Origin of the sequence: Bacteroides sp. 41_26, assembly GCF_949740115.1 — a bacterium.
Taxonomy (GTDB): Bacteria; Bacteroidota; Bacteroidia; order Bacteroidales; family Bacteroidaceae; genus Bacteroides; species Bacteroides nordii.
The window spans coordinates 1-170,125 of record NZ_CATJGZ010000060.1; the positions used below are offsets into that span (position 1 = coordinate 1).

The window sequence follows — 170,125 nt, forward strand, 5'->3', positions numbered from 1 at the left end:
TTCCATAGACAAGGAAACGGCAGCTTTGGTAGAGAAGATATGCAAACGCTATTCACTGAAAAAGAGTGAAGTTGTAAAGTTAGCGTTCGGGTATATAGATAAGGCGCATATCAATCCATCCGAAGCACCGGAATCTGTAAAATCAGAATTAGCGAAAATAAATAAGAGACAGGATGATATTATACGTTTTATCCGTCACTATGAGGAAGAACAACTGAATCCCATGATACGGGCTACAAATTCTATCGCTTTGCGTTTTGATGCTATCGGAAAAACTTTGGAAACCCTTATTATCTCTCAACTGGAAGCCAGTCAAGAAAAACACACAGTCGTACTCAAAAAGTTAAGCGAACAATTCTGTAATCATGTCGATGTGATAAACAACCAATCGAAACAGATTAACGCACTCTATCAAATACACCAACGGGATTATAAAAAGTTACTTCACCTGATACAACTCTATTCGGAACTTTCTACTTGTGGTGTGATGGATAGCAAAAGGAAAGAGAATCTTAAGGCTGAAATCTGCAATCTGATAAACATATAGGATTATGCACATAGACCTTGCCCCACCATCCAACGGTACATATAGTAATGCTGGTAGTAGCCGACAACTAGCTAATTACATGGAACACGAAGATTTAGAACGGATGGAAAGGTGTGTATATACCGAAGGCTTTTTCAATCTGACAGATGATAACATCTATAAATCAAAGGTCATAAAAGATATAGATAGCAATATCGGGCAACTCCTAAAAACGGATGCAAAGTTTTATGCTATTCATGTCAGCCCATCCGAAAAGGAACTACAAGCGGTGGGAAACACGGAGCAGGAACAAGCCGAAGCCATGAAGCGCTATATCCGTGAAGTGTTCATTCCCGAATACGCCAAGAATTTCAACAAAGGACTATCGGCAGAGGATATTAAGTTTTACGGCAAAATCCATTTTTCCCGTGACCGTTCCGACAATCGTCTGAACATGCATTGCCATTTACTTGTAAGTCGTAAAGACCAATCGAACAAGGTCAAAATAAGCCCGCTTACCAACCATCGCAATACTAAGAAAGGCGTTATTGCAGGCGGGTTTGACCGTGCAGCCCTGTTTGAGAACGTAGAAAAGGGATTTGATAAATTGTTTGGCTACCATCGACAGCTATCCGAAAAGTTCGAGTATTGTAACACCATGAAGAACCGCCCTGTCATGGATAAACTACGGACGCAAGAGCGTGAACTGAACACCCATGAAATATTTTTTGTTGGCGAAAAGAAAAAGATTGTCGATGTAAAAACAGATAAAAATATAAAAATGATTTTAGATACTTCAATACAACAGCAAACCAGTTTAACAGTAAACCAATCAATACACCAACAAACAGATAAAAGCAACTTATCTTCTTTATTATCCATACTTCCATCGGTTACGGAGATCAAGCCAACGGATAAACAACAACTACTGAAACACAAGAAAAAGAAGAAACGAAGACTAAGATTAAGCTGATAAAATTAGACTTTTTTTGTGCTAAAAGTATTTCCCGTACAACTTCGTTTATTTCCCGCTCATGGCTTCCCTGCCCGTTTTGAAGGGCGGAAGGATTGTCTGAGAATAACTTTTAGCAGTTGAACGGCGCCGTAAAAGTGGTACATTGTGTTGTTACAATAACTTATCTTCAAAATTTGCAAGTGATCTTTTCTCTATTTCTGAATTAATTAGTATCTTTGGAAATATATAAAAGAAATGAATATGGATGCTATTGATTTCGAAAATCACGATGAGGTTATGAAGATATTTGACTGGTGCAAAAATAATAAACCCTTGGCCCCTGCAAGATTAGCAGAGCTGGTCCCAAATTTCGAAGAAAATGGTACTTGGCATCCGATTGTATTCAGGCTCATTAATGAATTTGGGAATATTCAAGACGTTTTAAATAACCTCGATGCTAATATGGGAACTTTTTCTTGGGTAGGTTCTATAGTGCCTTTATTAGAATCTCAGAAAGAAATATTCGTCCAGATTCAGAGTCATCCAATTGGAAATGTTTCACAGTGGGCGAATCTTCATTTGGAATATATTAACAAGCGTATTAAAGATGAGAAGAACAGAGATGAAGAAATATTTCTGTAATAAATACTGGGGGTGGAAATATAATCGAATAATGTAATGAGTCTTGATTTCAATGAATTATTTTCTGACTATGACTTCCTTATTCCTAACAGGATTGAGGGATATATTATCATTCGGTTGTGGCAGAAAATTAAATCCGGTGAAATTCAAGAAGAATTCTCTTATAACGACATAAAAAATATAGTCAATGAAGTAACTGCATTGACAAATGGAGCTACACCTCAAATAGAGAAAATATTAAAGGATTTACTTCATTACTTTATTAAGAAACCTCCTGAAACTGTTTCAAAATACTATCTTTCTGATTATGCTGAAAGGTTTATTCAACTTTTAGAAACTAAAATAGATAGCCCTTACAGAAATTTTCCTTTAAAAAAGAATTTTGAAAAATATTTCGCTATTGAATTTGAGGAAATTGAAGATTTTGAAGAATTAAACCGTTGGTTTAAACAAGGTTTTCACGATACTTCGAAGAGAGTTATTCTTGACCATATCGAAAGTTTGCAAGATGAAGTTGAAAGCTCTATCAAGAAGCTGAATGAGATTCTATACTCTGATGAATTACAGGCTATTGAAATGGTGCGGTTGTTCGTGAATGAGTTTAAAAATTTCGGACTTAAAGCAGAGCAAATAAGGGAAGCCCTTTTTCTCAAAGATGAAACTCTGAAAAACCTGAAAAAAGCTGCCGATTATTTTTATATAAAAATTCAGGAGACAAAGCATTATCAGTCTATAGAAGAAGAAAAAAGCTATCAAGAATTAGAGCATAAATGGAAAACAGCTAATCAGATAAAAGGTGAAGTTGCTGTTTTCTTCGATAATATTGATAAAAAGCTATCAAGAATCAACGATCAGATAGTTTTTGCCAGTTCAAAGTTAAAAGAATTGGAGGAAAATTTTCAATATCAATCGCTTTTCAAAATCAATCTGAAAAAATTACTTCAGATTGTGCTTCAAACTAGTAGTTATGACAGGAAGGACGGTATTGTGTTACACCAAAGATTTCCGATCAAGAGCCTCCCATTCCAGAAAATGCAATTCTTTTTCGTGCCCAGATATGAATTCAATGTAGAACCGGAAAGCATAGGCATTGTTCCCGAAAGTAACACGGATTATGAACAGGCAGAAAGAGCTAAGATTGAGAAAGAGTTGCAAATACAAGAGAAAATAGCTTTATGGATAGACACCTGTAATTCTAGGATTGAAAAAGAAAAGCAGCTAGACTATTCATCTGTATTTTATGAAATTCTGGATAATGAGCAAAACATTGAAATTCCACTTCAAGTTGGCTTCTCGCTTTTTCAGCAATATGCCAATAATAAAGATTTTGATGTTACTATTGATAAAATAATAGCAAACCCCAATAGAAATGATATTCTGACATGGAACATGAAAATACAACGCAAAAAAGTCCATACGCATTCTTAAGTAATCCTTCTGTTCAAAGGTACTTTGCAGACCTGAATTTAGATTTACTTCAGGGCAAGCATATCACGGCTGATGACTATTATAGTTACCAACTGCTAAGAGAGTATTACGAACCTGAATTGAAACAATATTACAAAGAATTGTACGAACTCATTTTAGAAAAAGCTACGTTTGACAACAGTACTTATTTTTACCTTGATTTCCCAGTAGACAGTAAAGGGAGGTTGAGCAATAGATATCGAGAACTTAGCGAACAGCAGGTAATTATAGGAATTATTTTGCTTAAGATGTATTACGATATGTATTTTAAATATCCCAAAGAATTGTTCTGGGAGGATATTAAAGAAGAAATAGAGCAAAGCGAACTTAAGGACTTATATAAAAAGTTATTTTTCGAAGAGGTAAGAGATTTCTATACAGATAAAGAATGGGAAAAGGTACAGGAGTTATTCCGTAGAACAATAAATAGTTTTACCCAATTAGGATGGATTAAAAAACTTTCAAAAGGTAAAGAAGATATACATTTCCAATTAAAAGAAAGTATCCACCGCTTTGCTGAATTATACAAATATGAGATTGAAGAGTTTCCTCAGTTTGTCTCAAAAATTAAACTCTTTTGAAAATCATGAACGAACCAAAAATATATTCAATATCTACAGTCGGTGTTTTGAAGCACTTCAACCAAGACTATCTTCTTCATCCTTTACGGACTGATTTTACAGGAGGAAATGGTGTTGGGAAATCAATCATTGCAGATTTAATCCAGATAATATTTATCTGTTACGAAAAATATATCAAATTTGGCACAGATGGTTTCACGAAAGAAAAGAGGGAAATCCGGAAACTTCCGTATAAAAACAACGAAGGCTATGCATTTCTGAATATCAAAATAAAGGAAGAGCAGTTTATCACATTAGGAGTAAATATACAATCACGGTCAGGTAAGAGAATTCGTCCTTTTTTGATTCTTTCAAAACCTGATATGAACTTATCACTTACAGACCTTGTATATGGAAGTAGTAAAATCCTCACATATAGAGATTTTTTGAATGAACAACATAAAATCCTGCCATTAGACGAATTGTCAAAGCGTTTAAAAGAAAAGCATCAGTTATTTCTGACCTACTTTCCCTTCAATGAAGATATTGAGAGATACCACTCTTTTCTGTTTGAAAAAGAAATCTTACCTATAAATCTTACCATTCCAGAGCAACTAAAAGCATTTGCCAAAGTAATACAATCTTTTTCCAGAGTGAGAGATTTAGGGCTTGATAAGGCGAACAGTCTGAAAGAGTTCTTGTTTGAAGATGATGATCAAGAGTATTTAGAAGAATATCTAAAGCACAAACAACAACTGGATAAACTACTGACTGACTTTAAAGATCTAAATTCCCATATAGATGATATTGAGCATAAACAAAAAGTGCTTAAACAACTTAATGGATTTGAAAAACAGATGAACGAGTCCAAGTTTAATTTCGACTTGAAAGAAATTGTGGAACTAGATAAGCAATATTCAGAGAGCCAAAACCAAGAACAAGAATTAAGTAAAAATTTAAGTTGCAAAGTAGATAGAAGAAAGTATTTAGAAAATAGAGAAAAGAAATTTAAACGGCTAATTCCTGCTGTCGAAAGTTATTATGAGGAAATTGAGTCCAATTATACTTTTTTGCTGCAATACGAGTCAAAATATAATAGTTGGAAGCGTTTTGATAGTGAAATCACCCAACTAAGAGGGATTCACTACAGTAATTTTTCAGAAGAAACAGTAAATAACTCTTCTCCCATAGACTTTAAACTAAAAACGACAAAAGAAATAATAGAGAAGGTCAACGCAGCCATTCCCTTGTTTGTACAATATGGACAGTTAAGTGATATTATCAGGAAACACCATGAGCAGGAAGAGAAACTCTCATCCTTAGCTCTCGAAACAGAAAATAAACTAAAACAATTAAATCGGATAATCAACCTGCTCATTGATAGAGGTACCAATAGCTTGTTCGGTCAGGTCATCCGTGAGAAGAAGATTCTTTCCTTGCATCAGGAATCAGTACTACTATCTCTTATTGATATATCCCTCGAAAAACCTGAAAAAGCCATTAAAGGTTTAAGGTATGCTCTTTCAACAAATATTCTTGATGAAAATAATTTTGAATTCGATAAGCAAAATAAGGGGATTTGGTTAAAATTAGGCGAATTAAGGGAATTTATTGAGCTGTCAAAAGACGAACGAATTTTTGAATCTGGTTCAGATTTTGAAAATATACTATCAAATAAAATAGATGAGTTGAACATTCAGGTTACAAAACTAAAACAGGAGAAAGAAGAATTAAACAAAATAAAAAAATTACAACCGTATGATAAGAGAATCATTAAAGATTATGATTTCGACATACGGCTGATAGAATATTCAGGGATAGAGAATCTTAAGCAGGTTGTCTGGATGATATGCAATAAGGAAGTAAAAATATCTCATTTATTATCTGAAAGTGCTCAGTTAAAATCAGACATAGACACAATCTTATCCCAAATTACAATTCCGGTAAACACACAAAATTTATTCGGATTGGTAAAACAGTATGAAGCAAAAAAGAAATTAGTCTCTATACGTAAAAATCGGTTACAAGATAAGAAAAACAAGGAATCCAATGAATTATCTCATTTAAATGGTGAACTCCCGCATCTTCAAAAAGAACTAAAAGAAAAACAAGAAGAAATAGCAAAACTTCTTAATTCATACAATTTAAAAAAAGGACAATTTGTTCAACAACATCCGGATGAAGACTTTAGTGCGTCAAATGATATTATTGAGACCAAAAGCCTTGATGAATTGGATACAGAATTCAATACAGCACAGGAAAATTATATAACCGAATACAAATCCATAGTAGGCCTTTTTAGAGAAACGCGAGAAGGAAAAAATCCACAAATCAATATTCAGGTAAATAATACACTCTATCAATTTAGAATACTCGAAGAAGTTTTACTGGGAGGAAAAATAAGATATTTGGATAATGTCAGTGATTATTTACGTGAGGCTAACGAGCAACGTCTTAGTATCGTTGAAAACATTCGGGAAAATATGATTAAGGTCTTTTCCAAAACATTACGTCGATATCAAGATTATGACACTATCGTCAAAAATCTCAATACATTTTTCATTGGTAAAAAAATTAGTGATACTTATTATCTAAACCTCAATTTTAAAGAATATGATGATATCAATATCGGCTGGATTGACGAATTACAGAAATCTGCCCGTTGGGTAAATAAACCAGGGGAACTTGAGTTCGGGCATTCTGTTCAGGAGTTTATAGAGGAATTGTTTAAAAAAATAACAGGTATCCGGAAAGCGATTGAATTTAAAGACCTGCTTAATCCGAAGACATACTTCGACTTAACAGTTAAACTTACGGATGAAGAAAAAAACGAAATACCCGGAAGCACCGGAGAAACGTACTCTGCCATTGTTTTGCTGGGTATAGCTCGTCTTTCAAAAGTACAGGAAAAAAGGCGAAATGGTCTGAGATTTATCATTTTAGAAGAATTAGCCAATCTGGATGATACTAATTTTAATGTTTTTCCCAAGATCGCTCGTGAATTTGACTACCAAATCCTCACAATGACCCCAAAACCGTATAATTCTGATTCAGAGGACGGCTGGTATTTGCATCATTTAATAAAAGGGAATAAAGATAATAATATTAATTATCCTGTTCCCGCAAGTTACTATAAAACAAGGGAGAATCGAATTGATTTGGAGAATTATCTGAAAGCGTTGGAAAGATGAAGTGGAATGTATTAAAAGATATGCAAGCTCTATATGAGTGTGGAAAAATTAAAATAAAACCATCATTTGTCGATGATCCGGATGTAGATCACTTAATAAATTCTACAAAAGAATTGTGTGTTTTAAGGAAAGAAATAATCATTCCAGAAAATTCAACTTTCAGGCAAACATATGATAAACTATATCGAGAAAAATTTGCCTTATATAGTTCATTCTTGAAAGATAATGGATTAGAAAAACCACAAACGAGGTTTGAACACACGGACATCGAACAATTAATTGAGATCAAAGCTCAAATGGATTCAGGTTCTTTGAAATCATTGCGAGAGCAAATCTTAAAAGCCAATGAAACAGTAAGAGGAGTATCATTCATGTTCTTTAAAAATGAAAAATACCTCGATGAAAAAAAGTCTCTTGTGGATGCTATTGAAAAAATATTGCAAGTCCCTGAATTACCGTCAGGAAAGGATAAACAATATTTATATGTAGTCCCGTGTAAATCTGCGAAGGCAATTTTATTGTGTGAAAATCTTTATTTCTTACGGATTCCCGATAGGGTAAAACAGTATAATGTGGAATTGTGGTTTGCAGGAGGTTATAACATCGGAATGTTAGAAAACGTAGATACTCGTAACTTATCTATTTATTACTTGTGTGACTGGGATTACGATGGTCTTAGGATTTTTGATTTGGTCAAGAAAAAGATTCCTCAAATTGAATTGCTATTCCCTAATGCAACACCTGTAAGCATCATTAAGTCAGAACATGATAGCCATTGGAAAAACTCGCATATACCACATGAGTTATCAAATTTGAATAAAGACTTGTTTGATTCTCCAGAAAGACAACTAATTGAGCTGTTAATTTCTAGTGATTCATGGATTGTAGAGGAATCAAACGATATCGCAGAATTGATTAAAACTAAAGTTAAACTGTAGCATACGATGGGAAAGCCGATACGACATAATAATCATATTCTTGAAACAGAGTCTAATAAATTTGTCAATAATCATATTCCAAATGAGTGGGTTATTGATAAACCAGATCATGATTATGGAATTGACTACAACATTAATATTGTCATAAATAACGAAGTAACAGGATTGAGCTTTTCTGTCCAGTTAAAAAGCATGATACGGGATCATCATTCTGATTTTGCAACAATTACATTAAAGCATTCAACGTTGTCCTTGTTTAATACTATGTTGATTCCCGTATTGTTAGTCGCTTATGTTCAAGAAGAAAAGGAGGCTTATTGGTGCTGGTATAATGATTTGGATATTGACTTAACTGTTCAACAGAAGACATTCACAATACAGGTTCCCAAGACTAATAAGTTGAGTGAACTTGATTGGACAAGAATAACTAAGTATGTTCAGCGTATTTTTAGCATTAAGACTCTAGTTGATGGCATTAAATCGCTTGAATATAGCGAAATTTCTAATTCTGAATTACTCGCATGGAGATATTATTATTCAAAGGAATATGAGAATGCTATTTTCTATTTTAAGAATCTGCTTCGTGATAATCCTAAGAATGTAACTGTTCTGGAAGGATTATCGCAAAGCCAATATGAAACTTTCAACTATAAAGAGGCTCTTTTTAATATTAATAAGGCAATTGAACTTTCCGGTAAACGGAATCTATACCTTACTAAAGCATGTATTTTAGCTGAAGATGGAACTCAAAACGGAATAAAGGGAAAAATCATCGAAGCCAGAAATATTTTCAAACAATTTATAGGATACGAATCAAATCAAGAGCATTATTATTATAACTATGCAAACACATTAAGTCGATTGGGGCAACATGAGGAAGCAATAAAGCATTATCAGGAATGTTTAAAAATAAATCCAAATCATGCAACTGCATGGAAGAATCTCGGTCAGGTTTATTGGGATATCCATGAACATGAGAAAGAAATCGAATGTTACAACAAAGCATTGGCAATAAACCCTAAATTGCCACAAGCTCTTTTCAGTAAAGGAGTTACTCTATCACGCATCTACAACCAGCATGAAGAAGGCTTAAAATTAATGTTAAAGGCTTTGGATTGTGAAGAGGAAATGATTCATAGTTTTGCTTATGGGTATTTGGGGATTGCGTATGCCTATGAGAAACTGAATAAAATAAAGGATTCATTGATATGGATAAATAAAGGCTTGGACATTTATCCAGAAGATATATATTATCTAAATTTCAAATCAAATTTACTTATTGAGCATTGGGGAGATGACAAAGAATTAAAAAAAGAAGCTATTCGCTTTTTTGAATTCCGACTCGAACTGGAAAACGATGCTAAAAGTCTATATGCCTTAATGACAATAAAGAATTTAGATGATGAGCAGGAGATTTTAAACTTAGTGAAAAAACATACCCCTATCCTGAAGGATATAACCTTAGATGCATTTCGAGAATGTAGAATAAAGATTAAGGAGCATCTTATTTTCTTGCTTCATTATGATAAATATCAAGATTTTAGAAAAGATTATCCCATTCACAGATACCTCGATCATTTGATTTCCGAACAACTTATAATTTCCACTGAGTTTTGGGAAATGCTCGATCTTATATTCGCAACCAGCTTTAGTAGTGCTATCTCTGAATATTTAAAAAATAAAAATTCAAGAATAATCGCACAAAAAATATTAGAAGCCTTAAAAGCCTCAACGAATGCAGTTAAAGCATTGATATCTCCAAATACAGACTATACACAGGAAGAAGCTATTTCTATTATGTCTCACATTTATTTGGGATTCCCCATAGTTATTGTACGTGAATTTGGGGTTCAATTAGGAATGATAACAGGTGCATTGGGATTACCCAAACCAGACGAAGCAGAAAATTTACCTCAGTCTTGGTACGAGGAATTTGGTGAATCGGTATTACTAACTATAAATAAACAACTCAAACTATTGAGAGAGGATTGATTTTTTGTTTGGCTCTGTTTGATTTTGCAAAGAGGTACATCTTCTTATGTATTGTCGACAAAAATACTCCTAATCTATCTCAATATTTTATTTCCAAACTGTACTACTATTGCTGTATAATAGAAATAAAAGCACTAATTGTTTCATATTTTCAGTCAAATAATGGATTAATTCAATATTCATTCTTACCTCTGCAATAACAATCGTATTAAATCATGAGCAAAATAACGAGAAATAATTCCGTGCTTAAGCATACAGATTTTCCAGTAAAAAATGATGATTATCAGTAGCAAAACGTATAGCATTCACTTTCTATTGACATTATATAAAATCGTTTTTATTTTTGTAAGTTCAAAAGAAATAATTTATCTTTGTACTTAGTATTCTCCATGAGCAAACTACCGCAAAAGCAAGTAGCAAATTAGTGGGATAATTCATGGGATATGCTTGAAGCTAAAAATATAAAGTTTTAAATATCAGCATGGTAACTCTGCAAGGAGAATCCCAGGCGGATCACTGAAAAACAAGTCAAAACAAGACTTAAAGAAGACAACTCCTACAATATCAAGGTATTGCAGGAGTTTTTTCTTTGTATAATGTCCGTGACCAAAGACACCAAAAGGTCACGAAAAGACACACTTCTATGACCAATTCGTGACCAATACAAAAGCATAGAAAAATAGGTCACGGAATGTCCCAAAATGGCTAACCTCTGTCCATATTTGTCTACCCTGCAAATATCTCATTTACAATCAATAAAATTAATTTTGCAACCAAAAAAAATGAGATTATGAGGACTACTTTCAAGCTCCTATTTTTCGTTAAGCGAAATGCAGCGAAGAAAAACGGTAATGCGCCAATTATCGCGCGTATCACCATCGACCAAATTGTGTCGCAGTTCAACACACAAATGGAAATAAACCCTGCCAACTGGAATGTCAGTACAGGAAAGGCTTCCGGCAGAAGTGCCGAAGCCGCAAGTATCAATTCAATGTTAGACAGTATCCGCAGTACAGTACACCAACATTACCATGCTCTATTGGAGCAAGACGGTTATGTGACCTCTGAACGGGTAAAAAAGGCCTTTTTAGGTAAGATTGAACGGGGTAAAACATTAATTGAGTTCTTTGAGATGCACAACGAGCAATATCTTCAAAAGGTAAAAATGAACACTACCGACAAAACCTACTCACGCTATGAACTGACAAAGAAACGTCTTATCGAGTTCATGAAGTTTAAGTATTCGGTTTCGGATATGCTTATCAAAGAGATAAATGTCGTGTTCATTGATAATTTCCTGTTGTACATCAAAAACTATCATGGATGCAGCCACAACACAGCGATGAAGTTTATACAGCGTTTCCGCACGATTATAAACTTTGCCAAGAACACAGGGTTGGTTACTGCTGATCCCTTCGGGAATTATAGGGTTAAGTTTGAGCAAACCGACAGGGATTATCTGACGATGGAAGAGATAACCACCATCTACAACAAGAAGTTTGCTTCTAAAAGGTTGGAACAGGTACGGGATTTATTTGTTTTCAGTTGCTATACGGCTCTCTCGTACATTGATGTATGCGAACTTACCCAAGAAAACATTCGCACTGCATTTGATGGCAATCTTTGGATTATGACCAAACGCCACAAAACCAATGTTGCATCTAACATTCGATTGCTTGATGTACCCAAAGCTATTCTTGAAAAGTATAAAGACCAGTTACCAAACGGGATGATTTTGCCAATTATAAGCAATCAAAAAGTCAATGAGTACTTGAAAGAAATTGCGTCTATTTGCTCTATAAATAAGAGCCTTACATTTCATGTTGCACGTCATTCGTGTGCGACTTCGGTACTGATAACCAATGGAGTACCGATTGAAACGGTATCTAAAATCTTAGGGCATACCAATATTAGAACTACTCAAATCTATGCACGAATTGCTGATGTAAAGGTCAGCAATGATATGGAATTATTGGTGCGTAAATTAGATATGGCTAAATGAATTTCAGGTGACTGAAATTGGTTATCGTCAGATAACAGCAAGGTGTGTTCAGAGCTGCTGAGATTTATCCCAGCAGCTCTGAACTCTTTTAGAAAAGCACTCCAAAGTCGTGTTTCCAATGAAAGAAAAATTACTCAAACAAACATCTTTTTCGCTCGTCGGGACGGGTGGTCCCGCCCCTTGCCGCTGGGCGTTCCCCGACCGATGAGTTTTTTTAGTGTAGTATTGAAATATTGTTTTCTTGAAATATTGATAGCTTGATTTCCTGACAACTTGTTTTCTTGATTGCAAGATGTCAAGATTGCAAGGCTGTATAAAAGCAGGACTGAAAAACAGACAGGTAGGCAGACATCATTCTATCTTTCGTGTATAGACAAAAAATATTTTCTCTTTTCAAAAGCCCAAGTAGTTTATGAGGACTTGCGAAAAGAGAAAATAATTAGTTGAACCTTACAAGGAGGTTAATTATCGCTTTCGTCCATCTTCCGAAGGAGTTTTTCTATTAAGCTGTTAAGGAAGGCTGTTCTATCCCTTTTGCGCTCCCTGATGGTGAGATAAGTACGGTAGTAATCACCTAAGTCTATTTTGAAAGATGCTTCTATATAGGTCATTATTTCCTTTATATCGGCATTTCCATTGTTCAGCACTCCGGCTGCATATATGGCATACCCCAATTCAATGGCAGCAATCTTTGTGCCTGTCCATCGAAATGGATTATCAAGAAGAGAAGCTCGACTAGTTTCTACTACTTCTATCCTTTCTACGTCTTGTAATCGCTGTTGCAGATAAATTTCCAGCATATCATAAGCCAACATCTTAGCTACTCTATGGTCACAACAGGTAGAAAACAAAGGATCTTTATCCAACAACCCACAATTATGGCACAACTTGTAGTTCTCATGTCCTCTAAAGAAATAGTATCGGTCTAAATGTGTCGCTTTGGAGCGATAATACTGGTAAAAATCAAGGTTATTATTACAGAAGTCTACGATTGCTGCCTGCTTCTTCTTGTAATGCTCCTTAACTACTTCTTTATTACCATTGGGTTTTCTTAATTCAAGCGTATAAATATCATTGTAATATATCAGCTTACTTAGAATTAATGGTTTGCTATTTTTAAAGAAGTCTATCTCTTCCTCATTATCCTGAAAGTTATATTTGTGTATATACTCTCTTAGTTCTTCAAACAATGGTCTGATGAAGTTTATCATATGCAAAGCTTTATCAGAAGACACATCACTATCCACACAAAAGACTTCTATCTCTGCACTAATTTTAGATATTATTCCATCAGAAAATTGTTTCATCTTTTTGCGTATTAGATTCACGTAAATAATCACTTAAGAATTCTTTTAAAGACTGAATAGAATAAAAGACCCTGTTTGGATTTCTTTCTTCCAAACCAACAGCTATCTTATCAGAAGTAGCCCATGCAGCAGATAAACAACACACACTATTTTTAACACATGCAGAAATATCAGAAACCGCATCACCTATATAGAGCATCTCACAAGGCTGTAATTTATACTTATACAACAAATGCCTAATAGCCTCAGATTTCGTATTTCTTTGAGGATTTCCTGTTAGTATTTGGTCGAAGCAGTTCTCCATACCAAATTTTCTTAGCGTAATATCACAGCTTCTTTCTCCTTTACCTGTAATCAGAGCAATAAAAATAGCTTTTGATTTCAAGTCCTCTATTAAATCCCTAATGCCACTAAAAGGCTGTGGGCAGATTTCATGTATCTTGCTATAAATAGCATAAAAGTCTTTGAGGGCACTTTCCCAGCTTTTACTACCCACCAATTGTTTTATCATGCCTTCCTCATTCAGACCAAAAGTCTGTTCAACTTCAGCATCCGACAACTCACGCATAATATAAGGCTCTACAGCTTTCTTGCAAGCCTGTATACACATAGGAACTGTATTACCTATTGTACCATCCAAATCAAATGCTATTAATCGAATCATCATGTTACTTTTCATTGACTGCACGTATCACTTTACAAGGATTTCCTACTGCTAAACTATTGGCTGGAATATTCTTTGTGACTACACTTCCTGCACCAATAACGCTTCCCCTACCGATAGTCACACCTGGCAAAATAATAACTCCGCCACCAATCCAACAACCATCCTCTATTGTCACAGGGAGAGCATAAGTATGACGGATGTATTCAAAACCATCCTCTGTTTCGGTAGGAGTTAGGCGCTCATTCAATTCAACAGGATGTGTTGCCGTATAAATTCGTACATCAGGAGCAATTAGCACATTGTTGCCAATGGTAATCTTGTTACAATCAATAAATGTACATCGCACATTAACAGTCACGTTATTACCTATATGAATATTGCGACCATAGTCACAAATAAAAGAAAATCCAACAGACACCTTAGTGCCAATACTACCAAATAACTTCTGTAGTATTGCATACTTATCTTCTTTTCTTTCGTAAGGTAAGGAGTTATACTTCATCAATAAACGATGCGACTTTTCCTTAAATTCAAGGAAGACCGGATCATGACAATCATACCATTCACCTGCCAAGCATTTTTCCAATTCTGTTTTCATGGGCACCTATTTTCAATTCATAAAAATGTAACGATTTCTTCAACAGGCTTTCTGGTAGAAGAAAGTTTAGGCAATTCATCCACATATCCTATTGATACAATGGCAACAGGATATTTTTCAAGAGATAACTGGAAATGAGATTTAAGCATTTCTACATCAAAGTTACACACCCAACAACTACCTAAACCAAGAGCTGTTGCAGCTAAACAAATATGTTCGGTTGCAATAGCGGCATCAATATCTGCATGATTCTTATTGTCTGACTTGCGTACCCATGCGGCAGAGCTATCTGCACATACAACAATGTAAACCGGGGCACAGGCAAACCATTCTCTATTGTAGCATTGTTGCACTTTCAAACGTTGTTCTTTACTCTTCACTATCAAAAAGTGCCACGGCTGATAATTAACGGCAGAAGGAGCAAAACGAGCACACTCTACAATCTTATTTAGTTTCTCTTGCTCTACTGCATCCGATTTATAACTTCTTGCAGAAAAGCGTTTTTTAATCAGTTCTAAAAACTCCATAATGTTATTGGTTTTATTATTCGGAGCAAAATTATACCATTTCCAGCACTATTATTAGGTATCATTTTGCGTTTTATCAGTATCTTTGCGTTTTACAAGTCTATATTTAAAATATGAGAAGAGAAAACTTACACCAGCCGTTTGAAATTAGTTTCAACGAGCTTGACGAGTCTCTGTTAAAAGAACATGACCACACTTTTTTTGAGTTAGTGTATGTTTTAACAGGAACAGGTATACAATGGATAAATAATAATAAGTTTGCTTATCATGACGGACACCTCTTCATGATCACTCCCGGAGACACCCATTCATTTGAAATTCATACAACAACAAAATTTATCAATATCAAATTTAACGACATATATATACACTCTGCTGTTTTTGGAGCAGATAATATAAAACGCTTAGAATTTATATTGCAACATGCTAATCATCAACCGGGATGTATTCTAAGAAATAAAACGGATAAATTGTTGGTAAAGCCAATGATTGAAGCTATTATTCGAGAATATGTAAATAGAAACATATACAGTAAGGAAATTATAACCCAATTGATTAATACCATAATTATTGTAGTCGCCCGTAATATTACCATGTTCTTACCTGAACAGGTAGATGAATGTACGGAAGAAAAGTCTTTAGATATTTTGCAATACATTCAGTCCAATATTTATCAGTCTGATAAAATTAAAACAAAAACAATAAGCCAGCATTTTGGTATCTCACCCAGCTATCTCGGGCGATACTTTAAGAAACATACTAATGAAACGATGCAGCAATATATATTAAATTACAAGATGAAATTAGTTGAAAATAGACTGCTACACAGTGAAATGAGAATTAGTGAGATTGTTTCAGAACTGGGGTTTACTGACGAAAGCCATTTAAACAAGCTGTTTAAGAAATATAGAGGATGTACCCCTACTCGCTTTAGAAAAGACGCTACTCTTTCTAAATGATAGAATCCAAATCCAAGAAAAAAGCAGTTATATGCGAATGTGTCTTAGAGAACATAGCCAATATAAATAGATTACAGACAGAATCTCGCTAAAAGAATGTATTTCAAAAACATACTATCATAAATTTATTTACTTTTGCAAAAAACATAGTTATATGCAAGATTATCCTATAAGCTCAATAGATAGCGAATATATAGAGTGGCTAAAAGCCATCAAGCAGCAAATTCGTTCTACCAAAATACGAATGATAAAAACAGCCAATACAGAGTTGATACACTTTTATTGGCAGTTGGGGCAAATGATCTCTCAAAAGCTGAAAGAACAGAATTGGGGTGACAAAGTAATAAATAAGCTTTCAGTAGACTTACGCAATGAATTTCCTGATATGCAAGGTTTTTCTCGTCAGAACCTATACTACAGTAAGAACTTCTATGAGTTCTACGCAGAGAAAATACACTTTTCATCCAATAATGTAATTGTCCCCCAGATTGAGGGACAATTACAAGTAGCTGATAACTATAGAATTATCTTCAATATACCTTGGGGACATCAAAAAGTGATAATTAGCAAAGCACAAAATATAGAAGAAGCATTATTTTATGCGCACCAAATCCTATCTAACGGTTGGAGTAGAAGCGTTTTAGAGAATCAGTTGAAGCAAAAATTCTATGAGCATTACGGACAAGGACAAACAAACTTCTCGCAGACCTTACCAGCCTTAACAGCAGATATGGCGCAGGAAGTAGTAAAAGACCCATATTGGTTTGATTTCGTGTCTGTATCTCAAAAAGCGCGGGAGCGAGATATAGAAAAGCAGCTTGTCATGCACATAACCCAGTTTCTTCTCGAACTGGGTAAAGGCTTTGCATTTGTAGGGGAGCAATACTGTTTGAGTCTGAACAATAAAGAATATTTTTGCGACCTATTGTTCTATCATATCCCGTTACGAGCTTATGTAGTTATAGAATTGAAGAATGGCAATTTCAAGCCGGAACATTTGGGACAGTTAAACTTCTATCAGAACCTAATCAATAACACACTAAGAGGAGAATATGACAATCCCACTATAGGAATGTTACTTTGCCGAGATAAAGATAGGATTGAAGTAGAATATGCATTGCAGAATATATCTTCACCGATTGGGGTTAGTGAGTTTAATGTAAAGGAGCTACTTCCTGATAATCTGAAAAGCAAATTGCCAACAATTGAAGAAGTTGAAGAAGAGCTAAATAAATTTGTAGAATAAGTTTAGACGTCATGATTAACAAGGAGAAATTATTTACTCAGATTCAGAATATTATAAATGCCAATCCCGTTATCGTTTTAGGTTCGGGAGCATCTATTTCATACAACATATCAAGTATGTGGGATTTAGCATTAGAACTCAAAACTTTTTTCAAAGCTAATCCATATTCTAATGAAGAATCTCAAGATTGTATCAATAAATTCATTGATAACTTAAATGCAGGTTTAGGCTTAGAAGAAGCTCTATTAAAAATCAAGGTTACAATGGAAGTTGAGCTAAAAATAGTAGAACTTGTTTGGAACAAAATAGTAAAGCAGGACAAGGAAATATATGAAAAAGTGAAGCAAGGCGAAGAAATAAATTTAGTATCTTTGTTTAATCACATTATATATGGTAGAGATTCTGCTATCCTTAATATTGTGTCTACCAATTATGATAAAATAGCGGAATATGCCGCCTCGCAAACTGATGCATTCTTAAATACAGGATTTTCACACAACCTAAGAGGTGTCTTTTTTACTGATCTGAACCCTAAGCTATATGCTAAATTGAAGCCTTATACAGGATGTATAAATATCTGGAAGGTACATGGATCATTAGATTGGTTTTATAGAAATGAAGATATTTTCTGTTTCCCTAATACCTATGATATACCTTTAGGATGTACACCATGCATTATTACACCTGGTACTAATAAGTATGAAAAGACTCAGAATGACCCTCATAGAAGCCTATTATCCATCGTTGATAATATATTTAATGAAGCTAGTGGCTTCTTATGTATTGGATATGGCTTTAATGATAGTCATGTACATCCTAAATTGATTAACCACTCAAAGAAAAAAAGAGTGCCAATACTTATAGTTACTAAAAAAGCAACAGATTCAATAAAAGAGTCAGTAATGAAGCAATGTAGCAATTATATTATTATTGAAGATGATAATCATAATGGTACTAATTTTTGGATATCTAATGAACCTGATGCTTTAAACATCCCAAATGAAATATATTGGACAACAGAAGGTTTGTGCAAAATAATTTAAAAACAACAATACGATGAAAGAGAAAACAATATTTAGTTATAATAAGAATGAAGCTATTGCTCTCATTAATAGTGTCGATACAGGTACTGCTACCGCTGTTGTTGAAAATGACAATAATTTGTCTACATTACAAATTAACCAACTAATAGCTATAGAAAGTCCTTTTTCAAGCCGTAACATAGTTGGAATGATTGTGAAAATTGCTAGAAAATCATCAACTAACAATGATGATGAAATGGAAGAATTTACTCCAGTAAACACAATCAAAATAGTATTTGTAGGCGAACTTCATGATAGACTTGGGACATTCTCTAATGTATTCAAACGTAATGTTACAGCATTACCTTACATCGATGCTAAGTGTTATAAAATCGATGGTGAAAAGTTATCCGAATTAATGAAAACAATTTCTGCCGAGATCGAAAAAGGAATTAACCCGTTAAACCTTGGAAAATATTCTATGGATGAAAACTCTGTAGCTTACCTTGATGGAGATAAATTTTTTCAAAGGCATGCGGCTATTGTTGGTTCTACAGGAAGTGGAAAATCATATTGTGTAGCAAAATTGGTTGAGCAAATATCTGATTTAGAAATGGCGAATGCAATATTATTTGATATACATGGAGAATATTCAAGTGAAAGTTTTTTAAAGTCTGGAATTAAGCAATACAAAATAGCCTCTCCAAATGACTTAATATCAAAAGAAAAATTATCGAATAATATTTTAATGGTTCCTTACTGGTTACTGAACTACGAAGAAATGCAAGCGTTACTTTTAGATCGTAGCGATATGAATGCTCCCAACCAAGCCATGCTTTTATCTAAACAAATTCTAACTCATAAAGAGAGTAACGTTGAGGGGACAATATATGCAAAACAAATAACATTAGATAGTCCTGTTCCATATGATTTGAAGGAAGTATTGCAAAAACTTCAAGAATTAGATGAAGAAAAAGTAGAAGGAAGTAGAGGAGAAAAAGCAGGTCCATACAATGGAAAACTAACAAGGTTTAATCAAAGATTGGCTAATAAATTAGAGGATAAACGATTGGGATTTATGTTTTCTCTAACATCTGAAGAAATGGATGTAGATTGGTTAAAGAATTTTTGCACAAAATTAATGGGAACGGATGATGGTACTGGGAAGGGAGTGAAAGTTATAGACTTTTCCGAGGTTCCCTCTGATATTTTACCTTTGGTTATTGGTTTAATGACAAGAATAATATTCTCTGTCCAGCAGTGGAGCGACAAAAGTTCCCGACATCCTGTTGCATTGTTATGCGATGAAGCTCACCTCTATGTTCAGCAATTAGATCATAGTGATTCAGTAGCTGAAATTGGATTAAAAAGTTTTGAACGCATAGCTAAAGAGGGAAGAAAATATGGAGTTGGGCTTGTCATCATTAGTCAAAGACCATCAGAAGTAAATCGAACTGTCCTAAGTCAATGTAATAACTTTATCAGTCTTCGGCTAACAAATGTAGAAGATCAAAGCGTAATAAAAAGACTATTACCAGATAATCTAGGTAACATTGCAGATAACTTATCATTGCTAGATATTGCAGAAGCCATTATTGTTGGTGATGCTACTCTACTCCCTTCTAGAATCAGAATTGATGAACCCTCTATTAAACCATCTAGCCAAACGATCAAATTTTGGCAGATATGGGGACAAACTGAAGGTTCTCAAAATCTATTATCTGCCATAGATAATATGATAAAACAATATAAAGCAGAATAAACTAATCTCTAAGGTTTTTCTAGGACAAGTGAATTTTAGGTGCAAGGTGCAAGCATATATGTATATATAGCTTGCACCTTGCACCTAAGTTGAAATATTAATAATCAAAGACTTGCATAATTTCAAAAGAATGTATACTTTTGAACCCAAGATATAAGCAGACAGACACCGGACAGAAGTGGACTATTTTTAAGGACTAAAACGTGACTGATGCAAAGCTTATAATTCCGAAAGCATTGATTTTTAGTAAGCATCCGATAAAGTACCCGTTTTCTCTGTCATATTTTCATTGCACCTTTGCCTTTGCAATATTGCATGAACTTCTAACATATTTTCATTATGACACAAGAACAATTTACCTCTTTACAGGAACTGCATCGTTTAAGCGGTCTGAGTCTTCTGAAATTTCTGCAACGTGAACATGTCAGTTACTCCACGTACAATTATTGGAAACGTAAATCTTCCAGTGTTCCCGATCACGAAACATCTGCTCCCCAATCATTCCTAGCTCCCATCAGCCTCAAGTCCCCCTGTATTGCTTCCTCCTCTTCCGTTTCCGGAATGACTCTGTTTTTCCTAATGGCGTCCGTGCCCATTTGGGTGCCGGTATGGAAGAGACCGCTTCCCGTTTGATTAACCAATACGCTTGTTGCCATGTTCTGCCTGAATGATACGATGCGGTATTTTCTCTGCCCCGGCAGGACTGATATGCGCAAAGGGATCAGTTCCCTCTGCGGTGTGGTACACGAGCGTATGGGCTGCAGTGTCAGGAACGGTGATGTATTCATCTTCATTGGCAGCAGCCGTAAGTTGATGAAGCTTCTCCATGCCGAGGATAGCGGTCTGGTGATGTACGTCAAGCGCCTTGAGGCCGGTCACTTCAAGGTTCCCGCATATGATGAGAAGTCACGCAGCTATCCGATGGAATGGCGCGATCTTGTCATTATGGTGGAAGGAATCCGGGAATCTCCCGGGCAGCGTTTGAGACGTCTGAGGGCGGAACGAAATGTATATACCGTATAAAAATAGATGTCGTATTTTTTGTCTGTCCGGGATATATTTTGTACATTTATAGTGTAATTAAAAGAAACGGATTATGACCCAGGAAGAGATGCTTTCACAGATGAACTCAATGCTGCAGTCCCTGCAGCAGGTGAACGCATCCCAGGTTGAGACCATCATCAGGCTTACCCGGCAGAATGAATCCTTACAGAATCGTCTCAATGAGCTGACGGCTCAAGTCGCATGGCTGAACCGCCAGCTTTTCGGTCACAAGTCGGAGAAACTCCCGTCTCTTGACTCCAACCAGCCTGACCTGTTCAGTGACTTTCTTCCTGATAATGCGGCTGAACTGGAAAAAGCGCGTGAAGTAGCGGTGCAGACAATCACAAAAGAAACGGGAACGGAATAACCGCAGGATAATGGAAGGTCTTCCCGTACTTGAAAGGGTAATTATCGAGCCGGAAGACATTGACCTGGAACTGTACAGGAAGATTGGTGAGGAAGTGACCCGTGTGGTGGAACATAAGCCCGGACAACTTTATATAAAGGAGATTGTACGGCCCAAATATGCCCTTAAAGACAACACTTCACTTCCACCGGTCGGCAGAAAAGGAGTGGAGATAGCCGCCATGCCGCTGTTGCCTATATACAAAGGAATAGCGGGACCTACACTTTTGGCGGAGATACTCCTGCAGAAATATGAGTATCATCTTCCCTTCTACCGCCAGGTGAAACAGTTGCATCACCTGGGCTTCAAGGCTAGTGAAAGTACCATAGACGGATGGTTCAAGCCTGCGGTTGAACTTCTCAAGCCACTTTACGAGGTACTCAGGCAGGAAATCATGAAATCCGACTACATACAGGGGGATGAAACGACCGTACCTGTACTGGACAAGGCAGGACATCAGACCAACAAGGAATACTTGTGGATGGTCAGGGCGGTAGTCGAACGACTGGTGCTTTTCCATTATGACAAAGGATCACGGTCAGGTACGGTGATAGGGCAACTGGCTAAAGACTTCAAGGGTTATTTCCAATGTGACGGCTTTGAGGGTTACGAATCGGCTTTCAAGGTCAACCCGAATGTGCGCCTTGTTAACTGCATGGCTCATATACGCAGGTATTTTGAGCAGGCACTTGCTGAAAACAGGCAGATGGCGGAACATGCCTTAAAAGAAATACAGCTTCTATATCGTATAGAACATGACTGTGACCAGAAGCAGCTTACAGAAAATGAACGAATGGGAAAACGTCAGAAACTTGCCGGACCTATTATGGATGCCTTGAAACTATGGATGGAAACAGAAGGGATAAAATACAGCCCAAACAGCCTGACCGGAAAGGCGATAACCTATGCCTATACCCGCTGGGAGAATATGATGAGGTATCTGCAGGATGGACGTATCCATATTGATAACAATCTGGCGGAAAATGCCATCCGACCAATCACATTGGGTAGAAAGAACTACTTGTTCTGTGGAGACCATCAGGCGGCCGTCAGCATGAGTGTCGTCTGTTCGTTGCTGGCGACGTGCAAAGCGCATAAAGTAAATCCGCGCACGTATCTGAATGATGTTATAGCAAGAATGCCATATATGCAGAAGGCAAATTATGAGGAACTGCTACAAATGTTGCCACACAAATGGAAAGAAATGAATAAAGAATGATGGAGATACAACTATAATGGCTGCTTACCTTGAAAGGAGATACAGCCATTTTTTATAGTGTACTTTATCGGATGCTTACGTATATAAGGTGGTAACACCATCAAAAAAACGAAAAAAAGCGATACACTTGGAGACAAAAAGCCCCTTTTGGACGTTTTTTGTATTACCGTAGCTGTGTTACCATTATGAATAAGTACGTAAGATTATTCTTCAACCAGAAGAAAAAAGCCACATCAACAATGGCAGGAGCCATTGAAATAGTTGTTTGCCTACAACGAGAACGCTATTATTTTCATTCAAGGCATAATGTCACCATCGACCAATGGTGTCACTTTGATTTCCGTGAAAAATTATGAACATAGAGTCGATGTGACTTCAATCAACGATGGCGTTTACATAGCTGCAATACTTACGACAAACGGTGTTGTCTATCGTAAATTCCTCAAAAAAGGATACTGATCACTCCTAAATATAAAAGCCTTTATACAACAACTTCAAAGTCCACAACTTTGAGACTATTGTTATTTTTCATCGTGCAAATTGAACGCATAATAACCAAATATATTGTTCATATATTGATTTAGACATGAATTGAAAAACAAAGAGTCTAACCACTTCTAAGCAAAATACTACCTCTATTATTCTCCCATAAATACTAAATCTTCGTCAAGCAACGCAATTATGCGATAAAAATTGCTAAATTTGCATAGTTATCCGAAGCTGCAAACTTGAGTAAACTCGCTTCGAACACTCTCAGCAAAACACTACCGCTGCTTCCAATCAGGATAATGATAACGCCATTAAAAAAAGGTGCTTTGGTATAAATGACAACTATGGTAGAACGGTATTTTTATAAAGTTTGTAACGGCCTTTTTGCATTGGAAAAGACCGAAGGGATAGTAAGTGTATATGACTGTGGCGGACAAAACCAATCTGCAATCCAAAAAGCTATAACAAAAGCTTCTGGTGGAAAGCATGGACATATAGATAATCTCTTTATTTCACATTATCACCACGATCATATCAATGGTCTTATGCTTCTTCTGGGATTATTTGATGTGGGAAGAATAATCCTACCCATGGTTCCAAATCTAACCAGAGTCTTGAACTACAGCTCACTTCGGTCTATATATTATGCTGATTTTGTACTGAACCCTCAAGATTTTATATCATACGTATCTCCAGATACTACTGTGGTTCAAATCGGAAACGAGGATAAAGAAAATTATCCTGGAGATGACAATGTGATAAACTTGGACGGCATCAAGAATAACATAGTTTTTAAAGGAGACGTTGCGAAGTTTATTCAAAATGACTGGCAGTATGTGATTTACAATAGGCGAATCATGACTATGGCTGAACTTGCTAAGTTTATGGGAAAACTCGGATTGCCAGTGTCAGCCACTACCGATGAAATAATAAAAGCTCTACAGAAAACCAAGGCTAAAAATATAAAAGACTCCCTTGCACGAGTGTTTTCAAAGTCAGAGATAGAGAATATTAATGACTATAGCATGGTCGTATGGAGCGGACAGACTAAAACTTTGGATCATGGCTGTCTATATACCGGTGATTACAATGCTTGCTCGTATATGAATAATCTGAAAGTGGTATATAAGTACCTTCTTCCTCGATCTGAAATAATTCAAATTCCACATCATGGATCGACTTATAACTTTTATCTGGATATTTGTAATCCCAAAGCCATTCATGTAATATCAGCATCTTCAGGTCCATATAATTCTCAGAAAATTGTTGACCCGAGTGATGTTATAACACAACTATCGGTCCTGAAATATAAAGGAAAGGACACTCGTGCTAACGATGTTCTTATCTAATATTCGTATGATACGTTGGTTACATATTTCCTATTTGCTGTTTGGAAGCATTAATATGTCTTCTATGTTGAGGAAGAAATTCATCTCATTTATAAAGGAATCTGGATGCTCGATTGATTATATATTTTAACTGGAGATATAAAAGCTACAGGTCGTCGATTTACAGGCTTCGCAACTGATATGGCTTTAAACAGCATAATGTACAAAGATAATTAACAAATGTTGTAAAACGAGCGATGAATAATACGATAACATGCTATAATCCAAATACGAATCATAGATGGGACTCTAATTTGGAAGGTCCCACGGACAATGTTTTGAATTTGTCTCAAAGTCAGATTAATCAACTGCCAAATATAAATCAGGTAGTCGAATTTTGTCATTCAGTTGAGAATATTTTTATCAATTCAGGAGGATGGGATAGCATTGATATGGGGATTCCTCAAATAGGATTATTCAAACAGTTAGGTCTTAATAATCCATGGGGAGCTTATGATAATAATGGGACTAACGAAGACTTCATCGTTTCGAGACTTAACAGTGGTCGTTTTGCTCTTAAACCTAATTTAATGTACCGACCATTTCTTTATAGAGGGCAAAACACCTTCCATCCCCGGATTGTTTCGGGGTTTGATAGATGCTCGAAAGAAGAAAAACTCATTGCAAATTTAAAGGTTACTGAATTTATTCTCCTTTTGAGAACTCACCCTCTATTCAGGATGTTTGATGCTGGTATTAATTTAGATGGATACAGCAAGACCATATTTTTTGAGATGAATTATTATGGACTTGCACAGCATTATGGCTTCAATACGGGATTATTAGATTTTTCATCAGATATCGAGGTTTCTGCCTTCTTTGGTGCAACCAAGTGGTTGGCACCAGATAAATACTGCCGTTTTAACAATCCCGAAATTCCATACGGAGTTATCTACCACTACTCTGTTCATCCCTCATCAACATTTATAAGTGAGGGGTTCTCTTCAATCGGATTGCAGGTTTTTCCACGAAGCGGTCAGCAAAAAGGTTTCCTTCAAGACTCAGGGAAAATGAACATTAATGTCAATCCGAGTATCATTGCAATCCCTTTCAGACATGATGCCATCGAGGACCAAAAAATCATTGATCGATGGCATGGCGGTCAACTTCTATTCACTGTTGATGAATTAAGCCCAATATCAGATCTTATTCTCGATTCAAAAGAGATTTCTTTATCAGCCTTTGCATACAATCTATTTGTTAATCCTCAGGATAATGAAGCTACTAATAGAAAGATGTGCAAGAACCAGGGGTACACGATTAAACCTCATTTAAGATATGTTTTCACCGAAAAGATTCTTGAAATGTATTTCGATAAAATCAGGAATGGTTGGTGGGAAGATTTCTGTAATAGAATATATTGGGGTGATTCAAAAAAAGCCATTAGTCTAAAACAACAGATGATAGAATTGCCACGAAATATGTATTATTGGCAGTATTTTCACAAAGAGGATTATCGCCGATTGTATTATCATCAAACTGATGAGGAGTTTAAGGCTTCAAGGGTTTGATATTATTATATCACGACAAAGAGAAATATTCCTCTATCGTATAAAAATATTTAACCTTAGAATTCTAACCATCCATTGTACGGTCAAAAACTTGCCGGATTTGTGCCGCATTGTTGCTAATTTATTCCCTTCTATTGTACGCTTTGTCGTCGTTTTGGCTACCCTTTGGCTACCCGACTTTGCAAGAAGAGGATGTCCGTTACGGGTACCCTCTTTTTTCTTTGTATAAAGTCCGTGACCTAAGACACGAAATAGTCACAATTATCACATACTACTCTAAACAATTTACAGAAAATATATTGATTCCCATTTCAAATCATCATATGTTATCTTTAAGAAAGCCACATGGAATAGATATAACCTTCATTTTCTCAATAATATTATCTATTAGCCCAATGAAATGCTCTTCATCTTGATAGACGGAAACAATAAAACGCCCTCCCTCATCAATACTCTTGTAGCCAATCTGCTTATACCATTCTATTTTATCGGTCATCTTTTCACCGTATTCCAGATCATCTGTCATTCCAAAATGTTCCCAGTGAAAGACTGTCCGAGTTTCTTTATTATATACGGTAAAGTCAGGGTATCGTTCTTTACCAGCAGCAACTAAAAGACGTTCATAATAAACATCGAATATCTCTACTGCCAATAACCGATTCATTATATTGAGTTCTTGTATAGATCGGACCATTGTTCCATTGGCTGCCCGATATTTTTTATTTCCTCTAAAGAACTGGCTTTTATCCGGATGCGAACTTGCAATATTCTTATTTTCTGACGTCGTTTTTTTAGAGTAAACTCTTAATGGAGGAAAGAAATGCCATTGATAAAAATTTTTATTAGAGGTGTCAACTTTCACATTCTTGATAATTTGAGTTAATACTCCCCGGTCGTGCATCCTACGCATAAAACCATTAAATTCTTTAGCTGATGCGAAATGTTGTCTAAAATCATCTTTATGTTTCAAAAACTCATATATATCTGTACTTCTTACTGTTTTCGTATTGACCGTCATAGCAAAATACTCTCCAATGTACTTGTTAATGGTCATTAGTAAACTATATTCTTTCGGAAGTGATTCCATTTTCAATAGATTAAGTTTTATATTTTAATAATTGGTATCTATAATTTCGATCTTTACTTGTTGTGCTGTTTTTTTTATACAAGTCCAAATCAGGAATACCATTCTATTTATCATTTAATCTCTGATTCTAAATACGAATAATCTTTTCTCGGATTTTTCAACTCAGTTTACAAATATATCTATAAAAAAAGATTCAAGAAATATTTTCCAAGTTTTTTAAACAGTATATCTTCAAAATAATTACTTTTCCGTTTTAGTTATTTCTTCCCTATGAAATGAAAAAACTCTTCTCATACCTCTTACATAGTAGAAAATGAATCTACAAATCAATTCTATAAATAATCAGTCTTAAAAAAATAAGAGTTCGATTCATCATGTAACTTTGCAATTTTTACACCAAATTTGTATTTACATAATATAATAGTAAAACTACACGATATAAAAACTAAAAAATATTCGGAACACTCTGACTATTCCTTTCTACACTCTGCTTCGCAGGCTGTTTAAACAATGATGATTCACAAGATAAAGTTTAAACCATTAAAATGTTTGTTTCAGCAGAAATGAGCATGTATCAACCTTGAGAAGCATCTGATCCTATTGAATGTATGTTAGTAAAAGAAGAAAAAGAAAACGACATTAGCTAATCCTCCAGCAGATGGAAGTAGTATTAGATATCAATTGATAGAAATATTATCGAAAGATAAAGTAGAATAGAAAATTATGTAGTTTCCTGTTAGAAGGTATATCATAAATTATGCTTAAGGAGAAGTTATAGAAAACAATTTTCAGATCGGATAAATTTGAATTTAAAAACCCAGACTTATCCGATCCGAAAATCAACCATTAAATATACACATCCAGATTTCTTTAGATCAACGAATAAAATTAGTTCGGATAGCAGATTCTATTTCAGGATACTTTTTTTCTTTAGCAATGTTTTCCAACAACCATGCCATATTTTTACCTAACATCCGCATTGTCTGCAAACCTTCCGCATCTTGCAAAGCATCTCCAGGTAGCATCCCATGTACAATATTCCAGTACTGGGAGGAAACAACAGGCATATGATTAATTGTGAAATATTTATTCAACCGGTCAAGAGTTGCACTCGCTCCTCCCCTTCTGCAAACAGTTACCGCTGCAGCAGGCTTGTACTTCATCAAATCCGAACTTGAATAAAAGACCCGGTCAAGCAGAGCACACAGTGAACCATTAGGCCCTGCATAATAAGTTGGTGAACCCACTATTAATCCGTCAATTCCATCTTCCAGTTGTTTTCTGATTCTATCGTACAATTCATCTTGAAAAACACATCGTTCCAACTCTCTGCAACGATTACAAGCGATGCAACCTTGCATGGCCTTTACCCCAATTGAAACGATTTCTGTTTCCACTCCATTCTCATTTAAAGTTTTAGCCACTTCTGACAAAGCAATATAAGTATTCCCACCCTTTCGTGGACTACCATTTATTAGTAATACTTTCATATTCAGATCATTTTTTTATTAATGAATTTATATTTTCCTATTACATAATACTTAAACAATGCAAAGTTACAATTGTCATTAGACTAATAAATTATACTGATTACAGATAAAAATACCTTTTTTACTGGATCTGATCAAATAGTTACGACCATCTATATTAGCATAAGATCCGGATCCTATCATAAACTTTAAAAGGAAAGTATATCATTCATTCCTTATCTTCCCCTTAAATAATCAATTTAATTACTCTCTTTATATGCGGATGGTTGCACTCCAAAATGTTTTTTAAAGAATTTATTAAATGCACTTTGGCTCTCAAATCCAAGAAGAAATCCGATTTCTGTCAGGGAGATTTTTTCTCTCAAATATTTTAAAGATAACTCCATACGTAGATCATCAAGAATCTTTTGATATGAAGTACCCTCTGTCTTTAACTTTCTCTGAATATTACGTTCACTCATATTAAATCTCTTTGCAACATATTTCAAAGATAAATCATCATTTAAAAGACTATGCACAAGATACCTGCGAACCGTTTGAGACAAGCCATGATTCTGTGCTGTTTCCTGTATTTGTATCTCATTCATATAGTCTTCAAAAATCACAAGCATCTCTTTATTTCCCGTTATGATTGGTAAATCCAATACCGTCTTATCAAAAACAAGAATCAACCGATCATGATTAAATATCACAGGACATCCCAAATACTCTTCAAGTTTATCCCTCCTCCCCTCTTCCTTATACATAGAATACACAAGAATAGGGTACAGAAACCGCCCTGTAAAACTATAAGCATATTGGAGAAAAAAGCCACATTGCATTTCAATCCACTGTCTGGAAGCTATCGGATACAATCGTTCGAACCGGGGTTCTATCGATATTTCAAGAAAAAAATTAATATCATCCTCTTTCGTCACAAATGTATATATGTCATTTATTGCCGGGTCAAATGGTGCATCATTCTCAAAAATATCACGCACCGTTTTACTTTGATTGAAAATATTAAAGAAACTTCCGGTCAAAACAAACGGTAACAAGAATCCCGTTTCCAAACCGATTCTGGAGTTACCTGTCTTTTTAACAATATATTCCAGATATAACCCCAGTATATTGGCATCAATTTTGGCTGTCGGATTTTGTAATATCGCATAATCATACTTCAATTCCACCAGAACTTCAGATAATTCGGCATGCGTAGTTCTAAAATGCTTTAAAAGCATATTTAACAATCCGGCTGTAATAAACATACATTTGTCGCTTTTGGACAAATATATGGCTTTATTTTCAATATGACAAAAGAACACCTGACTTATCTTTGCATTCCCAATAACAGAACTAATTTGATATGATAAAAATCATTAGGTATTATGACTATTATATGAGCATTAGTCGCTTATATTATACATTTTGTCATAAGTAACAAGGTAGTTCGTCAAATAATCTCTCACTGCAGAATTATTCGGTTTATCTTTACACCTAAAATAGTAACTATCATCATCAAACTAATTTATTATTCTACCTATGCCTATAGAAAATGTGATTCAACAGAAATTAAAATGATTAGGTGCAGACTTCATCCGCTTTGTCGATATCATTGTGTGGAATGTTTAAAATGTTTAGTAACCTGCCCATGAACTAAATCAGCTAAAAAAATAAAATATGCAAAATCAAATTTTTATATTCCGAACATCAATAAAAAATAAACAGGATATAAAGCGTATCAAAACCCTTTTTACCCAATATCCTACTATTCATAAATGGAACGTAGATTTAGAAGACTGGGAAAAGATACTAAGGATAGAATGTTTGGAGATAACTCCAATTGATGTGCTAAATGCATTGCAAACAATCAATATCTATGCAGAGGAATTAGAGTAACTCTCATTAAGATCTAAATTATAACAGCTATCATATCAACATAAAATTAAAGAGAAGATGAAAGAAGAATCATTACTGCATTTCGATAATTCGGCCTATGACTACATTGATAGTTATGAATATACAATCATAGATAAGAAAAACAGGATCGATATCCCTGAAATAGTGAAAGCATTTGCCAAGCCTGGTCCAAAATGGTTTGAAGGACTATTTGCCCTAAGAAATAAAATAGCATCACTCTTTAAACTAAAAACACCTTCTATAATCACCAAAAAAGAAGACAACGATAGTAATAAATACGAAGTAGGAACACGGGCCGGAATATTCAAAGTATATGGTAAAACAGCAACAGAAATTATCCTTGGCGAAGATGATAAACATTTGGACCTAAGAATTTCACTACTTCTGGAACAAAGTAAGTACAATGAAAACGAAAAAAAGATCACAGTAACAACCATCGTCAAGTTGAATAATAAATTAGGAAAATATTACTTTTTCATAATAAAACCATTTCATCAGACTATTGTTCCATTAATATTAAAACGCAACTTTAAACAACTGGAATCGGAAATCAATGTATAAATATTGAGTTCCTCCTCTCCTATTCATCAACTCGTATCATAACCAAAGATTTTGATTATAGTCCTATAACAACCCCATTATTACAACATAAGTTTTTATTACAAAATAAGCAAGTTATCATTCTACAATTTACTATTTCTGTCATATCTTATAAACATCTTATTCATTTATCGTAGAGTTTCACCCCGTTACTCTACGATAAATGGGATGAAACTCTACGACAATCTGAATGATTGTCGTAGAGAAAAAGATAAGCCACGTAACCAGCTGATAAACAAAGTGTTACAAAAGATTAAAAATGTATTATTTTTTCATCTTACATACATCAATCCCTATTCTTTTAATTATTTTAAAATAATTTACAATAACCCAATAAAATATTACCTACCAATGGCAACTCTGATTAAAGATTGTCAGGTGTAAGTATAGATCGGGATATTCGTTTGAAATTAACATTGTTAACGGGAAATTATATCTATATATCTTCTGACTGTAAGAATACGTACTTTTAGACCACAAAACTACGTACTCTTTGTATATAAAACTACCTAATTAACACACTATTAAATACGTAATTTTGTAAATAAAGATATAGATAGTTGTAACTTCCTAAAGCAGAAGCTGGCCAGACTTAGAATTGGATTTTATAACTAAGATTGGGCAACATATTACTAACCTTTATTTTTTCGATTTTATTCTTTTGTTCGTTATATTGATATCCATGTTGCCCTGTATATCCGGTAACATTTAGCAATTGAAACCCAAATTCATGCGAAAGGTGTTTTTTGTTTAGTTTATAACTCATACCTAAATCGGCAGTAAAAGCAGGTGAAAACTGTTTACTAAAGGCTTGTGTCTCGTCATAGACAATATCTTTACTATCCATTGATGCAGCTTCGTCAATGGGGGTATAGCGATCTCCTCCCTGATAAGAAATACGGAGATTGGCATTAAAAATATGTTGCCGGTGTTTCCCCCATATCCATTCTTTACCACCTAAAGCATTGAACAGGTACCTCCGGTCGAGTCTCGTATTACGCCAGATCTTATCTCCGCCGCAATATTCCGACTTGAATACCGAGCCAGTAAGCATATAATAATACCCTTGGGTCAGATAGCGTTCCAATGTAATATCCACTCCATAATTTCGTCCTTTACCCTGGTTTACCAAAGGGCGGTCCAGATAATAGAAATCATGATTAATGATAGAGAATGAAGTACCTGGCTCCACAGGGATGTTATACAAAGACTGATAATAAGGTTCTATCTTCAGATGAGTATTCTTAGAAATGCCAAAATCATAGGTTAATACGAAATGATGCGCTTTGGCGAAATTCAGGTTCTTATTTATCTCCCTATCGCCGGTCTGTGGAGTTTTTATGTAATAATAATCTAACTTTTCCCGCCTGCTATGCATGCCATAAGCTATTGCCAATGATTGAAATGGTAAAAAATCCCATTTTAAAGCGAACCGAGGCTCTATAGTCCAATGGTCGTTAAGCGTAAAAAACTGGGTAGTCACCCCTAAATTGGCCGTCAGCAGATCTGTTAGTTTAATGACAGAATTACTATATGCCGACACTACAATAGCATGTCCGTCTCCCTTAGCAATCTTCTGCATAGGTTTGTTCAATCCGAAATTGGGCGACAGATTAAAATCCAGGTCATATAACAACCCGGTAATAGTAACGCCCGAGCGGTTGGTATGCTGCGAACTGTATTTCTTGTTGAAGTACGAACTCAGTACAATGTCCAGATTCGTACTTTTCATATCCACCACAGGTAAATAAAACAAGGGATTTTCAGAAACAACCTGCTTTAATCCAGGATGATTATCTGAATAAGTAGCAGCGAGCGAGGTCTTAAAATAGGCATTGTCCTTCAAGTTATATCGATGAGTAATTCCACCCGCTATCTTTATCATTGATGTTTCTGAGCGTTGTCTGTCACTATACGTCTCCCATTTATTACGCTCCAAAGGGTCACTTTTTATTCCGTCCAGAAGCCCTATTCCCCATATGGCAAATGTTCCGGCTTTACGTGTCGGCAGATTAATCTTAAATGTAAGATCCTGATAAGTAATCCCCGTATTATCAGTAAAAGCTTCCATCAGGCCGGTTGTTGAGTAACGATAATTAAAGATATAAGAACTTCCGTTTTTCTTACTTATTGGTCCTTCGGAAGCTACATCCAACCCTAATAACCCAACCTGGATAGCATGTTCATACTTTTCATTATTACCATTTCGGATAGACAAATCAAATACTCCCGAAAGTGCATTACTGTATTCTGCAGGAAAAGCCCCGTTAAAGAAATCAGAATTCCCCATTACCTGGCTACTCAAACCGGAAAACAAACCACCACCAACGCCTATCATATCCGAAAAGTGAGTAGGGTTCGGGATTTCTACACCTTCGAGTTTCCATTGTAAAAACTGAGGAGAGTTACCTCGTATTGCTATGGCATTTGTTCCGGGACTTCCGGCTACACCGGCAAAGGAAGTAGCAAGACGGGCCGGATCATCCAGACCACCGGCATAACGGTTAGCTTCTTCTACACTGATCATACGCCCACCGGTCAGTGCCATAGGATTCAAAGGATGTTCCTTATTTATATTCGCCCGTACAATTACTTCATCCAATTTTTGCGCACCTTCAGTCAAAGTAACCTCATAATAAGCTTCTTTGGCAGAAGTAAGCAATATTTCCTTAATAATTGCAGGCTCATAGCCAAGACATGTCACTTGCAGATCGTATCTTCCCACCGGGACATTTGCGAAGCGAAATCTTCCCAGACTATCAGTTGGTCCTCCCCTTTGGGGAATTATATTCAACAAAGCTATATTTGCAAAAGTAACAGGTAAACCGGATGCAGCATCTCTGACCACGCCTCTTATTGTCTGTTTCGGAGAACCGGCTGGAGTTGTATCCGGTGAAGATTTGGAGGCTTCACGAACGACTATAATATGTAAACCGTTAATTTTATAAGTAAATCCGGTATCTTTAAAGATAAAAGTAAGTGCCTCTTTCAAACTTACGTTTTTTACATTGACGGTTATTTTCCTTTGTGCGTCAAATTGAGCTATGTTGTAAGCTACCGTATAGTTACTTTGTGCTTCTATCTGTTCAAAAGCCTGTTTTGTTGTGATATTCTGTCCCGAAATTGAAATTTTTACAGCTTGTGCCATTGATGTCACTGAGACAAAAATTGCAATTATCAACCAGATAATTTTAGGGATCGTATTATTTTTCTTATTTTTGGATTTTAAGAAACGCATATCTATTTTTTATTATAGAAAAGTTAAGTACTATTTTAATTTTACAGAATGGAATATATCTGACTTTTCAGAACCGGGAAGTGGCTTCGAAACAGCTTTCCGGTTCTTTTTTTCTATCTGCCTCCCTCCTTTTTTATCAGTGTTATCTCATTGTTTCGTATCTCGTATTCAAATCCACCTACAACATCTTGCAGAACATTCAATATTTGCTTCACATCCTCATCATTAATAAATTTAACAGAATAAGAGTCATTCGCAAACAGTTTCTTATCATAATGAATAATCACATTATACCGGCGTTCAAGTGTATTCATCATATCGTTAAAGGTAGACTCTTGAAAAATAAGCTTCCCCTCCTTCCAACTGAAACTCCCGGTTGGAACAGTATTTACCAATACCGATTCATCTGTTTTGTTGTAAACAATCTGTTGACTGGGTTTCAATACATAGCGGCTGTCTGTTTGCCCCGCTCTTACATCAACCTGTATTTTTCCGCTATTCAGGGTAGCCGTACTTCTATCATCAGTAGGATAAGCACAAATATTAAACTTAGTACCAAGAACCTTCACTGACAGATGATTGGTTTTCACAACAAACGGTTTTACGGCATCAGGAACCACCGAGAAATAGGCCTCACCTACTAACGTTACAGTACGTATTGTATCACTAAATCCGGAAGGATAAATAATTTTGCTACACGAGTTTAGTTGAACAACCGTCCCATCGGGCAGTGTACACTGCTTCTGTTCGCTATTTAGAGTGATTACCTCTATCATTCGTACCTCCCTGTTGATATACAGATATCCGCCTAAAAATAAAAGTACCGGAATAACTACTGCTGTATAACGCAACCATTTGAAAGATAAAACAGAACGTTTCTTTACAGCCTCTTTCATTCCAATCGTTGATTTTACTTTTTCAAGTGACGTGTAAAGAGACTTATCCGGCTGAATCTGTAATTCATTCCAGACAGCATACAATGAACGATCTTTCTCCATTGTCCATTTCTCGTCAACGATCCACTTTTGTACTTCATCTACTGTTTTCGGTGGATAAGAATGGGTGAAAAACTGAGTAATAACTCGTGATATATAATCAGGTTTCATACACTTAAAAATTTATTTTCACATTACCACTTGATTCACTATTCCACTTTTCTTTGTATGGGTCATATTGATACCGCGTAGTTACTCCAACCTGCGAATTGTTTCCGATCTTCATTGTAGCCGCCGCACCTGCTTCTGTCTTAGGCAACAACCGATACGAAGAGCGGGATACATCATTAAGCACATCAGTTAAGTACTGCCCCCAAATATCAAAGTTTACTCTATCACTTAACTGATAACGAAACAGAAACCTTGTGCCGGAACGATCTGAAGAATGCATTCCGGTAAATTGCTTCAAGGCAAGCAGTCCTCCCATTATAGAAAGCTTACTATTTATTTTTAATCCCACTGCACCAAAAGCCGAAATATAGCTTCCCAAATTCTGATAAGTATATTTTTCACCTTCTAAAAATATAAATGTATGTTTGGAAATAGCAAAAATATCGTTTCTGCTGTAGTCAGAAAAGAAAGAGAAAGTGTTCGGGGGCATTTGAACCGGCAGAGGATAGTATCCGGAATAATCACTGACCGGATCCATAAAAGAACTCTCGCTTACAGAATATTCCGCACCAATTTTGATCTGTTCTTTGGAGGGAATAAGTAACCCGGAACTTTCAGGAAGCTTATCATAAATATTTACCTCTGTGAGAGTATGTTCGGATTGAGCCTGTAAAGGCAATGCCGGCAATAGTAATCCGAAAATGAAAAGTGCTTCTTTTAACTGCATGGCTATGTTTTTTATCAAATACTCCATAACCAACTTTGGTTATGTTCTATACTATAGATACAACTCTATCATCAACCACTCCCGACCTAAAACATTTTTTTTCAGATAAATAATAAAAGGAAAGCAGATATTACCCTTCTTATTTCCTGCAAAGCCAAACTAAGCTGATTTTCCACAGTCTTTTTTGATATCCCCAATTTACCGGCTATTTCATCATTAGGAATACCTTCGTTCCTACTCATACGATAAATTCTACTCCGCTGAGAGGGCATTCTGCACACAGTCATTTCTACCAGTAAGCTGATCTCTTTAGCAAAAAGAATTTCATCAGAACAGTCCGCCTCTTCCAAATGATTACAGTTTTCCAGAAATGCCTCTTCAACAGATTTGTGCTTGATATAATTAAATGCAGTATTCCGGGCAATAGTATATATATAAGCATTAAACGGTTTCTGTGGATTTATAGACTGACGGTTTATCCATAACTTTACAAAAATATCCTGTGCCAGTTCTTCCGCATCACTTTCTGATTTTAAAAGTCCGTTTAGGAAATACTTAACTTTCCCAAAATAAGCAATAAATATATCTTCAAAAGCTTTATGATCGCCATTCTGTAATGCTTCTACAATTTCAATTTCCATATATCTGATATTTGCTATGAAAAGGTGATGACTTCTTTCTGTATTAATACAACCAGATATCTGTTTTCTCCCGGGCTATTCAGACTTTTTATTTTATTCAATGATAGTGTCCTCCTATTGGCATATTGACACATTATAATATTGGCACATTATTAAATCATCTCTCAGCCAGATACACTCCACTAAGAATAAAAGCACACCCAATCAACGCTATTAAAGTAATCCGTTCATCTATTACAACAGCAGAAGTAATCAGTGTAACCAATGGTACAACGTAAATATAATTGGCTGCACATACCACCCCCAAACGCTTCACAGCCAATGTCCACATTATATAGCAAAGCATGGAAGCAATGACTCCCAGAAACAATAAATTCGCAATCACCAACGGTTGAAACAGGATAGTGGTATCTGTCTGCAAAGGATAAAAGAAGAAAAAGGGAAGCAATGTCAATATACCATAGAAGAAAACTTTACGCGTAATAAAAAGAGTAGAGTAATTAGAATTCATACGCTTCAGCAACAAACAATAGATGGCCCACATCAAAGCAGCAATTAAAGTCAGGATATCCCCCAGCGGACTGATACGAAGAATAAAACTACCATTGAATACTACTAAAGCCACACCAGCCAATGCCATCAAAGAACCGATAATCAGTTTCGGTTTCAATCTTTCACCTTTATAAAAAAAGAAAGATAGAAAAGCCGCTAATATCGGAGCAGTACATATGATAAGCGATACATTGGATGCAAGTGTCATGCCAAGAGCTGTATTCTCAGCAATGAAATAAAGCGAACCGCCCGTTAGTCCGAGGAGTACAAAAATGCCTTCGTCCCTCCATGATTTAGCCCACAAAACACGGGGCGAAAAGAACCAGATACAAATGTAAGCCATGATGAAACGGTAAAACAGGATATCAGTGGCAGAAAGACCGTAGCCAATCAAAATTTTAGTTGAAACGAAGGTAGTCCCCCAGATAGCAACTGTTACTGCTGCCATAAGATGAAACCAGACGGAGGGTTTAGTTGTTGTATTCATGCTTTATGCTTAGAAGAAAAAAAATCGCAGCAAAGATAGGCATATCCGAGCATAGTTTTTTATATCTTTGCGCCTCATTTCAAAAAGACCAACTAAAAAAATATCGATGCAAGGAATAAAAAACTTAACCCAAGGTCCTATCAATCGCCAGTTGTTCAATCTGGCAATGCCGATTATGGCAACCTCATTCATACAGATGGCATACAGCCTGACAGATATGGCATGGGTAGGACGTCTGGGTAGTGAAGCAGTAGCTACAATAGGCTCTGTGGGGATCCTTACATGGATGTCCGGTTCTATTTCTTTATTAAACAAAGTAGGTTCCGAAGTTAGTGTAGGTCAGTCCATAGGAGCACAGAATCAAAAGGATGCACGTCATTTTGCATCACATAATATTACAATTGCACTGATCATTTCTCTTTGTTGGGGCGGACTGCTCTTTCTTTTTGCCAGCCCGATAATCAGAATATACGAACTGGCACCACATATCACGGATAATGCCATCTCCTATCTCAGGATTGTATCTACCGGTTTACCTTTTGTTTTTCTTTCGGCTGCCTTCACAGGTATATATAATGCAGCAGGCCGGAGCAAAGTACCCTTTTATATCAGCGGTACGGGATTAATAATGAATATCATACTTGATCCTCTCTTTATATTCGGTTTGGGACTCGGAACAAACGGAGCCGCCTATGCCACTTGGTTATCACAAGCTACCGTATTTGGCGTTTTTGTATATCAGTTGCGTTGCCGTGATGCACTGCTGGGTAGTTTTCCTTTCTTCACCCGATTAAAAAAGAAATATACGCACCGTATTTTAAAATTAGGACTGCCAGTAGCAACTCTCAATACCCTGTTTGCTTTTGTCAATATGTTCCTTTGTCGCACAGCTTCAACGCATGGTGGCCATATCGGATTGATGACTTTTACTACCGGCGGACAAATTGAAGCCATAACCTGGAATACTTCACAGGGGTTCTCAACTGCGCTAAGTGCTTTCATTGCACAAAACTACGCTGCGGGACGAACAGAGCGGGTTATACGTGCCTGGCATATGACCTTATGGATGACAGGAGTATTCGGAACGTTTTGCACATTGCTGTTTGTATTCTTTGGCAATGAGATCTTTGCTATCTTTGTACCGGAGCAGGCTGCATATGAAGCAGGAGGGGTATTCCTAAGGATAGACGGCTATTCGCAACTATTCATGATGCTGGAAATTACTATGCAAGGAGTTTTTTATGGTATCGGACGTACAGTTCCGCCGGCTATCATCAGCATTACATGCAACTATATGCGCATTCCACTTGCCATTTTCTTTGTCCGTTTAGGGATGGGAGTTGAAGGTATTTGGTGGGCAGTATGTGTTACTACAGTAGCTAAAGGGCTGATACTGCTGACATGGTTTGCAATTATACGTAAAAAAGTACTTTCGGTCAACAAAATATAAGAGATGATTGTTTTTGAAGTAAAGGAACGACAACGCAACTAAATATTTTCTTTATCTTTGCCCCGTTCTAAGATTTATCACTAATATTAATTTAATAAAAGTATGAAAAAGATTAAATTTATGGCCTTTTTCTTGAGTATGGCCTTAGTATTCGGAAGCTGTGGAACAATGAACAATACTGCCAAGGGCGGAATAGTCGGTGGTGGCTCAGGCGCTGCTCTGGGTGCAATCATCGGTGGAATTGCCGGTAAAGGTAAAGGTGCCGCTATTGGTGCTGCTATCGGAACAGCTGTTGGTGGTACCGCAGGTGTGCTGATTGGTCGAAAAATGGATAAAAAAGCAGAAGAAGCTGCACGAATTGAAGGTGCACAGGTAGAACAGATCACCGATAATAACGGATTGGCTGCTGTGAAAGTAACATTTGATTCCGGTATTCTTTTTGGTTTCAATTCTTCAACATTGAGCAATACTGCCAAACAATCACTGCGTGAATTTGCAGGTGTACTGAAAAGTGACCCGACCATAGATATTGCTATTATCGGACACACCGATAAAGTAGGTACGCAGGAAGCTAACCAAAAGGTTTCTAACAATCGTGCTTATGCAGTAGAAAATTACCTTCAGTCATGCGGTGTTCAGCCTTCTCAGTTTAAGACAGTAGAAGGAGTCGGTTATTCACAATATGACGAAGCGCTGACTGCAGCTCAAAACCGTCGTGTGGAAGTTTATATGTATGCCAGTGAGCAGATGATTAAAAATGCAGAAGCCGGTAAGTAAAATACTTCGTTTTATACGCAATCTGCTGCTCTTTTTCTTCGTATCGACTTTGCTTGCAGTTATCATCTATCGGTTTGTTCCGGTATATGTTACTCCATTAATGGTCATCCGAAGCATGCAGCAGATAGCATCAGGAGATAAGCCCACGTGCAAACACACGTGGGTTTCTTTTGATAAAATCTCCCCCTACCTGCCTATGGCAGTCATCGCTTCCGAAGACAACCGTTTTGCAGAGCACAACGGGTTCGACTTCAAAGAGATAGAAAAAGCGATCAAAGAAAATGAGAAACGAAAAAGGAAAAGAGGCGCGAGTACCATCAGCCAACAGACTGCAAAGAATGTATTTCTTTGGCCACAATCATCATGGGTACGAAAGGGGTTAGAAGTCTATTTCACTTTTCTCATCGAAACATTTTGGTCAAAAGAACGAATCATGGAAGTATACCTCAATTCCATCGAAATGGGTAAAGGTATTTACGGAGCACAGGCCACTGCGAAATATAAATTCAATACAACAGCAGCCAAACTGGCCAAAGGACAATGTGCCCTCATTGCTGCCACGCTTCCTAATCCGATACGTTTTGATTCGGCTCATCCGTCATCTTACATCCTGAAGCGACAAAAACAGATATTGAGACTGATGAACCTGGTCCCTAAATTTCCACCTGCAGAAAAAGAGAAAAAGGCCTCTAAACCACAAAAGAAAAAGAAGCGATAGCCTCCTAATCTGTATTCATCTATAAAATTATAACTCTTATGAAGAAATACATCCCACTTCTTTTCTCTCTGGCCTGCCTGTCAGTCGGAATGAGAGCACAACGTACAGAAGTATACGCTCCGCATATACAAACGGTGCAGGTAATAGCCAACGATAATTATAATGCCCCGGCAATTATAACGCTGGAAGCCGGAGAATATGTGGAAATATCTTTCGACGAACTTTCACATGACTATCATCGTTATCAGTATGTTCTCTCTCATGCCAATGTAGATTGGACTCCTTCCAACCTTTCGGATATAGACTATCTGGACGGATTTAACAATAACCCGATTGAAGACTACGAAACATCTGTCAATACTACGATGCCCTATACACACTATCGCCTCAAACTGCCCAATGATGAAGTGCGCATGACATTATCCGGTAATTATATTGTGACTGTTTATGATGATTCTGATAGCAGTAAACCCATCTTCAAGACCTGCTTCCGGATACTGGATAAACAAGTCAATGTATCGGCTGTAGTAAGCAGTGATACAGAAATAGACCGTAACAAAGGACACCAGCAAGTTAGCTTCAATGTTAATTACAAAGGATACACAATCCGAAATCCGCAACAGGAAATAAAAGTACAAGTGATGCAGGATGGACGTACGGACAACATGGTAACAGGAGTAGCGCCAACTTATGTAGGTCCCGATGAACTGCGTTATACACACAATCGTGCCCTGATATTTCCGGCCGGAAATGAATACCGTAGATTTGAGACAGTCAGCACACGTTATGCAAATATGGGAGTAACAAGCCTACAGTTCCACGATCCTTATTATCACGCAACACTCTTTCCAAGTGAACCGCGTACAAAAAACTACAGCTATGATGAAGATCAGAACGGACGTTATCTGATTCGTTACGATGACGCAACGGATAATAATATTGAAGCCGATTACTTTTTTGTGCATTTCAGCCTTCCCTGGGAAGATCCTTTTATAGATGGTAAACTCTATCTGGAAGGAGAATTCACTTATGATAATTTCAATTTGCAGAGTGAGATGAAATACAACAAAGAGACTTATTCGTATGAGTCGGTACAATTGTTGAAACAGGGGGCATATAATTATCAATATCTGTATGTACCCAATGGAAGTACCAAAGGCGAAACCGGGCCTATAGAAGGAAACTATTATGAAACAGAAAATGAATATCTGATTTTGATATACAATCGTGCATTTGGCGAACGATATGATAAACTGATAGGTATGCAACTCGTAAAATTCAAACCGTAGTCGGAATAATATAAAGAAGGGAAGTACTAAAAAGCAAGTACTTCCCTTTTTTATTTATATTCTATTGATGATCAGGAAAATATATCACTCCGTTCAATATAGGCTATCACATCTCCTTTATTAACAGTGGCTCCTTGCTGGGCACATACTTCAACAACACGACCTGTAAATCCGGTCAACAACTTCTCATATTCACCCCATGGTGTAGAAAGGAAACAAAACGTTTCGTCATGCTGGTACTTACGACCGATAAACGGTGCAGTGGAAGGACCTTCTACTGATACTTCCCAAAGTACCTGACCCTTATCCGGAGCAATGATAGGATCGGCTTTTGCACGTTTCAACTTTCTTATCTCTTCTTCAGAGTAACCATTCTTTACCATGGCGGCATCTTTTGCATGTTCCAAATCAGTCTCAAAGCGCTTTTTGGCAACTCCCGATTTATAGTCACGATATTGACGGTCGTGCATAGCCAATTCAAAGAGCTCTTCATTATCGTCTCCATATTCCCAACCGTTCTCGTCCATCTCTTTTCTGTAATCATCCAAAGCATCCGGATAATTCGCTTGTGGATCAGTATCCACAAATTCATATCCTTGAGATTTTGCCAGTTCAATAATTTCAGGAGCAAGTTGGCCCGGTAAACGTCCACTCTTTCCCAGAATCATATCCCAGGTATGATTGTCAATCATCGTCCAGCGCTCTTCACCCTTCACAAGCTGCATCACATTCATTAATGCCACATTCTTCACGTATTGACTAAATGGTGTTACCAATGGGGGATAACCGAGTTTGGGCCATACATACTCTACTTCATCAAAAAGCATTACCAACAGATCATCAATACTTAGTTCCGGTTCGTTTTTGCCCCTCAATATCATATTAATCCCGGCATGAACACCCTTCAAATCAGCCATCATAGATCCCATCATCCCACCAGGAAGACCACATTTTAAAAGAAGAGATGACATCTGCTTATTAGTAGGATCCATAAAATATCCCAAAAAGTCATCAATAAATTCCTGAGTCATGGCACGTGCCTTCATATAAGCTTTCATATTGATCTCAGGTACATCATAGCCTTTATCTTTAAGCATCGCCTGTACCGAAATTACATCCGGATGAACTTTTCCCCACGACATAGGTTCCATAGCCACATCAATAATATCAGCCCCATTCTCACAAACTTCAAGAATAGATGCCATTGAAAGACCTGGCCCGCTATGACCATGATACTGGATAATTATTTCAGGATGTTTCTCTTTAATAGCTTTTGTCAGTCTGCCCAGCATTCCGGGACGACCGATACCTGCCATATCTTTCAAGCAGATTTCAGGTGCACCGGCTTCTATCAGTTTATCGGCAATATCGGCGTAATATTCAACGGTATGCACCGGAGAATGGGTAATACAAAGAGTAGCCTGGGGAATCATCCCCCCTTCAAGAGCATACTTAATAGAAGGAATAATGTTACGTACCTCATTCAGCCCACAAAATATCCGGGTGATATCCACTCCCTGGGCATGTTTTACTTTATACATCAATCGCCGTACATCAGCCGGTACAGGATACATACGTAAACCATTCAGTCCGCGATCAAGCATATGAGTCTGAATGCCTGCTTCGTTAAAAGGTTTGGTAAATGCACGTACGGCTTTATTCGGATTCTCTCCATACAGCAGATTTACTTGTTCAAAAGCTCCTCCGTTGGTTTCGACACGGGCAAAACAGCCCATTTCTATAATCAATGGAGCAATTCGCACTAACTGGTCTACGCGAGGTTGATATTTACCGGACGATTGCCACATGTCCCGATAGACGAGACTGAATTTAATTTCCTTTTTCATTGCCGTAATCTAATAAGGTGATTTTACATAATTTGGTTAACATATCATCTGTTACAAATATACAGAGTTATCTGACATAAAGACAAAATAAATCTAAAAAAGTTTAGTGAAAAGGATATGTTTTATATCATATTGTTACAAAATAAAAGAAATAAGAAGAATTCATCTTCTTATTTCTTACAATTAAACAATAACAAGCCGTCTAAAACCACAAATTAAAATAAACACGGCTAATTCTCTTTCAGTTTAAAAATCTATCTAATTTATACCTATTGATTAAACAAAATCCTTCAATTCTTGTTGTAGCCTCTGACGTGTGAAAAAGATACGGCTTTTTACAGTACCAAGTGGTAAATCAAGTTTCTCTGCAATCTCACGATATTTAAATCCTGAAACATGCATAGAGAAAGGTACTTTATATTCTTTGGGTAATGCATTAACAATACGGCGCATCTCTTTAAGATCGTAAGCCCCCTCTGTACTTTCAAATCCGGAATCTTGCGGCAAATTCAAATGGTAAAGATTATCTGTCTGGTCTACAAAAGTCTGATCGCGTACAATCTTACGATAATTATTAATAAAGATGTTACGCATGATAGTGTACATCCATCCTTTGAAGTTTGTATCCGGGATATATTTGTCCTCGTTATCCAAGGCCTTTAGTGATGTTTCCTGCAACAAATCATTTGCTTCCTCACGGTTAGCTGTTAACTTATAAGCAAAACGAAGCAACTCTTCCTGAACTCCTATTAAATCTTTCTTAAAACTTAAACTTTTCATACTTAATGGTTTTTACGGTTAATATTTCGTTTCTTTATCGATGTTGCAAGTTTAAAGGTATTTTTAGACTTCAGTAGGGGGGAATTCGTCTTTCTTTGGGGTAAAAACTATCAAAAAACAGTTTTTAGGTGCTTTTTGATAGTTATTGGGTGCTACTGATGATTTTTATTCTCTGTTCTATTGCAAGAATGATCACTTTCACCTATCTTTGAAAGTATTAATAACTCTAACAAATACACAAAATTATGACTCTATTAATCATTTTAGGAATTATCGTCATACTCGGAATCATGGTAGCTTCGATGTACAATTCATTGGTAAAATTAAGAAATAACCGTGAAAATGCATTTGCAGATATAGATGTACAGTTAAAACAACGTCATGACCTGATACCACAATTGGTAGATACCGTAAAAGGCTATGCCACTCATGAAAAAGAAACGTTAGACCGGGTTATACAGGCTCGTAACGGAGCAGTCAACGCACGTACTATTGACGATAAAATTAATGCGGAAAATCAATTGACATCTGCTCTTTCGGGATTGAAGATTACACTGGAAGCTTATCCTGATTTAAAAGCAAATCAGAACTTCCTTCAGTTACAGGAAGAAATATCAGATGTTGAAAACAAGCTGGCTTCAGTCCGCCGCTATTTCAACTCAGCTACAAAGGAGCTGAACAATGCTGTCCAAACATTTCCTTCCAACCTGATTGCCGGTATGTTTGGCTTCCACAAAGAAATTATGTTCGACCTGGGAACAGAACAGCGTGCCAATCTGGAACAAGCCCCTAAAATTAATTTCTAAACTCCTCACGGATAATTGATAAATCATGCAATACGTCGGAATTCAAACACAACAGAACCGGAATAATATCCGTTCCGCATTTCTGCTGTTTCTGTTTCCTTGTTTAGTAGGGGTACTCTCCTATCTATTCTGTTATTTGCTGGTAATGCTTACGCAAGAGCAGTATGTGGACTATAGTCGTATGGATATGGTGAATGACATATTCCTCCAATCTATACCTTATATAATAGGAGGTGTCACGATTTGGTTCCTTATTGCCTATTTTGCCAACACAAGCATTATCAAAGCTGCTACCGGAGCAAAGACACTGGAACGCAAGGAGAACAAGCGCATCTATAACCTGGTAGAGAACCTCTGTATGTCACAAGGTATGAAAATGCCGAAGATCAACATCATCAATGACTCTTCTCTGAACGCCTATGCCAGTGGAATTAATGAGCGTACTTACACTGTTACACTTTCCCGTGGGATTATTGAGAAATTAGACGATCAGGAGCTGGAAGGAGTCATAGCACATGAATTAAGCCATATTCGTAACCGGGATGTGCGTTTACTGATTGTTTCCATCGTATTCGTTGGTATCTTTTCTATGTTGGCGCAGATTGCCATACGTTCTATTTATTATAGTTCGCGTGCGCGTAGTAGCAATAGCAAAGGAAACGGTGTTATTGTGTTGATTCTGATTGCTCTCATTGTAGCCGCCATTGGCTATTTTTTTGCAAGTCTTATGCGTTTTGCCATCTCACGCAAACGTGAATACATGGCAGATGCAGGTGCTGCCGAAATGACAAAGAACCCGCTTGCCCTTGCCAGTGCACTGCGTAAGATTTCAGCCGATCCTGATATTGAAGCCGTAAAACGGGAAGATGTAGCCCAACTTTTCATAGAACATCCGGGCAAACAGGCAAAGAGCAGTTTCAGCGGACTCAGTGGGCTGTTTGCAACCCACCCTCCTATTAAAAAGAGAATTGAGGTATTGGAACAATTCTAAAAACGTCCATAACCTCATCTTTAAAGCATATAAAAACTTTTGCCATATAAATACGAATTTATTAAAACGCAAATGAACGCAGATTTTCACTAATTAGATTGCTGCGTTATGATTGAAAACAATATTCCATCAGAAAATCTGCGTTCATCCGCGTTTATCTGCGTTTCAATAATAATCAATTGTGATGTATTACTTATTTGTAATCACAATGTTATTTTTCCGAGGTTTTCGTAGTTCTTTTGTGATTTTTTCATAGCTTTGCCTACATATACATAAAAACACTTTATTTAATTATTTTATGAAACTAATCAAATCTCTCATCCTTTTGGCTGCGATAGCAGTTTCTGTCCCGTCATTTGGGCAAGGACTGAAAGCATTTAAGCTGAAAAACGGCCTTTCCGTATATATATGGGAAGACAACACGAAGTCTGACGTATTCGGATTGGTAGGAGTACGTACAGGGGCAGTTAACGATCCTGCCGAATATACCGGACTGGCTCATTATCTGGAACATGTAATGTTTAAAGGAACCGACAAAATTGGTACACTCGACTGGGCTGCAGAAGAACCTATTTACCAACAAATCATCGCCAAGTATGATGAAATGGCCGATGAATCCGATCCGGTAAAAAAAGAAGCCATTGGTAAAGAAATCAATGAGTTGACTATTCAGGCCGGAAAGGTAAGCGTATCTAACGAATTTTCTAACCTGATGGAAAGTATGGGAGGTAAAAATCTAAACGCTGCTACAGGTATGGATTTAACCTATTACCATAATTCTTTCCCCGCTTTTCAGATTAACAAATGGCTGGAAATCTCTTCTCAGCGTTTTCTGAATCCGGTATTCCGTACCTTCCAATCTGAGTTGGAAACGGTATATGAAGAATACAACCGCGGGCAGGATAATCCTTGGCGCGTGCAATACGATTTTATTCAGAGTAAAGCGTACGAAGGACACCCTTACTCACGTTCGGTACTTGGTTTGCCCGAACATCTGAAAAACCCTCGGTTAAGCCAGTTAATCAAGTTTTACAATGACTGGTACACAGCAGAAAACATGGTATTGGTTCTGGTAGGTAACGTAAATGCCAACCAGATCAGTGGAAGAATAGCATCTACTTTCGGCCGTCTTCCTCAAAAAGCAACCCCCGAACGTAAAACCTATCCTGATCTGAATATCAAAGGGCGTACACAATATACGGCTAAAATTGGTCAATATCCATCAGTATGTATGATTTACAAAGGTGTGCCAGCCGGACATCCGGATGAAAAACCCCTGGAAATAGCACTTGCATTATTACACAACAGTAGTGCTACCGGAGCACTCGATAAACTATCAATTGATGGTGAAATAACAAATGGTTCCGCATCTCTGGAAGCCAATCGTCAGCAAGGTCGTTGCAAAATAGCAGTAACTCCATTGTATGATGAAAACCAAAGACGTTTTGAATCAAACAAGAGTGCCGAGAAGAAAGCATTGAAAGCGATTCAGCAGATTGCTAATGGTGAAGTGGAAGATTGGATCATTAATGCCATCAAAACCAATATGTGCCGCGAATTTGATCAGGTTATGGAAGCAAGTGAAAACAAAGCACTTATTCTTTTACAAGCTTTTATCAATGAAGAAGATCTGGGACAGGTACTCAACTACAAAGATGAAATCATGGCCATCAACATCGATGATATTAAGCGCGTAGCCAAACAATACCTAAGCAATGATTATCTGGCTCTTTATATAGAAAAAGGCAAATTAAGTAAAGATGCCAAAATAAAGAAACCAGGATACAAACCTATCGAACCTCCTGTAGGCAAACAGTCACTCTATGCACAACAATTCAAGAACTTACCTATCGGTCAGGTAGAAGAAAAATTTATGAATTTCGGTGAAGTACAGACTAAACGGATCAATGACCGTTCTAAACTGTTCTACACTCCCAATTCGGAAAACGAAGTATTCAGCCTGACACTGAAATATGGTGCGGGAGAACGCACATTCCCTAAAATTGGTATTGCAGCCAGCTTAATGAATAATGCAGGTATCATGGGAATTTACGAACCGCAAGAATTGAAAAAGGAACTTAGCAAGCTGAATGTCAGTTGTAATGTATTTGCCGGTGATGACTATCTGTACATCTCAATGCGCGGATACGAGAACAATCTTCCGGAAGCCTGCCAACTACTTGCTCGCCAGATCTTAATGCCTAAACTGGACGAAAAACAGTTAAGCCGCATCAAAGGTAGTACACTAGGATCACGTCAACAGCGTAAAGACAATGTACAGACCCTGGGTGCTGCTTTGAATCAGTACATCCGTTATGGAGATAAATCTCCTTTCATAGACGAACTGACTGACAAACAAATCCTGGAATTACAGATATCAGAACTGACAGGCGATATCAACCGTGCCTCCAATTATGAAGCGGAAATCTACTATACAGGTACGTTGCCTTTCGACAATGTATATGAAATCCTGAGCAAAAACCTTCCGTTGGTGGCTAATGAAAAACCAACTGATTCACCACAAGTGAAACCAATTGCTCCCGTTACAGAAAACACGGTTTATTTCCTGCCGAATTCAGACGCAGAACAAGCTCAGATCTATTTCTTCATGCCGACAGCAAACTATGACAAAAAGGATGATGTATTGCGCGATGCATTCTACCAATACTTCTCCGGAGATTTCAACGGGCTGGTATTAAGTGAGCTTCGTGAAAAGCGTTCTATGGTTTATACCGCTTATGGAGTAGTTACAACGCCTATCCTTCCGGGATATCCAACTACTTTTATCGGGCAAATCGGAACACAAAACGACAAAGCCAATGAAGCATTAGCTCTTTACATGGATTTGTTGCGTAATATGCCGGAAAATCCGGATCGTATGGACAATATCAAGAGTTATCTGCGCCAGGAAGCACTTACTACACATCCGGACTTCCGCGATAAAGCTCAATACTTTGAACAGTATAAGAGAGTGGGATATACACAGGATCCCGCTATTGAAAACATACCGAAAATTGATGCTTTGACTTTTGATGATATAATGAAGTATTATAAAGAAAACATCAAAGACAAACCAATTGCTATCGGTATCATGGGTAACCCGAAGGATATCAATGTAGAAGAACTGAAGAAATTCGGTAAAGTGGTAAGATTAACAGAGAAGAAACTGTTCAATACCAAAGATGCACTGTTCTAAGAACTGAAAAGTAACTGATAATATGCAATCCCTGTTTGTAATACATTTATTACAGGCAGGGATTTTCATTTCCGGACATTAAACATTATAACTACTTCCTCCTTTTTCTGTTTAATTTCATTAAATAAAGTACAGTTAATCTGTATTTTAGTATATTTGAATGTTAGTAATTAAAAAGAGTAGCGATATGAAAACGAATAAACGTACTATTATCTTAATGCTCCTGTTGATTATCGGTTTATCCGGAGTTTCTGCTCAAAGTAAGAAAGAGCAAAAAGAACAGAGAGAACAAGCTGTGAAAGAACAGATTGTATCGGAGAAGTATAAAATTAGTGTGAGTACCGCCTATCCTCGCCGTGGTAAGACTGTCTACTTATCTTCACCTTATTCCCTGGAGATAAGAAATGATTCTGTTATTTCGTATCTGCCTTTCTATGGACGCGCATACTCCATCCCTTATGGTGGAGGCGACGGATTGATATTTAAAGCACCCCTTGATAAATACGAAATGAAAATGAATAAGAAGGGAGCTGCAAAGATCGAATTTATTGCCCGTAGCCCGGAAGACAGGTTTAAGTTCAGCTTAACCATCTATCCCAATGGTTCAACCAGCATCAACGTCAACATGCAAAACCGTGAATCGATAAGTTTCTCGGGAGAAATGGAAGAGAAAGAGTTATAGAGTTGTAGGGTTATAAGGTTATGAGATTGTAAAGTAATGGAGGGTAACCTTATAACCCACTTTATATATCATTCTTCCTCCTCCCCCTTCAAAATCGGCAAGCAAATTTGATACTTTACTGCCAGAATGCGCGTTACAAAGACACTGCATCCACTTATAATTTGCGTTACGACAGAGTCCAGTCCTAAAAGGTGGCACATCCAATATACAACACCACCTACCACACATGCCATGGCATAAATCTCTTTACGAAATATCAAAGGGATCTCATTAATAAACACATCACGGATCACACCGCCTGCCGCACCGGTAATGCTACCCATCATGATTGCAACCCAGAATGGGTATCCCAAAGCTATACTCTTTCCCACACCTACTACGGTAAACAGAGCCAGACCGACACTATCAAACACAAAAAATGTATTATGCAAATGAATCAGATGTTTACCAAAGAAAATAACCCATAACAGAGCCATTGCCGTACAGATCAGATAGACGGGATTCGTCATCCACCCGGGAGTAACCCCAAGCAATACATCACGAATAGTACCACCGCCAATGGCAGTAGCCAGGCCCACCACATAAGCCCCGAACCAATCAAAGCGCTTGGCAGAAGCCAGACGAATACCACTGATTGCAAAAGCAAACGTACCTATAAAATCCAGAATTTGAACGAATGTTGGCATATACTACTTTTTTTTGTCTGCAAAGGAACAAATAATTCCGCAAGAAAGCGTACTTTTGTTTTCAGAAAAATAGATAGAAGAGCGATATGAAAATAACTATTGTTGCCGGGGCCCGCCCTAACTTTATGAAAATAGCGCCTATCACACGTGCCATTGATGCTGCACGGGCGCAAGGTAGAAGAATCTCTTACCGGTTGGTATACACCGGAAGACGCGATGATACCAGTTTGGACGCTTCTTTATTTGCCGACCTCCATATGAGGCAACCGGATGTTTTTCTGGGAGTTAGTGATAGCAATGCCACTCAATTAGCTTCGGGCATTATGGTTGCTTTCGACAAGGAACTGACAGAGAATCCCGCACATATCGTTCTTGTGGTCGATGATCTTACAGCTACAATGAGCTGTGCCATCGTTGCCAAGAAACAGGGAACTAAAGTAGCGCATCTTGTAGCCGGTACCCGCTCATTTGACATGAACATGCCCAAAGAAGTAAACCGGATGATCACTGACGGGCTATCCGATTATCTGTTTACGGCAGGCATGGTAGCAAACCGCAATCTAAACCAGACCGGAACGGAGGAAGCCAATGTATATTATGTAGGAAATATTCTTATTGATAACATCCGCTATAATCGTAATCACTTTATTCGTCCGCTTTGGCTTTCCGTACTCGGTGTAGAAGAAGGAGATTATCTTCTGCTCACCCTCAACAGACGGGTATTGCTGAACAAAAAGGAGAACCTGCGCCGACTGATGGAAACAATTATAGAGAAAGCGGCCGGCACGCCAATTGTTGCCCCAGTGCATACCTATGTACGTGATGCAATCAAAGAGCTGAGTATCTCTGCTCCCAACCTTCATATCATGCCTCCGCAAAGTTATCTTTCTTTCGGGTATCTGATGAATAAGGCAAAAGGTATTATCACAGACTCTGGCAATCTGGCTGAGGAATCCACATTCCTGGGAGTTCCCTGTATCACACTGAACAACTACTCGGAACATCCGGAAACATGGCGTATCGGAACCAATGAGCTGGTAGGTGAAGATCCCGCCGCACTGGGCAAAGCAATGGATACACTGATGAAGGGAGAATGGAAACACGGCGGACTGCCCGAACGCTGGGACGGACGGACAGCCGACAGGATTGTGCAAATATTATTGTCTTGATTTCTTTTCAGAAAGAAAGGTACAGAGATACCCCAACTTATAAAAAGCAAAAAGATTCAATGAAGGATGCTGGCTGGTAAGATTGCTTACCAGCCTTTTTTCATTATGCTTGAATAAGAAAACGACGACAGGCACCATTTGCAGACGTTTTACAATAGTATACCATCGTAACAACTTTACATGCGAATGCATCTGGTCAATGTGTCCGTCAAGATTACGGACCGCCCTGCGTATTTTCATAAGAAACTGTTCACTGTTTTCTTCCACCAGATGATATACCGCATTGTCTATATGCAATATTTCTACTCCCGCTTGCTCCAATTGCATTCCGAACAATGTATCTTCGTATCCCAAATGGAATGATTCATCAAAACAGACCTTCAGAAAAGCATCTCTACATATCATGAAATTCATGCTGATAAAGCGGTTATAAGGCTCCCGATTTCTTTGTTCAGCACTCTGCTCTTCAACAGCCATTCCATATTTATAACGTAATATGGCATTGGCGGGAATATTTTTACGCGGATAAACGAATCCACCACAAACCACCAGACCGGGACGAGCCACCTTAAGATACTCAGCAATGAAAAAGTCGGATACTGGCATGACGTCCGAGTCTAGAAACAACAGATAAGGATATTGTGCCTCCGAAGCCAGATAATTACGAATACGGGCAGGGCCCTGATTTTCTTCCTTTTGCAGATAGCGGCAACCTTGCCATTCTGCTATTTTCCGGTTCTGTTGACGAATGTCTTCACAGGAGGCATCATCAGCCAGCAAAATCTCAAAAGGGATTTGCAAAGCAACTGCCTGACTATGTACTTTCTCTATTAACGGCAGACAGACAGCATTGTACGTAGGTATCAATATAGAAATCATTATCAATCACAATTATAGGAGACAAAAGTAATACAAAAAAGGTTATTAAGAACTACGTTTTCAAGAGTAATTTGTTAACTTTGCCACCTCATGTTGAAGTATATGAAGCTACTATATAAAAAACTTATCCTTTTATTTCTGCTCGTATTTGCTGCGTCACAGTCTTTTGCGCAGCTAAAGGGGGTTATTACAGACTCAATCACACACGAGCCACTGATGTATATTTCTGTTTACTATGAAGGGAAAGGCGTTGGCGGAGTGTCCAATGCCAATGGTGAATATCAGATAGAGACCCGTAAAAACTGGAACGAAGTAACCTTCTCATCCATTGGTTACCGTACTAAAGTTATCAAACTGACTCCTGGACAGAAAGTATTGGATGTACAAATGGTACCGGACGATGTAATGTTGTCCGAGGTCGTTGTAAAACCAAAGAAAGAGAAGTACTCAAAGAAAAATAATCCGGCTGTAGACTTCATGCGAAAAGTAATAGAGCATAAGAAGGCTCAAAAGCTGGAGGTAAACGACTACTATCAATATGATCAGTACGAGAAGATGAAGATGTCTCTCAACGATATCACTCCCGAAAAGCTGGAGAAAGGCATCTACAAGAAATACTCTTTCCTAAAAGATCAGATTGAAGTATCGGAAACTACTAACAGCCTGATTCTTCCCATATCTATTCAGGAGACATCCTCACAAACTGTATTCCGTAAAAGTCCGGAAAGTAAGAAGACAATTATCAAAGGAATGAATTCCAATGGTATCAATGAATTCTTCTCAACAGGAGATATGCTTGGAACCGTACTACAGGATGTATTTACCAATGTTAATATCTATGATGACGATATCCGCCTGCTGCAAAGGCGTTTCACTAGTCCTATTGCCAAAGAGGGACTGAATTTCTATAAATACTATCTGATGGATACGCTGACGGTAGAACGGGATACCTGTGTACACCTCACGTTTGTGCCCCAAAACTCGCAGGACTTCGGTTTTACGGGGCATTTGTATGTGTTGAAGGATTCAACATATGCCGTCAAAAAGTGTGTTATGAACCTACCCAAGAAAACAGGCGTTAACTTTGTCAATCAACTGGACATTGTGCAACAATACGAACAGTTACCCAACGGAAACTGGGTCTTAATGGATGACGATATGCTGGTAGACCTCTCTTTGGTAAAGTCAATGGGGGGGCTACAGGTACAGCGAACAACGAAATACAGCAATTATAAGTTCGATCCTATTGAACAAAGGCTTTTCCGCCTGAAAGGTTCGGTAATCAAAGAGGCCGATATGCTGTCAAAGAGCGACGAATACTGGGCGGAAGTTCGCCAGGTGCCGCTCACCAAAACAGAAAGCAGCATGGATGTGTTCATGAACCGGATAGAACAGATTCCGGGATTCAAGTACATCATTTTCGGAGCCAAAGCATTGATTGAAAACTTCGTGGAAACTACCGGCCCTAAGAAGCCCAGTAAAGTCGATATCGGGCCTATTAATACGATGATATCCAATAACTATGTAGACGGCTTACGCTTACGACTGAGCGCCATGACCACTGCCAATCTCAATCCGCACTGGTTCCTGAGCGGTTATGGAGCTTATGGTTTCAAAGATCATCGCTGGAAGTATAGTGGGACACTGACCTATTCGTTCAATAAACGCGATTATGTAGTCTGGGAGTTCCCAAAACATTTCATCTCTGCCACTTACAGTTACGACGTTATGTCTCCAATGGATAAATTCTTGTTTACGGATAAAGACAACGTGTTCGTGTCGTTCAAGACTACAACCGTAGACCAAATGTCGTATATGCGTGATGTTGCTATTAACTATGAACTGGAAACCCCGACAGGTTTTGGTGTAAAAAGCATGCTCCGTCATCGTAATGATGAACCGACAGGTAATCTGAAATACTGGGCGAACAACAGTAGCGCAGACAAGATGCCATTACCCAATGAAAAACCAATTCACGACATTACCACTGCCGAAGCAAGTGTAACCTTACGATATGCGCCGGGAGAAGCTTTTGTAAATTCCAAGCAACGCCGTATCCCGGTGTCACTGGATGCTCCTATCTTTACCCTGACCCATACGGCCGGTTTCAAAGGAGTATTGGGTGGCGAATATAACTTTAACCGTACCGAAGCAAGTATCTGGAAACGTGTATGGCTCCCTTCGTCCTGGGGTAAAGTAGATATCAGCCTCAAAGGGGGAGTCGAATGGAATACGGTTCCCTTCCCATTGTTGATATTGCCGGAAGCCAATCTTTCGTACATTACACAGCGCGAAACATTCTGTCTTATCAACAACATGGAATTCCTGAATGACCGCTTCGCCTCCCTTTCATTGTCGTATGACATGAACGGAAAGCTATTCAACCGCATCCCCTTATTGAAGAAGCTAAAGTGGAGAGAAATGATCCGCTTCCGCACCTTATGGGGTACACTGACAGATAAGAACAATCCCTTCAAAAGTAATAACCCCGACCTCTTCCTTTTCCCGATGCGCGACGGACAGTACACAAGTCATGTGATGGACCCTAAAATACCATATATGGAAGCAAGTATAGGTGTTTACAACATTTTTAAGCTGTTACATGTTGAATATGTACACCGCCTGACATATCGTGATAATCCGGGTATCAACAAATGGGGAATACGGTTCATGGTATTAATGGTATTTTAAATAGTGATTAACGGAGTAGTGATAAGTGATTAGCTCCATGCGGATATAGCGTAGCCCACTTATCACTAATCATTTATCACTTATCACTAAATCACTTATCACTAACAATATGCAACCATTAGCAGAACGACTTCGGCCAAAGACACTGGATGACTATATAGGTCAAAAACATTTAGTAGGACCTGGTGCTATCCTGCGCAAGATGATTGATGCAGGACGAATCTCCTCTTTTATCCTCTGGGGACCTCCCGGGGTGGGGAAAACAACGTTAGCGCAGATCATCGCCAACAAGCTGGAAACTCCGTTTTATACATTGAGTGCAGTTACTTCGGGGGTAAAGGATGTACGCGAAGTGATAGACCGTGCCAAGAGTAACCGTTTCTTTTCGCAGGGAAGCCCGATACTTTTCATTGATGAAATACACCGTTTCAGCAAGTCTCAGCAAGATTCACTGTTAGGGGCTGTAGAGCACGGAACGGTTACACTCATCGGTGCTACCACGGAGAATCCCTCTTTTGAAGTGATTCGCCCCCTCCTCTCCCGCTGCCAGCTTTATGTACTGAAGTCTCTCGAAAAAGAAGACTTACTGGAGTTGTTGCAACGTGCCATTACCACAGATACGATACTGAAAGAGCGCCGTATCGAACTAAAAGAGACCAACGCCATGCTCCGTTTCTCGGGAGGCGATGCCCGTAAGTTACTGAACATACTGGAACTGGTAGTAGAATCCGAAACAGAAGAAACTGTCATCATCACCGACGAGATAGTAACCGAACGCCTGCAACAGAACCCGCTTGCTTATGACAAAGACGGAGAGATGCATTATGATATTATCTCTGCCTTTATCAAGTCTATCCGCGGTAGTGACCCCGATGGCGCTATCTACTGGCTGGCACGCATGGTAGAAGGTGGCGAAGATCCTGCTTTCATAGCCCGCCGCCTTGTTATTTCGGCAGCCGAAGATATCGGACTTGCCAACCCCAATGCTTTACTTATAGCCAATGCCTGCTTTGACGCACTGATGAAATTAGGCTGGCCCGAAGGTAGAATCCCATTAGCAGAAGCCACCATCTATCTGGCTACAAGCCCGAAGAGTAACTCTGCATATAGTGCCATTAATGATGCTCTTGCCATGGTACGCGAAACCGGCAATTTACCCGTTCCGCTCCACCTGCGCAATGCACCAACCAAACTGATGAAACAGTTGGGGTACGGACAAGAATACAAATATGCCCATAGCTACGAAGGTAACTTCGTGAAGCAGCAATTCCTGCCGGACGAGTTGAAAGATCGCCGTATCTGGCAACCGCAACACAATGCTGCCGAACAAAAGCATGCCGAACGAATGCAGCAGTTGTGGGGTGACAGATATAAAGAAGGAAAATAATCATTAAAACAAAAGAATATGAAAATTGTAGTATTAGACGGTTATGCCGCCAATCCCGGCGATTTATGCTGGGAAGGCCTGAAGGCACTGGGTGAATGCACGATTTACGATCGCACTGCTCCCGAAGAAGTATTGGAACGTGCTACCGGTGCAGAAGCCATTCTGACCAATAAAGTAGTGATTACCGCAGAACATATAGCAGCCCTGCCCCAATTGAAGTACATCGGAGTACTGGCTACCGGATATAATATCATAGACATTGATGCTGCCCGTGCACGCGGAATCATAGTTACCAACATCCCCGCATACAGTACACCTTCTGTGGGACAAATGGTATTTGCACATATCCTGAACATCACTCAACAGGTGCAACACCACTCCGAAGAGGTTCATAAAGGACGCTGGACCAACAGCCCTGACTTCTGCTTCTGGGATACTCCGCTCATTGAATTGCTTGGAAAGAAAATCGGCCTTATCGGTCTGGGACAAACCGGATACAATACAGCCCGTATTGCCATCGGTTTCGGTATGAAGGTATGGGCATACACTTCTAAATCGCGTCTGCAACTACCACCGGAAATCAAAAAGATGGAACTTGACCAGATTTTCCGCGAGTGCGATATAGTGAGTCTGCACTGCCCGCTAACTGAGCAGACACGTGAATTGGTAAATGCACGTAGACTGGCACTGATGAAACCCACAGCCATACTTATTAATACCGGACGCGGCCCGTTGGTAAACGAACAAGACCTTGCCGATGCCCTCAATGAGAAAAAGATTTATGCAGCCGGCGTAGATGTACTTTCTACTGAACCGCCTCGTGCAGATAATCCGTTATTGACGGCACGCAACTGCTATATTACCCCACACATTGCCTGGGCTACCACCGCTGCCCGCGAACGGTTAATGGGAATTATGCTGGAAAACCTGAAAGCTTATATGGCAGGTAAACCAGTAAATAACGTAGCAAAATAATAGAGAACTGTTCTTTTTACTGACACACTCTTTTTAAAAAAGAGACGAAGTAGAGAGAAAACAGAGAACATTGCATCATAAAAAATAGAAAAAGGGGCGTTATACACCTGGAAAAGGTGGATATAATACCGGAATAATCACCGTTTCATGCCATGAAAAGTTCAGTTTTCTTGTGTGCAAAAAGTTTCTCGGCTCCGGGGAGGCACTTCCCCGGCTCCGAGGAGGGAACGGCTCGGCTCCGGGGAGCAATAGGTTCGGCTCCGGGGAACAAAAAAAAGGGTTATCCGATTCTACTTCTCTCTCACTGAGAAAATATCTCCTGATAGCAAAATAAAGCTGAAAAACAAGAAGAAAGAACCTTTGGAAAATAAAACAGGATGAATGACGTTCCATTAGTCATTCATCCTGTTGTTTTATTATCAAACTGCAAAAAGCTTAACGCTCTACAGTCCATTCTTTTCTATCCAGCATACAATGGGTAGGAAATAGAGTACTCCTTAGCTTATAGAAATACAATTTGACAGTTATTTAATTGACAGTTGACAATTGACAGTGGACAGTGGACAATTGACAGTGGACAGTGGGCTGCGTTATGACAGTACACTCCTCCTACCCTGAAGGACATCCTTCTCAGAAAGGAATGGATTGTGCGGCCACGCTGCATAGTAACTGTCAATTGTCAATTGTCCACTGTCAATTGAATAACTGTCCACTCAATAAGCGTGCCCCCCTTCATCCATCTCCTCAGCATCTATCTTCTTCTTATCAATGCTACGCCATGCATAGAAAATATAAGCAATAACGAAAGGCACGAGAATAGATACATATGCCATTGTCTTCAGGGTAAACTGGCTGGAGCAACTGTTACTCAACGTTAGTGAACTCTGGATATCAGTGAATGACGGATAGTAAGCAGTATTATTATATCCGGCTATAAGCAGCAGGGCAAGCACTGTCAGTATCGTACCACCACCGGCAAACCAGATTCCTTTATCAAATGTCTTTTTCAGAAGGGTACGCAGAATACCGAATAATACCAGTACCACACCGATCAGGAAAGTAACCAGTACCGCAGGCATCGCCAGGAAGTTATTCAGATACTTATACGGTTCCATATAAATCTCTTTAGTATCCGGATTTACAGCATATCCATCAGCCAATAGTGTACGAATAACGAAAGCCAGGAAAAAAACAAGGAAAAGCCCTGCATTGGCGTAAAGCGCCCGACGACATTTAGTAATCAATGCATCATCTGCAATATTATTAATAAAATAAAGCAATCCTAAAACACGCGCCAAAAAGAACACTGCCAACCCCAGAACAACATTCCATGGATTAAGTAAGGCATCCAGTCCGTGCCAGCCGTTGCCCCACTGACTGATAATGGGCATCATTATATTGCCCATATTCGCTTTATTGATATAGAAATCAGAACCGGTAAAGAAAGTAGCCACAGCGCCACCAAGCAGCAACGGCCCTACTACCCCATTGATCACTAAAAACGTCTGATACGTCTTTTTGCCCAACAGGTTACCTGCTTTACTCTGAAACTCATAACTGACAGCTTGCAGCACAAAGCTGAATAAAATAATCATCCACAGCCAGTATGCACCACCAAAGCTTGTGCTATAAAACAAAGGAAAAGAGGCAAAGAAAGCTCCGCCAAACGTTACCAGGGTAGTAAAAGTGAACTCCCACTTGCGCCCGGTAGAATTAACCATCATTTTACGGTGTTCTTCTGTCTTTCCCAGACAGAAAAGCAACGAATTTCCACCCTGCACAAACAGCAGGAATACGAGTATAGCCCCTAATAAAGAGACTATCAGCCACCAATAATGTTGTAGGAATATATATGTACTCATAATTTAAAGGAGTTAGAAGTTAGTAATTAGTAGCCAGAATCCTTTTCAGAAACCTGAGGTCCTTTCTTTATCTCACGCAACATGATACCGATCTCTGCAATCAGCATGACGGTGAACAACACTACAAAGATAAAGAACGTGGCTTGCACAGAACCAACATCCAGTTTGGAAATAGCCACTGAGGTAGGCATCATATCACGTATCGCCCAAGGCTGACGACCACATTCTGCTACTACCCATCCCGCTTGTCCGGCAATATAGCCCAACGGAATAGTCCACAAAGCGATGTATTGCATCCAACGCATCTTCGACAAGTCTTTCTTATAAACAAAGAAGAGAACCAGCATAAAGAACAGGATAAAATACCCGCCAAGCATTACCATCACGCGGAACGCATAGAAGTTTAACGGAACATTGGGTACTAACTCGTTCACATCCTTGATATATCCATAGCCAAAATACGGAACATTCTCTTTTAATACCAAATAGGCAATCTGTGCATCGGCTTCATTGCCTGTCGCCTTTGCCGCTTTATAGGCATCCAGTGCAGCAATCGCCGTTCGTCCACGTTCCATCTTTTCGGCAGCAGAAAGGGCTATCGTACCATCCTTCTGCATATACCCTCCTTCAATAATATTATTGATACCGGGGACAAAAGCATTCATCTCGCGTTCCGCCAGCAAAGAAAGCAGTTTGGGTACTTCAATACGGAAGAGAAAAGGTTTCACCCCATCATCATAGGTCTTCTTCTCAGGGTTCAGCATACCGATAGCCACCAGTCCGGCACCCTCCTGCCCTTCATAATAACCTTCTACAGCAGCCAGTTTCATGGGTTGCGTTTGTGCAATCTGATAGCCGGAACCATCGCCCGTCCACAAAGCAAGCAAAGAAGCCGTCAAACCAAAGATTGCTCCGATCTTAATACTCGACATGGCAAACTTCGTATTCCGCTTCTTTAAAAGATACCAGCAACTGACACCTACCACAAAGATAGCACCTAATACCCATCCACTCAGCACCGTATGAAAGAATTTATTGACTGCCACAGGCGAAAGGGCCACTGCCCAAAAGTCCACCATCTCATTACGAACACTATCCGGATTGAACTCCATCCCTACCGGATGCTGCATCCAAGCATTGGCAACTAAAATCCACCAGGCAGAGATTGTCGCTCCCAATCCGGTGAGCCAAGTAGAAGCAAGATGGAATCGTTTGCTTACTTTATCCCATCCAAAGAACATTACAGCAATAAACGTGGCTTCCATAAAAAAGGCCAGAATACCTTCAATGGCAAGCGGTGCTCCAAAGATATCTCCTACAAACCAGGAATAATTACTCCAGTTGGTTCCAAACTCAAATTCGAGAATTAACCCGGTAGCAACACCGACGGCAAAGTTAATACCGAATAGTTTCATCCAGAACTTAGCTGTGTGCTTCCAGAATTCAAACCCTGTCTTGTAATACAGTGTTTCCATGATAGCCATTACAACCGCAAGCCCAAGGGTGAGCGGAACAAAGATCCAATGGTACATGGCTGTCATCGCAAATTGGGCTCTCGACCAATCAATCAATGAGGTGTCAATACTTTCAATCATATTATTTTGTAGTTAGTTGTTATTAGCTCGGAGTAGTAAAAGTGAGGAGAAAGAGAGTAGAATCACTCTTCCGGCGGAATAGCCCGCCGAATCAGTTCTTCACCCACGTATTCGCTTTTTTCTTCATCCGAAGACAGATGTCCCAGGAAGTTTGGAAAGAAAAATATTCTGAGAATAAAAAACATGATAAACAACTTCACGAGAATGATAAGCCACAAAGTACGACCTAAGGTCATGCTACGAAAGCCCTCAAGATAGAAGTTCCAGATATTCAGGAGTGTATTCTTCATAAACAAAACACGTAGTTAATGATAGCAAACGCTAAAGTACGTTATATATGAAGAATAACAAACAAAAGGAAGAAAAAGTTTAAAAATAGTGAGTAGTGATTAGTGATTAGTGGCTGCACTATAATGCCGCATGGCACTAATCACTCATCACTACTCACTAATCACTCATTTTTAATACTCTTCACCGGATTCTCATTCGCCACATTCCATGCACGAAAGACAACGGTGCATATAATCAGTGCCAATACAAAGAGTGCTACCCCGATATATGTACAAATACCCAATTGTACGGAGTCACTGAACTGCTCCAGCCATTTGTTACTGATAAGATGAGCAAGCAGTGTACCGATGATTACAGCCGGCAATGCAGTCCACAGGATATTTTCTGAAAGTAATCGTAAAATCCCCGAAGCTTCTGCCCCATTCACTTTACGAATGGCAATCTCTTTACTGCGGTAACGAACTTCGTCATTGGTATAGCCAATCAATCCCATTAATGCTATCAGGAAAATAGAGATGGAAGCCAAGATAACTGCATTCCGAAAACGACGGACATCTGTATATTGTTCCTCCAACATCTGGGGTAATGACAAGAACACAACATCATCGGTAGGAAAGGCTTCTGCCATCTGTCGGTTGAGATCTGCAAGATTTTGCTCGAAAGGCTCTTTCAGACGAAGGTAATTAAAACCGGGATTCTGGCTGGTCATTAATAATATAGGTTCTTGGGGATGATAAGCACTTCTTATGGCATAATCTCCTACAACACCCACTACAAGAAAGTCTCTCCGTCCGTAATGAATCCTCTTCCCTATAGGACTATCCGTCCAGCGTGCCTGCCGTACGAATTCTTTATTCACCAGTATTTCACCTTCAACCGCAATATTCTTTCCTTCCAGAATAGGAATGCCCATCATAGGTACAAAATCCACGCCGATCCAATCTACACGGGCATCTACCCTTCTACTCTCACCTACATCAAAAGTATCGCCACTATAACCGTAACAAATCATTTGTGCAGCTGCTGCATAGTCTTCTACCATCGGGAGGTTCTTAAAGAAACTCTTTGCATTCCCCTCTTCATTTCCAAACTGATGCCAACACATGACTACCCGGTCAGGGTTATATCCCAAATCTTTATTCATTACCGTTTGATACTGTCCAAGTACTATAATAAGGAAACCAAAGATAAACGTCATTCCCATAAACTGGATGAAAAGCAACGGGCGTTTCCATGCGGTTCTCCGTTCGGTATAACGATGGAATACCTGTGTCACAGGAATAGAAGAGAACAATCCTGCGGGCATAATACCAGCCAGTAAAAGTACAGCAAGCACCACCAGAACCGGTACCCATAACGTACGCCATGCAAAGAGTGATACCAAACGGGCAGCTGTAGTTTCTTCAACAAAATCCCGGAACTGGAACATGAGCAATACTGTTAACAGGATAGCAAGCAAAACAATCAGAACAGTCTCTGTGAAAAACATCCGGAATACGGCACCTCCGGTAGCCCCGCTACACTTATGTACTCCTACAGCTTTGGCACGCCTCGCCAGAGAGGCAACCGATATTAATACATAGTTGAATGCAGCTATCAGCAAAATCACAATGGCAAGAACAGACATAACAAGCACCATTGTCCTCACCGTAGGATTGGTAGAGTGGAGATCGGACAAAGGACGGAAAGAACATTCCCAACGATTATTTTCCCTCTTGTTAAAGTTCGGCATATACTTCTTCAACATATCAGGCAGACGGGCTTCTACCGTTTTCATACCGGCCTCATCACGAAAACGGACAATAGCCATATAACTAATATCATATCCCCAGCCAGCACGGTTGTCTCTCCACAGAGAAGCCATAGGCATTACTACATCAAAAGAGATATCTGTGTTCTCCTTCAAGTCTTCAAACACTCCGCGAACCATCATGGGTTGTTTACGATCCTGATACAGATTCTTGCCTATAACGGAAGATAATTCACCATCCATCGCTCCTATCTTCTTTGCCAAAGTATGCGAGATAAAAATAACATCCGGAGACACCAGGTCCTCCGGTTTACCTGCCAATACCTTCAAGCCCAATGTAGCAAACAGGTTTTCATCTCCATATGTCATATATTCCTGCAACCTGGTATCTCCATTATACAATACTACCTCCCCCCAGTCACGCAAGATCGTAGCATTCTCTACTTCTTTTGGGAAATTCTCTTTCAACGCAGCAGAAAGCGGGCCAAAAGTATAAGAGAATGCTTTCCCTTCTACTCCATTCTGGATATTAGTCATATAAGTAAGATACAACTGTTCCGGCTGGCGAAAGAAGTTATGAAAACTCAACTGAAAAGCAACACTGGCAAAAAGCAGAATACCAACGAATAACCCCAGGGTAAGAGAGATTATCTTAATAAGATTGGAACCTCTCCCACGAATAAGGGTCTGTATCGTGTAATAAAGTTGTCGCATGATCACACAAATTAGTGATAAGTGAGTAGTGATTAGTGATGAGTGATAAGTACCATCCGCCATAATAGCGCAGCCACTAATCACTCATCACTACTCACTTATCACTCATTTTTAATACTCTTTACCGGATTCTCATTCGCAATGTGCCATGCCTTGAGTACCACACAGGCAACGATGAGTAGCAACGTTACGAATGCAATGCCCACGAAAAGCAGTGGATTCAAGTCAATCTGCTCGGCAAACTGATCAAGCCAGGCTCGCCCTATAAAGTAAGAAATAACCGTACCAAGTACTACAGCCAACACCGATACATACAGAATATCACCTGCCAGCAACCGCAGTATTTGTGAAGCCTCAGCACCGTTTACTTTCCGGATGGCTATCTCCTTACTGCGACGTTGCGTTTCATCATTCACATAACCAATCAGTCCCATGATAACAATAAGCAGGATAAAGCCGGAAGTAATCCATACAGAATTGCGGAAACGATATACATCTTTATATCCATCCCTCACCATACGGTCCACCGGAACAAAATGGAGAGATATATTAGGAAAAGTCTTTCCCATAAACTCGTTCAGGCGTTTCAGGTTCTCATCATAAGGTTCTTTCAGGCGGACATTGAATGCATGGAAATTCTGTTCTTCATTTCCTATCAGAACAATAGGTGACTGGGCAGAATAGAAACTTTCGTTGCGTACATCACGAAAGACTCCTACAATCGTTCCTTGCACATCATTCAGATTTTTTCCTACTCCCCCGTCTGTCCACTTCATTAAGCGCACTAACTCTTCATTTACCAACAAATCTCCCTTTTTCTTCAAAGCGGAACCTTGCAGTATTTCCATCCCCATTACTTCGGGATAGTTGTAGTGACAGATATTAAAATTGAGTGTGGCAATGCGTTTCCCTTCATTACTCATCAATCCCCGCGTCCAGTATTGCCCCAGCACACTATGCGTTGCAGCTGTCACATCCTCTACCATTGGCTGACGGCGTAATTCATCTTTAATGTGTTCTACCGTTTCTCTGGAAACCCAACTTTCGGCTTCTGTCAATCCCGGGATCTTGATTCCCATATCACGATTCATCAGATGACTATATTGCAACAAAGTGACCAATAACAAACCAAGTACAAAAGATACTCCTATAAACTGTATAAACAGTAAGGAACGTTTCCAGCTCTTTTTACCGTCAGTATGCCGGCGAAACACCTGCGTAACGGGAATACGTGAAAACAAACGTCCCGGTATACACCCCGCCAGTACAAAAAGTATCACAATAGTCAGTAGCGGAACCCAAAGCGTATCCCATGCAAAAAGAGAGGAAAGACGAACGGAAAGCAGGTCTTCAATAATATCGCGTGCATTGACTATCAGCAACATGCTAATCAAAACTGAAATCAAAACAAGAACCCCTGTCTCTGCCAGAAACATTCCGAATATGTTTGCAGAACTGGCACCACTGCATTTATGCACTCCTACGCCTTTGGCACGGCGACTCAGTGTAGCAATTGAGATCAGCATGTAGTTCATAATAGCCACAAAGAAAATGGCAAAGCCCAGGAAGCCATAAATAATCAGCCGCTTTTGTACTTCGGAGGAATCCAAGTGGCGCTTTACAAGTGGAATAACGCTAAAGTCTATCTTCCAATCATCAAACTGGCTCTCCGTATATTTCTCTATTACCCGTTGGATATTATTATTCACCTCATCCACATCCGAAGCATGACGCAAGCGTAAGAATGCATAAAAGACGTCATTCCCTTTCCAGCCGTATCCGCCCTGATATCCTCCATCCTTATGGACAGAAACTACAAAGTCATGAGTAAGCATTGTATTTTCGGGAACATCCTTATAGATACCACGAATGGTAAAATCATGCTGTTTGTCTGCAGAGAGAACTCTGCCGATAGGATCTGTGTCTCCAAAAGTTTCACGGGCAAAGTGCTCGGATACGAAAACACTTCCGGGCATAATCAGGTCTTTGGGGTTACCTTTCAATACCGGTATACCAAAAGTCTGAAAGAAGCAGGTATCCACAAATATATAATTCACATCAGGCAGCAGTTTGTCTTCATTATATATATGGTACTCTTTGGTAGGATAAACACAACTGGCACTCTCAATCTCTTTCGGCATATCTTGTGCCAATACAGCAGCTACCGGATCAAAGACGGTGTAATCATAATTGGTTCCATCGTCTCCCATTACCTCACCTGTACTGAGATTGGTCATCTGGCAACGTACCATCGCCAGACGCTCTGCCTCCGGGTAGCACTTCTCATAACTCAGTTCGAAAGCTATTTGCGAAAAGAGCAGAATACCAATGGTAAGTCCCAGAGAAAGGGAGATAATCCTTATGATATTGGAGCCGCGTTCGCGCAATAGAGTTCGTATACTATAATAGATTTGTCTCATTGTTCTTCTTATTTTATGCCGTTACACTTGCCACAACACTACCATCGAAGAGGTGTACCGTACGATGTGCAAACGAAGCATCGTGCTGAGAGTGAGTTACCATAATGATAGTGGTTCCTTCTTTATTAAGTTCGGTAAGTAAAGCCATCACTTCGGCACCGTTCTTTGAGTCCAGATTACCGGTAGGCTCATCGGCAAGAATCAGTTTGGGGTTAGTGACTACCGCACGGGCAATGGCTACACGCTGTTGCTGTCCACCCGAGAGCTGCTGAGGAAAGTGTTTGGCACGATGACTGATATTCATTCGTTTCAGAATGTCTTCTACCATGCGGCGACGTTCGGATGCCTTTATGCCGAGGTACGTCAGGGGGAGTTCCACATTCTCATAGACGTTCAGTTCGTCTATCAGGTTAAAACTCTGGAATACAAAGCCCAGTTTACCTTTACGCACGCGGGTACGTTCTTTTTCTTTCAGCCCGGCTACTTCTTCTCCCAGCAATTTATAGGAGCCTTCGGTAGGGTTATCCAATAGCCCAAGAATATTCAATAGTGTAGACTTGCCACAACCCGAAGGTCCCATAATGGCAACAAACTCCCCTTCCTTAACATTTAGGTTAACATGATTCAATGCTACGGTTTCTACTTCTGAAGTGCGAAATACCTTACTAATGTTTTCAATCTGTATCATACTGCTATTTATTTTATTGATTTATCTTCTGTTTATTCACTCTTTATACTATTCACCGGATTTTCATTGGCTATACGCCATGCCTTCCAGATAACACAGGCAACAATAACAACGAGGACGCCTATAACCACCCATACATACACCATCCAGTTAAGCGGTACGTGTTCGGCAAACATATCCATCCACATCGTATTGACGTACCACGATGCTACGCTGCCGATAACTGTTGCCGGCAATGCCACATAGAGAACATCTTTGGACAGAAGTTCCAGAATACCGGATGCTTCGGCTCCATTCACTTTGCGGATGGCAATCTCTTTACTACGTCGGCGCACCTCATCTGCCGTGTAACCTATCAATCCCATCAGCATCACAAAGAACATGGCTATAGTTGCCATCAGTGTGGCATTACGGAATACGCGTAATGCGTTATAATTCTCTTCCATACTCTGCTCCAGACTACGGAAACTGACTGTTTTATCGGGGAAAGCTTCAGAGGATTCCTCATTCAGCTTACGTAAATTCTCAGCAAAAGGTTCTTTCAGACGGACGTGGATACAATTGCCAAAGTTTCTGTAGCAATGGACGATGAGCGGTTCCTGTTCGTTATAAAAACTATTGGTACGAAAGTCTTTCAAAACTCCCACAACTTTGTAAGTACTGCCTTCAGCATGGACCATACGACCTACTATCTCATTTCCCCAACGCATCCGTTCTGCAAAGTTCTCATTCACCACCACTTCATCCTTTTCGCGGGCCATACGTCCCTGTTTCATCTTCATTCCCATCATAGCGGGATAGTTTTCTTCTTCCTCACAAAAGCGGGAAGAGAAAAGTGCCTGTCCACCCTCATTCTGTATCATCATACCGCTAAAACCAATGCACGGAGGGTATGAAGCAGATGAAACACCCTCCACATAGGGCAATCCTTTGAAGAACTGACGGGCATAATTACTATCTTCTGATGTACCGCCAAAGGTGGAATAGCTATAAACAACCTGTTTCGGATTATAGCCCGTGTCTTTGTTCAATACATATTTGTATTGAACCATCACCACACACATCAATCCGCATATAAAAGTTACTCCGGCAAACTGAATGAACAGTAACGGACGTTTCCAACCCTTTTTTCCCTCCGTATAGCGATGGAATACTTGCGACACAGGTATCCGTGCAAACATTCGTCCCGGCAATATGCCACCTACCAGAAACAATAGGAACACAGTAAATAATGGTACCCAAAGCCTGTCAAAAGCAAACAATGACTCCAGTTTGGCAGCGGTTGTATCTTCAAAAAACTCGCGGAAGTTCACTAATATCAGTAACATCAACAACAGTGCCAGCAGAATAATGATACCGGTCTCCAGCAAGAACATTCCAAAAACCTTACCACCGCTCGCGCCACTACTCTTATGCACACCCACGGACTTGGCACGGTAAGCCAATGAAGAAATAGATATAAGCACATAGTTCAATCCGGCAATGAAAAGAATCGCAAATCCTAAAATACTCATTATACTCTTCATCCGTTTTACCTCATCATAGTTGCGGTATACGTCACGGATTGGTTTCACCATAGCTGTATAGCCATACATTCCTTCTCCTTCTTTGGGAAGATATTTTTGTATCATACCGTCCAGACGTGCAAAGACAGCTTCCTTATCCGCCCCGGGCCGGAAACGGATGTATTCAAAGTAACTGTCGCCACCATCCCAGGAATAGTTGCCTATATCACGACTCCACATGCTGGGCATAGATATCACAGCCTCAGGGCGTAAGGTTGTGTTTTCGGGTAAAGCGGCATAGGTACCTTTTACCGTCATTTCCATGGATTTATTATATCTGAGTACTTTACCGACAGGATTCTCTCCACCAAAGATTTTTGTAGCCAGACGATCGCTCAGGAAAATAACATCCTTCTGCATCAGATCTCTCGGATTACCGCTAAGCACCTCAATGCCCATTGTCTGAAAGAAGAGCGAATCTGCCATTATCTTATTATCATCAAACCGGACGCTTCCGTTATATAGAGGTAATGATGCCGCCCATTTACAAATGCTGGTAGCAGCTTCTACCTCTTCAGGGAAATTATCAAGGATAGCACCTGCCACAGGACCGTAATTCATATCCTGCGGTTCGCTCTTTTCACCGTTAACAGTGAAAATAGAGAAAACCTGATAAAGGTTGTCATAATCTTTGTAGCATTTGTCGAAACTCTGTTCGAATGCCACACGGGCAAACAACAAAATGCTCATCGTCAATCCCAGTCCAAGAGAGATGATCTTGATAAGATTGGAACCGCGTCCCCGAAGCAATGTTCTAATTACATAATAAAGTTGTCTCATATATCTTGCAAAGTTAATTGTTCTTTTCAGAAACGGAGAAGAAACGTTTCACAACGTCACCTCTCCCACTGGCAATGCATGAAGCCAGTTAATCTTAAAGAAATCATATTAATTGTTTTATTCATCAGCATTTGTTTCATAAAAACAGATTCTATGTTTCTCTTTATAAAGCAGAAAGTATGCCAAAGCAATTAAAATATTGAGAAACAAAGAAGTACAAGAAAACAGGTTTTGTACAGCTGTCTAATTATTAGACAACGTTCGTCTAATTATTAGACAATACTTCTCCAAAATTGTTCTATAACACTGAATCGGAGTAAGCATCTATTGTTCGCCAAGAAGAAAACTTTATCTTTGCGCGAAGTTTTCAATTAACGAATTAGGAGTATGAAGAAAAAAAAGATTAGCGGCTTCTTGATTTATCTGTTTCTACTTTCAGGATGCGATATGATAGATTATCATCCATACGATGTACATATCAAAGGAGAAACAGAGGTCAATGCCAAAAACATCAAAAGAATAGAAGCCAACTGTAAAGACAAAACAACCATCCGTTTTGTAGCCATGGGCGATTCGCAACGGTGGTATGACGAAACTGAGAAGTGTATAAGCTCCATCAACCAACTGGAAAACATAGACTTTGTCATTCACGGAGGAGATGTAAGCGATTTCGGTGTCACCAGTGAGTTTATATGGCAGCGCGATCTCATGAATAGCCTGAAAGTTCCTTATGTGGTTTTATTAGGAAACCATGACTGTCTGGGAACGGGAAACGAGGCATATACCAAAATATTTGGTCCGGCAAATTTCTCTTTCATTGCAGGAAACACAAAGTTTGTTTGCCTCAACACAAATGCATTGGAGTTTGATTATTCCGAGCCGATACCTGATTTCAATTTTATTGAGAACCAACTGACGGAGCGACAAGATGAATTTGAGAAGACCGTAGTAGCAATGCACGCAAGACCCGGTTCCGACGTATTCAATAACAATGTTTCAAAAGTCTTTCAACGTTACATAACACAGTATCCCCAGTTACAGTTTTGCCTGAATGCACATGACCATAGAGTAAGCACGGACGATCTTTTTGACGATGGCGTTATATACTATGGAAGCGATTGCATGAAACACCGTAGCTACATGTTATTTACTATTACCCCTGACAATTATACTTATGAACTGGTCAACTTTTAAATATGCTCTTTGTGCCGGACTAATGCTTCTGCTATTCAGTCCCGGCAGTTTTGCACAACAAGATTCAATTGTAAAACCCAATAAATATGACAAACGTATCCACCGCTACCGTGGACACTGGGAAAAACTAATACCCACACACACCAAAGTACAGTTTGCCGGAAACATGGGATTACTGTCCTTTGGCACAGGATGGGATTACGGAAAAAAGAATCAGTGGGAAACGGATGTATTTTTAGGATTTATACCCAAATATGATTCCAAGCGTACAAAGGTGACCATGACACTAAAACAAAACTATATGCCCTGGAGCCTCAACCTGGGCAGAGGTTTCTCTACTGAACCATTGACTTGCGGTATCTATTTCAACACGGTATTCGGTAATGAATTCTGGGTTCACGAACCAGACCGGTACCCCAAAGGATATTACGGTTTCTCCAGTAAGATACGTTCACATATCTTCCTGGGCCAACGGCTTACTTATGATATAGATCCCCAACGACGATATACAGCAAAATCAATTACTTTCTTCTACGAATTAAGTACCTGTGACCTGTATCTGATAAGTGCTGCAACAAATAGTTATCTTCGTCCCAGAGACTATCTTAGTCTTTCATTTGGATTGAAATTACAACTGTTTTAATAGGGGGTACGAATCGGTAGTTGACTATTCATTTATCACGAATCACTACTCACAAATCATTTTATTACGTATATTTGTTCCGATATTAACTCTCAAATTTATGAGTAAACAAGGAACTATTCTTATCGTCGATGATAATAAAGGAGTACTGACAGCCGTTCAGCTACTCCTGAAAAACTACTTTACAAAAGTTATCACTCTTCCTTCACCCGTCACTTTACCGGCTGTATTGCGCGAAGAAGCTCCCGAAGTGATTCTTCTTGATATGAACTTTACATCTGGTATCAACAGCGGAAATGAGGGACTTTTCTGGCTACATGAAATAAAGAAACTACGTCCGACACTACCCGTTATCCTTTTCACGGCTTATGCTGATATTGACCTTGCTGTAAAAGGTATTAAAGAAGGTGCTACAGACTTTATCGTAAAACCTTGGGACAACCAGAAACTGGTAGAAACCTTGCTATCTGCCGCCACCCAGGCAAAAGGTGGAAAGAAAAAACACACAAAGCAGGAAAGCAATTCTTGTAATTCCATGTATTGGGGAGAAAGCAGCGCCATGCAACAACTGCGCCAGCTTATAGAGAAAGTAGCTGTCACCGATGCCAATATCCTCATCACCGGTGAAAACGGCACAGGTAAAGAGATGCTGGCAAGGGAAATACACGCCCTCTCTCAGCGAAAACAAGAGGAAATGATAGCAGTGGATATGGGTGCTATCACAGAATCATTGTTTGAGAGCGAACTATTCGGACATGTAAAAGGCTCATTCACGGATGCATATGCCGACCGTACCGGTAAATTTGAAGCTGCCAACCACAGTACACTTTTTCTGGATGAAATAGGAAACCTCCCCTACCACCTGCAAGCCAAACTATTGACTGCTATCCAACGACGGAGCATCGTCCGGGTAGGTAGTAATGAACCGTTACCGATAGATATACGTCTTATCTGTGCCACTAACCGTAATTTACAGGAAATGGTAAACCGGGATGAATTTCGTGAGGACCTGCTCTATCGTATCAATACGATTCATGTAGAAATCCCTCCTCTGCGTGAACGAAAGGAAGACATTGTTCCACTGGCCGAACGATTCATCGCCCGATTCTGCAAACAATATGATAAGGCTTTGATAAGCCTCGGACCTTCTGCCAAAGACAAACTGACCGCTCATCCCTGGTATGGTAATATCCGCGAATTGGAACATGCTATCGAAAAAGCAATTATCATCTGTGAAGGAGCAGTAATACCTGCTGAAATATTTCAGCTCTCCCGCCGTACGGAAATGCCTGAAACAACCGCTTCCACTCTTGAAGAGATGGAAATGAAGATGATACAAAAAGCGTTGGAGAAATGTGGAGGAAATCTTTCCGCCGTTGCTGCTCAATTAGGCATTACACGGCAGACGTTGTACAACAAGATGAAAAAGTTCGGCTTATGAGTTCACTCCTCCGGCAACTAACAGACAAATACTGGTTTCGCGTGCTGCTAAGCCTCTCTCTGGGCATCACCACAACCTTGCTTGCCACAAATGGAACCTTCGTCTGGATGGGCATATGCCTTTGTACCCTGCTATGGAGTCTTTGGTGGCAGTTACGACTTTATCGTCATCATACCCGTCAGGTACTTTTCATGATTGATGCGCTGGAGAACAACGATAACTCCTTTCATTTTCCCGAAGAAGAAAGTACATCCGATAACCGGGAAATAAACCGTGCCCTTAACCGTGTGGGACGTATATTATATAATGTAAAGGCAGACACGGCACAACAGGAAAAATACTACGAACTCATACTCAACTGCATCAGTACCGGACTGCTGGTACTAAATGATAACGGTGCGGTCTATCAGAAAAATGAAGAAGCCCTCCGTCTGCTCGGATTGAGTGTATTCACCCACGTGCAACAACTAAGTCAGATAGATACAGGATTAGTAGAAATACTCTCTTCCTGTCGCCCGGGAGATAAACTGCAAACCACTTTCAACAACGAACGGGAAACAGTGAATTTATCCATACGTGTATCAGACATCACCGTACGGAAAGAGCACCTGCGTATCCTGACACTCAACAATATCAACACCGAACTGGATGATAAGGAAATAGACTCCTGGATAGGCCTGACACGCGTACTGACTCACGAAATCATGAACTCAGTTACTCCTATTACCTCTCTGAGTGATACCTTGCTCTCTCTTGCCGATACAAAAGACGAAGAGATATGCAACGGTTTGCAAACAATCAGTTCTACCGGAAAAGGATTGCTTTCTTTCGTCGAATCCTACCGCCGTTTCACACGTATCCCCGTACCCGAACCATCGTTATTCTATGTCAAGGCTTTTATTGATCGCATGGTAGAGCTGGCAAAGCACCAGAATCCGGACAGTAACATCTCTTTCCGGACCGACGTATCACCCGCCGACCTGATTCTGTATGCAGACGAAAACCTCATCTCACAGGTGGTTATCAATCTGTTGAAGAATGCTATACAGGCAATAGGTGACCAACCGGACGGTTGCATCTCCATCCATGCCTGTTGCAACGAGGCAGAAGAAGTAATCATAGAAGTAAAGAACAATGGTCCTGTGATCCCGCCGGAAGTAGCAGAACATATCTTCATCCCTTTCTTTACCACCAAAGAAGGGGGAAGCGGCATTGGTCTCAGCATATCCAGGCAGATTATGAGGTTGTCCGGCGGAAGTATTACACTGTTGCCGGGAAAGGAAACCAGGTTCATACTGAAGTTTAAATAACCTCTGTGACAATACTTTCTCAAACAAAAAAGTCCGCTCATCTGTTTATATAAGTGCAAATTAACAGAAACACCACTCATGATAATACTTGCCAACAACCCACTATTCAATGGTATTGCTCCCAATGTACTCACCGAAGATCTCAGAGAGATTAATTTTCATACCCGGATCTATCGGAAAGGAGAAATTCTTGCTCACCAGGGCGATGTATGCAACCGCCTCGTAATTCTCATAAAAGGCAGTGTACGCGGAGAGATGATTGACGACTCCGGAAGGTTGATAAAGGTAGAAGACATTGCCGCACCAAGAGCGATAGCACCGCTTTTTCTTTTCGGAAACGAGAATCGTTATCCGGTAGAAGTTACTGCTAATGAGGCTACTGAAGTGATTGAAATACCTAAGACAAGCGTACTAAAGTTATTCAGAAAGAACGAGAAGTTTCTGGAAAATTATATGAATCTCTCTGCTAATTACGCCCATACCCTCTCGGACAAACTATTTTTCATGTCCTTCAAAACGATCCGACAGAAACTGGCATCTTATCTGCTTCGCCTATCCAATCAGCAGCAAAGTGAACATATCACACTCAATCGCTCACAACAACAATTGAGTGATTACTTCGGAGTATCCCGCCCTTCACTGGCACGGGAACTGGCTCACATGCAAGAAGATAAACTAATAATAGCAGACAGAAAACAAATAAAAATACTACAAAAGCAAGCACTGATTCAATTGATGGTGAGTACTTCCCACACGGGAAAGTGCCATTCGGATGACAGGAAGGAATAAAGTTACTCCTGCACTACACCCACGCAGCCCATTTTCAACTTTCAATTTTCCACAAACTTGTAACATTGGTTACAGAATTGCCTTAAACAATTCCTCTACCTTTGCGTTCAATTAATAACCAATAAATACGTAGAAATTATGAACATGTTCTGTTATCAATGCCAGGAGACAGCAAAAGGCACTGGCTGCACCCTAAGAGGTGTTTGTGGAAAGACATCCGAAGTTGCTAATCTTCAAGACCTTCTGCTCTTTGTAGTAAGAGGTATTGCCGTGTATAACCAGAAGTTACGTGAGGAAAAACGTCCTTCGGACGAAGCGGACCGCTTTATCTTTGATGCCCTCTTTATAACGATCACCAATGCTAACTTTGATAAAAAAGCCATCATTCGTAAAATCAAGGAAGGATTGAATCTCAAAAGCAAACTCGCCCAGGAAGTAACGATTGAACATGCCCCCGATGAATGCACCTGGAATGGCAACGAAGACGAATTTGAAGAAAAAGCCCAAAGCGTAGGAGTGCTCCGCACACCAGACGAAGACATTCGTTCTTTAAAAGAACTGGTACATTACGGGCTAAAAGGCATGGCAGCTTACGTAGAACATGCCCACAATTTAGGGTATGAATCCCCGGAAATATTCGCTTTCATGCAACATGCACTTGCCGAACTAACTCGTGACGACATCACCGTAGACGAACTCACCAGCCTGGTTCTTGAAACCGGAAGACAAGGTGTATCAGCTATGGCGCAACTGGATGCTGCCAATACAGAAACCTATGGTAACCCGGAACTGTCGGAAGTTAATATCGGTGTACGAAATAACCCGGGTATCCTCGTCAGCGGACACGACCTGAAAGACCTGGAAGAGTTGTTACAACAGACAGAAGGTACGGGCATTGATATCTATACTCACAGTGAAATGTTACCGGCACACTATTATCCACAACTTAAAAAGTATAAACACCTTGCCGGAAACTACGGGAACGCCTGGTGGAAGCAGAAAGAAGAGTTTGAAAGCTTCAACGGTCCGATACTGTTTACCAGCAACTGTATTGTACCTCCCCGCCCGGATGCAAACTACAAAGATCGTATCTACATTACCGGTGCCTGCGGACTGGAGGGTGCAACTTATATTCCCGAAGCCAAAGACGGAGGACAAAAGGATTTCTCTGTTATCATTGAACATGCTAAACGCTGCCAGCCACCCGTAGCCATAGAGAGCGGTAAGATCGTTGGCGGATTTGCACACGCACAGGTTATTGCACTGGCAGACAAAGTGGTAGAAGCCGTCAAAAGTGGAGCCATCCGCAAATTCTTTGTTATGGCAGGTTGTGACGGACGTATGAAGAGCCGTGAGTATTATACTGAATTTGCTGAGAAACTACCTCACGATACAGTAATCCTTACCGCCGGATGCGCCAAATACCGTTACAATAAATTACCATTGGGAGATATTAATGGAATTCCCCGCGTTCTGGATGCAGGACAGTGTAATGACAGTTACTCATTGGCAGTAATCGCCATGAAGTTGAAAGAAGTATTCGGGCTGAAAGATATCAATGAGTTACCAATCATATACAATATTGCCTGGTATGAACAAAAGGCCGTGATCGTACTCCTTGCCCTGTTGTCTTTAGGAGTAAAGAATATACACCTCGGCCCTACTCTTCCGGCCTTTCTTTCACCTAACATCAAGAAGGTACTGATTGATAACTTCGGAATTGCTACAATAAGTACGGCAGACGAAGATATTATGAAGTTTCTGAGCTAAAAGAAGACTATTCTAACCGGTGCTTCCCGCACGGGGAGGTTCGGCAAGCGATGTAGTGGCGGAAGTTTCCGGCACCCCGGTTTGCTCCCCTCCCCTCTCCCTTCTCTTCCTCCCTCTCAATAGATGACTTCTAAAACACAGTAGTTTTCAACAGAAGCCAGACTTTGCGATTATCTGTGTTTTAATAATAAAACAGGTAGAAATATAACATTTTTAAACTATTTAACCTCCTTCCGGGATACAAAATACATCCAAAAGGGGGTTTTATTTGTTATCTAAATTACGTAACTTCGCACGGTGAAGCAAAAAAAGACTTATTTATAACCCTTATAATATATAGCCCATGTTATTCACTGCAGAAAATATTCTACTTGTAGGTTCTATCTTACTTTTCGTCAGTATCATTGTCGGTAAAACCGGATATCGCTTCGGAGTGCCTGCCCTGTTATTATTCCTTGTTGTTGGTATGCTTTTTGGAAGCGACGGCTTGGGCTTTCAATTCCATAGTGCAAAAACCGCACAATTCATAGGTATGGTGGCACTTAGTATTATCCTCTTTTCCGGTGGTATGGATACTAAGTTCACAGAAATACGTCCGATATTGACTCCGGGTATCGTGCTCTCCACCGTTGGAGTGTTACTTACGGCCCTGTTCACAGGGCTATTTATCTGGTGGCTCTCCGGTATGAGCTGGAGTAATATCTACCTTCCAATCACAACCTCACTGCTACTTGCATCTACTATGTCGTCAACAGATTCTGCCTCCGTCTTTGCCATTCTCCGTTCACAGAAAATGAATCTGAAACACAACCTTCGCCCGATGCTTGAGTTGGAGAGCGGTAGTAATGACCCTATGGCTTATATGCTCACGATTGTTCTCATACAGTTCGTTCAGTCTTCCGGTATGGGAGCCGGTGCCATATTAGGCTCTTTCTTTATTCAGTTTCTGGTAGGTGCAGCTGCCGGTTATGTACTGGGTAAATTGGCTATATTGATCCTCAACAAAATCAACATTGATAACCAATCACTCTACCCTATCCTCCTTCTGTCATTTGTATTCTTTACGTTTGCTATCACCGACAGACTACATGGAAACGGTTATCTGGCAGTATACATTGCCGGTATAATGGTGGGTAATAATAAGATCATGTTTCGAAAAGAGATTGCTACCTTCATGGACGGACTCACCTGGCTTTTCCAGATTATCATGTTCCTCATGCTCGGCTTGCTTGTCAATCCGCACGAGATGCTCGAAGTAGCTTGTGTAGCATTGCTTATCGGGATATTCATGATTGTTATCGGTCGTCCGTTAAGTGTATTTCTTTGTCTGCTCCCATTCCGGAAAATAACATTCAAGTCGCGGTTATTCGTATCATGGGTAGGATTACGCGGAGCTGTTCCGATTATCTTTGCCACCTATCCGGTAGTGGCCAATGTGGAAGGATCAAATGTTATATTCAATATCGTATTCTTTATTACCATCATTTCGCTGGTAGTACAGGGAACTACAGTTTCTTATGTAGCACGTTTGCTTCATCTCTCCACCCCACTCGAGAAAACCGGAAATGACTTTGGAGTAGAATTGCCCGAAGAGATAGACTCCGATCTTCGCGACATGACTGTAACGCAGGAAATGATAGAGAAAGCCGATACACTGAAAGATATGAATCTTCCAAAAGGCACACTCGTTATGATCGTAAAACGTGGAGACGAATTCCTTATTCCGAATGGAAGTCTGAAACTACATGTAGATGATAAGCTACTACTCATTTCAGAGAAGAGCAAAGAATAAAAATCTCCCTTTCAAAAGCCGGATAAAGCTATCAACATGTGACTTTAGAAATGCAGGTGATCGCTAATTAACGCAAATACAATTTAATATTTGCGTTAATTAGCGATCATCTGCGTTTTAATAATGGCTGATTTTACCTTTGGCACACCTCCGTTTATAGCCTATGTGACTTCTATATGCAATCGAGTAATTACTCTATTTTCGCATTGGTTACCCGTTCCAGCAGAAAGCGGCTTTTATTCCAGTGAAACGGCTTATACTCCGTATTCATCCGGATACTATTATTACGGAATACAAGTCCGTCTACCGACTTGGCATAAAGAATCGGTGCATCAAAGGTATCGAATTCATTGTCTTCAATCACGATGCCTTCTTCAACTCCACCATGAAAATACTTTTGTTGCGATTTCAGGTCAGGTATTTCAGGATAGATAGAAATTACAGCATTTGTGAACTGAAACATATTTGTAAGTGCATTCACAAAACGATTTTTCCGGATAATTACATTCCGGCAAGCTCCTGTTTCATACCAACCATTACAGTCACCACACAGCAGAATGGCTGTACCGGATGTATGGTCAAACAGGTTATTCTCTGCAATCGTTTTCTTAGGAGTGCTAAACAATGCACCGCGAGCACGGTTATTACGAATCACATTATCAGCAAATAGCACTTCCGGAGTCCAGGTCAGGTTCTCAATACCAAAACCACTTTCAGCATTGACAACCGCATCAACAGGATCACGGAAAGAAATAACAAATTCACGCGCGCCCTGAACCTCCTCTTTATCATAGGGAGCGATCGCCGTAATGCTATTCTGACTACCCACAAGCTCCATCGTTGACGAACGTACAAACTGCACTTCATCCTCCGGTCGTCCCCACTCAAATCCCCAGGCCTGGTCGTGCATATACCGTCCTACCAAAGTACGGTCGTCTATCCGCTTGATAACTTTCAGGTAAGTACCATGTACATTGATAGCATCGTCCATCATACCTTCATAAAAGCCGCTCCGGGATATAATCTTTCCTTTACAACCCGAAAAGTGAGTGGCGTCGGCCTGAGTAGTGAAATAACGGGGATCATTCTCTCCACGAAGACATACGTTAAATCCATCTAAGGTTATATTCTCACACAATTGTGCCAGTAATCCCATCCCTTCGGCATAATGTACTTTCACGTTTAATAATTGTGTATCTACATCATGTGAAAGAAATATTCCGGGAGTAGGCCGGAAGTAAGTACGCAGAGCAATTACTGTACCTGGAACAAGCCGGTTGTCCTTCCAGCTCTTTATATTGAGACGACGTGAAGCCACTTGGGTTACTCCCTTATTCGGATAATATAAATCACTGGTGTTATAGACTATATGACGGCTTTTAGGATCAAAGGCAATGCCGGAAGAAGGACGAAGTTTCCAACCTTCACCCAATGTCTCAAAAACTGAATCTTTACTGATGTGATAGTTCACCCAGGGAGCTATTTCAAAAGTAATACCATTCTCTACAGAATTCTCTACTATTTGTACCTGTGCTATATGCGGATTCTCAAAGTCAATATTAAAATCTTTCAGTATGCAGTTTTCCGAATACAAAAGAGAGACAGGAATCATGCGACCATGGAAAATAAAATCAGATCCTTGTCCATCCAAAGTCAGATTTTTCATATTCTCAATAGCAATACCTACCTTCTTCGGATTTGTCTGGTCATGGTTAGAAATATAATATTGGCGAGATGCTGCATTCTTTTCAAAGAAATGATACCTGCCCGTCGGAAAACGTAATGTGACATTATCTCCTTCCTGGTAATCTCTTTTGATCTTCTCTAAAATCTTTTGCAATACAGGTGATGCATCTTTCTTTCCATTGGCTTTCAAACCAAAATCAGAGACATCATACACACGATTGGCAGCACATATATCAACGGGAGGTAAAACTCCTAATAGGAGTACAAGCAGAGATGTAAGAACAGTTTTCATAGTAATCTTTTTATCAGACAAGTTTAGTATCCGGTTACAAAGATATACCTTTTGATTATAATTACATTCAGTTCTTACTTAAATTCGTACGGTTTTGAGTATATTTCACCACAGAGTAACACAGAGTTCCACAGAGTTTAAATCTTTATTGAAACGCAGATGAATGCAGACTTTCATCTAAGAGAACTACAGTCTTTTAATTTGCGTTCATCTGTGTTAATCCGCGTTTCATCAGATAAATACTACTCTGTGGAACTCTGTGTTACTCTGTGGTGGGTTTTACTCATTTCTGATCAGTTCCACCTCCCGTTAATTTACCGTAAAACTTTCCGGGAGAACCCCGTCTTTGTTAATGAAATATTAATTTTGCGCAGTTTTAAAACAAATGTGCAAAAAGCAAATATGGAACAACAACAAGGGTTCATAGACTATATAGAGCAAAGTATCATAAACAACTGGGATCGTAACGCCCTGACAGACTATAAAGGAATCACCCTTCAATACAAGGATGTTGCCCGCAAAATAGCAAAATTTCATATTGTACTTGAGAGTGCCGGCATTCAGTCCGGTGATAAAATAGCTGTTTGTGGACGCAATAGTGCACATTGGGCAGTTGCTTTTCTGGCAACAGTAACTTATGGAGCCGTTATCGTTCCCATTCTTCATGAATTCAAAGCCGATAATATACACAACATCGTTAATCACTCCGAAGCTAAACTTCTGTTCGTTGGCGACCAGGTATGGGAAAACCTGAATGAGGATGCCATGCCTCTATTAAAGGGGATCGCTTCTTTGAAAGACTTCTCTGCACTTGTGTCCCGTTGTGATCAACTGACTTATGCCTTTGAGCACCGGAATGAGATCTATGGAAAACGTTATCCCAAATGTTTCCGGAAAGAACACATTTCATATCGCAAAAGCGATCCCGAAGAGTTGGTAATCATTAACTATACCTCAGGAACTACCGGCTACTCTAAAGGAGTGATGCTGCCTGCCCGTAGCATATGGTCCAACATTACTTACTGTTATGAGATGCGTCCTCTGCAAGCCGGAGATACGGTTGTATCTATGCTTCCGTTAGGCCATGTATTCGGTATGACCTATGATTTCCTGTACAGTTTCTCAGCAGGCGCACATCTGTATTTCCTCACCCGGATGCCCTCTCCTAAAATCATAGCACAGTCTTTTGCCGAAATCAAACCGAAACTGATTTCATGCGTACCCCTGATTGTAGAAAAGATCATCAAAAAAGAGGTATTACTCCGGCTGGACAACAGGATAGGCAAACTATTGTTGCGGGTTCCCATCCTCAACGATAAACTGAAAGCAGCCGCCCGACAGACAGCTATGGAAATTTTTGGTGGTAACTTTAATGATATTATTATCGGCGGTGCTCCTTTCAATGCAGAGATTGAAGCTTTCTTAAAAAAGATAGGTTTCCCTTATACAATTGCCTACGGAATGACTGAATGTGGTCCTATTATCTGTTCAGACTACTGGCAAGATCTCAAAAAAGCCTCATGTGGAAAAGCTGCCAGTCGCATGGAAGTAAAAATAGATTCTCCTGATCCCAACACACATGCCGGAGAAATCATCTGCAGAGGAGACAACCTCATGCTGGGATATTATAAAAATGCGGAAGCTACTGCACAGATTATAGATAAAGACGGGTGGCTGCATACAGGCGATCTTGCCACAATAGACGAACAAGGGTATGTGACAATACGCGGACGCAGTAAGAATCTTCTGCTTAACTCAAGCGGACAGAACATCTATCCCGAAGAGATTGAAAGCAAACTGAACAATATGCCGTATGTAGCAGAGTCATTGATCGTATTGCAGAATGACAAACTTGTTGCTCTCATATATCCTGACTTTGACGATGCATTTGCCCATGGTTTGCAACAACCGGATATTGAGAAAGCAATGGAGGTAAACCGGCTGGAACTGAACCTTCAGTTACCTGCATTCAGCCAGATAAGCAAAGTAAAAATACACTTTGAAGAGTTTGAAAAGACAGCTAAGAAAAGTATCAAACGGTTTATGTATCAAGAAGCGAAAGGTTGATTGCCCTTTCGCTTCTTTTACCATCTTTATTACTACCATGCCACTGCGATGTAATTAAATCGAGCGGTTATTCGACCGAAAAACCACACGAGTCTAATTTCCATTCCACTACGGTGCAATTAAAATACATACTATGACTTTCGGTTTTTACTGCTTATTCCACCAATTCTTGAAATAAATCATTCAGTGTCTGATCCAGATTGGCAGAAAAACCTACGTGTGGCCTTGAAGTCTGGATGCAGGAACTTCTCAGAGCCGTCAGCCACCGGAAACGTTCCGGAATATCCAACAGAGCAATTGTTCCTCCAGTCTCATGCCCCGAACAGACCTTACTAAAAGCCTCCATATGCTCGCGAAACGACTCTAGATCCAGTTCCGGAGAAAAGGCTCTAAGCCTGTTTTCATTTATCTCATAACGCATTTTTATAAAGTCAGCCTGTTTTGAGAACAGGATAACTCCAACATTCATAAACTCCTCACGTTCCACCTTCGGTACAATGCGGATTACTGCATATTCATATAAGTGCTTTTCTGGCATCCTGTGCTTCTTTTACAAATAGTTCGGAATGACGTATCCTTTCTGTTAGAAATTGAAAATAAATATCTCGTATATCCTGCTGTGTTTCTTCTTTATCCCGCCAATGCAACCAGTCATCGGGTATCAGATCTACTATTTCCCGCAATATTTCATCAGTCAATATCTCTTTGTATTCCCGATCCACTTCCTCCAGGTCACTCGCTTCGGCCAGCAATGCATGTTCCTTTATCTGTGTAAAAGGACTCAGTGCATGTTTCTTCCAGTTCACCCACGAATGATGGAAAAACAGAGAAGCGCCATGGTCTATCAGCCACAGTTCTTTATGCCACATTAACATATTGGTATTCTTGGCTGTACGATCCACATTAGTTAAAAAGGCATCCAGCCATACTATCTGTGAGGCTAATTTAGCATCCACTTTTGTTACCACAGGATCAAACGGTAATGCTCCCGACAGGAAATGCAACCCCAGGTTCAACCCACGACTTCCTTGCAACAGGTCTTGTATCTCTTCATCTCCTTCCGAACGCCCGAAAGCTTCATCCAGATTTAGAAAAACAATTTCCGGAAGACGCAAACCCAACACACGGGCTACCTCTCCTCCTATCAGCTCAGAAATAAGCGCTTTTGTCCCATGCCCCGCCCCACGAAACTTTACCACATACTTAAATCCATCATCAGCTTCGGCAAGAGCTGGCAACGAACCTCCCTCACGTAAAGGCATGATGTAACGAATTACATCAACGGTTCGTATATCGATCTCATTTCCTCTTATTATCATAGTGTTTCTCTCCTTTCTGTTTATATCATATTTCTATAAACAGTTGTGCTTTCAAATAGTTTCAGTTAAAACCTAAATGAAAACAGGAAGACAAATATACTAATAAAAGACAGACAACATTGTTTTATCCTCATCTTTATAGTATACAGATATTAAAGATGCGATGAAAGTAAAATACACATAAATAGTGAAAAAACATGATTATACATGCTATATTAGCGTGTATCATGCAAAAATTATATACGTATTACGTTCAATCAGATGGATAAAATAAAAACAAGGGATTATTACTACAATATTTTTTTATAGTTACTAAAATAGGTACTAAAACATTTTCGATGAATGAAGTAATAGAGTAATAAGAGCAGAAAAGCGAAATATCAGACAGGTATCTTATTAGAAATCAAGCATTTCAATATAGATATTTATTGCATGCAAAAGTACTATTTTAAGTATGCGTTAAATAGGTAATTAATAGTGACTTAAATACGTACTTTTATACCTATAAAGTACGTATTTTTACAATGCTTGTTTAGTATGTTTATACTTCAAAGAATTTGTATCCTTTATTAGCAGCCACATACACCACATACATTTGTATATTATAGTATGGGAATTGTACGCGAATTGTTTCCGCATATTGCTTCACCTGTTCCACATCTTCGCGACGTGGAGCATTGAGTGCCAGTACTTTCTTTGCTTCGCTTGCTTTGAAATACTTGAACTCTACAATCCGGTGATCCTTATAATATTCCGTTCCGGGAATTCCTGTCATCTCAAAATCCGAACGTCCGGCAGGATGGTTCTGTTCTAATGCAAAGGTGTAGCATTGGCTCAGATAACGCGAACACAGTTCAAAGAACGAACAACGAATGAAATTCTCATTCATCTTATCGAATACCTGTGCGGGAAACTGCCCAAGGTATTGATCGTAGTAGTTATGGAAAATACCTTCCATACGCCGGTCGTGAGTAAATTGCTCAAAGGCAGGAACGTAGCGGTTTGCAAAGTTATCAATGTCATTCAACTGGTTATAATAATCCATATAAATGCTACGCATGGTCAGGTTGGGCAACGTCATTCGGAAGGAATTCTTCAATGTCGTCATGCCCAAATAAAACAAGGAGACAGGATAGAAATTCTTGTCGAAAAACTTCTGCTTATTGAACTTGCTTCGCAAATCAGGCTGTGCATAAGCTATTTCATCTTCCATCACCAATGTATTGAGCAACTGTTTGGCATTCTCCTGACTCAACGCAAGTCGACGAATCCAATGGATGTCTGTACGCAAATTCTCATCAATCATTTCATCGGGAACAATACCATTAACAGCAAACTTTTTAAGAAAGTAAGTCAGTATGGTAGAATTAAACAAAGGCTCCGCATTAGGCTGAAACCGGTAACCGTCATAGTTGCTCACGATCAGTTTCCATATTTCATCGAATTGTTCTTCGTTACCGGAATATTTCCGGAGTACATAGCGTAGGTACACTTCTGCCTCTGCATGAGTAAAGCCAAGCATATTTAGAAAGTCAGGTTCAAGTGTCAAGATCTCCGCAATGTTGTATCCACTGGTCAAATCGTCCATTGTGACGGGAAGTACTCCTGTACAGAAACAGGTACGTATGCTTCCCTCGCCGATACCTGCCTTTATTATTTTAAAGAAAGTACGTAAGAAACTGTCGGCAGTAGTCACTTGCTCATAGAGCGGATCTTTGTAAGCAGTCAACAGCTGGTTGGTAAAATTGTCATATTCATCAATAAGAAGATATACCGGAGGAAGATTATGGGACGATACATAACGCAACATATCCTCCAACATCTTTGTGACATCGGTTTTATCACTAAATTCAAAATCCGGGAATAAACGTGCATATCTGGCATCGGCTTTCACCATATCATAGATGACTCCGCAATTCAAATCATTAAAGTTCTTTTGTAACCCTTCCAGTGTATCGGTTACTACCATTTTAGAGAAGTCGAAGCGAAGCACGAGATATTTATTATGCTCTTTTGTAGGATTACTTCCAACGTATGTATCTCCAAACAGTTCTGTAAAACGATCTGCCATATTCAAATCATAGTAAGCGGCCAACATGGACACTAACAAGCTCTTTCCGAAACGGCGCGGACGCAAAAAGACAGGAGCTTTATATAGTTCCAGATCGGGAATAAACATTGTCTTGTCCACATAGTAAAATCCACGTTCGCGCATTTCTACATAGTTTGCCACAGCATAAGGCACAGTGATTCTTACAGTTGATTTCATAACCTACTCTTCTTATATGAATTTGATATTGCGAATATACACCTTTTGGATGAGATAATTTAAGTTTATTCGTATTTTTGCATTTTAATTGAAAAAGCATGAACTCCATAAAACCACGTATCACTAAGCTTCTCAATGCCCTCAACGAAGGCGTGTTTGAGAAAGAACACACCATAGCCCTTTCCCTTCTGGCAGCCATTGCCGGAGAAAGTATCTTTCTGTTAGGTCCTCCGGGAGTTGCCAAGAGCTTGGTAGCCCGAAGACTTAAATATGCATTCAAAGAAAACAGTGCATTTGAGTATCTGATGTCCAGGTTTAGCACACCGGATGAGATATTCGGTCCGGTTTCCATCTCTAAGCTGAAAGATGAAGACACTTATGAACGAATCACGGAGGGATATCTGCCTACGGCCTCGGTAGTCTTTCTGGATGAAATATGGAAAGCCGGTCCGGCAATTCAGAACTCCTTGCTGACCGTTATCAATGAAAAGATATACCGTAATGGGCAGTTCACAGTAAAAGTCCCCCTGAAAGTATTGATTGCGGCTTCTAACGAATTACCTGCCAAAGGAGAAGGACTGGAAGCTCTCTATGACCGCTTTCTGATCCGGCAGTTCGTGGGATGTATTGAACAGGAGTTTGCTTTTGATCGCATGATTGCTTCTACACGGGACACAGAGCCTTGCATTCCGGAGAAACTGACAATCAGCCCTAAAGAATACTCGACCCTGCAGGAGGAAGCGGAAAAAGTAACATTACATTATACCTTCTTTGAACTGATACATACCATCAAACGAACCGTAGAACAGTATAATACACAACGGGAGGCGAATCTTCCTCCTATTTATATATCAGACCGCCGCTGGAAGAAAATGGTTGGGTTGCTACGCACTTCGGCCTATCTGAACGAATCATTAACGGTCTGCTTTGCCGATTGCCTGCTGATCCCCTATTGTATCTGGGACGAGGTAAGCCAATTTCCCATTGCCGAAGATATTGTACAGCGGGCCATCACTGATAGTATCAACACCTATCTGTTAGGCGAAAAACAGCTGGAACAAAAACTGGATGCACTCAAAGAAGATATGAAAGCAGAACACAGTCTGCGGGAAATCAGCGACCCTGCTATTCAGGTGGTAGATACTTTCTATCATCGCATCGAAGGATATCGCATTGCCGGAAACCTGCTTATGTTTGCGTCCGATTATCAGAATCTGAAGAAAGACAGCAACCGCCTGTTTTATATCCAGCAGGATAAATTCCGTCCGGTAAACAAAGTACTGAAGGTATATGATTTTGTAAAAAACCGCAGTATCGCTCAGAAAGATATTTATTCCCTGCGAAAAGGAAACCGTTCCGTGTTTGTCAATAACCAGGAATATCCGCTACTCTGCTATGACGATTGTGCTCCATTACCCGAACAGAATGAAGATACGAGTACCCCCTTTGAGTTCCGGTTACAAGAGGTAATAGATTTACTGCATAACATGGAAACAGAATTTAAAAAACTATCTGAACGGGAAAACGAATATGCCAAGGAGCACCTCTTTCTGAGCACCAAACAAAAAGGGGAGCTGAAACGAATCCTGAATGGTACAGCCCATATCATTGAAAATTACCGGAACGAGTTGCGAATCATTGCCCATGCCCATGAACAAGAGAACAGGGACTATTAGGCTGAAAGAACTGCAAGACAGGTATTATGACCGTTTGCAGGATATTGCCTACGAGGTATATGATGAGCAGTTGCACAACCTCATCATCAAGCCCGAAGAACTGGATACCGACATCCGGCAATACTTTCGTCATACCCTGCCCTCTCTGCAAGAATTTTATTCAAGGTATGCCAGTCAATGGGAGTATTTTCATGAAACGGATGAAGCTTCGGATACAAAGTTTCTACGTTTTCTGGAGAATAGCGCTTATCCACTTTCCATGAAGTATAACCTGGTAGATCTCAATGTGAAATACTATCTGGAACGATTTCATACCCTCAAACCCCGTTCTAAAGAGTGGAAAGCATTGCGAATACTTTTCTTCGACAAATGGCACCAACTGTTATCCAACAATGAGTTCAATTACCAGATGGAGCATATCAACCACCTGTGCGAAGAGTTTTACCGCCTGCAATTATCGCTCTCTAAGAATCTGCCTGTCCGGGGAGGTTCCCGGTTGGTATGGTTGCTCCGAAACCATAAACAAATAGCGGAACAGATACTGGAGTATGATGAGACAATCAAAAAAACTCCTGCCATACAAGAGTTAATTGAGAAATTAGGCAAACGGCATCAAGGTATACAGAAACGTTTTAAGATGACAGCCGGAATCCATAAGGAACAGATCATCACTCACTCTACCCGGAGTGACATTACCGGTATTTGTGAAGGTAATGATCTGAACAGCCTGTTACCAATTGAATATTGTTATCTGGCGGAAAAAGCCCTGCAACCTGTTTTCTTTGAACGATATGCCGAGAAAAAGCTTCAAATGATTGATTATGCCTCACGTGAGCTACGAACCATGGATGATAAAAAGATGCCGGGTAACCAGGTTTCCGAGGAAGCCGAAGGTCCCTTTATTGTCTGTATTGACACCTCCGGATCAATGGCAGGAAAAAGAGAGAAACTGGCCAAATCGGCTTTGCTCGCTATAGCCGAACTAACGGAAAAACAACATCGCAAATGTTATATCATAATCTTCTCTGACGATGTGGAATGTATCGAAATAACTGACTTAGGAAGCAGTTTCGATCGTCTGGTAGATTTCCTGTGCCAATCTTTTCACGGAGGTACAGATCTTGCTCCTGCCATAGCTCATACGATCCGGATGATTGAAACACAAGGATATCAGGAGGCAGATATGGTGATGATATCCGACTTTGAGATGATGCCAATAGATAAAGAATTATCAGCCCACATCCGACATATAAAAGAGAACCAAACAAAAATATATGCCCTCTCTATGGGAGAAGAGCCCAAACAAAGCTATCTGGATATTTGTGATAAATACTGGGAGGTGCTTCCCGCACGGGGAGGTACGCCGGGCGATGGAAAATGAAGAAAATTATGTGAAAGAGAAGAAAAATAGACGATTTAATTATTAAAACATGTTATATAACAGGGGATTTTTCTTGGTTAATTTGCAAATGTGCAAAAAGGTGGTACCTTTGCAATGTGTTTTTCATAGTATTAGATTTAAGGTTAACAAAGGTTGGAGCAAGGCGTTGCTCCTTTTTTTATGCCCATACTTGAAAAACATAAATTCTTTTCTACTATTTTAGTCCAAAGAGCTATTTCTTTTTTCTACTTTTGCCCAAACAATCAATACATTTAATAAGAACTATCATGAACAAAAAATCGATCCTCGGAACTCTGACTATAGCCACCGTTTTCCTCTTTTCGTACACTATTATCTGTCAGGCACAAACTATAGAATCCGTCACACCGAAACAAGCCCGTAAATGGACAGAACAAGGTGAATGGACAAACGGATTCAAAGCCACGCCGCATAAAACAACGGATTACGTGGAATTTGCCACCCAGTATCGTAAAAACAAAGAGCTGTGGGATAAAACCTTTCGTTGGCTGGCCGAACATGACCTGACAACTATCCCAGTAGGAAAATATGAAATTGACGGCAAAAGATGTTATATTAATGTACAGGAAGCCAAGACACAGGATGCCAGCAGACGCAAAATAGAATCACATCGCCACTGCATCGATCTGCAATATGTAGTAAAAGGAACCGAACGATTCGGCCTTGTAACCTTAAAGGATGCCACCCCTATTACAGAATACAAACCGGATGTCACTTTTTATAAATCATCTAAAGTTAAATACATAGATTCTACTCCTGATAAGTTTTTTATGTTCTTCCCTAAAAATTGCCATCAGGCTTTGGTTAAAGCCAATAAGGAAGAAGATATACGTGTTATCGTAGCTAAGATTGAATATATACCTTAGAAAAAACTTCTTCTTCAAGATATCTGCCATAAATATATTCGGAAAAAGAAGAGGCGTTTTAACAAAAAAGTAGAGTGACCATACACACATAAAGTCACTCTACTTATAGTTTAAGATGATATTGAAATAGAAGAGTTTCGCCTTATCACTTACTCTTTTCCAACGTTAAGACAAATTGCCGGAGATATACCTGTTGCTCGTCATTACTCATATTCGTAAATCGAACGAATTTCACCGGAGCCCTCCGTAGTTCGGCCGTATATCTGCTACCTTTTTGTACCAGATCAATCGTTTTCCATTCTTTACCATCAGAAGATATATCAAAACGTCCCCACTCACAAGGTTCTTTCTTTCCAAAATCGATTTGGATACTTTCTGCCGGATAAATATGATCCAGTTCTATTTCAACTATATTTCCTGCACCCCATTTCACTACTTCATTTGCAGGTGAAATAAGCACACGGTTTATCTTTACCTGTAACGGCAGGTTCTTTATCTGCTCTACGTTACTAATAAGTTTGTGGGGCATATAGTCTGAAGTAGCATCCAGGGTAGTTCCGTTCTTTTGATTATAACGGTCAACAGTCACCGCAAAAGTCTGATCGATCAACGGTTTTATAACTTTTGTAGCAGTCTTTACTCCCGGTTGATAGGGATTCTGGTTATATGTCTGGTCAATATCAAACATTTGTTGCTGTAAAGCCTTTACATGCTTATATTTGTGTAAAAAACAAGAATGGGTCTTCTGGCTTTCCACCATTTTAAATACTTCCTGTCCGGTTTCAGCCAGCAACCTGAACTGATACAACCACGGTGTTATCTCCTGAATCAATGGCTTATTTTCCGTATCAACCAGCAGAATATCACTGGATTCTATCATTCGCTCAAAAGTGTTCAGTAACGTTTCAAAATCTGTTTTATCATACTCTCCGTTTTTTATATAACTTTCAAGGAAACGTTCAGCAGCAGGCTGAATATCCTGTGACTCTTCTCGACGGTATTTATGCCCGTTGATACCCAAATCTGAATTATGGATAGCGAAACACTCAAGCTCTTCCGCAGCATTCGGCAGAATGGTACGGATAGCCTCTTTCCACGTTCTCCAGGTATCATACTTAGTAGGATTCCATGCATAACTTGCCACACCATAAATCGCAATTTTAGATGCTTCGGCGTACTCCATCGGATTGGTGACGAAACCCGACATCTGCTTGGCAATTGTAGTATCATTGCCATAAACAGGGCCAAGAAGTAAATGATCGCGTACATAATCGGATACAGGAAAATTCCACCAGATGTAGGCCGGGCGCTTGATTCGTTCGTTAATCCAGTCAATACCGTCACGGGTAATATCAGAAACAACACGATCGCCTGTCCACATGATCTGAATAGAAGGATTCAGGTTATCCCCCAAAGTAGTCAGATAGTTACCATCCGGATTTGCCCAACTTTTATTATATTCGGTAGGACACATGATCAGCGGAGTAACATCAGGTTTTGTTTGTACAAAGTTCTCATCAATATAGTTCAATAACTCCGCCTGTTTCTGTGGATTGGTCCCTTCACCGGAAATATCATCAAAAAATACAGCAAATGAACGTATGCCGAGCTGATACATTTTCTCGAACTTGGCAATCAGAAAGTCACGATCTTCCTGATTCCATTTGATATCCTGTCCCGGATGAATTGCCCACACAAAGTCTACTTCGTTATCATTGGCTACTGTTACCAATTCCTGTAATTGGGCAGCCTCCTTTTCGGGATAAGGCAAACGCCAGTTGGGAGCACTGTGATATGGATCGTCTTTAGGACCATATATATAGGTATTCATTTTGTTTTCACCATAAAACTTCAGCTGCTTGATACGTGCCTGATGACTCCACGGAGTTCCATAAAACCCTTCTACCACCCCACGATAACGAATAGAAGGATAATCTTTAATTTCCACTTCAGGCAATTTCCCGTCTTTCAGCAGTTGTGCTAAAGTTTGCAAAGCATAGTAAGTGCCTCGCTCATCATTTCCTGCCAATACGATTTCTTCTTCGTTAATGGAGAGATAATAACCCTCATCGTATTTAGGAATCAGATGAGTATACTTATGTACGCTTTTATCTCCTTTCTCACCAATGTTTATCCGAATCCCATTCTTGCCCGGTTGTCTATCTGCAAATAGTTTTTTCAATACTTTTATTGCATATGGGTTTGCTTCACTTTCACCATTTACCTGATAGGTGGAGGGTAAGTCTACACTTTTGTCAAGTACAATCATTTGTTGAGGAGGTGGCTGTAAACTGACATTTTGTGCAAAAGCACCGGTAGTACACAGGAGACAGACTCCTACTAAATAAATTTTGCTGTTTTTCATACGTAAATAATTGTTTTGTTCCTCCATTAAATGGGAACATTTTTATACCATCAATAACTATTTTGTCAAATCAGGACAAAAGAAAGTACTTTTAATCCTAACAGATAGTATACGGTCAATCATTTTTCATTTTTTTATAATTTTACAACATCCAATGCTGTTAAAAAATTCAATAGCACATGTTTGTTGCTGCATTAATAAAGTAATCTGATGAGAATCCGACAAAGTACATCACCACCTAAAATTCCAATAGCAGCTACTATCCACAAATGAGACTTCTTTAGGTTGCAAGACACTTTCAATGCCTGTACCATCCAGATAATAGAAAAGACCAGAAACGGGAAACCAATCAGCGACAAAACTATTGCCAAGTGAAAATAAGGCATGGAGAGCATTTCCGCCGGTGACATCGTAGGATCTATTTGTGACAATACTTGCATGGGTGGTAGGAAATTTATCAAATTCATCACAAGCATCGGGAGCTGAGCAAACAATACAGTACCAAACACATCTATAATCCGAATTTTAGAGTGTGAGAAAATAAGACCACCCAAATAGAATAAGGTAGCCGGAACTAACCACACAAGAAGATGTTCTGCCAAGTAGCACCACCAGGCGGGATTGGGAGCGGGACCAAAATGAAGCAAGCCGTGATAATGGTAGCCGGATGCCCAACTCAATAATGTAGAAATTACCAATCCCAGTATCCCCCAGACTAATGCCTGCATTCCTGCAATCCGAATAAACGGATTAATAAGTATTTCTATTCTTTTCTTCATTTTATATATTCATTTTAGTTAGTTTTTCAATCAAATCATCCAATATATTACGTACGGTTGGATAACTCACTCCCATACTTTTGGCCATATCTTTCAGGCTTCCACTGGATTTCACAAAATCAATAATAAACTGTTGCTCTTTCTCTGGCAAACGAGCCAGTAAAGGTAATTCAAAACTACCACAGACTTCTGTGGCACATTGCTCACAAAACATACGTCCTACTTTCAGTGGGGCTTCACAAGAAGGACATTTCAACGGTAGACGTTTCTTTAGTTCACTCATTTCTTATTATATTTCTTTATAAAAGTATTCAGTGACGATATAAGAGTCGCATTGACTGGTAAAGAAGGGTTTGTATATATAGACATTTGTTTCTGTGGTTCCATTGTCTCACAATCTTTTAATACGTGATTCATTGAGTCAATCAGAAGTAATTCTGCTGTAGGCTTTGATTTCTTCAACAGTTCGGCATCTTTTACAGAGACCTGAATATCCTTTTTACCCTGAACTATCAATACCGGTATCTTCAGAGAGGCAATAACCGTCTGAGGGTTGTATTTATACCAGGAAATTAAATAAGGCTGAACCGAAGCACGAAACAGAGACTGCACATACATAGATACTTGCTCTACTGTTTTACCACTCTTCAAAGATTCATTGATAGAAGCAACTTCTTTCTTTATCATTTCCGGCTGAGAAGCAACCTGCTCTTCAATCACTTCATAAGCCGGACGCCCTGCCCCTGCCAGAGAAACCAAAGCTTTCACTTCAGGCTGATTCACACAAGCCAACATCCCGATCAGAGAACCTTCGCTATGCCCTACCACAGTAATACCAGTAAACCTTTTATCTTTGGCCAGATAATTAATCCACCCTTTTACATCGTTTACATAGTCTTCAAAACGCAACAGAGATTCTTCTTTTCCGGCAGCCGCACTGGTAGCTATCCCCCGCTTATCAAAACGCAGTGAAGCGATTCCATTGGCAGCCAGTCCTTCTGCAAGAAACTTTAATGAATTGTTTTTCATATTACCAATAGCCGAATTCCCATCCATATCCGTCGGACCGGAGCCAGCAATTAATAACACGACCGGAAATGTCTTCCCACCATTGGGAAGAAGCAATTTTCCATTAATAACTCCTTCCTTGGTATCCAGAGTCACGGTCTCACCATTCAATGGCATCAATTGTGCCTGACAAAGAAAGCAACAACAAGAAAATAAACTAACGAAGATTAAACTGATACGTTTCATGATATTTTTTTTAGAAGTTCATCATTATATTTGCAAATATAGATAGATAATTAAATAAATCAAATATATTATTGAACAAAATTAAATACGATATTAATTTTATTCAAAGTCAATTCTTCATTATGAGTTAAACACCATACAAGTTATTCTCACCAAAATACTTTGTTGATGGAGCAATCGGTTTATCTTATGGGAGTAATGATCAGCTTTTCGGATCTTTCAACTATAGAACTCTACACATAGCAGGTCACTACCTGATTGATTTTATCCTAACACATAAATCATATAAAATAGCATAGGAATATACACTTATAAAACACTGATAATCAACACATAAAAGAGTGTACACTTTTACATAGCAGGATTGTACACTTTAGTATGACAAGACTGTACAATCCTGTTATACTAAAGTGTACAATCTTGTTATTCTTCTTCAATTCAAGATAAATTCTATATAAATTGGGAGTTATTAATCATAAAAAAAGGTCATCTCAGTTTTACCTGAGACAACCTTCTATTTTTCCCCAAAAAAGGAAGATTCCTTTATTTCTTAATCACTTTAACAGTACTTGTACCATCTTCCGTAGTAACTTTAACAATATACTGTCCGTTTATCAAATCAGATACATTTAAGTTCGACACGTTCTCAGCCTGTTTTACTGTTACTCCCATTAAGTTAATGACAGCAACATTACAAGGAGTTGTAAAGTTCAATACATCAACTACCGGATTAGGATAAACAGATACACCAGCTCCCTGCTCAGTAGAAGAGATACCTGTGCCACCGCCACCTGTAACTTCGTTTAATGAGAAGATATTTTCCAACTTATCATTAGCAACTTTTGTTTGGGCAGTAGCCAATTTAGTTCCTAAAGCAGCTACACCAGTAGTAAGGTTGGCAGGGTTTGATTGAGTCATGGTACCATTAGAGATATTAACCCAGAAAGCAAGAGGAGTTTCGGCAACATGAGATTTTGCATCTGCTGTATACCCAATCATATAAGCATAATCACCACAAATAGTCACACCTCCGAATTCTTCATTCTTCTGATTCTGTTCACCTTCATTTACTTTTGAGGTTACTGTAGAAGTGACTTCCAAAGAACTTTTATTTAGGACAGCAAGGTATAAATCATTAGTAGAAACAGACTCTTTACTTGAATCAAATGCTAACTTTGTGTTAAATGAACCAGCAATTAATAAAGCATCGCCTTTTACTTCCATAGATTTTATAAAACAGTAATTACCTATACTATGAGTGGTTGAATATTTTTTGGTAGAAGATGTATTATTATCCAAATTAATAGCAGAAATAATATGTCCATATTCTATAGTACCATCTTCGGACATAGTTAGTTCAAATTTCTCATCTTTTGAGTCTATTGTCAATGTAACATTACCTACAGCCATAAATCCTGAATAAAGTTCATTGCCTGCAACCGTAAATGTGGCAGACTTAACAAACATCTGCTTTTCCGTTTGAGATTCCGATACAGCCATAGAGGCGATAATACCATTAACATTCATTTCTTCATTCAAAGCAAATACAGCACCAGAAGACAGGTCTGAATATATTCCCCATCCAAAAGTATCCAAATAATTTCCCTTAAACGAAAAACCGTTATTTTGAGTTAATCCAGTGTAAAGTGCTGAAGCATATAATTTTCCATTATTATATTCTAATTTATTAATATCAAAATATAAAGCCCCTGGTTCTGGTTCATACATTCCACCTGCCACCAACTCTGGCAATCCTTGTGGTACAAAGCTCTGTACCGCCTTCAACACACCATTCACATCATACTTTGCAACAAAACCGGCAGCTTGTTCAGCAACATATGCATCGCCCTTTTTCATTCCTTCCTTCTCTACCGCATTTCCATCTGTACTACCAAACTCTACTACATCTGCAAAGTTACCTGCAATATAAACATTCCCAGACGCATCAGTAGTTATAGCCTTAATAGTAGCAGCACCAGCTAAAGCTACCCCCCACTTTTCTGTGCCATCGGCGCCATACTTCAACAAGTAGGAACTCACGGCAATCGGAGCCAAATCTGTACCCGCAAATGAAAAACCATCTCCAGCAAATAAACCCGTTACGTACATATCTCCCTGTGCAGAAAGAGCTACAGGATTACTGTTATTTACATCCTTAACAGGAAGAATACCCATCTGAGACTTTGTCCAACTGTTATTTACAGTCGGCTGTGCCTGTGCTACAACTGATGCAGCCACACATAAAGCAAAAAGTAATACTTTTCTCATAAACAATTTTTGTTATAAATTAGACATACAAAATATATATAAGTCTTTGTTATGGTTAAATGAAAAACATTACAACCATAACAAAGATACCTCCAACTTAGTTTGCCAACCCAGGATTGGCTTCTATTGCTTCACTTGGAATACGAATGGTATAGCGAGAATCATTTTCCTCAAGTACATAACTTGTCCCACCAAACGTCTTTTCCAAACGGGGACGTGTTGTCCTACGAAGATCAAACCAACGATGTCCTTCAAAAGCCAATTCACGGGTACGTTCATTATATATCTCCTGCAATAACTCATCGCGGCCCATGGCATTTACGGCTGCTTCTTTTGTTGCATAAGCATTAGCCGTATATCTTTTCTCCATAAGAGTAAGTAAGTTTTCACGAGCTACATCTATTGCAGCCTCACCTGTCATCAAAGCAGCCTCAGCAGCATTCAAATATATTTCACCAGTTCTAAAAGAACATGCGTATTGATTACTTCCTCCTTTAGCTACTAAAATATTGGAGGCGGTCACCTGATTGAAATATTTTGATCTACGTAAATCGCTCGAACTATACATTCTCCATAAAGTTGTATTCACTTTGGCTGCACGTACATATGCAGAAGTCATCACTTGTTCCAATGCCAAAATATTCTCCGAAGAATTATATTCATTAGGCAATACTGTAGAAGTAGCCATATCTTCCAAATCATGCTTAACATCCAATACAGCCTGTGATGCTTTAAGAGATTTTGCCCATTCGCCCATATATAAATATACACGGGAACGGATAGCATTTACACTCAATGTATTGAAACGATAATTATATCCTAAATCCCACTTATCTACATTCAGATACTTTTCAGCTTCCGTAAGATCAGACAAAACAGAGCTATATACTTCACCTACTGTGTTTCGGGATAAGGTAGCTTCAGTATCACTGTCCAGTTTCAACGGAATGGCCTTTGATGTAGCAGGATCACAATGTGTATAAGGTTCGCCATGAAGATTTACCAATAAGAAATGCATATAAGCACGGAGCATATAAGATTCTCCTACCAGTTGATTTACCTCATCCATAGTTCCTTCCTCTATCCTATCTTTGGATTCAATAACATAATTGGCAATAAACAATGTATGATAGAACTGACGCCACTTAAATGCAGCCGTATTTTCAGACGGACTGACATCATTCCATGTCCATATATCCTTGTAGGAATTCAAATCCTCAGCAGCAAGTGTACCATCCATAATCATTTCGTCTGAACGAAAAGTTGCTAATCCTCTATCTGCCGGAACAGATGAATAAGCCTGAGTTAGTAATGCCCTGAACTCTTTAACTGTCCGGGGAATAACCTTTCCTACCGGTTGTATATCTAAATACTTATCACAACTGTATAAGGCCGCCATACAAAACACAGCACACAGTAGTTTTATATTTTTTAGTATCTTCATAATCTATTAAAAATTCATATTAAGACTGAAAGTAAACGATTTAGGTATAGGTTGTGCAAACTGATTACTCATTGTTTCAGGATCTAAAAAATTCTTGTAATTAGCACCGAAAACAAACAGATTACGACCTTCGAGAGCAACTGTAGCCGAACGTATACCCAATGTATGAATAAACGTTTCAGGAAGTTTATAACCTACCCGGATATTTTGTAACCTTACATGATCCGAACGTTTCACCCAAGTATCCATCATCTGATATGTCGTGAACAAGTCATAATTCGAATATTCAGCCTTACGTTTTGTGTCGGACAACAATGCAGGGAGATTTGTATTTGTATTCGTAGGTGTCCATCTATTCAATATATCCCGATTTGTATTCATTCCCCGGTCAAACTGAGTTAAGGAATAAGAAGGGGAAACCCTTGAATACATTTTCAAATTAAAAATAAAATTGACTACTACTTCAAAGCGTTTAATATTGAATGTATTCACAAAGCCTCCGGAGAATAGTGGATCACTGGAACCTATATAGGAATACAAGTTACGTTGTTCTTCAGCAGATAATGTACTGGCACCTGCACTATTCAGTTTCAACAGCTCTAATGAGGTTACTTTTTCACCTTCTTTATTATAAAACAAAGGATAACCTTCATCGTCCAGTCCCGCTGATTTATAAGCAAATATAGCACCGACAGGATAACCTTCGCGCCCAGGAGTCGTTTGATTAGCTGGTACAGACTCGCGTAAAACTTTATTTTGATTATATCCCAAATTAAAATTCGTAAACCATGTAAAACCGTTACGATTGATATTACGGGTAGTCAAAGCTACTTCAAAACCGTCATTACGCATACTTGCCCAATTGACAGTAGTAGATATAAAACCCGTTTCAAGAGGTAACATTTGCATAGCAATCAAATCGGTACCTTTACGACGATAATAATCTACCGTAACATTCAAAGCGTTATTAAACAATGCAATATCTGTTCCGAAATTCATAGTCTTTGTCTTTTCCCAACGCAAACGCTTATTAGGTGGAGAATCTAACGAAATTAGTTCTTCAGTTATTCCCGGTAACATACTTATATTCTTATAAGTTCCCATTACATAAGAAGAAGTATTTTTATCTATATTTCCTTGTATCCCATAAGACGCTCTAATCACCAGATTATCGATTCTCTTGAAATTTTTCATGAACGGTTCATTACTGATTCTCCAAAGTCCACTAAATGAATACAATGGTAAGAAGCGATACTTTTTAGAAACCCCAAAAATATCAGAGCCATCAAAACGAACGCTCCCTCCTACTGTATAGCGTTGCAACAAAGAGTAAGAAGCTGTTGAAAAGAAAGAAGCATAGGCATTTTCTACATAAGTTTTAGTATGTAACGGATAACTACGCGCCCAGGATTCATTTGGAAATATCACAGGCTTTGTAGTTAAAGTTTTACGGTCATACCCATAGCCTGTACTATTCAAAGAACTATACCAGGTTTTTCGGATCTCAGTACCTGCCATCATTTCAAATTCATGAATATCGTTATATGAATCACGATATTCAGCCTGAGCTTTCCAGTTTACTTGGGAATTGGTGTTTGCAGCCTCCGTATGTTTTCCACCATCAGGCAAGAATGATTTATATTCATTACCTATCCACATAGAAGTGAACTCTTTATCCTTACGCATAGCATATGTGTCATGATCGGCAACAGATTCTTTAGACACAGCATCTAACTGCAATCCTACCTGAGAAGTAGCTTTAAATTTATCATTAAAACGAAGTTCTACATCAAAGATAGCTGATAAAGCATTAGTAGTTTGTTCGTAAGAGGTATTATCCCTCTCTTCAAATACATTAAATTTCATACCTGCTTCACCTTTTCCCTGAACATTCATATCGTAAATATAATTACCATTTTCGTCAAAAGGCAATTGGTAAGGATTGGCTCTACGAGAGTAATATACCGGATTAGTAAAACCATCCGCATCGGTAAGATTAGATTTATTGGTTCTCCGATTAGCAAATAAAGAAGCTCCTACCTTCAATATCTTATTCACTTTATAAGAAGTTTTCAATACCAAACTCAAACGATTGGCTTCTACCCCCTTCACATTGCCTTTTTCATCATAATAACCCAAAGAGGTATAATAAGTAGCTTTTTCTGAACCACCGGAAAGACTTGCATTATATTCCTGATTGAATGTACCTCTAAAAAGAATATCATTCCAATCGGTATTAATTCCTCTTAAATTTGTTATCTCATTCTGAGCTGCAGTAGAAAGAGCATTCCAACCGCCTGCTTTATAAGCATCAGTTAGCCCATAGCGTGAAATAATACCAGCCACATCTCCTTTATTCTCACGAAAAGTATAATCACTTTGTAGCAATCCAAGTTCCAGATTTACCTTCTCGTCAGAGTTCAACAAATTCAAACGATCAATATCAAATTTAGGAGAGTAAGACAGCTTGGTAGAGAAAGTAATCTGAGGTTTACCAGCCTTACCATTTTTCGTAGTAATCACGATCACACCATTGGCAGCACGTGCACCATAAATGGCCGTTGCTGCAGCATCCTTCAATACTGTAATACTTTCAATATCCGCAGGATTCAAACCCGCAATAGCCGACTGATATATATTGTCTATATCTTTCAAGTCTTCCATTGTCGGAATCTCTGTTCCTGTCATCGGCACACCGTCAAGCACCCAAAGAGGGTCTTGCGTACCATTCAAAGAGGCAGTACCACGAATACGGATCTTAGGAGCTGCCCCAGGAGCTCCCGAAGAAGCAATAGAAGACAATCCGGCTACCTGGCCAGAAAGTGCCTGATCAATGCTCATTACCGAACCAATCTTATCATCTGTAATATCCAGTTTAGTAACCGCAGCTGTCAGTTTGCGGCGTTCAATCGTTTGATATCCTGTTACGACAACCGCATCAAGCATATGCGCCGACGGTTGCAGAACAATCTCATAACTGCTTTTTCCGGCAACCAGATGTATGGTTTGTGATTCATATCCTACATAGCTGCACTGAAGAGTGGTCACTCCATCAGGCACGTTGATAGTGAACTTTCCGTCCATGTCTGTTATCACTCCTAAAGTAGTCTGGGAACTCCCTGCTTTCTTTAGGATCTCTGATGACACAAATACCGAGGCTCCAATCAGAGGCTCTTTGTAATCACCAGCAATAACCACACCTGTGATCTTCCTTTCCGCTGCATTTGCTCCAAAGGCAATGATGCAGCAAAGAGAAAATAATAAATAACTGATTATTCTTTTCATCAATAATTACGAATATAATTTTAATTAGCTACTATTTCAATGATTATTTCAAACCCAGTGCAGTGTTAATGCGCAGAATCATATCTTTATAATGATACTTTGTAGCTGTGTCTGATGTTCCCAGACGACTTTGCAACAAGTCTTTTATACGAAGCAATTCACCGCGTTTCACAGAGATTGCATCTGAAATACGATTCAACTGCGAACCGTAGAAGTTTAATTCGCGACGAGCCCCCATACGATCACTATCTAATGAATGATGTGCATACTCATCACAACTACACGCAGGTTCCTGATGATTCAACAAGAAATGATCATTCATCAGCTTTTTGTTAATCTTTACACCTTCACTTTCGGCAGCAGCAGTAATCAAGGCATCCAGGAAATTCTTCTGCAGCGCACGAGTCATAACGTCAGGTATTGCACCACGTTCGGTAGTAGCAAAAATACTACGATGCAAACCATCCATCAGATCCACAGCAGTAAAAGCCTTCTTACCATTCACCGACTCATTTTCGAGCATACGCATCAAACGATTGTTTGATAACAAATCCCATAGAATATATGATTGTGCATTCTTTAATATCAGCGTAGGAGCATTCTCTACTACACCCAACGGAGTGTTGCGAAGCAAATAAGTGTACTCTCCTACTTCTGTATCAAACAGCCATTTAGGATAAGTCAGAACTTCATCAAGCAAGAATTTCAATGCAGCTTGTTGTTTCTCTTTCTCTACGAAAGTATAAGTCTTCTGGCCATCACCAACAACCGTATTCTCAATATAGATACCACCAATGTTGGCCATCACATGATAAAGATAGTTGTTCCACTGATTGATAACAGCATAGTACAAACGCGAAGCTTCCTCGTAGGTTTGTCCTTTCTCGCCGGTAGTAGTCCACTGGATAATCTGCGGAACAATACGCTTCAGATTCTCAATACCCAAAAGAGAAGAACGTACTGCATCATCACCTAAATCTTCGTTCTGAGCACGTGGATCTACTGCATCACGTACATCCTGCGCTTCGCTATACTTATAAAGACGGTCAGTATGACGACCTAAGAAATCATAAAGCAGTTCTTTTTCCGCTTCCGGAGTTTCCTTGCCGTACCAACGATATCCGTACTCAATAGCAAAGATATCATACGGACCAATATGCGGAGAAAGCACCGTCACCCCATCACCCGGCTGTGCCACATAGTTGAAACGGGCATAGTCCATGATAGAGGAAGAAGTGGAATTCATACGGTCTGTAAATGACTTGGAACGCAATGAGTCTGTAGGAAATGCCCATGACCCCATCATGTTATGACGAAGTCCCAAAGAGTGACCTACTTCATGGCACGCTACGAAGCGCATAGCATCTCCCATCAGTTCATCAGAGAGTTTCACTCCACGAGCCTCAGGACGGATAGCACCCGTCTGCACCGTAATCCATTCCTGCAACATACCCAATACATTGTGCCACCACATGATATCTGCCTCAAGAATTTCTCCCGAACGCGGATCAAGAATAGACGGTCCCATCGCATTGGCTTTTGTAGAAGCAGCATAAGTCAGCACAGAATAATTCACGTCATCCATATCTATTGTCATGCTATCTGTAACCTCTTTTGCGATAATGGCATTTTTAAAACCGGCACGTTCAAAAGCAATCTGCCAGTCTTCAATACCTTGTTTGATATACTTACGCCAACGATAAGGAGTAGAATTTTCAATATAAAACACAATCGGTTTAGCAGGTTCTACCAACTCACCACGTAAGTAACGTTCACGATCTTCCGGTTTCGGTTCCAATCGCCAACGAGTGATAAATCTTTTTGTATCCACTCGTTGTTGCCCGTCACTATAGCTCAGTAGCGGATTCGTAAAGTAGCCTACACGTGCATTATCCAGTCTGCCTGTCATTGGTTTCTCCGGAAGAAGCATCAGTGAAGAGCTTACTTCTACAGTGACGTATACGGAAGTGGTTCCTTCTGTTACTTTCGTTGTTAACTCGGAAGTAGCTACCACATTGTTTTCAAATGACTTAATAGAAAGGATCCGTGATAAGTTCTTTATAGAAGATGTACCCAGATTAATATTAGTAAACACATTATTGATGCTTGTTTCCGTACCATCATAAATGTCGTTCACCTTAACAACCATCATTGTTGAGTCATTATTAAACGCCTCAATCTTAAAACCAGCGATCAATGGAGAAATATAATTATCACGTACCGATTGACTGATAGCATCTTCGATAGGTGAAAGAGGCAACGGACGACTCTGACGGATAAGCAACTTATTGGTTGCTTTATCAAGTTCGAAACGTACCATTTGGTTTTCGTAGTTAACGCCACGGTTCACTCCCGCTTCATTCAATTCAGCAGGAACGCGTTGCAGTTTATTCACTACCAACATATCTCTACCCAGCAAACTCGCCGGAACCTCAAAATAATAGTCGTTCTTTTTCTGATATACGTTAAACATACCACGACGAACGATGCTACCATCTCCGGTCAGTTTCTCATACTCATTTTTGGATTTAATACTGTCGTTGGATTCACTTTTCTTTTTCTTGCGGAACCATCCCATAGAATCGGGAGTCGGATTTCCGGCATACAATACAACGGAAGGACCGCACAGGAAAGCACCTGTGGCCACCGTAATCAGCAGGCTTGTTCTAAATTTCATCAAGTTAATCTATCAATTATCAGTTATTTCATTCTACTCTATAGAATAAAGGGGACGACAAAGATAATAAAACTATCAATATGAATCATTGTTAGCAACAAGTTTTGACCTTTTTTCTTAATTAAAACGAATTTTACTTGCATTTTCATACAAATGCATCCTGCTTTCTATTACACTTTAACAAAGTTTCTCTAAATTGAAATATAAAAAGAGAAGAGATATCACATATCAATCTGCCAATAATACGAATCAGTAATTGAAATTCTATTTTAACCTAATTGGTTTTAGGGTTTAATAACCTCTGCCGTTACTTTCTCCTGTATTGATAAAGTCCTGTCTCATAGAGTAACGTACGAAGTCTCGGTAGGCAACGTTGTTTTAGATGTACATGTAAAGCAGTACGACATGTGCATGTGGGACAGTATGACATGTACATGTGGAACAGTAAAACATGTACATGTAAAACAAAACAGGGTACCGAGAAAAAGAATGTTCCTTTTCGAGAAAGACAAAGTACAACACCGGGCAAGGACAATAATACCGTTTAGAGGCATCCCATAGCAAAATTAAGCTGCACCTTCACATAAAAAATAAACTCTTTCATTTTATTCTGCACTCAGTTTGTATTATCTTTGCCTACAAATCGAAACTACATGGAACTCTTAGTATATAAAGCCTCTGCCGGCTCCGGAAAGACTTTTACGCTTGCTGTAGAATACATCAAACTACTTATTCTTAATCCGCGTGCCTACCGCCAAATACTTGCTGTGACCTTTACGAATAAAGCTACGGCCGAAATGAAAGAACGTATTCTCAGCCAGCTTTATGGTATTTGGACTGAAGATCCGGATTCTGATGCTTACCTGAAGCGGATCATAGAAGAAACGGGAAAGCAAACTGATGAAATACGAAAATCTGCCGGAATAGCTCTTAGCTATATGTTACACGATTACAGTCGTTTTCGTGTAGAAACAATAGACTCTTTCTTCCAGTCCGTGATGCGTAACCTGGCACGCGAACTTGAACTAAGCCCCAATCTGAATATCGAACTGAACAACAGCGAAGTGCTGAGTGATGCAGTAGACAGCATGATTGAAAAACTGGCCCCTACCTCTCCCGTGCTTGCCTGGTTACTGAATTATATCGATGAACGTATTGCAGATGACAAACGCTGGAATGTATCGGAAGAAGTGAAAAGCTTTGGCCGCAATATATTCGACGAAGGATACATAGAAAAGGGGGAAGGACTTCGGCAAAAGCTGATTGAAAATCCGGAAATTATAAAAAACTACCGTCGTGAACTAAAGGAAATGGAGACGGAGGCCCTTGAACAAATGAAAGGCTTCTACGATCAGTTTGAAGGAGAACTGGACGGACATGCATTAACTGCAGACGATCTGAAGAATGGTTCGCGCGGAATAGGAAGCTATTTTCGAAAACTCAATAATGGGATACTTGGTGATGATATCCGTAATACAACGGTAGAAAAATGTTTGAGTGATGAGAAGAACTGGGCAGCAAAAACCTCTCCGCGTTATGAAGATATACTTCGTTTAGCTGCTGACAGTCTGATGCCCTTGCTGAACGAAGCAGAGAAATTCCGGTCCAGGAATAACAAGATCGTAAACAGTTGCCGGCTCTCCATGCAACATCTCAACAAAGTGCAGCTACTGGCCAATATAGACGAAGAAGTACGCCAACTGAACCGGGAAAATAACCGCTTTCTATTATCAGATACCAATGCCCTACTCCACCAATTGGTCAAAGACGGTGACTCTTCTTTTGTATTCGAAAAGATAGGAACGAATATCCGAAACGTAATGATAGATGAGTTTCAGGATACCAGCCGGATGCAATGGGGAAATTTCAAATTGTTATTATTGGAAGGACTCTCCCAGGGAGCCGACAGTTTGATAGTAGGTGATGTGAAACAATCTATTTATCGTTGGAGAAATGGTGACTGGGGAATACTTAACGGATTGAATGACCGGATAGAACACTTTCCAATTCGTGTGGAAACACTAAAGATCAACCGAAGAAGCGAAACGAATGTCATACGGTTTAACAACGAACTATTTACAGCTGCAGTAGAGTACCTGAACACTCTGTATAAAAGTGAATTGAACACCGACTGTGAAGCGTTGCAAAAAGCCTATTCGGACGTAGCACAAGAATCTCCTAAAGAGAAACAGATGGGATACGTCAAAGTCTCTTTCCTTGAACCGGATGAAGAGCATGACTACACAGAAAAAACACTTATAAGCCTGGGTGAAGAAGTGGAACAGTTACTGAGCTCAGGAGTGAAGCAGAACGATATCGCCATTCTTGTCCGCAAAAATAAAAGTATCCCCCGCATTGCAGACTATTTTGACAAAACACTACAATACAAAATTGTATCTGATGAAGCCTTTCGGCTGGATGCTTCGCTTGCCATCTGTATGATGATAGATGCACTGCGCTACCTTTCTGATCCGGAAAACCGGATAGCAAGGGCTTCACTAATTATGAATTACCAATTAAAAATTAAAGGTTTTGAGGGAGAATTGGATGCATTGCTTACAGGAGCACCCAAAGAGTTATTACCGGAAGCTTTTATTGAAAACATAAAGACTCTAAGGTTAATGCCTCTTTATGAGTTGCTGGAAGAGCTATTCAGTATCTTCGAAATGAACCGTATCAGTGCTCAGGATGCTTACCTGTTTGCTTTCTTTGATGCTGTAACAGATTATCTGCAAAGCAATTCTTCTGAGTTGGATAGTTTTATCCGCTTCTGGGAGGAAACATTATGTAACAAGACTATTCCCAGTGGAGAGATAGAAGGAATCCGTATCTTCTCAATTCATAAGTCGAAGGGATTGGAATTTCACACAGTACTCCTGCCTTTCTGTGACTGGAAAATGGAAAATGAGACCAATAATCAGCTCGTGTGGTGTACTCCGGCAGCAGCACCATTCAATGAGCTTGATATCGTCCCCGTCAACTACTCTACACAGATGGCGGAGTCCGTATACCGGGAAGACTACCTGCAAGAACGCCTGCAACTATGGGTGGATAATCTGAATCTGCTTTACGTAGCCTTTACCCGTGCCGGAAAAAATCTGATAGTATGGAGTCGAAAAGGACAACGCAATACAATGTCGGAATTACTCACTGCAGCCCTACCAGAAGTAGCGCGCAGAAATGGGACAGAATGGGACGGAGAAGAACCCTATGAACAAGGAGAACTTTGTCCCTCTTCGGAAGAGAAGAAAAAAATATCTGCCAACAAGCTTACCCGGAAAGCAGAGAAACTGCCGGTCAGAATGGAGTCCATGCGGCATGAGATTGAGTTCCGGCAATCCAACCGCTCAGCGGACTTCATCAAAGGAATTGAGGAAGAAGAATCGGATGACCGCTTTATCAATCGTGGACGGTTACTACATACTCTGTTCTCGGCTATTGAAACGGAAAAAGACATTGATACGGCCATAGAAAGATTGATCTTTGAAGGGGTTATTGGCAGCAGGGAAATGGAAAAGGAAGTGAGAAAGCTCACACGAAAAGCATTTGCCTTGCCAGAGATACAGGACTGGTACTCGGGATGTTGGCAATTGTTCAATGAATGTGCCATTATATATAAGGAAGACGGAGTATTGCAAACTCGCCGTCCGGACAGGGTAATGATGCGGAACGGACAAGTGGTTGTTGTAGATTTCAAATTTGGCAAGCCCAATAAGAAATATAATAAACAGGTACAAGGATACATGCAATTACTAACGAGGATGGGATATACCAATATTACAGGGTATCTGTGGTATGTAGACGAAGAATTAATTCAAAAAGTGGAAAAGAGATGAATACTGTTCCCATCATAGGTATCAGCAGACATCGGCTTGCAACAGACGGAAAAGGCGTAACCACCCTGGTCGCTTTTCATGGATGTCCGTTGCGGTGCAAATATTGTTTGAACCCACAATCATTGCAACCTGCCGGAATATGGAAACACTATGATTGTCTGCAGGTATATGAGGAAGTAAAAATAGACGAACTTTATTTTATAGCTACCGGAGGAGGTGTTACTTTCGGCGGAGGAGAGCCTTTACTGCAAAGTGATTTCATCTGTGATTTCCGCGAACTATGCGGACCGCAATGGCAACTTACAGTAGAAACATCTATGAATGTATCACAAAAGCAGATAGAAAAACTATTACCCGTAATAGATCATTATATCATAGATATCAAAGACATGAACTGTGATATTTATAAACAATACACAGGAAAAGAGAATCAACAGGTAATTAGTAATCTCCACTGGCTCATATCACAGGGAAAGGCAGAACAAATTACAGTCAGGATACCACATATCCCGTCATATAATACATCTTTGGATATGGAAAAAAGCATGTATCAATTGAAGGAATTGGGTCTATCTCACTTTGATCAGTTTATATACCACACTTAAAAACAAAAGACAGTCATGAAAAGAGGAAAACAGACTTGCAGAATCCTAAAAGAGATTCGCCGGCAAATTGCCGAAGCAAATGACATAGAGTTTATTACTTCTGAATGCCAGTATCAGGGAGACTGTCTGGGTACTTGCCCGAAGTGTGAAACAGAAGTTCGTTATCTCGAACAACAACTGGAACGGAAGAGAATGGCAGGAAAAGCAATCACAATACTGGGAATATCGGCCGGAGTTATGACCATGAATGCACAAAATACAAATTCTTCCAAATGTCAATCTCCTAAAGATACAATAGAAACAATAGTCCAAGGAAGTGATACTTTGGCAATCCCCAAAAAGGTTCCAACCTCCCAACCAGTAGCAGAAGAAGCAGAAGAAGAGGAAGACTTTTTATTAGGCTATATAAATGAAACTATGCCGCAGTTTCCGGGAGGAAATGCTGCACTGATGAAGTTCATTGCAGAAAACTATCAATACCCTACCACTCTACAAGACTCCAATATAGTAGGACGAGTTATCGTCCAATTCACAATAGATAAAGAGGGATATGTGGTCGAGCCTAAAGTAGTACGTTCTTTGCATCCGGATTTAGATAAAGAAGCTCTGAGAGTAATTAGACTTCTCCCCCAATGGAAACCTGCAAGCCAGAGAGGAATACCTGTATGTGTCAAATATACAGTTCCTGTGACATTTAAACAAAAACCGTTATAATTAATTCACATATAGTAAAACAACTATGAAAAGAGGAAAGCAAACTTGCAGAATCCTAAAAGAAATTCGCCGGCAAATTGCCGAAGCAAATGACATAGAGTTTATTACTTCCGAATGCCAGTATCAGGGAGACTGTCTGGGTACTTGTCCGAAATGTGAAACAGAAGTTCGTTATCTCGAACAACAACTGGAACGGAAGAGATTGGCAGGAAAAGCAATTACGGTATTGGGAATATCGGCCGGAGTTATGACCATGAATGCACAAAATTCAAATATAGATTCTATCCAAAAGCAAAGTCTAACTGACATAATAGAAATTGTATCAACAGAGGTATCTGGCACAAATAACACAGACTCATTATTTGTAATAAAAGGAATTGTTACAGATAGCATGAGGAATCCAATTACTGGTGTACTCATTATTGAGAAAGGAACTAAAAATGGAACAGTGACAGACGAATTCGGAAACTTCACATTAAAAGTCTCAGGGAAACATCCATTGGTCGTTCAATCTATAGGCTTTCAGTCTCAAGAAATTGAGATACAAAAAACAGCTTATATACAAGTGGTACTCCAAGAAGATAGTACTCTAATGATGGGAGAAATATTAGTGGTAAATACCAAGAAGAAATCACAGAAAAAAAAGATACTTACTACCTGTGTAAGCGAGACCATGCCGGAGTTTCCAGGAGGAAATACCGCATTAATGAGCTTTATACAGCAAAACATACAATATCCAGATCCTGATATTTGTATTACAGGAAAGGTTATAGTACAGTTTATCATATCAACAGACGGCAATATTACAAATGCTAAAATTGTACGAGGTGTTCATCCTAAATTTGACAAAGAAGCGTTACGTGTAGTCAAACTCATGACAAAATGGAAGCCCGGTACCCAAAAAGGAAAACCAGTAGCCATGGAATACACAATACCTGTCAGTTTCAGATATCAATAGTTATATTCAAAGTATGAAAACATTTCTCCAACTGGTCGCTCAAGACCTTCATAGCAAAATAGGAAACGATTTATCGCGTGTAGCAATCGTTTTCCCCAACAAACGTGCCAGTTTGTTCTTCAACGAACATTTGGCTTCACAATCCGATCATCCTATCTGGTCTCCTGCTTATGTCAGCATTAGCGAATTGTTCCAGCAACTGTCCGATCAGAAACTGGGAGATCCCATCCGCTTGGTGTGTGAGTTGTATAAGATTTTTCGTGAGGAAACAAAAAGTGAAGAATCTCTGGACGACTTCTACTTTTGGGGGGAACTACTTATCAGTGACTTTGATGATGTAGACAAAAATCTTGTAGATGCAGATAAACTCTTTACCAATCTGCAGGATCTGAAAAATATTATGGATGATTTCGACTTTCTGGATAAAGAACAGGAGGATGCTATTCGTCAATTTTTCCAGAACTTCTCCATAGAAAAACATACCAAACTGAAAGAGAAATTTATTTCTCTTTGGGACAAGCTTGGGGACATTTATCGGAGCTACCGTTCACAACTTGCCTCTTTAGGTATTGCTTACGAAGGAATGCTCTACCGTAATGTCATTGAAGCACTTGATACGAATGCTTTGCGGTATGACAAATATGTATTCGTAGGTTTTAATGTGCTCAACAAAGTGGAAACCCGCTTCTTCTCCCTACTGCAAGAGGCAGGTAAAGCACTTTTCTATTGGGACTATGATTTGTTTTACACCCGTCTGCCCCAGCAAAGACATGAAGCAGGCGAGTTTATTCTTCGTAATCTGGAGAAGTTTCCGAATGAACTTCCCGAAACTGTATTCGATTGTCTGCGTCATCCCAAGAAAGTACGTTTCATCTCTTCTCCCACAGAAAATGCCCAGGCACGCTATCTTCCGGAATGGGTCAGAGATACATTGTTAAACAAAGATCTTCAAGAAAAGCCTTGCGAAGAAAAAGAAAACGCAGTAGTACTTTGCAATGAATCTTTATTACTTCCTGTCCTGCACTCTATTCCGTCAGAAGTAAAAAACGTCAATATCACTATGGGATTCCCATTGGCACAGACCCCGGTTTATAGTTTTATCAATGCTGTCGTTGAGTTGCAAACAACCGGTTATCATTCTGAGACTGGTCGTTACAGCTATGATACCGTACAGGCCGTACTAAAGCATCCCTATACCCGCCAAATCTCTCTCAAAGCCGAACCACTGGAACGTGAACTGACAAAGACCAACCGCTTCTATCCTCTGCCTACAGAACTGAAGCAGGATGATTTTCTATCACTGCTCTTCACCCCAAGAAGTGGTATCCGGGCAATCTGTCTTTACATTACAGAGTTACTGAAAGAAGTATCCACCCTCTATCGCCAGGAATCGGAGCAGGATGATATTTTTAATCAACTCTATCGTGAGTCATTGTTCAAGAGCTACACAATGGTAAATCGCCTGCTCAACCTGATTGAGAACGGAGAGTTACAAATACGTATCGATACTTTGAAGCGCCTGCTTAGCCGTATCCTGAATGCAGCTAATATCCCATTCCACGGTGAACCGGCTATCGGCATGCAGGTAATGGGAGTACTCGAAACCCGTAATCTCGACTTCCGTAATCTCATCATACTTTCGCTCAACGAAGGGCAATTACCTAAGTCCAGCGGTGAATCTTCCTTCATCCCTTACAATCTCCGTAAGGCTTTTGGTATGACAACCATTGAACACAAGAATGCAGTATATGCTTATTACTTCTATCGCCTTATACAGCGGGCAGAGAATGTAACATTGGTATATAACACCTCGTCAGACGGCCTGAACCGCGGAGAATGGTCACGTTTTATGTTACAATTCCTTGTAGAATGGCCACACGACATCAGCCGGGAATTTCTTGAAGCCGGTCAGTCACCACAAAGCAGCCGTGATATCTGTATTGAAAAAACACCGGAAATATTGAATCGCCTCCGCAATACATACAACTTCGAATCTAATCCCAAAGCATTTGCTCTCTCTCCATCGGCGCTCAATGCCTATCTGGATTGTCGCCTGCGTTTTTATTATCGCTATGTAGCCGGGCTAAAAACTCCCGATGAGGTAAGTGCGGAAATAGACTCAGCCCTGTTTGGTACCATTTTCCACCGTTCAGCGGAACTTGCTTACGGTGATTTAAGTGCTAACGGCAAAGAGATAAGAAAAGAAGATTTAGAACGCCTTCTACGTGATGACGTTCGTTTGCAAGGATACGTAGATCGTGCCTTCAAAGAAGAATTCTTCCATGTTGATCTCAACGAACGACCGGAATACAATGGAGTGCAATTAATAAACTCCAAGGTAATAGGCTCATATCTTCGGCAACTGTTACGCAATGACCTGCAATATACACCTTTTTCTATGGTAGGTATGGAAAAGAAGGTACAGGAAGAAGTGACAGTAAATACTCCTGAAAGCCCGATAAAGATACGGATAGGCGGAACCATCGACCGCATGGATTGCAAAGGTGATACACTTCGTATTGTTGATTACAAAACAGGAGGAAGCCCCAAAACACCAACAAACATTGAACAACTGTTCACTCCCGCCGAAGGAAGACCGAATTATATCTTTCAGACCTTTTTGTATGCAGCCATCATGAGCAGGCAGCAATCCCTAAAAGTAGCTCCTGCCCTACTCTATATTCATCGGGCTGCTAATGAAAGCTATTCTCCCGTTATCGAAATGGGTGAACCTCGGAAGCCAAAGATACCAGTCAATAACTTTGCCTTCTTTGAAGACGAATTCCGGGAACGGTTACAAACTCTGTTGGAAGAAATCTTTGGGAATGAAACGCCCTTTATCCAAACAGAAAACACGAAAGTCTGCGAATATTGCGACTTCCGTGCTTTGTGTAAAAGGTAAATCATCGTTTTATTTTCCTGCTTCTCCTATTTTGAAAGAGACAACTATATCCCCTTTCTGTAACCGCCCAATCAGTATTGTGGCAGGATGTACTGGAAGGGGAATTGATTCTTCCATATCAGAAAGAGCTTGATTATACACTTCAACTCCAGAAGGATCATATAATGAAAGACGATATCCATCTCCGTCTTTTACAATCAGCTGATTATCGATAATCGAATAAGTAGGCGCAGAAAGAACCGCCTCTTCTATTCCATCGGGAAAATCCGAACAGTCATAGATCATTTCATCTCCCGTATAACAGCGTAACAACTTATACTGCGGAGCATCCAGATGATAACCGGAATTGTCTAAATAAAGTAATAAATTCAATGAACCAACATCTTCCAGCCACACGTGCTTAATATCTCCCTCTAACACAACACGTTTCAGTGATTTCCCCATACATTGTATCATGTCTGCCTGTATCACTTTATAAGGACTATATCCGGAAGGTTCGTAATATACTTCTGTACTATAAAGCCATGTACAAAGATAAACTTGCTTACCGACAGAATGATTAAAGTTATAGAGAGAATAATCATAAGCCAAAGTAAGGCCGCTTCGACTATTAAAAGTCCAATAAATTACTCCATTCACATCATATAAATAACCACCATCATAACGATACCCATTTTTATAAACCGGATAACTTGGATAGTTATTTATTACCTGAGGCTCTCCAATTGTAAATTTGTCAATGCTATTTGATGGAGTCTGGATTTCCCAAGTCTTACCTACCTTAAGAAAAGTAGACTTATAATTAGGATCAACGACCTGGCCACTATGATAAAGAGCAGATTTATCCGAAGCAAGTACTTGTACAAGGCTTGTACTCGTATTACTACCATCAGTTGGAATCGCTAAATCAGCGCCCCAAAAACCTAATGTACTCCCAATACCTTCAATCCAAATATCTCCATTACTATAATTAGAGCTGATTTCCATCACTTTCCGTCCACTTTCAAAGTAAACATTCTCCACTGTCAATGTTACAATATTACCAGGAAAACCTAAATCAGACAAATTACCTCCAGTATTCCAAGGTATAACGTATGATTCAATCTTGTCTCCTTTTTCTTTAGAGAAATCATACAATAGTAATCTCTCCGGATCATTTGTATATTCCTGAAACGGATAATACCACACTTTACGATCTTCTTCCAGAAAGGCTCCAATTAACGCCTCATTCATATACAGTTTCTTGCAGTTTTCACCTCCGAGTAGCGTGTCTCCTCCTAATTCATAAAAGCAATCGACATTTACATACTTACCACGCCAACCTCCATAGCTGAAATAATTTGTTTTCCATTGTGTACCAGTCTGTGAGAATTCCGTTTGAGCCCGCATATAAACAGGATACATACAACACAAAAACAATAATAGAACAGCAGTATTTTTCATAATATCAATATTTTGGTTGAACAATTCCCAAAGGTAATAATAAAGAACTAAGACGTTATATCTTAACAAAGAAATTATTCAAAAATTATGCTTTAGACAACGAGGCCATCACCAACCGGATATCTGCATACGACACGTCATCGCCTAAGCCTGCTTTTATAAGCGTAATGCTTTGGGCATCGGCGTGTTGTTTCAAATACTGTGTTATTTTATTAACCTTCTCTTGTGGAACCAGATCATTAATTCTAATTACTCCCGAACGTACATAATGTTCCAGATGTCCGGCTATCGTACCGGTTACCAATTCACGGGCCTTAGCGATCTCCTCAATGTTCATACCTTGACGGAACATAGAGAAGCTCACCTCTTTCGTATCTTGCTTAGGAGTTTTAACTATTACTGTTGCATCCGGCTTTGTGGTAACTATCTCCTCTTTTATCTTTTTCTTAGAGGGCTCTGGCATCTCAGGACGTTCCACATTGTTCTCTTTCACATAGTTATTTACCATATTCAGTAATACATCCCCATATTTCTCGGCGCCCTTCTTTCCAAAATAAGGAATACGAACCAGAGAGGGCACATCCACCGGCAACAAATTGACAATACCCAATATGGCTTTCTGTTGGATAATTGTATACACAGGAACTCCTGCCTGTGCGGCTTCTGAGTTTCGCCAGGCTATCAATTGTTTATAGAGCTCAGGATGAAGAATATCGGTAGGAACTTCTATCTTATCGGCTCTCTGTCCTCCTCTCTCCCTCTTTCCTTCTCCTCTCTCTCGTCTCCCCTCACCATTCTCTTCTGTGATCGTCAATATAGCTTTCTGTTTCAAATAGGTTGATACGGAAAAGCCATGTTCCTCCGTTGAGAGCAGAGTTCCCTTTTTTACATGCAATGCCACCCGCAACACACCTAAAGCCTCGGTGATTTTCTTCTTTACCTCTTTATTATCTGTCTGTACTTTGGTTTCAGAGACCAAAGGAAAGACTATCTCCTCCAATTTTTCTCTAAAATAACGGGCACCGGATATTAAACGGCTCTGTAATTGCCGATCACCCACATAATCATCTGTCGCATTCACCAATTCTGTATACTGTAATCGAAAAGTATCTCCTACCTTCGTTATGTTTGCCTTATATAACTCATAAGTTTCTTTATATCGTTCCAACAACTTGGGATAAAGACGATAAAGATGTTCATCCAACAAGCGAAGTACCAATGCAAAATGCCGTTCCAACGAATGAAAGTCAAACTGCTCGCAAAGTAATTCATAAAAATACTGGCGTTGCAACTTATTCAACTTCTGCCGATCCGGAAACAACGCTTCCACCTCACGCGTAAAGTGATCTATTGTATCATCACTGATTATAACCTCTTGTCTTAGCGGAGAACCCAACACCAATCCTTCCAGACTTTTACAGCGACTCAATGCCACATACACTTGTCCATGAGCAAAGGAAGCATTCGCATCAATGATAGCCCGCTCAAAAGTAAGTCCCTGGCTCTTATGGATAGTGATAGCCCATGCCAAACGAACAGGATACTGCCGGAAACGTCCCTCTACCTCTTCTGTTATCTCTTTCGTTACGGGGTTCAAGGTATATTTACTATTTGTCCACTCCTCAGTCTCTAAAAGAAAAGATTCTGCATCTCCATTACCACGTACCCTAATACCATCTTTACATACGTCTGTCACCAATCCGATCTTACCATTATAAAACCGATGCTCACCCGAAGAATCATTCTTAATAAACATAATCTGTGCCCCTTTCTTCACCGTCAATATTTCATCGGCAGGATAAGCAGACTCAGGGAATGTACCTTCCGTCTTTGCACGAAAACTATAAGGCTGTCCCGGCAACGCTATCAGCTGGCGGTCATTATACTGCTGAGCCTGATAATTATGAGTAGTCAAACGGATATAACCCTCTTCTTCTCTGGGACGAAAACCGGGAAGATAACGTTTGTTGAGTTCGGCAAGTACCGACTCATCCGCTGTATTCTCCCGTATCTTATTCAAAAGATTCAAAAAAGTACTATCACTCTGACGATATACTTTTTTCAATTCAATCGTGACATATTCTGTCTCTCTCAAAGTGCGGCTACCAAAAAAGAAAGCAGTATCATAATACGGACTCAACAATTGCCAGTCTTCTTCTTTCACCACAGGAGCCAACTGCTGTAAGTCTCCGATCATCAGGATTTGTACACCACCAAAAGGTTTATGGCGATCACGATATTGCCGTAGTACTGCATCGATAGCATCCAGAAGATCTGCACGTACCATACTGACCTCATCAATCACCAACAGATCCATACTACGTATAATGTTAATCTTCTCTTTACCGAATTTATGAAAAGTTTGTGCCGACATAAACTTTGTATCGGGCACATAAGGTGCAAAAGGAAGCTGGAAGAAAGAGTGTATTGTTACTCCACCGGCATTGATAGCAGCAATCCCGGTAGGTGCTACGACTACCATACGTTTGGGCGATTTTGCTTTCAACTCTCTGAGAAAAGTAGTCTTTCCGGTTCCAGCTTTTCCGGTAAGAAACAGGTGGGTACCAGTATTTTCTATAAACTGCCAGGCAAGTTGTATTTCGAAATTGGTTTCCATGTATATAGTTTTTCCGTCAAAGATACTGAAATTTACAGTACCCCTGCCCCTGTAGTAAGAAAATATTAATATAAATGAAACAGAAATGTAATACTGTATGCAATTTCATTTCACAAAGCTATCCCTATCTTTGCAAACATCATTTATAAAACACAATTTTCATGGATTTTATTCAATTTATTATCGATTTCATTTTACATATCGATGTCCATTTAGCCGAACTTATAGCTCAATATGGAATATGGGTATATGCTATCTTATTCCTGATTATCTTTTGTGAAACAGGGTTAGTTGTTACTCCGTTCCTTCCGGGTGACTCACTACTGTTTGTAGCCGGTGCACTGGGCTCACTCCCTACAAACAATATTAATGTACATATAATGGCACTGGCATTGATACTGGCAGCCATCCTTGGAGATTCGTCCAACTATCTGATAGGACGATTCTTCGGAGAGAAATTATTCAGTAACCGGAACTCTAAAATATTCAAACAAAGTTATCTGGAAAAGACACATGGCTTCTACGAGAAGTACGGAGGAAAAACAATTATCTTAGCCCGTTTTGTACCAATAGTACGTACCTTCGCTCCTTTTGTGGCAGGTATGGGACATATGAACTACAGGCATTTTTCCGTCTTTAATGTAACCGGAGGTATAATATGGGTAGTAATTTTCATCTATGCAGGCTATTTCTTCGGTGGCCTACCTTTTGTTCAGGAAAACCTTAAATTACTCATTCTGGGGATTATTGTAGTATCCGTACTCCCAGGAGTTATTGAAGTAATAAGGAACAAGAGAAGTAAATAAACAAATACAGAGTAAGCCTATTGATAAAAATAAAGAGCAATGTAACACAATCACATTGCTCTTTATTTTTATCAATCAGTCTCCTTTACTATTTCATCGATCCACCTATAATATCCAGCAGTTCATTCGTAATAGCTTGCTGGCGTCCCTTATTATATTGCTTCGTCAGATCCTGAATCAGTTCATTTGCATTGTCCGTAGCTACCTGCATTGCCAACGTACGCGCAGCATGTTCAGATGCATTAGAGTCCATTGCAGCCGTAAAGAGTTTCTGTTTCAATACCTTCGGAATAAGATCAGCTATAAATTGCTCTCTCGAAGGCTCTACGATATAATCCTTTACCACTTTATCTTCCTCTATATCTTCTTCATGCTCCTCCTCTATTTGTGTCAGATCAATAGGTAAATAACGTTCCCGGAGCAGCTCCTGTACTCCCATCGACTTAAAATGATGATAGATCAACTCTACCCGGTCTATCTCTTTGGATACAAAAAGTTCCATCAGACGTTCGGCCAGTGCAGCTGCTTCCTGATAAGTCGGTTTATCCGCTAACTGCTGGTAACTTCCTTTGGGAACAAACCCCATCTTCTTCACAGCCTCTTCTACCTTGCGTCCAACCGGATAAATAAAAATATTATCTTGTCCCAGTTTACGATATTCGCCAACTGTATGTAGAAACATTTTAATAACATTGGCATTGAAAGCTCCGCACAGCGAACTATTGGATGAAAACATGACAATAGCTACGCGTTTTACCTCTCTTCCTTGAATGTAAGGCGACTCTATAGAGAGTTCGCCACTAAGAAAGTTGCGCAAAATCTTATTCATCTGCCTTTGATAAGGCAACATATTTCCAATGGCTCCCTGTGCTTTATGCAATTTGGCAGAAGCCACCATCTTCATTGCTGAAGTGATCTTTCGTGTACTCTGTACCGAATTTATTCTGGTTTTTACTTCTTTAAGTGAAGCCATATTCTTTAGTAGTTAGAAGTTAGTAGTAAGTAGTTAGTAGTCAAGCAGTAAACAGTTAAATAGTAAGTAGCAGATAGTTTAGCGTTAAATACCGCAGTAGTATCCTACTTACTACTTAACTACTTGACTACTTAACTACTGAATAAATTGTTTAGCCACCATCTCTGCTGTTTCCCTGATACCTTTCTCTACATTTTCGTCAATGACACCTGCTTTGAGTACATCAAGTACATCTGCCTGATGATTAATGGCAAGACTCTCCTGAAAGCTACGTTCAAAATCTTCTACCTTATCAAGAGGAACATTACGCAATAGCCCATGAACACCGCAATACAGAATTGCAATTTGTTTCTCTACCGACATCGGACTATACTGCGGCTGTACAAGCAAACGGGTATTCTTCTGCCCCTTATCGATTATATGAGCAGTCACAGGATCCATATCGCCACTAAACTTCGTAAACGCTTCCAACTCCCGGTATTGTGCCTGGTCAATCTTCAATGTCCCAGCCACCTTCTTCATGGCTTTAATCTGTGCATTACCTCCTACACGCGATACAGAAATACCTACATTGATAGCCGGACGATTACCTTGGTTAAACAGATCAGTATCAAGGAAAATCTGTCCGTCGGTAATTGAAATCACATTAGTAGGAATATAAGCAGATACGTCACCGGCTTGCGTCTCGATAATCGGTAAGGCAGTCAAAGACCCACCCCCTTTTACCAATCCTTTCAAGCTATCAGGAAGATCATTCATTTCACGGGCTACTTCCTCCTGGTTGATAATCTTGGCAGCACGCTCCAACAAACGTGAATGCAGATAGAAGATATCTCCCGGATAAGCTTCACGACCAGACGGACGACGAAGGATCAGAGATACTTCACGATAAGCAACCGCCTGCTTGGAAAGGTCATCATAAACCACCAATGCATCCCGACCGGTATCACGGAAATACTCCCCGATAGCAGCACCGGAGAACGGTGAGAAATATTGCAAGGCAGCAGGATCACCAGCTGTAGCAGCAACTACAATCGTGTAATCCATTGCACCATATTCACGCAATGTATTTACAATAGAAGCAACAGTAGAACCTTTCTGCCCAATAGCAACATAGATACAATATACAGGTTTACCGGCCAGATAATTATCGCGCTGGTTGATTATAGTATCAATAGCAATGGCTGTCTTACCTGTTTGGCGGTCTCCAATAATCAACTCACGTTGCCCACGACCGATAGGGATCATAGCATCAACTGCTTTCAGCCCGGTCTGCAACGGTTGATTTACCGGCTGACGAAAAATAACTCCCGGCGCTTTACGCTCCAGTGGCATTTCATACAACTGTCCTCCAATCGTACCTTTACCATCCAATGGTTCCCCCAACGGATCAATAACACGCCCTAACATGCCCTCTCCTACACGGATAGAAGCAATACGTTTGGTACGTTTGACGATATAGCCCTCTTTGATTTTATCTGTAGGTCCCAATAACACAGCACCCACATTATCTTCTTCCAGATTCATCACAATGGCTTTAATACCATTGTCAAACTCCAGCAATTCATTCGCTTCGGCATTGCGCAATCCATAGATACGCGCCACACCATCACTGACCTGCAACACTGTACCTATCTCATCAAGTTGCACGCGTGTATCAATGCCTTCAAGCTGACGGCGCAGAATATCGGAGACTTCGCTTACTTTTATATTTTCAGACATGGTTCTATTTACAATTTGATAATTTACAATTTACAATTTACAATTTACACTCTTACCGCATGGCAAATTGTAAATTGTAAATCGTCCAATTGTAAATTATACGATTCTTCTGTTCTTATCAATAAATTGTTGTTTCACTCGTTTCAGCTGGGTAGTTATACTGGCATCAAGACGATAATCATTGACATCGAATATAAAACCACCTTCAATAGACGGGTCTATTACGGTTTCCAGTTCCATTTGGGCATGAAGAATCATACCTGCAGAGTTACGTATCCGTTCTTCTGTCTCTTTGTTGACCGCTACTGCCGTAGTAAGCCTACCCACTCCAATGTGTTTCAACTTCCGGTATAAATCCAGAAAAGATAAACAGATAAACTGCAGAAACTGTTCCCTGTTGTTTTTCAATACCAAAGTGACGAAACGTGAAAACTCACGACTTACTTTCTTATCACCGGTAGCTGCCGTACAAATCAATGAATACTTCTCCCGAATGTTCAAAACAGGATTTGCCAAAGCTTCCCTTAGACGGGGAACTGCACAAAGGCTCTTCGACAACATTTTCATCTCTCTGTAAAGCACATCTTCCGTATGTTTTTCCTTCGCATATTCAATCAGTGCTTTGGCATAACGCATTGAAACAATTCCTATATCCATACTCTTTCACTTAATTCTTGTTGTCCAACACTTCATCCAGCATCCGGTCTATCATAGCCATCTGCTCACTATCTTCATCCAGATTTTTACGGATCACCTTTTCGGCAATATCCACCGAAAGTAAAGCTACCTGGCGACGAATATCACGAATAGCTTCCTCCTTTTCAACCTGAATCTGCTTCTTCACCTCATCCAGTTCTTTCTGAGCTGCGGCTTCTGCTTTTTTGCGGGCCTCGTGAATAATTTTATCACGCTCCTGCATGGCCTCTTTCAAGATACGTCCCTGCTCCTTGTTAGCGGCAACCACAAGTGCTTCACCCTGTTCTTTGAGTTTAGCCAACTGGGCATTCGCCTCCCTTGCCACCTCCAGAGACTGGTCGATGTATGTTTTACGGCCATCCACCATCTTGACGATAATAGGAAAGCCATATTTTGCCAATACAACGAACACAATCCCAAACGAGAGAAGCATCCAGAATAACAGGCCACTATCGGGTAATAACAATGACATAAATTTATTTACAATTTACGATTTACAATTTACGATTTAATACTCTCTACTCTTCTATTTACAAGATACAACTTACAAATCACCAATCGCCAACGCCATAACCGCATGGCAAATTATAAATTGTAAATTGTCTAATTGTAAATTACAAGAAGAATACCAACAGACAAACAACTACTGCCAACAAAGCCACACCTTCAATCAGCGCAGCAGCAATAATCATATTCATACGAATATCGCCCGAAGCTTCCGGTTGACGTGCAATAGCTTCCATTGCCGAACCACCGATTTTACCAATACCCAAACCTGCACCGATAACGGCAAGACCAGCTCCAATTGCTGCTCCCAACTTTCCGATAGCAGCACCTGCGGCTGCTTGTAATAAGACTGATAGTAACATAATTTTCAGTTTTAAAATGGTTTATATTATTAATTTAAAATTCAGATTAGTCTAACTTACTTTTTTTTATTCAGTCGCTTCTTCTGACTTTCCACCCTCTTGTGCCAATCCGATAAACACAGCAGACAACATGGTAAATACATAAGCCTGAATGAAAGCCACCAACAACTCAAGTGCATTCATAAATATATTAAACAATACAGAAGCAACAGTCAACGTACTATTCAAGGCAGGCCCCATACTTGCCGAGATAAAGATAAGACAAGTCAATACCAACATCGCCATATGTCCCGAAAGCATATTTGCAAACAGACGGATCATCAAAGCAAATGGTTTGGTAAATACACCGAAAAACTCAATAAATGGCATCATCGGTATAGGCACTTTCAACCACCAGGGTACATCAGGCCAAAAGATATCCTTCCAGTAATGTTTGGATCCGAAGATATTTACAGCAAGGAAAGTACAGATAGCCAGCACCATTGTTATGGCAATATTACCTGTTACATTCGCTCCTCCGGGAAAGAAGGGTATCAATCCCATAATATTATTAATGAAAATAAAGAAGAAAGCTGTCAATAAATAAGGAGCAAATTTTTTATAATTAGGACCAACACAGCTCTTTATTACATCATCATGTATCATCATGATAAACATCTCCATAAAGCCTACAAAACCACCTGGAGCCGCTGCACCCTGTTCACGTTTACGATACCAATGTGCCACACCTAAAATAATGATCAGTAGCAGAGCACTGTTTATCAACAATGACAACGTAACTTTAGTAATAGAAATATCCCATGGACGTATTTCCTCACCAGCTGCATCATGTTCTATTATTTTGCCCTCATACCGGCTTCCTGCGGGAGCAATAGAAAATCCTTCGTAGGTTCCTCCATTCTCTTCTAATCGTGAAGATAAAAATGAATGCCAGCCACTATTAGAACTGTACACAATCACAGGCAATGGAATTGTTATATGAGTATCCCCCCACGTAGTGATATGCCACTCATAGGAGTCTCCTATATGTCCAAAGACTATGCTCTTCACATCAACCGTGTTCTCCTTTTGCTCCTGAGGGGTAACATCCTCTTCCTGCGCTACTGCAGGAGAAGCAATCAGCAACCCAAGTATGAGGAGTAATCCTGTGAATATGTTATGCAACTGTTTCATTTTTTGTTTTATTTTTCTTTTGTCGTTTCTTATTCAGTTCATAACTGGCAAAGAAACTTGTCTCAAATATCAAATACAGCAGATAGTACACTATAAAAGTAAGCATAAATGCCACTGCCTCTTCTCTAACTACCATACAATAAATAACAAGTACTATAACAGACAAAATCATTTTAAGCACTTTCATTGCCAAATGCAGCAACAACATCTTGTCCGGAGCAAACCTCCTGCAAGCATCGAACATATAAATATTAAATACTCCAAAAATATAGAAGTATACCGGAATTAACGGATATCCTCCAAAATAATGTTCGGGTACCAAAGAAAAGTAAGTCACACCACCTACCCCACTCAATAAAAGAGTAAGGATCGTAAGATAGAGCAAATACTTACGCTTCGTTAAACTTATGTTCATCTTATATCGCTGTGTTTTTCTGTTAATCTTATTTTTGTCTTGTCAGGAGATGCACACGGAAACCGTTTCATCGCTCATCTCTACAAAACCACCTTCAATATCAAGCGTACACTCTTCATTATCCTCCATCACATAACTCAGTTTTCCTTCCTTTAAAGAAGAGACAATCGGAGCATGCTGTGGCAGAATAGTGAACGAACCTATAACTCCGGGCAGCGTCACGCAATTCACTTCCCCATTATATATCTCTTTTTCCGGAGAAACAATACTCAAATGCAGCCTTTTCATTAACTATTATTTTTTAATTATTTATTTGCCTGTTCAAGCAACTGCTTACCCTTCTCAATAGCTTCTTCTATCGTACCTACGTTCAAGAAAGCCTGTTCCGGCAAATTATCAACTTCACCATCCAGAATCATACGGAATCCTTTTATAGTATCCTCTATAGAGACCATCACTCCCGGCACTCCTGTAAACTGCTCAGCCACAGCAAAAGGTTGCGACAGGAATCTCTGTACACGACGCGCACGGTTTACAATTGTACGGTCTTCATCCGAAAGTTCCTCCATACCCAAAATAGAGATAATATCCTGTAATTCCTTATTACGCTGAAGAATCTGTTTTACCCTTTGAGCCACCTCATAATGTTCCTGCCCTACGATATGCGGATCAAGAATACGAGAAGTAGATGCCAACGGATCTACGGCCGGATAAATACCCAATTCCGTAATTTTACGGTCGAGTACGGTTGTTGCATCCAGGTGCGTAAAAGTTGTTGCCGGTGCCGGGTCAGTCAAGTCATCAGCCGGTACATATACAGCCTGTACAGAAGTAATGGAACCATATCGGGTTGAAGTAATACGTTCCTGCATAGCTCCCATTTCCGTAGCCAAAGTCGGCTGATAACCTACCGCCGAAGGCATACGTCCCAACAATGCTGATACTTCAGAACCTGCTTGTGTAAAACGGAAAATATTATCAATAAAGAACAGAATATCCTTCGGACCTTCATCTCCCGAATGCATATCACGGAAAGACTCAGCTACTGTAAGTCCCGATAAAGCCACTGAAGCACGTGCTCCCGGCGGTTCATTCATCTGACCGAACACCAGAGATACCTGAGATTTCTCCACTTCTTCATAGTCCACCTTCGAAAGATCCCAATGTCCTTTCTCCATGCTTTCCTTAAAAGCTTCTCCATAGCGTATAACTCCGGACTCAATCATCTCACGAAGCAAGTCATTCCCCTCACGCGTACGCTCTCCTACTCCGGCAAAAACAGAGAATCCGTTATGCTTTTTAGCAATGTTATTAATTAACTCCTGAATAAGCACCGTTTTACCCACACCGGCACCACCAAATAAACCAATCTTACCACCTTTTGAATAAGGCTCCAACAAGTCGATTACTTTGATACCTGTATAGAGTACTTCCTGTACAGTTGTTAAATCTTCAAATTTAGGGGGATCACGGTGAATAGAATAGGCTCCTTTACGGCTGAGTTCTCTCATACCATCAATAGAGTCGCCAACGACATTCATAAGTCGTCCTTTAATTTGCTCACCTACCGGCATAGTGATAGGGCCACCTGTCGGATATACTTTCATACCACGTTGCAGTCCATCGGTACTATCCATTGCAACGGTTCTTACCGTATTTTCACCAATGTGTTGCTGCACCTCTACAATCAGAATTTTGCCATTCGGTCTTCTTATCTCCAATGCGTCGTGTATACTTGGCAACGCAATCTCAGCTTCCGTAGTTTCAAAGTACACATCAACCACAGGTCCGATTACCTGAGAGATATGTCCGATAATCTGTGACATAAGCAATCTTTTTATATATTATTTTCTAAACTTCATAGTATAGTAAGCCGCGTTTTTACCAACTTTACTATAAACATAACATCTGAGTTTTTCTTTTGTTCACTAACGTATACAAACGAGTAGTTAAACAAACAACTGTGCAAATGTAGAAACAAATGTGATTCATTATTCTGATTTGCTTTTTTTTTGTTTTAGATAACATTCGTTAGTCTTAAAAATCCTACTTTTTGACCTAAATTTACAGTAAACCAGAAGTATTATAATCAAAATATCATTCAGAGATTTATTTCATCAAAAAAAACGTTTTCACACAAAAGAGTTTTTTTCTTTCTACGACGGAGTCAACAGATTAAGTTAAAAGAGAAAAAGTAAAATAGACAACGAGTTTCGTGTCCGAACACGCAATAATTCTATATATAATGCCGATCACATAAGAAATACAACAGCAATAGAGTATAAAAAAGACTATATTAATTTTTGCAAATAATAAAAAAATCTCCCGGCAGATTCTTTTTACAGATCTACCGGGAGATTACTTTATTTTTATAATGTAGAATGGAGTTACTACATCCCTACAATCACTTCTACTACCCTTCTGATATCATCATCGGTCAACGTAGGTCCCGAAGGCAGACACAAACCGATATCAAACAAATGCTCACTCGTACCGTTTCCATAAAAAGGAGCATCCTTAAATACCGGTTGCAGATGCATCGGCTTCCACAACGGACGGGTCTCTATATTCTCTGTATCCAGCTTCAGACGAATATCCTCACGGGTTTTACCTGCTATCGAAGGATCAACCAGGATACAAGTCAGCCAAAAGTTAGAATTGAAATTATTGTCTGGGTTTTCCATAACAGTTATCCCATCTATATTCTTAAAGAGCTCTGTATACAAAGCATGAATCGCCCGTCTGCGTGCCACATGTTCCTCCAGCACAAACATCTGTCCACGGCCAATACCCGCACAAATATTGCTCATACGATAGTTATAACCAATATGTGTATGCTGATAATGCGGAGCTGCATCACGAGCCTGTGTAGCATAAAACTTTGTAAGTTTAGCTTCCTCTTCCGTTTTACACACCAAAGCACCACCACCCGAAGTAGTGATCATCTTATTGCCATTGAAAGAAAGTGCAGCCAATTCTCCAAACGTACCACATTTCCGCCCGTTCAATTCCGAACCTAAGGCTTCAGCAGCATCTTCCAACACGGGGATGTCATAACGTCCGGCTATCTCAATAATCTCATCCATCTTGGCAGGCATACCATACAGATGCACGGGAAGAATTGCTTTCGGAAGTTTTCCTGTTTTTCTCAAACGGTCCTTGATAGCCTCCTCCAATAATACGGGGTCCATATTCCAGGTATCCGTCTCACTATCCACAAACACTGGTTTTGCTTCCAAATAAGAGATGGGATTGGCAGAAGCAGCAAAAGTGAAACTTTGGCAAATCACTTCATCTCCCGGTTTTACACCAAGAAGAATCAAGCCTAAATGGAGTGCGGCCGTACCGGCACTTAGGGCAACGACCCTTCTATCACTGTCAATTGTCAATTGTCCATTGTCAACTAAGAATCGCCTTAGCGATTCTTCAAAGGCGTCTACGTTAGGTCCCAAAGGGACAACCCAGTTCGTATCAAAAGCCTCTTTTATAAAGTCTTGCTCACGGCCACCCATGTGAGCAAGCGAAAGCCAGATTCTCTTGTTCATATTATTTCTATGTTTATAAATTCTTTATTATCTTACAGCGATTACCCACCGCCAATACATGATCCGGAATATCTTTGGTTACAACAGAGCCAGCGCCTATTACACTCCAACTACCAATTTTCACACCCGGAGCTATTGTAGATCCGGCACCAATCAACGTACCTTCGCCCACATATACATTGCCACAAAGTGTAGAGTGTGGAGCGATGTGTACATAATCACTTATTACGCAATCATGATCAACCGATGCACCAGTATTAATGATACAATGCTTCCCAATACTGACACAAGATTGAATAATGGCACCCGGCATTACAACGCTACCTAAATGAATGTTTGCGACTTGTGAAACAATAGAAAGCGGATGAATAGCCCGGCCGAACTCTACTGACAACATCTTCGCTATATTAGAACGTATCCTGTTGTTTCCGATACTGATTATCAACGGTCCCCGGACTTCCGACGGACGTAGTACGGGATAGTCAAGAAGATGAGTAAGCGACTCATCATCGTCAAACAAAGCTTCAATCGATTCATGATTAGCTTTTAAAATATCAATGATCACTTTGGCATGACCACTTGCACCATATAAATACATTCGTTTAATTATTTCCAGTAAAAGGTTCCATTGTAGCAGAAGTATCAGAACTGATTCCTTCACGAACAAAAACTTTCCTGATAGTCAAGAGGAAAATCCTCAAATCCAACAGAAAAGAACAATGATCCACATACCACACATCCAGTTCAAACTTCTTCGTCCACGAGATAGCATTACGACCATTCACTTGAGCCCAGCCTGTTATACCCGGACGAACTTCGTGACGCCGAGCTTGCTCTTTATTGTATAAAGGTAAATATTGAGGTAATAAAGGACGAGGCCCTATCAAAGCCATATCACCTTTTAGCACATTTATTAATTGGGGTAGTTCATCAATAGAAGTAGAACGGACAAACTTACCAACTTTTGTCAGACGCTGTTCATCAGGTAAAAGACAACCTTTTGAATCACGCTCATCCGTCATGGTTTTGAATTTTATAACTTTGAAGATTTTACCATCTCTGCCGGGACGATTTTGCAAGAAGAAAACGCCCGCACCTTTATTAGCAAAATGTAACCAAAGAGCAATAATGAAAAGTACAGGACAACAAATCACCAAAGCACAAAAAACAAGACTAAAGTCAATTAAACGTTTCAAAAAAGAACGATACATATATTATAGCCAGAATTAAAAAATTAATCTGTCGAAGAAATTTCTTCAAGAAACGATACAAAATCATCAGCCAGTTTTATTCTTGAAAAATTAGCTTCTGCAAACCTCCTTGCGTTTTGTCCGGCATTCATTCTATAATTATCATCATCTACCAGCTTAATCAAACCATCCGCAAAAGCTTGTGCATTATTCGGTGGTACCACTACTCCCAAATTATTTTTTTCAATCATATCGGCCAACCAACCGGGATAGTTATTCAAAACAGCCAATCCCGATGAGATATAATCAAAAAACTTATTAGGTGAAGTTCCATAATAAAACGCAGGAACATTCGCCAATACCATTAACCCCACATCTGCCGATGCAACAATTGCATTTAATTCTTTCTTTGGTATCGGAGCATAAAACCGGCAATTATCCAGTTTTTCTCTTTCCACCCGTTCCTGTAGATGAGGTTTCATTTTTCCATCCCCGATAAACGCCAATACAATATCATTTCTGCCTCTATTTTTTAATTCATTTGCAGCATCCAATATCGCATCCAACCCATTAGCAATTCCATGTGCTCCTGTAAATACAGCAACTTTGTCTGTTGGTTTTATACCCTTTAGTTTCAAAAGCTCCCTTGGAGCAGGTTTAAATATATCCAAATCGCACCCGTTGGGTATCATAGCTATGCGTTTTCCTGATTGACTACGCTTTTGAATACCTTCACAAATCCCCGGTGAAAGTCCCACACAAGCATCCGAATAATGATAACTTAACCATTCCAGAACACTCATTCCCCATAAAAGTAGCGGATTCTTCATCCCCAATGCTTTAGGAAGTTCCGGCCATAAATCGCGTACCTCGAATATAAATTTCTTCTTTCGGAACAGTTTCATCACAATTCCCGGAATACCAGCCGTCAATGGTGTTGAAGTGGCAAACAATAAATCGTACTCTTCTTTTAATGCGATTTGTACTCCTTTCCAGCCAAACTTTATAAACGTTAATGCTCTTTTTGCTATCCCATCCTTATTCGAATAGGGCAAAGCTATTTGTATCACGTCAATTCCATCTACCATCCCTCTGTGCACATTTTTCATTTGAGTGCGCGGTAAGTCCAACTTTGCAGTTTCACCACATACCATGCAAACCGAATGTCCACGTTCAACGAGCCGTTTTGCCAATTCATAAGATCGTGTACCTCCAGCCTGAGTAGGGACCGTAAAATGTTGATGAAAATAAAGAACTTTCATTTTAAATCACTTGAATAATTGTTGTTATAGATTCTGAATCACTTATAAATTCGATTTCTTTATTCTCTTTTTTTTGTCCATAATATTCAGAGTACATACCCTTAGACGAAATGTAATGATGACTTACAGATTTAAAATCTATTCTCGAAGACTGGGTATGCCACAATTGACGTATTTTGATCCCTTGAGGTTTATTCAAAACAGTATCCTCAACCATCCATTCCGGAGCATTTTTCTTCTTTATAATCTTTCTTGAATGAGCTATATCGTGTCCTAACTGCCTGAAACAATTTACTACTCCCGAAAAACAATAAGAATCATCCAACTCCTGTATAGAGGCCTTTAAAGCTTGCGACCAATAAAACCACATAAATCTTGCTCCTTTCAACATCTGGTTATTATTACCCAACATGATTGTGTTGTGAGATTGGGTCCCCATAAAGTAATTGATATCCGAAGCATCCGTATTATACTTATAACTACCTCCATCCATCAATATATTTTCTCCTTTATACCAAACATCCATATGCAAATTATCTGCATGTGCCGGACGATCCTTATATTTACCGCAACGAATAAAAGTCAATGTATCCTGTTCACGTATCAAATAGTACCCTCCTACATCAAAAGAGATACATCCTATCTTCTGCTTGAGAGGAGCAAATTCAGCATGTATACAATTCCGATTATTTGCATACCAACCTCTATCCTCATATACATCATCATAAAGATTTTCACCGGTAAGCAGGTAATGAAGTGTATCAAGCTGAGGACGGTAATCTCTATAATCCGAATCATTTAATTTAAAAAACAGAGCTCCATCATTCGAACCATAATTAGGTAAATATCCATTTGATAATTCCTGGCACTGATATAGAAAATTGACAGATTGATAAGCGCGCTGATAGACATGTTCGCTAAAACATTCTCCATTCCTTTGAGCAAGAGCAATGCCCCATGTCAGTAATTGAATCACCACCCTGTGATAATTCATGCTAAACTGAAGGTACGTTCCATCTTCTGCTATCTGATATTCGATCTCCTTTTCGAACCACTTTTTTCCCTTTACTTTCCATAACTTCGCATCCGGAAACCAGGGAAAAAGTAAACCTACAATATATAATGTTAATGTCTCTGTTATAGCATGATTATTACGAACTGCTATTCTTGAGAAATTAATATTACCATAGACGTGCTTTATCTGCCAGTATATGGAATTTATGATCTTCTGAAAACAACTTTCTGTTAAAAGAGGAGATGATTTGTAATAATACAGAGCAAAAATCCAATTGAGAACCCTTAACGAAATCTCTTGACTACACTTATAATTCGGTCCGCAATTCAGAGGATTTTTATCAATCCAGTCCTGTATCTGATCAAATACGAACTGACTATGATCTTCGCCGGTTGAGTGGTCATATCTTATCACCGTATAGAGATATGAGAATCTTGACTTCTCCCATACATACTTGATATCTCCGGCTTCTTGTACAATGTCTTCCACCTCTGTCCAATGCTTGGATACGTCATATTTATAATTTGTATCAGGATTAGTCACCCAATCATAATCAGTACCCAAATCATACCATGCAGATGAAAAAAAACAGCACTCCCCTTTTACAACCCGATGGAAATCAGAAGCCAAATTATCTGTATGCACTCTACTGAATGAGACCTCTTTTGACGAATCAAAGAAGAACGGTAGTGCTTTCTCTTTCCATTCCTCCAATGAAAAAAACTTCTGCAACGTATAGTTCACCGGATATCTAAACCGTAATAAACCCGATTTACGTTGCATTTCATAAGAGGCACGAAATGAAAAATATCTTCCTCCCATATTTTTCAATATTTGGGAGTAGAGATTGAGTCGATTCATCACTTGACCTCTATCCAGCTATTCTGCTTCAAACTTTCGATACAAGCAAACGAAGCTTTAGTAGTATTAAGAATAGAATCAAAACTAATCAGTTCCTCTCCACCTTTAATGATTCTTTCGTTCAGCAAAGCAAACTGAGCAGCGTGTCCTTTATCCATCGTGCTTTTCATTTTACTGAACCCCTTAAACCCATATCCTCTTAACTCTCTCCAGTTATCCAGAACCAACGTTTTTTCTTGTGAGTACACTTCTATTCTTTCTTTCGAATAAGTTTTACTACCATTGGCAAAATAGTTTATCACGGCATTTGATCCGTTCTCATATCTCAATATGATACTTACATTATCCGTATTTTCAGCAGGAGTTACCCCCATTGAATTCATACAAACAGATATAACTTTACTATCAGCCAGATACGAACACAAATCAATAAAGTGGCAAGCCTCTCCAATAATACGTCCTCCTCCTACTTCCAAATCATGCACCCACACATCTGATGGAATAAAACCAGCATTCATAGTGGCTATTATATTTTTGACTCCTTGTCCAGATAACTGTTTCATTTTCTGAGCAAAAGGAGAAAAGCGACGATTAAACCCAACAGTTAATGTAATACCCTTTCCACTAACCTTTTTATAAGCATTTGTAATTTCCTGCAACTCCTGATCTGTCAAACACAAAGGTTTCTCAACAAAAACACTTTTGCCGGCTTGCAATGACTCCAATACCATAGAAGCATGCAAGTTGTGCCGGGTTGTAATCATTACTAAATCTACCTCCTTATCTGACAAAATCTCTTTATAATCAGAAGTTGCTTTCAAAACACCTGATTTCTTTGCCAATATTTTAGCAGATAACCCTTGAGCACTGGCAATGTATCTTATCTTTGCTTTGGCTTTCATCAAAGCAGGAATCATTGTTGCAGAAGTAAAGTTACCTGCCCCTATTATCCCTATCTGACCGGCAGAAGCCGAAAAAGTAGAAGAGTTCACATCAATAACAGAATCTGCTACCGTATCTTCCGGATATTTAATAATAGAAGCAATGGAGCCATGCTTACGCATATCACCATAAATCAAATTATAATCTTTCAATTCTACCTCTTCTGTAATCAACGACTTTACGTCCAAATTACCCATTGAGATAGCTTGCAATATCGTATCAAAATTTCTCTTCTCCGTCCATCTCACAAAAGGCAACGGATAATCAATTCCCTTATTTTCATAATTCTCATCATAACGTCCGGGACCATATGAACATGACACCTGAAAAGTGAGCTCTTTCTTATAAAAATCATCTCTGCGTATATCGAGACCTATCACCCCGACAAGTACTATACGTCCTCTCTTACGAGACATCTCAGCGGCCTGATGAATGACATCATTCGTTTTGGCAGAAGCAGTTATCAGAACAGCATCTGCACCTATCTGATCAGTCTCTTCCATTACAAACTTTACAGGATCTGTCCCTTTAGCCGGATTTATAGCAACAATCCCCTTTGCCCGTGCCAATTGTATTTTCTCTTCATCAAAATCTATTCCGATAACCTTACAACCATTTGCTTTCAATAATTGTGCAGCTATCAGTCCAATCAGTCCCAATCCTGTTACAACTACCGTTTCTCCTAATTGCGGATTTAACAATCGGATACCTTGTAATCCTATCGAACCTATCACTGTAAATGCAGCTTCTTCATCCGATACATTATCAGGAACTTTTGCCACCAGATTTTTAGGAACACAAACAAATTCGGCATGTTGGCCATTAGAGGCTACCCTATCTCCAACCTTTAACTCTGTAACCCCTTTTCCAATGGCCACAACTGTACCTACATTGCAGTAACCTAAAGGTAAAGGTTGCCCAAGTTTATTAAACACGGCTTCCAAAGTGGGTTGCAAACCATCCGTTTTTATTTTATCTAAAACTTGCTTTACTTTGTCTGGTTGTTGACGAGCTTTCTCTATCAGATTGGCTTTACCAAACTCTACAAGCATTCGTTCAGTACCTAAAGATACCAAAGATCTTGAAGTCTTAATTAATACACTGCCTGACTTCACTTGTGGTGACGGAACTTCTTCGAGCATAGTTTGCCCGGATTTCATATCTTGAATGATTTGTTTCATTATTACATTACTGATTTATAAATATTTAAAATTTCGTCCACTGTATTATCACTAATATAAATCTTATCCTTTACTAAAATATTTCGATTCATATAACAATCCCAAACTTTCCGTTTCAAATCTTCAAAATTTCTATTTCCAAATAAAATAGCTTCTTTAGGTCTAACACAAACATCACTTGCTATTGCCAATGTACCGCAAAATAGAGCTTCTTTCACTGATATACCCTCTATATCAGTAGAAGTAGGTCGAATAAACAAATCTGACAATTTCCAAACTTCAAAACCATTAGACAACTCTTTTTGTACTATTAAAATATTATTTTCTAAACCCCAATCTACAATTTTAGATAAACATCTATTATAATATTCTACATCACCAATAGCTGGTAAACAGAAAATTAAACCTACATCGACTTTCTCATCTTTCAACTCTTTAACAAGCCTTATTAGTAAATCCAATCCATATACATCAATATTATTCTCCAAACGTAATTTATAGGCATTTGCAGACAATACAAAAGCATGATTATTTCTGAAATTATGTATATCAGCACTCAAACCTTTATATTCCATTTTCATAGGAGGGAAAAAGGCAGGCAATATAAAAATATGTTTTGACTCACATTGAAATGATTCAATCAATTTATCCTTATAATCTTGATCATTTAAAATAATAAAAGCAGAACTTCGTAGAAACCTTTTTATTACTTTCTTTTTAACAAAAGAAGTCTCTTTTATTAAGTTTTTATTATGGATAGTAACCCCAACCTTATGTCTAAAACCAAACAAAATAAATAAGAAGAACGCCAATACATTATTAGAATGTAAATGGATTACTCTTCTGGCTCCAAACAATAATTTAACAAATTCAACCCAGAAATTATTTAAAGGCTTTATATAGGTAAATGGAGGTAAAGTCTTTCCAAAGTTTCTAAGAATAATGGAATCATCCTTTTCATGTAAATAATGAATTAATCTATAAATATGAATGGAGACCCCTCCAATGGGAGGAGGATAGGTTCCCCAAAGTTCTATACGCATATTACTTATATTTAATAAATCGCTAAGAAAACCATGACTCAAGTTTCACTATGTATTTAATAGAAATCAACAAATATTATATCCTGTATTTTTTATATTGCGTTCAATCATTCTTTGAGATTTTCAAAATATTAAAAGACAAGTATAGGTATTCCTACAAATTTTATTTATTTTCAAACTCAAAAAAAAATAGACAATACAAATAAGGTAATACAGATACATTTATCAACTTAACCATTGGAATTGAAATATAATTAATTGTCCTATAACCCATACAAAATTGTTTATTAAGCAAACTACTTGTATTTATAGTGTTAAACACAAAAAGTAATACCACTGTAACAGTTATACAGACCCACAACGCAGGATATATTCTAAGAAATCTATTCTTGAAATATTGCTTCAAATTTGCGTTTCTATTAAGCGAACCATATATCAAAAGCCCCACTAATTGTAAATAAAACAGTAACACCAGGGAAATACTTTATTATTTCCCGAAAATAAAATAAATCAATCTCAAGAGACTCAGCTGTATACCATATACCACTTGGAGTGCGGCAACCAATCTCAATAAGTCAGAATTATTAAATTGGGAAATTTTTGTACTCATATTGTATAATCTAAAACATTATATATTAGTCCAAAATGGGGAATTTAACCATTGAAAACACAAGATTATTTATAAAATAATTTAAAGATAAATATTATATAGCTATAAAAATATTCTAAAAGATAATGTCTTCAATTGAGATATAAGCTTAGCTATTCCATCCTTAAATAGAGTAAACAAACTTACATTAAATTCGCGTAAAACAAATTGCGGCCATCTCCAATTATTATATGATAATTGAACAATAAAATGAGCAAGAATAAGACTCATAACTCCCCAGCTAGTAAGAGTAATCAGTAATATAGCTAAAATAGTAGCCAATAATGCAGACACACAATAAGCATTAGAATAAGGAATATAATTAGATGTAGATATATATGAAGTAAACAAGGATTGATTAGCTTCCAAAAACATATATATAGCCAGAAATAAAAACATATTTATATTCAAAAGAGTATCGTGCTTAATTAGATTAACCAAAGGAATACCAATAGTAATCATTACTAATATAAATAGTACATACATCACAATAAAAATAACCCACGATTTCGAAAATATATTATACTTCAGAGAATGATTCTTTTCAACACTTGCTGCGTTCAATAAAGGTTGTTGTGTTGTATAATAAATAGATGAAATGGATGAAACGATTGTCAGTATCTGTACAGAAAGGGCATACCCTGCCGTCTCTGTTAATCCCAAATAGAGAGAACATAGTACAGTATTTGATTGTGTAACAAAATACCTGGAGATCATTACTAACCCATCTTTTCTTGCATTACTCCAAATAAGCTTAAAATTCTCATACCTTTCATTAATAGTAAAATTATTTTTAGATTTATAATATTCTTTACCCACTTCCGTTTTTTTCCGAAAAGCATGCGACAAATAGAAACGAAACATAATTCCACTAAGCAAATAAGCAATAGTAACAGCCATTATATTTCTACATAACACTAAAAGAGTAACAGATGCGATTATCTGAATCAATTTTGATAAAGCAAGAGCTTTATTTAAATCGACAAAGTTTCCAATTCCTCTAAAAATAGCCGTATAATACAAGTATAATATATTTATAAAACTAGCTATTACAAAAACACCCCAAGCATATAGAATGTACGCTGACAAATGTCTGTCAGATACGGTATAGATGTAATAAGTACCTCCTGTCGAAAGAAGTATAAAAGCCAATAATGCAATAATTAAATATATACTCTTAGCCGTACAAATTACTTTTTTTAAAAGATATATATTAGAATCTTTTCTATCCCCCAATGTAGCTGAAACAACTCCAACTTTTTGTATTTCATCCGCACCCGCATAAGAATAAGTTATAACTCTCGCAATTTGTGGTGAAAACCCAAAGTCAAACATAGCAACAAAAGCCCCTACACTCAAAAATATATACCATAAGCCCAATTCTTCCGTAGGTAAATAATATAGAACAATCGGCAACAATAAAATATTAGTACCAAATGAAAAACCATATCCCAAATAATTCCAAATAATATCTTTGCGAGATATGCTAATTCTATTTTTCATTGAAACAGAATTTATTTGATTCATAAAATCCCAATACTAAGGAGGGAATCCCAAAGAAAGCTAAATTAAAAGAATATCCCCAAAATAAAAATAGCCACAAAACACCAATAATTACCCATGGAGTTAGAAAGAAACACCTTATCCCTCTTCTTATACATAAAAAAAAACAAAAAAGGCCCCAAAGACCAAATTTAAGAAAAAGAACATTAAATGCTTCATGCATTAGAATAAAAGTCCCATTCTGATATTGATCCGGGCTAAATGCAGCATCATTATAAAATCCCATTGTATTTCGATGATCTTTTATACTTCCTCCAAAACCTTTACCCAACAATGCATAATAAGGTTTCTTGATATATTCTGCTGCAATATTAAAAAACTCTTCAATCCTATATTTAGGAGACAATGGCATATTCTCATACCAATCAAGATCAAATACTGAAATCAACATTGTTGCCTGTATCAATTTAGTAGAAGATAATTTATCCATATTTTTTTGCGTTTCAAACAAACTTCCTAATCCTATTAAGAAAGGAACGAAAAATACAAATATTGATAATAGAACTAATTTCTTCTTCCGCTGATTTAAAATAATAACTATAGAAAAAATTATATATATCAATGCTAACCAAGACTTTCCCCCCAAAGCATTGGAAGTAGTTAATTGTAACCACAAAGCTAAAACAGAACAGATAAATAACAACAATCTCTTTCTATATTCCTTATAAAAGAAAAAAAGAATAATTAACGGCGAAAAGAAAAAAACTAAAGGCATCAAAACAATTTCCTCATCTCCATAATATCCGCGTTTACCTATTATTATAGATATAAATGCCGAAAAAATTACTCCTACCAAAATGGAAAACATCATTCTTTTAAAGCGTATATAAGTATCTTTCTGAACAACACAATATGAGAAATAAATTACAAGCAGACTATAAATACTTAACTTTAGAAAGTCTAAGAAAAAATATCTAATATTACCTGTATTTATAATATCATTATCATTTATCAAGATAGAAAAAAATCCTGTAATCCCCCCAATAGGTATCATCAAGATTGCAAATTTTAAAAGAAAGAAAAGATTTTTACTTTGATGTTTAATTTTATTTATCCACCGAAATTTATCCTTTTTATATATCATTAATAGAGGAATTAACAACAAGATAAAGAAAGGGTAACCTTTAACAAGCGGCAACATAAATATAGAATATGCTACAAATTCTGAATTACCAGAAACAAAAGAAGAAACATCAACACTAGAAATACTAAACAACATCAAAATCAATAAAAAATCTTCCACTCGCTTTTTTATCAAATAAATCAAACAAATGGAAAATTCTATAATACTAATCAATGCAGCTATAGCAGGAAAATTTACAGTAAAGACATGAAGCAAACATAAAAATATAGTTAAACATATTCTTCCTATATAAGAAACATCTTTATCTTGTAATTGATAAAAATTCATTTTAATGAAAAAATTTCTATTATTTCTTTTCTAATTTTCTGATCACTATGATTAGTAAGAAATTGATTATACTCGGCATCACTAAAAACAGTATTATTAAATTGTATCAATTTCAGAAACAAATCCTCCACAGAATTAAACGTTCTACAGTTATTAGGATACAAACAAGAAAAATATTTTACTATAGGGATATTAATTCCTATAATTTTTTTCTTATGTCTGAAAGCATCCAATATAACTCCTGAGTATCTGTTCATGTATTTGACAGAATATAGCAATAAAACAGCTTGAGAACTCTCATAAATAGATTCATATTCGTCTTTTGGTAAATGTCCATTTATAATTCTTATATTCTTATATTCGTAAGCTTTTTGAACACGAGAACGAATAATCAGCAATATATCATTCTTATATAAAAGATGATATTTATTTTCATAATTTATAATTTGCGAAATAAGTAGTTCATCATTTGCATAACCCAATCCTATATATATTTTCTTATTTATATTGTTTTTATTTATATCACTACCTGTAAAACCATTTAAGGGATGAGTTAACACATATACATTACTTTGATTCACTCCTATGCCAACCAAATATTTACCAATAAAATCTGCAAAAACGATATGTTTCACCTTATTTTTATAGGTATCAAAAAATCTTTTCTTATATTTATTCTGTAAATGATCTGTGTTATTATGATGCAATAAGTATACTTCTTTTTTCCCAAAAAGAAATCTCATTATAGCAATATTTAGTGTATCAAAAGTAAAAAACACAACAATATCTGATTTATATGAGTATGAATAGATAATCCCTATTAATGTATTAATAGCCAGAACGATTTGATTTAACAATAAATTCTTCCTTTCTTTTAAATGTATAATCTTTTTATATTGAATAGAACTATTTTCATTTGATTCATTATAAAAATCACTAGCATTTAATATTAAGAGCTCAACATTTTCTGGAAATAATGTTATCAAGCTTTGATATAAATCTTTATGTCCAATTGGGAATATTGTATCAAATATGAGTATTTTTTTCACCATCATATTCTAATTAAGTGAATTCAATACTGAATAGTAAAACATATTTTAATCAATGAAAACAATGAATATTATATTGATATCGCCGACTTTACAATAGCCTCCAAGTTCACCCCATTGTATAAACATCTCGTTCCAGCAACATATCCTTCATAATCATGACCTATCTCCTTCACAGCTTTACAAATATTTTCAACAGTTAGCTCTTCTATGCAAATTCCTGCTTTATAAGTTGTAAAAGCATCCTTTAGTGCCGGTACATTATTAGATATCATTGGGATCTGAAATTTTGCGTACTCATATAATTTATTAGGAGCACAATAAAGGGCATTTATAATCATCCCTATATCATAAGGTATTGGCGTATAACTCAAGATACCTATATATGCATACTTAGTGACTTCTAAATGCAAAGGAGGAGGGAGAAATGGCATAAAAACGATACGTTCATTTTCATATGTACCTTTTAATAATTTAAAATACGAATTATTAGGTCCCATCAACATCAGTACATAATCTTCCGGTAATAGCTCCATTGCTCTCATAAAATCATCTAATTTTCTTTCTTCATGAAACCCTCCTTGATAAAGAATAATCTTCTTATTTTCATATTTCGATAAAATAGTTGATACATCTTGTGGCAGGTTTAGGAAATTGTCTAAAATTCCGTTTTCATATGGTTTATTAGGTAATACTATCGGACATGTCGATAAGTTGAATAGATATTTTGTTATTAACGCTCTATTATATTCACAGCAAATAATTTTTTTAGCATACGAAAAATCATGAATAAAATCTCTAAACGGATTCAATAGTTTATATGCTAATTTTAATCTTGAATCTCTAAATTCCAATAAATGAGCAACTGTATCATACTTTTTCAAAAAGGAAGAAAATAAAACAACTGTTTCAAAATGAACCAACCAAAGTAAAGAATTATCAGAAAAATATTCTTTTTCTATGATTCTTTTTACTCTTTCTCTAAATTGTAATTGTTGTAAAAACCTCTTAACTCCATTTCCACCATATTGAGGTTGCTTATACACTTTTACATTAAATAGCAACAATTCTTTTTCTATATTACTATCAGAACAGGCTCCAATATATACAATGTCGCAACCTAAATCATATAAGATTTTACACACGGATATTACTGGTGGATAAAAAGTAATATCATGCTTCATAACAATTATAATTTTCCGCCTTTCCATCTTCATCTATTTAAATATTCAACTATCCGTTCACACGCCAATCCATCTCCATACGGATTTACAGCCTTACTCATCTTATCATAATATTCTCTATCATCCAGTAAAGCAGAAACTTCATTTACAATCTTATCATAATCCGTACCCACCAGTTTTACTGTTCCCGCTTCTAAAGCTTCCGGACGCTCCGTGGTATCACGCATAACCAAAACAGGCTTACCAAGTCCTGGCGCTTCCTCTTGAATGCCTCCACTATCGGTAAGAACAATGGTAGATTTCTCCATCAAATAAACAAACGAAAGATATTCCAATGGCTCTATAAAGAACATATTATCCAAATCGGATAAGTCTTCACCAAATACTTCGTGAATGGGTTTGCGAACATTGGGATTTAAATGCATCGGATAAACAAAATCAACATTCGGATACTTCTCAGTCAAGGCCTTTATTGCTCTGCACATCGAAATAAAACCTTCACCAAAATTCTCACGTCGATGTCCGGTAATGAGAACTAACTTTCGAGTACCATTCAAACGATTTACGTCATAACCGGATTCACGAAGTAGGGTCTCCAACTCCTTTCCTAACTGCTTGTCCGATTTAATCTTATCAACCACCATATAAAGAGCATCAATCACAGTGTTGCCTGTCACGGTAATAGCTTCTTCACTTATCCCTTCATCCAATAGATTTTGTTTGCTTAGTGCAGTTGGAGAAAAATGATAAGTAGCAATACGGCCGGTTATCAAACGATTCATTTCTTCGGGCCAGGGACTATAGATATCATGGGTACGAAGTCCTGCCTCTACATGACCAACAGGAATTTGCTGATAAAAGGCAGCTAAAGCTGAAGCTGTGGATGTAGTGGTATCACCATGTACTAAGACAACATCCGGATTTGCTTCTTTTAAGACGTCACGCATACCTAAAAGTACTCGGGAGGTGACATCATAAAGATCTTGCCCCTGTTTCATGATATTCAAATCATAGTCCGGCTTAATGTCAAAAAGATGAAGCACCTGGTCAAGCATTTCACGATGCTGGCCTGTTACACACACAATGGTTTGGAATGTTTCCGAATGCTTCTGGAACTCCTTTACTAATGGAGCCATTTTTATAGCTTCGGGACGCGTCCCGAAGACTAACATTATTTTCTTCATAATAATATACTTATTTTTTATAGATCCCACAAAAATCAAGTATCACTTTTGTGTCATCATAAGGCAAAGCTTTAAATACAGAATGAGCTACCAAGAATACAACAATATCCGCCTGCTTATAAGCTTCTTTATAATCAGTGAGTTTAAACACTTTATGCTCTGTCACATTCGGTTCAACTACCAATATATCTGCATTATTGCAACTTTGCATCACCTTTGTTGTGATGTATTTTGCCGGTGCTTCACGTAAATCATCAATATCCGGTTTGAAAGCCAACCCCATCATGGCGACAACAGGCTTGCGATGGTGCTCTAACTCAAACTTCAACATTGCATTTTCTACTTTCTCTGCACACCAGAAGGATTTATAGTTATTAATCTCACGGGCTTTTGATATTATCTGAGATTCTATCGGAAAATCGGCTGTGATAAAATAAGGATCCACAGCAATGCAATGCCCTCCTACCCCACAACCCGGCTGGAGAATATTTACACGCGGATGCTTATTGGCTAAACTGATCAATTCCCAAACATTGATACCTGCCTTATCACAAATGAGAGATAATTCATTTGCAAATGCTATTTGGACGTCTCGTGAAGAATTCTCTGTCAGCTTACACATCTCAGCAGTTTTACAATTAGTCCGATGTAATGTACCTTGTACAAATTGGCTGTAAAACTCAATTGCTTTATCTGTAGATGCTTCATCTATACCGCCAATCACACGATCGTTGTGTACCAACTCATGTATTACATTTCCCGGTAATACACGTTCCGGACAGTACGCTATAAATATTTTGCCTTCCAATTCTGGACGAAGGCTAAATATTAAATGAACCATTTTATCTGTTGTGCCTACCGGTGAAGTAGATTCGATAACATATAAGTCACCTTCCTTCAACAAAGGGATTACTGCACGGGTTGCGGATTCCACATACGAAATATCCGGTTCGTGATTACCCTTAAAGGGAGTGGGTACTACCATAAAATAGGCGTCACTGATTTCAGGAGTAGTAGAAGCTTTTAACTGCTTGGCAGAAACAACTTCCTGAAGAAGTTCCTGCATACCCGGTTCAATGATATGTAATTGCCCCTGATTGGTCATCTCAACAACTTTCGGATTAATATCAACACCGGTAACTTGAATACCGTGTTTAGCTGCTATAATAGCAGTAGGAAGGCCAATGTAGCCTAAGCCCATAAAACAAGCTTTCATTTGAGTATCTATTTAAGTAAGTATCTTGTGGGGTTGACCTATAATATATAGATATACTATAAACTTTTATACAGGTCAGTTATCATATAGGTAAAAAAACAAATTTGTAACGAATTAAAAAATATCAGACAATGGTTTCTTAAAAAAAGTGCTATTTCTATATTAAGAAATATAAATACATTTATAGTATTACATAAAACATTAGTTATCAAGTAATTGCATATAACACTTTTTTCTCTACGAGGAATGATAAGAAACTCTACGAGAAACATCCCGATTCTCTACGAGAAAAAGGATTATTCTCTACGAGAAATAAATCAAAAAGTCATATTATGTAACAAAGGGAATATAAGTTATGAAATCCTCAATTCATATTTGTAAAAAAATAAGGCAGAACCATTATTCAAAATCACTATATGGATATTGATTTTCCTCCAAATTCCGAAGATTCTCAACAATCTCTTGCTCTTTGGCCGTCAGCTCTCGCCCCTGCCAACTGTCAATGATTGCATGAGCTTCTTGTGCTAACTCATCCTCAAAAACTTCACCATAACAATACGTCAGCAACTGACATTTTAATAAAGAAGGAGGAAGTTGCTCTAATACCTCCCAGGCACGATCGAGAATGGACTGTTTTTTCGCTTCCTTATCTTTATCACTATAGATAGTAGCGTTGTAACCCATTAACAAAGCCAGGCAAATACCGGCTTCTTCTTCGGGAGTATCACCCTTAACAGAATAAAGAGCATCGGAAAGAATCTGAATTTCTTTATTCAAACGACTAAAATGCTCTGCGTAAATTGGGTCACCATCCAAACCTAAGTAGAGTGATTTTTGAGCAAGTTGCTGCAATTCTTCTGTTTTATTCATAAAATTAACTGATTACTTTCAAATAACTTTTCGCCACTTTTACGCTGGCTGTCAATACACCTTCAATACGAATGATGACATAAGTTTTATTAGCCTCTAAAGCCAACTCACCTTCAACACCACATAAATCACCTTTCATCACACGAACTTTACTACCAACAGTGAGAACTTCATTGTCAAAGCTGATATTATCGGGATTAAGATCCATTATTTGTTTAAAGTCCTCCATCTGTTTATCGGGAACAATAAGCATAGCACGAGTCACAAAATCCTTTATATAATAAAGTTGAACACCATACTTATTTGATAAATCGCAGGCATCCTGTTTAGTGGCACGAACAAAGATCAAGTTTCTAATAACAGGAACTTCAACACATTTACGACGGTATTTTAATTGGCGAATAACAAATTGAGTAGGAAGATAATATTCAATATTAATATCGGCTCTCAATTTTTCTAAAGAATCCCGGATGACAAATTCTTGCTTGTCGCGAGTACGGGCGGCAAACCAATATTGTTGTTGTTCAGACATTTACGAGAAATGATTGGGAAGTTTTTTCCTTAGTTTCGGGTGCGCTTCGCGGTTTGAATGAGACATAGAACCTCTTTCAAACCGTCAACTTTTTAGAATTTATTTAATATTGGAAACGAAGCGTTTAGAAGATAGAAACGTTTCAATAAACGTTCGTTTAATGGCACAAAGGTAAAACGTATAATTAGAAGTACAAAATATTTCTATATATAAAATTTAAAACATTATTTTTTCACGTTGTATATCTTTGATATTCAATAATATGATCTTCCGGAAAAATTAATATTTTCATGTATTCCTCCATTAAATATTTCTCTTAAAAAGACCTCAAAAAAAGTGTGCCATTAAACGAACGTTTATTGAAACACTTTTCTTAATAACAACCAGAATTCACAAATCATCAATTATCTCTTTATTATAAATAATGAGTTGAATATATCTCTATAGTATTTCAACGCACTATTTCATTGATAAACAACGTTTTATTATATACCATTTATTCATTACAAAGTAACGTATTTAAATCTCCGTTAATTACCTAATTAACCCATATTTAATATGCATAATTTACACCTATAAAATACGTACTTTTATAATATAAAGAATAGGATGCCTGATGTGGCGTTAACAATGTTAATACAAAAAGGGCTACACACCAGAATTAAACATCCTGCATGTGCAGCCCTCTTATTTTATCTATTTTCTATAATTATCAGAAAACCTCTACCTTTTCAGCAATTCGTTTTGCCTTATCACGTAATGCATCCAAATCCGAACCCAAAGGAGCATAACAAAGCACCACTCCCATACGACGATTAACACGGGTAAAAGGCTTACCAAAAATACGCAGATATGTATCTTCTTCGCGTGTCACCTCTTCCATCCCTCGATATTGAGGACGCTCCTGACTGGCAATTGTTGATAGAATAACAGCACTGGCTCCTATCCTCTCCTGCTTGATGCCCGGAATAGGTAAACCAAGTACGGCACGCAGGTGAAGCTCAAACTCATTCAGATTCTGTGTTCCTGCCAAAGTCACCATACCCGTATCATGCGGACGAGGAGAAAGTTCGGAGAAATATACTCCGTTCTCATGGCTCAGGAAGAACTCTACTCCCCACAAACCAGTACCAGTTAAAGCACGAGTCACTTTTTCAGCCATTTCTTCCGCTTCCTTCAAATGAGCAGGATCAATATGTGCGGGCTGGAAGCTTTCACGATAATCTCCTCCCTTTTGTACATGTCCGATAGGCGGGCAGAAAAGAGTAGGACCATTCTTTTGAGTAACAGTAAGCAATGTTATCTCACTGTCAAACTTAATAAATTCTTCAATAATAAGCTCACGAATATCTCCACGGCTACCACTGCAACCATATTCCCAGGCATGTTCCAATTCATCGGCACTTTTCACCAATGACTGACCTTTACCGGAAGACGACATCAATGGCTTCACCACGCATGGAAAACCAATTTTAGCAGCAGCCTCTTTCAATTCTTCCAGAGAAGTTGCATAAAAGTACTTAGCCGTTTTCAAGCCCAACTCCTGAGCTGCCAAATCACGAATAGCTTTACGATTCATTGTAAAGTTTACTGCACGCGCACTGGGCACTACTTGTATTCCCTCCTTCTCAAAGTCATACAGGCGTTCTGTACGAATGGCTTCAATTTCCGGTACAATAATATCCGGCTGATGTTTCCTGACTACGCGTTCCAGTTCTTCTCCATCGAGCATGTTGAACACCTCATACTCATCAGCCACTTGCATAGCAGGAGCTCCGGCATACGAATCACATGCAATGATATATTGCCCTTTACGCTGGGCAGAAATAACAAACTCTTTTCCTAATTCACCGGAACCGAGTAAAAGTATTTTCTTCATTGGTTTTGAGTGTTTAATTTTAATGCTACAAAATTAGTACATTTAGAGAAACATTGTATACATAAAGAGAAAAACAAAAGATTTTATGTACATTTGCGTAGTTATTCATCCATATAACCTAAAAATTCATGAAGTCGGTAGTCATTAAAAACTATAAAAATATCAAAGAGCTCTCTATTGACTCATTGGCACCAGTCAATCTGATAGTAGGACGAAACAATGTAGGTAAATCAACCTTACTGGAAGCCATCTCTATTTATGCTGCCGGTGGAAATATCGAATGGCTGAAAGAAATCCTTGAATTTAGAGGAGAATCTGTTAATATCGGATATCCACTTAGAGATACAGATATTGAATTCGAAAATATTATGACAGAACATTTCTTATCCTTCTTTCCGGAAAGAAAAGCAATTTTTTCTGAAAACAATAGTATCATTATCGGAGAAATAGAAAATAATTCTACCCATACCGGAACCTTATCCATACGATTAGCCCATATAGCTGAAGAAATATTTAAAACCGAAACAGGATCTCATAGAAGTATAACAACTTTAACCGACGAAGAATTATTAGCAGACAAATCTTCTACCTATTCCAGTAATTTGGTAGGAGACGGACTGGAAATAACATTTGCCGAAGAAATAGTTATAGTTCCCTTTTATAAACGAAATCCATATTCCATAGCCAAGATAAAAGGAATACCATTTGAATATATAAAAACAAATGACTTCCAAAGTACACAAAATGCATCTTTATTCGATAAAATTTCCCTCTCACCCGAAGAAAAATACATTATTGAAGCATTGCACATCATAGAGCCGGATATAAACAAACTAAACTTTCTCAATGATGATTTGCGTACAAAAAGAAGAATTCCCTATGTCACATTAAAAGGTAAGGAACAGCGCTATAGACTTAGCTCTATGGGAGACGGCATAAATCGTATTCTTACCATTATTCTTGCACTTTTAAATTGTAAAGGCGGTATTTTATTACTGGATGAGTTTGAAACCGGATTACATTACTCTACACAAATTAAGTTGTGGAAAATCATTTTTATGCTTTCTGAGAAGCTAAATATTCAAGTCTTTGTTACATCACATAGCCAAGACTGCATTAACAGTTTCGTAGAAGCCAACAACAAACAAAAGGGCAAATTGATACGTCTTGAGAACAGGAACGGAAACGTAGTGGCAGTGAATTATGATGACGAAAAGGAACTGCGGTTTGCTACCGACAATAACATAGAGATTCGCTAAAATGAAAATCACAGAAAAACACACTTACAAACTATTGGTAGAAGGAAATGACGATCAACATGTTATATGGTCGTTTTGCCAGCATCATCAATTAGCAGAAAATTTCGATGTAATAGATTGTAATAGTATAGAAAATGTATTGGGACAATTAAAAACAAGGCTATCCAACCCATCAGCACATCAAAGAATAGGCATTGTAATAGATGCAGATGTTGATTTAAATAAAAGAAAAGCACAAATTCTGGAGGTTTTAAGACAAAGTCAGAAATATAACTGTACCGATTGTGAATGGCCTGCATCCGGACTTATTCTCAAACCTATCGACAGTTATGACGCAACAATTGGAATTTGGATTATGCCTGATAATAATATAAATGGAATGCTCGAGGACTTCATAATTAGCTTGGCACCTGAAGCTGACCCTTTAATGCAAAAAGCAGAATCCATACTAAACGAATTGGAAGAAAGCCAGATACAACAGTACAAATCAGTACATCGTTCAAAAGCAAAGATCCATACGTTCCTGGCTTGGCAAGATGAACCAGGTAAGCCTATGGGAACGGCTATTACTGCAAAAATATTAAATCCAAATTCAGAACATGCAGAAGTATTTGTGCATTGGATTAAACAATTATTTACCTAACAAAAATATTTCTATTGTATTAAAAAAGCCAGCCTCCTTTGCATGGAGCCTGGCTTTTTTCTTTCTATTTCAACGCGTTTATTGATGTTGCTCACGCAATAAATCATTCACAGTTTTTACAGGATTAAAAGTAGAGAGTGGCACTTCTACAAACACGGTGCTCCAGTCACTCATTGCACCATTCCACAATCCGGGAAGTTCAAGAGCCTTGAGATCTTTGCCATTCTTGGACTTATAAGATATGAACCCGGTAGCTTTATCTACATACTTCGTCAAATCAAATTTATGGCCTTTATAATCACGCACGGCACATACCAGATCTACCGGATTAAAGTGAGTACCTTTCTCAAACATCTCTTTGGCAGTAGGATCATTCATATCAATCTGAGAGCTTTCCAGAATCTGCAATGAGATAGTACCATCATTGTTATAGGCTAAGAACGGACCACCTCCCGGTTCGCCTACATTCTTTACCATACCACAAACACGCATCGGACGATTCAGTTTCTTTCTCAGATACATCACCAATTCCGAATCTTCCAGATTCTTGGTCTCCGGATTCTTACAGAATAGTTTCTTTTGTACGAACTGAAGAATTTCCATCACCTGTTCATGAGAATAATCACCGCTATCCAACAATTCCAGATATTCAAAAGCTTGTTTTTGCAAAGCAACCAACACACCGGCAATCAGTTTCTTATAAAGCACCGTATCTGCTTTCAATCTATCAGGTACTACATTATCGATGTTTTTGATAAAGATAATATCGGCATCAAGATCATTCAGATTCTCAATCAGTGCTCCATGACCACCCGGACGGAACAACAGCTTACCATTATCACGGAAAGGCTGGTTATCCATATCAGCGGCAATCGTATCTGTACTGGGCTTCTGCTCTGAGAAAGTGATATTGTAATCTACCCCATAGCGCTGGGCAAACTCTCCGGCTTTCTCTGCTACCAGAACTTTAAACAGTTCACGATGCTCAGTAGAAACAGTAAAATGCACATTCACCTTGCCACACTTTCCGGCAGCATACATAGCACCTTCGGCCAGATGTTCTTCAAGCGGCGTACGTGACCCTTCTTCATATTTATGGAATTTGAGTAGTCCTTTAGGCAAAGCACCGTAGTTCAATCCGGCTTCTTCGAGCAGGGCAGATACCACTGCTTTGTAATTTCCTTCGGCTATTAATCCGCAAATGTCCTTTCCGGCTGTACGCTGACAGGCTACATTCAAATCATCATAAAACGCAAACTTCTCAATACTCTCAAAGAAAGCCTGCTCAAATTTTGTTGTAGGCTGGTCATAGTCGGCTCCCAGAAACTCAAACAAATTCTTAAACATACGACTGGCTGCTCCGGAGGCAGGAACAAACTTCACAATCGTCTTCTCTGTATTCTTATATGCATCCCAGGCTGCAAGATATGCCCCCTGCTCATCTGCATCAGGAGCAAGAATCCCCTTCTCAACCGATGCAGCTGCATCCAATTTCAAAAACGGAAAACCTTTCTGAAAGCATGCCAGTTGTTCGGCTATCTGAGCTTCCGAAATACCTTTTTTGGCAAGCAACTCTTTGTCTTGTGGTGTCATCATACGTATCTATTTTTATTAATTGATGCCCAAAAATACAAAATGTTATTTAGTTATGCCCTTTTACTAAACAAAAAAAACTACTTTTACATCGAAATAATGTAGTAATGTGCCAATATGCCAATGTGCCAATTACCATTCGGTATCACAGCGCAGCTAATTGGCACATTGACATATTGGCACATTAAATAATTATTTATCATGGAGGATATTTCATTTTTCACAGAAAAAGAGAAAGCTGAGTTATTCGCTTTATATAAACGACTGATACGGTCAGCAGGAGAAAGTATCACGAAGGACGATACCCGGAAGCTGAAGAAATACCTTATTCATGCTGCACAGTGCAATAGTCTGTGCCGTAACAATTTTGGGATGAATCCTGTTATAAGGGATTTACAAACGGCTGTTATTGTGGCCGATGAGATAGGAATGAAAGGATCGTGCCTGATAGGTATCATGCTGCACGAGATTGTAAAAAATAACGTATTATCTCCCGCAACTGTCCGCAGTGAGTTTGGAGAGGATGTTTCGAGTATTATCACAGGATTGGTAAAGACCAATGAGTTGTATGCTAAAAGTCCTGCCATCGAATCAGAAAACTTCCGTAACCTGCTTCTTTCTTTTGCAGAAGATATGCGCGTAATCCTTATTATGATTGCCGACCGTGTAAATGTAATGCGGCAAATCAAGGATTCGGAAAATGAGGAAGACCGTATCAAGGTAGCCAATGAAGCGGCCTATCTGTATGCACCATTGGCTCATAAGTTAGGACTCTACAAATTGAAGTCGGAATTGGAAGACTTGTCTCTGAAGTATATTCACCGGGATACTTATTATTTCATTAAAGACAAACTGAATGAAACAAAAGCATCGCGGGACAAGTACATTGCTGCTTTTATAGAACCGATACAAAAGAAAGTAAAAGAGGCCGGGCTGAAATTCGACATTAAGGGGCGTACCAAGTCCATCCACTCTATCTGGAACAAGATACAGAAACAAAAAACGCCTTTTGAAGGTATCTATGACCTTTTTGCCATTCGAATCATTCTCGATTCGGATCCGGACAAAGAGAAACAGGAGTGTTGGCAGGCTTATTCTATCGTGACAGATATGTATCAGCCCAATCCGAAGCGTTTGCGTGACTGGCTGTCTATCCCTAAAAGTAATGGATATGAATCGCTCCACATCACCGTAATGGGACCGGAAGGAAAATGGGTGGAGGTACAGATACGTACCCGTCGCATGGATGAAATAGCCGAACGGGGTCTTGCAGCTCACTGGCGGTACAAAGGTATCAAAGGAGAGACAGGACTGGACGAATGGCTGACTTCTGTACGTGAAGCACTTGAGAATCCGGACAATGATTCAATGAAAGTGATGGACCAGTTCAAAATGGATCTGTACGAGGATGAAGTGTTCGTATTTACACCCAAAGGAGACCTTTTCAAACTGGCCAAAGGAGCAACTGTACTCGATTTTGCTTTCCATATCCATAGCAAATTAGGTTGTAAATGTATCGGTGCAAAGGTCAATGGCAAAAACGCCCAGTTGAAACAAAAACTGAACAGCGGTGACCAGGTAGAGATCATGACATCGAACACCCAGACACCCAAGCAGGATTGGCTGAACATTGTAACCACCTCCAAGGCTCGTACCAAGATTCGACAGGCACTGAAAGAGATGGTGGCACGCCAGCATGACTTTGCCAAAGAAACACTGGAACGTAAATTTAAGAACCGGAAGATGGAATACGATGAGGGTACAATGATGCGCCTCATCAAGCGATTAGGATATAAGGTAGTGACAGAGTTCTATCAGGCGATAGCCGATGGTACACTGGATGTAAACGACTTGCTCGATAAATACACAGAACAGCAAAAACGAGACAACGATACACATGATGAAATTGTATACCGCAGTGCCGAAGGATATAACCTGCAAAACCAGATAGAAGAGACGAATGGCAAAGAAGATGTACTTGTCATTGATCAAAACCTGAAAGGCCTGGAGTTCAAACTGGCAAAATGCTGTAATCCAATCTATGGAGATGAAGTATTCGGGTTTGTTACTGTATCCGGAGGTATCAAGATTCATCGCATGGATTGTCCGAACGCAGATCAAATGAGAGAACGCTTTGGATATCGTATTGTAAAAGCCCGTTGGGCCGGAAAATCACAGGGAACACAATACTCCATCACACTCCGTGTAGTGGGACATGATGACATTGGTATTGTCACAAACATTACTTCGATTATTTCTAAAGAAAACAATATCACGTTACGTTCCATTGGCATTGACTCCCATGATGGCCTGTTCTCGGGTACAATGACTATCATGGTAGGTGATACAGGTCGTCTGGAAGCTTTGATAAAGAAATTAAGGACGGTAAAAGGAGTGAAACAAGTGAGCAGAAATTGAAAAATAATGAATCAATGTGCCAATATGCCAATGTTTTATTGAAACGCGAATGATCGCAAATTTTCGCAGATTAGATGGCTTGCTACATTTGAGAGACGATATTCTTTACGTAAATTTGCGATAATCTGCGTTTCAATGATACGATCATTTAATTAGGATACAGTACTTATGGAATCATTCAGTATAAAAAAACGTCTGAAAAGCTTTACCTATGCATGGAAAGGGATCAGAGGCTTTGTATGTAGGGAACACAACGTATGGATTCATCTGACAATTGCTATGTTAGTAATTATTGCAGGCTTTATTTTCGATATAGAGAAGTTCGAATGGGTAGCAATTATTATCTGCATAGGGGTTGTTATCGCGGCAGAAGCATTCAATACAGCCATTGAGCGACTCGTGAACTTAGTATCTCCTGAATGGCATCCGATAGCCGGTGAGGTAAAAGACATTGCAGCAGGCGCCGTACTGATATGTGCTATTGCAGCAGCAATCGTAGGATTGATTATCTTTATACCATATATTAATTGAAAGTTGAAAGTTGAAAGTTGAAAATTGAAAATGGAAGAAAGGCAGAAGAAACATGCTGGAGATTTACCAGCAGTCTTTCATTTTCAATTTTCAACTTTCAATTTTCAATTATTCAACTATCGTACCCGCTTTTTCTTAAAATAAGGATAGGTCAGCAATATGAAAAATAGCAAAGCTATCGGAGTCAGAATACGCCCTAAATGATAAACGGCATCTACAGAAGACTCAGTGCTCAGATAGCAAGCAGCAGCAACTCCCAAAGACATGCCTGTTTCCCATGCTAAAAGATGAGTGGTATTGGCAGTGCCACGCTGGCAATGTTGAGACAGTTTTACAAACATCAGCAAGAACTCAGGAGTAACCAATCCAAGTCCCACTCCCAACAATATGGCAGTTACAATAGCCGGCAGTTCTTTCAGTAAAATAAAAGAAACCATCATCAGGCTAATTCCTAAAGTAATAACCCTCAGCGTTTTCTCCTCACGATAAACAAACCTTGCCAGCAATACAGAAAACAGGAAGCCCACTCCTACTATTGCAAAAAACGGAATTTCGATATTACCTATAAACACATCACTCAATGAATTATGAAAAACAGGTAACAACAATCCCGGAATAAAAGCTATCAACATAAGATTGAAAGCGGGCAACCATCCTCGTAAAAGTAAAAAACGGTCGGACGAACATAGGTTAGTCACAATCGGTGCACGGAAAGGTACATAAACACGGGAAACAAAGAAAATGCCTGCCAATCCGGCAATAACCGATACATACAATAAGGTTTTAAAATCATACCACTGATACAAACCTACCCCCAATGCTATGCCGATAAGCATTCCTAACCGGGCCGTCCACGAGAAAGCAATATTCCCCGAACTACGCAGATTAGTATTGGTAATATCAATAGCCAGCGTAATGCCTGCCGTAGTAGCCATACCAAATGCAATACCTTGTACGAAACAAAGCAGCAACAGCTGTGTGATATCATTAACAAAGCCATATCCCACCGTAGCCGCTACCATCGTTGCAAAAAAGAAAGCACAGACATACTTCCGCTTGTATGCATCTACCAGGTATGCATGAAAGGGACCAATGGCAAACATTCCCAAAGTAAGCAACAAAAACATTGCTCCGGTTTGAGAAACCGGCACACCCAAGTGGTCCGCCATCTCTACCGGAACAACCGGAAATAGCATATACAGGGATATGAACAACAGCAAATTAGCAACACATATCCGCATAAAATGAATTGTCCACAAATGGTTTGTCATAAATATTAATATTGTTCCTTCTCGTTCGGGAAGTCACAGTTCTTTACGTCCGATACGTAGTGACTGATAGCATCCGTCATCACTGTGAACAAGTCAGCATAACGGCGCAGGAAACGAGGACGGAAACCATTGTTCATACCCAACATATCCTGAATAACAAGCACCTGACCATCTACATCACCACCGGCACCAATACCAATGACAGGAATAGTCAGTTCACTTGCCACACGTTTAGCCAGTTCGGCAGGGATCTTCTCAAGAACCAGTGCAAAACAACCGGCTTCTTCAAGTAAGTGTGCATCACGAATCAGCTTTTCAGCTTCTGCTTCATCTTTAGCACGAACCGTATAAGTACCATATTTATTGATTGACTGTGGCATCAGTCCTAAGTGACCCATGATAGGAATACCTGCACAAAGAATGCGCTTTACAGTTTCGATAATTTCTTCGCCACCCTCTAATTTTAATGCATCGGCATGGCTCTCTTTCATAATACGAATAGCAGAAGCAAGACCCTCTTTTGAATTTCCCTGATAGGAACCAAACGGCATATCTACTACCACCATAGCACGTTTCACTGCACGCACAACAGACTTACCATGGTAAATCATCTGATCGAGCGTAATAGGAAGAGTTGTCACATTACCCGCCATCACATTGGAAGCAGAATCACCGACAAGAATCACATCCATTCCGGCACCATCAACAATCTGTGCCATTGTGTAATCGTAAGCAGTCAACATAGATATCTTCTCGCCTCTTTCTTTCATTTCTATTAGGCGATGTGTAGTCACTTTTCTGGTGTCATCTGATATATATCCAGCCATGTTTCTATATATTTATGAATTAATAAATTGGGCGCAAAGGTATAACTTTTAATTTATAACAAACAAGAAAAGAAGAAGAATTCATATTTTAGAGAATTTCCCAATCCGTTTAATTACTTTATTATCAGAATTATTACAACTTTGATGATACTCCAATAAACCAAACAAGAAACAAGCAAGCTCCCGGCCCTATGCAACGAGAGTACTTGTTGAAAACATTAAATAAGTTAGTGGCAGAATAAGTTTCATTTCACCATAGACAGTAACTTCTCATAGGTCATTCCCATGAAATCATCCATGATAACATCTGCTTTATCTGTGATCGTTTCACGGGAATTTGTGGTTGCCAATCCTATAACAGTAGCACCGGAAGAACGCCCGGCTTGCAAGCCATGAAAAGAATCTTCAAATACAAAACTGTTCTCCGGAGTAGTCTCAAAGATCTTCATTCCAAGCAAAAAACAATCCGGAGCCGGTTTAGAATGTTCAAACATCTCTCCGGTAAGAATACGATCAAACTGTGTCTTGAATTCGGGATGAGCATGATAGACATTTTCCATCTTCTCTTCGTTGGAACTGGTGACAAGAGCGATCTTCACACCATGACGACGAAGATCGGCAAGGAAACCTTGTACCCCCGGAAGATATTCATAGACCATATCTTTCTCAAACTTATTTAGTTCACGAGTAATCTGCTCACGTACCGGAACAAGATCTCCGGAAAAGTATTTATCATAAATCTGCACCAGGGTCTGTCCTTTGATTCCGGGACCAAAATTCTCTTTATGCAGATACTTTTGTCCCTGTTCATTCCAAAAAATAGTATACTGTGATTCTGTGTCCATTATAACACCGTCAAAATCGAACAGTGCAGCAATTGTCTTTGTAGCATCCATAAACATCTTTTACCTTTAAACGTTAAACGTTGTATTTACATCGGCGCAAAGTTCAGAATAATCAATGGATAAGGCAAATTATTTGTACCTTTGCGCCACTTAAAAAACCGTAACGACTCAATATATGGCTCAACAAACCGACCCACGCATTCTGGGAACCGAAAAAATCGGGAAACTTCTGTTACAATACTCTATTCCCGCTATTATCGGAATGACTATTACTTCACTCTACAACATTATTGATAGTATTTTTATCGGGCACGGTGTAGGAGCTATAGCCATTTCCGGCCTGGCTATTACATTCCCGCTGATGAATCTTGTGGTAGCTTTCTGTGTACTTATTTCGGCCGGTGGGGCTACAATTTCTTCTATTCGCCTGGGGCAGAAAGATATGGAAGGTGCAACAGAAGTACTAGGTAACACATTAATGCTGTGCCTTATTAACTCGGTAGTATTTGGCGGCATTGCTTTTATTTTTCTGGATCCTATACTAAATTTCTTCGGTGCCAGCCCTGCTACATTACCCTACGCACGCGATTTTATGCAGGTAATCCTACTTGGTACTCCTGTGACATATACCATGATAGGTTTGAATAATGTAATGCGTGCCACCGGATATCCAAAGAAAGCGATGCTGACTTCTCTGGTAACTGTATTAGCCAACGTAATTATTGCTCCTATATTCATATTCCATTTCCATTGGGGAATCCGGGGAGCGGCTATGGCAACTGTAGTATCGCAATTTATCGGTATGGTATGGGTAGTGCAGCATTTTCGCAACAAGGAGAGTTTTGTTCATTTCCGTCCTGGTTTCTGGAAAATGAAAAGACGTATTGTAGCCAGTATCTTTTCTATCGGTATGTCCCCTTTTGCAATGAATGTAACCGCTTGTGTCATCGTGATCCTTATCAACAACAGCTTACAGAAGTATGGTGGAGACATGGCTATCGGCGCATACGGTATTATGAACCGGTTGTTAATGCTCTACGTTATGATTGTAATGGGACTGACCATGGGGATGCAGCCCATCATCGGTTACAACTACGGTGCACAAAAACAGGATCGTGTAAAACATACGCTCCGCCTGGGTATCATCGTTGGTGTACTGATCACAAGTAGTGGTTTCATTATCTGCGAACTCTTTCCGCACACCGTTTCTGCTATATTCACTGACAGTGAGGAGTTGATTAATATGGCAGCGACAGGGCTACGTATCTGTATCTTGATGTTCCCTCTGGTTGGTGCACAGATTGTTATTTCTAACTTCTTTCAAAGTATCGGGAAAGCAAAAGTCAGCATATTCCTCTCGTTGTCCCGCCAATTGGTATACTTACTGCCCTGCCTTCTGTTATTTCCCGGCTGGTATGGGTTGAATGGCATTTGGATGAGTATGCCGGTATCAGACGGACTGGCTTTTATCACAGCAGTAATTAGCCTGATGATCTATATAAAAAGGATAAAACACAATGCCTAAAACCAATTAAGATTTCAGATTCAGTATCCTTATTTTATAGCATTTGTACGAAAAAGAAAGATATTAATTACAACTGTTTTCAAAACAATCCTTACAAACAGTAGGTTTATTTAAAAAAAGCATTTATATTTGTTAGTCAATAAAACCTTTGAACTATAAAACAAATACCTAAGCTTATGAAAACTATAAAAAAACTAATCTGTTTATTATTTTGCATTTTGTCATTGTTTGCATGCAGTAAAGAAGAATCCAATCCCCAATATGATCCGTCTAATGTCTTGTTCAAGGACATCCCTACTAGCGCCATAAAAAGTTGCGTTATAGGCCATTGGATACCATTCCGTCAATATGGAGGAGTTGCCGGTATAACAGAACTCAAAGATATTTATGAAGAATATCAAGAAAATGCACTTATTATAGAAAATAGAGCAACAAATGATTATACAAGAATAGAAATAAAAAAGTGGATTAAACAGGATGATGCTTGCATACTAATAGGGACAGATAACACTCCTATTTTGTATATGTATGGCATAAAAAAAGATATACTTTCTACTTCAGTGGGAAAAGAACCTTCACCTGATAATATGGTAACCCTGAGTTCACGAACAAAATAAAAGCATGAAAAGAAATCCATTATTATGGATCATTTGTCAAATGTATAACTCGATACAATAGCGTTAACAATGTTAACGCTATTGTTTAACATTCGAGTTTTATTTCATAAGAGTGTACACTTTAGCATATCAAGAATGTACAATATAGTATAGTAAAAGTGTACAATTAACACTTACAAAACTGTACACTCTTGACAACCTATAAACAAGAGTTTCTGATTCATTATAAATCAGGCTATTACATAGGTATAAACATTCATCGTCTTCCCTCATTTTTCTCCTTAAAGGATTCATATAATTACTTTTTTGACAACTATGTATTTAGCGGATAAATCATAGTTATCTTATCGACATAAATAACTCATTCGGCGGCGAAACTTCCCCTTACGTCTATCATTTTTGCAACAGTTATTATAGGTACGTACCTTCGCATACATCAAAAAGAATAATAAACTGTAAGAAGTATGATAAATGTAAGAAGATTGACAGTAATAACACTCTGCGTAACCAGTAGTAGCATAGGTGGCAATGTCCTCAGGGCACAAGATAATCCTGCTATGAACACTTACGCTACTCCAGCCACAGAACAAGCGGTGGAGAACAACTCTCTACAACTCCCTGCCGAATGGACTTTACAAGACTGTATCGACTACGCTTTAGAGCAAAACATCACCCTACGCAAAAGCCGTATTAATGCAGAAAGTACAGCCGTTGATGTAAAAACAGCTAAAGCAGCTCTTTTCCCAAGTCTCTCATTTTCTACCAGCCAGAATATGGTGAACCGTCCATATCAGGAATCAAGCAGTACGGTAAGTGGAACCGAAATTCTACGCAGTAACAGTAAAACCAGTTACAATGGTAACTACGGACTAAATGCACAATGGACCGTGTACAATGGCAGTAAACGCCTGAAAACAATTGAACAGGAAAAGCTGAACAACCGTGTAGCAGAACTGGATGTAGCTACCTCAGAAAAGAATATCGAGGAAAGCATCACACAGACCTATGTACAGATTCTCTATGCTGCCGAGTCGGTGAAAGTTAATGAAAGTACCCTTGCTGTCAGTGAAGCACAATGCGACCGTGGAAAAGAGTTGCTTGCTGCCGGAAGCCTGTCTAAAGCCGATCTGGCACAATTGGAAGCACAAGTAAGTACTGATCGTTATCAACTTGTTACTGCACAAACCACTTTGCAAAACTACAAGTTGCAACTGAAACAATTACTTGAGCTGGACGGTGAAGAAGAAATGAACCTCTATCTGCCTGCGCTGGATAATAGTAAAGTACTCTCTCCCCTACCTACCAAAACGGATGTTTATCATGCAGCTCTTGCCGTACGTCCGGAAATTGAATCGGGAAAACTGAACATACAGGCATCCGAATTAAATATCGATATCGCCCGTGCCGGATACATGCCCAGTGTCAGCCTTAGTGCCGGGATTGGTACAAACAATACCAGTGGTTCTGACTTTACCTTTGCTCAACAAGTAAAGAATGGCTGGAACAACTCTTTGGGATTATCTATTAGTGTACCTATCTTCAATAATCGCCAGACGAAAAGTGCTGTACAGAAAGCTAAATTACAACGTGAGACCAGTATGTTAAACCTGCTGGACGAACAAAAAACATTGTATAAAACCATTGAAGGGTTGTGGCTTGATGCCAATAGTGCTCAGCAACGTTATGTAGCTGCACAAGAAAAACTCCGTAGTACTCAGACCAGCTTCGATCTGGTTAGTGCACAGTTCAACCTGGGTATGAAAAATACCGTAGAACTGCTAACGGAAAAGAATAACCTTCTCAGTGCCCAACAAGAAACCTTGCAGGCTAAATACATGGCCATATTAAATGCTCAGCTACTAAAATTCTACCAGGGAGGGAATATCGAATTATAGACAGATTACGTGTAACCTGCCTAATGGTATACGCAAATCAAATAGTAAATAGTAAATAGTAAATAGTAAACAGTAAATTATAAAATAGTAAATATAACCATGAACAAGAAAAAAATCATCCTCATCGGTGTTACCATAATAGTGGTGGCAGGTGTAGCGATATGGGCTTTAAGTGGTCGGGTAACCAAGCACAAAATCTCATATGTCACAGCTACCGTGAGCAAAAGTGACATCTCTAACTCTGTAACGGCTACAGGAACGATTGCGCCTGTAACGGAAGTAGAAGTCGGTACACAGGTATCCGGTATCGTAGATAAGATTTACGTCGATTACAATTCTGTAGTTACAAAAGGAGAACTTATTGCAGAAATGGATAAAGTGACACTCCAAAGTGAACTTGCTTCAGCACGTGCAACTTATGACGGAAATAAAGCTGAATACGAATATCAGAAGAAGAATTACGAGCGTAGCAAAGGATTGCATGAGAAAGCTCTTATCAGCGATACAGATTACGAACAAGCCGTATACAATTACGATAAGGCTAAAAGCATGTTCGACAGTAGTAAAGCCGCTTTAGCCAAAGCCGAACGTAACCTTTCATATGCTACCATCACTTCGCCTATTGATGGTGTAGTTATCAGCCGTGATGTAGAAGAAGGACAGACAGTTGCTTCCGGATTTGAAACGCCTACCCTGTTCACTATTGCCGCAGACCTGACACAGATGCAAGTTGTGGCCGATGTGGATGAAGCCGATATAGGTGGTGTAGAAGAAGGACAACGCGTAAGTTTCACTGTAGATGCATATCCCAATGATATGTTCGAAGGTAAAGTCACTCAGATACGCCTGGGAAGTACAAGCAGTAGTACAAGTACGAGTAGTAGTACAACAACAAGCGTAGTGACATATGAGGTAGTCATCTCTGCACAAAACCCGGACTTAAAACTCAAACCTCGCCTGACAGCCAACGTCACAATCTATATCCTGGACAAGAAGGATGTTCTCAGCGTACCTTCCAAAGCATTACGCTTCACTCCTGAAATTCCTCTCATCGGTAAAGAAGACATTGTAAAAGATTGCGCGGGCGAACATAAACTTTGGACAAAAGAAGGTAATACGTTCACTGCACATCCTGTACAAATAGGTATTAGTAATGGAATCAAAACTGAAATCACAGGTGGAATCAACGAAGGTACCCAAGTGATAAGTGAAGCCAATCTCGGTGCAACTACAAGTAATACAGCAGAAATGGAAGCTGGCGGCAATACAGAGAAAAGCCCCTTCATGCCTGGCAGACCGGGAGGAAATAAGAAAAAATAAATTAATGTTCTCAATAATATGAGCAAGAAAGTAATTGAACTACATAACATCAAACGGGACTTTTTAGTGGGAGAAGAGATTGTACACGCCCTGCGTGGGATCTCTTTCACCATCAACGAAGGAGAGTTTGTAACCATTATGGGTACGTCGGGTTCAGGTAAGTCAACCTTGTTAAATACGTTGGGGTGCCTGGATACTCCAACAAGCGGAGAATATCTGCTTGACGGAATATCTGTAAGAAGCATGAGTAAATCTCAACGGGCCGTACTACGAAACCGGAAAATAGGTTTCGTATTCCAAAGTTATAACCTGCTGCCTAAAACAACTGCCATAGAAAATGTGGAACTTCCTCTGATGTATAATGCCAGCGTCAGTGCTTCCGAACGTCGTAGACGGGCCATTGAAGCATTGCAGGATGTAGGACTGGGCGATCGACTGGAACATAAATCCAATCAAATGTCCGGAGGCCAGATGCAACGTGTGGCTATTGCCCGCGCATTGGTTAATAATCCGGCTGTAATACTGGCGGATGAAGCAACGGGTAATCTTGACTCACGTACCTCATTTGAGATACTTGTACTGTTCCAGAAACTTCATGCCGAAGGGCGTACTATTATCTTTGTCACCCATAATCCGGAATTGGCACAATACAGCAGTCGCAACATCCGGTTGCGGGACGGCCACGTGATAGAAGATACGATCAATACTCATATCCTCTCCGCAATTGAAGGATTGGCGGCACTGCCGAAAAATGATGAGGACTAAAAGGATTTACGATTGGACGATTTACAATTTACGATTGAAGCCACTCTTTAAATTATAGATGAAAGTAATCTCAATTGTAAATTATCTAATCGTAAATCAAAATGACTTCAATCGTAAATTGTCTAGTCGTAAGTCGAAGTACCCTAAATCGTAAATTGTCTAATTGTAAATCAAAATAATGAACGGAACCAATTTATTCAAAATAGCCCTTAGGGCATTAGCCAACAACAAGTTGCGGGCTTTCTTGACGATGCTTGGTATTATCATTGGCGTAGCATCCGTTATCACCATGCTGGCTATTGGTCAAGGCTCCAAAAGAAGTATCCAGACGCAAATAGCCGAAATGGGATCGAACATGATCATGATACATCCCGGAGGTGACATGCGTGGTGGTGTACGTCGTGATGCATCCGAGATGCAGACGTTAAAGTTGGAAAACTATGAAAAGCTGCGTGAAGAAACAAACTATCTTTCAGGGATAAGTCCTAATGTATCTTCTTCCGGACAGCTTGTTAATGGTAACAGCAACTATCCGTCATCCGTTAATGGAGTAGGACTGGATTATCTAAAAATCCGCCAATTGGATGTAGAAAACGGAGAGATGTTCACCGAGGCAGATATACAGAGCTCTGCTAAAGTCTGTATCATCGGAAAAACAATAACTGACAACCTCTTTCCTGACGGATCTGATCCTGTTGGAAAAGTTATTCGCTTCAATAAAATACCTTTCCGCGTAGTAGGTGTACTCAAAGCCAAAGGATACAACTCTATGGGCATGGACCAGGACGATATTGTACTGGCACCTTATACTACGGTAATGAAACGTTTGCTGGCCGTCACTTACCTGCAAGGTATCTATGCCTCTGCTCTCTCCGAAGATATGACAGATTATGCCATTGAAGAAATCACAAGTATCCTGCGTCGCGAACATAAGCTGAAAGACAGCGATGATGATGATTTTACTATACGCAGCCAACAGGAGCTTAGTACAATGCTCAATTCTACAACCGACCTGATGACTACCCTACTCGCTTGTATCGCCGGTATTTCATTGGTAGTGGGTGGCATTGGTATTATGAATATTATGTATGTATCTGTCACAGAACGTACCCGTGAAATCGGACTCCGTATGTCGGTAGGTGCACGAGGGATAGATATCCTCAGCCAGTTTCTGATAGAAGCTATCCTGATAAGTATTACCGGAGGTATTATAGGCGTAATTATAGGTTGTGGTGCCAGCTGGATCGTTAAGAGCGTAGCCCATTGGCCTATTTTTATACAACCGTGGAGCGTATTCCTATCATTTGCCGTATGTACTGTCACAGGAGTATTCTTTGGTTGGTACCCGGCTAAAAAAGCAGCGGACCTTGATCCGATTGAAGCAATACGATACGAATAAACAGCAATAGTAAAGAATGAGTAGTGATAAGTGATGAGTACTATGATCCGCATGGAACTAATCACTTATCACTACTCGTTAATCACTAATTTTACTATCTTTGCAAATATGAAACAATCTACAAACAGCCGCGTTCGCTTTGCCATGGTACTAACCCATATCATTAGCTGGGGTATCATTTTTGGCTTCCCGTTCTTTTTCATCAACCGGGGAGGAGAACCTATTGACTGGATAGGATACATACGCCGTAGTGGAGTACCTCTTAGCTTTTGTATCGTATTCTATTTAAACTATTTCATTCTTATCCCCCGTTATCTGTTTAATGAACGCATTCAAAAGTTTCTATTGCTGAATCTCACACTAATCGTTCTTATGAGCGGTGGGCTTCATTTATGGCAAACCATCATGTTTGTTAACGATATTCCCAAAACTCCCCATAAAAACATGCCTCCCGGCTGGATCTTTTTTGTTCGCGATATGTTCTCGATGGTACTTACCATAGGACTTGCTGCCGCTATCAAAATGAGTATCCGATGGGGACAAATTGAAGCTGCACGACGGGAAGCGGAAAGAAGCCGTACTGAAGCCGAATTAAAGAACTTACGGAATCAGCTGAATCCTCATTTCTTACTTAACACACTGAATAACATCTATGCCCTTATCGCCTTTGATACAGACAAAGCACAACAAGCCGTACAAGAGTTAAGCCGGCTTCTTCGCCACGTATTGTATGATAATCAGCAGACATTTGTCTCTTTAGGGAAAGAAATGGATTTCATTCGCAATTACATAGAGCTAATGCGTATCCGCCTCTCCTCCAATGTAGTAGTAGAAACAAATATCGATATCTCTCCGGATAACCGGACAGAAATCGCTCCGCTCATTTTCATATCACTTATCGAGAATGCCTTTAAGCATGGTATCTCTCCTACAGAACCCAGCTTTATCCGCATTGCTTTTTCTGAAGCCAACGGAGAAGTGAGATGTGAAATTACAAACAGTTACCATCCCAAAGCCGAAACAGATAAAAGCGGTTCGGGTATCGGACTGGAACAAGTAAGCAAACGTCTGGAATTAATCTATCCCGGACGCTATCAGTGGCAACACGAAGTGAGTAAAGATAAAAAAGAATATTCATCAAGATTAGTGATTAGGGAGGAGTGATTAATGATTAGTGACATGCGGTTCACAGCGTAGCCCACTAATCACTTATCACTATTCACTAATCACTATTCACTTATCACTATTCACTATTCACTAATTATTAAAATCATGACTCTAAATTGTGCCATCGTAGACGATGAACCTCTGGCTCTTGATCTGTTAGAAAGTTATGTCAACAAAACTCCGTTTTTGTCTTTAACCGGTAAATATTCGAGTGCTGTACAAGCAATGAACGAGCTTCCGGAAAAGAAAGTTGATCTGCTTTTTTTAGATATTCAAATGCCGGAACTTAACGGGCTTGAATTCTCCAGAATGGTAGACAAAAATACCCGTATTATATTCACCACTGCTTTCAATCAATATGCCATCGACGGGTATCGGGTGAATGCTCTCGATTATTTACTAAAACCCATTTCATACGTCGACTTCCTGCAAGCAGCCAACAAGGCGTTACAGTGGTTTGAGCTCGTACAGAAACCGGAAGAGATCGAAAGTATCTTCGTAAAAAGCGATTATAAACTGGTACAAGTAGAACTTAAAAAGATTCTTTATATCGAAGGATTGAAAGATTACATTAAAATATATACCGAAGATCAGCCCAAACCCATCCTTTCGCTGATGAGCATGAAATCTATGGAGGAATTGCTCCCTCCCACTCGCTTCATGCGAGTACATCGTTCATTCATTGTGCAAAAGGATAAAATACGGATCATAGATCGTGGTCGGATTGTCTTTGATAAGACATATATCCCCATCAGTGATAGCTACAAACAAGTTTTTCAAACTTTTCTTGATGAAAGAAGCTAAGAAATAACCCGTTTATCGGTAAAAAGCCCCCATTTGTCTATTCTTATTTGCAAAATAGATGACAAATATGTATCTTTGTACCGAACAGAAAGGAGTTGTGAAACTCTGAGAATAGAATAGTTTAGTTAAGTCTAGTTTAGTTTTTGTGTTAAGAGGCTTCCTCGTCGGCGGACGAACAAGGAAGCCTCTTTTTTATTTACTTATCTTCAATTAATTACAAATACAAATCGGGTATTTTCTTTCTTAATTAGTATTTATCATTAAGAACCCCAAAACGCCACTTTGAGCGATATTCTATTACCGTTTTATTGCTACAATACTAAAAAATTAAGGCAGCTTATCAGGCTGCCTTAATTTTTAATTCGCTACTACCATTCGTTTGGTATCAATCAAACAATCATCAACTATAAGAGAATACATATAAACTCCATTAGTTAGTTCTGTAGTGTTTACATCAATACTATTTGGGCCAATAGAAGTTATTGGTATTTTCAGGACTAAAACTCCCATTAAATTATAAAATTGCAAACAGGCACTTCCTGAATTCTCAGGAATATAACAATTAATAGTAGTATGCTCACTTACAGGATTAGGTGAGTTTTGGCTTAATAAAGCAGACTTCTTCTCTATTTGCATTTGATTATCTGCCATATTCCTGTTACTAAAATCAGCTTTTGTTTGAGATATAATAAAAGTATTTCCATTATAAATTCTTACAACACTTCCCAACTCTGCAGTAAATCCTGGAACAATCCGCACAGAATTAGAACCATTCAATATCACATTAGCTCCACTCTTTATGTTTACATTCTCAACATATATATCTTGAGCCTGATAAGACCTTTCATTATTTATATTAACATTTTCAACATTACCATTAAATGGATTAATAGGAATTGTATATACGAAAGGCCTAATTTCTTCATATCCATAAATATAATAATTTAATGGCATATAAAATTCTATCTTTCCTTCTTCTTTGCCATCCCACATTACACAAATATTACTTACGTTTGCATTAGGATGAGGATAATCATTGGCAAGTTTTGTTATTGTAGTCAAAGTATAATTCCCATTCTCATCCTTTATTTTCCCATTAACAACATTCCATGTTACATAACCAACTTCAGATGCACGTGTCTGTATACCAACAGCTATATCAAGATGAAAAATATAGGAATATTCTTTATAAGGTTCATGGATTTCCCAATAATTAAGTTCACCCTTTAAATAATACTGAGCATTCACTGTAAATGAGTACAGTGATAACAAAAACAATATTATAACATTTTTCATAATTAATTACTTTTTTTGCGTTTTTAACTCATTTACTTCTTCTTGCAATTTTATAACATACAAGGTTAACTCTTCAACTTTTTGAAGTAATAAAGCATTCACTTCACCCAAACTAACTCCATTGGCTTTAACATCTGATTCACTAGGAATACCTGGTAAAGTACCTTTTTCTGTAATATGCTTCTTTACCTCTCCTAATGTTGGAAGTTTATAATCCTTCTTAAAAACAAAGTCGGCCCAATCAGAGTCTACTTTTATCTCTTTTGCACGAATAGTACCATTAACAGCTAATTTATATCCTTGTGGGTCCAGTGTACCAATACCAACATTATTATCTTTTGAAAATAAGACAACTGGAACATCATCGGTCATAGACCCATTACGATATCTTAAGTCTCCAGAATAATTAATATAACAGGAACCATTATTATCATTCCCATTATATGATATTCGTAAACTATGATCTCTATCAGAAGGATTACCAAAAATCAATTCTCTATTAGAAGGAATAAATAAGTATTTGTTTACATGTATATTTCCATTAACATACTGATCTCCATTAATTGTTTGAACCCCATTAAAAGTATTTACTCCTCTGGTGGCAAACTCCTGCCAATTGTTATTATACTCAGTATCCGTTTTCAAGTGGGCCAGTTTTCTAAAAAATATTCGGTCGTCATGTTCAAAAGTTGTGGAAATTTGAAATTGATAATTAAGGTTTGAATCATTATGACGCATAACAAATAAATATTTCCAAGGCCATTGGGGAATTTCATAAGGATAGTTTGTTTGAATTTTGTCTGAATCATAAATACCTGTATTTAATATACTATTAAAACTATTAATAGTTTGTGCATAACCATCCCCTATTTGTTGAGCAAAGCCCAATCCCACACTAAATAGTGACACAAAAAGCAGTAGAATCTTTTTCATAACCTATAAATTTAAAAGTTAGTAAATTAATAGCTATTATCTCTTTTTTAACTCATTGATTTCTTTCTTCATTTCAATTATGTATAAAGTTAATTCTTCTATCTTTTGAAGTAGCAAAGCATTGGTTTCAGCTAAATTCACTCCATTGGCTTTTACTTCTTCTTCCGAAGGTACACCCGGCAAGGTACCTTTTTCACCGATGTGTTGCTCTACTTCCTCCAATGTAGGAAGTTTGTAATCCTTCTTAAAAACGAAGTCAGCCCAATCAGAGTCTACTTTTATTTCTTTTGCACGAATAGTACCATTAACAGCTAATTTATATCCTTGTGGATCCAGTGTACCAATACCTACATTACCTCTATTAATGGTCATATACGTTTCTGCTCCGTCACCCCATGACTGAATTTTATCATAAGGATCTCGTTCCCACCACGTTCTAGTTTCTCCTGGCTTTGAAAAAGAGTCATCAATAGAAATACCTTCATGAAATCTGGCAGTAGTCCATTCATCACCAGCGGCATCTCTTACAAGAAAAAGTCGATTGTAAGCTACATTATAAAAACAATTAGTGATGAATGAGTATAAAGTAATATAATCTCCTTTGGCTTTCTGCAAAGGTTCTCCCTGGAAAGCTGAAAACATGGCAGTAGGATCATCAATGTCACCAAGACCTAAGCGATGAAACATTCTATCATCGGATGAAGTCAAAGTATTAGTCATAGAAGATCGAATGGAAACAGCACTTACACTATCATTTTTTTGATCAATTTGTGCAAACATCATTGATGAGTTTAATAATAGCAATACAGCAATAATCTTTGTTTTCATAATAATATTTTAAGCGTTAATATTAATTTGATCTAATGCTTTTTATTTCGGCTTCCATACTCTCCATTCGTTTTTCTTGTTGAATGATGTAAAGAGTCAGTTCCTCTATTTTTTGAAGTAGCAAAGCATTTGTTTCAGCCAGGTTTACTCCGTTGGCTTTAACCTCCGCCTCACTTGGTATACCAGGCAAAGTTCCATTTTCATTGATATGGGTCTCAACTTCTTTCAGAGTAGGAAGCTTATAATCTTTCTTAAAAACGAAGTCAGCCCAATCAGAGTCTACTTTGATCTCTTTTGCACGAATAATACCATTAACGGCTAATTTGTAACCTTCTGTGTTAACAGTACCGATTCCAATACTCCCACTCGTCAGCAAATTATGCGAACTAATAGTACCATTTACATCAAACTCACTGGATGGATTAACTGTACCAACACCTATTTTTCCATATTGATCAATATGCATTCTCACCCTCGGCATTCCTGTAGCATCCCCAGGCTGGCTAGTCATTAACTGTAAAAAAGTACCCCATTCATCACCTCTAAACGCTCTTATACCACTTTGCCCTGCATACTTAAAATTAAAAATAATATCTCGCTTCCCTGCTTCACCTGTAGGAGAATTAGGACCTTGAATAATGAATGTGGAATTTGTATTATCCAACTCATTTCCAAATTCAAATGAGTCAGTTACTTTTAACTTCTCCAAATTAACATTCCCGAACAGATCACTCATCAATATTTTATTCCATCCATTCCAAGAAGAAGAGAAAAAATCACCATTTCTATAAAAAACACCATTATTATTAAAACTTAATTGACTTATATATCCAGCCGTTCCGTTAAATCCAGGAGAAATCGTCAGATTCGTGGTAAATCCATATGCAGTACTTATTCCTGAAGTCGTTAAGAACTTCAAGTCTGCTCTAATTACTTTTTCCCCATAACTTCTATGTTGTATTCCTAATAATTGAATACTTTTTTATTTGTTATTAACTTTATAAATCAATTAGTTATCTCTTTTCTCTCATTTTTCAAGAAACAA

General features: G+C 38.8%; 132 protein-coding genes and 2 pseudogenes. 63 read left to right on the forward strand and 71 right to left on the reverse strand.

The genetic code is table 11. The annotated features are described in order from the left end of the window. From QX565_RS06760 to QX565_RS06800, 9 genes are all read left to right on the forward strand, one after another. Window positions 1-547: BfmA/BtgA family mobilization protein (locus tag QX565_RS06760; protein WP_289292060.1), on the forward strand; the 547-nt coding region annotated here is incomplete at its 5' end. Between the two features lie 4 nt (window positions 548-551). Continuing rightward, window positions 552-1,499, forward strand: a complete 948-nt coding sequence (locus QX565_RS06765; protein ID WP_289292061.1) for a DUF5712 family protein — start codon at window positions 552-554, stop codon at window positions 1,497-1,499. Between the two features lie 243 nt (window positions 1,500-1,742). Continuing rightward, on the forward strand, window positions 1,743-2,123 hold the full coding sequence (locus tag QX565_RS06770) for a hypothetical protein (RefSeq protein WP_289292062.1): 381 nt from the start codon (window positions 1,743-1,745) through the stop codon (window positions 2,121-2,123). Window positions 2,124-2,159: 36 nt separating this feature from the next. Then, a complete protein-coding gene (locus QX565_RS06775) occupies window positions 2,160-3,551 on the forward strand; it encodes a hypothetical protein (RefSeq protein ID WP_289292063.1) in 1,392 nt (463 codons plus the stop codon). Continuing rightward, window positions 3,506-4,171, forward strand: a complete 666-nt coding sequence (locus QX565_RS06780; protein WP_289292064.1) for a chromosome partition protein MukE — start codon at window positions 3,506-3,508, stop codon at window positions 4,169-4,171. The genes QX565_RS06775 and QX565_RS06780 overlap by 46 nt, the downstream gene beginning before the upstream one ends. 5 nt (window positions 4,172-4,176) lie before the next feature. Next, window positions 4,177-7,341, forward strand: coding sequence for a hypothetical protein (locus QX565_RS06785; RefSeq protein WP_289292065.1), 3,165 nt, complete (start codon window positions 4,177-4,179; stop codon window positions 7,339-7,341). After that, complete coding sequence (locus tag QX565_RS06790; RefSeq protein ID WP_289292067.1) at window positions 7,338-8,279, forward strand: Wadjet anti-phage system protein JetD domain-containing protein; 942 nt, start codon at window positions 7,338-7,340, stop codon at window positions 8,277-8,279. Before QX565_RS06785 ends, QX565_RS06790 begins: the two co-directional genes overlap by 4 nt. A gap of 6 nt (window positions 8,280-8,285) precedes the next feature. Continuing rightward, the gene (locus QX565_RS06795) at window positions 8,286-10,271 is read left to right on the forward strand and encodes a tetratricopeptide repeat protein (protein WP_289292068.1); all 1,986 of its coding nucleotides are present in this window, start codon (window positions 8,286-8,288) and stop codon (window positions 10,269-10,271) included. Between the two features lie 790 nt (window positions 10,272-11,061). Then, window positions 11,062-12,273, forward strand: coding sequence for a site-specific integrase (locus tag QX565_RS06800; RefSeq protein WP_289292070.1), 1,212 nt, complete (start codon window positions 11,062-11,064; stop codon window positions 12,271-12,273). A 461-nt stretch (window positions 12,274-12,734) separates the two neighbouring features. On the opposite strand, the gene QX565_RS06805 is transcribed toward QX565_RS06800, so the two are convergent. Genes QX565_RS06805 through QX565_RS06820 form a run of 4 tightly spaced genes read right to left on the reverse strand, consistent with a single transcriptional unit; the run spans window position 12,735 to window position 15,372 of the window. Then, the gene (locus QX565_RS06805) at window positions 12,735-13,580 is read right to left on the reverse strand and encodes an RteC domain-containing protein (protein ID WP_289292071.1); all 846 of its coding nucleotides are present in this window, start codon (window positions 13,578-13,580) and stop codon (window positions 12,735-12,737) included. After that, on the reverse strand, window positions 13,564-14,244 hold the full coding sequence (locus tag QX565_RS06810; protein WP_289292203.1) for an HAD family hydrolase: 681 nt from the start codon (window positions 14,242-14,244) through the stop codon (window positions 13,564-13,566). Before QX565_RS06810 ends, QX565_RS06805 begins: the two co-directional genes overlap by 17 nt. 4 nt (window positions 14,245-14,248) lie before the next feature. Further along, on the reverse strand, window positions 14,249-14,845 hold the full coding sequence (locus tag QX565_RS06815) for a sugar O-acetyltransferase (protein WP_289292072.1): 597 nt from the start codon (window positions 14,843-14,845) through the stop codon (window positions 14,249-14,251). A 17-nt stretch (window positions 14,846-14,862) separates the two neighbouring features. Next, a complete protein-coding gene (locus QX565_RS06820) occupies window positions 14,863-15,372 on the reverse strand; it encodes a nitroreductase family protein (RefSeq protein ID WP_289292073.1) in 510 nt (169 codons plus the stop codon). A gap of 113 nt (window positions 15,373-15,485) precedes the next feature. Here QX565_RS06820 and QX565_RS06825 point away from each other — a divergent pair, with 113 nt between their 5' ends. From QX565_RS06825 to tnpA, 5 genes are all read left to right on the forward strand, one after another. Then, window positions 15,486-16,331 carry an AraC family transcriptional regulator gene (locus QX565_RS06825; protein ID WP_289292074.1) on the forward strand — a complete coding sequence of 282 codons (846 nt, stop codon included), beginning with the start codon at window positions 15,486-15,488 and terminating at the stop codon, window positions 16,329-16,331. Window positions 16,332-16,485: 154 nt separating this feature from the next. Beyond that, window positions 16,486-17,577, forward strand: coding sequence for a PDDEXK nuclease domain-containing protein (locus QX565_RS06830; RefSeq protein ID WP_289292076.1), 1,092 nt, complete (start codon window positions 16,486-16,488; stop codon window positions 17,575-17,577). Between the two features lie 11 nt (window positions 17,578-17,588). Then, entirely contained in the window at window positions 17,589-18,620 is a 1,032-nt protein-coding gene (locus QX565_RS06835) for an SIR2 family protein (protein ID WP_289292078.1), read from the forward strand. Between the two features lie 13 nt (window positions 18,621-18,633). Then, window positions 18,634-20,361: an ATP-binding protein gene (locus QX565_RS06840; RefSeq protein ID WP_289292080.1), complete on the forward strand. Its 1,728-nt coding sequence runs from the start codon at window positions 18,634-18,636 to the stop codon at window positions 20,359-20,361. Window positions 20,362-20,700: 339 nt separating this feature from the next. Next, window positions 20,701-20,994 carry an IS66 family insertion sequence element accessory protein TnpA gene (tnpA, locus tag QX565_RS20635; RefSeq protein ID WP_407934694.1) on the forward strand — a complete coding sequence of 98 codons (294 nt, stop codon included), beginning with the start codon at window positions 20,701-20,703 and terminating at the stop codon, window positions 20,992-20,994. On the opposite strand, the gene QX565_RS06845 is transcribed toward tnpA, so the two are convergent. Continuing rightward, the gene (locus tag QX565_RS06845; RefSeq protein WP_289292211.1) at window positions 20,995-21,189 is read right to left on the reverse strand and encodes a hypothetical protein; all 195 of its coding nucleotides are present in this window, start codon (window positions 21,187-21,189) and stop codon (window positions 20,995-20,997) included. It lies immediately after the preceding gene. Between QX565_RS06845 and tnpB the strand changes: the two genes are divergently transcribed. The 5 genes and pseudogenes from tnpB (at window position 21,100) to QX565_RS06870 (ending at window position 26,418) form a co-directional block, all read left to right on the forward strand. Then, the gene (gene tnpB, locus QX565_RS06850; RefSeq protein ID WP_289292205.1) at window positions 21,100-21,384 is read left to right on the forward strand and encodes an IS66 family insertion sequence element accessory protein TnpB; all 285 of its coding nucleotides are present in this window, start codon (window positions 21,100-21,102) and stop codon (window positions 21,382-21,384) included. The genes QX565_RS06845 and tnpB overlap by 90 nt on opposite strands. A gap of 73 nt (window positions 21,385-21,457) precedes the next feature. After that, window positions 21,458-23,030: pseudogene (tnpC, locus tag QX565_RS06855) on the forward strand (IS66 family transposase). A 185-nt stretch (window positions 23,031-23,215) separates the two neighbouring features. After that, on the forward strand, window positions 23,216-23,386 hold the full coding sequence (locus tag QX565_RS06860) for a hypothetical protein (RefSeq protein WP_289292082.1): 171 nt from the start codon (window positions 23,216-23,218) through the stop codon (window positions 23,384-23,386). Between the two features lie 477 nt (window positions 23,387-23,863). Then, window positions 23,864-24,868: an MBL fold metallo-hydrolase gene (locus tag QX565_RS06865; protein WP_289292083.1), complete on the forward strand. Its 1,005-nt coding sequence runs from the start codon at window positions 23,864-23,866 to the stop codon at window positions 24,866-24,868. Between the two features lie 236 nt (window positions 24,869-25,104). Continuing rightward, a complete protein-coding gene (locus QX565_RS06870) occupies window positions 25,105-26,418 on the forward strand; it encodes an FRG domain-containing protein (RefSeq protein WP_289292084.1) in 1,314 nt (437 codons plus the stop codon). 319 nt (window positions 26,419-26,737) lie between these two features. On the opposite strand, the gene QX565_RS06875 is transcribed toward QX565_RS06870, so the two are convergent. After that, window positions 26,738-27,505: a hypothetical protein gene (locus QX565_RS06875; protein ID WP_278509162.1), complete on the reverse strand. Its 768-nt coding sequence runs from the start codon at window positions 27,503-27,505 to the stop codon at window positions 26,738-26,740. A gap of 639 nt (window positions 27,506-28,144) precedes the next feature. Here QX565_RS06875 and QX565_RS06880 point away from each other — a divergent pair. After that, window positions 28,145-28,222: pseudogene (locus tag QX565_RS06880) on the forward strand (DUF4377 domain-containing protein); the annotation flags it as partial. Between the two features lie 158 nt (window positions 28,223-28,380). Here the strand turns inward: QX565_RS06880 and QX565_RS06885 are convergent. Together QX565_RS06885 and QX565_RS06890 are read right to left on the reverse strand one after the other, a co-directional pair. Further along, the gene (locus QX565_RS06885) at window positions 28,381-28,995 is read right to left on the reverse strand and encodes a flavodoxin family protein (RefSeq protein ID WP_289292087.1); all 615 of its coding nucleotides are present in this window, start codon (window positions 28,993-28,995) and stop codon (window positions 28,381-28,383) included. A 239-nt stretch (window positions 28,996-29,234) separates the two neighbouring features. After that, window positions 29,235-30,242, reverse strand: coding sequence for a helix-turn-helix domain-containing protein (locus QX565_RS06890; RefSeq protein WP_289292088.1), 1,008 nt, complete (start codon window positions 30,240-30,242; stop codon window positions 29,235-29,237). Between the two features lie 412 nt (window positions 30,243-30,654). Here QX565_RS06890 and QX565_RS06895 point away from each other — a divergent pair, with 412 nt between their 5' ends. Then, window positions 30,655-30,873 (forward strand): hypothetical protein, encoded by a 219-nt coding sequence (locus QX565_RS06895; RefSeq protein WP_007485282.1) that lies wholly within the window; start codon window positions 30,655-30,657, stop codon window positions 30,871-30,873. Between the two features lie 57 nt (window positions 30,874-30,930). Next, entirely contained in the window at window positions 30,931-31,455 is a 525-nt protein-coding gene (locus QX565_RS06900) for a DUF2867 domain-containing protein (protein ID WP_289292091.1), read from the forward strand. A 631-nt stretch (window positions 31,456-32,086) separates the two neighbouring features. Here the strand turns inward: QX565_RS06900 and QX565_RS06905 are convergent. The 5 genes from QX565_RS06905 to QX565_RS06925 all read right to left on the reverse strand — a co-directional run bounded on the left by QX565_RS06905 (window position 32,087) and on the right by QX565_RS06925 (window position 38,245). Further along, window positions 32,087-34,732 carry a carboxypeptidase regulatory-like domain-containing protein gene (locus QX565_RS06905; protein WP_289292094.1) on the reverse strand — a complete coding sequence of 882 codons (2,646 nt, stop codon included), beginning with the start codon at window positions 34,730-34,732 and terminating at the stop codon, window positions 32,087-32,089. 113 nt (window positions 34,733-34,845) lie between these two features. Beyond that, window positions 34,846-35,838 carry a FecR family protein gene (locus tag QX565_RS06910; protein ID WP_289292096.1) on the reverse strand — a complete coding sequence of 331 codons (993 nt, stop codon included), beginning with the start codon at window positions 35,836-35,838 and terminating at the stop codon, window positions 34,846-34,848. A gap of 4 nt (window positions 35,839-35,842) precedes the next feature. Next, entirely contained in the window at window positions 35,843-36,592 is a 750-nt protein-coding gene (locus QX565_RS06915) for a hypothetical protein (RefSeq protein ID WP_002560590.1), read from the reverse strand. A 74-nt stretch (window positions 36,593-36,666) separates the two neighbouring features. Further along, the gene (locus QX565_RS06920) at window positions 36,667-37,206 is read right to left on the reverse strand and encodes an RNA polymerase sigma-70 factor (RefSeq protein ID WP_002560591.1); all 540 of its coding nucleotides are present in this window, start codon (window positions 37,204-37,206) and stop codon (window positions 36,667-36,669) included. Window positions 37,207-37,363: 157 nt separating this feature from the next. Further along, the gene (locus tag QX565_RS06925; RefSeq protein ID WP_221651497.1) at window positions 37,364-38,245 is read right to left on the reverse strand and encodes a DMT family transporter; all 882 of its coding nucleotides are present in this window, start codon (window positions 38,243-38,245) and stop codon (window positions 37,364-37,366) included. 106 nt (window positions 38,246-38,351) lie between these two features. Here QX565_RS06925 and QX565_RS06930 point away from each other — a divergent pair, with 106 nt between their 5' ends. The 4 genes from QX565_RS06930 to QX565_RS06945 all read left to right on the forward strand — a co-directional run bounded on the left by QX565_RS06930 (window position 38,352) and on the right by QX565_RS06945 (window position 42,479). Continuing rightward, window positions 38,352-39,695 (forward strand): MATE family efflux transporter, encoded by a 1,344-nt coding sequence (locus tag QX565_RS06930; protein ID WP_221651496.1) that lies wholly within the window; start codon window positions 38,352-38,354, stop codon window positions 39,693-39,695. Window positions 39,696-39,797: 102 nt separating this feature from the next. Further along, window positions 39,798-40,472, forward strand: coding sequence for an OmpA family protein (locus QX565_RS06935; protein WP_221651495.1), 675 nt, complete (start codon window positions 39,798-39,800; stop codon window positions 40,470-40,472). Further along, the gene (mtgA, locus tag QX565_RS06940) at window positions 40,453-41,190 is read left to right on the forward strand and encodes a monofunctional biosynthetic peptidoglycan transglycosylase (protein ID WP_221651494.1); all 738 of its coding nucleotides are present in this window, start codon (window positions 40,453-40,455) and stop codon (window positions 41,188-41,190) included. The genes QX565_RS06935 and mtgA overlap by 20 nt, the downstream gene beginning before the upstream one ends. Window positions 41,191-41,228: 38 nt before the next feature. Further along, window positions 41,229-42,479 carry a type IX secretion system plug protein gene (locus QX565_RS06945; protein WP_289292101.1) on the forward strand — a complete coding sequence of 417 codons (1,251 nt, stop codon included), beginning with the start codon at window positions 41,229-41,231 and terminating at the stop codon, window positions 42,477-42,479. A gap of 71 nt (window positions 42,480-42,550) precedes the next feature. Here QX565_RS06945 and QX565_RS06950 read toward each other — a convergent pair whose 3' ends face one another. After that, window positions 42,551-44,326 carry a hydroxymethylglutaryl-CoA lyase-like TIM-barrel protein gene (locus QX565_RS06950; protein ID WP_289292103.1) on the reverse strand — a complete coding sequence of 592 codons (1,776 nt, stop codon included), beginning with the start codon at window positions 44,324-44,326 and terminating at the stop codon, window positions 42,551-42,553. Window positions 44,327-44,602: 276 nt separating this feature from the next. Beyond that, a complete protein-coding gene (locus QX565_RS06955; protein WP_007485269.1) occupies window positions 44,603-45,106 on the reverse strand; it encodes an RNA polymerase sigma factor in 504 nt (167 codons plus the stop codon). 245 nt (window positions 45,107-45,351) lie between these two features. Here QX565_RS06955 and QX565_RS06960 point away from each other — a divergent pair, with 245 nt between their 5' ends. The 4 genes from QX565_RS06960 (at window position 45,352) to QX565_RS06975 (ending at window position 50,781) form a co-directional block, all read left to right on the forward strand. Then, a complete protein-coding gene (locus tag QX565_RS06960; protein ID WP_289292104.1) occupies window positions 45,352-45,912 on the forward strand; it encodes a LemA family protein in 561 nt (186 codons plus the stop codon). 25 nt (window positions 45,913-45,937) lie between these two features. Next, entirely contained in the window at window positions 45,938-46,903 is a 966-nt protein-coding gene (locus QX565_RS06965) for a M48 family metallopeptidase (protein ID WP_221651490.1), read from the forward strand. Between the two features lie 298 nt (window positions 46,904-47,201). Further along, window positions 47,202-50,099 carry a M16 family metallopeptidase gene (locus QX565_RS06970; protein ID WP_002560602.1) on the forward strand — a complete coding sequence of 966 codons (2,898 nt, stop codon included), beginning with the start codon at window positions 47,202-47,204 and terminating at the stop codon, window positions 50,097-50,099. A gap of 187 nt (window positions 50,100-50,286) precedes the next feature. After that, a complete protein-coding gene (locus QX565_RS06975) occupies window positions 50,287-50,781 on the forward strand; it encodes a DUF4251 domain-containing protein (RefSeq protein ID WP_221648902.1) in 495 nt (164 codons plus the stop codon). Window positions 50,782-50,849: 68 nt separating this feature from the next. Here the strand turns inward: QX565_RS06975 and QX565_RS06980 are convergent, their stop codons facing one another. Further along, window positions 50,850-51,467 carry a trimeric intracellular cation channel family protein gene (locus tag QX565_RS06980; RefSeq protein ID WP_002560604.1) on the reverse strand — a complete coding sequence of 206 codons (618 nt, stop codon included), beginning with the start codon at window positions 51,465-51,467 and terminating at the stop codon, window positions 50,850-50,852. 86 nt (window positions 51,468-51,553) lie between these two features. Here QX565_RS06980 and QX565_RS06985 point away from each other — a divergent pair, with 86 nt between their 5' ends. Next, entirely contained in the window at window positions 51,554-52,636 is a 1,083-nt protein-coding gene (locus QX565_RS06985; protein WP_025867273.1) for a UDP-N-acetyl glucosamine 2-epimerase, read from the forward strand. On the opposite strand, the gene QX565_RS06990 is transcribed toward QX565_RS06985, so the two are convergent. After that, window positions 52,625-53,515, reverse strand: coding sequence for a glycosyltransferase family 2 protein (locus QX565_RS06990; protein ID WP_025867272.1), 891 nt, complete (start codon window positions 53,513-53,515; stop codon window positions 52,625-52,627). The two genes, QX565_RS06985 and QX565_RS06990, sit on opposite strands and share 12 nt — an antisense overlap. Before the next feature lie 102 nt (window positions 53,516-53,617). Here QX565_RS06990 and QX565_RS06995 point away from each other — a divergent pair, with 102 nt between their 5' ends. The 3 genes from QX565_RS06995 to QX565_RS07005 all read left to right on the forward strand — a co-directional run bounded on the left by QX565_RS06995 (window position 53,618) and on the right by QX565_RS07005 (window position 58,568). Beyond that, window positions 53,618-56,206, forward strand: a complete 2,589-nt coding sequence (locus QX565_RS06995; RefSeq protein ID WP_221648903.1) for a DUF5686 and carboxypeptidase-like regulatory domain-containing protein — start codon at window positions 53,618-53,620, stop codon at window positions 56,204-56,206. 109 nt (window positions 56,207-56,315) lie between these two features. Continuing rightward, window positions 56,316-57,593: a replication-associated recombination protein A gene (locus QX565_RS07000; protein ID WP_002560608.1), complete on the forward strand. Its 1,278-nt coding sequence runs from the start codon at window positions 56,316-56,318 to the stop codon at window positions 57,591-57,593. 18 nt (window positions 57,594-57,611) lie between these two features. Continuing rightward, a complete protein-coding gene (locus QX565_RS07005; protein WP_221648904.1) occupies window positions 57,612-58,568 on the forward strand; it encodes a D-2-hydroxyacid dehydrogenase in 957 nt (318 codons plus the stop codon). A 713-nt stretch (window positions 58,569-59,281) separates the two neighbouring features. Here the strand turns inward: QX565_RS07005 and cydB are convergent. The 7 genes from cydB to QX565_RS07040 form a co-directional block, all read right to left on the reverse strand. After that, window positions 59,282-60,430, reverse strand: a complete 1,149-nt coding sequence (cydB, locus tag QX565_RS07010) for a cytochrome d ubiquinol oxidase subunit II (RefSeq protein ID WP_002560610.1) — start codon at window positions 60,428-60,430, stop codon at window positions 59,282-59,284. Window positions 60,431-60,456: 26 nt separating this feature from the next. Continuing rightward, window positions 60,457-62,025 carry a cytochrome ubiquinol oxidase subunit I gene (locus tag QX565_RS07015; protein WP_289292111.1) on the reverse strand — a complete coding sequence of 523 codons (1,569 nt, stop codon included), beginning with the start codon at window positions 62,023-62,025 and terminating at the stop codon, window positions 60,457-60,459. 62 nt (window positions 62,026-62,087) lie between these two features. Next, complete coding sequence (locus tag QX565_RS07020) at window positions 62,088-62,315, reverse strand: DUF4492 domain-containing protein (RefSeq protein ID WP_002560612.1); 228 nt, start codon at window positions 62,313-62,315, stop codon at window positions 62,088-62,090. A gap of 161 nt (window positions 62,316-62,476) precedes the next feature. Continuing rightward, window positions 62,477-64,780, reverse strand: a complete 2,304-nt coding sequence (locus QX565_RS07025; RefSeq protein ID WP_221648906.1) for an ABC transporter permease — start codon at window positions 64,778-64,780, stop codon at window positions 62,477-62,479. A gap of 101 nt (window positions 64,781-64,881) precedes the next feature. Continuing rightward, window positions 64,882-67,200 carry an ABC transporter permease gene (locus QX565_RS07030; protein ID WP_221648907.1) on the reverse strand — a complete coding sequence of 773 codons (2,319 nt, stop codon included), beginning with the start codon at window positions 67,198-67,200 and terminating at the stop codon, window positions 64,882-64,884. Between the two features lie 13 nt (window positions 67,201-67,213). Next, window positions 67,214-67,888, reverse strand: a complete 675-nt coding sequence (locus QX565_RS07035; protein WP_007485251.1) for an ABC transporter ATP-binding protein — start codon at window positions 67,886-67,888, stop codon at window positions 67,214-67,216. A gap of 32 nt (window positions 67,889-67,920) precedes the next feature. Next, a complete protein-coding gene (locus QX565_RS07040; RefSeq protein ID WP_221648908.1) occupies window positions 67,921-70,233 on the reverse strand; it encodes an ABC transporter permease in 2,313 nt (770 codons plus the stop codon). A gap of 387 nt (window positions 70,234-70,620) precedes the next feature. Between QX565_RS07040 and QX565_RS07045 the strand changes: the two genes are divergently transcribed. The 7 genes from QX565_RS07045 to QX565_RS07075 all read left to right on the forward strand — a co-directional run bounded on the left by QX565_RS07045 (window position 70,621) and on the right by QX565_RS07075 (window position 79,172). After that, window positions 70,621-71,427, forward strand: a complete 807-nt coding sequence (locus QX565_RS07045) for a metallophosphoesterase family protein (RefSeq protein ID WP_221648909.1) — start codon at window positions 70,621-70,623, stop codon at window positions 71,425-71,427. Window positions 71,428-71,449: 22 nt separating this feature from the next. Next, the gene (locus QX565_RS07050) at window positions 71,450-72,070 is read left to right on the forward strand and encodes a hypothetical protein (protein WP_223382408.1); all 621 of its coding nucleotides are present in this window, start codon (window positions 71,450-71,452) and stop codon (window positions 72,068-72,070) included. 100 nt (window positions 72,071-72,170) lie between these two features. After that, complete coding sequence (locus tag QX565_RS07055) at window positions 72,171-73,511, forward strand: sigma-54-dependent transcriptional regulator (RefSeq protein WP_221648910.1); 1,341 nt, start codon at window positions 72,171-72,173, stop codon at window positions 73,509-73,511. Then, on the forward strand, window positions 73,508-74,821 hold the full coding sequence (locus QX565_RS07060; protein WP_221648911.1) for a sensor histidine kinase: 1,314 nt from the start codon (window positions 73,508-73,510) through the stop codon (window positions 74,819-74,821). Before QX565_RS07055 ends, QX565_RS07060 begins: the two co-directional genes overlap by 4 nt. 78 nt (window positions 74,822-74,899) lie before the next feature. Further along, on the forward strand, window positions 74,900-75,610 hold the full coding sequence (locus QX565_RS07065; protein WP_221648912.1) for a Crp/Fnr family transcriptional regulator: 711 nt from the start codon (window positions 74,900-74,902) through the stop codon (window positions 75,608-75,610). A 138-nt stretch (window positions 75,611-75,748) separates the two neighbouring features. Continuing rightward, on the forward strand, window positions 75,749-77,380 hold the full coding sequence (hcp, locus tag QX565_RS07070) for a hydroxylamine reductase (RefSeq protein ID WP_221648913.1): 1,632 nt from the start codon (window positions 75,749-75,751) through the stop codon (window positions 77,378-77,380). A 343-nt stretch (window positions 77,381-77,723) separates the two neighbouring features. Next, on the forward strand, window positions 77,724-79,172 hold the full coding sequence (locus QX565_RS07075; protein WP_221648914.1) for a potassium/proton antiporter: 1,449 nt from the start codon (window positions 77,724-77,726) through the stop codon (window positions 79,170-79,172). 190 nt (window positions 79,173-79,362) lie between these two features. Here the strand turns inward: QX565_RS07075 and QX565_RS07080 are convergent, their stop codons facing one another. After that, window positions 79,363-81,150 (reverse strand): alpha-1,3-galactosidase-related protein, encoded by a 1,788-nt coding sequence (locus QX565_RS07080; protein WP_221648915.1) that lies wholly within the window; start codon window positions 81,148-81,150, stop codon window positions 79,363-79,365. A gap of 402 nt (window positions 81,151-81,552) precedes the next feature. Between QX565_RS07080 and QX565_RS07085 the strand changes: the two genes are divergently transcribed. Further along, a complete protein-coding gene (locus tag QX565_RS07085; protein ID WP_221648916.1) occupies window positions 81,553-83,217 on the forward strand; it encodes a long-chain fatty acid--CoA ligase in 1,665 nt (554 codons plus the stop codon). Between the two features lie 154 nt (window positions 83,218-83,371). Here QX565_RS07085 and QX565_RS07090 read toward each other — a convergent pair whose 3' ends face one another. The 3 genes from QX565_RS07090 to QX565_RS07100 all read right to left on the reverse strand — a co-directional run bounded on the left by QX565_RS07090 (window position 83,372) and on the right by QX565_RS07100 (window position 86,805). Further along, on the reverse strand, window positions 83,372-83,755 hold the full coding sequence (locus QX565_RS07090) for a DUF3037 domain-containing protein (RefSeq protein WP_221648917.1): 384 nt from the start codon (window positions 83,753-83,755) through the stop codon (window positions 83,372-83,374). Further along, the gene (locus QX565_RS07095) at window positions 83,733-84,515 is read right to left on the reverse strand and encodes a HipA family kinase (RefSeq protein WP_221649085.1); all 783 of its coding nucleotides are present in this window, start codon (window positions 84,513-84,515) and stop codon (window positions 83,733-83,735) included. The genes QX565_RS07090 and QX565_RS07095 overlap by 23 nt, the downstream gene beginning before the upstream one ends. Window positions 84,516-85,077: 562 nt before the next feature. After that, window positions 85,078-86,805, reverse strand: a complete 1,728-nt coding sequence (locus tag QX565_RS07100; RefSeq protein WP_221648918.1) for a PD-(D/E)XK nuclease domain-containing ATP-binding protein — start codon at window positions 86,803-86,805, stop codon at window positions 85,078-85,080. Between the two features lie 98 nt (window positions 86,806-86,903). Between QX565_RS07100 and QX565_RS07105 the strand changes: the two genes are divergently transcribed. The 3 genes from QX565_RS07105 to QX565_RS07115 all read left to right on the forward strand — a co-directional run bounded on the left by QX565_RS07105 (window position 86,904) and on the right by QX565_RS07115 (window position 90,767). Beyond that, complete coding sequence (locus QX565_RS07105; RefSeq protein ID WP_221648919.1) at window positions 86,904-88,481, forward strand: AAA family ATPase; 1,578 nt, start codon at window positions 86,904-86,906, stop codon at window positions 88,479-88,481. Beyond that, entirely contained in the window at window positions 88,456-89,862 is a 1,407-nt protein-coding gene (locus QX565_RS07110) for a VWA domain-containing protein (RefSeq protein WP_221648920.1), read from the forward strand. Before QX565_RS07105 ends, QX565_RS07110 begins: the two co-directional genes overlap by 26 nt. Before the next feature lie 287 nt (window positions 89,863-90,149). Continuing rightward, window positions 90,150-90,767 carry a NanQ anomerase/TabA/YiaL family protein gene (locus tag QX565_RS07115; RefSeq protein ID WP_221648921.1) on the forward strand — a complete coding sequence of 206 codons (618 nt, stop codon included), beginning with the start codon at window positions 90,150-90,152 and terminating at the stop codon, window positions 90,765-90,767. A gap of 145 nt (window positions 90,768-90,912) precedes the next feature. Here QX565_RS07115 and QX565_RS07120 read toward each other — a convergent pair whose 3' ends face one another. From QX565_RS07120 to QX565_RS07155, 8 genes are all read right to left on the reverse strand, one after another. Beyond that, complete coding sequence (locus QX565_RS07120) at window positions 90,913-93,132, reverse strand: beta-N-acetylglucosaminidase (protein WP_221648922.1); 2,220 nt, start codon at window positions 93,130-93,132, stop codon at window positions 90,913-90,915. 194 nt (window positions 93,133-93,326) lie between these two features. Further along, the gene (locus tag QX565_RS07125; protein ID WP_221648923.1) at window positions 93,327-93,911 is read right to left on the reverse strand and encodes a YIP1 family protein; all 585 of its coding nucleotides are present in this window, start codon (window positions 93,909-93,911) and stop codon (window positions 93,327-93,329) included. Window position 93,912: 1 nt separating this feature from the next. After that, complete coding sequence (locus QX565_RS07130; protein WP_002560633.1) at window positions 93,913-94,194, reverse strand: DUF2089 family protein; 282 nt, start codon at window positions 94,192-94,194, stop codon at window positions 93,913-93,915. Next, complete coding sequence (locus tag QX565_RS07135) at window positions 94,191-95,165, reverse strand: alpha/beta hydrolase (protein ID WP_221648924.1); 975 nt, start codon at window positions 95,163-95,165, stop codon at window positions 94,191-94,193. The genes QX565_RS07130 and QX565_RS07135 overlap by 4 nt, the downstream gene beginning before the upstream one ends. Before the next feature lie 543 nt (window positions 95,166-95,708). Then, a complete protein-coding gene (locus QX565_RS07140; protein ID WP_221648925.1) occupies window positions 95,709-97,433 on the reverse strand; it encodes a T9SS type A sorting domain-containing protein in 1,725 nt (574 codons plus the stop codon). Between the two features lie 97 nt (window positions 97,434-97,530). Next, on the reverse strand, window positions 97,531-98,877 hold the full coding sequence (locus tag QX565_RS07145; protein WP_221648926.1) for a RagB/SusD family nutrient uptake outer membrane protein: 1,347 nt from the start codon (window positions 98,875-98,877) through the stop codon (window positions 97,531-97,533). A gap of 6 nt (window positions 98,878-98,883) precedes the next feature. Beyond that, complete coding sequence (locus tag QX565_RS07150) at window positions 98,884-102,162, reverse strand: SusC/RagA family TonB-linked outer membrane protein (RefSeq protein WP_221648927.1); 3,279 nt, start codon at window positions 102,160-102,162, stop codon at window positions 98,884-98,886. Between the two features lie 43 nt (window positions 102,163-102,205). Next, complete coding sequence (locus QX565_RS07155; RefSeq protein WP_221648928.1) at window positions 102,206-104,839, reverse strand: zinc-dependent metalloprotease; 2,634 nt, start codon at window positions 104,837-104,839, stop codon at window positions 102,206-102,208. 653 nt (window positions 104,840-105,492) lie between these two features. Here QX565_RS07155 and QX565_RS07160 point away from each other — a divergent pair. The 5 genes from QX565_RS07160 to QX565_RS07180 are packed head-to-tail and all read left to right on the forward strand — an operon-like array spanning window position 105,493 to window position 113,854. Continuing rightward, the gene (locus QX565_RS07160) at window positions 105,493-108,675 is read left to right on the forward strand and encodes a UvrD-helicase domain-containing protein (RefSeq protein WP_289292124.1); all 3,183 of its coding nucleotides are present in this window, start codon (window positions 105,493-105,495) and stop codon (window positions 108,673-108,675) included. Continuing rightward, complete coding sequence (locus tag QX565_RS07165) at window positions 108,672-109,280, forward strand: radical SAM protein (protein WP_002560645.1); 609 nt, start codon at window positions 108,672-108,674, stop codon at window positions 109,278-109,280. The genes QX565_RS07160 and QX565_RS07165 overlap by 4 nt, the downstream gene beginning before the upstream one ends. A 15-nt stretch (window positions 109,281-109,295) precedes the next feature. After that, a complete protein-coding gene (locus QX565_RS07170; protein ID WP_289292128.1) occupies window positions 109,296-109,994 on the forward strand; it encodes an energy transducer TonB in 699 nt (232 codons plus the stop codon). Between the two features lie 25 nt (window positions 109,995-110,019). Next, on the forward strand, window positions 110,020-110,952 hold the full coding sequence (locus QX565_RS07175; RefSeq protein ID WP_289292130.1) for an energy transducer TonB: 933 nt from the start codon (window positions 110,020-110,022) through the stop codon (window positions 110,950-110,952). A 13-nt stretch (window positions 110,953-110,965) separates the two neighbouring features. Next, window positions 110,966-113,854: a PD-(D/E)XK nuclease family protein gene (locus QX565_RS07180; RefSeq protein WP_289292131.1), complete on the forward strand. Its 2,889-nt coding sequence runs from the start codon at window positions 110,966-110,968 to the stop codon at window positions 113,852-113,854. A gap of 9 nt (window positions 113,855-113,863) precedes the next feature. On the opposite strand, the gene QX565_RS07185 is transcribed toward QX565_RS07180, so the two are convergent. Continuing rightward, window positions 113,864-115,297, reverse strand: a complete 1,434-nt coding sequence (locus QX565_RS07185) for a hypothetical protein (RefSeq protein WP_289292133.1) — start codon at window positions 115,295-115,297, stop codon at window positions 113,864-113,866. A gap of 85 nt (window positions 115,298-115,382) precedes the next feature. Beyond that, window positions 115,383-117,914 carry a helix-turn-helix domain-containing protein gene (locus QX565_RS07190; protein ID WP_289292135.1) on the reverse strand — a complete coding sequence of 844 codons (2,532 nt, stop codon included), beginning with the start codon at window positions 117,912-117,914 and terminating at the stop codon, window positions 115,383-115,385. 170 nt (window positions 117,915-118,084) lie between these two features. On the opposite strand from QX565_RS07190, the gene QX565_RS07195 reads away from it, so the two are divergent. Beyond that, entirely contained in the window at window positions 118,085-118,720 is a 636-nt protein-coding gene (locus QX565_RS07195) for a DedA family protein (protein WP_370634116.1), read from the forward strand. 88 nt (window positions 118,721-118,808) lie between these two features. Here the strand turns inward: QX565_RS07195 and QX565_RS07200 are convergent, their stop codons facing one another. The 25 genes from QX565_RS07200 to purT all read right to left on the reverse strand — a co-directional run bounded on the left by QX565_RS07200 (window position 118,809) and on the right by purT (window position 147,162). After that, window positions 118,809-119,693, reverse strand: coding sequence for a F0F1 ATP synthase subunit gamma (locus tag QX565_RS07200; RefSeq protein ID WP_289292138.1), 885 nt, complete (start codon window positions 119,691-119,693; stop codon window positions 118,809-118,811). Between the two features lie 135 nt (window positions 119,694-119,828). Then, window positions 119,829-121,415: a F0F1 ATP synthase subunit alpha gene (atpA, locus tag QX565_RS07205; protein ID WP_221648938.1), complete on the reverse strand. Its 1,587-nt coding sequence runs from the start codon at window positions 121,413-121,415 to the stop codon at window positions 119,829-119,831. A gap of 96 nt (window positions 121,416-121,511) precedes the next feature. Next, window positions 121,512-122,072, reverse strand: a complete 561-nt coding sequence (locus QX565_RS07210; RefSeq protein ID WP_221648939.1) for a F0F1 ATP synthase subunit delta — start codon at window positions 122,070-122,072, stop codon at window positions 121,512-121,514. 10 nt (window positions 122,073-122,082) lie between these two features. Then, entirely contained in the window at window positions 122,083-122,583 is a 501-nt protein-coding gene (gene atpF, locus QX565_RS07215; RefSeq protein ID WP_221648940.1) for a F0F1 ATP synthase subunit B, read from the reverse strand. 142 nt (window positions 122,584-122,725) lie between these two features. Next, window positions 122,726-122,980, reverse strand: a complete 255-nt coding sequence (gene atpE, locus QX565_RS07220) for an ATP synthase F0 subunit C (RefSeq protein ID WP_002560656.1) — start codon at window positions 122,978-122,980, stop codon at window positions 122,726-122,728. 66 nt (window positions 122,981-123,046) lie between these two features. After that, window positions 123,047-124,153 (reverse strand): F0F1 ATP synthase subunit A, encoded by a 1,107-nt coding sequence (gene atpB / locus QX565_RS07225; RefSeq protein WP_221648941.1) that lies wholly within the window; start codon window positions 124,151-124,153, stop codon window positions 123,047-123,049. After that, window positions 124,137-124,568, reverse strand: coding sequence for a hypothetical protein (locus QX565_RS07230; protein WP_289292140.1), 432 nt, complete (start codon window positions 124,566-124,568; stop codon window positions 124,137-124,139). The genes atpB and QX565_RS07230 overlap by 17 nt, the downstream gene beginning before the upstream one ends. Before the next feature lie 42 nt (window positions 124,569-124,610). Then, window positions 124,611-124,856, reverse strand: a complete 246-nt coding sequence (atpC, locus tag QX565_RS07235) for an ATP synthase F1 subunit epsilon (RefSeq protein ID WP_289292142.1) — start codon at window positions 124,854-124,856, stop codon at window positions 124,611-124,613. Window positions 124,857-124,873: 17 nt separating this feature from the next. Beyond that, on the reverse strand, window positions 124,874-126,394 hold the full coding sequence (gene atpD, locus QX565_RS07240) for a F0F1 ATP synthase subunit beta (protein ID WP_221648944.1): 1,521 nt from the start codon (window positions 126,392-126,394) through the stop codon (window positions 124,874-124,876). A 564-nt stretch (window positions 126,395-126,958) separates the two neighbouring features. Next, entirely contained in the window at window positions 126,959-128,113 is a 1,155-nt protein-coding gene (locus QX565_RS07245; protein ID WP_289292144.1) for a DegT/DnrJ/EryC1/StrS family aminotransferase, read from the reverse strand. Window positions 128,114-128,126: 13 nt separating this feature from the next. Further along, the gene (locus QX565_RS07250; RefSeq protein ID WP_221648946.1) at window positions 128,127-128,711 is read right to left on the reverse strand and encodes an acetyltransferase; all 585 of its coding nucleotides are present in this window, start codon (window positions 128,709-128,711) and stop codon (window positions 128,127-128,129) included. 4 nt (window positions 128,712-128,715) lie between these two features. Beyond that, a complete protein-coding gene (locus QX565_RS07255; RefSeq protein ID WP_289292147.1) occupies window positions 128,716-129,324 on the reverse strand; it encodes a sugar transferase in 609 nt (202 codons plus the stop codon). 23 nt (window positions 129,325-129,347) lie between these two features. After that, window positions 129,348-130,565, reverse strand: coding sequence for a glycosyltransferase family 4 protein (locus tag QX565_RS07260; protein WP_289292149.1), 1,218 nt, complete (start codon window positions 130,563-130,565; stop codon window positions 129,348-129,350). Between the two features lies 1 nt (window position 130,566). Next, the gene (locus QX565_RS07265) at window positions 130,567-132,441 is read right to left on the reverse strand and encodes a heparinase II/III domain-containing protein (RefSeq protein WP_289292151.1); all 1,875 of its coding nucleotides are present in this window, start codon (window positions 132,439-132,441) and stop codon (window positions 130,567-130,569) included. Beyond that, window positions 132,441-134,564, reverse strand: a complete 2,124-nt coding sequence (locus QX565_RS07270) for a bi-domain-containing oxidoreductase (RefSeq protein ID WP_289292152.1) — start codon at window positions 134,562-134,564, stop codon at window positions 132,441-132,443. The genes QX565_RS07265 and QX565_RS07270 overlap by 1 nt, the downstream gene beginning before the upstream one ends. 2 nt (window positions 134,565-134,566) lie before the next feature. Then, window positions 134,567-135,607 (reverse strand): glycosyltransferase, encoded by a 1,041-nt coding sequence (locus tag QX565_RS07275; RefSeq protein ID WP_289292154.1) that lies wholly within the window; start codon window positions 135,605-135,607, stop codon window positions 134,567-134,569. Between the two features lie 712 nt (window positions 135,608-136,319). Further along, complete coding sequence (gene wzx / locus QX565_RS07280) at window positions 136,320-137,759, reverse strand: O-unit flippase-like protein (RefSeq protein WP_289292156.1); 1,440 nt, start codon at window positions 137,757-137,759, stop codon at window positions 136,320-136,322. Further along, window positions 137,749-139,230: a hypothetical protein gene (locus QX565_RS07285; RefSeq protein ID WP_289292158.1), complete on the reverse strand. Its 1,482-nt coding sequence runs from the start codon at window positions 139,228-139,230 to the stop codon at window positions 137,749-137,751. Before QX565_RS07285 ends, wzx begins: the two co-directional genes overlap by 11 nt. After that, entirely contained in the window at window positions 139,227-140,285 is a 1,059-nt protein-coding gene (locus tag QX565_RS07290) for a hypothetical protein (protein WP_289292160.1), read from the reverse strand. The genes QX565_RS07285 and QX565_RS07290 overlap by 4 nt, the downstream gene beginning before the upstream one ends. A 65-nt stretch (window positions 140,286-140,350) precedes the next feature. After that, window positions 140,351-141,463 carry a glycosyltransferase gene (locus tag QX565_RS07295; protein ID WP_289292161.1) on the reverse strand — a complete coding sequence of 371 codons (1,113 nt, stop codon included), beginning with the start codon at window positions 141,461-141,463 and terminating at the stop codon, window positions 140,351-140,353. Between the two features lie 29 nt (window positions 141,464-141,492). Continuing rightward, on the reverse strand, window positions 141,493-142,647 hold the full coding sequence (gene wecB, locus QX565_RS07300; RefSeq protein ID WP_289292163.1) for a non-hydrolyzing UDP-N-acetylglucosamine 2-epimerase: 1,155 nt from the start codon (window positions 142,645-142,647) through the stop codon (window positions 141,493-141,495). A gap of 10 nt (window positions 142,648-142,657) precedes the next feature. Continuing rightward, the gene (wecC, locus tag QX565_RS07305; RefSeq protein ID WP_289292165.1) at window positions 142,658-143,863 is read right to left on the reverse strand and encodes a UDP-N-acetyl-D-mannosamine dehydrogenase; all 1,206 of its coding nucleotides are present in this window, start codon (window positions 143,861-143,863) and stop codon (window positions 142,658-142,660) included. A gap of 399 nt (window positions 143,864-144,262) precedes the next feature. Continuing rightward, window positions 144,263-144,733 carry a UpxZ family transcription anti-terminator antagonist gene (locus QX565_RS07310; protein ID WP_289292166.1) on the reverse strand — a complete coding sequence of 157 codons (471 nt, stop codon included), beginning with the start codon at window positions 144,731-144,733 and terminating at the stop codon, window positions 144,263-144,265. Window positions 144,734-144,737: 4 nt separating this feature from the next. Then, window positions 144,738-145,265, reverse strand: coding sequence for a UpxY family transcription antiterminator (locus tag QX565_RS07315; protein ID WP_002560678.1), 528 nt, complete (start codon window positions 145,263-145,265; stop codon window positions 144,738-144,740). Between the two features lie 712 nt (window positions 145,266-145,977). Next, a complete protein-coding gene (gene purT, locus QX565_RS07320) occupies window positions 145,978-147,162 on the reverse strand; it encodes a formate-dependent phosphoribosylglycinamide formyltransferase (protein WP_289292209.1) in 1,185 nt (394 codons plus the stop codon). A 110-nt stretch (window positions 147,163-147,272) separates the two neighbouring features. Between purT and QX565_RS07325 the strand changes: the two genes are divergently transcribed. Next, complete coding sequence (locus tag QX565_RS07325) at window positions 147,273-148,403, forward strand: AAA family ATPase (protein WP_289292170.1); 1,131 nt, start codon at window positions 147,273-147,275, stop codon at window positions 148,401-148,403. A 1-nt stretch (window position 148,404) separates the two neighbouring features. Then, entirely contained in the window at window positions 148,405-149,046 is a 642-nt protein-coding gene (locus tag QX565_RS07330) for a DUF3226 domain-containing protein (RefSeq protein WP_289292172.1), read from the forward strand. A 78-nt stretch (window positions 149,047-149,124) separates the two neighbouring features. On the opposite strand, the gene QX565_RS07335 is transcribed toward QX565_RS07330, so the two are convergent. Continuing rightward, the gene (locus QX565_RS07335; RefSeq protein WP_289292174.1) at window positions 149,125-150,642 is read right to left on the reverse strand and encodes a DUF4301 family protein; all 1,518 of its coding nucleotides are present in this window, start codon (window positions 150,640-150,642) and stop codon (window positions 149,125-149,127) included. 198 nt (window positions 150,643-150,840) lie between these two features. On the opposite strand from QX565_RS07335, the gene QX565_RS07340 reads away from it, so the two are divergent. Both QX565_RS07340 and QX565_RS07345 read left to right on the forward strand, forming a co-directional pair. Next, window positions 150,841-153,057: a RelA/SpoT family protein gene (locus QX565_RS07340; RefSeq protein WP_289292177.1), complete on the forward strand. Its 2,217-nt coding sequence runs from the start codon at window positions 150,841-150,843 to the stop codon at window positions 153,055-153,057. A gap of 168 nt (window positions 153,058-153,225) precedes the next feature. Beyond that, window positions 153,226-153,588: a diacylglycerol kinase family protein gene (locus tag QX565_RS07345; RefSeq protein ID WP_221648957.1), complete on the forward strand. Its 363-nt coding sequence runs from the start codon at window positions 153,226-153,228 to the stop codon at window positions 153,586-153,588. 116 nt (window positions 153,589-153,704) lie between these two features. Here QX565_RS07345 and QX565_RS07350 read toward each other — a convergent pair whose 3' ends face one another. The 3 genes from QX565_RS07350 to QX565_RS07360 form a co-directional block, all read right to left on the reverse strand. Continuing rightward, window positions 153,705-154,859: an MFS transporter gene (locus QX565_RS07350; RefSeq protein WP_221648958.1), complete on the reverse strand. Its 1,155-nt coding sequence runs from the start codon at window positions 154,857-154,859 to the stop codon at window positions 153,705-153,707. A gap of 5 nt (window positions 154,860-154,864) precedes the next feature. Further along, a complete protein-coding gene (gene panB / locus QX565_RS07355; protein ID WP_002560691.1) occupies window positions 154,865-155,686 on the reverse strand; it encodes a 3-methyl-2-oxobutanoate hydroxymethyltransferase in 822 nt (273 codons plus the stop codon). Window positions 155,687-155,931: 245 nt separating this feature from the next. Then, the gene (locus QX565_RS07360; protein WP_289292180.1) at window positions 155,932-156,582 is read right to left on the reverse strand and encodes an HAD family hydrolase; all 651 of its coding nucleotides are present in this window, start codon (window positions 156,580-156,582) and stop codon (window positions 155,932-155,934) included. A 124-nt stretch (window positions 156,583-156,706) separates the two neighbouring features. On the opposite strand from QX565_RS07360, the gene QX565_RS07365 reads away from it, so the two are divergent. The 8 genes from QX565_RS07365 to QX565_RS07400 all read left to right on the forward strand — a co-directional run bounded on the left by QX565_RS07365 (window position 156,707) and on the right by QX565_RS07400 (window position 166,023). Next, on the forward strand, window positions 156,707-158,056 hold the full coding sequence (locus tag QX565_RS07365) for an MATE family efflux transporter (RefSeq protein WP_002560693.1): 1,350 nt from the start codon (window positions 156,707-156,709) through the stop codon (window positions 158,054-158,056). A 176-nt stretch (window positions 158,057-158,232) separates the two neighbouring features. Then, window positions 158,233-158,673, forward strand: a complete 441-nt coding sequence (locus QX565_RS07370) for a hypothetical protein (protein ID WP_289292184.1) — start codon at window positions 158,233-158,235, stop codon at window positions 158,671-158,673. 464 nt (window positions 158,674-159,137) lie between these two features. After that, a complete protein-coding gene (locus tag QX565_RS07375) occupies window positions 159,138-160,568 on the forward strand; it encodes a TolC family protein (RefSeq protein WP_289292187.1) in 1,431 nt (476 codons plus the stop codon). A gap of 99 nt (window positions 160,569-160,667) precedes the next feature. Further along, window positions 160,668-161,888, forward strand: a complete 1,221-nt coding sequence (locus QX565_RS07380; protein WP_289292190.1) for an efflux RND transporter periplasmic adaptor subunit — start codon at window positions 160,668-160,670, stop codon at window positions 161,886-161,888. 18 nt (window positions 161,889-161,906) lie between these two features. Next, on the forward strand, window positions 161,907-162,653 hold the full coding sequence (locus QX565_RS07385) for an ABC transporter ATP-binding protein (protein ID WP_289292191.1): 747 nt from the start codon (window positions 161,907-161,909) through the stop codon (window positions 162,651-162,653). A 178-nt stretch (window positions 162,654-162,831) separates the two neighbouring features. Beyond that, window positions 162,832-164,052: an ABC transporter permease gene (locus tag QX565_RS07390; protein ID WP_289292193.1), complete on the forward strand. Its 1,221-nt coding sequence runs from the start codon at window positions 162,832-162,834 to the stop codon at window positions 164,050-164,052. A 108-nt stretch (window positions 164,053-164,160) separates the two neighbouring features. Further along, entirely contained in the window at window positions 164,161-165,216 is a 1,056-nt protein-coding gene (locus QX565_RS07395) for a sensor histidine kinase (RefSeq protein WP_289292194.1), read from the forward strand. A 108-nt stretch (window positions 165,217-165,324) separates the two neighbouring features. Continuing rightward, window positions 165,325-166,023 carry a LytR/AlgR family response regulator transcription factor gene (locus QX565_RS07400; RefSeq protein WP_002560700.1) on the forward strand — a complete coding sequence of 233 codons (699 nt, stop codon included), beginning with the start codon at window positions 165,325-165,327 and terminating at the stop codon, window positions 166,021-166,023. 357 nt (window positions 166,024-166,380) lie between these two features. On the opposite strand, the gene QX565_RS07405 is transcribed toward QX565_RS07400, so the two are convergent. Genes QX565_RS07405 through QX565_RS07420 form a run of 4 tightly spaced genes read right to left on the reverse strand, consistent with a single transcriptional unit; the run spans window position 166,381 to window position 169,999 of the window. After that, window positions 166,381-167,319, reverse strand: coding sequence for a T9SS type A sorting domain-containing protein (locus tag QX565_RS07405; protein WP_289292198.1), 939 nt, complete (start codon window positions 167,317-167,319; stop codon window positions 166,381-166,383). A gap of 6 nt (window positions 167,320-167,325) precedes the next feature. Further along, window positions 167,326-168,252: a hypothetical protein gene (locus tag QX565_RS07410; RefSeq protein WP_289292200.1), complete on the reverse strand. Its 927-nt coding sequence runs from the start codon at window positions 168,250-168,252 to the stop codon at window positions 167,326-167,328. A 36-nt stretch (window positions 168,253-168,288) separates the two neighbouring features. After that, window positions 168,289-169,080, reverse strand: coding sequence for a hypothetical protein (locus tag QX565_RS07415; protein ID WP_255585413.1), 792 nt, complete (start codon window positions 169,078-169,080; stop codon window positions 168,289-168,291). Between the two features lie 22 nt (window positions 169,081-169,102). After that, window positions 169,103-169,999 (reverse strand): hypothetical protein, encoded by an 897-nt coding sequence (locus QX565_RS07420; RefSeq protein ID WP_289292202.1) that lies wholly within the window; start codon window positions 169,997-169,999, stop codon window positions 169,103-169,105. Window positions 170,000-170,125 lie beyond the last annotated feature (126 nt).

Coding starts and splice junctions, on each gene's coding strand:
- QX565_RS06800 (WP_289292070.1), top strand. CDS start 11,062: ATGAGGACTACTTTCAAGCTCCTATTTTTCGTTAAGCGAAATGCAGCG.
- QX565_RS07015 (WP_289292111.1), bottom strand. CDS start 62,025: ATGATTGAAAGTATTGACACCTCATTGATTGATTGGTCGAGAGCCCAA.
- QX565_RS07020 (WP_002560612.1), bottom strand. CDS start 62,315: ATGAAGAATACACTCCTGAATATCTGGAACTTCTATCTTGAGGGCTTT.
- QX565_RS06815 (WP_289292072.1), bottom strand. CDS start 14,845: ATGAAAACAGAATTGGAAAAATGCTTGGCAGGTGAATGGTATGATTGT.
- atpD (WP_221648944.1), bottom strand. CDS start 126,394: ATGTCACAGATTATCGGACATATCTCTCAGGTAATCGGACCTGTGGTT.
- QX565_RS07285 (WP_289292158.1), bottom strand. CDS start 139,230: ATGAATTTTTATCAATTACAAGATAAAGATGTTTCTTATATAGGAAGA.
- QX565_RS07145 (WP_221648926.1), bottom strand. CDS start 98,877: ATGAAGATACTAAAAAATATAAAACTACTGTGTGCTGTGTTTTGTATG.
- panB (WP_002560691.1), bottom strand. CDS start 155,686: ATGGCTGGATATATATCAGATGACACCAGAAAAGTGACTACACATCGC.
- QX565_RS07385 (WP_289292191.1), top strand. CDS start 161,907: ATGAGCAAGAAAGTAATTGAACTACATAACATCAAACGGGACTTTTTA.
- QX565_RS07270 (WP_289292152.1), bottom strand. CDS start 134,564: ATGAAACAAATCATTCAAGATATGAAATCCGGGCAAACTATGCTCGAA.
- QX565_RS07080 (WP_221648915.1), bottom strand. CDS start 81,150: ATGAAAACTGTTCTTACATCTCTGCTTGTACTCCTATTAGGAGTTTTA.
- QX565_RS06990 (WP_025867272.1), bottom strand. CDS start 53,515: ATGATTTCTATATTGATACCTACGTACAATGCTGTCTGTCTGCCGTTA.
- QX565_RS07060 (WP_221648911.1), top strand. CDS start 73,508: ATGAGTTCACTCCTCCGGCAACTAACAGACAAATACTGGTTTCGCGTG.
- QX565_RS06770 (WP_289292062.1), top strand. CDS start 1,743: ATGGATGCTATTGATTTCGAAAATCACGATGAGGTTATGAAGATATTT.
- QX565_RS07100 (WP_221648918.1), bottom strand. CDS start 86,805: ATGAAATCAACTGTAAGAATCACTGTGCCTTATGCTGTGGCAAACTAT.
- QX565_RS06970 (WP_002560602.1), top strand. CDS start 47,202: ATGAAACTAATCAAATCTCTCATCCTTTTGGCTGCGATAGCAGTTTCT.
- QX565_RS07035 (WP_007485251.1), bottom strand. CDS start 67,888: ATGATACAGATTGAAAACATTAGTAAGGTATTTCGCACTTCAGAAGTA.
- QX565_RS07375 (WP_289292187.1), top strand. CDS start 159,138: ATGATAAATGTAAGAAGATTGACAGTAATAACACTCTGCGTAACCAGT.
- QX565_RS07000 (WP_002560608.1), top strand. CDS start 56,316: ATGCAACCATTAGCAGAACGACTTCGGCCAAAGACACTGGATGACTAT.
- QX565_RS06795 (WP_289292068.1), top strand. CDS start 8,286: ATGGGAAAGCCGATACGACATAATAATCATATTCTTGAAACAGAGTCT.
- QX565_RS06935 (WP_221651495.1), top strand. CDS start 39,798: ATGAAAAAGATTAAATTTATGGCCTTTTTCTTGAGTATGGCCTTAGTA.
- QX565_RS06865 (WP_289292083.1), top strand. CDS start 23,864: ATGGTAGAACGGTATTTTTATAAAGTTTGTAACGGCCTTTTTGCATTG.
- QX565_RS07210 (WP_221648939.1), bottom strand. CDS start 122,072: ATGGATATAGGAATTGTTTCAATGCGTTATGCCAAAGCACTGATTGAA.
- QX565_RS07405 (WP_289292198.1), bottom strand. CDS start 167,319: ATGAAAAATGTTATAATATTGTTTTTGTTATCACTGTACTCATTTACA.
- QX565_RS07325 (WP_289292170.1), top strand. CDS start 147,273: ATGAAGTCGGTAGTCATTAAAAACTATAAAAATATCAAAGAGCTCTCT.
- QX565_RS07150 (WP_221648927.1), bottom strand. CDS start 102,162: ATGAAAAGAATAATCAGTTATTTATTATTTTCTCTTTGCTGCATCATT.
- QX565_RS07025 (WP_221648906.1), bottom strand. CDS start 64,780: ATGCGACAACTTTATTACACGATACAGACCCTTATTCGTGGGAGAGGT.
- QX565_RS07410 (WP_289292200.1), bottom strand. CDS start 168,252: ATGAAAAAGATTCTACTGCTTTTTGTGTCACTATTTAGTGTGGGATTG.
- QX565_RS07260 (WP_289292149.1), bottom strand. CDS start 130,565: ATGAAAGTTCTTTATTTTCATCAACATTTTACGGTCCCTACTCAGGCT.
- QX565_RS06905 (WP_289292094.1), bottom strand. CDS start 34,732: ATGCGTTTCTTAAAATCCAAAAATAAGAAAAATAATACGATCCCTAAA.
- QX565_RS07335 (WP_289292174.1), bottom strand. CDS start 150,642: ATGATGACACCACAAGACAAAGAGTTGCTTGCCAAAAAAGGTATTTCG.
- QX565_RS07190 (WP_289292135.1), bottom strand. CDS start 117,914: ATGGAAACCAATTTCGAAATACAACTTGCCTGGCAGTTTATAGAAAAT.
- atpC (WP_289292142.1), bottom strand. CDS start 124,856: ATGAAAAGGCTGCATTTGAGTATTGTTTCTCCGGAAAAAGAGATATAT.
- QX565_RS07085 (WP_221648916.1), top strand. CDS start 81,553: ATGGAACAACAACAAGGGTTCATAGACTATATAGAGCAAAGTATCATA.
- QX565_RS06840 (WP_289292080.1), top strand. CDS start 18,634: ATGAAAGAGAAAACAATATTTAGTTATAATAAGAATGAAGCTATTGCT.
- QX565_RS06830 (WP_289292076.1), top strand. CDS start 16,486: ATGCAAGATTATCCTATAAGCTCAATAGATAGCGAATATATAGAGTGG.
- QX565_RS07050 (WP_223382408.1), top strand. CDS start 71,450: ATGCTTCTGCTATTCAGTCCCGGCAGTTTTGCACAACAAGATTCAATT.
- QX565_RS06910 (WP_289292096.1), bottom strand. CDS start 35,838: ATGAAACCTGATTATATATCACGAGTTATTACTCAGTTTTTCACCCAT.
- atpB (WP_221648941.1), bottom strand. CDS start 124,153: ATGAAACAGTTGCATAACATATTCACAGGATTACTCCTCATACTTGGG.
- QX565_RS07120 (WP_221648922.1), bottom strand. CDS start 93,132: ATGAAAAACAGCAAAATTTATTTAGTAGGAGTCTGTCTCCTGTGTACT.
- hcp (WP_221648913.1), top strand. CDS start 75,749: ATGAACATGTTCTGTTATCAATGCCAGGAGACAGCAAAAGGCACTGGC.
- QX565_RS07110 (WP_221648920.1), top strand. CDS start 88,456: ATGAACAAGAGAACAGGGACTATTAGGCTGAAAGAACTGCAAGACAGG.
- QX565_RS07365 (WP_002560693.1), top strand. CDS start 156,707: ATGGCTCAACAAACCGACCCACGCATTCTGGGAACCGAAAAAATCGGG.
- QX565_RS07415 (WP_255585413.1), bottom strand. CDS start 169,080: ATGAAAACAAAGATTATTGCTGTATTGCTATTATTAAACTCATCAATG.
- QX565_RS07330 (WP_289292172.1), top strand. CDS start 148,405: ATGAAAATCACAGAAAAACACACTTACAAACTATTGGTAGAAGGAAAT.
- QX565_RS07165 (WP_002560645.1), top strand. CDS start 108,672: ATGAATACTGTTCCCATCATAGGTATCAGCAGACATCGGCTTGCAACA.
- QX565_RS07315 (WP_002560678.1), bottom strand. CDS start 145,265: ATGTCTGAACAACAACAATATTGGTTTGCCGCCCGTACTCGCGACAAG.
- QX565_RS07125 (WP_221648923.1), bottom strand. CDS start 93,911: ATGAAGAAAAGAATAGAAATACTTATTAATCCGTTTATTCGGATTGCA.
- QX565_RS06890 (WP_289292088.1), bottom strand. CDS start 30,242: ATGTTTATTACAGCCGGATTGTTAAATATGCTTTTAAAGCATTTTAGA.
- QX565_RS07295 (WP_289292161.1), bottom strand. CDS start 141,463: ATGAAGCATGATATTACTTTTTATCCACCAGTAATATCCGTGTGTAAA.
- QX565_RS07135 (WP_221648924.1), bottom strand. CDS start 95,165: ATGAAACGTATCAGTTTAATCTTCGTTAGTTTATTTTCTTGTTGTTGC.
- wecB (WP_289292163.1), bottom strand. CDS start 142,647: ATGAAGAAAATAATGTTAGTCTTCGGGACGCGTCCCGAAGCTATAAAA.
- QX565_RS07160 (WP_289292124.1), top strand. CDS start 105,493: ATGGAACTCTTAGTATATAAAGCCTCTGCCGGCTCCGGAAAGACTTTT.
- QX565_RS06900 (WP_289292091.1), top strand. CDS start 30,931: ATGAAAGAAGAATCATTACTGCATTTCGATAATTCGGCCTATGACTAC.
- QX565_RS07250 (WP_221648946.1), bottom strand. CDS start 128,711: ATGTATTTATATGGTGCAAGTGGTCATGCCAAAGTGATCATTGATATT.
- QX565_RS07200 (WP_289292138.1), bottom strand. CDS start 119,693: ATGGCTTCACTTAAAGAAGTAAAAACCAGAATAAATTCGGTACAGAGT.
- QX565_RS06885 (WP_289292087.1), bottom strand. CDS start 28,995: ATGAAAGTATTACTAATAAATGGTAGTCCACGAAAGGGTGGGAATACT.
- QX565_RS06955 (WP_007485269.1), bottom strand. CDS start 45,106: ATGAAAAGTTTAAGTTTTAAGAAAGATTTAATAGGAGTTCAGGAAGAG.
- atpF (WP_221648940.1), bottom strand. CDS start 122,583: ATGTCATTGTTATTACCCGATAGTGGCCTGTTATTCTGGATGCTTCTC.
- QX565_RS06895 (WP_007485282.1), top strand. CDS start 30,655: ATGCAAAATCAAATTTTTATATTCCGAACATCAATAAAAAATAAACAG.
- QX565_RS07155 (WP_221648928.1), bottom strand. CDS start 104,839: ATGAAATTTAGAACAAGCCTGCTGATTACGGTGGCCACAGGTGCTTTC.
- QX565_RS06960 (WP_289292104.1), top strand. CDS start 45,352: ATGACTCTATTAATCATTTTAGGAATTATCGTCATACTCGGAATCATG.
- QX565_RS06925 (WP_221651497.1), bottom strand. CDS start 38,245: ATGAATACAACAACTAAACCCTCCGTCTGGTTTCATCTTATGGCAGCA.
- QX565_RS06975 (WP_221648902.1), top strand. CDS start 50,287: ATGAAAACGAATAAACGTACTATTATCTTAATGCTCCTGTTGATTATC.
- QX565_RS06775 (WP_289292063.1), top strand. CDS start 2,160: ATGAGTCTTGATTTCAATGAATTATTTTCTGACTATGACTTCCTTATT.
- QX565_RS06765 (WP_289292061.1), top strand. CDS start 552: ATGCACATAGACCTTGCCCCACCATCCAACGGTACATATAGTAATGCT.
- QX565_RS06805 (WP_289292071.1), bottom strand. CDS start 13,580: ATGAAACAATTTTCTGATGGAATAATATCTAAAATTAGTGCAGAGATA.
- QX565_RS06835 (WP_289292078.1), top strand. CDS start 17,589: ATGATTAACAAGGAGAAATTATTTACTCAGATTCAGAATATTATAAAT.
- atpA (WP_221648938.1), bottom strand. CDS start 121,415: ATGTCTGAAAATATAAAAGTAAGCGAAGTCTCCGATATTCTGCGCCGT.
- atpE (WP_002560656.1), bottom strand. CDS start 122,980: ATGTTACTATCAGTCTTATTACAAGCAGCCGCAGGTGCTGCTATCGGA.
- QX565_RS06945 (WP_289292101.1), top strand. CDS start 41,229: ATGAAGAAATACATCCCACTTCTTTTCTCTCTGGCCTGCCTGTCAGTC.
- QX565_RS07075 (WP_221648914.1), top strand. CDS start 77,724: ATGTTATTCACTGCAGAAAATATTCTACTTGTAGGTTCTATCTTACTT.
- QX565_RS07170 (WP_289292128.1), top strand. CDS start 109,296: ATGAAAAGAGGAAAACAGACTTGCAGAATCCTAAAAGAGATTCGCCGG.
- cydB (WP_002560610.1), bottom strand. CDS start 60,430: ATGAGTACATATATATTCCTACAACATTATTGGTGGCTGATAGTCTCT.
- QX565_RS06820 (WP_289292073.1), bottom strand. CDS start 15,372: ATGGAGTTTTTAGAACTGATTAAAAAACGCTTTTCTGCAAGAAGTTAT.
- QX565_RS07030 (WP_221648907.1), bottom strand. CDS start 67,200: ATGAGACAAATCTATTATAGTATACGAACTCTATTGCGCGAACGCGGC.
- wzx (WP_289292156.1), bottom strand. CDS start 137,759: ATGAAAAATAGAATTAGCATATCTCGCAAAGATATTATTTGGAATTAT.
- QX565_RS07310 (WP_289292166.1), bottom strand. CDS start 144,733: ATGAATAAAACAGAAGAATTGCAGCAACTTGCTCAAAAATCACTCTAC.
- QX565_RS07115 (WP_221648921.1), top strand. CDS start 90,150: ATGAACAAAAAATCGATCCTCGGAACTCTGACTATAGCCACCGTTTTC.
- QX565_RS06980 (WP_002560604.1), bottom strand. CDS start 51,467: ATGCCAACATTCGTTCAAATTCTGGATTTTATAGGTACGTTTGCTTTT.
- QX565_RS06995 (WP_221648903.1), top strand. CDS start 53,618: ATGAAGCTACTATATAAAAAACTTATCCTTTTATTTCTGCTCGTATTT.
- QX565_RS07185 (WP_289292133.1), bottom strand. CDS start 115,297: ATGAAAAATACTGCTGTTCTATTATTGTTTTTGTGTTGTATGTATCCT.
- QX565_RS07055 (WP_221648910.1), top strand. CDS start 72,171: ATGAGTAAACAAGGAACTATTCTTATCGTCGATGATAATAAAGGAGTA.
- QX565_RS07175 (WP_289292130.1), top strand. CDS start 110,020: ATGAAAAGAGGAAAGCAAACTTGCAGAATCCTAAAAGAAATTCGCCGG.
- mtgA (WP_221651494.1), top strand. CDS start 40,453: ATGCAGAAGCCGGTAAGTAAAATACTTCGTTTTATACGCAATCTGCTG.
- QX565_RS07040 (WP_221648908.1), bottom strand. CDS start 70,233: ATGAGACAACTTTATTATGTAATTAGAACATTGCTTCGGGGACGCGGT.
- QX565_RS07065 (WP_221648912.1), top strand. CDS start 74,900: ATGATAATACTTGCCAACAACCCACTATTCAATGGTATTGCTCCCAAT.
- QX565_RS07380 (WP_289292190.1), top strand. CDS start 160,668: ATGAACAAGAAAAAAATCATCCTCATCGGTGTTACCATAATAGTGGTG.
- QX565_RS07140 (WP_221648925.1), bottom strand. CDS start 97,433: ATGAGAAAAGTATTACTTTTTGCTTTATGTGTGGCTGCATCAGTTGTA.
- QX565_RS06920 (WP_002560591.1), bottom strand. CDS start 37,206: ATGGAAATTGAAATTGTAGAAGCATTACAGAATGGCGATCATAAAGCT.
- QX565_RS06985 (WP_025867273.1), top strand. CDS start 51,554: ATGAAAATAACTATTGTTGCCGGGGCCCGCCCTAACTTTATGAAAATA.
- QX565_RS07360 (WP_289292180.1), bottom strand. CDS start 156,582: ATGGATGCTACAAAGACAATTGCTGCACTGTTCGATTTTGACGGTGTT.
- QX565_RS06785 (WP_289292065.1), top strand. CDS start 4,177: ATGAACGAACCAAAAATATATTCAATATCTACAGTCGGTGTTTTGAAG.
- QX565_RS06780 (WP_289292064.1), top strand. CDS start 3,506: ATGGAACATGAAAATACAACGCAAAAAAGTCCATACGCATTCTTAAGT.
- tnpA (WP_407934694.1), top strand. CDS start 20,701: ATGACACAAGAACAATTTACCTCTTTACAGGAACTGCATCGTTTAAGC.
- QX565_RS06930 (WP_221651496.1), top strand. CDS start 38,352: ATGCAAGGAATAAAAAACTTAACCCAAGGTCCTATCAATCGCCAGTTG.
- QX565_RS06950 (WP_289292103.1), bottom strand. CDS start 44,326: ATGAAAAAGGAAATTAAATTCAGTCTCGTCTATCGGGACATGTGGCAA.
- QX565_RS06965 (WP_221651490.1), top strand. CDS start 45,938: ATGCAATACGTCGGAATTCAAACACAACAGAACCGGAATAATATCCGT.
- QX565_RS07265 (WP_289292151.1), bottom strand. CDS start 132,441: ATGAATCGACTCAATCTCTACTCCCAAATATTGAAAAATATGGGAGGA.
- QX565_RS07340 (WP_289292177.1), top strand. CDS start 150,841: ATGGAGGATATTTCATTTTTCACAGAAAAAGAGAAAGCTGAGTTATTC.
- QX565_RS07180 (WP_289292131.1), top strand. CDS start 110,966: ATGAAAACATTTCTCCAACTGGTCGCTCAAGACCTTCATAGCAAAATA.
- QX565_RS06860 (WP_289292082.1), top strand. CDS start 23,216: ATGAATAAGTACGTAAGATTATTCTTCAACCAGAAGAAAAAAGCCACA.
- QX565_RS07130 (WP_002560633.1), bottom strand. CDS start 94,194: ATGAGTGAACTAAAGAAACGTCTACCGTTGAAATGTCCTTCTTGTGAA.
- QX565_RS07350 (WP_221648958.1), bottom strand. CDS start 154,859: ATGACAAACCATTTGTGGACAATTCATTTTATGCGGATATGTGTTGCT.
- QX565_RS07005 (WP_221648904.1), top strand. CDS start 57,612: ATGAAAATTGTAGTATTAGACGGTTATGCCGCCAATCCCGGCGATTTA.
- QX565_RS07255 (WP_289292147.1), bottom strand. CDS start 129,324: ATGTATCGTTCTTTTTTGAAACGTTTAATTGACTTTAGTCTTGTTTTT.
- QX565_RS07290 (WP_289292160.1), bottom strand. CDS start 140,285: ATGATGGTGAAAAAAATACTCATATTTGATACAATATTCCCAATTGGA.
- QX565_RS07045 (WP_221648909.1), top strand. CDS start 70,621: ATGAAGAAAAAAAAGATTAGCGGCTTCTTGATTTATCTGTTTCTACTT.
- QX565_RS07105 (WP_221648919.1), top strand. CDS start 86,904: ATGAACTCCATAAAACCACGTATCACTAAGCTTCTCAATGCCCTCAAC.
- QX565_RS07230 (WP_289292140.1), bottom strand. CDS start 124,568: ATGAACATAAGTTTAACGAAGCGTAAGTATTTGCTCTATCTTACGATC.
- QX565_RS06875 (WP_278509162.1), bottom strand. CDS start 27,505: ATGGAATCACTTCCGAAAGAATATAGTTTACTAATGACCATTAACAAG.
- QX565_RS07400 (WP_002560700.1), top strand. CDS start 165,325: ATGACTCTAAATTGTGCCATCGTAGACGATGAACCTCTGGCTCTTGAT.
- QX565_RS07090 (WP_221648917.1), bottom strand. CDS start 83,755: ATGCCAGAAAAGCACTTATATGAATATGCAGTAATCCGCATTGTACCG.
- QX565_RS06810 (WP_289292203.1), bottom strand. CDS start 14,244: ATGATTCGATTAATAGCATTTGATTTGGATGGTACAATAGGTAATACA.
- wecC (WP_289292165.1), bottom strand. CDS start 143,863: ATGAAAGCTTGTTTTATGGGCTTAGGCTACATTGGCCTTCCTACTGCT.
- QX565_RS07275 (WP_289292154.1), bottom strand. CDS start 135,607: ATGCGTATAGAACTTTGGGGAACCTATCCTCCTCCCATTGGAGGGGTC.
- QX565_RS07370 (WP_289292184.1), top strand. CDS start 158,233: ATGAAAACTATAAAAAAACTAATCTGTTTATTATTTTGCATTTTGTCA.
- QX565_RS06790 (WP_289292067.1), top strand. CDS start 7,338: ATGAAGTGGAATGTATTAAAAGATATGCAAGCTCTATATGAGTGTGGA.
- QX565_RS07390 (WP_289292193.1), top strand. CDS start 162,832: ATGAACGGAACCAATTTATTCAAAATAGCCCTTAGGGCATTAGCCAAC.
- QX565_RS06845 (WP_289292211.1), bottom strand. CDS start 21,189: ATGGAGAAGCTTCATCAACTTACGGCTGCTGCCAATGAAGATGAATAC.
- QX565_RS06870 (WP_289292084.1), top strand. CDS start 25,105: ATGAATAATACGATAACATGCTATAATCCAAATACGAATCATAGATGG.
- QX565_RS07345 (WP_221648957.1), top strand. CDS start 153,226: ATGGAATCATTCAGTATAAAAAAACGTCTGAAAAGCTTTACCTATGCA.
- QX565_RS06825 (WP_289292074.1), top strand. CDS start 15,486: ATGAGAAGAGAAAACTTACACCAGCCGTTTGAAATTAGTTTCAACGAG.
- QX565_RS07395 (WP_289292194.1), top strand. CDS start 164,161: ATGAAACAATCTACAAACAGCCGCGTTCGCTTTGCCATGGTACTAACC.
- QX565_RS06915 (WP_002560590.1), bottom strand. CDS start 36,592: ATGGAGTATTTGATAAAAAACATAGCCATGCAGTTAAAAGAAGCACTT.
- QX565_RS07245 (WP_289292144.1), bottom strand. CDS start 128,113: ATGAACAAGAGAATCTGGCTTTCGCTTGCTCACATGGGTGGCCGTGAG.